This is a genomic window from Alphaproteobacteria bacterium (genome assembly GCA_025210155.1).
Lineage (GTDB): Bacteria > Pseudomonadota > Alphaproteobacteria > Rs-D84 > CASDRH01 > JAOASE01.
The window spans coordinates 1-164,752 of the sequence record JAOASE010000010.1; the positions used below are offsets into that span (position 1 = coordinate 1).

Annotated in this window: 166 protein-coding genes and 2 tRNA genes; 61 read left to right on the forward strand and 107 right to left on the reverse strand. The window is 31.4% G+C overall.

Annotated features, from left to right (window positions below; translation table 11 throughout):
• Positions 1–450: S-adenosylmethionine:tRNA ribosyltransferase-isomerase (locus N4A44_03505; GenBank protein ID MCT4552706.1), on the reverse strand; the 450-nt coding region annotated here is incomplete at its 3' end.
• Positions 451–596: 146 nt separating this feature from the next.
• On the opposite strand from N4A44_03505, the gene N4A44_03510 reads away from it, so the two are divergent.
• Both N4A44_03510 and N4A44_03515 read left to right on the forward strand, forming a co-directional pair.
• Positions 597–923 carry a hypothetical protein gene (locus N4A44_03510; protein MCT4552707.1) on the forward strand — a complete coding sequence of 109 codons (327 nt, stop codon included), beginning with the start codon at positions 597–599 and terminating at the stop codon, positions 921–923.
• Between the two features lie 164 nt (positions 924–1,087).
• Complete coding sequence (locus N4A44_03515; GenBank protein ID MCT4552708.1) at positions 1,088–1,516, forward strand: hypothetical protein; 429 nt, start codon at positions 1,088–1,090, stop codon at positions 1,514–1,516.
• 122 nt (positions 1,517–1,638) lie between these two features.
• Here the strand turns inward: N4A44_03515 and rpmE are convergent, their stop codons facing one another.
• Positions 1,639–1,851: a 50S ribosomal protein L31 gene (gene rpmE, locus N4A44_03520; GenBank protein ID MCT4552709.1), complete on the reverse strand. Its 213-nt coding sequence runs from the start codon at positions 1,849–1,851 to the stop codon at positions 1,639–1,641.
• 143 nt (positions 1,852–1,994) lie between these two features.
• On the opposite strand from rpmE, the gene N4A44_03525 reads away from it, so the two are divergent.
• Positions 1,995–2,573, forward strand: coding sequence for a hypothetical protein (locus N4A44_03525; GenBank protein MCT4552710.1), 579 nt, complete (start codon positions 1,995–1,997; stop codon positions 2,571–2,573).
• 41 nt (positions 2,574–2,614) lie between these two features.
• On the opposite strand, the gene N4A44_03530 is transcribed toward N4A44_03525, so the two are convergent.
• The 7 genes from N4A44_03530 to gltX all read right to left on the reverse strand — a co-directional run bounded on the left by N4A44_03530 (position 2,615) and on the right by gltX (position 7,303).
• Positions 2,615–2,920 carry a hypothetical protein gene (locus N4A44_03530; GenBank protein ID MCT4552711.1) on the reverse strand — a complete coding sequence of 102 codons (306 nt, stop codon included), beginning with the start codon at positions 2,918–2,920 and terminating at the stop codon, positions 2,615–2,617.
• 3 nt (positions 2,921–2,923) lie between these two features.
• The gene (locus tag N4A44_03535) at positions 2,924–3,058 is read right to left on the reverse strand and encodes a hypothetical protein (protein MCT4552712.1); all 135 of its coding nucleotides are present in this window, start codon (positions 3,056–3,058) and stop codon (positions 2,924–2,926) included.
• 118 nt (positions 3,059–3,176) lie between these two features.
• Entirely contained in the window at positions 3,177–3,599 is a 423-nt protein-coding gene (locus N4A44_03540; protein ID MCT4552713.1) for a hypothetical protein, read from the reverse strand.
• A gap of 114 nt (positions 3,600–3,713) precedes the next feature.
• The gene (pth, locus tag N4A44_03545; GenBank protein MCT4552714.1) at positions 3,714–4,244 is read right to left on the reverse strand and encodes an aminoacyl-tRNA hydrolase; all 531 of its coding nucleotides are present in this window, start codon (positions 4,242–4,244) and stop codon (positions 3,714–3,716) included.
• Positions 4,245–4,376: 132 nt separating this feature from the next.
• Positions 4,377–4,778: a hypothetical protein gene (locus tag N4A44_03550; GenBank protein MCT4552715.1), complete on the reverse strand. Its 402-nt coding sequence runs from the start codon at positions 4,776–4,778 to the stop codon at positions 4,377–4,379.
• Positions 4,779–4,903: 125 nt separating this feature from the next.
• Complete coding sequence (locus N4A44_03555; GenBank protein MCT4552716.1) at positions 4,904–5,371, reverse strand: hypothetical protein; 468 nt, start codon at positions 5,369–5,371, stop codon at positions 4,904–4,906.
• Positions 5,372–5,785: 414 nt separating this feature from the next.
• Positions 5,786–7,303 (reverse strand): glutamate--tRNA ligase, encoded by a 1,518-nt coding sequence (gene gltX / locus N4A44_03560; GenBank protein ID MCT4552717.1) that lies wholly within the window; start codon positions 7,301–7,303, stop codon positions 5,786–5,788.
• Between the two features lie 144 nt (positions 7,304–7,447).
• Between gltX and N4A44_03565 the strand changes: the two genes are divergently transcribed.
• Both N4A44_03565 and N4A44_03570 read left to right on the forward strand, forming a co-directional pair.
• Positions 7,448–8,722 (forward strand): TolC family protein, encoded by a 1,275-nt coding sequence (locus N4A44_03565; protein ID MCT4552718.1) that lies wholly within the window; start codon positions 7,448–7,450, stop codon positions 8,720–8,722.
• Positions 8,723–8,756: 34 nt separating this feature from the next.
• Entirely contained in the window at positions 8,757–9,887 is a 1,131-nt protein-coding gene (locus N4A44_03570; protein ID MCT4552719.1) for a hypothetical protein, read from the forward strand.
• Positions 9,888–9,945: 58 nt separating this feature from the next.
• Here the strand turns inward: N4A44_03570 and N4A44_03575 are convergent, their stop codons facing one another.
• From N4A44_03575 to N4A44_03590, 4 genes are all read right to left on the reverse strand, one after another.
• Positions 9,946–10,347, reverse strand: a complete 402-nt coding sequence (locus N4A44_03575; GenBank protein MCT4552720.1) for a hypothetical protein — start codon at positions 10,345–10,347, stop codon at positions 9,946–9,948.
• Positions 10,348–10,421: 74 nt separating this feature from the next.
• On the reverse strand, positions 10,422–12,434 hold the full coding sequence (tkt, locus tag N4A44_03580) for a transketolase (protein MCT4552721.1): 2,013 nt from the start codon (positions 12,432–12,434) through the stop codon (positions 10,422–10,424).
• A 136-nt stretch (positions 12,435–12,570) separates the two neighbouring features.
• Positions 12,571–12,978 (reverse strand): hypothetical protein, encoded by a 408-nt coding sequence (locus tag N4A44_03585; protein MCT4552722.1) that lies wholly within the window; start codon positions 12,976–12,978, stop codon positions 12,571–12,573.
• Positions 12,979–13,118: 140 nt separating this feature from the next.
• On the reverse strand, positions 13,119–13,667 hold the full coding sequence (locus N4A44_03590) for a hypothetical protein (GenBank protein MCT4552723.1): 549 nt from the start codon (positions 13,665–13,667) through the stop codon (positions 13,119–13,121).
• Positions 13,668–13,816: 149 nt separating this feature from the next.
• Between N4A44_03590 and rnhA the strand changes: the two genes are divergently transcribed.
• Positions 13,817–14,260 (forward strand): ribonuclease HI, encoded by a 444-nt coding sequence (gene rnhA, locus N4A44_03595; GenBank protein MCT4552724.1) that lies wholly within the window; start codon positions 13,817–13,819, stop codon positions 14,258–14,260.
• A 612-nt stretch (positions 14,261–14,872) separates the two neighbouring features.
• Here rnhA and N4A44_03600 read toward each other — a convergent pair.
• The 9 genes from N4A44_03600 to rplS all read right to left on the reverse strand — a co-directional run bounded on the left by N4A44_03600 (position 14,873) and on the right by rplS (position 20,941).
• Positions 14,873–15,427, reverse strand: a complete 555-nt coding sequence (locus N4A44_03600; GenBank protein ID MCT4552725.1) for a hypothetical protein — start codon at positions 15,425–15,427, stop codon at positions 14,873–14,875.
• 216 nt (positions 15,428–15,643) lie between these two features.
• Positions 15,644–16,315 (reverse strand): ribonuclease III, encoded by a 672-nt coding sequence (rnc, locus tag N4A44_03605; GenBank protein ID MCT4552726.1) that lies wholly within the window; start codon positions 16,313–16,315, stop codon positions 15,644–15,646.
• A gap of 41 nt (positions 16,316–16,356) precedes the next feature.
• The gene (lepB, locus tag N4A44_03610) at positions 16,357–17,373 is read right to left on the reverse strand and encodes a signal peptidase I (protein MCT4552727.1); all 1,017 of its coding nucleotides are present in this window, start codon (positions 17,371–17,373) and stop codon (positions 16,357–16,359) included.
• 21 nt (positions 17,374–17,394) lie between these two features.
• Positions 17,395–17,841, reverse strand: a complete 447-nt coding sequence (acpS, locus tag N4A44_03615) for a holo-ACP synthase (GenBank protein ID MCT4552728.1) — start codon at positions 17,839–17,841, stop codon at positions 17,395–17,397.
• Positions 17,842–17,852: 11 nt separating this feature from the next.
• Entirely contained in the window at positions 17,853–18,683 is an 831-nt protein-coding gene (locus tag N4A44_03620) for a DUF2062 domain-containing protein (protein ID MCT4552729.1), read from the reverse strand.
• A 15-nt stretch (positions 18,684–18,698) separates the two neighbouring features.
• Complete coding sequence (locus tag N4A44_03625) at positions 18,699–19,139, reverse strand: DUF2155 domain-containing protein (protein ID MCT4552730.1); 441 nt, start codon at positions 19,137–19,139, stop codon at positions 18,699–18,701.
• 30 nt (positions 19,140–19,169) lie between these two features.
• On the reverse strand, positions 19,170–19,640 hold the full coding sequence (locus N4A44_03630; protein MCT4552731.1) for an MlaD family protein: 471 nt from the start codon (positions 19,638–19,640) through the stop codon (positions 19,170–19,172).
• Between the two features lie 112 nt (positions 19,641–19,752).
• Complete coding sequence (locus N4A44_03635) at positions 19,753–20,283, reverse strand: hypothetical protein (protein ID MCT4552732.1); 531 nt, start codon at positions 20,281–20,283, stop codon at positions 19,753–19,755.
• A 130-nt stretch (positions 20,284–20,413) separates the two neighbouring features.
• Entirely contained in the window at positions 20,414–20,941 is a 528-nt protein-coding gene (gene rplS, locus N4A44_03640; protein ID MCT4552733.1) for a 50S ribosomal protein L19, read from the reverse strand.
• A gap of 323 nt (positions 20,942–21,264) precedes the next feature.
• Here rplS and N4A44_03645 point away from each other — a divergent pair, with 323 nt between their 5' ends.
• Positions 21,265–21,690, forward strand: a complete 426-nt coding sequence (locus tag N4A44_03645) for a GatB/YqeY domain-containing protein (protein ID MCT4552734.1) — start codon at positions 21,265–21,267, stop codon at positions 21,688–21,690.
• A gap of 62 nt (positions 21,691–21,752) precedes the next feature.
• Here the strand turns inward: N4A44_03645 and N4A44_03650 are convergent, their stop codons facing one another.
• The 5 genes from N4A44_03650 to rpoZ form a co-directional block, all read right to left on the reverse strand.
• A complete protein-coding gene (locus N4A44_03650; protein MCT4552735.1) occupies positions 21,753–22,301 on the reverse strand; it encodes a hypothetical protein in 549 nt (182 codons plus the stop codon).
• Positions 22,302–22,361: 60 nt separating this feature from the next.
• Positions 22,362–23,132, reverse strand: a complete 771-nt coding sequence (gene trmD / locus N4A44_03655) for a tRNA (guanosine(37)-N1)-methyltransferase TrmD (protein ID MCT4552736.1) — start codon at positions 23,130–23,132, stop codon at positions 22,362–22,364.
• Positions 23,133–23,140: 8 nt separating this feature from the next.
• Positions 23,141–23,671 (reverse strand): ribosome maturation factor RimM, encoded by a 531-nt coding sequence (rimM, locus tag N4A44_03660; protein ID MCT4552737.1) that lies wholly within the window; start codon positions 23,669–23,671, stop codon positions 23,141–23,143.
• Positions 23,672–24,468: 797 nt separating this feature from the next.
• Entirely contained in the window at positions 24,469–24,942 is a 474-nt protein-coding gene (rpsP, locus tag N4A44_03665) for a 30S ribosomal protein S16 (protein ID MCT4552738.1), read from the reverse strand.
• 281 nt (positions 24,943–25,223) lie between these two features.
• Positions 25,224–25,607 (reverse strand): DNA-directed RNA polymerase subunit omega, encoded by a 384-nt coding sequence (gene rpoZ / locus N4A44_03670; GenBank protein ID MCT4552739.1) that lies wholly within the window; start codon positions 25,605–25,607, stop codon positions 25,224–25,226.
• 161 nt (positions 25,608–25,768) lie between these two features.
• Here rpoZ and mtaB point away from each other — a divergent pair, with 161 nt between their 5' ends.
• Positions 25,769–27,112: a tRNA (N(6)-L-threonylcarbamoyladenosine(37)-C(2))-methylthiotransferase MtaB gene (gene mtaB, locus N4A44_03675; protein ID MCT4552740.1), complete on the forward strand. Its 1,344-nt coding sequence runs from the start codon at positions 25,769–25,771 to the stop codon at positions 27,110–27,112.
• 48 nt (positions 27,113–27,160) lie between these two features.
• On the opposite strand, the gene N4A44_03680 is transcribed toward mtaB, so the two are convergent.
• The 5 genes from N4A44_03680 to N4A44_03700 all read right to left on the reverse strand — a co-directional run bounded on the left by N4A44_03680 (position 27,161) and on the right by N4A44_03700 (position 31,385).
• Positions 27,161–27,658: a hypothetical protein gene (locus N4A44_03680; GenBank protein ID MCT4552741.1), complete on the reverse strand. Its 498-nt coding sequence runs from the start codon at positions 27,656–27,658 to the stop codon at positions 27,161–27,163.
• A gap of 67 nt (positions 27,659–27,725) precedes the next feature.
• The gene (locus N4A44_03685; GenBank protein MCT4552742.1) at positions 27,726–28,421 is read right to left on the reverse strand and encodes an MlaD family protein; all 696 of its coding nucleotides are present in this window, start codon (positions 28,419–28,421) and stop codon (positions 27,726–27,728) included.
• A 102-nt stretch (positions 28,422–28,523) separates the two neighbouring features.
• On the reverse strand, positions 28,524–28,760 hold the full coding sequence (locus tag N4A44_03690) for a hypothetical protein (protein MCT4552743.1): 237 nt from the start codon (positions 28,758–28,760) through the stop codon (positions 28,524–28,526).
• Between the two features lie 57 nt (positions 28,761–28,817).
• Positions 28,818–30,182, reverse strand: a complete 1,365-nt coding sequence (locus N4A44_03695; GenBank protein MCT4552744.1) for a glycine--tRNA ligase — start codon at positions 30,180–30,182, stop codon at positions 28,818–28,820.
• A 165-nt stretch (positions 30,183–30,347) separates the two neighbouring features.
• Positions 30,348–31,385 (reverse strand): CBS domain-containing protein, encoded by a 1,038-nt coding sequence (locus N4A44_03700; GenBank protein ID MCT4552745.1) that lies wholly within the window; start codon positions 31,383–31,385, stop codon positions 30,348–30,350.
• A gap of 342 nt (positions 31,386–31,727) precedes the next feature.
• On the opposite strand from N4A44_03700, the gene N4A44_03705 reads away from it, so the two are divergent.
• Positions 31,728–32,081 (forward strand): hypothetical protein, encoded by a 354-nt coding sequence (locus N4A44_03705; protein MCT4552746.1) that lies wholly within the window; start codon positions 31,728–31,730, stop codon positions 32,079–32,081.
• Positions 32,082–32,120: 39 nt separating this feature from the next.
• On the opposite strand, the gene N4A44_03710 is transcribed toward N4A44_03705, so the two are convergent.
• The 8 genes from N4A44_03710 to rpsF form a co-directional block, all read right to left on the reverse strand.
• Positions 32,121–32,759: a hypothetical protein gene (locus N4A44_03710; protein MCT4552747.1), complete on the reverse strand. Its 639-nt coding sequence runs from the start codon at positions 32,757–32,759 to the stop codon at positions 32,121–32,123.
• A gap of 106 nt (positions 32,760–32,865) precedes the next feature.
• A complete protein-coding gene (locus N4A44_03715; protein ID MCT4552748.1) occupies positions 32,866–33,357 on the reverse strand; it encodes a hypothetical protein in 492 nt (163 codons plus the stop codon).
• 86 nt (positions 33,358–33,443) lie between these two features.
• Positions 33,444–35,684, reverse strand: coding sequence for an NAD-dependent DNA ligase LigA (gene ligA / locus N4A44_03720; GenBank protein MCT4552749.1), 2,241 nt, complete (start codon positions 35,682–35,684; stop codon positions 33,444–33,446).
• Between the two features lie 110 nt (positions 35,685–35,794).
• A complete protein-coding gene (locus N4A44_03725; GenBank protein MCT4552750.1) occupies positions 35,795–36,049 on the reverse strand; it encodes a hypothetical protein in 255 nt (84 codons plus the stop codon).
• 146 nt (positions 36,050–36,195) lie between these two features.
• On the reverse strand, positions 36,196–36,537 hold the full coding sequence (locus tag N4A44_03730; protein MCT4552751.1) for a hypothetical protein: 342 nt from the start codon (positions 36,535–36,537) through the stop codon (positions 36,196–36,198).
• 628 nt (positions 36,538–37,165) lie between these two features.
• Positions 37,166–37,717 carry a 50S ribosomal protein L9 gene (gene rplI / locus N4A44_03735; GenBank protein MCT4552752.1) on the reverse strand — a complete coding sequence of 184 codons (552 nt, stop codon included), beginning with the start codon at positions 37,715–37,717 and terminating at the stop codon, positions 37,166–37,168.
• A gap of 13 nt (positions 37,718–37,730) precedes the next feature.
• Entirely contained in the window at positions 37,731–37,940 is a 210-nt protein-coding gene (rpsR, locus tag N4A44_03740) for a 30S ribosomal protein S18 (protein MCT4552753.1), read from the reverse strand.
• A 19-nt stretch (positions 37,941–37,959) separates the two neighbouring features.
• Positions 37,960–38,289, reverse strand: a complete 330-nt coding sequence (rpsF, locus tag N4A44_03745; protein ID MCT4552754.1) for a 30S ribosomal protein S6 — start codon at positions 38,287–38,289, stop codon at positions 37,960–37,962.
• Positions 38,290–38,910: 621 nt separating this feature from the next.
• On the opposite strand from rpsF, the gene N4A44_03750 reads away from it, so the two are divergent.
• On the forward strand, positions 38,911–39,441 hold the full coding sequence (locus N4A44_03750) for a hypothetical protein (GenBank protein ID MCT4552755.1): 531 nt from the start codon (positions 38,911–38,913) through the stop codon (positions 39,439–39,441).
• A gap of 53 nt (positions 39,442–39,494) precedes the next feature.
• On the opposite strand, the gene N4A44_03755 is transcribed toward N4A44_03750, so the two are convergent.
• Positions 39,495–39,920: a hypothetical protein gene (locus N4A44_03755; GenBank protein ID MCT4552756.1), complete on the reverse strand. Its 426-nt coding sequence runs from the start codon at positions 39,918–39,920 to the stop codon at positions 39,495–39,497.
• A gap of 173 nt (positions 39,921–40,093) precedes the next feature.
• On the opposite strand from N4A44_03755, the gene N4A44_03760 reads away from it, so the two are divergent.
• The gene (locus tag N4A44_03760) at positions 40,094–40,600 is read left to right on the forward strand and encodes a hypothetical protein (GenBank protein ID MCT4552757.1); all 507 of its coding nucleotides are present in this window, start codon (positions 40,094–40,096) and stop codon (positions 40,598–40,600) included.
• Positions 40,601–40,674: 74 nt separating this feature from the next.
• On the opposite strand, the gene N4A44_03765 is transcribed toward N4A44_03760, so the two are convergent.
• Both N4A44_03765 and N4A44_03770 read right to left on the reverse strand, forming a co-directional pair.
• Entirely contained in the window at positions 40,675–40,833 is a 159-nt protein-coding gene (locus N4A44_03765; protein MCT4552758.1) for a hypothetical protein, read from the reverse strand.
• Entirely contained in the window at positions 40,817–42,013 is a 1,197-nt protein-coding gene (locus tag N4A44_03770; protein ID MCT4552759.1) for a DEAD/DEAH box helicase, read from the reverse strand. Before N4A44_03770 ends, N4A44_03765 begins: the two co-directional genes overlap by 17 nt.
• Positions 42,014–42,396: 383 nt before the next feature.
• On the opposite strand from N4A44_03770, the gene N4A44_03775 reads away from it, so the two are divergent.
• Positions 42,397–42,834 carry a hypothetical protein gene (locus tag N4A44_03775; GenBank protein MCT4552760.1) on the forward strand — a complete coding sequence of 146 codons (438 nt, stop codon included), beginning with the start codon at positions 42,397–42,399 and terminating at the stop codon, positions 42,832–42,834.
• Between the two features lie 70 nt (positions 42,835–42,904).
• Here N4A44_03775 and N4A44_03780 read toward each other — a convergent pair whose 3' ends face one another.
• From N4A44_03780 to N4A44_03800, 5 genes are all read right to left on the reverse strand, one after another.
• Positions 42,905–43,477 carry a DUF805 domain-containing protein gene (locus N4A44_03780; protein ID MCT4552761.1) on the reverse strand — a complete coding sequence of 191 codons (573 nt, stop codon included), beginning with the start codon at positions 43,475–43,477 and terminating at the stop codon, positions 42,905–42,907.
• Positions 43,478–43,568: 91 nt separating this feature from the next.
• Positions 43,569–46,079, reverse strand: a complete 2,511-nt coding sequence (gene infB, locus N4A44_03785) for a translation initiation factor IF-2 (protein MCT4552762.1) — start codon at positions 46,077–46,079, stop codon at positions 43,569–43,571.
• Between the two features lie 95 nt (positions 46,080–46,174).
• Positions 46,175–47,794, reverse strand: coding sequence for a transcription termination factor NusA (gene nusA / locus N4A44_03790; protein ID MCT4552763.1), 1,620 nt, complete (start codon positions 47,792–47,794; stop codon positions 46,175–46,177).
• Between the two features lie 210 nt (positions 47,795–48,004).
• Positions 48,005–48,574, reverse strand: a complete 570-nt coding sequence (locus N4A44_03795; protein MCT4552764.1) for a hypothetical protein — start codon at positions 48,572–48,574, stop codon at positions 48,005–48,007.
• A 153-nt stretch (positions 48,575–48,727) separates the two neighbouring features.
• Complete coding sequence (locus N4A44_03800) at positions 48,728–49,258, reverse strand: hypothetical protein (GenBank protein ID MCT4552765.1); 531 nt, start codon at positions 49,256–49,258, stop codon at positions 48,728–48,730.
• 316 nt (positions 49,259–49,574) lie between these two features.
• Between N4A44_03800 and thyA the strand changes: the two genes are divergently transcribed.
• Positions 49,575–50,720 (forward strand): thymidylate synthase, encoded by a 1,146-nt coding sequence (gene thyA, locus N4A44_03805; GenBank protein ID MCT4552766.1) that lies wholly within the window; start codon positions 49,575–49,577, stop codon positions 50,718–50,720.
• Between the two features lie 279 nt (positions 50,721–50,999).
• Here the strand turns inward: thyA and N4A44_03810 are convergent, their stop codons facing one another.
• On the reverse strand, positions 51,000–51,569 hold the full coding sequence (locus tag N4A44_03810) for a shikimate kinase (GenBank protein ID MCT4552767.1): 570 nt from the start codon (positions 51,567–51,569) through the stop codon (positions 51,000–51,002).
• Between the two features lie 21 nt (positions 51,570–51,590).
• Entirely contained in the window at positions 51,591–51,887 is a 297-nt protein-coding gene (raiA, locus tag N4A44_03815; protein ID MCT4552768.1) for a ribosome-associated translation inhibitor RaiA, read from the reverse strand.
• 142 nt (positions 51,888–52,029) lie between these two features.
• On the opposite strand from raiA, the gene N4A44_03820 reads away from it, so the two are divergent.
• The gene (locus N4A44_03820) at positions 52,030–52,932 is read left to right on the forward strand and encodes a hypothetical protein (protein MCT4552769.1); all 903 of its coding nucleotides are present in this window, start codon (positions 52,030–52,032) and stop codon (positions 52,930–52,932) included.
• A 39-nt stretch (positions 52,933–52,971) separates the two neighbouring features.
• Here N4A44_03820 and N4A44_03825 read toward each other — a convergent pair whose 3' ends face one another.
• Positions 52,972–53,667: a hypothetical protein gene (locus N4A44_03825; GenBank protein ID MCT4552770.1), complete on the reverse strand. Its 696-nt coding sequence runs from the start codon at positions 53,665–53,667 to the stop codon at positions 52,972–52,974.
• A gap of 119 nt (positions 53,668–53,786) precedes the next feature.
• Positions 53,787–54,575 carry a CvpA family protein gene (locus N4A44_03830; protein ID MCT4552771.1) on the reverse strand — a complete coding sequence of 263 codons (789 nt, stop codon included), beginning with the start codon at positions 54,573–54,575 and terminating at the stop codon, positions 53,787–53,789.
• A 300-nt stretch (positions 54,576–54,875) separates the two neighbouring features.
• On the opposite strand from N4A44_03830, the gene N4A44_03835 reads away from it, so the two are divergent.
• The 4 genes from N4A44_03835 to N4A44_03850 all read left to right on the forward strand — a co-directional run bounded on the left by N4A44_03835 (position 54,876) and on the right by N4A44_03850 (position 58,325).
• Positions 54,876–55,337, forward strand: a complete 462-nt coding sequence (locus tag N4A44_03835; protein ID MCT4552772.1) for a hypothetical protein — start codon at positions 54,876–54,878, stop codon at positions 55,335–55,337.
• A 140-nt stretch (positions 55,338–55,477) separates the two neighbouring features.
• Entirely contained in the window at positions 55,478–56,746 is a 1,269-nt protein-coding gene (rho, locus tag N4A44_03840; protein ID MCT4552773.1) for a transcription termination factor Rho, read from the forward strand.
• Positions 56,747–56,768: 22 nt separating this feature from the next.
• On the forward strand, positions 56,769–57,608 hold the full coding sequence (locus N4A44_03845) for a hypothetical protein (protein ID MCT4552774.1): 840 nt from the start codon (positions 56,769–56,771) through the stop codon (positions 57,606–57,608).
• A 237-nt stretch (positions 57,609–57,845) separates the two neighbouring features.
• Entirely contained in the window at positions 57,846–58,325 is a 480-nt protein-coding gene (locus N4A44_03850; GenBank protein ID MCT4552775.1) for a hypothetical protein, read from the forward strand.
• A 210-nt stretch (positions 58,326–58,535) separates the two neighbouring features.
• On the opposite strand, the gene N4A44_03855 is transcribed toward N4A44_03850, so the two are convergent.
• The 3 genes from N4A44_03855 to N4A44_03865 all read right to left on the reverse strand — a co-directional run bounded on the left by N4A44_03855 (position 58,536) and on the right by N4A44_03865 (position 62,035).
• Positions 58,536–59,876 carry an ATP-binding protein gene (locus N4A44_03855; GenBank protein ID MCT4552776.1) on the reverse strand — a complete coding sequence of 447 codons (1,341 nt, stop codon included), beginning with the start codon at positions 59,874–59,876 and terminating at the stop codon, positions 58,536–58,538.
• A 191-nt stretch (positions 59,877–60,067) separates the two neighbouring features.
• A complete protein-coding gene (locus tag N4A44_03860) occupies positions 60,068–60,790 on the reverse strand; it encodes a response regulator transcription factor (protein MCT4552777.1) in 723 nt (240 codons plus the stop codon).
• A gap of 141 nt (positions 60,791–60,931) precedes the next feature.
• Positions 60,932–62,035, reverse strand: coding sequence for a hypothetical protein (locus N4A44_03865; protein MCT4552778.1), 1,104 nt, complete (start codon positions 62,033–62,035; stop codon positions 60,932–60,934).
• 593 nt (positions 62,036–62,628) lie between these two features.
• On the opposite strand from N4A44_03865, the gene N4A44_03870 reads away from it, so the two are divergent.
• Positions 62,629–63,258, forward strand: coding sequence for an alpha/beta hydrolase (locus N4A44_03870; GenBank protein ID MCT4552779.1), 630 nt, complete (start codon positions 62,629–62,631; stop codon positions 63,256–63,258).
• A gap of 169 nt (positions 63,259–63,427) precedes the next feature.
• On the opposite strand, the gene N4A44_03875 is transcribed toward N4A44_03870, so the two are convergent.
• Positions 63,428–63,817 carry a hypothetical protein gene (locus N4A44_03875; protein ID MCT4552780.1) on the reverse strand — a complete coding sequence of 130 codons (390 nt, stop codon included), beginning with the start codon at positions 63,815–63,817 and terminating at the stop codon, positions 63,428–63,430.
• 312 nt (positions 63,818–64,129) lie between these two features.
• The gene (gene tpiA, locus N4A44_03880) at positions 64,130–64,870 is read right to left on the reverse strand and encodes a triose-phosphate isomerase (protein MCT4552781.1); all 741 of its coding nucleotides are present in this window, start codon (positions 64,868–64,870) and stop codon (positions 64,130–64,132) included.
• Between the two features lie 112 nt (positions 64,871–64,982).
• Between tpiA and N4A44_03885 the strand changes: the two genes are divergently transcribed.
• Complete coding sequence (locus N4A44_03885) at positions 64,983–66,425, forward strand: SurA N-terminal domain-containing protein (protein MCT4552782.1); 1,443 nt, start codon at positions 64,983–64,985, stop codon at positions 66,423–66,425.
• 68 nt (positions 66,426–66,493) lie between these two features.
• On the opposite strand, the gene N4A44_03890 is transcribed toward N4A44_03885, so the two are convergent.
• The 3 genes from N4A44_03890 to N4A44_03900 form a co-directional block, all read right to left on the reverse strand.
• Positions 66,494–67,063, reverse strand: a complete 570-nt coding sequence (locus tag N4A44_03890) for a hypothetical protein (GenBank protein ID MCT4552783.1) — start codon at positions 67,061–67,063, stop codon at positions 66,494–66,496.
• Between the two features lie 141 nt (positions 67,064–67,204).
• The gene (locus N4A44_03895; protein MCT4552784.1) at positions 67,205–67,459 is read right to left on the reverse strand and encodes an acyl carrier protein; all 255 of its coding nucleotides are present in this window, start codon (positions 67,457–67,459) and stop codon (positions 67,205–67,207) included.
• 17 nt (positions 67,460–67,476) lie between these two features.
• Positions 67,477–67,719: an acyl carrier protein gene (locus N4A44_03900; GenBank protein ID MCT4552785.1), complete on the reverse strand. Its 243-nt coding sequence runs from the start codon at positions 67,717–67,719 to the stop codon at positions 67,477–67,479.
• Positions 67,720–67,880: 161 nt separating this feature from the next.
• On the opposite strand from N4A44_03900, the gene N4A44_03905 reads away from it, so the two are divergent.
• Positions 67,881–68,294 (forward strand): hypothetical protein, encoded by a 414-nt coding sequence (locus N4A44_03905; GenBank protein MCT4552786.1) that lies wholly within the window; start codon positions 67,881–67,883, stop codon positions 68,292–68,294.
• A 34-nt stretch (positions 68,295–68,328) separates the two neighbouring features.
• Here N4A44_03905 and ftsZ read toward each other — a convergent pair whose 3' ends face one another.
• A complete protein-coding gene (gene ftsZ / locus N4A44_03910) occupies positions 68,329–70,263 on the reverse strand; it encodes a cell division protein FtsZ (protein ID MCT4552787.1) in 1,935 nt (644 codons plus the stop codon).
• 156 nt (positions 70,264–70,419) lie between these two features.
• On the opposite strand from ftsZ, the gene N4A44_03915 reads away from it, so the two are divergent.
• Positions 70,420–70,495: transfer RNA gene (locus N4A44_03915), tRNA-Phe, on the forward strand.
• A gap of 141 nt (positions 70,496–70,636) precedes the next feature.
• Here N4A44_03915 and N4A44_03920 read toward each other — a convergent pair.
• The 4 genes from N4A44_03920 to ruvB all read right to left on the reverse strand — a co-directional run bounded on the left by N4A44_03920 (position 70,637) and on the right by ruvB (position 73,849).
• The gene (locus N4A44_03920; GenBank protein ID MCT4552788.1) at positions 70,637–71,122 is read right to left on the reverse strand and encodes an acyl-CoA thioesterase; all 486 of its coding nucleotides are present in this window, start codon (positions 71,120–71,122) and stop codon (positions 70,637–70,639) included.
• A 218-nt stretch (positions 71,123–71,340) separates the two neighbouring features.
• The gene (locus N4A44_03925; protein MCT4552789.1) at positions 71,341–71,823 is read right to left on the reverse strand and encodes a hypothetical protein; all 483 of its coding nucleotides are present in this window, start codon (positions 71,821–71,823) and stop codon (positions 71,341–71,343) included.
• 110 nt (positions 71,824–71,933) lie between these two features.
• Positions 71,934–72,830: a DMT family transporter gene (locus tag N4A44_03930; GenBank protein ID MCT4552790.1), complete on the reverse strand. Its 897-nt coding sequence runs from the start codon at positions 72,828–72,830 to the stop codon at positions 71,934–71,936.
• Between the two features lie 41 nt (positions 72,831–72,871).
• Complete coding sequence (ruvB, locus tag N4A44_03935) at positions 72,872–73,849, reverse strand: Holliday junction branch migration DNA helicase RuvB (GenBank protein MCT4552791.1); 978 nt, start codon at positions 73,847–73,849, stop codon at positions 72,872–72,874.
• A gap of 376 nt (positions 73,850–74,225) precedes the next feature.
• Here ruvB and N4A44_03940 point away from each other — a divergent pair, with 376 nt between their 5' ends.
• Entirely contained in the window at positions 74,226–74,771 is a 546-nt protein-coding gene (locus N4A44_03940) for a hypothetical protein (GenBank protein MCT4552792.1), read from the forward strand.
• Positions 74,772–75,040: 269 nt separating this feature from the next.
• On the opposite strand, the gene N4A44_03945 is transcribed toward N4A44_03940, so the two are convergent.
• Entirely contained in the window at positions 75,041–78,820 is a 3,780-nt protein-coding gene (locus tag N4A44_03945; protein ID MCT4552793.1) for a UvrD-helicase domain-containing protein, read from the reverse strand.
• Between the two features lie 122 nt (positions 78,821–78,942).
• On the opposite strand from N4A44_03945, the gene N4A44_03950 reads away from it, so the two are divergent.
• A complete protein-coding gene (locus N4A44_03950; GenBank protein MCT4552794.1) occupies positions 78,943–79,434 on the forward strand; it encodes a hypothetical protein in 492 nt (163 codons plus the stop codon).
• 98 nt (positions 79,435–79,532) lie between these two features.
• On the opposite strand, the gene N4A44_03955 is transcribed toward N4A44_03950, so the two are convergent.
• Together N4A44_03955 and N4A44_03960 are read right to left on the reverse strand one after the other, a co-directional pair.
• Positions 79,533–79,931 carry a hypothetical protein gene (locus tag N4A44_03955; GenBank protein MCT4552795.1) on the reverse strand — a complete coding sequence of 133 codons (399 nt, stop codon included), beginning with the start codon at positions 79,929–79,931 and terminating at the stop codon, positions 79,533–79,535.
• 171 nt (positions 79,932–80,102) lie between these two features.
• Positions 80,103–80,534: a hypothetical protein gene (locus N4A44_03960; protein ID MCT4552796.1), complete on the reverse strand. Its 432-nt coding sequence runs from the start codon at positions 80,532–80,534 to the stop codon at positions 80,103–80,105.
• 325 nt (positions 80,535–80,859) lie between these two features.
• Here N4A44_03960 and parE point away from each other — a divergent pair, with 325 nt between their 5' ends.
• From parE to N4A44_03985, 5 genes are all read left to right on the forward strand, one after another.
• Positions 80,860–82,821: a DNA topoisomerase IV subunit B gene (parE, locus tag N4A44_03965; GenBank protein MCT4552797.1), complete on the forward strand. Its 1,962-nt coding sequence runs from the start codon at positions 80,860–80,862 to the stop codon at positions 82,819–82,821.
• 116 nt (positions 82,822–82,937) lie between these two features.
• A complete protein-coding gene (locus tag N4A44_03970; GenBank protein ID MCT4552798.1) occupies positions 82,938–83,369 on the forward strand; it encodes a hypothetical protein in 432 nt (143 codons plus the stop codon).
• Positions 83,370–83,469: 100 nt separating this feature from the next.
• Positions 83,470–83,871 (forward strand): hypothetical protein, encoded by a 402-nt coding sequence (locus tag N4A44_03975; GenBank protein ID MCT4552799.1) that lies wholly within the window; start codon positions 83,470–83,472, stop codon positions 83,869–83,871.
• Positions 83,872–83,981: 110 nt separating this feature from the next.
• Positions 83,982–84,341 (forward strand): hypothetical protein, encoded by a 360-nt coding sequence (locus N4A44_03980; protein ID MCT4552800.1) that lies wholly within the window; start codon positions 83,982–83,984, stop codon positions 84,339–84,341.
• Between the two features lie 101 nt (positions 84,342–84,442).
• A complete protein-coding gene (locus tag N4A44_03985) occupies positions 84,443–84,907 on the forward strand; it encodes a hypothetical protein (protein ID MCT4552801.1) in 465 nt (154 codons plus the stop codon).
• Between the two features lie 383 nt (positions 84,908–85,290).
• On the opposite strand, the gene lptB is transcribed toward N4A44_03985, so the two are convergent.
• The 6 genes from lptB to N4A44_04015 all read right to left on the reverse strand — a co-directional run bounded on the left by lptB (position 85,291) and on the right by N4A44_04015 (position 92,019).
• The gene (gene lptB, locus N4A44_03990; protein ID MCT4552802.1) at positions 85,291–86,037 is read right to left on the reverse strand and encodes an LPS export ABC transporter ATP-binding protein; all 747 of its coding nucleotides are present in this window, start codon (positions 86,035–86,037) and stop codon (positions 85,291–85,293) included.
• Positions 86,038–86,100: 63 nt separating this feature from the next.
• A complete protein-coding gene (locus N4A44_03995) occupies positions 86,101–86,862 on the reverse strand; it encodes a hypothetical protein (GenBank protein ID MCT4552803.1) in 762 nt (253 codons plus the stop codon).
• 48 nt (positions 86,863–86,910) lie between these two features.
• Positions 86,911–87,735: a hypothetical protein gene (locus N4A44_04000; GenBank protein MCT4552804.1), complete on the reverse strand. Its 825-nt coding sequence runs from the start codon at positions 87,733–87,735 to the stop codon at positions 86,911–86,913.
• Positions 87,736–87,741: 6 nt separating this feature from the next.
• Positions 87,742–88,422, reverse strand: a complete 681-nt coding sequence (locus N4A44_04005; GenBank protein ID MCT4552805.1) for a hypothetical protein — start codon at positions 88,420–88,422, stop codon at positions 87,742–87,744.
• 97 nt (positions 88,423–88,519) lie between these two features.
• Entirely contained in the window at positions 88,520–89,341 is an 822-nt protein-coding gene (locus N4A44_04010) for an inositol monophosphatase (protein MCT4552806.1), read from the reverse strand.
• Between the two features lie 287 nt (positions 89,342–89,628).
• Positions 89,629–92,019, reverse strand: a complete 2,391-nt coding sequence (locus N4A44_04015; protein MCT4552807.1) for a hypothetical protein — start codon at positions 92,017–92,019, stop codon at positions 89,629–89,631.
• 112 nt (positions 92,020–92,131) lie between these two features.
• On the opposite strand from N4A44_04015, the gene cysS reads away from it, so the two are divergent.
• Complete coding sequence (gene cysS / locus N4A44_04020; GenBank protein ID MCT4552808.1) at positions 92,132–93,502, forward strand: cysteine--tRNA ligase; 1,371 nt, start codon at positions 92,132–92,134, stop codon at positions 93,500–93,502.
• A 1,202-nt stretch (positions 93,503–94,704) separates the two neighbouring features.
• Here cysS and N4A44_04025 read toward each other — a convergent pair.
• The 6 genes from N4A44_04025 to N4A44_04050 all read right to left on the reverse strand — a co-directional run bounded on the left by N4A44_04025 (position 94,705) and on the right by N4A44_04050 (position 102,213).
• Positions 94,705–95,010: a hypothetical protein gene (locus N4A44_04025; protein ID MCT4552809.1), complete on the reverse strand. Its 306-nt coding sequence runs from the start codon at positions 95,008–95,010 to the stop codon at positions 94,705–94,707.
• Positions 95,011–96,029: 1,019 nt separating this feature from the next.
• Entirely contained in the window at positions 96,030–96,191 is a 162-nt protein-coding gene (locus N4A44_04030; GenBank protein ID MCT4552810.1) for a hypothetical protein, read from the reverse strand.
• Between the two features lie 884 nt (positions 96,192–97,075).
• The gene (gene nifJ, locus N4A44_04035) at positions 97,076–100,657 is read right to left on the reverse strand and encodes a pyruvate:ferredoxin (flavodoxin) oxidoreductase (GenBank protein MCT4552811.1); all 3,582 of its coding nucleotides are present in this window, start codon (positions 100,655–100,657) and stop codon (positions 97,076–97,078) included.
• A gap of 166 nt (positions 100,658–100,823) precedes the next feature.
• Positions 100,824–101,228, reverse strand: a complete 405-nt coding sequence (locus tag N4A44_04040; protein ID MCT4552812.1) for a hypothetical protein — start codon at positions 101,226–101,228, stop codon at positions 100,824–100,826.
• A 92-nt stretch (positions 101,229–101,320) separates the two neighbouring features.
• Positions 101,321–101,623: a hypothetical protein gene (locus N4A44_04045; GenBank protein ID MCT4552813.1), complete on the reverse strand. Its 303-nt coding sequence runs from the start codon at positions 101,621–101,623 to the stop codon at positions 101,321–101,323.
• Positions 101,624–101,763: 140 nt separating this feature from the next.
• Positions 101,764–102,213 (reverse strand): hypothetical protein, encoded by a 450-nt coding sequence (locus N4A44_04050; GenBank protein MCT4552814.1) that lies wholly within the window; start codon positions 102,211–102,213, stop codon positions 101,764–101,766.
• Positions 102,214–102,756: 543 nt separating this feature from the next.
• On the opposite strand from N4A44_04050, the gene rpmF reads away from it, so the two are divergent.
• From rpmF to yihA, 15 genes are all read left to right on the forward strand, one after another.
• On the forward strand, positions 102,757–102,927 hold the full coding sequence (gene rpmF, locus N4A44_04055) for a 50S ribosomal protein L32 (protein ID MCT4552815.1): 171 nt from the start codon (positions 102,757–102,759) through the stop codon (positions 102,925–102,927).
• 24 nt (positions 102,928–102,951) lie between these two features.
• Entirely contained in the window at positions 102,952–104,019 is a 1,068-nt protein-coding gene (gene plsX / locus N4A44_04060) for a phosphate acyltransferase PlsX (GenBank protein MCT4552816.1), read from the forward strand.
• A 114-nt stretch (positions 104,020–104,133) separates the two neighbouring features.
• Positions 104,134–105,114 carry a ketoacyl-ACP synthase III gene (locus tag N4A44_04065; protein MCT4552817.1) on the forward strand — a complete coding sequence of 327 codons (981 nt, stop codon included), beginning with the start codon at positions 104,134–104,136 and terminating at the stop codon, positions 105,112–105,114.
• Positions 105,115–105,344: 230 nt separating this feature from the next.
• A complete protein-coding gene (locus N4A44_04070; GenBank protein ID MCT4552818.1) occupies positions 105,345–105,980 on the forward strand; it encodes an HAD family phosphatase in 636 nt (211 codons plus the stop codon).
• A gap of 19 nt (positions 105,981–105,999) precedes the next feature.
• Positions 106,000–106,281: an integration host factor subunit alpha gene (locus N4A44_04075; GenBank protein ID MCT4552819.1), complete on the forward strand. Its 282-nt coding sequence runs from the start codon at positions 106,000–106,002 to the stop codon at positions 106,279–106,281.
• A 269-nt stretch (positions 106,282–106,550) separates the two neighbouring features.
• A complete protein-coding gene (locus N4A44_04080) occupies positions 106,551–106,934 on the forward strand; it encodes a MerR family transcriptional regulator (GenBank protein ID MCT4552820.1) in 384 nt (127 codons plus the stop codon).
• Between the two features lie 109 nt (positions 106,935–107,043).
• The gene (locus N4A44_04085) at positions 107,044–108,255 is read left to right on the forward strand and encodes a hypothetical protein (GenBank protein ID MCT4552821.1); all 1,212 of its coding nucleotides are present in this window, start codon (positions 107,044–107,046) and stop codon (positions 108,253–108,255) included.
• A gap of 30 nt (positions 108,256–108,285) precedes the next feature.
• Positions 108,286–111,600, forward strand: a complete 3,315-nt coding sequence (locus N4A44_04090) for a hypothetical protein (protein MCT4552822.1) — start codon at positions 108,286–108,288, stop codon at positions 111,598–111,600.
• A gap of 93 nt (positions 111,601–111,693) precedes the next feature.
• Entirely contained in the window at positions 111,694–112,185 is a 492-nt protein-coding gene (locus N4A44_04095) for a hypothetical protein (protein MCT4552823.1), read from the forward strand.
• A 213-nt stretch (positions 112,186–112,398) separates the two neighbouring features.
• Positions 112,399–113,562, forward strand: a complete 1,164-nt coding sequence (locus N4A44_04100; GenBank protein MCT4552824.1) for a glycosyltransferase family 4 protein — start codon at positions 112,399–112,401, stop codon at positions 113,560–113,562.
• 117 nt (positions 113,563–113,679) lie between these two features.
• Positions 113,680–114,132 carry a ribonuclease P protein component gene (rnpA, locus tag N4A44_04105; GenBank protein ID MCT4552825.1) on the forward strand — a complete coding sequence of 151 codons (453 nt, stop codon included), beginning with the start codon at positions 113,680–113,682 and terminating at the stop codon, positions 114,130–114,132.
• A 167-nt stretch (positions 114,133–114,299) separates the two neighbouring features.
• The gene (gene yidD / locus N4A44_04110; GenBank protein MCT4552826.1) at positions 114,300–114,539 is read left to right on the forward strand and encodes a membrane protein insertion efficiency factor YidD; all 240 of its coding nucleotides are present in this window, start codon (positions 114,300–114,302) and stop codon (positions 114,537–114,539) included.
• Positions 114,539–116,197 (forward strand): membrane protein insertase YidC, encoded by a 1,659-nt coding sequence (yidC, locus tag N4A44_04115; protein ID MCT4552827.1) that lies wholly within the window; start codon positions 114,539–114,541, stop codon positions 116,195–116,197. Before yidD ends, yidC begins: the two co-directional genes overlap by 1 nt.
• A 323-nt stretch (positions 116,198–116,520) precedes the next feature.
• Positions 116,521–116,940, forward strand: a complete 420-nt coding sequence (locus tag N4A44_04120) for a hypothetical protein (GenBank protein MCT4552828.1) — start codon at positions 116,521–116,523, stop codon at positions 116,938–116,940.
• Between the two features lie 177 nt (positions 116,941–117,117).
• Positions 117,118–117,741, forward strand: coding sequence for a ribosome biogenesis GTP-binding protein YihA/YsxC (gene yihA, locus N4A44_04125; GenBank protein ID MCT4552829.1), 624 nt, complete (start codon positions 117,118–117,120; stop codon positions 117,739–117,741).
• A 76-nt stretch (positions 117,742–117,817) separates the two neighbouring features.
• On the opposite strand, the gene N4A44_04130 is transcribed toward yihA, so the two are convergent.
• A complete protein-coding gene (locus tag N4A44_04130; protein ID MCT4552830.1) occupies positions 117,818–118,207 on the reverse strand; it encodes a hypothetical protein in 390 nt (129 codons plus the stop codon).
• Positions 118,208–118,613: 406 nt separating this feature from the next.
• Entirely contained in the window at positions 118,614–119,090 is a 477-nt protein-coding gene (ruvC, locus tag N4A44_04135; protein ID MCT4552831.1) for a crossover junction endodeoxyribonuclease RuvC, read from the reverse strand.
• 138 nt (positions 119,091–119,228) lie between these two features.
• Between ruvC and N4A44_04140 the strand changes: the two genes are divergently transcribed.
• Positions 119,229–119,573: a hypothetical protein gene (locus N4A44_04140; GenBank protein MCT4552832.1), complete on the forward strand. Its 345-nt coding sequence runs from the start codon at positions 119,229–119,231 to the stop codon at positions 119,571–119,573.
• 392 nt (positions 119,574–119,965) lie between these two features.
• Here the strand turns inward: N4A44_04140 and N4A44_04145 are convergent, their stop codons facing one another.
• From N4A44_04145 to N4A44_04165, 5 genes are all read right to left on the reverse strand, one after another.
• Complete coding sequence (locus N4A44_04145; protein MCT4552833.1) at positions 119,966–120,634, reverse strand: OmpA family protein; 669 nt, start codon at positions 120,632–120,634, stop codon at positions 119,966–119,968.
• Between the two features lie 74 nt (positions 120,635–120,708).
• Entirely contained in the window at positions 120,709–121,911 is a 1,203-nt protein-coding gene (locus N4A44_04150) for an NAD(P)/FAD-dependent oxidoreductase (GenBank protein ID MCT4552834.1), read from the reverse strand.
• 109 nt (positions 121,912–122,020) lie between these two features.
• Complete coding sequence (locus tag N4A44_04155; GenBank protein ID MCT4552835.1) at positions 122,021–123,757, reverse strand: hypothetical protein; 1,737 nt, start codon at positions 123,755–123,757, stop codon at positions 122,021–122,023.
• 170 nt (positions 123,758–123,927) lie between these two features.
• Positions 123,928–124,809 carry a DsbA family protein gene (locus tag N4A44_04160; protein MCT4552836.1) on the reverse strand — a complete coding sequence of 294 codons (882 nt, stop codon included), beginning with the start codon at positions 124,807–124,809 and terminating at the stop codon, positions 123,928–123,930.
• A gap of 102 nt (positions 124,810–124,911) precedes the next feature.
• Positions 124,912–126,366 carry a U32 family peptidase C-terminal domain-containing protein gene (locus tag N4A44_04165; protein MCT4552837.1) on the reverse strand — a complete coding sequence of 485 codons (1,455 nt, stop codon included), beginning with the start codon at positions 126,364–126,366 and terminating at the stop codon, positions 124,912–124,914.
• Between the two features lie 165 nt (positions 126,367–126,531).
• Between N4A44_04165 and N4A44_04170 the strand changes: the two genes are divergently transcribed.
• On the forward strand, positions 126,532–127,533 hold the full coding sequence (locus N4A44_04170; GenBank protein ID MCT4552838.1) for a DUF2806 domain-containing protein: 1,002 nt from the start codon (positions 126,532–126,534) through the stop codon (positions 127,531–127,533).
• A 1,064-nt stretch (positions 127,534–128,597) separates the two neighbouring features.
• Here the strand turns inward: N4A44_04170 and holA are convergent.
• From holA to leuS, 6 genes are all read right to left on the reverse strand, one after another.
• Positions 128,598–129,629 (reverse strand): DNA polymerase III subunit delta, encoded by a 1,032-nt coding sequence (gene holA / locus N4A44_04175; protein MCT4552839.1) that lies wholly within the window; start codon positions 129,627–129,629, stop codon positions 128,598–128,600.
• A gap of 3 nt (positions 129,630–129,632) precedes the next feature.
• Complete coding sequence (locus N4A44_04180) at positions 129,633–130,103, reverse strand: hypothetical protein (GenBank protein MCT4552840.1); 471 nt, start codon at positions 130,101–130,103, stop codon at positions 129,633–129,635.
• A 182-nt stretch (positions 130,104–130,285) separates the two neighbouring features.
• On the reverse strand, positions 130,286–130,810 hold the full coding sequence (locus N4A44_04185) for a hypothetical protein (GenBank protein MCT4552841.1): 525 nt from the start codon (positions 130,808–130,810) through the stop codon (positions 130,286–130,288).
• A complete protein-coding gene (locus tag N4A44_04190) occupies positions 130,807–131,643 on the reverse strand; it encodes a hypothetical protein (protein ID MCT4552842.1) in 837 nt (278 codons plus the stop codon). Before N4A44_04190 ends, N4A44_04185 begins: the two co-directional genes overlap by 4 nt.
• Before the next feature lie 180 nt (positions 131,644–131,823).
• Positions 131,824–132,219: a hypothetical protein gene (locus N4A44_04195; protein MCT4552843.1), complete on the reverse strand. Its 396-nt coding sequence runs from the start codon at positions 132,217–132,219 to the stop codon at positions 131,824–131,826.
• 13 nt (positions 132,220–132,232) lie between these two features.
• Positions 132,233–134,665, reverse strand: coding sequence for a leucine--tRNA ligase (gene leuS, locus N4A44_04200; GenBank protein ID MCT4552844.1), 2,433 nt, complete (start codon positions 134,663–134,665; stop codon positions 132,233–132,235).
• A gap of 170 nt (positions 134,666–134,835) precedes the next feature.
• Here leuS and N4A44_04205 point away from each other — a divergent pair, with 170 nt between their 5' ends.
• From N4A44_04205 to N4A44_04215, 3 genes are all read left to right on the forward strand, one after another.
• Positions 134,836–135,957, forward strand: coding sequence for an efflux RND transporter periplasmic adaptor subunit (locus N4A44_04205; protein MCT4552845.1), 1,122 nt, complete (start codon positions 134,836–134,838; stop codon positions 135,955–135,957).
• 182 nt (positions 135,958–136,139) lie between these two features.
• Positions 136,140–136,775: an HAD family hydrolase gene (locus tag N4A44_04210; protein ID MCT4552846.1), complete on the forward strand. Its 636-nt coding sequence runs from the start codon at positions 136,140–136,142 to the stop codon at positions 136,773–136,775.
• Positions 136,776–136,805: 30 nt separating this feature from the next.
• On the forward strand, positions 136,806–139,943 hold the full coding sequence (locus N4A44_04215; GenBank protein MCT4552847.1) for an efflux RND transporter permease subunit: 3,138 nt from the start codon (positions 136,806–136,808) through the stop codon (positions 139,941–139,943).
• 73 nt (positions 139,944–140,016) lie between these two features.
• On the opposite strand, the gene N4A44_04220 is transcribed toward N4A44_04215, so the two are convergent.
• The 3 genes from N4A44_04220 to lexA form a co-directional block, all read right to left on the reverse strand.
• On the reverse strand, positions 140,017–141,447 hold the full coding sequence (locus N4A44_04220) for a hypothetical protein (GenBank protein ID MCT4552848.1): 1,431 nt from the start codon (positions 141,445–141,447) through the stop codon (positions 140,017–140,019).
• Positions 141,448–141,607: 160 nt separating this feature from the next.
• Positions 141,608–142,651, reverse strand: a complete 1,044-nt coding sequence (gene recA, locus N4A44_04225) for a recombinase RecA (GenBank protein MCT4552849.1) — start codon at positions 142,649–142,651, stop codon at positions 141,608–141,610.
• Positions 142,652–142,822: 171 nt separating this feature from the next.
• Entirely contained in the window at positions 142,823–143,476 is a 654-nt protein-coding gene (lexA, locus tag N4A44_04230) for a transcriptional repressor LexA (protein MCT4552850.1), read from the reverse strand.
• A gap of 268 nt (positions 143,477–143,744) precedes the next feature.
• Here lexA and N4A44_04235 point away from each other — a divergent pair.
• A tRNA-His gene (locus N4A44_04235) sits at positions 143,745–143,820 on the forward strand.
• Between the two features lie 330 nt (positions 143,821–144,150).
• Here N4A44_04235 and N4A44_04240 read toward each other — a convergent pair.
• The 4 genes from N4A44_04240 to N4A44_04255 form a co-directional block, all read right to left on the reverse strand.
• Entirely contained in the window at positions 144,151–146,484 is a 2,334-nt protein-coding gene (locus N4A44_04240) for a hypothetical protein (GenBank protein MCT4552851.1), read from the reverse strand.
• Between the two features lie 68 nt (positions 146,485–146,552).
• The gene (locus tag N4A44_04245) at positions 146,553–147,296 is read right to left on the reverse strand and encodes a hypothetical protein (protein ID MCT4552852.1); all 744 of its coding nucleotides are present in this window, start codon (positions 147,294–147,296) and stop codon (positions 146,553–146,555) included.
• A gap of 91 nt (positions 147,297–147,387) precedes the next feature.
• Positions 147,388–147,933, reverse strand: coding sequence for a hypothetical protein (locus tag N4A44_04250; GenBank protein ID MCT4552853.1), 546 nt, complete (start codon positions 147,931–147,933; stop codon positions 147,388–147,390).
• 352 nt (positions 147,934–148,285) lie between these two features.
• Positions 148,286–150,496 carry a RelA/SpoT family protein gene (locus tag N4A44_04255; protein MCT4552854.1) on the reverse strand — a complete coding sequence of 737 codons (2,211 nt, stop codon included), beginning with the start codon at positions 150,494–150,496 and terminating at the stop codon, positions 148,286–148,288.
• 171 nt (positions 150,497–150,667) lie between these two features.
• On the opposite strand from N4A44_04255, the gene N4A44_04260 reads away from it, so the two are divergent.
• A complete protein-coding gene (locus N4A44_04260; GenBank protein ID MCT4552855.1) occupies positions 150,668–151,252 on the forward strand; it encodes a hypothetical protein in 585 nt (194 codons plus the stop codon).
• Positions 151,253–151,357: 105 nt separating this feature from the next.
• Here the strand turns inward: N4A44_04260 and N4A44_04265 are convergent, their stop codons facing one another.
• The gene (locus tag N4A44_04265; GenBank protein MCT4552856.1) at positions 151,358–153,967 is read right to left on the reverse strand and encodes a DEAD/DEAH box helicase family protein; all 2,610 of its coding nucleotides are present in this window, start codon (positions 153,965–153,967) and stop codon (positions 151,358–151,360) included.
• Positions 153,968–154,484: 517 nt separating this feature from the next.
• On the opposite strand from N4A44_04265, the gene rpsB reads away from it, so the two are divergent.
• Together rpsB and tsf are read left to right on the forward strand one after the other, a co-directional pair.
• Positions 154,485–155,234: a 30S ribosomal protein S2 gene (gene rpsB, locus N4A44_04270; GenBank protein MCT4552857.1), complete on the forward strand. Its 750-nt coding sequence runs from the start codon at positions 154,485–154,487 to the stop codon at positions 155,232–155,234.
• Between the two features lie 297 nt (positions 155,235–155,531).
• The gene (gene tsf / locus N4A44_04275) at positions 155,532–156,401 is read left to right on the forward strand and encodes a translation elongation factor Ts (GenBank protein MCT4552858.1); all 870 of its coding nucleotides are present in this window, start codon (positions 155,532–155,534) and stop codon (positions 156,399–156,401) included.
• A gap of 57 nt (positions 156,402–156,458) precedes the next feature.
• On the opposite strand, the gene N4A44_04280 is transcribed toward tsf, so the two are convergent.
• Both N4A44_04280 and N4A44_04285 read right to left on the reverse strand, forming a co-directional pair.
• The gene (locus tag N4A44_04280; protein ID MCT4552859.1) at positions 156,459–156,911 is read right to left on the reverse strand and encodes a hypothetical protein; all 453 of its coding nucleotides are present in this window, start codon (positions 156,909–156,911) and stop codon (positions 156,459–156,461) included.
• Between the two features lie 75 nt (positions 156,912–156,986).
• Positions 156,987–158,339, reverse strand: coding sequence for a sodium:solute symporter family protein (locus N4A44_04285; GenBank protein MCT4552860.1), 1,353 nt, complete (start codon positions 158,337–158,339; stop codon positions 156,987–156,989).
• A gap of 131 nt (positions 158,340–158,470) precedes the next feature.
• On the opposite strand from N4A44_04285, the gene def reads away from it, so the two are divergent.
• Both def and fmt read left to right on the forward strand, forming a co-directional pair.
• Entirely contained in the window at positions 158,471–159,052 is a 582-nt protein-coding gene (gene def / locus N4A44_04290; GenBank protein ID MCT4552861.1) for a peptide deformylase, read from the forward strand.
• Positions 159,053–159,061: 9 nt separating this feature from the next.
• Entirely contained in the window at positions 159,062–160,000 is a 939-nt protein-coding gene (fmt, locus tag N4A44_04295; protein MCT4552862.1) for a methionyl-tRNA formyltransferase, read from the forward strand.
• 43 nt (positions 160,001–160,043) lie between these two features.
• Here the strand turns inward: fmt and N4A44_04300 are convergent, their stop codons facing one another.
• The gene (locus tag N4A44_04300; GenBank protein MCT4552863.1) at positions 160,044–160,406 is read right to left on the reverse strand and encodes a hypothetical protein; all 363 of its coding nucleotides are present in this window, start codon (positions 160,404–160,406) and stop codon (positions 160,044–160,046) included.
• Positions 160,407–160,565: 159 nt separating this feature from the next.
• Between N4A44_04300 and truA the strand changes: the two genes are divergently transcribed.
• The 5 genes from truA (at position 160,566) to N4A44_04325 (ending at position 163,703) form a co-directional block, all read left to right on the forward strand.
• Positions 160,566–161,327: a tRNA pseudouridine(38-40) synthase TruA gene (gene truA, locus N4A44_04305; GenBank protein ID MCT4552864.1), complete on the forward strand. Its 762-nt coding sequence runs from the start codon at positions 160,566–160,568 to the stop codon at positions 161,325–161,327.
• Positions 161,328–161,596: 269 nt separating this feature from the next.
• Positions 161,597–162,166, forward strand: coding sequence for a hypothetical protein (locus tag N4A44_04310; protein ID MCT4552865.1), 570 nt, complete (start codon positions 161,597–161,599; stop codon positions 162,164–162,166).
• A 12-nt stretch (positions 162,167–162,178) separates the two neighbouring features.
• Positions 162,179–162,547 carry an outer membrane protein assembly factor BamE gene (locus tag N4A44_04315; protein MCT4552866.1) on the forward strand — a complete coding sequence of 123 codons (369 nt, stop codon included), beginning with the start codon at positions 162,179–162,181 and terminating at the stop codon, positions 162,545–162,547.
• Between the two features lie 196 nt (positions 162,548–162,743).
• On the forward strand, positions 162,744–163,226 hold the full coding sequence (locus N4A44_04320) for a peptidylprolyl isomerase (GenBank protein MCT4552867.1): 483 nt from the start codon (positions 162,744–162,746) through the stop codon (positions 163,224–163,226).
• A 144-nt stretch (positions 163,227–163,370) separates the two neighbouring features.
• Positions 163,371–163,703 carry a hypothetical protein gene (locus N4A44_04325; GenBank protein MCT4552868.1) on the forward strand — a complete coding sequence of 111 codons (333 nt, stop codon included), beginning with the start codon at positions 163,371–163,373 and terminating at the stop codon, positions 163,701–163,703.
• 50 nt (positions 163,704–163,753) lie between these two features.
• On the opposite strand, the gene N4A44_04330 is transcribed toward N4A44_04325, so the two are convergent.
• The 3 genes from N4A44_04330 to N4A44_04340 all read right to left on the reverse strand — a co-directional run.
• The gene (locus N4A44_04330; GenBank protein ID MCT4552869.1) at positions 163,754–163,945 is read right to left on the reverse strand and encodes a hypothetical protein; all 192 of its coding nucleotides are present in this window, start codon (positions 163,943–163,945) and stop codon (positions 163,754–163,756) included.
• A gap of 147 nt (positions 163,946–164,092) precedes the next feature.
• Complete coding sequence (locus N4A44_04335; protein MCT4552870.1) at positions 164,093–164,320, reverse strand: hypothetical protein; 228 nt, start codon at positions 164,318–164,320, stop codon at positions 164,093–164,095.
• 295 nt (positions 164,321–164,615) lie between these two features.
• Positions 164,616–164,752: 30S ribosomal protein S7 (locus N4A44_04340; GenBank protein ID MCT4552871.1), on the reverse strand; the 137-nt coding region annotated here is incomplete at its 5' end.

Sequence of the window (164,752 nt, forward strand, 5' to 3'; positions counted from 1 at the left end):
CTTAGCAACAACTTCTGCATAAAAAGCCCAATCCTCAGTATCAAATACTATTCTATCCTTAACAGACAACTTTTTAGATCCCTTACAAAATCCCCACCAAGAACAATCATCTACTTGCTTATGGAAAGTAACTTCAAACTCCCTTCCTAGATCATCTGCATATATACCTAAATTAACACCACCAGTCTTTCCATTAAACTCATCTAACCACTTGTTAACTCTACCTTTAACACGAGAAGGAATAACTCTAGTATCATTAAACACTAATAAATCCCCTTTATTCAATAAAGAAGGTAAATCAGAAACTTTCTTATCTTCTAACTGAGGAACTAATAACAACTTAGAAGAGCTTCTATCCGCCATAGGAAACTTAGCTATATTCTCTTCCGGCAATTCAAAATCAAAATCCGAAAGCTTCATATCAGTATTTACATAACCTTTTTTAACCATAACAAATTCCTTTTTAGTTTTATTCTGAAAGAATTATAACCAATACTATCCAAAACTCAAGAAAAGACTTATACCCACTTTAATATTGACAATATAAAAATGTATTATATATTAATCACAAATTTAAATTTAAACCTAATTAAAATATGATTGTTATAGTAAAAGATTTAGAAGAGATTAAAAAACATCTATCAGATGAGTCTGTGAGAATTAGCGAAACCTTAACAGGAATCATTAAGGATTTCTGTAAAGATCCAACACTAAGCTCCATCCATTTTAAAATAACACAACATAGAGAAATCTATCTTGTAAAAAATGGAGAGTTTGCATCTGTACTAGAAATAAAAAACCTTTTTAATTCTCCATATGAAATAGATGCTAAAAAAGTATCTTCAACAGAAAGCCACTTTCTAAAAGGAAAGACACTAATGGAAAGAAAAGAATTCACACTCTTTAACAACCGCTTTTCATGACCAAATCATAAACAAAGCACTAACCTTCGGTGTAAAACACTGAAGGTTATTTTTTATAATAACAACTCTTATAAGAATTATTAATCTTTTATTAAATTCTTAAAGAAATCAGCTTGTAAATTTTCATTTCTATGCTATAATGAAAGAAAACAAACGAGGAAAAAATGGCAGATGAAAATCTAAACTTTTTAGGTCTAAAAACTGAAACAAAAGCTAAAGATTTAAAGGTTTCTTGGAAAAAACCTGTTGGATTTCACAACCCTAAAGAAATCACAAACTCTATGCAAGTCGCTTATCAAAAGAACGAAAACTTTATCCTCGACTCTACAAAAAGCAGACTAGGCTTAAAATGGCCTATGAAACAAGTAACTTACTTTGCATGCGGAGCAGTACAAGATACCCTACAACTTGCAAAAACAGGAGCTGACTTATTCTTCGGCGACACTACTATGCAAAAGAAATGGGGCGAACACATAGTAAATAAATATAAAAACTCTCTAAAATACGAAGATGAAAAGAAGTTTGACGAAAAACAAAAATCTATGAATGATAGTATTAAATTATGGTCTAAAGAATTAGAAAGAAGAGCTTAAAATAAAACTCCCAACCAGGAGTTTTTTTATATCCAAACCTACAAGCTTTAAATTTCATTTATACTACAAAAAAATATCCCCTAAATTAAGGGGATACTTCTAATCTCTTAAATAAAATCAAATTAGCTAAACATACCAGCGAATTTTTTATTAAAGCTTTCAGATCTACCTGATTTGTTATCAAGATTTCTTTTACCAGTCCAAGCAGGATGGTTATTAGGATCTGTATCTAGCTTCATTTCTTCTTTATTCAAAGTAGATTTCATGACAACTGTTTCGCCAGTAGTTAATACCACTTTAACGTCATTTAATTGCGGATGAATATCTTTTTTCATTTTCTAACTCCATATATTTGTTTTATTAAAAGCAAAAAGCTTAATAAACTTCTTGATTTTACTTTTCGTGAGTGTATAATAACGGGGTTGCAAAGTCAACAAAAAAACAAAATAAAAATCACGAATATATCAAAGGCGAGGTAATGAGCAAAAAACTTATAATTTTTGGCGGTCCTTTAGGCGTCGGCAAAAGTACTATAATGAAAGAAATCTTAAACGATAAAGAATTAAACTCAGTAGAAATTTTAAACACAACTACAAGAAAACCAAGAGACATTGAAACTGCAGGCGTAGATAGACACTTCACTACAGTAGAAAAATTCGAAGAAATGATCAAATCTGGTGAAATGATAGAATGGATTAAATTCGAAGGAAACGGTCAATACTACGGAGTTGAAAGCAACGAAATTCACAGCAAACTAGAAACTCATGACTTTGGTGTAATAGATGCTATGGCAGATGGCCTAAAAATATTCAAAGAAGTTCTTCCTAAAGAAGGTATCAAAATGAAATCAATCTTCATCAAACACCCTTCTAAAGAAGTTTTAGAACAAAGAATTAGAGATAGAGGCACAGAAAACGAAGAAGAAATTCAAAAAAGAGTTTCTATGACTGAAAGTTACCTTAAATATGAAGATATGCATGACTACACAGTAGTAAATGATAATTTAGAAACAGCAGTAGCTGAAGCAAAAGAAATTATCAAAAAAATTATAGCATAAAGCATAAAAAAAACCCCGGAATATCCGGGGTTTTGTTTTTCTCACGCTGCTACTAAAAATCTTTTCATTGAATCTATTAATGAAACCTTCACAAGAAAATCATCAATAATCAATTCTTCATCAAACATCTTTTTTATATCATGTTTTTCTTTTGGAGTTAAAAAGATAGAGTTTTCTTTCTTCATTAAGTAATTAAAATATTCTTCTAATTTCAATAAATCGAATTCAAAACTAGAAAAGAATTGCTTATTCCAATTGAAAGTTAAATATATTTCATCAATATACTTATACAACATATCCTTCAAAACAACTTCCAAAAATAACTTTAAATGTTTTCTATTTCTCATACTTTAATTTACAATAGGAGCTCTTTCAAAATCAGAAAGATCCGAAATTAATGAATAATCAATTGTTCTAACTTCAATCACTTCTATAGCAATCGGTAAATATTCAACATTATTCTCAAAATCTAATATGTCTAACATCTCTAAAAATAGGTTTAAATTATACAATACAAATGAATATATTCATGAGTACCTATTTTGTCAATAAAAAAGAGGAGCATATTTCAGCTCCTCAATAAACAATTATTTTCAACTTAATTTAAATTGCATAACAATTATCTTCCATTAGGTATTCTTCCATCTCTGGAAAGCTTTCCAAAACATCGACAAACTCATTCAATGTCTTTGGATCTGCAAGTTTAACGGCATCATCGTTAATAGGAAATTCTACCATTCTCTTCAGGTAAAATACAAAGCTATGAAATTCTTCTTTTGTAATTCCCAGTTCTTCGAACTTAAGATCACCAATTTCTTGATTTTTAAACTCTTTTTGAGACGTCAAATGAGTAAACACCTCATAAAACTTCCCTGTTATTAGGGCTTTGAATCTTCCTTTAGCATCAACAATTCTTTGATAGAACTCATTCCATTCTTCAAGGGTCTTATCATCAATCCCCATAAAGCTCTTATCCGCTTCAATTGTACTTGCCAATGATTCAGCATTTTCCTCACTAAGCCCCATTTGCTTTACAGCATAGAGAACAAAATACCTTTTGTTAAAATTAAATTCTTTTTTATTCATATTAGGTTCAAATTTTAAGGGATAAATATCCCTGTTAATAATTAGATTTACATCTTAAAAAATTTCTTTATAAACTTTCTCAAACAAAGCTCTCATTTCCGAGAATTCCTTATCAGAAAATTTACCTAACACATAATCAGCCACTTCCATTTTATTCATAGGTTCTGGTAAGTCTCTCGGATGCCCTACTCCAATTCTAACTCTATTGTATCCCTTACCAATCTTAGCATCTATATTTCTGATACCATTATGTCCAGCGTGACCACCACCGACTTTACACCTAAAGTTTCCATATTTCAAGTCTAATTCGTCTTGAATTACAATTATATCTTCTGGGTTAACTTTAAAAAACGAAGAAAAAGACAAAACAGCCTCTCCAGAAAGGTTCATATAAGTTGTAGGCTTTACTAGAATCACTTCTTCACCATTTTCCAACTTGCCCTTTGAAAAAACTCCATTATTTTTCTTTTTATATTCAGAGAACGACCACTTATCCAATAACCAATCTACAAACATAAATCCGACATTATGTCTAGTATAAGTATATTGCGAACCAACGTTTCCCAAACCAACAATCATTTTCATTTTTCTAATTCTCCATCATTCTAATCTTTAGAATACCACCTATTATACAACCAGCCTTCAAAAATCACAATAAAAAAAGAAGGGGATTTTTCAATCACACCTTCTTCTTAAATCTTAATCAACTCTTAGCTCCTATTGGTGAATGTCCCCTGTAACAGTTCCCATATCACCTACTCTTTTCTGCAAATCTTCAATAGTCTTCCGCATACGAGCAAACTCTTCAGCAACCAAATTTTGATAATTTCCAACCTCAACAGGAAAATAAAAAGCATTGATAGCCTCTAAAAAAATCATACTACCTTGATAATCTTGAAAAGAATAAGTTACTCTCTCAAGAACTTTATCAAAATCAAAAACAGTTTCGGCCAACTCCATCTTAAGAGTTTTAAAATCATCTTCAGACATCCCCATTTTATTTGGATATCTACTCAAAGAAACCTCATCATCTGCAACAGCATCTGGCAAATATTCAGCAATCTTTTTAATTAAAAATTTATCAAGGTCTTCCCTGATAAGAAAAACTTTCTTTTCCATAGAACAAGAATTTATAGATTATAATTAAATTCAAACTTTACAAACTTTAAGAAAACTATAAAAAATAAAACCTGCCTTGTCAAATGCTAAAAACATCAAACAAAAACAGATTTTATAATTTTCCCTTAAAAACTGGAATTATTATCTGGAAGTTTCTTTTCCAGATTCATCTTTTCATAATACTCAATTACATAACTAAGTATTTTAATCTCATTATTTTCCCTAGTTAAATCAAATATCAAGGCCCTAAAAACATTAGGACTTAAAACCTTACTATCCCCTGGATAGATTGACCCCTTGTCTATAGGTAAACTAAAAATATGATACTGAGACTTTGCCAATTTCTTAACAAATTCATCATCAAAAGGAATACCAAATTCCCTAATCTCCAAATAAAGCTTAAACACTTTTGAATAAAAATTTAAAAATTCCTCTTCATCTTTATAAAAAGGAGTAAATTTAAAATGAAGATTTTTATTCGGTAATTCTTCATAGTCAGAGGTATCGGTGACAATACCGTATTCAGCCTCGACTATTTTCTTTATTTTATCGGCCCATTCATTTTGAATAGGTCCAGTCCCTCTATCTTTCATAGAATAGAATTTATAGATTTATAATTAGATTTAAAATTTACAAACTTTAAGAAAACTATAAAAAATAAAACCTGCCTTGTCAAATGCTAAAAACATAAAACAAAACAGATTTCATAATATCATAAAAAGTACATTTCATTAAGCACGTACATTTGAAGATTTTCTTTTGTTAATAAAACGAGAATTTCTCCAAGTTACTAATTTATTTTTAAGCCTCTCTTGTCGAAGCTCTACAATTTTTCCATAAAATGAAAACGCACATAAAACCTTTTTTTCTTCAGATTTGATCATAATACAAAAATTAGTTAAATTAAGTTTAAATTCTCACTGAAAACAATTATACAAAAAAGCCCCTATCTTGTCAAGTACTTAACAAAATAAGAGCCTAATTATGATTTTTTTAATTATATTAAACTAAAAACAAGTTTTTAAACAAGTTTTTAACCTATTAATAATCCTATCCTTACCCAATAATTCCATAACTTCAAATGGAGGAGTAACACCAGAAAAACAAACTGCTATTCTAATAATCATCAAAAACTTACCAAGTTTAAATCCTTGTTCATTTGAAAAATCACAAAGCAATTGATTAAAATCAGTCTTATTCCAATCGGCACCTTCAAGATAAGAAATACATTTTTCTAAAGCATCTTTAGCAGACATTTCACCATCTTCACCAACCTTCAATGGTTTAACTAAATTCTTAACAGATTTCTCATCCAAACCTTTAAACATAGTTTCTTCATGCTCAGAATCCACCCACATAAACATAGATAAATCAACAAGTTCAACAACGGATTTGACTCTATTCTTTAATTCAGGCATAGCCTTAACAAAAGTTATAAATTCAGCTTCAGTCAATTCTCTATCAAGTTTTTTCTCTAAAATATCTCTTGATAATTCAGCGACTCTTTCATCATTAGCTTCTTTCAAATAATTAACATTCAAATGCGTAATATTAGCTTCATCAAATTTAGAAGATGATTTACCAATTGCATCAAAACCAAACCATTCTATTGCCTTCTCACGAGAAATAATTTCATCTTCACCATGAGACCAACCAAGTCTTAATAAATAATTAAAGAAAGCTTCCGAAAGAACACCCTTCTCTTTATAATCCCAAAGAGCTACATCAGCATCTCTCTTACTTAACTTGGCGCCTTTCATATTAGTAACCAATGGAAGATGAGCATAAACAGGAACATCCCAACCCATAGCTTTAATAATATGCGCTTGCTTAAATGCATTATTTAAATGATCTGCACCTCTAATAACATGAGTAACTCCAGCATCATAATCATCTACAACAACAGATAAGTGATAAATAGGAGTTCCATTTGCTCTTAATAATACCAAATCATCAACTCTAGCATTATCTACTGTAACCTCACCTTGCACCATATCATTCAAAGTCATAGTACCTTCATTTGGAACCATTAATCTAACAACAGGATCTTTATCATCTCCCTCTGCCTCAGCCTTAGCACGAGCTTCTTCAGGAGTTAAGCCTCTATACGGAGAATGAATTATTCCACCATTCTTACGAGCTTCATCTCTCATAACATCTAATTTTTCTTTAGAAAGATGACAATAATAAGCCTTCCCTTCAGCTATAAGCTTTTCAGCAACTTCTCTATGTCTATCTGCACGAGCAAATTGACTTTCACAAAGCTCATCCCAAACAGCACCATCTTCAACGTCTGTTTCTAAAGTAACATCATCTTTTCCACCCAATAACCATTTAAGATCTCTATATATAACTTTAACAGCATCTGGGTAATATCTTTCTCTATCTGTATCTTCAATTCTTAACTTAAATTTACCACCATTAGCCCTAGCATATAACCAAGCAAACAACGCAGTTCTAGCATTTCCAATGTGTAAATATCCTGTAGGTGATGGAGCAAATCTAGTAACAACTTTTTTATTCATAACAACTTCCTTATATTTTTCGAAAAATATACAATAAAAAAATCAAATAATCAATTAAATTTTTCCCTTGTATTAAAAATCAAAATACAGTAAAATGAAAAAGATAAAACCAAGAGATTTGCAAAGTTAGAAAGAGTAAAAAGAATGAAAAATAATACATTTAAAATAGTTAGTTTATTAACTTTAGCAATTTCAACTTCAGCCTATGCTGAAAATCTAGAAGAAGTATTGTCTCACACATACAAAAATAACCCACAAATTCAATCATCTATAAAAGACCTAGAAATAGCAGATGAAAAAATCTACGAAGCATTCAGTGCCTTCCTACCTGAAATCACAGCAAACGTATCTTTATTAGATTATGACTTTGAAGACGAAAATGCTTTTTCTCAATTCATGGCTCCAGATAGAACATACGGAGCAAGCTTATCACAACCTATCTTTACAGGTGGTCAAGAATTCTACGCATATAAAGCTATTAAAAGATTAAAAGACATCCAAGTTTCTACAACTCAACTTAAAAAAGATGAAATAATTATAGAAACAGCATCTGCTTACATGAACATAATCAAGACAGCAGGAACACATAAGCTAAACCTTAATTCTGAAAAATTAAGAAAAAACCAATTAGAAGCTACAAAAGCAATGTTTAAGGCTGGAAGCCAAACAAAAACAGAAGTATTCTCAGCTGAGTCTGCTCTTTTTGCAGCAGAAACTAATACAGTTCATTCTAAAGGCGATCTAGACATAGCAAAAGAAAAGTTCAAAGAATTAACAGGTAAATATCCTGAAGATGAATTAGAAATGCCATTCATTCCAGAACTTAACTTGCCTCAAACTAAAGAAGAGTTTATTGAAAAAGTATTGCTTAAAAACAATCAAATTAAAATTGCTAAAAATAATTACCAATACTACAAAGCAATTAAACATACAAATATTGGAAACATGCTTCCTCAAATTAAAGGTACAATTGACTATTCTAAATCAGAATGGGATAACAATGACGACTTAGATAGCGGAAGCACAAAATTTGCAATCACTGCAAGCATGGACATTTTCAAAGGTGGAAGAAACCTTTCTAAATATGAACAAGATGCTCTAAAAGCTGAAAGTGAACTTCATCTTTATCAAAATACTAAAAACGAAGTTACTACTCAAGCAAACGAACTTTGGACTAATTACCAAACTGTTGTAGCAAGTAAAAAGTCTTATAAAAAACAAGTATCTAGTGCAAAAAACGCTTTAGACGCAACTGTTATTGAATATAAACTTGGAAAGAAAAATATATTTGATTTCCAAAAAGCAGAAAACGATTTCATCGAAGCATCTATAAATTTACTAGACGCTCAAAAAGATCAAATCACACTATACTTACAAATTTTATCAGCAATGGGAGAGCTTGATAAAATTATAGACTAAAAAATTAGCTCAAGGGAAAAGCGAGGATTTAATTATGGGAAACACGGAAAACATCAAAAAAAATGAAAATGTTACTTCTAGTCCAAACGAAAAAGGAGCTTCTTCACAAGCCCCTTCCCTTGACGATATATTAGATAAAATTAAAAATAAAATAGAAGATAAAAAGGCCAACAAAGAAAAATACGTAGGATCTCCACAAGAACAAAAAAAATCAAAAGATTCAAACACTTATAAAAACAAGAATGAATCAAAACCTCAAGTAAAAACAAAGCAAGAAGCTCCTAAAAAAGAGGAAGAAAAGAAAAATATTCCATCTCAAACAGAGAGCAAAAAAGATGATACTAAAGGTCATGAAGAAAACATAGATAGAAGCTTCTCAAATCTTTCTGCTTTACTAAATAAAAAATCTGAAGAGCAAGAAAAAGAAAGACTTAGTAAAAAAACTGAAACTAAAAAAGAAGACAGAACTAAAAAAATAGAAGATCTATATAACAAAATCGTAGAACAAAAAAGCTCTACATCTTCTAAGAAACCTTCTAATAAAAAAATTATCAAACCATCTTCTGAAAAGAAAGAATTTAAAAAAGAAACTAAATCTTTTGAAGCTCCAAAGATAGAAGAACCTGATTTTGATAAAATAGCTGCTCAAAAAATAGCTGACAAATTAGAAAACAAAGATACTACTCCAAAAGTAGATGATGAAGCCAGCAAAGTTTTCAGCATTTCTAAGAAAAAGAAAGAACAAAAACCTGCTGAAGAAAATAAAGTAAAAGTAGAACTTAAAGAAAAAGCTAAAGAAATAAAGCCTGAAACTAAAAAGGAAATCCCAGTCCCTACTCCTGCTCCTATAAAAACAGAAGTTAAAAAAGAAGAAATTTCTCCAGTTTCAGAAATAATCAAAAGTAAAAAAGTAATTCTTCTTACAAATAATATGATCGTGAAAAACGAAAGTGAAAAGCAGATTAAATCAAAACCTAGCGTCCTTTCAAAAGAAGCCTTATCTAATGAAAAATTAGATTTATCAAACCTTTCAGAAAATAAACTAGATAAACTATCTGAAATCTTAGCTTTTGAAATTTCAAATTCTTGCTCTATCAAATACCTAAGACCAAAGATAGAAAAGAATATAAGATCAAGAATAAAAGAAATTCTAGATAAACTATAAAAAGAAAAGGAGTTATTAATTTAACTCCTTCTTTTTTATCATACGATTTTACACATTATCAAGACATAGAAAATGATATAGTAAAATTCCTAAAATCAGCACTATCAAAATTCATTGCAGGCTCAATCATTGAAAACTTAGACTGAAAATAATAAACATGCATATTATAAAATAATCTATATATTACAAGATCAGAATGCAATGATTTCTCATTTTTCAAATCAAAAACATCTGTTTTTTGACCAACAGAAAAAGAAACTTGATCTGAATTAATTTTACCCAAAGAAAGCTCCTTAGAAACAATTAGCCTTTTAAAATCACCATCGCCAAAATGATATTCTAAACAAAAATCATCCTCTTCAATACCTTTCATATTCAACAAAAAGCTATTAACAGGAAATTCTAAAATGAAGAGCTTTTCTTTCTTTAAGACATCCATTATTCTTTTTAATCTATACATAAATAATCAGGTTTAAATTATAAAATATTCAATATATCTAAAACATATTTTAAATAAATACAATTAAAATTTAATTAATTCATTAATTTAGACATAATCTTCGCAACTGAAAAACCAAACTTCTTGAAAAGATCTTCAGCAGGAGCCGACTTACCGAAACTATCCATTCCAATAACTTCATCAGCATACTTAAACCATTCAAACCCTCTTGAAGCCTCAACAGCAACTTTCTTAACTCCCGAAGGTAGTAAAGAAGATTTATAAGCATCAGATTGTTCATCAAATAAATTATAAGAAGGAACAGAAATAACCCAAACTTTTTTCTTATTCTTAAATTCCTCTTCATAAGCCTTAGCAACTTCCACACAAAGAGAAACCTCCGAACCAGAAGCCATAAGAAGCAATGCAGGCCTATCATCTTCCGAACCATAAATTCTATAAGCACCCTTCTTACAAAGATTACTCTTAGAAACCATAGATCTATCATTTCTCAATAAAGGTAAGTTTTGACGAGACAACATCATAGCAGAAACTCTATGCTGATTATTAAACGCCAACTCTAAACATTCTGCAGTCTCAACTTCATCACAAGGTCTTAAATCTACAACATTCGGAATAGCTCTCAACGCAGTCAAATGTTCTACTGGTTGATGCGTAGGACCATCCTCTCCAACACCAATAGAGTCATGAGTAAACACATAAGTAGTACCTAAATCCATCAACGCACCTAATCTAAGCGCAGGCTTAACAAAATCGAAGAAAGAAAAGAAAGTACCACCATAAGGCTTAAAACCATACAACGCCAAACCATTCATACAAGCACCCATAAAATGCTCTCTAATTCCATAATGAATATAACTTCCCTTACAATCCTTCTTAGGATAAACAGCTTCCATTCCTTTAGCAAAAGTTTTATTGGCCGGAGACAAATCAGCACTTCCACCAACTAAATTATGCATAACAGAATGAACTTCATTTAAAACATTATTAAATGCCTGTCTCGTAGCAACTGATTTATCAGCAACCTTCTTCTTATGATCATATATAGCATAAGACAATTTACCCATAGCAAATTTCTCATCCTTATTAACAAACCTCTTAAAATCTAAAGAAGACTTCTTAAACTTCTCATTCCATTCAGCAACTTCACAAGAAAACTTAGCCTGAACATCTTCCCATAAAGCCATAACATCTTCAGGAATTTCAAATGCATTTTCAGAAGCCCATCCTAAATTTTCTCTAAGCGTCTTACAACCTTCATCTCCCAAAGGAGCTCCATGAACTTTTTCCGAACCAACCAAATGAGAGTAAGCACCAATGTCAGTCTTACAAACAATCATTGTAGGCTTATCTTCACAAGCCTTCGCCTTCAAAATAGCCTTATCTATTTGCGAATAATTATGACCATCTATAGTCAACACCTGCCAACCATTAGCTTTAAATCTAGCTTCCATATCAACTGAAGTAGCCAAATCAGTAGAGCCATCAATAGTAATCTTATTATCATCCCAAAAAGCAATCAGCTTACCTAATTTGTGATGACCTGCAAAAGAAATAGCCTCTTCAGAAATACCTTCCATCAAACAACCATCACCCATCATAACATATGTATAATTACCAATTAAATCAGCACCAAATTTATTCCTAGCAATTTTCTCAGCTAATGCCAAACCAACTGCTGAAGCAATACCTTCTCCTAAAGGTCCTGTAGTCATTTCAACACCATCCAATTTTTCAACTTCTGGATGACCCGCAGTTTTACTACCCAACTGCCTAAACTTTTTCAAATCAGATAATGAAATATCTCTATAACCAACTAAACAAAGTAATGAATATAAACCAGCAGAAGCATGACCTGAAGATAAAACAAATCTATCTCTAGCAAACCACTTAGGACTATCCACATCAAACCTCAAATGATTAGCAAACAAAGTAGTTAAAACATCAGCCTGTCCTAATGGAGCTCCTGGATGACCAGAATTAGCCTTTTGCACCATATCAGCAGATAAAACTCTAAAAGCCGAGGCCATATCAAACAACTCTTCTTTATTAAATACCCTACTCTTACATTTAAACTTTTTAATCATTGAAAAACCTTCCCCTCAAACAAATAAATCTTTTTATTTAAATTCCTTTTTAAATACGAAAATATTGTATCACAAATTAAGATTAAAAGCAAAAAAAAGTGTCAGCAAAATACTGACACTCTCAAATTTGTTCAACCTAGGAAACTAATTTCATGAAGCCCTCCATAATATTAGTAAATAAATTCCTAGTTTTGTTTTTTATAAGCCCATTGTCATCAATATAATAATTAGATTTTAAAGCTCCAACTGACGGTTTAAACCCATTCAGCTCAATAGCATTTACATCCAACAATATCTTTCCACCGCTCTGCCCCAAAGGGAATGTAGCTTTTTTCCCTTCTTTATAAAGAACAGAAACACTTAATGAAGCATTACCCTGGAATAAATCTTCCTTTGGCAATTCTTCTGCAAAAGAAGCTTTTTTAGTAATTTCAAAGAGAAATTTTTTAATCTCTCCTTTTCCATCAACTTCAAAGAACTTCAATTCTTTTCCATCAATAACAATAGCTAATCTTTTAATATGTTTTTCAAAAGTATATTTCATAACAAAATATTTTAATTAGATTTAAATTCTTTTTCCAAGACAATATTATCGCAAGCGCCATATTTGTCAAATATAAAATAATTTTATTTAAAAAACAAAAAAACACTGATGAATTAATCATCAGTGTTCTTTTTCCCGATTTATTCAGAAAAACTCTCAAATACAGCATAAGAATCAAAAGAACCTTGGCCTGCAGGAAATAAACAAATTGCAAACCCTGACTTCTCTTTTATTCTTAATAAGAAATTAAATTCTATAGCAGTAACGGCCCCCCTAATTTTATCGTTTTTTTCTCCGATAAAATCATAAGTTTTTAAAATTTTATTTCCTGTACCCTTAAGTGTAACTTTTGGGTATTTAATAATCTCAAAACTTTCTTTCCTAAGGATCGGAACCCCAGATTTTTCTTCTCCATTAATTAATGATACTTTTGGCATCTCAGCGTTTTCAACTTCATTAGAAAGTTTGCCTAAAAGCTCATTATTTAAAGTTTCTCCTGGAGCAATAGTCACATTGTTACCGGCGGAGATTAAAACATCTTGAGCCTCATATTTTTCACTGCTTAAGGTAAAAAATACTTTCTCAACTTTTTTATCACCCTCTTTTTTTACTTGGCATAATGTAATTACACCATTACTTTGTACTACTCTCAAGTTAGTAAATTCAGGTCTTAAATTTAATCTTTTCATCTCTATATATTTAAATTATAACTCAATACTTTAAAATTATCATACTCTATATTTATCATGATATATTTATTTGTCAAGTATAAAAATAATTTTATTTAAAAAAAAATAACTTTATGCTAAAATAACAACAAATAGGATAGGAATATAACATGACAAAAGGTACTAAAATAAAGATTTATACTGACGGAGCTTGCTCAGGAAACCCAGGTATAGGCGGATGGGGAGCTATCCTTATATATGGCAACAAAGAAAAAGAAATCTCTGGAGGAAATCCAGAAACTACAAATAATCAAATGGAACTTACAGCTGTAATAGAAGCTCTTAAAATCCTAAAGAAGGATTGCCAAATAGAACTTTACACTGACAGTAAATATGTAATGGATGGTATTACTAAATGGATCCATAATTGGCAAAAAAATAATTGGAAAACAGCTGCTAAAAAACCTGTTAAAAACAAAGAGTTATGGCAAGATTTAGTAAAAGAAACTTCCAAACACGAAATAAACTGGAACTGGATAAAAGGTCACAACGGTGATAAATATAATGAAATAGCTGATACCCTTGCAGTCTCAGAAGTAGAAAAGTTAAAATAAGAAATGCTCCCGTTAAGGAGCATTTCAAATCAAAGCACAAATTTAGTCAGGTAAACGAGACTAAATACTTTCAATAATTTTCAAAATCTTTTGGTTTCTCTTAATATCATTTTCACAAGTAACATCAATAAAACCCTCTACTTCATCATACATCTCAATTTCTATCAAAGAAAATACACTATCATAATCAGCAATATTCTCTTTAGAAAAATATAAAGCGGAATCTAAATCCCTTATATTAAACTTAAAAGTATCAACCCCTTCTAGGATTTTTAACTTTTGCGTTTAATAAAATTTTAACTGCTCATAGCAATTATATAAATTCAAATTTTCCTTGTCTGCCGATATCTTAGACAATATATGTCCTTGATTAAAAGTAAGCTTATTAATTTCTTCAACAAAAGAATAGTTTGAAGACAACCAAAAGAAAATACTTAAAACTCCCACCGAAAATACTATCAGCGAAACAGAAATTTTTTTCCAATCCATAACGTGTAAATTTAGGTTTAAATTTATTTTTTTTACGAATTGATGATAAGTTTATAATCTCAAATTGTCAATAACAAAAAAAAGACCCCTTTTTAAGAGGTCCTTGTATGGTAGTATATATAGTTAAGTAAAGTGTAGCTTTTCAAGTATTTTCCTACTGTTATTTTTTATTAACAGCGCTGTTCTTCTATCTAATTTCTTATCTTCAAACAAATGTTTTTCTAAGATTTTAGAATTTTCAGCTGAAATTTTGATAATATCATCAGAAACTCCCATAGAAATCAAGTTGTCTCTTTTTATATTCTCATAGGCTATAAGATCTAAAACGTCCATATAACCAATATCACTATTTCCACTCCTATCAAACAAACACATTTGATATTGTGAATAACTCTGAACTCCATCAGTTTTTTCTCTGGCATCCTCCACGGATACCCACATAAAACCAAGTGAACCAACAATAACAATAGGCATTACGGTAGAAACGTAAGCAATCTTAATAATCTCTTTGTATTTAGTAAAGAAACCTGCAATTTCATTAACAGTTTCTTCAATTCTTTCTTTAATTTCGGTGAAAAAACTTACAATTTTATTAGAAGTTTCTTCTACTTTTTTTCTCATTGCAACAATCATTTCTATTAACGTAGCAATAAAACCAATCTTCAGTAACTTTTCCATAGCAGTTTAAATTTTTTTATAGTTGAGTGTTTAAATTTTATTTTTTTTAATTATGCTCCGGAGGACATCCGGTAAATATATATAAGGTTTACATTTTTTTCTTTCGAAAGAATCTCATAAAACAAATAAAATGTCAACAAAAAAATGAAGCAAAGTTGCAGAAAACATAAGTTACACCAACTTTACTTCATAAAAACTATAAAATATTATATAAAACTATTTTTTTAATTTTTCTAACAAACTCTTAGCGCTATCCATTTGAGATTGCTTCTTATTTTTCCCATAACCAATAGCTGAAACAATTTGTCCCTTCTTAATTTCAATAGAAGCTTCCATTTCAAACTTAGGATTATGATCCGTTCCTGACATACCAAGAACCTCATAAGAAGGTAATTTTTTAAATTCTGCCTGAGTAAATTCTTGCAACGCAGTCTTAAAATCAACAGGAACATCAACCTGCTCCTCTAATAATTCACTCCATAAATCTAAAACAAACAACTTAACAACTTCAAAAGATGAATCTAAATAAACAGCTCCGATCAAAGCCTCAACAGCATTAGCCAATGGCTTTCCAAAAACACCTTTAGCCCTCTTTAGTTCTTCAGAAACCTTTAATCTATTCTTTAAATTAATCTTCTCAGCAACCTTCAACAAAGATTTACTAGAAACCAACTCTGAATGTCTCTTAGCCAAAAGACCCTCATCCTCGTTAGAGTATTTTTTATAAAGAGCCTCCGCAATAACCAACCCCAAAATTCTATCTCCAATAAATTCTAATCTCTCATTAGAACCACCTTTTCTATCGAACGCTAATAAACTTTTATGTCTCATAGCCGTTTCAAACAAACTAGAATCTTTAAATGAATATCCTTGAAAATTTACAGACATACTACACTACTCCAAACCTTTTACACATATAAACCAAAACTTTAATCAACAATATCTAATTTTTTGAAAAATCTACCAAAAAATAAAGATTTATGCCATCTCCACGGCTGAAGAACACTAGCCGCACCAGAATAAGAATATAGAACCAATTCAGCTCTTCCAATCAAGTTTTCAGCAGGTACATAACCAACCTTTTCTAAAAACCTACTATCTTGAGAATTATCTCTATTATCACCCATAAAGAAATAATGACCATCAGGAACATTAAACACTTCCGTGTTATCCATAAAGTCAGAATCAGAATTCTCTACTATATAATGCTGATGACCATTAGGCATAGTCTCAAGATATTTCTTATATTTTGCAACACCACACAATCTAGAACAAGAATCTTGATCCCAATAAGTAATGTTGTAATCTTCATTAAGCTTTAATTCTTTACCATCTCTAATAAGAGTTTTATTATCAACAATCTCAAAAGTACCAAAATCATTCTTAAATGATAATAGCTTTTCACCTTTCTCACTCTTAGGCAAATTAACTATTAAAAATTCACCGACATACTTTCTATCAACTACTTCACCATTAATATAAAGTCTTCCACCAACAACTTGAATCTTATCTCCAGGAAAACCAACCAATCTCTTTATATAATCTATCTTTTCTCCATTATCCTTAGGATGTCTGAAAACAATCTTATCACCTCTAGCAGGCAAATCATTATCAAGCAATCTACCTTCAAACAAAGGTAAAGACAATGGGAATGAATATCTTGAATAACCATAAGAATACTTAGAAACCAAAATATGATCACCAACTACCAATCCTGGATACATAGAACCAGACGGTATAAAGAAAATCTCACAAAAAAATGATCTAATAAAAATAGCAAGAAACAATGCACAAAGCACCATCTTTGCCCAATCGAACAAAGTTTCCTTTTCTTCATCATCCTTTTCAGGTATTGATTTTTTCTTAGAAACCTTTTTCAAAAAATCTTTACTAGAAGCGTTCTTAAAAAAAGATTTCACATTCTCTAACTTATTTTTAAATTCCATAATTTTTCCTAACTACAATCCTTACTTTTTAAATACATCTATAATAGCAAAAGTCTGAACTAAATCTTTCTCATCCGAAATAGAAATTTCAATTTCAAACCCAAAGTCATCCAAAGAAAATCTCTTAAATTTAGTTATAGCAGATTGTTTTAAAACCTCTAAACTTTTACCATCAATTTTAACAAAAGGCTTACCAAAATCATCATTTAATAAAGTCATATCTTTAAAAGACACACCCTTTGCAATCCCAGTTCCAATAGCCTTACTAACTGCTTCCTTTATAGAAAATATCTTCGCTACCTTAGCCCAATTTTTATCAGTAAAATCATTATATTCTTTACCAACAAAATCATAATGACCAAGTTCTTCCTTAGACATAACTCTATTTAAAAAATCATTACCAAACTTAGCAAAAGAATCTTGAATTCTAGAAATATGTAAAATATCCGTACCTACACCTAAAATCATATCAATACTCCTTACTTAGTTTTACTAACTTTATTTTTCTTAACAGTTGGCTTTTTCTTCGCAACCTTTTTAGTCTTTGCAGCAGAAGTCTTAGCCTTTTTCTTATCAGCAGCTTTCTTCTTAACAGAGCTAGTAGTTTTCTTAACCCCATCAAAAGTATGCTCTAATTTCTTTTCAACCACATCAAATGTATGTTCTATCTTTTTCTCAACAGCAACTACATCTTCAACGACTTCATCCACAACCTTCTTAACTATAACTTTAGCACCTTTATAGATTTTTTCAAAACGTTTTTTTCTATAACTCTCAATCATATAATAAGAAAGATAATAACAAATTATATAAGAGGCTACAAAATAAGGTATACAACCAATCATCATTGGGTAAATAAATTCTTCATAAGCAAATTTAATAGCATGAGCATCTTGTTGCAAAACAACATCCTTCAAATGCAATAAGGCATTAATAATCTCTTGAGAAGAATAAGCATCCATATTCTCAGCAAGTAAATGTCTACCAGTCCAAAAAACTATAATCCAAATAAAAGGAAACGTTAAAGGATTTCCAATCAATGAACCAATAACACCAGCCATAAAAGAAGCTCTAAATATTAGAGAAAACAACAATATAAGTATTACATGAAAACCAATAAATGGAGTAAAAGAAACTGCAAAGCCAAAAGCAAATCCTCTTGCCAATCTTTGCAAATCATCAGGGTTTCTCAGTAGTTTCCAATAATTATAAAGAAAACCCCTAACCATCTTTCTCAAAGAAAGTTTTTCCTTAGCCCTTTTATATAAAGAACCTTTTTTCTTTCTATGTTTTACATTAGTTCCTAACATAATTCAAATCCAAAACTAAAAAGTTTCACAAGAAAGCAACCAAACATCATAAGTAGGATGCTCTACAGAAGACAAAGATGGAGATGATGAAAACATCCATCCTGTAAACAATTTATTAATAAACTCACCACTTCTTACAAAGCTGCTCTTAGAATCATCAAAAACTTTATCTTCACTTTCTGTAGCAGAAATTTCCAAGAAAACAGAATCTTCCTTAGCTTCATAATCTGGAGTGAAATAACAAGCTTTAACAGAAATATTTAAGTTATCTTCAGATATAGTTTGACCAACTGGAATCTCCAGAATTTGAGCTTTTCCAACTTGCTTATTAAGCACCCTAATTCTGGCATAATCACCTTTCAAATTAGTCGCACCAAAAGCAATATCAAAAAACATAAAGAAGAAAAAAGCTCCTATTAAAACCATAAAAAACAAATATTTCTTAACTTCTTCCATAACTTAAAGCTCCTCTCTCTACTCTCTTTATTATTTCTTAGAACCATTATTCATTGAAAAAATAAAATTACCAATAACATCTTCTAACGATGGAGTAATTTCACCTTCAACAACATCTGAATCACCAAGATAGAATTCTGACTTACCAATTTCTATAATAAGATTACTTGAACCTAACAAGCTTTCAGAAGCAATTTTAACTCTACTATCTACTGGCACCTTATATTTAGATGGCACAGAAAACTTAACATAAGCCATATAAGTTTCAGGATCTAATTCCTTAGAAAGAACACTTCCTACCTTAACACCATTTATTTTTACATCAGCACCAACTTGCAACCCTGAAGAGTTTTGAAAAGAAACCTTATAATAAGAATCATTCGTAGCGCTTGTAACTTTTACAACTGAACTAGCCCAATAAAGGAAAACCCCTGATAAAACAATAATTACAAAACCTAAAAATGTTTCTAACGGTGCAATTTTTTTAATATAATTTAGCATATAAAATACCTCCAAAATAATTTTAGAAAATTATAACAAAAGGTTCTAAATAAGTAAACAAAATTCTTAACAACAAAAAAAGGTAGCAATCCACCACCTTTTCTAAACATTTTCATTTCTCTGCAGAGATTTTATAACCTCTATTTTCTGATAATAATTCCAACGTCTTTTTGAATTCAATATCTTTAGAAATATCAAGGATATAAACCCTCTCCCCAGATACTGGATCCAAAAAATAAAATTGACCCTTTCTCATACCTCCATCAATCTTATACTTACCATCAGAAGTAATATCAGCTTTAAAATGCGTCCAATTCACATAGTCATATGCTCGAACTTTATCAAAAACTGATTTAATAATATTAACCTCCTCTAAACTAAACCTAAAAGAAATTAAAAAGCTCCTATTTAGAAGAGGTAAAACATTATACCTTTCCAAAAAATTGAAGAAGTTTAATCCAAACTCATTCTCAATGAGCGCCTTTGAAATCATATTTAACAATGCTTTAGTATCTTCTATCTCAAGTTCAGCCACCTCTAAATCAGCATCATGCTGCCTCTTAAGAAAAAGCCTATAATAAATAACTAAAACCAAACAAGCAAATAAAACCCCAGAAACAAAAATCACAATTTTTCCACTCATAACATTCAAAAATTAGGTTTAAACAATTACACCTTTTATAGGATAAAACAAAGACTTAAACATTGCCAATCAAAAAAAGCTACCAAAATATTTGATAGCTTTTAATAAAATATTTAATTCTAAAAAGAAATTAAGCTTCAGTTTTTTCTTCAGCTTTAGCTTCTTCTGCTTTCGCAGCTTCAGCAGCTTTCTTTTCTGCTTCTTTAGCAGCAGCTTCAGCTTTTGCAGCTTCTTCAGCAGCTAATCTTGCAGATTCTTCCATTTCTTTAGCCATTTCTTCTCTAGCTTTTTTAGCAGCTGTAAGATCTTCAGCAATTCTTGCTTTCTTACCAGTTAAGCTTCTTAAGTAATAAAGTTTAGCTCTTCTAACTTTACCAATTTTAACAACTTCAATTGCATCAACATTTGGAGAGTAAAGAGGGAAAGTTTTTTCAACACCTTCACCACCAAAAGAAATTTTTCTAACTGTGAATGCAGAGTTAATACCTTTATTTTTTCTAGCGATACAAACACCTTCAAACATTTGGATTCTGTGTGTTTTACCTTCAATAACTTTAGTGTGAACTTTTACAGTGTCACCAGCTTTAAAGTTAGGTATTTTTTTATCAGCAGTTAATTTATCAATGTTTTGTTTTTCGATATTTTGAATAATATTCATTTTTCAAATCCTTTTTTAATCAATCCAAACATTCGTGATAACAGTTAAACTCTAATAATTTCAATTGCTTAAGAGTTCCAACCCACCAGAGGTTTACACCAATTCATTAATTCACTGCCGACATTATAACCAATGAAAACAAAATTTCAAGCATTTTCTCAACAAAAACAAAAGAAAAAATAAAGTCTTAAATTGACAACTCAACCATAAATTATTAATATAAAAACTGAAAGATAAAAATAAACTTCATCAAGCAATCTCTACATACAGCGTATTGGATAGTTTGCTTTAAATGAAAACATAAATATTACAAAGGAAGTTCAATGAGTATTAAAGCCACTATAAAAAAACAAATGCTATTAAGTAAAGATAAAGACACAAAACAAGCATACAGAAACCTATACGCAATAATGGATCGTATAGAAATAGATACTAGAAAAGAACTTTCTGACGAAGAAATTATCAAAATTTTCGATAAACAAGTTAAAAAACAAAAAGAAACTTACGAAGTATACGTTAAAAACGACCGCCCTGACCTAGCAACAAAAGAAAAAATAGAAATAGAAATTATGGAAGAATATATTCCAGAAAAAATGTCTGAGGAAGATGTCCTAGCAGAAATAAATAAAGTTATTTCATCTACTGAAAATTGCGAAATGAAAGACATTATGAAACACTTCAAAATAAATAACATCAACGCAGACATGAAAATGGTTTCAATCCTTGCAAACAAAACTCTAAAAGGATAAAACAAAATAAAAAAGCCCCACTATTGGGGCTCTTCTATTAAAACCAAAGAAAGTTTCATCCGCTACGCTCTTTTCATAGCATTAGTAATTTTTGAAAATAGTTCTTGATCATAATTTCCTTCTCTAAGCGTTTCCACTTCATCATCTAGATATAAGTTTCCACCTGAAAAATTAAAAATCATCGTTTTAAAAGACTTTCTACTAGAAATCACCAAACTATTATCAACATCTTTACCAAATTCTTGCTTCAAAAGCTCATATTCCCCGTCAAGAATATTAACTGAAATCTTTAAATCATCTGGAAAATGATTTTGCTTTTTCAAAAAATTTAAAAAAGCTTTAAGACTCCCGATGGGAAATTCTGTCAAAATATTATTAGAGAAAAGGCTTATCTTCATGTAGTCTTTTTTCAACTCTTCATGATTTCGTTTTAACCCTGTCTCTTCTAATGAAATCTCTTCCTTTAATTCCTCAACATCATTCTTAATATTCTCTTTATCTCTAACTAAGACAAACTTATTTTTAAAGACAAAAAACAGAACTAAAAGAAGAAAAATCACAGTCATGATTCCTAAACCATAACTAAGATTAAATAATTCCGAAAAATCCATAATATTCAATAGGTTTATAAGTATTTAAATGTAGTTTTCAGGAATATATTATTAATCTAACTAGCTCTTGTCAATCTTTTTATACTTATTCCACAAGTCAGGTCTATTTTTCTTAGTAATCTTCTCTGCTTCCTCTAACTGCCAATCCGAAATCTTTTTATGATGACCCGATCTTAGAACCTCAGGAACTCCCATTCCCTTCCACTCTACCGGCCTAGTATAATGAGGATATTCCAATAAATTACCATCAGCAATTCCGAAACTTTCTTCCTGATGAGAAACTGGAGAATCTATAACTCCATCCAATAACCTGACAACAGAATCTAATAGAACCTGACAAGGCAACTCGCCACCAGAAAGAACATAATCTCCAATCGAAATTTCCTCTATATCATAATAATCTAAAAACCTTTGATCAACGCCTTCATAATGCCCGCAAACAAAAGTAGCCTCTTCCTGCTTAGAAATATCTTCAACTAACCTTTGATTAAGCACCTTACCTCTAGGAGAAAAGTAATAAACCTTTTGCTTCCCAGATTGAATCACTTCTTCACCTTTATTTTCAACACCATTGTTTTGACTCACAAAATCTTCACCGACAACAGAATCTAAAGCTCTCCCAAGCACATCACACTTAAGCAACATACCAGCTCCACCACCAAACGGCGTATCATCAACTCTATTATGTTTATCCTGAGCAAAATCTCTAATATTAACAACATTCAAAGACCAGTCACCCCTATCCAAAGCCTTACCTGCATTAGAATGTCCTAAATACCCAGGAAACACTTCTGGAAACAATGTCAAAACATTAGCTCTAAACTTTTTCATAATCCAAATTACCTCACAATAAATTGTCCATCAACAAGAACTCTGTTATTATCTAAATCAACTTCAACAATAGCATCATTAGAAAATGGAACTAACAAAGTCTTCTTCAAATTCTTCTCACCCTCTGGTAAAATCTCAAGTAAATCACCGGCTCCAAAATCCTGAACATCATGAATCATTCCAAATCTATCATTAGAATAATCATCAACAAAAACTTCACAATCTTTTAAATCTTCAATATAAAACTCATCTTCCGAACTTTCTTCATCATCAGATCTCATCTTGTCCGTAAAAACAAATAACTCCTTACCTCTTAACTCTTCAGCCATATTTCTATCATCAACACCATCAAGAGTGCAAACAGCAACATCCTTTTTCCATCCTCCAATCTTCTTAACCTTAACAACCTCATCAGACTTTAATAACAAATCACCATAAGAATTAAAATCTACATAATTATCACAATAAGACTTAATCTTAACCTGACCTTTTATACCATGCGCTGCCACAATCTTAGCAACTAAAACTTTTTCTTTCATAAAACAATCCTTACATACATATGTATTATATTTTCCAAAATTATATAAAAACCTAATAAAACAATCAAGAAATAAAAAAAACACCCAGATTCTTAGGAGAGAGAAAAAGAACCTGGGTGCCAAACTATTCTTGGTGTAATAACCATTAATTTTAAGGGCGTTCCCTCAAAATATTGCAACATTCGAAATTTAAATTTTAAAAATATAGCGCCAAAAGATCGTTGTGGGAATAGGCGCTATATTTTGACTCTTTGGGATGATCTAATATGATCACATTTCATCTAAAAACGTTTTCTCAGATGGGAGGGGTTGAGCACCCTCTCTTTTTTTTAAAATTAAAGCAAAAACAATATATAAAACAAATATTTTAATTGCAAGAAAAAAAACTCCCCTAATGATATAAATCATTAAGGGAAATATTGAGTCAATTTATAATGACGAACGTTTTCGCCCTCAAAAGTACTGAATAGAGATTTCTATTTCAAAAGGAGCGCCCGATTAACAGTTGGATCTAATCGGACGCACGTATTATAGGACTTCCTCTCTAAGACGTTTCTTAAAAAGGGAGGCTTTACAGCCCCTACATATATTTTCAAAAATAATTTTATCGTATACTACATAACAATAGTTCAAAAATCAATAAAAAAAAGCGCCCCGAACAAAGGAATGTGAGCGCTTTTTCAATTTAAATACTTATCAAATGCAATTAAAGAATAACTTAAGTATTCCCAAATGTCAAATATAAAAAAATACTCCCACAATTGTGAGAGCATTTTAAACTTATACCAAATATAAAACTATTCAGCCGCTTCTTCAGCAGGAGCTTCTGTAGTTTCTTCAGCTGGTTTTTCAGCTTCAGCTTTAGCAGCTTCTGCAGCAGCCTTAGCTTCTTCTTCAGCTTGTCTTTTTGCTTCTTCTTCAGCTTCTTTAGCAGCAGCAATTTTTTCAGCTTTTTCTTTAGCTCTTTCAACTGCTTTAGCTTTTGGTTTATCTTGTTTAGTTTGGTTAGTTGGAGCAACAAATTTTTCTACAACACCAGCTTCACCTAAGAATCTTTTAACTCTATCAGTTGGTTGAGCACCGTTTGCCATCCATTTTTTAACAGCTTCAATATCTAAAGATAATCTTTGAGCGCCTTTTGGTAACATTGGGTTATAAGTACCTAATTTTTCAACAAATCTACCATCTCTTGGAGCTCTTGCATCAGCAACTACTACATGGTAGAAAGGTCTGTTTTTAGAACCGTGTCTAGCTAATCTAATTTTTAACATATCAATTTTTTCCTTATATTATGTTTTTATTATCAAACTTAATCTTTGCAATTTATATACAAAAAACATTCACAATGAGCGAACCTCGCCGATTGTGATGGATCCTCGAACCCTTATTAAGTCTTCAAATCTATGATAATTTCCTTTAATATACATTAATGAATATCAAAGTCAAGCAATTTTTATAAACTCATATTAATATATATAAATCCAAAACACAAACTTAAAATAAAAAAACCTCCACAATTGTGAAGGTCTCTATAAATATGTATTAAAAGAAATTATTCTTCTATTTGAACACCAGCTGAACTAGCAACTGCTTCTGCGTCTTTTTCAACGTCTTGAGCATCTTCTTCTGTATCAACCATAAGCTCTTTTTTAATTTCTTCAAGAACATCAGCATCATCAGCAGATTCTTGAACTACATCTGAACTTCCAACATTTAATTCTTGATAATTAGAAACTAAAGCTTCTCTTAAATCATCTGCTGAAGTTTTATCATCTTCAATTTCTCTAATAGCTATAACAGGATTTTTATTATCATTTCTTTCAACTAACGCTTTGTTACCTGCGTAAATATCTTTAGCACGAAAAGCTGATAAAACAACTAATTCAAATCTATCTTTAACTTTTCCAACTGTATCTTCTACTGTAATTCTAGCCATCAAAAAGCTCCTTTTTAATCTTATAAAAACACCCCTGAAATGAGGTACAGAAATATTTTATTAAAAAAAAGATAAAATCAAGAACTTTCTTTAAAATAAAAATATATTTCACCCCAAACAAAATTCTTGAATTATTACCTAAAACTTCTATAATCTCTCCTATGACAAATACAAACAATGACATAATCACATTCGGCTGTAGACTAAACACATTCGAATCTGAAGTAATGAAAAAGCATGCTAAAACAGCAAATTTCAGCAATTATATACTAATAAACTCTTGCTCAGTAACAGGAGAAGCTGAACGCCAAGCACGTCAAGAAATCAGAAAACAAAGAAAACTTCACCCAGAATCTATCATAATATTAGCTGGTTGTTCTGCCCAAACATCCCCAGACTACTTCGGAGAAATGCCTGAATTAGATTTCGCATTCGGTAACAATGAAAAACTTCAACTATCTACTTGGAAACAAGCAAAAGAAGAACTTTCAAAACCTAGAGAAGAACAAAAAAGAGTTTTCGTAGGTGATATAAACGACGAAAAATACATAATGAATGACGAAGATATCTTCGGCAACAACCTAGAAGAAGTAATAGTATCTGACTTCTCAAAACACACAAAAGGCTTCGTACAAATCCAAAGAGGCTGCAGAAACAGATGCTCTTATTGCCTTATTGCACTTATCAGAGGAAAAAACCATTCCTACACAAAAGAAAACATCCTAAAACAATGTAAAGCACTTACTGAAAAAGGCTATAAGGAAATAGCTCTTACAGGCGTAGATATAGCCTCTTACGGGTCTGACTTCAAAGACAATAAATATAGCCAAATGTCAGCAAATCACTTAGCAGATTTAGTTGAATCAATACTTGAAGTTATACCTTCTAACACTCGAATTAGACTCTCATCTTTAGACCCTGCTCTAAATTACGACAAACTTATAGAGCTTGCTAAAAAAGATAATAGACTTGTTCCATTCTGGCACCTATCTTTACAAAATGGAGACAACGACATTCTTCAAAAAATGCGTAGAAGACACACTCGCGAACAAGTAATATCTCTTTGTAAAAAACTAAAAGAAGAACTTGGCGAAAAAGTTATGATTGGAGCCGACATAATAACTGGCTTCCCAACAGAAACAGATGAAAACTTTACAAACACATTAAACTTAGTTAAAGAATGTGGCATACAAAACCTTCATGTTTTCCCTTACTCTGAAAGAAAAGGAACTTTCGCACAAAAACAATGGAAAGACGAGATCCAAAAGAAAGTTAAGAAAGATAGAGCTAAACAACTTCGCGACTTAGGAGATGAAATTCTAAAAGAATTCATAGTATCTCAAACAGGAAAAGAAATTGAAGTTCTTATAGAAAGTGACGGAAATACTGGTTGGAGCGAAAACTATATCCACTGTAAAATAGCAAACAAAACATTCCCTGAAAACACTCTAGTTAAAGGAAAAATAATATCTTTCAAAAATGGATACGCTGAAATCCAAGCATAAAAAAAGAGGTTTTTGATAAACCTCTTTTTTCTAATTACCCACCGATAATTAAATCAACATTCCAGGATACCAAGAAGGAATAATAAAATTACCTCTAGCCATCCCAGCTTTTTCTTTTTCCTCTTGAGTATTTTTTTCAACAGGTTCCGATTTCGCATTAACAGAATTTAATGACCGCTTAAACTCCTCCATAAACTCCTTAACGAAAAGTCTCTTTGCCTCTTTATCATCATAAAAATGAACATCTCCATCAATCATATCAATAAACCTATCAACATAACCTTTTAACTCATCGACATTTTCTTTATACAAAAGAGTTCCTGGGGCTACCGAGAGATCTTTCAGGAAAAAATAAACTGTAAGAAACAGTATTAAATTTTCATTTCCAACAAACAAAAACTCACTCACCCAAGAAACATCAATTCCTCTTTCGTATGCATGCTTTAATACAAGCTTCTTCAAGTTTTCAAAGTCTAAATCTTCTACTTTATAAAGATCGTTAATAACCTTATCAAAAAATGAAATTTTTTCTATTTCTGCAACCATAAATTAAGTTTAAATTTAAGAGGTCTAAAACCTCCAATGAATATTAAGTTTAAATTTTACAAATCTCTTATTTAGAATCTTTCTCAAGTTTATCTACATCCTCAAGAATTTTCTTTAAATCTTCTCTAATCTTTTCAACTGAAGTTTCTTTTTTCTTCTCATCAATATCAACCCCAGCTTTTTTCATAAAACCTTTAACAGCATCAACAAGCAACCCTTGAGTATCAATAGAATCTTCTACAAATTCAAAAGAATCACCATCTTCTAAATACTCATCCATATCCCCTGCTTCTATAGCCAAATATTTTTCACCAAAAACACCATCAGTCAAAATTCTAACTGAAGAATCTGAAGGCACTTTATATCTATTATCAATTTGGAATACAAGGTCCACAAAGAAATCATCATTCATCTTAATTTCTTTAACAAAACCAACTTGCACACCTGAAACATAAACAGGAGCATTAAGCTCAACACCTGAAACATCAAAAAACTTAGCATTCAACTCAATATTTTCTTTAACTTGAGAAGATATACTCATGCTCTTTTCTTTTCTATAATCTCTAACAAAATCTACAGCTTTTTCTACCACAACAAAAGCAATAATTATATAAATAATAGGATAAACTATTAAATTCAAATTAAGTCTTTTACTTTTAAAAGATTTAAGATCTACAATAGCTTCCGAAGTAGTTTCTTCAACAACTTCTTCAACTTCAGTTTCTACTTTTTTAATATCTTTTTTATTAACTTTCTTAACCATAACTTTTTCCTACATTAAAATAGCTTTTACAGACAAATACTTTCAACTTAAAGTAAAGCAAAAGATGTCGTTTTAAAACATTATATTTTGCATTTTTCCAAATTACAAGCCTAAAAAGGATTTAACCTTAGCAAAACCCTTTGAAATTAAATCTAAAATCAAAATAAAAAAGTTAACTGTTACAAAAAACATTGCAAAAAAGAATAAAAGAAAAGATATAAAAACTATAAACATAGCAAATAAAATCTTAGCAACAATACCACCGCCAGAAAATTTTTCAAATCCAGCTTGCTTATAAGAATTTAATCCATCAAATGAACTTACTCTATAAAATTCCATAACAATCTCCTAAAAACAAAAATCCCAGAGTAAAGAACCCCGGGATTTAAAATAAAATTATTTATTATAGAAATCTTTTACGAAATCTACAATTTCATCAAACTTCACAACGGTCTGCTCCATTGTATCCCTATCCCTAACAGTAACTAAACCTTTTTCGATAGTATCAAAGTCAACCGTAATACACATAGGTGTACCAATTTCATCATGCTTTCTATAATTCTTACCGATATTACCAGTATTTTCAAACACAACTCTACCCAATTGTAATTTCTTCAAAGCAGAATGTAATTCTCTAGCCTTACCAACTAACTCTTCATTATTTCTAGCAAGAGGAATAACAGCAACCTTCACTGGAGCAATATGCTTAGCAAATTTTAATACCGTACGAGTTTTACCCTCACCTAAATCTTCCACTGTATAAGCTTCATTTAAAATAGCAACAAAACCTCTATCACCACCCATAGCAGTTTCAACCACAAAAGGTATATAGTTTTCTTTAGTTTGCGGATCTACATAATTTAACTTAGAATTAGAATCTTTATTAGGTAAAACTTTTGCTTTAATATCAAAATCTTCCTGAGCTTTAGTATGAGAACCTAAGTCAAAATCTTGTCTATTATGAATACCTTCTAACTCATCAAAACCATGAGGGAATTTATATTCAATATCGGCTGCAGCTTTAGCATAATGAGCTAAATCATCTGGACCATGATCTTCAAATTTAAGATTTTCAGAATTAATACCTTGCTTAACCCACCAATCTAATCTAATTTTCTTCCATTCATCATAAAATTTTTCATCTTCTTTTGGATTAACAAAATATTGCATTTCTAACTGCTCAAATTCTCTCATTCTAAATACAAAGTTTCTAGGAGTAATTTCATTTCTAAATGACTTACCCATCTGAGCAATACCAAAAGGTATCTTTTGAGAAGTAGAATCCATAACGTTCTTAAAGTTCACATAAGTAGTCTGTGCAGTTTCCGCTCTTAAATAACCATAAGAATCATCACTTTCTACAGGACCAATATTAACTTTCATCATTAAATGGAAAGCTCTTGGTTCCATTAAATCAGTAGAACCACAGTTATCGCACTTACTTCTATCTTTCATCTTATCTTCTCTCATACGAGAATGACAAGCCTTACACTCTACTAAAGGATCAGAGAAACCATCTTCATGACCAGAGTGTTTCCAAACCAATCTGTTATTAAGCAATGAAGACTCAAGACCTTCAATATCATCTCTATCATAAATTAATGAGTTCCACCATGCTTTACGTAAATTATTCTTTACTTCAATACCCATTGGACCATAGTCATAACAGCCTTTCAATCCACCATAAATTTCTCCAGATTGAAAAACAAAACCTCTTCTTTTACATAATGCAACTAATTCATCCATATTTTTAGCAGGCATAAACTCACTCCTTAACTTTAAATTAACATAATAAAACTGAGGCTTACGACCTCATTCATAGTAAAAAACATTATAACAACCTCCTCAAAAAATTGCAATAATAATATAAAACAAAAAGAAGCCGGCAAAACCGACTCCCTTTCAACTTCAATAAACATAAAAAACTTAAACAAGCAAAGTAGAATTCTCAAGAATTCCTCTATACTTTTTTTCCTCATCTATAGCTATTAAAAAATTAACCTTTTCTTTGTTCTCTACATCAAAGAATGGCTCAGCATCCTTAAGAGTACTACTCAAAGAAATGGTTTTAACAGAATCTTTAACAGCACCAACATCCTTCAAAGCCTTTTGAGAGATAGCTCCCCCTCCTGCTCTAAAGTAATCCGTTGAAGTAAAAACTCCTACGACAACATTGTCATCATTTACAACTGCTATCGTACTGATCTTTTTGAATAATGCCTCACAATTCTCAACCAAATCATTTTGATTAATAGCCGGTCTATCCGATGCCGCAAACATGAATTGAGAAACTTTTTTACTCAAATGATTTGTATAATAAAATTGTTTATAAATTTTATCAGTAAAATCATCATTAAAAGCGCTGACAAATACTTCCGGTTTTGCAGTAATACTTTTAAAACCTAACTCAATAACTCTATCAATATAGGTTTTATCTCTTATACTTGTAGCCATATATTCGACCTGAACATCACTACCATTGATATGATTAATAGTATTTTCAGCGACTTTATTAATAGCGCTACCAGCACTTTCATCATCATTTTTTCCAAACAAAGATGAAATTATTTCTGCTCCAGATTCCATAGCAAATTTACCTTGGCTAAAAGTTTGAACCATATGAGCATGGCACCTTATACCTTTTTCAGATAAAATTCTTATCGCTGCATTTCCAATCAAACCAGCCGGTATCTTAAAAACAACTTTCTTTTTATCCAAACCATCGGATAACTGCTCTTCAACATTTTCAACAATCTCCGCAGTAGTCTTACCTATCCCTTCAATATGAATTTCAGGAACTACTTTCAAAATCGCTTTAATAGCAGCAGCATTATCATCGAAACCTTGTTCAGCTAAAATATCAGGAGTTGTTGTCACTCCAACAGCTAAATTACCGCTCATTTCTTGAAACTTTTTAATGGACTCAATATTCGCTGTATCCAAATAAATCTTCAAATTTTTCATAACTAATTTTTTTTAAGTGTTTATATTATTATTTTTTAAAAGTAATTTTCTGGACTATTCCAGATTAGATATATTAATGTCCGTCGATACGGACGCATTAAAAATATTTTACCCTAAAAAAATACTAGATTCGTGTGCTCATGTCAAGGCATTAAAAGAAATATTATTTTACTAACAAAAGCATTGACATTTAAACGATTCCAATTTAATATGAGCCTTAGTTTAATCCTTTAAACTCATGGAGCACATTTTCCCCTTTTGTGCTCCTTCTTTTTTTATTGACTTCTTCAAATAATTCAATAACATAACTAGGAATATAATATTAATTTAAACCTATATAAAATGTACAACTTATTAAATAAACCTGAGTTTATAAAAGAGTTTAACCAAACCCTAGATAGAATATCCTGCGAAGAGAAAGACGAACCACTATTAAAGAATATGTTATTCATAATAACAATAAATTTGATGACAATTTCGTTAAAAAAATCCAAGCAGAACAATCTCAGCGAAGACTTTTTCGAAAATAATGAAAGAGTTAAAAAAGTAAAAGAAATCATTTCTAAAAAAGTTAATTCAAATTATAGAAATAACTATAGAGATTTCATAAAATGGGTTTCAAAAAAGAGAATAGAATTAAATTCTGAAATATACGAAAAAAGCAATAAAAAACTAATTAAGTATTTCTCAGGTTAAAGAAAGAGCAAGGTTCAAAACCTTGCTCTTTTTTATTTCTCAAACATCCTGCATAACAACAATGCGTTCAGCAAACTCATCTGAAAAAATTTCAGTAGGATATCCATCTTCATCAAGTATGAAAGCTGGGGAATAATCAGTTTCTCCGTTCAAAACCTCAATTAAATCAGAAGTAAAATAAAAGCGCTGGCCACCCTTCTTTGAAAGATCTTCCGGATGAACTGACAATTCTGTTATAGAAAAATCTTTAATCCTAAAAAGCTCCTTTATTGAAAAATTTGAAGCATACTCACAAATGCTAGCATAAACTCCATCAAATTTTTCATCATTACCTTCCTGAATAAGATGGTTATCAGATAAAAAACTCACTCTAGTGTTTTCAAAGTCTTTCAACTTCATAATAGCATGACCACCCATAAAAAACTTATAAACCAATGTTTTAAAGTGCGGAACCGTATCACAATCTAGTCCCAAAGGAACATCGATAACAAAAATTTCATCATTCCTAAAAGATTTCACACCTATAGTATCAACAAATTTTCTAATAGATAATCCAAATTCACCATCAGGATCTTCTTCATTTTCCCAAATAGTAGCAATATTATTATTCTTTCTTAGAAAATATAAATTTCCATCCATACCTATAAAAAGGCGACTTTTTAATTCAGTTACGTTCATATGATTAGTGTTTAGATTTAACAAATTAAGATAATTCAATTATTAAAGCAATATCAACCCCTTGTCAAACAAAAAAGGGCTCCATTTAGGCCCCTCTTTTATTAATTTACTTCTTACTTGAAATATAAATGCTTATAGTAATATTATCAATTCTAGTTTTTTTAGAATCATCAAACATATCTATATCAAATTTCTCATCGTAAGAAAAAAGCTCAATAAATTCACATTCATTCTTAGAATCTGTTCCTTCAAAAGCGCATTCATTATCTGAAATAAAGTATAAAGGTTTTTCAAAAGTTTTAATATGCTTTAAAGAATTTTCTGAAAGCTCAAAAATTTTAGTAAAATGAGATAATTTACCACAATCTACAATCGGATAAACTATTGAGAAGAATTTTTCTTTAACCAACTGAACCTCAATTAAATCAAAAAGTTCCTCTCTATCATTGCCAACAACAAAATGATTAAATAAATTATAAAGATTAGAGGTTTTTAAATGTATTAAATTAACCTTTAATGATCTTTCTAAATCTATATAACAAATATGTTGTTTAGATAAATCATAATATAAATTTTTTTTAAACTCTTCTACATTCATAAGTATTTTTTTAGATTACAACTTTAAATATATTTTCAGTCAGAAACTAAAACATTATTCAAAACATGTCAAACAAAAACAGATTCTTAAGAATATTTTTCAACCATTTCAAAAAACTCATCTTCAGTCAAAGTAATAACACCTAAATCCTGAGCCTTTTTCAATTTACTACCTGCACTAGCTCCATAAACCAAGAAATCAGTCTTAGCAGAAACACTTCCCTGAGGCTTAGCACCTAATAATTCACGAGCCTTTTCTTGAGCTTCTTTTCTACCCATCTTTTGCAAGGTACCAGTAAACACAACAGACTTATCAAACATAGGATTTTCAGCATTAACATCGGCACCCCTTTCTTGAATCATAACTTCAACTTCAGATAACAACTCATTGATTTGACTCAAACTATCCTCATTATGAAAATAAGCTATAATATCCTCAGCCATCAAGTCACCGATACCTTCAATAGAAACTAATTCATTAAAACTAGCCTCCTTCAAAGCATCTAAAGTTTCAAACTTTTCAGCAAGCAATCTAGATGTAGCCGCACCAACTTGAGGAATAGCTAAAGCATAAATAAATCTATCCAAAGAAATCTTTCTCGAAGCATCAATAGACGCGAACAATTTCTCAACTGACTTCAAACCAAAACCGTCAAGCTTAATCATATCGTCTCTATATTGCCCCAATCTAAACACATCAACACAACTCTTCAACCAAGCCTTTTTATAAAAACTCTCAAGCTGCTTAATAGACAAACCATCTATATTAAACGCCGCTTTAGAAACAAAATATTTAAGCTTAGCCAAAATCTGCGCAGGACAATTCAAATTAGTACATCTCAATGCAACTTCACCATCCTTCTTTCTAGCAAGCTTAGTACCACACACAGGACAAACCTCTGGTCTAACAAATTTCTCAGAACCTTCTTCCCTTTTATCTAATTTAACCTCAAGAACCTTAGGTATAACATCACCTGCTCTTTCTATAAGAACAACATCACCAACCCTAACATCCAATCTATCAATCTCATCAAAATTATGTAGCGTTGCACGACTAACAATTACACCACCCATATTAACAGGATCAAGTTCTGCCACAGGAGTAATCACACCAGTTCTACCAACTTGCAATGTAATTTCTTCAACCTTAGTCATAGCCTTCTCAGCAGGAAATTTATGTGCCATGGCCCATCTCGGCGCCCTAGCAACAAACCCTAATTTAAACTGAGATTCCAAATCTGCAACCTTATAAACCATACCATCTATATCAAAAGGTATCTTATAACGATTTTCCAAAATAAATTCATAAAATTCAAGAAGTTCTGAAACAGAAGATGAATCAAAAGTTAAACTTCTTCCCTCTATAATAACATCACTACAAACAGCAAAACCATTAGCTTTAGCAAACTCTAAAAACTCATCTTGAGAAGACCAATAATTCACAGCCTCCGAATCCCCTCCATCGAAAGAATTCTTTCCATTAACTTCACCATAAGTATACACAAACAACTTCAACGGTCTCTTAGCGGTAACTGAAACATCTAGTTGTCTCAAAGATCCAGCAGCAGCATTTCTCGGCGTAGAAAAAACTTTTTCACCCTTCTCTTCTTGCCTAGCATTTAACTCTTCAAAATCTTTAGTATCAATATAAACCTCACCCCTTAACTCAACCGAAGTCATACCTTCGGGAGCCTTAAACTTCTTAGGCAAAATATCATCAGAAATAGTTTTTAAATTAAGAGTTATATCCTCTCCAACTTGACCATCACCACGAGTAGACGCCCAATCATAAACCATCATACCAGATTTTTCATCCAACTTATATCTAGCAGAAAAACCTAAACCATCAATCTTAGGCTCTGCAATAACCTGAAAGTCTTTACCAAACTTCTTACCTATAAGATCCTTTTCAATCCTAGAAACAAAATCTCTCAAATCTTCTTCATTATAAATATTCCCAAGAGAAAGCATAGAAACAGGCAATGTAATTTTACTAAAACCTGCCTTAACAACCTTAGCACCAACCTTTTTACCTATCTTATCATATCCAAGAACCTTTTCAGCAGAAGAACTAGAATCTCCACCAAACAGATCAACCTGCCCAACATTAATAGAAGCATTATAATCTTTCAAAATCTTTTCTAAAGCTAAACCTTCATTCTTCAACTCATCATATTCAGCATCAGAAATCATAGAATCATCATTTTGATAATAAGCATTATCATACTTTTCTAACAAAATATAAAGCTCATCCAAACGAACTTTTATTTCCTTAATATTATTTTCATCTAGTGATTTCACATCAAATTTAGCTATATCCAACTTCATAAAATATATCCTTCTCTTATACCAAAATTATAGCAAAAACACCTATTTTTTACAATAAAAAAAGCAGTAGAAAAATTAATTTCCACTGCCTAAAAATTCCTAGATACAACTTACCACTCTCCAAAATAAAACACAGGAGCTACAATCATAAACGCTATGATAAACGCTATGATAAACGATACAGCAATTGTAATAAAAAATGTTTTTACATCTTTCTCAGATATATTTTTAACACTTCCAAAAAGGGAGGATAAAAAATCAAAAGAAAAAAACAATCCCTGCAAAATCCTTATTATTGGTAAAACTACTACCAAAAGAAACATTCTTAATAAAGTTATTTCCTTATTTAAAATTACTATTTTCATAATTATATATTTTTTTATTACTAATTTACATCTTATTCTCTATACCGAAATTCTACCCTGGAATAAAATATTTGTCAAGAAAAAAATAAATTAATAAAAAAAAAGGCTCCGCAAAAACGAAGCCCCTCTTATTTAAACCTAAAAAATTATGCTCTTAACAAATCGTTCAGTTTAATTCTATAAATCTTAATAAACTTACTGTTTACTCGCGGTTTAGGTAATTCCCTATTAGCAAAAATACAAGCATCTCTTCTATGCTTACGGAAATCCTTAAGCTTTTCCCAAGATGTCACAACCTGATAATCAACATCAGTTATAATCAAATCTCCATCCTTTTTAGCGAGATAAAAACCACCTGACGATCTATATCGCGACACATAATCATACTGCTCAAAAAGCAAATCATTATCAACTCGATAAACCAGCAAATAAAGCAAACTCATTACAACAAGTGAAATATCTAATACAAACATTACAAACTGCCCCATAGATAAAGCACTTAAAAACTCATGCGTAAAACTAAAATCCAATGTTTTTGTCGTATAAACCAGCCCTATAAAAGAACCAATCAAGATAATAACAGATAAAAAGTTTAACACTGTTGCCATTTTTTTTGTTAGGAATAAAGTTCTCATTTTTTATATTTTAATTAAGTTAGTATAAATCTTATTCTTTCCACAACTCTACACCTATACAAAATATTTGTCAAGAGAAAATTTAAAATAAAAAACAGCGGGAAAATTCCCACTGCCTAAAAATTTCAGCAACGAAGCTCTCATTTGCTATATTAATAGCTGCCGAAGGTAAACCCTCCCTTAATCTGCGACTTCTGCTTCTTTTTATGATTCAAATTTACTAGAAAACTTCAGAAATAAAAAAAGTTTTTCACTAAGCATATAGCTCAACTGTCCAAACAGGTCAACGCCCATTCTCTTTGCCTGTCTTTATTCATCTTCCCCAATAAATTTGATAAAATTTATCTTTCAAAAAAATTATAAATATACTCTAACATAAATCACAATCTTTTCAATAAAAAAAGGGGACACCGTTCGTCCCCCCATTACATGAATGACTCCATGTAATATTGTTATAGTTTAAATATAATAATCTCTTAAACTATTCAGCAGCTTCTTCAGCAGGAGCTTCTGTAGTTTCTTCAGCTGGTTTTTCAGCTTTTTTAACAGATTTTTTAGCAGCCATTTCTTCAGCAACTTTAGCTTCTTCTTCAGATTTAGCAACGTTAATTTTAACAGTTTCTAAAACTTCTGGGTGGAAAGCGATAGTTACAGAATAAATACCAACTTGCTTAATTGGCTCACCAATTTTAACTTGTTGTGAAGCAACTTCAAAACCAGCAGCAACTAATAATTTAGCAACATCTTTTGAAGTAACTGAACCATAAAGATGACCAGTATCACCAGCTTGTCTAACAGCAACAAAAGTTTTACCTGCAATCTTTTTAGCAGCTTCTGAAGCAGTTTTCTTAGCTTCTTCATTTCTTTTTTCAAGTTCAGCTTTTCTAGCTTCGAAAACTTCTTTGTTTTCTTTAGTAGCTCTTAAAGCTTTTCCTTCTGGTAACAAGAAGTTTCTTGCAAAACCAGATTTAACATCAACTAGATCACCAATTGTACCTAATTTTTCGATTTTTTCTAATAGTATAACTTGCATTGCAAACTCCTAATTAATAATTGTTTGAAACGAAAGGTAGCAAACCAATGATTCTAGCTCTTTTAATAGCTGTAGCTAACTTTCTTTGATTTTTAGAAGATGTACCTGTAAGTCTTCTTGGCATGATTTTACCTCTTTCTGAGATAAATCTTCTTAATAATTTAACATCTTTGTAATCGATTTCGATATTTGCGAATGGATCGCCTTTAGTTCTCATATACATATCAAAACTCCTTCTTCTCTTATGAATGATCTTTAACCATCATAGGAGATGGATCTTTACTAATTTCTTTAATAGCGATAGTCATATATCTAATAACGTCTTCGTTTAGACCAAATCTTCTGTCCATTTCACGAACAGTATCACCGTTACCTTCAAATTGAACCATAGCATAATAGCCTTTTTTGTTCTTTTTGATTTTATAAGCTAGTTGTTTAAGACCCCATTTTTCAGTCTTAGCAACTTTACCACCGTTTGAAGAAATAATACCTTCAACAGCTTTAACCAACTCATCGTATTGAGATGGAGTGAAGTCTTGTCTTGCAACAAAGACAGTTTCATAAAACGCCATAATATAAACTCCTTATTTTCCTTATGGGTTAAAATCTTCCCTTACCACCGCCTAAGCAATAATAAAGAAAAACTTTCAATCTACGAACTTTGAGGCTTAAGAAATAGCCACCTCGTAGATAAGGTTCAGCCCACATTATAAAGAAACAAACCCAAAAGTCAAGCTTTTAGACATAAAAAAACACCTCCGATTTCAGAAGGTGCACCCAATAAACTTTATGTATATGATCATCGAAACGATAGCTGCTTCCAAGCCAAGCTTCTACAACACATACAATCCATTAGGAATTTTAAGCTTTCTAAAGCTACTCTGAGCTTTTTATTCCGGTTGTGCCGGATAAAGCTGAAGGGTTCACTGATGCTCCCCTCCTATTTTCTATCTCCGTTCAGCCTTCTTTTACGAAGTGCTGTCTCATCTTAAACTAAGACTACCATTACCTAAGTAGTTAGGGGTAGAACAATCCAAGACCTGACCTTGAGCATTAAGGTGAAGATATTTCTTTATAAATACATTTCTTGTAAATAAAATTTACCCTCATAAAAAATAAAAGTCAATATTTAAATTGACAATACCAATTATTATAAATAGAATAACCACACAAACAATTTAAACCCTTGTAAAATGAGTAAAAAATCTAAAAAAGAAAGAAAAGCTGAAAACGAACTAAGAGTTAAAGCTGAAAACAGTTTGATAGCTTTAATTAAAGAAAATCATGAGTTTTATCTAAGTGAACTTATAACCAAAGAGTTCATTGAAAAATATAAATACCTTGATAAAAAAGGATTGATAAAATTCGGATCAATAGTTCTTAACTACATCCAACATAGCTTGAGAATATATAGTCCCGAATGGATTGAAATAAAAGACCAACTCACTCCCAGAAGAAAAAGTAATTACTACTATAATATGTTGGGACGTGAAATTTGCAAATTTGTTACATCCAAATCATTCCTAGCTTTATATGAAACAAATGAAGCTCTGAAAAATAACTGCGATATTATTATAAACGAACTAACAAATAAATGCAGTTACCCATACTATGAAAAAGATTTTCAAAACAAAATCATAGAAATGTTTCCTTCTACCTTTGAAAAAATAGAAAGGCAACAAAAGAAAAAATCTTTTATCCAAAAATTAATCCCCGCTCACTGAAGGGATTTTTTTTTATAAAAAAAGATGTCTTCCCTAAGCAAAAACATCTTTCTTTAATAAATAAGCTCAACAACAATAATCCTATCCTCGTTAATCACTATAGCTTCATACGGATAATTATGTATAATCTTTTTATTATCCCTAACCCTAGCAAAATAACATCTGGCATTACTGTCAAAACGAACAGAAAACTCCATTCCTACAAAACAACCATCGTAAAAATCTTCATCATAGAAATACTTATATAAGACACATATTAAGCCATTATACTCCTTAGTATTTGCCACTTCATCCATTAACTCATCACTCTCCAGATCATTATTATCTGAATACATTTTAAGCAAAGCATGAAACATAAATTTAAAAGAAATGACATTGGCTTCCTTTAAAATAGTAATCCAACTATTCTCTCTATTAGAAATCTTAAGCCCAAATCTTTCTATAAACTTTTCTTTTACAACAGACTGTCTTTCATTCATTTTAACTACTGTCAACAATCTCATATAGTTCAAATTTTATAGTTTTAAACCATCTTAATTAATAAAAACATTAAATCAATTAAAAAAATACTTGACAAAATAAAAACATAAACATAAAATAACTTAACAAATAAACAATAAACCGAAAATAAAACATTTAAACACTCGATACCATGACTAAAAATATTGAAAACAACCTTAAAGCTATTATCGACCTTTTCATTACCAACAGAAATTACTTAGAGGCAATGATAAGTAAAGATAGAGAAGCCTTCCAAGAGAAATTGAATATAACAACCCTTGGACTAAATTCCCTGTCATACGAAAGAAAACAAGGAAATATTTCTAAAAGTATTTCCCTTGAAGTAAAGGAAGACATTTACTATTCCTACAAAGGTACTAAAGTTGGTCCCAATGGCGAAACATTACCTTGCGACATGCTCGTAGGAGTAATTAAGGGAGAAAGCGAACCAAAATGGATTTATCCATTGGATGAAGAAATTCTCTTTGAATATTGTGAACTTGCAGCAAAAAGCACTGATCACGAAATGAAAAGAACTATCTTAAGTATTCGCCAATTTTTAGAAGAAGTAAAACTAGAAAACAACCGCGAACAAACCCAAGTAATGGTCAGAATCCTGTACGCAAATGTAACAGGTGCAGACATTTTCTGGGAATAACACCGGTTAAAAAAACATAAGAAAAGCTCCATTTAGGAGCTTTTTTTATTCTTTCTTCTTTTTCTTAGAACCAACTAAGCTAACTTTCTTTTTAGAACTTTCGCTTTGTCCCTTCTCTTTCTTTTTAATAACAGATTTAAAGCCAGAGTTTCCAGATCTTCTACCACCAGAACGTCTCTCATCTCTTCCGCCATAAACTTCAGCATTTCCTCTGCCTCAATGACCTTTGCCACCGCCACTTCTTCTATTTCTACTACGGCTCTTTCTATTCTTCTTAGACTCTTCAATAAACTCATCTTCTTTAGAAGGATCTAGGAATAAAGATAACTCTTTCCATTCTTTCTTCTCAGCAGGAGAAACCAAAGTCAACGCATAACCTTTAGCGCCATTTCTTCCAGTTCTACCAATTCTATGAGTATAATCTTCAGCCTGTTGAGGTAAATCATAATTAATCACATGCTCAATATGAGGAATGTCCAAACCACGAGCAGCAACGTCAGTAGCAACAAGAATTCTAAACTTATAGTCTCTATATTTCTTAACAACCTGCTCTCTATGTCTTTGTCTCAAGTCACCATGAATATAGTTAACAGAGTGAGAATCATTCTTAAGCTCATTAATTCTTTTAACAAGTCTCTCAACACCTCTCTTAGTTTTAGCAAATATAACTACTGAGCCAGATCTATTATCCAACTCATCAATTAATTTATCAAACTTCTCATCTTCTTTTAAGTGAATAAAATCTTGCTCAATATTTTCATTTTGTTCCTTAGTACCTTCAATTTCAACAACTACTGGAGCCATAAGATACTTATTAGCCATCTTCATAATATTCTTTGGCATAGTAGCAGAAAGCATAAGAGTTTGTCTTTCTTGAGGCATTCTATTAATAATAGTCTCAATTTGCACACCAAATCCCATATCTAACATTCTATCCATTTCATCAAGCACAAGATAATCTGTTTGATGTAACTTCAAAAACTTCTTCTCAAGGAAATCATTAATTCTACCAGGAGTACCAACAATAATTCTTGGTTTATTCTTCAACTGATTTTTTTGCCCAGCAATCTTATCACCACCGATAAGTAAAGCTGTATTTATCTTCATATTAGGAGTAAGTATATCTCTAACAACTTCAAGAACCTGTTTAGCCAATTCTCTAGTAGGCACTAAAATAATACCTGAGTGAATCTTATCATCTAACAATTTAGAAATCATAGGTGTTATAAACGCCAAACTCTTACCTGTTCCAGTTTGAGCTGAACCCAATATATCTTGACCATTCATAGCCAAAGGAATCACTTCTTCTTGTATTGGAGTAGGATTTATAAACTTATGTTCTTCAAAAGATTTCAAAAGCATCTCTGGCAATTTAAAATCTGTAAATTTTTTCTTATTATTAACTTCTGTCATTTTATTCAACCTTCTTAAGTACCCTATTCTATAATAAGGTATTTTAACATTACAAAGCACCCATCAAACCAGATGCTAAAATTATTATTATTTATTTTATAGAGTCGGAAGTTTTAAGTATATTATCATAATACACCCACACACCTTCCATTAGTAAAGAAAATCTGAATAAACACAGAGAGTTTCTGAACGGATCAACTATGCAACCTATAACAGGAAGACTTACAAGTTTCAATGAAAGAGTTTCGACGAACTCTGCCGTGAGTATAAGTATATAAAAAGAGAAAGCAAGCTTTTTATTAAAAATAGTTGACTAAATAAAATTTCAGTTATAAAGTTGATTGGAAATAATTTTAAACGATGTTAAATTTAAACCTAAAAAAATGTCAGAAATTTTAGTTGAACTATCTATTAATTTTTCAAAATTAATATCAATAGTCTTAAATGAAAATCTTTCTTTAAATCTTGAAAAAGATAAATTAGAGCTTAACAACTTCATAACTTATCAAAACATGATTTTTACTCATAATATTATATCTATGAGTGAAAAACTTCAAGTTACTAAACCAAAAGTATTGAAGAAAGGAACCCCATTAAGTCCAATAGACAACATTGAACTTCCCCAGGACTCTATAGTAGGGATAGACAATGAAAATAGGATAAAATGGATTTTACCAATGAACCAACTCCATTCTATGGAGATGCTTAAAGCAATCAATGACAAAGAAGTTAAAGAAGATATCAAAAAAGTTATAAAACTTATGAGTGAATATACCTCATACGTAGCTTCCAAAAATCTAAAGCAACTAGCCTTAGTATAAAGAGAAACTTTAACAAAAACAATAAAAGCCCCTGATTTATCAGAGGCTTTTTTGTTAATTCAGTATCAAATTAATATTCTAAACTTATTCTGTTATCATACATAGTCTTAGCCTTAACCTGCTCTATTGTTCTCATAGAAAATAATGAATAAGAAGCTATATATAAAACAAAAAACAAAAATAATAACTTATTTATATGCTTATATATTTTAGCATACTTTTTATCTTTAGCATTAACACTACCGTGTTTATTCTTTTTTGCTTCCCCTTTATAACATAGAAAGAAAAAAGACCCCAATGCAATAACTAATAATAAAATTCCCAAATAAGGAGATTTAACACCATTAACATAAAAATTATAATTAAATAGACTAAGTATAAAAGCTAAAATTAAATAAACTTTAGCAATATCATTCTTAAATCCCATATCATAAAGCCTTTTTGAATTAAGACAAAACATAGGATACGCAAATAATAAAAAAGTTACTAAACCTAAGCTCCCAACATTAGCACCAAATAAATCTATTAAAAGAACTGATAGCGACAAAGTCGCAAAAGATACTACCAAAGATAGTAAAATATATAACTTCCTGCTCAAACGGCCATCTAAAGTTAAATATAAATCAAATAACATTTTTTTCATAATAAATATCTCCTATTTTTAATTCCTAATTTTATTTAAAAATAAAGGCTTGGTTATTTTTTCAAACTCCCAAGCCCTAATTCTTCAAAGACTACAACTTAGCTGCGATCTCTTCTAATTCAAAACATTCAATCTTATCACCGATCTTAATATCATTGTAATCAGCAAAAGACATACCGAATTCCATTCCATTAGAAACTTCCTTCACATCATTCTTTTCTCTCTTCAACTGACCAATATCACCAGTGTACATAACAACATCATCTCTAATGATACGACATTTATTTGAACGTTTGATAACACCTTCTGTAGCTTTACAACCAGCAACAACTAAAGACTTACCAACTTTAAACGTTTGAATAACATTAGCGTATCCAACAAAGTTTTCTTTATATTCTGGTTCTAACTTACCTGATAAAATATCTTTCACATCATCAGCAATATCATAAATGATTGAGTAATATCTAATATCTACACCAACATTCTTCGCTTCAAGCTTAGCATCAGCACCTGCTCTAACGTTAAACGCTACGATTAATGCATTAGATGATTTCGCTAAGTTAACGTCGTTCTTAGTAATACCACCAACAGAACCAGCGATAACTCTACATTTAGCTTTTTCATTACCAATCTTTTCTAAAGTACCTTTTAATGCTTCGATAGTACCTTGAACATCGGCTTTAATAATAATTGGAAGTTCAACAACATCATCTTTACCAACATTAGCAAACATATTTTCTAACATTGACTTAGATCTTCTTGCTTCTTCTTCTTGCTTAGATTTATGAATTCTGAATTCAGCAACCTTTCTAGCTTTAGCTTCGTTATCAACTACAACAAAGTCATCACCAGGAGAAGGAGGAACGTCAAAACCAAGCACAGCAACAGGATACGATGGAGACGCAACCTTAACAGATTTACCTCTATCATCAATCATATCTCTAACTTTACCCCAAGATTTACCTGAAACGAATACATCACCTTTCTTCAAAGAACCTCTTTGAATAAGCACTGTAGCCGTAGAACCTAAACCTTTTTTAACTTCAGCTTCAATAACATTACCTTCAGCTTTTCTATCTGGATTAGCTTTTAACTCTAACATTTCAGCTTGTAAAAGAATAGCTTCTTCTAACTTATCTAAATTAAGTTTGTTCTTAGCAGAAACTTCAACGGCTTGAACGTCACCACCCATTTCTTCCACAACTAATTCATGTTGTAATAAATCCATTCTAACTTTTTGAGCGTTAGCATCTGGTAAATCAATCTTATTAATAGCAACGATAATTGGCACACCAGCAGCTTTCGAATGCTCAATCGCTTCAATAGTTTGAGGCATAATTGAATCATTTGCTGCAACCACTAGAATAACGATATCCGTTGCATTAGCACCTCTGGCTCTCATAGCTGAAAACGCCGCGTGACCTGGTGTATCGATAAATGTAATTCTTTCACCAGCTTCGTTTTTAACTTGATAAGCACCAATATGTTGAGTGATACCACCAGCTTCGCCAGCAACAACATCAGTTTTTCTTAATGCGTCTAATAATGAAGTTTTACCATGATCAACGTGACCCATAACAGTAACAACTGGAGGTCTTTTAACCATAACAGTTTCTTTATCTTCAACTTTATCTAAAATTGAATCTTCTAATTCTGTAGCACTAACTCTATTAACTGAGTGACCTAATTCAGTAGCAACTAACTCAGCCGTATCTTGATCAATGGCTTGATTAATTGTAGCCATAGTTCCCATTTTCATAAGTTCTTTAATAACTGAAGCTGACTTTTCAGATAATTTCTCAGCCAAATCTTTTACTGAAATAACTTCTGGTAAATCAATAGTTTTAAGGATTTTTTCCTTAGGTTTTTGTTCCATCAAAGTCTTTTTAGATCTTAACTTCTTCAATCCAACATTAGCTGGTCTAAACGCAGGAGCATCAGAATCTTCTTCTCCACCAATACTATATTGAGCCTTAGCTTTAGAAACAGAGAATTTATTTCTTCTCATATCAGTTTCATTTGATTTCTTAGAAGCTTTTTTCCTAGCTGAATAATCTACATTTTCAGTAGGAGCTTCTTTTTTGAATACTTTCTTTCTAGCACCTGCAGCAGAAGATTTTTCACCTCTAGCAGCTGAAGCTTCACCTTCAGTTTTAGTTTCTTCTTGAGCTGGCTTTCTACCAACAGAATGCTTAGCTCTATAATCAACAGCCATACCAACTTGACTTCTCTTAGCAGCAGCTTTCTTAATTTCTTCAGCTTTTTTAGCTTCTTCCTCAGCTTTCTTTGCAGCTAATTTTTCAGCTTTTGCTTTTTCAGCAGCATCAGCCAAAGCTTTTTCTTCAGCAACAGCCTTCTCTTGTTTAGCCTTAGCAGTGCTTAATACTTTTGCTTTTTCAGCTTCTGCTTTTTCTTCTTCTTTAGCAGCAGCTAAAAGAGCTTCTAACTTCTTTGCTTTTTCATCTGCAGAAGAAGCTGCTGTATCAGCCTTACTAAAAGTTCTCTTTTTCTTAACTTCAACTTTAACACCTGAACCAGTGCTAGCTTTAGGTTTTACATTGCCACCTAAAGATAATGTTAATTTTTTTCTTTCTTCTGCCATTTTTATTCCTTTTTCTTTTCTACTTTTCAATTTTCAATTATTATAAGCAATAATAATATCATGAAATTCCCGCAAATTACGGGAATAACAAAATACTACTTTTCAGCTTTTTCTTCACCTTCAAACCAGTGAGCTCTAGCTTTCAAAATAAATGCTTCAGCTTCTTCTGAATTTAATTTCTTATCAAGAGTTTCTTTTAATAAAACAATTAAATCATCAGACGCCAAATCAGCTAAATCATCAAGTTCTTTAATTTCTTTTTCTTCAGCTAATTTTAATACTTCAGATTTAGTTAATAATTCAAAATTAACTAACTTATCATCAATTTTCATTTCTTTAAGTTTAGCTTCAATTTCTTTATTTTGTTTTTCAACTGCAGTCTTAGCTCTGTTTTGAATTTCTTCAGCAATTTCTTGCTCAAAACCTTCAATAGCAACTAATTCTTCAACTGGAACAAATGCAAGTTCTTCTAATGTAGAGAAACCTTCAGAAATAAGAACTTGAGCCATCATATCATCAATATCAAGAGCTGAAATGAATAATTGAGATTTCTCTTTCATTTCTTTCATTCTCTTTTCTTGATCATCAGTTTCATTAACAACGTCTATTTTCCAACCAATCAATTGAGATGATAGTCTAACATTTTGACCTTTTCTACCAATAGCGATTGAAAGTTGATCTTCAGCAACAACAACATCAATATGGTTTGTATCTTCATCAACAACAACTTTAGAAACTTTAGTTGGTTTCATTGCATTAATAACATATTGAGCAATATCTTCAGAGAAAGGAATGATATCAATCTTTTCACCTTGCAACTCATTAACGATAGTTTGGATTCTAGATCCTCTCATACCAACACAAGCACCAACAGCATCAATTGAAGCATCGTGACCTAACACAGCAACTTTAGAGTGAGAACCTGCATCTCTAGCCACACCTTTAATTTCAATAACACCTTCAAAAATTTCTGGAATTTCTTGTTCGAACAATTTAGCCATGAAGTTAGGGTGAGATCTAGTCAAGAAAATTTGAGGACCAGATTTTTCTTCTCTAACGTCTAGAACTAAAGCTCTAACTCTATCACCAACATGTAACATTTCTCTTGGTATTAATTCATTTCTTCTAATAACAGCTTCTGCTTTACCATTAACTTCAACAAAAACGTTACCATATTCAACTCTTTTAACAACTCCATTAACAATTTCGCCAGCTTTATCTTTAAACTCAACAAATTGTTTTTCTCTTTCCGCACCTCTGATTTTACCAGAAATGATTTGTTTAGCAGATTGGAAAGAAGATCTTCCAAAGTAAACAGGAGGTAATTCAGTTTCAATAAATTGACCAACTTCAATATCTTTAAGTTCTTTTTTAGCTTCTTTCAAAATGATATGTTTTGAAGAAGTATAAATTTCTGGAAGTTCTTCACCAGCTTCTTCTTTAGCTAATAATTCTTCTTCATCATACTCTTTATCAATTAAATCAGCTAACTTATCATCAATAACTTCTAATCTTTTAACAACACTAATAGCACCGTCTTTTCTATCAATTTTTACAACGATATCGTGTTCGTAACCATATTTATTTCTAGCAATCTTAGTAACTGCCGCCTCTAAAGACTCAAATACAATTTCTTTATCTATATCTTTTTCATTAGATAAAGCATCTGCTGCAAAAATAATTTCAGGTCTTGGCATAGATATTGATTTTACCATTTTATTTTCCTCATAATTTTATTATTAGTTATTTTATTTATAAACTTTTTCGATCAGATATTAAAAAAAGTAGCTCTTCTCAGACTCTACTTTCACTTAATTCTTCGACTATTTACAAAATTAATAATACCTATTACATATCAAATGTCAAATACTTTTTAAATTAAAAAAAGGGTTATAAATTAATACAACCCATTAAGTTTTAAAAACTTACCAATAGCCCCTCTCTACAAAAGCATCATCACAATCATCGAACTTAATAAAATTAAGAACAAATTCACCATTTGCTCTCATAACAGCTCTTTCGCCTCTTGAATTCTTCAGAATATATCCTCCATCTCCTGAAATAAACTCCATACTATTAAAAGCACCGTAACGGTTTAGATTAATAATAGAAGTTAACTTCAAATAATTCTCAATAAAATCAGATCTATTATGTCTAATGACTAATATCTCTGAAACATATTCCTCAAAAAATTCTTCTTCATCAACTTTAGAAAAAAGGTTATATCCAACATCTTTCTTAAGTAAATTAAAATACTTTCCTTCATCAATAACTTCAAAAGAAGTATCAGATAATATTTCAGAGGGCTTAATTAAAGCCTCCTCAACAACATCCTTTATATGACGAATTTTACCCGGAAGAATAACAGGAAAATCACCTCCCCCTTCTTCATGCAAATAACAAAAGGGATTAACAGCTGCTACAGAATCATCTATTTCATCAGTCAATCCAGAACAGGGTCCTCTAGTAAGATTTTTCTCTCCATCATTTTTCATATTTTTTTATATTTTATAGGTGTGTTTAAATATTAATAGGCATAAATACCTAACTACATATAACCACAAAAGTCAAATACTTTTTTGAAAAAATCATAGAACTCTTTTAATACAATAAAAAAAGGCTGTAAAAATTCACAGCCTTTAATTATTTTAAGAAACTAATCTACTAAAATCAGTTGGAATCCAGTTAAGGACATAACTTGCATCTGACAGCATAACCGCCGACAAGTTCTTCTCTGGATCTTCAAGGAAATACCATCTCTTCGATATTAAATCTCTTCGAGGCTGTTCTGAAAGAATATTACATAAGTTTTTATACTTAGTGTAAGCCTCTGTGAAATTCTCAACATCAAATGAGTATTCAAAAACTCTAATCCACTCATTAAACATAAAACTCTCTTCCATAATGTTGTATACATTACAAAATCCGTTAGCTATGAGCATAATAAAGTTTTTATTATCCATTATTTCCATCCTGTCACAAACAAAATCAAAGAGATGTTCTCCCCTAGAATTAACAATAGCTCTAAATTTATACGCTTTTAATCCCTTTTTTTCATTTTCAGAATAAAAAGTATCAACGTAGAAATAAGCATCATCGCCTCGATCCGTTGCTAAACTAACAAGATGATTTGGAAACCTCTTATTCAAGAGATCAACCACTTCGTTAATATTTTTCATATATATAGGTTATAAGTTTACAATTTAATATGCTTAATTACAGCCTAGCACCTTAAATTTTATTTTGCAAGTCTTTTTCTTGACAAAACAATAACTTAGATAAGTTAATATTCTTAAGCAAATTAATTTTTAATTGATTCTCTAGAGTAATTTCCAGAATCACAAAAATAAAAATCCTCTATCAAAAAGTATTTCCAAAGGTTTAAAGCTTTTTCAAATTTTAGCATTGACAATCCCTAAATATGCTTTAAAGTTTTTTATAGTATTAATATTTTTAAACTTTTGGGAGAGCGTTTAAAATATAAATTCAGTTTAAATGGAAACAATTTTAGATTCAAAAGTAGCGAAATTTCGCGAAGAAGAAAAAGCCTTCCAAAAGTATTTGGATGAAAGCTTTAGTGAACAAAAGATACGTTACCAGGAAAGGTTCAACAACCTAGAAATAGGAGAAATATCAAACATCGATGATTTCGTTCGTTGGAGAAGTTCTTTAACCAAAGAACAAATCGAAAGTCTCAAGTTTGAAAACTTTTTCTCAGAAAGAAGAATTAATAATGATCCTGACTTAAAATATTTAAGATTGGTTCAAAAAATTCTTCTTGAAGGTCAAGTAAGAAACAACAGAACCGGCGTGGAAACGATATCACTCAAAGGATCACCAACAGAACGTTACAATATACGAAACGGAGAATTAGCAATTCTCAGAAGTAAAAAAGTACACGTTAAAAGTTGGGTTGGAGAGATCCTTTGGATTGCATCAGGAAAGGAAGATTCTACTTTTTTAGTTGAAAATGGTATCAGAATTTGGAAAGAGTGGTCCCGTCCAGGGGACAACTATGTTGGACATTGTTATCCTAAAATGTGGAGAGACATGCCATACGATGAGGAAAAAATTGACCAATTAAAAACGGTCATCGAAACCTTAAGAAACAATCCAAATTCAAGGCAAAATTTGTTAGTTGCTTTTAATCAAGGAGCTAACAAACAAATGGCCGCAGCATCCAAAGAAGCTGGTATGACTATTGGATTACCTGCCTGTCATTCACTTTTTCAGAATCATGTAGAGGCTGAAAATGATGATATGCTTAGATTTATCCTACAATTATACCAAAGGTCCTGCGACATATTCCTAGGAGTACCGTTTAACATTGCAGAATACTGTTTTACTGCAAACGTTATATCCTATGAAACAGGATTAGTACCTCACGAATTTGTACATAACATGGGTGATTATCACATATATAAGAACCATATCGTGCAAATCCTTGAGCAATTAACGAGAACAGATTTTCTTGAAATGCCTATTGCAAGGATTAACTTAAATTACAACAGAAATGAATTTAATTTAATCGATGCTAAGAACTACTCAAACGAGAAATTAAGTGAATGGCTGAACATTCTCATTAAGAGTATTAACTACACTGAATATGAACCACATATATCAGGAACAGTTGCCGTTTAAATTAATTTCCTCGGAAAACAATTTAAAAAATAATCCCCCTTCTCCCAAGGGGTTATTTTTTACCCAAATAAAAAATCCCTGAACAAATCAAGGATTTTATTTTTTATCAAACTTCAAACTATTAAAATTTTAATTTTATAAAATATCTTCTATACGCGATGTCTAAACATAAAGTTTTGGATAGTTTACCTTATATGCTAAATAAAAAGATTCCGACGCGTATAAGTAATACGCGAGGGTTCTTTTTATAACGAAGATGAGGTGAAATATACGAAACCCCTATCCTAAAAAAGAATCAAGTTCTGATAGAATTTTTTTAACAGTCTTCTGCTTAGAAAAACCATCCACATCTATATGAATATCAGCTTCCTTGTAAAGAGAATACCTCTCCTTTTCCAACTTACTAAGAACTTCTTCAATATTCTCATTAAGCAACAAAGGTCTAGTATCTCGTCTTGAAGTCCTGTCTACCAAAACATTCAAATCACCCTTAAGCCAAATGGTAATAAACTTTTCCTTAGCCAACTTTCTAATAGAATCGTAAAGGAAACCACCTTCCCCTGTAGAAACAACCTGTTTCTCAACATCTCCTAGAAAACCTTGTAAAAATTTCTCTTCCTTTTGTCTATAAACATCCTCTCCATAAAGAGAAAATATCTCAACTATAGATAAACCACCACTGCTTAACTCAATAAGAGAATCGGTATCATCAAATGCAAGACCCAATGCCCTCGCCAAGGACTTTCCAATAGAAGTCTTACCAACTCCCATAAGCCCAACTATCAATATAGGTTTATCCAGCTTCCTTCTAACAAAAGGAGCTTTTCTAAAAAAAACTTTCTCTCTCACTAAAACTCCCCTTATAAAATTTTAGTGCTTAGCAGACTTAGCATGATCTTTATTTAATTGACTGTCTAATTTTGTAAGAGCATCTGCAAACGCATCTTTCATTTGATCAGCAGAGGCACTAGAAAAAAATTCCTTTTTCTCCGCTGGATGAACAGTTATTTTAGCCTCAACTTTATCAGCATGATCTAGCTCCAAAGAAACAGTAGCGGAAATAACTTTACCAAAATATTTTTCACACAACAAACTAACTCTTGAAACAAAATCTTCTTTCATACTTTGAGATACAGAAACTTTAACGCCTTTAACAGATATATTCATAGCATTTCCTCCATTTTTCTTTTAATAACTTATAAAATAATTATAGTCAAAAAAACATTCTGCTTCAAGGTTTATTTCTTGAAAGATAACAAAAATTATGTTAAACTCTTGAAAAGAAAGAATTAAAAAAAGGTTAAGGAAAATGTCAAATAACAAAACCCTATTAACTGCTGCGTTAATACTACCTATCATGGCGACAAACAGCTTTGCTATTGGAGGCAAAAGCACTACTGTAAAATCAAGAAACGTAACAAATGTAGTCGTTGGACAAAACCTATCAAGCAGCGGCGGACTAAGCTGTCTAGACTCTTACTGCATATCGCCAGCAGCTCCTGAAAAAGGAAAATGCAGATGCTCTAGCGCAATTTCAAAATACAACGGAATAAATCAAAGAATTAAAGAAATTGAAAACGAAATTGCCGAAAGAAATAGAATAACAAGTCTTACAAATTCAAACGTTGAAGTAGACAAAATTCTAACTAAAACTGAAGACATATATACAAGCCTAAAACAAACTGAAGACGTAAACGGAATTAACGGTTCTCTAAACAGTTTAACTGAAGGAACAACTCTTCTTGATATGGCTGTAGAAAAATGTGAAATAAACGACCTAGATACAATAGAAGATTACAAATTCGAAGTAGAACTAGATTGTGAAAATTATTCTGCGCACCTAAGTGACAAATTAGAACTTGCAAACAGTTTACTTTCAACTGCAATCAAAAACCAAGAATTAGCAGAAGAAAATAAATTCAAACAAACTAACCAACTAAGTGATAGTCTTTGCAAATCAGAATATAAAAATTGTATTAAAACAGACTGCGGAAATGGCTTCCTAAAATGTCCTAACGCAACTCTAGTAAACAAAGCAATTGCCGCCTGTGAAGAAAAGCTTTACGGAAAATGTGAAAATTCTAAAAAAGCAATTTTAAAGGAAATCAAAAGAGAAATCCCTAAAGATAGATCTGAAGAACGTCGTAGACAAAAGAAAATAGAAGAACAAAATAAAAAGAACCGTGAAGGTGACGACAAAAAGAAAAAGTAAAAAAAATAAAGACTGGCCAAAACCAGTCTTTTTAAATATTTAAATTAATATTCTATTCTCAAGTCTTTTCCTTGTTAAGTCAAATTCTGCCAAAACAAGAGACTTAGACGCCGGTGATTTCCACCACTCATTCTCTGAAGCATCTCCATACTTTTCATCCTTAAATGGAGTCTTCATTAAATGATAAGCCACATCATAACCTACTAGATCCAAAAACCTTTTTAAAAATCTCTTTTCGAAAGGTTGAGGCATTAAAAGAGACCTATTTGCTCTAAAGACAGATCTATTATCATCAAAAAATCTATCTAGAGTTTCTATTTCTGAAGATACCCTAAAATATCTTTCATCTATTCCAAACTCTTCAATCAAAGCTCTCTTCAATAGCCAACCTTCCCCCCTCTTGTAATCTTCAAAAAAATTTCTGCCAGGGAAATCTCTAGAGTAAACATCCTCGACAATTTCTCTCTCTTGATTATTCTCCACAGTCAAATAATTTTCTTTTCGACCATTTCTAATAAAAATCACAGGTTTCTTTGGAAACTTATTAAAGTAATCAACCAAAAATGTTAAGCGATTTTTAACAGCAAAAGCAGAAGGAGAAAAAATTATACAATCAGACTCAAATATAGGTAAACAATCCTTTGGAAATAAATATTTAGTTATTTCTGAAATTTCCTTTTCAGAAAGTTCTCTATTCATCAATTCCTCAAGAATTAATCCATTCAAATAATCCATACACGTAAAATTTAGGTTCAAATTTATTTTAAATAAGATATAAATAAACACCCATCAATTGTCAAGATAAAATAAAGACCGGCATTTACCAGTCTTTTTAATTTATCAAAATTTAATAATTAATCTAAAAGATCACTCTCAATTCTATCCAACTTATCTATCTTCTTTAGATAATCTTCAAGATTTTTAACTTCTTCCTCAGTATAAGTAGTCTCTTTAGTAATATTATTAAACATATTATCAAAATCAGCAGAGTCATTCTCCACTGCAATACCAAGATCACCAAACTGTTGAACATCTTTTAAATTCTTAATAAGCGCACCTGAATTTTGCATATTCTTTCCAACCATCTTATTAAGATTGAAACCTTCATCTTCTCCTTCAAGAATATTTTTAATTCTATCGAAATCTTCACTCTCAGGAAATAGTTTAGAAACTAAGTTAACAGAATATTTAATAACAGGAGCTGACTTAGCTTCCTTTTTCATCCAAGATGGTTTCTTTGCTGGATCCGAAATAAACCAAAGAACTGAAATATAAAATATAGCCATTATAAATATTCCTCTAACAAGACCGAATACAACACCTAAACTTTTATCCACATTTTTTAAATCAGAATCCCCTATTTTTCTAGATAACTTATTTGCAAAAAATGAGATCAAAACAATACAAAGAAAAAACGATACTGAATAAGTAACGGTCGAAGACCAAATAGAACCTTCTCCACCAAATCCAGAAATAACTAACGGTTCTAACAGAGGGAATAAAAACTTAACCAAGAATGCAGCTATAAACCAAGATGATATAGCAAACATCTCTTTAGTAAAACCTCTTACGTAAGCAAAAATACCTGACAAAATCAGAACTACAACAAATAGAAAATCTAAAAAATTTAACCAATCAGGCATTCAACTAACCTTTTCCTTATACAATTTTACTTTAGAATATTATATCAAATATAAAAAAATAATAAAGCAAAAAAGAAACAACCTTTAAAAGTCATAAACAATTAAAACAAGATTTTAACAAGCATTTTCTAACTTAAATAAATAGATATTTATAACTATTTCAAAACCTTACCTATACCAAACCTTTATTTCTCAATATATTCCTAAAAAAGATAAAAAAATTTTAAATATTTCTTGCCAAGCATTTACATTTATATTATAATTATTTCACATCACTAAAATTTTTGTATTAAAGAGGATATGGCTAATATGGACACACTCAATAATGTTATTGATAGACCTAAGTTCAAGATTATTCAAGAGAAGAACTATGCCATTTTGAAAAATTTTTCAAACGAATTACTAATTATCACAAAACATTGCGAAATACCCCCCAAAGACGTAGAAATAGTCTATGACGGAGGTAAGCACGCTCTATTATATAGAGATAATCAAAACATAAAAATTTTAGATTTCATCAACGAACAGGTTAGACCTGAATTACTAAATGCTAAAGAAGTTACTGTAATCGAATATGATGATAAAGAAAAAATCAAATACGAATACAAAGTTCCTATAAACAAATTTAATAAAATAAACATAGAAGAAAACGAAGTCGTTACAATAAATGACTTTCCAAAAGAACATCAAAAATTAATTATGGACGAACTAAACGCTGAAAAACCAGACTTCGACAGAATTAATAAACTATTTTCAAAATAATATTGACAATTCCCATATTTTCCCTTATAATCAAAACATCTTAAAGAAATTCAATTAGGAAAATCAAAAATTTTTTAATCAACTCAATTGCTAACAAATAGCAATTTCAAACACAATATCAAAGTATAGAAAGAATCATCATGCATTTAAAAGAAATTAAAGCGAAAAGCGTTGTAGAACTAGTTAAAATGGCTGAAGAAGCTGGCATAGATAATATAAGTAAATTAGATACTTCTGGTTTAAGATTTGAAATCTTGAAAAACAAACTATTAAAGAAAGAAGAAGTAATCGTTGAAGGTGTCCTAGAAATTTTACAAGACGGTTTCGGTTTCCTAAGAGCTGCAGATCAAAACTACCTGTCTGGTCCAAATGACGTATACGTTTCTCCTGCACAAATCAAAAAATCAGGACTTAAAAAAGGTGACACAGTTGAAGGTAGTGTAAAAATACCAAAAGAAAAAGAAAAATTCTTCGCTCTTAATGAAGTTTTAACTGTTAACGGAGCAGATATCCAAAAAGCTAAAAGAAGAATTAAATTCGAAAACTTAACTCCTCTATTCCCAGATGAAAAACTAAATCTAGAATATATGGATGCCAATAGCAAAAATGGAAAACTTAACCTAACTACAAGAATTATCGACATAGTTTCACCTCAAGGTAAAGGACAAAGATCTCTAATCGTTGCCCCTCCAAAAACAGGTAAAACAGTAATGCTTAAAGAAATTGCTCACGCTATTACAGAAAATCACCCTGAAGCATACCTAATGGTTCTTCTAATAGACGAAAGACCAGAAGAAGTTACAGACATGAAAAGATCTGTAAAAGGTGAAGTAGTATCTTCTACTTTCGACGAACCAGCACAAAGACACGTAAACGTTGCTGAAATGGTTATCGAAAAAGCTAAAAGATTAGTAGAATACAAAAAAGACGTTGTTATCCTTCTAGACTCAATCACTAGACTTGGAAGAGCTTACAACACTGTAATTCCTTCATCAGGTAAAGTATTAACTGGTGGTGTAGACGCAAACGCATTACAAAGACCAAAAAGATTTTTCGGTGCAGCTAGAAACGTAGAAGAAGGTGGTTCTCTAACTATCATATCTACTGCCCTAGTAGAAACTGGTTCAAGAATGGACGAAGTAATCTTCGAAGAATTCAAAGGTACTGGTAACTCTGAAATCGTATTAGATAGAAAAATCTCAAACAAAAGAGTTTACCCTGCAATCGACGTTGTTAAATCAAGTACAAGAAAAGACGATTTACTTGTAACTGATGGCACTATGCAAAAATCTTGGATCTTAAGAAAAATCTTAAACAATATGGGATCTGAAGGCGCAATAGAATTCTTAATTGATAAAATCAAAAACACTAAGAATAATGACGACTTTTTCGAAAACATGAACCAATAATAAAATTATAGGTAATACATAAATGGATATTTTATTAATAGGAATACTAATTTTCATTAGCAAATTCTTTATTATGGTAACGTTAAAACCATGTGCTGATCATTTTAAAAGTAAAGAAAACACTTACTTTATTAGTACATGGATTTTACTAAGTGGAACTGTAGCTATAGTATCTTCTTGGGAAGGCGCCAAACCATTTTTATATTCACCCCTATTAATATTCTCAGTATTAAAAGGATTCATTGTTTGGAATTCAACTAAAATAAGTACTGAAATTCTAAAAGAGAACGTATCATCTATTTCATTCCAACATTTCATATCTCTTGGAGTAAGTGCTTTAATACTTAATGCATTTTTTGGAGAAACTCTATCAATAATAGCTCAGCTATCCATTCTATTTATGGGAATTTTAGGACTATTATTCTTCATAGTTGGACCTGGATCTAAACTATCAAAAGAAGGTCTTAAAAGATTAACAAAACTAATCTTCCTAGTTATGTCATTAATAATTATAGACCACATAGTTATAAAAAATACTCATTGGGCATTACACCTTTTTATATATGCTGTATCATTCTTTACAATTTCACTTATATCATCTCACTCATTAAAAAATTGGGAAAAGATATTTATACAAAAAGAAACACTAATAGCTGGTTCAGTAATAGCATTCGCAGAAATCCTATTCATGTTTTCTATGAGCTTAATGCCTATCAGCTTAGCGGTATTCTTCGCAAGATTAACTATACCTCTTATAATGGTTTATTCTTCTATAAAATATAAAGAAGACAAATGGTCTCATGAACTATTTTTTGGAGCTCTAGCAATAATATTTGCCTTACCAATAATCTTTGATATATAAAATAAACCTCCCACCGGGAGGCTTTTATTTTTTCTAGTTGACATTTAAGTTTTTATTCTTAACATTCTTATTGGAAAAGTTAAATTTGAACCTAAAATTATTAAAATGTACAATCAAAAAAAAGTAGAAATTTTCTTTTATTTTAAAAACAACATTCTTAAAGTCAGATTCCAAAACAATAGATACCCTCTTAATGAAGGTCCTATGGAAAAACTATTTCTTCACAGGTTATCCTGTATGGAAAAACCCCTCACTGTAGGAAGCTCTCTATGGGGATTAGAAGAAACTGACGAATTAAATGGGGATGATATTTTAAAAGAAATCCATCTATTAAAAAAAACAACACAGCTAAAAAAACACGATATATCAATATCAAAAGAAAATGATAAGTTTATGATAAATTTATTCGGACAATATTCTTTTGATATTAAAACACAAGAGAATAGAATACTCTTTAAAATCGTAGATGATTGGCGAGATAGCTTTAACATACTAATTTCTGGAAATGAAATGATTAGAGTTAAAAAGCCAATATTGACTAAGCTAATCAAAGCAATAGTCAATACATCTTCGTCTAAGATTATAGATATTAACAACTTCATAGATAAAAAACTTATAGAATTAGAAAACAATGAATTTTCAAATAAAAAATCTAGAAGTATAAAATATTTAGATAAAAGAAAAAAACGAAGAAATAGTCAACCACATATGCTGTAAATAAAAAAGCCCCAAACGGGGCTTTTTGTTTTTTACTTCAAAGCAATTTAGCAGAAATTTTCAAAGATTTTATAATAGCAGATTAAACAAGTATTTTGTGCGAGTGGAAGCAAAAGTGCTTGAGAATTTTGGTGTCGTGTATAGATAATACTCGACTGCCAAAAGTCAAAAGTACTTTTTACAATCAATCGTGCAAAAGACGCCGTTTAATTAGATAGGTAAAACAATCTTAACTCTCAACCCCTTCAACGAATGACCATCTTTAAGATAAATATCTCCACCATGAGCCAATACAATCTCCTTAGCAATAGCAAGTCCAAGACCTACTCCACCAGTCTTTGTATTTCTAGAAGTTTCAATTCTAGCAAATGGTTTGAACATCTCATCTCTCTTATCTTCAGGAATACCACAACCATCATCTTCAATATTAACTACAATATTATCTCTTTCTTTTCTCATCTTAACTAAAACAGTAGTATCAGCGTATCTAACAGCATTCATGATAACATTATTAAGACATCTCTTCATAGCTTCCGGTTTAAGATCAACCTTTTTATCAAGATGAGCAAACTTACAAACAAATTTCTTATCAAAAGAATTAAATCTATCAACTACATTACCAAGAAGATCTTCTACATCAACTTTCTTAGTAGTTTCACCACCCTCTCCTTTAGCATATTCAAGGTATTCATCAATCATTCTCTTCATATCTTCAATTTCTTCATTAAGGTTTTCTTTTAAATCTAAATCTTTAGTCTTTTGAACTTCTAAAAGCATTCTAGTCAAAGGAGTTCTCAAATCATGAGATATAGCAAATAACATTTTCATTCTATTATTAAACACTCTTGTAATTCTGCTTTGCATTTGTAAGAAAGCATTTCCTGTTCTTCTGATTTGACTAGCACCACTAGGAACAAAACCAACAACCTCTTTACCTTTACCAAAATCTTCAGTAGCTTGCGCAAGATCTTCAATAGACCTAACCTGCCCTCTTATAAACGGATAAGCTATAAGAACAGCAAATATACCACCAAAAATTATCCAAAGGAAAACAACTGCCGTAGAACTAGTAAATAACTTCTTCAAAGAAGACTCAACAACAAGCAATCCACCATTAAAATTAACTTCTGTTCTCAAATGCTTCATTTCTTCATTAGCAATAATATTATAATTACCATCACCAAATTCTTGTCTGAAAGCTTCTTCTGCATTAGGATAATTTCTAATCAAATATGGATAAAGATTTTCCTTCTTTACAAATTCAGTATTTGGAAAATAACTAACATCCATATCTTCTATCTCTTTAAAATAAGACTTAATCCACTCTTGGTTTCTATCTTCAAAATCTATAAAGTATTCTGCAGATTTAATAGAATTAACATAATAATTAACCAATCGTTTAGAAACTGTATCCCAGTGTCTATCATAGAATACATAACCAACAATAGTTTGTAACATAATCATAGGAATAATCAAAGAAAGCATCGTTCTTCCCATCAATCCTTTAGGTAAAAATCTCTTAAACATATGTCCTATAAAATTCATCTTCATATCATCACCTTTTCTTATTTTTAAAATCAAATTTTCTTAACTGTCATCTAACATTATATTTTAAACAAGTATTTTTGTTCGAGTGGAAGCGAAAATGTTTTTCAGATTTGGTATCGTGTATAAATAATACTCGATCGCCAAAGATTAAAAATATTTCTCGCAATCAATCGTACAAAAGACGCCGTTTAAAATTAAAAAGATATAAATTTATATCCCTTATTTCTAACCGTCAATATAAAGTTAGGCTTCTTAGGATTTATTTCTATCTTCTTTCTTAATCTAGTAATTTGAACATCAACTGCTCTCAAACTCTCTGATAAATTCAGTGCCTCAGCTAATTGTTCCCTAGTTAAAACTTCATCTCTATGATTTATCAAAAACGATAACAAAACCCCTTCAGAGTAAGAAAGAGATATAGCCTTATCAGCCTTAACTAACGAATTTCTTGAAAAATCAAACTCAAATTCTTCACCAAAAATATATTTATCACTATCATTATAAGACTTAGTCTCTACTCTCTTATAAACCCTAGTTAAAATATTTTTAATTCTCAAAAGAAGTTCATCTGGAGAAAACGGCTTAGCTAAATAATCATCCGCCCCAGCTTCTAAACCTTTAATTTTACTTTCCACTTCATCCAAAGCAGATAACATCAATATTGGGAAATTATAATTTTTAGATCTAAGCTCTTTAACAAGATCAAAGCCATCCATACCAGGCATCATAGCATCTAAAATCATTATATCTATAGATATTTTAGAAACAACTCTAAGGGCCTCATCCGCATCTTTAACACAAGAAACAAGATAATCGTCATTATCCTTAATAAAAGAAGTCAATAATCCTCTAAGCTTTTCATCATCATCAACCACTAAGACATGGTATCTTTTTCTAAATCTTCTATCATTTTCCATATTCAACCTCACTTAAAACAATTATAATACAATACCGAAAATCAATTCAAGTAAAAAAGCTATTATAATATATCTTATATATATAGTAATGCCGACCAAGAAAACAAGGTCGGCACTTCAAATAATTAGACTTTTTTCCTATTATTCTCTTCTAGCTCCAGGAGTTCCAGGTGTTAAATCTTCAGACGTAACTTCTCTAACTCTCTTAAAAGAACTTGAAGTTATAGTTCCACCTTTAATCTCTTTAGAGAAAGAAGACTCTTTATATAATTCTTTCTTTTCAGTAGAAATAGGAATCACTTTATATCTTCCAGGAACAACATATTCACCACCATCTTTAGTAGTATCTGATTTTTCTTTTTCTACAACAACTTTATTACCTTCTGGGAATTTCATTAAGAAATATCCTGTTTTACCAGCATTAGCACCACCTTCAAAGTTAAAAGTATAATATGCACCAATCAAGTTGTAATCTAAATCAATATAATCAATATTATAAATAATGTTACCAATAACGTTTCTAGAAGAATTAAGATCACAATAATAATTACCACCAACAACAACAATAGAATTAGAACCTCTAACTTCTATTCTGTTATTATAAGCAGTACATTTTGTCTTAATACCATTAGCCAACAAGTTTGGTTGTAAAGCAAATTCTAAACTTTTGAATTGTTTGTCATGATCCAAACCATAAATAGTCGCAGACATTAAATCGAAAACAACTGGAGTACCTGCACCAACATCCGCAGCTACTTTAATACCAGAAGTTAAACAAGCTCTGTTATTAGGATCTGCTTCACAAATCGCAATATTAGAATGTTTATTATAATAAAACATTTTAAACAAATTAGAATACAAAAATTCTGAAGTAGTCTTACTATTCACTCTTGTACAATTAAAATCTCTACAAACCACAGTTGGCTTTTTTGCGAATCTAAGATCTTCATTATAAATAGTCTTATTTTGCATTGCATGATTTAACTTTTGTTTAAGCACCTCATTTTCATATTCTTGTTGATGAAGTCTCATCTCCAAATCAGCATTCATTTCTTCCATACTATTAATTTCTCTTTCGTATTCACTTTCAACACCTAAGAAATCACTAACTTGAACATCTTCATCGGTAGATAAATTTTTCTCATCACCACCAAAGAAAAAGAATGAATTAGATGTATTTGGACATACAAAAAAAGAACCAAAAACAACAGCTAAAGCAAAATAACTATTTCGAAGCTTAACCATAAAACTCTCCTAAATTTATTTTTTCATACTATAATGATACTAAATTTTAGAACAAAAGACAATTAAAAACTTCATTTTATCAAACCCCTCTCCTGTCATCCCGGACTTAATCCGAGATCAACAAGAAATTTAAAGCAAAACCACATATTAATTCCCAATTTTTTCAAAGAATTAAAAATAAATTGCAACAGTAGATTAAAGTTCTTATTGCAATTCCAGAACAAATCAATAAAATAAACCTTAGAGAACAAAATTTCTCAAAAATTTTTACACACATTTTACAGAAATGAAAAACTTCATAAAGCAATCTTTCCACATAACGTTTTGGATAATTTGCTTTAAAGAAAAATGTTAAAAAAAACGAATTTTACTTCTGCACTTTTTCCAAGTATTTTGTGCGAATGAAAGTAAAAAGTATAATATAAAAATTTTAACTCTCGGAGTTTTGGTAATTTTGCTTCAGATAGAAGTAAAAATGATTTTTAGATAAAGTATCGCGTATAAATAATACTCGATCGCTTTAGATAAAAATTATTTCTTACGATTAGATAAGTAAAATCCCCAAAACCCTTAATTAAAAAGAGGAATAAAAAATGGATATTACTATTAACGGCGAAGAAGGTCTTCTTCAAGCTGGATATCATAAAAACGAAGAAAAAAATAAGAAAATAGCTGTAATACTTTCAGACCACCCAAAAAGAGGTAGTCACATGAACGACAAAGCCATCTACACGCTATATCACACTTACACACTACAAGGTTTCAACGTTATTAGATTTAACTACAGAGGCGTTGGTCTTTCTAAAGGTGAATTCTCAGGTAACGAAGGAGAAATCACAGATGCTGCAAACATCCTAGACTGGATGGAAAAAACAAATGACAAATACGAAGAAGTTCACGTAGTAGGAATCGGCTTCGGTTCATGGTTAGCATTACACCTTTTAATGAGAAGACCTGAAATTACAAATTTCGCCCTAATCTCTCCAATCGTAGAAGGATATGAATTCAACTTTGTAAACCCTTGTGCTGCTAATGGTATTATCGTAAAAACAGAATGCCAAAAAGAATCGCAAAAAGAAAAGATTAAAAAACTTTATAAAGATTTAGAAAAAATGAATTCTGGTGAAACAAAACTTATAAGAATGAATACATGTTGTTGCAAATTCGAAAGTAAATTAAAACCACTATTCGATAACATGCAAGAATTCATAACAAAGAAGTAAAAAAAATATTTCATTGTCATTGCGAGCAGAGCGTGGCAATCCAGAAAAAATAAAAGCACCACTACGGTGCTTTTTTTACAAAACTTCAGTAACTAAAACATCATAACAACTGAATCTTTACATTAAAAAAGAGTCGTAAGTACCTACCCCGACTCTATTTTTTAAAATTCTAATTTTCAACTAATTCAAATCCAAAATTCTCCCCCTCTTCTAGAGAAGGACCTGGAAAGCAGTATCTAGCGATTCTTCCTTTTTTTATTTCAACCTCTCTTCCAGAAGTCAATTTAATAAAAATATCATCCGCTAAAACCTCAACGCGATCTTCAGTCCAATTTATAGGCATAAAAGATACATACAAAGGCAAATCTTCAGAAGTTTCAATTAACCCCTGAAATTCTGTTCCTTTTTCAATAATAATTGAAGCTCCAGATTCAAATTTTATTAAAAAACTTTCTTTTACAAAATCTTCTTTAATATAATCCCCAGGATTCCATTTTTCTTCGCAAGAAGGTAAAAATAAGATTTGTAACAAAACAAAAAATACTAATAAACTTTTCATGGCTCTATACTTTTTTAGTTTTTTTAAATTTAATATTCAAATTTATTATTTTTTATAGAGGTGTCCTCTCCTCTAAAAATTTAATAATTAATAAATTAAAACAAAACATACCACAAACATCTTATTTGTCAAGTTTTTTGTCTAAAAAAGAAAAAATCCCAGAAAAATTTTATTTCCTGAGACTTTAAATCTTGAAGATTTGGTTACTTTTGACTTAGATGTTTCTGAAAATGATTTCGAAGTTTACAAATAGTAAATAAGATAATCATTTATCAGGAACAGATATTCAAAATTCCCAAATCCCCTTATCTTCTAAGAAGCACTAGCAATAGCTAGAAATGAATCCGCCTTAAGTGACGCACCACCTACTAGCACACCGCCAACAGAATCAATTGCTAAAATTTCTTCAGCAGTTTCTGGTTTAACAGATCCACCATAAAGAATAGCTACACCAGCATACCCCATATCTTCAGCAACCTTTGCAATAGAATCATGCATTTCTTTAACGTCCGCTGGAGTTGCAGATTTACCAGTACCAATAGCCCAAACTGGTTCATAAGCGATAACTACAGTATCACCATTACCTGCTTTAGGTAAAGATGCTTTAACTTGTGCAGCAACTACATCTAAAGCTTTACCAGCTTCTCTATCTTCTAAAACTTCACCAACACAAACAATAGGAGTTAAGCCTTGTTTTAAAGCAGTATCAGCTTTTTCAGCAACTAAGGCATCAGTTTCTTTTTCATATTGTCTTCTTTCACTGTGTCCAAGAATAACAAACTCAGCACCTAACTCTTCTAACATTTCAGCTGAAACATTACCAGTATAAGCTCCAGAATCTTTAGTATGACAATCTTGTCCACCTACTTTAATTGAAGAATCTTTAGTCAATTCGCAAGCAACAGCCGTCATAGTAAATGGAGGGCAAACAACCATTTGGAATTTAGTTTCATCTAAAGATTTAACACCTTTAACCAATGCGTCTAAAAGAGCTACATCTTCCTTCAAACCGTTCATTTTCCAATTACCGGCAATCAATTTTTTATTATTCATGAAAATCTCCTTATTTTTTCAAAATTTTACTTGTTTTAACAATCTTATCATATATTATATAATAATGAAAATGCAATAATTAAATTTATTTATTTTAGGAAAGGAATAATAAATGTTAGAATTCTTCAGAAAAGAGAAAAATCAATTTTTCGTAAAAGGTATCATGCTATTATTAGCAGGAAGTTTCGTGTTCTTAGGTTTCACAGGATATATGTCTGGATACACAAGTTCAGCCCCAATAATTGAAACAAAAAACCATAAAATAGGTTTAAGAGAATTCCATGGTCTAGTAGAAAACTCAGTACAAATGATGAAATACTACAGCAAAGACTTCAACACAAAAACATTTATTAACAACCCAGCTTTCTTCAACAACTTCCTAAGACAACTTAGCTACACTGCCCTAGTTGACTCTTATGGAAAAGATAGAAGCTTTATCATGTCAAACGATCAAGCATATGAAATCATTTCTAATACAAAAGAATTCCAAGACGCTGATGGAACATTCAACTACGACACATTTAAATATGCTATCCAAAATGCTGGCTACACAGAAAAAGGCTTCATTAACAAAATCAAAGAAGACAGCGTTCAAAAATTAACAAACCAAATCCTAACTATTCCTTCAATAGTTCCTGATTTTTACAAAAACAATTTCTTCAAAGTAGCTAACGAAACTAGAGAAATAAAATTAGTAGAAGTTTCTCCTAAAAATTTCTCAAGCACTACTGCTCCAACAGCAGAAGAACTTCAAAATCTTTACGAACAAAAGAAAATAGAATTCTTAAATCCAGAATCTAGAAGCGTTTCGTACATCAAAATTGATGAAACAGTTGAAAATCAAACAGAAACTGCTGAAAACATTTTAGACGACATCATTGGAGGTGAAGACCTTGATGAACTTTCTAAAAAATATAACGTAGGAAAATTCGACGTAAGCAACATCAAAAAAGATAGAGAAAACAAAGATAAAATCGTTCAAGAAAACTTAGAAACTATCTTCTCTTTAGAAAAAGGTGAGGAAAGTAACTTAGTTAATCACGGTAAATCTCTAATAGTTTTCGTATGTAATAACATCAAAGAAAGCACTCCAAAATCTTTCAATGAAGTTAAGTCTAAACTTATTACTGAATGGACTAACAAAAAGAAAAAAGAAGCTGCTTACAAGTCTCTAAACGACGTTATTAAATCTATCAAAAGTGATAAGTCTTTCGAAGAAGCAGCAGCATCTAACGGTTTAAAATTCAAAACTGTAAAAGTTTCTAAAAAAGATGAAAAACTTGAAAAGAAACTTAAAGACGCAATCTTATCTGCAGAAAAAGAAAATCAAGAATACATTATCATGGGCGAAGAAAAATATTACCTTTTCTCAATCAACAAAACAATCTTCCCTACTAAAGATATCAAAACTCTAAGCGAAGATGAAATCAAAGAAGTAGATCAAGCATTCCAAGAATCTCTTGCGAACGAACAAATTGAAAAACTTCAAAGAAAATATAGAATGAGAGTGTACAACAACGTACTAGAAAGCTACGTCAGCCAATACAGAGACTAAACAAATCTCTACTCAAAAAAATAAAGCCCCTCTTCCGAAGGGCTTTTTTTGAAGCTCAAAAATCGATGTCAATCATATACCCACATAAGGTGTTGGTGTTCAATTTCCCTAACGATCTTTTCAATAGTATTTTTTTCTTTAGCTATTGTTTCTGTCTCTCTTTTAGTGACCAATTCACTAAATTCCTTAACACATAACGTAACAAAACGCAATTTTGCCGCAGGATCAAGACCAAGATCAGAAATTAAATCATCTTGAAACTTAATCTCTCTACCTGATTTAACAAATTTCTCTTCCTTCAAAATATCAATAACTCTTTTACAGCGATAATAAGTCCGCAAATAATCTGAAATATGATAAATTTTAGAAAAATCCTTACACTCCTCTTCTGGAATTTTCAAGCAAAATTTTTCTTCACAAAGACTTATCAATTTCTTTTTATCAAAATCGGCTTCAAATTTAAATTGAGCCCAAAAAAAACGACTTGTTATTCCTGAAGCATTTTCAACCAAAGAATTCTCTTTTATAATTTTAATTATTTCTTTATAAAATTGATAATTACAATCAATCTCTGGTTTTTCAGCTATTTTTTGATCTTTATCACTAGAATTATTTCCAGTAAAAAATTTTATTTTCATAATTTAAAATGTTTGGTTTATAAAATTGGTTTAAAATAAATTTATCACCAATAGTTTATTTGTCAAGTAAATTCATAAATATAAACAAAAAATAAAGCCCCTCTTCCGAAGGGCTTTTTTTATAAACTAAATATTTGGGCTTTAAGCGACAACTCCATTTCTTATATCATAGATAATATTAACAAAGTCCTCTACTGTTTTAGCCTCTTCCGCAACTTCATCTGGAATAGTAATTTTAAATTTATCTTCACAGAGTTGAATAAAGTAAAGTATATCCAAACTATCTAAAGGAAGATCTTTCGTTAAATTAGCTTCCAAAACAACTTCGTCCTCATTGATTCCATATTTATCAACGATACCAGCCTTTAAAACATTAAAAATTTCTTCTTTTGTCATAATCAAAAATTTTAGGTTTAATTAATTATATTATAAACTATATTTACAAAATCCTGAACTATTTCAGCTTTTTCAGCAACATCATCTGAAATATGAATATCAAACCTTTTCTCACAAAATTGAATAAATTCAAGATGATCTAAACTATCTAAAGCCAAATCATCTACCCAGTTAGATTTTAATTCAACCTCATTTTCATGAATTCCTGCCTTATCTGCTATCTCAGATTTTAGAACATTAAAAATTTCTTCTTTTTTCATAAATAAAAATAATTAGATTTAAATTTCTTTTGGTAAAACACTACAACTATAAAGTTTATTAATCAAGATTTTTTTTTCACAACAAAAGAAAACATTCTTGTCTAACAACCTATTTTATGATATCATAAAAATAGCTTCTAACATTTAAACCTAATTACACAATGAACAACAAAATTCGCAATACAGTAAATATAAATTCTTTAAAAATATTAAATAACAAATTTTCTAAAGGATTTATTTCCAGGGAAATCTCTTCAAAAAAAGAATATTACCTAGAAACAAGTGACAAAAAATTCGAGAGAATAGAATTCAATGAATGTTTCATTAAACCAACATGTAGAAATTATTCCATCGTTTTAATTCATCTAGAAGATGATCTAATAACAACAGGATGTATAAAAAGTGAATTCGTATATATAAATATAAACGGATTTAAATTTAAACTTCTTGAAAGAATAAAACTAAATGTTCTTAGTGGAAACTTCATACTTTTTGAAATAGAAGATGTAGTTAGAGAAACTGCAGAACCTATCAATGAAAAAAATGTTGAACTCATCGAAAAAATAGCCTCCTAATGGGAGGCTATTTCCATAAAATCATTCCGATATATTATTTTCTGAATACAGCTGGTATATCCAAGCTTTCTTCCATTTCTTCAATAACATCCATCAAATTAAAAGGTTTTTTCTCTTCACCCTTCTCTTTCATAGAACTAGAAATGAAAACAACATTATCAGATTTTAATTGTTTATCATCTGAACTTGCTGTAGCACTTGCAGCTGGTGCTGGTTTTCTAACAACTGTTTCTTTTTTAACAGTTCTAACAACAGGTGCTTCTTCCACTACAACTTCTTCTTCAATATCAACTTCTTCAAAAGGAACTTCATCCACTTCTTCTTCAATTAATTCAGCTTCATCTTCCTTTTTACCTTTTTTAAAGATTGAAGTAAAAAATTTAGACTTACCAATTTTCTTATCTTCATCTTCAACATCTTCAGTTGTTTCTACAACAACTTCATCAACTCTATCTACTTCGCCATCTTCTTCAATTTCTACGAAAACATCTTCTTCAACAACTGATGGAGACTCTTGCAATTTAGTTTCAATCTCCTCTGTTATTTCTTCAGCAATATCTTCTGCAGTTTCTTGATTTTCAGCAATAGTATTAAACTCTTGCTCTAATTGAACATCTTCTTCATTTTGCCCAATCTCAACACCATCAATTTTATCTCTAAGTCTTGAAAATTCACCAATTGGTGATTTTGGAGCTTCTTGAGCTGCCTCCCTAACAACAACTCTTTCAGAAATTTCCTTAGGAACCACTAAGTCATCACTAGCTTTAACAGTTTCTTCTTCAAATAAAGTTTCTTTAACAGGAGCTTGCGCAGCTTGAACTCTCTTCTCTTCTGATAATTTTTGTAAAGCAATATCAGATTTAGCAGCGTCACTCAAAGAAATACCATCAACAAAAGCACCTTCATCAACTACCTTTTCTAACGTTTCAACTTCTGCACTAGAGAAAGTTCCTGAAAAATTAGCAACTCCATCAAAACCAGCCGCAACTAATGAAACCTTAATCTTTCCAGCTAAATCATCATCAAAAGATGTACCAAAAATAATATTTGAATCTCTTAAACCAACGTCTTCTCTAATTCTATTCATGGCAGTACTAATTTCTTCCAATGACAAATCATCTTCCGAACCAGAAATATTCACAAGAACACCCTTTGCACCTGAAATAGTATTTGACGAAAGCAATCTATTAACCAAAGCTTCTTCCGCTGCAACAATAGCTCTGTTTTCACCTTCAGCAATAGCAGTACCTATAACAGCCCTACCCTTACCCATCATAACAGATCTAATGTCAGCAAAATCAAGATTAATCAAACCTTGCTTAATCATTAAGTCAGTAATATTTTTAACACCTTCTACAAGAATGCCATCAGCAACTTGAAAAGCCTCTTTCATTAACGTATCAGAACCAACCACTTCAAAAAGATTTTGATTTGGTAGCACAACTAATGAATCTACAATTTCTTCTAATTCTTTAACGGCAGTTTCTGCAATTTGCCTTCTACCATCACCTTCAAAATCAAATGGTGTAGTAACAATAGCTACTGTCAAAATACCTTTATCTTTAGCTGCCTGAGCAATAACTGGAGTAGCACCTGTACCAGAACCGCCACCTAATCCTGTCGCAATAAATAGCATATTAACATCTTTTAATTCTTCAATAATTTCATCCAAAGATTCTTCTGCAGCAACCTTACCTATTTCTGGTCTAGAACCAGACCCCAAACCTTTTGTAGTCTGCTTACCTAACTGTATAATTTTATCTGCACGAGAATTAACTAACGACTGCAAATCAGAGTTAGCAGAAACAAATCTAACTCCTTCAATCCCTTTTTCTATCATGTTATTAACGGCATTACAGCCTCCTCCACCAACACCAAAAACAGTGATATTAGGCAAGACAGTTTTCATTCCGCTTGGAGCTTGATTAGCAACATTATCATGAAGATTTGTAATATTTGATTTATTCATATAAAACTCTCCTTAAGCACACTTATTACAAATATTATAACATAATTTATAGTATTTTCAAAGATAAAAAAAGGCTTTACGAAAAAAAATGATTTTTTTTGAAAAAAGTACTAGACTTTTATTTTTTTTTATATTAAAATACGAGCAATTCAAGATGGCCAGGTAGCTCAGTTGGTAGAGCAAAGGACTGAAAATCCTTGTGTCGGCGGTTCGATCCCGCCCTTGGCCACCACTTTTAATTTCCCAAAAAAGAAGGGAACTTTTTTTTCCCCTTTTTCCCTTCTTTATTCCCCTTTAAAAGTAGTTTTTTTTACAAAAAAAAATAGGCTGAACTCCCCTGTTCAACCTATTACCCTAGGGGATTCAAAGTCCCTTAAACAATATATTTAGAAAGAACGTCTCTCCAAACCTTAGGTGCTCTAGCAGCTCTTCCACTATCTTTCATCATAAATACTAAAGTAGGATTTACTTCCACCAAAATATCTCCCAAAGAACCATCTTCATTAATATGTCTTATTTCTTGATGGAATTCCACTTTCAAACCATTAAAAGATTTAACATTAGTTAAAATCATAATACTTTCATTCAACCTAGCTGGCTTCTTAAATTTCATATTAACATCTATCAAAGCCCAATCACCAACAGATCTAACTTCCTTAACTTCATCAGCAGGAACATCTGCATCAATTATATTCCAAAATTCATTCCTACCTCTTTCAGCAAACTTCAAATAATTAGCATGGAAAACAATTCCTGCACAATCCAAATCTTGGTAATAAACTCTAGCTGAAATACAGTGAGTTTTTCCATCCATAAAACCATTTAATTTTTCATATTGATTTATATAATTTTTAATCATTTTCTAAATCCTTTTTTAAATTCATCTGCTAAATAATAACAAATCCCTAAACAATGTAAAGTTAAAATAAATAGATTATGATTTACCACAAACAAAAGGTAGAATCATAACTTTAAAAACAAATTTAAAATCATTGATTAGACTCAAACTTTTTCAAAAACAAATTTTTAACAAAATAAAAAAAGGTAGTGCAAAAACACTACCCAAATATTTTAAAATTAACAATATGCTTTACTATATTCTATCCTTCTACAGGCATCTATAATCATAGACCTAGTTTCATGATCACAAATTGAATCCTTATTAAAGTTAAGAACTTCAAAAGGCACCCCTTTCATGGTAGAATATAAGTATCCTAATTTTTTATTCCATCCGGAAGTTCCCAATACAATTGGCAACTCTCTTTTAGAACATTCTTCTATAACTTTTACTGCATCAAATGAATGAGTAAAAATCAAAACAATAAGGTTTTCCGACTGACTAATTACATCATTATTAAAAGCCTCATCCATATCTAAAAATAGAGGACAATTATTAGATGCAAAAGAACAATCAAGAATACCTGGAACAAAACCCTTTACATTAACTTTAGACTCTTTATTAGAGTCGTAGACGTCAAAGATTTCTAATATTTGCCCATTAAAGTCATCATCTCCAACCAACAATACATTAAACCTTTGATAAGATCCTTCAGCTTCCATATTTATTAGATTTAAATTTTTCTTATATAAATTATATATATAAAAAAAGCACCCTGTCAAATGAATTGAGAATTTATTAATAAAAAAGAGGCTCTCCGCCCCTTTCAAAACTATTCTTTATTTTCTTTATATGCTAAATACATATTTCCAACTAAAATAAATATTCCTCCAACTACAATGTTATCAGTCAACGGAGTTTTCAAAATAGTTACATCTAAAAGCACTCCTCCAACAGGTTCTAACAAAAGTATCAAACCTCCATGTAAGGCAGAAACATTCTTATAAGCCTTATACATTAAATAATTTCCCAACCAACAGAACAAGAAAGAAAATAGTGCTAAATAAAGAAACATATCTAATCTATCAAAAGAAAATAAGTTCAATCCAAATTCGGGATATTTAGCATTTCCCATAAAATAAAAACCCATAAAACTAAATACAAAAACCGAAAATAAAAACATCCAAAAATAAGAAACGTTAGCATCTACATCATTTTTAGATAACTTCTCCACAATAAACCCTTCTAATGCCAGAGTTAAACCTGCAAACAAAGCCAAAAGAACTCCTAACAAAGAACCTGATAAGTCACTTAATCCAACAAGGCAAACAACTCCTATAAGAACTAAGATTAAAGAAACAATTTCAAACAATCTAGTACCTCTCTTCAGAACAAAATGAGATATAAAAGCTGTCCAAACCGGCTGAGTATAAAGAAGAAGTATAGTTAATGAAACAGAAACTCCTAAATATAAAGGCATAAATGTAGCAAAACATTGTGCTGCCGCCAAAACACAATATAAAAATATGTATTTTTTACCTAATTTAGAAACATTAAAAATTTTTTCTCTAAGGTATAATAAAAGTCCAACAGAAAGAAATATTGAAGGTATCAAAGATATTTCGACTACTGAAACCCCCATCTGCTCGAATAATTTTCCAGAAAAAACCATACCACCAAAAATAATAGCAGCAACAAACATTTGAAAATAGCTTAATCTTTTTTCCATAACATATTCCCCTTAATATAAAATTCCCAAATCCTATCGGTTTAATTCTCATTTAAATATGCAATATTTAAATGCTCATACCCTTTTTGAGTAATAACACGTCCACGTGGAGTCCTATTCAAAAATCCTTTCTTCAAAAGAAATGGTTCTATAACATCTTCTAAGGTATCAACAGCTTCAGACAATCCCGCAGCAACAGTCTCTATACCAACAGGACCACCACTAAAATTATCTATAATAAACTTCATATAAGCCCTATCTGAAATCTCTAAACCTTGCTTATCTATATCCAAACGATTTAACGCACTATCAGCAACCTCTGCTGTAATCAAACCGACACCATCAACAATAGAGAAATCTCTTACCCTCTTAAGTAATCTATTAGCAATTCTAGGCGTACCACGACTTCTACGAGCTATCTCAAGCGCACCACCATCATCAAGATTAACACCCAAAATACCAGCACCTCTCTTAACAATCTGAGCCAACTCACTATCCTCATAGAAATGTAACTTCAAAGGAATTCCAAATCTCTCACGCAAAGGCGTAGTTAATAAACCTGTTCTCGTAGTAGCACCAACCAAAGTAAAAGGAGCTAAATCTATCTTAACAGAACGAGCTGAAGGCCCTTCCCCAATAATGATATCCAACTGAAAGTCTTCCATAGCAGCATAAAGAACCTCTTCCACCGCTGGAGTCAATCTATGAATTTCATCAATAAACAAAACATCATTCTTTTCTAAATTACTCAAAATAGCAGCCAAATCCCCTGACTTAGTAATCATTGGCGCCGCAGTCCCTCTAAATCCAGTTCCCAACTCATTAGCAACAATCTTCGCTAACGTAGTCTTTCCAAGCCCTGGAGGACCATGAAAAAGTATATGATCTATAGACTTACCACGTGTCTTCGCCGATTCGATAAACACCTTCAAATTATCTTTTAATTGAACCTGCCCTGTAAAATCACCCAATTGTAAAGGTCTAGTAGACTCAATATCTCTATTCTTATCCACATCCATCAAATTAGGATTAACAACACTTTTTTCTTTTTCCTCGATCATATATCCAATCCTTAAATAAATTTCTCAACACTGAGAAAACCTAATAAATCTCTATATAAAATCAAAATAACACAATAAGAACAAAAACGCAACATCTTTTTTCCATTACAAACAAAAATTCCTATCACCGAACCAGGCCCAACCAAAAAAAAACAAAATTCAAGATTTTTTTATTTTTTTCTTGACAAATATTTTATTTTAATGATATATTGTCAACATAAGTTATTTGTACACTTTATGATCTCGAATAGAGAGCAATATATAAAGAGGAGTTTTCTAACCTCCTCCCCAAATAAAAATAGATTAAAATGTAAAACCTAAAAAAATATAAGAAATGAAAAATTTATTAGCAATGTTATTCGCGATTGTAGCAATCACAATGACAACAACTAAAGTAAATGCACAAGACGTAGCCGACGCAGACGAATGGAAAGTTTATTTTGGAGCAGGCATAACTGCCGCAACAAATAACACTGACCGAGAAGATTACTATAAAAGTACTCTTCTAAATGCAGAATTCACCTATGAAAAAATTCAAGGTGCATCATTCGGTATCAGAGGCATATTCGCCCCTCCAGGAGAAAAAGAACTGGAAATTGAAGGAATAAATGCCGCTGGCGTTTTAAAACTTGGATACAACTCCCTACTTTCAGACGGAGATGATCTCAAAATAAACCTTGGGATTGCCGGATACGGAGGTTACGGAGAAGTAATATCCAGGTCAATAGTTTCTCACGACGTACTATACGGAGGAGAAGTCAGTCTAAACCTTTACTTCAAAGGAATAAAGCTGACAGGCGGATACGAACTCCTAAGCGGAGAAAACGTAACATATTGGGGACCAAAAGTAGGTATCTCAATCCGATTTGGTGGAAACTAGTTACTATTAATCCTTAATTTTTCAGACCGCAGAGAACCCTCATCAATCCGAAAGGAATGGTGGGGGTTTTCATTTTCATATTTTGATTTAAATCAAAATAATTAAACAAGTATTTTAATCGAGTGGATAAAAAAATGATTTAAATTTTTTATAGTTTGCTTTAGATGGAAGTAAAAGTGCTTAGAAATTTGGGTGTCGTGTATATATAATACTCGACTGCCCAAAGTTTTAAGTGCTTCTTACAATCAGATGAAGTAAAATATACAAATTTATACGAAATAGAACGACAAATCCGACAAATACAACAAAGCAGAATAAACCTTACAATCAGGATAAACCTCAGCAACTAACTTCTTATAAGTCCTTAACTGAACCTTATACTTAGACGAAATATCTTCAAAAGACTTAGGCGGAACTTCATCAGTCTTAAAATCAACTATGAATACAGAATTCCCGCGCTTAACTAGCTTATCTAAACGAACTAAACCACCTTCGTAAGCCAACGTAAGCTCAGACGTAGCAAAATCATTATCAAACAATATTCTAAACCTATCATCTTCATAAAGATTCATAACATTATTCAAAAACTTCTCTCTAACATCATCAGAAAACAAATCAGAGTAAGACTTCAAGAACTCATCAAAAGTCTTCTTAACCTTCTCAGCATCCAACGGCTTCATTCTCTCAACATATTCCATCATCTTATGAACTACAATACCACGTTTCAATGGTAGCTCAGAACTATTCACAAAATCCTCATCCAATATAGATACCGCCTGCTTCTCAGAAACTTCCTCAGCAAAAATATCTTCTTGCTCTAATTCAATAGCTCCTTCAACAACTCTCAAATCAACAGCTTCTCTAACTATATCCACATCTTCAACAATAGCATCTTCTACGGTTTCTACTTCTACCTTACCACCGCAAACCTTTTCAGAAAATTCTTCAGCACCTAAAGCAACAATCCTCTTAATCTTACCACCATCATCTAATTCTTCAACAGAAACACTAGCATAAGAATCCATAGCAATATTCATCTTATCATACCAATCATTCTTCTCAAAACCAAATACAAGAAGCTTTTCCCTAGCTCTAGTCATTGCAACATATAACAATCTATTAAGCTCTTCGCCCTCTTTCTCTTTCTTCAATTCCTTAAGCTCAGAATAAAGCATCGAACCATTAGCTCCAACAAAAGAAAATGGATGTTTTAAAACAGGTATCTTATAAGACGAATGAGAAAACTCCTCTTCATTAGTATCTGCAAAGTAAATATCTACTTTACCACCGCCACCACCAGAACTATCAGCAAACACAGCTGGTATAATAACTACTGGAGCCTCTAAACCTTTAGATCCATGACAAGTCATAATCTTAACACCAGAAACAGAAGAAGATGAAAGATCTCTCTTAACATTATTATTAGACTTCTTAACCCAATCCAAGAAACCAACAATACCCAAATAATGATACGTAGAATTTTCAAACTCCAAACAAAGCTTAATAAACTCATCAGCGAAATCTTCAAACTCTCCACCAAGTCTCTTATAGAACTCTATATCTACCATCAACTCACCAAGAATAAATGAAAAGAAATCATAAGGAGACACTCCATCTTCAAACATTTCAAAACACTTATCCAAAATCAAATAAGCTCTATCAAACTTCTGACTATTACAATCCCTATCATCATATTCTTCATTATAAGTTTTCATTTCAGGAGTAAAAAGTCCATCCATATCACCAACATTCTTCCCTGAAAAATATCTTTCCTTCAAACACTCGTAAATAGATTTATTCTCTCTACCATAAGCCAACTTAAACACATCATCTTCATCAAAACCGAATATAGGCGACTTCAATACCGACGCAAGTAACAAATCATCTTCCTTAACCATAAGAAATTCTAATAACCCAAGCATATCATCAAATGCTATATAGTTATTAAGACTTAACTGATCAGCTCCAGCCACTTCTATATTTCTTTTAAACAATTCTCTAATAAGCAAGTTACTAAAATCATTTCTCTTTCTAACAAGCACCATAAAGTCTGAAGCAGAAACATACTTCTTCTTAGTCCCCAACCAAACCTTATCTTTAATCATCTTATCTATCTGATCTGCAACCTGTATAGCGACTTTCTTCAACGGAGAATCTTTCTCAGTAACTTCATATGGCATTTCCCATTCAGCCTCTAAAGCCTTCTTTCTATCTACCTTCTCAGCATCCTTAGACAATGGAGGGAATATAACAACTTCCCCAGCCTTATCTGAATTCACAGAAATATGAGCCACTCCCTTTTCATTAATACTTCCATCTTTCTCAAGTAAATCTTCAGCCTCTACAACTCCAACCTTACCCTCTGAATTCTCTAACACAGCATTAACAATCTCAAGCACGGGAGGAGATGTTCTAAACGAAACATTCTTAGATATTTCCTGCCACTTCCCAGCATCATATCTATTAACAACCCTATCTCTCAATTTCTTTCTAAACATATTAAAGTGATGTATATCCGCACCTTGGAAAGAATAAATAGATTGCTTCTTATCTCCCACTACAAACACAGACTTAGCATCAAACTCTCCCTTACCTTCTCCAAAAAACTCTTCAGTAAGAGAATTAATAATATCCCATAGGAATGGCGAAGTATCTTGAGACTCATCGACAAGCAAATGATCTATACCACCGTCCAACTTATAAAGCACCCAACCTGCAAAACTCGGATTAGAAAACAACTTGTTCACAAGGTCAAGCATATCATCAAAATCCATAGCCCCCTTAAGCGTCTTCTCCATTTGGAACACTCTAATAAACTCATATGCAAAACAACATACAGCATAAGTATATTCTAAATCATCAAAAGCAGAAAGATCATACATAAGCTTATGAACTCTCTCCCCCTCTTTCATTAAAAAGTCTATGAAATGAGGAAACTCAGTATCCATCTTCTTATTAATCAAATAAGCCTTACTCTTAACCTTACTAAAATCAGAAGTTAAAAACGCACTAGCATATTCTTCTAAATAAGCCTTTTGACTTCTTCTTCCCTCAACATCATTCTCAAAAGAATACATCTTCTTCATCTTCTGAACATTACCAAACGCCCTAGCCCCAGCATCCTTCTGACCATACTCATCAACCGTAGCAACAAATTCTTTCAAAACATTAATGAAAGGTCTCTCATCTAAAAACTTCTTCCAAACTTCATCCTTAGAACTAGCATCAACTCTACTCAAGAAAACTCTTTCCAATTGATACCTAACAGACTCTAAAACATCTTCAGGATTTTCACTCTCACAAAAATCAAAAAACTTCTTAAACTCTCTTCTACCACCGATAATAGCATTTCTCAACCCTTCAAAAGAAGCATAGGAAACATTATCAACTATAATCTTAAATACATCTTGAAGCTCTGCCAATATACCATCAGAAAAATACTCATCTTCTTCCGAAGACACTCCATAGTTCCCTCCATTCATAGCAATAAACACTTTCTTATATGCTACTTCAAGAAGCTCTTCAACATCTCTCTCATCTATAACCTTAAAATTAGAAGATATACCCGCTTCAACTGGGAACTTTTTCAAAACCGACTGACAGAATGAATGAATAGTCTGTATCTTCATCCCAGCAGACATCTGCAAAACTTTATAAAACAATGTACGAGCAACTTCAAACTTACTTCTAATAAACTCATCCGAATACTTCTTAGTATCAGAATAAATCATCTCCCTAAGTTCTTCAAACAACTCATCATCAGAAATTCTAGACCATTCCTCTAACTTACCGTTAACACGCTCCTTCATCTCCGAAGCACCCGCATTAGTATAAGTAATACACAAAATCTTTTCAGGCTCTACATCAGACAAAAGCAAATTAAGCACACGAGCAGTCAATAAATAAGTCTTTCCAGATCCTGCCGAAGCCGAAACCCAAACAGAATGGAATTTATCCAACACTTGCCAAGGCGTAGTCTTACCGACTATTCCCTTCTTAACCCAATCTTGGTTTTCATACTTATCTTGTACTATATATCTTTCATCCATAACCATAGAACAAATAATACACAAAGCTCCCTACAATTTCAACGACAAAACTAAAGAAATACTTCATTGACAAACAAAATTAAGAATTATATCATGCAGCCAAAACCTAAAATGTAAATAAAATGACAAAAAAGAGACAAAGGCGACAGCTTTTAGCTAAACTTGATATAGGAAATATTTATAAATCTAATACTCAACTTTTCTGGAAAAAAGGGCTATTAGAGGAAACTGAATTTTCAATTCTTAAAATATATGAACTCAAAAAAATTCATAAAATATACCTATTAAGAGAAGTAAGTACACAAAACTTATTTATATTCTCAAAAAATATAAAAAACAGTCATAACTTTATAAATTTAAACATTAGTGACGAAAAAATGATTATAGGATTTAACCTAGGTCACTTTAATAAAAACCATAAAAATAAAATTTTTTATATAGATCTAATCTTTGACGAAAGACAAAGCATTAACCCTATAGGAAATTTAAGTTATCTAAAATTTATATTCCGAGAAAACAGTCTACAATTTACCTTACAAGAAAAAGGTGAAATTAAAAGATGTTCCAAGGAAAAACTTGATATATATCAAGCCAAAGAAATTAGTATATCCTAAATAAAGTCTGTGGAGAAATCCGCAGGCTTTTTGCATAAAAAAAGGTCGACTATAAAAGTCGACCCGTACAAACAAAATTTTCATTATATATATTGCATTTAAGCAACCGAAGCATTAGCACCGATCATACAATAAAATACTTCAGCAAGCGTCTTAAAATCCTCAGACAAAGCACTTTCCAATTCAAGTTCTTTTAAAAGTTTACCCTTATCGAGAGACGGAGCTATCTCAGAAAGTTGCTTCTCAAACAATATTGTCTGATAACTTTCCGGCAATTCCATAAAAACATCAATGGAAGAGCCTCCATTATGTTTAAGCTTTTCTAAAGAATTATCGATTTTTAAAATGTCCTTAACAGAACATTCTTTCTCTTCAATAGCAATCGCATTATCTAAATAATGGGCTGCCTTATCAACACTTGTAACTTTAATTATTCCGAAGAAAGTCGTTACTAATTCATTAACTTTTTCTGCTTGCTCTTTTTGAAATTTCTTCATTTTAAAAATTTTAATCAGGTTTAAATCAATTACTTATAGTTTAAATTTGCTTATTTAGCCCTAGCAATATAACAAGTAATTTTTATTTTTCAAGAGGTAAAATGCATTTTTTCTAAAAAAAATAAAAAAGGAGGCAAATTTCTCTGCCTCCCTCAATAGTATGGATCTAATCTAAACAGCCTTTGCTGCTTTTTTCCTTTTAGCTTTCTTCGGTTTCTTTTGTGCATTAATAAATCTCACATAATCACCCAAAGTATTTAACTCAGCTTCCGGAGCATCTTGAGGAACCCCGAGTTCTTCCCTGAACTTTTCAATCAGCAAAGAAGAGTTTTTCATCTCCGATAACTTAGTCTCAAAGAAAGAATAAAAATACATCCCTGATAACTGCTTAAAAAATGCAAACATAGCATCTCCCCGATCTTTCACGTTTTGATAAATACTAGCAACATGATCATGAAGGTTTTCATTATCCTTCTTATTTTCCCTTTTTAGATTAACCTTAATTAATAAAGGTAAATTTTCAACAGCAACAACTTGTTCGTTATTATTTAAAAATGCCTTTAAGACATTCTGAACTGTTTCACTCTTTAAAATATCATACATATGTATTCTGTTATTAGGTTTAAAAACATTATCAATACAAAGATAACCAAACAAATAATTTTATCAAGAAAAAAAGAAATCTAATTAATATCCAATAGAAAAACATCTTGATTTCCAAAACAATTTGTTTATATTAAAAGTTAGAAAAAGGAAAAATCATACATAAAACATCTTAAAAACATCAACTATTTATAGTGAGTAAAAGTGTTTTGTTATAAATTGTTTAGATGCGAAGGAAAAAGGTTCCGACGCGTATAAACAAATACGTGAGGGTTCTTTTTTCAAAGCAGATGAATGATTTAGGACGAAACGGAGAATTATAAACATGAGCAATCTAACAGGGAATAAAGACTACTCAGCCAAAGACATAAAAGTTCTAGAAGGACTAGAGCCTGTTCGTTTAAGACCAGGTATGTATATTGGTGGAAGTGACGAAAAAGCTATGCACCATTTAATAGCTGAAATCCTTGATAACTCAGTAGACGAAGCTGTTGCCGGATATGCCACAGACATTAAAATTGATCTACTTCCTGGAAACAAAATCATAATAAGAGATAACGGTAGAGGTATCCCATGCGACCCTCACCCTAAATACCCTGGAAAATCTGCACTTGAAGTAATCTTAACGTCACTTCACTCAGGTGGTAAATTCGAAGGCGGAGCATATAAAACATCTGGTGGTCTACACGGTGTAGGTATCTCAGTAGTTAACGCCCTTTCATCTCAAATGGAAGTTAAAGTTTACAAAAACGGAACTATTTTCGAACAAAAATTCTCAAGAGGACTTTGTCTAGGTCCAGTAGAAGAAATCGGTGAAACAAGATCTAAAGGAACAGAAGTTATGTTTGTTCCAGACACTGAAATCTTCGGCGAAAAAACAAGATTTAGAACACAAAAAATATTCAAATATGTAAGATCAAAAGCATTCTTATTCAAAGGTCTAAAAATCACTTTAAACATAGACCCTACTTTGATTACAGACGACATGGGAATAGAACCAACAACTACATTCCACTTCCCAGAAGGTATCAAAGAATTCTTACAAGACTCAGTTAAAAATAAAACTATAGTAAGCAACATGATCTTCGCAGGTGAAGCTCCTCTAGCCAACGACAAAGGTAAAGTAGAGTGGGCATCTCTATGGATAGAACCAGAAACTTATGAAAAAAGCGGTTTCACACTTTCATACTGTAATACAGTTCCAACTGTAGAAGGTGGTACTCACGAAGCTGGTTACAGATCTGCTGTACTAAAATCATTAAAACAATTCGGTGAAATGATCAACAACAAAAAAGCTGCTCAAATCACTGCTGACGACATCTTCGGAGAAGCTGGAGTAATTATATCTATATTCTATAAAAACCCAGAATTCCAAGGTCAAACAAAAGAAAAATTCTCAAGTTCAGACGCGAACAAACTTACTGAAAACGCAGTAAGAGACTATTTCGACCACTTCCTAATCGAAAACAAAGATCAAGCAATCACGTTACTTGACTTCATAGTAGAAAGAAGTGAAGAAAGACTTAAATCTCGTAAAGCAAAAGAAACTACTAGAAAATCTGCAACTAAAAAAATCAGATTACCAGGTAAACTAACTGACTGCTCAAAGAAAAACTCAGAAGATACAGAACTATTCCTAGTAGAGGGAGACTCTGCGGGAGGTTCAGCAAAACAAGGTAGAGATAGAGAAACTCAAGCAATCTTACCTCTTAAAGGTAAAATCCTAAACGTTGCTTCAGCATCTACTGACAAAATATTTGCTAACAAAGAAATTCAAGACATGGTAGAAGCTCTAGGTTGCGGAATGGGTAAAGACTATGACGAAAGCAAACTTAGATACGAAAGATTAGTAATCATGACCGATGCCGACGTTGACGGTTCTCACATCGCAACATTACTAATGACTTTCTTCTATAAAGAAATGCCACAACTAATAGAAAACGGACACCTATTCCTAGCATGCCCTCCTCTATTCAAGGTACATAACAAATCAAAATCTTTCTACTGCTTCACAGAAGAAGAAAAAGATCAAGTTATAGAAAAAGAATTCAAAGGCGTAAAACCAATGGTAAACCGTTTCAAAGGATTAGGTGAAATGAACCCTTCTCAATTGAAAGAAACTACTATGGATAAGAAAACTAGAATTCTTCTAAGAGTAGGATTACCTGACTTCGTTGAAGAGATAGAAGAAACAAAAACTCTAGTTGAACACTTAATGGGTAAAGAAGCAAAACACCGTTTCAAATTCATTCAAGAAAACGCCAGCTTCGTAGAAGTAGATGTATAACAATTTCAAAGCTCCCTAACCGGAGCTTTTTTTTCATTGACAATCACAATAGATCATTGCTAGTATTTTTTCATATAAATAATTTACTGTTACTAACCATTTTTAAACAAATTATTATGAGTAATGACAAAGCAAATAAAAAGGCTGAAGCCGAAAGAATTACTAAAATAATCACTGAAAAAATTAAACTTTCAATTTCCGATGTAACCATATCAAAAAATATCGAAAGAAACTTAGCAGAACATAATAATTTTACTTTTAGTTCTGAAGATAAACGTGCTAGCAAAATTTTAATTGCAATATGCGGAGAAGAATTCGAAAAATTTTATTACCGAAATACAAATCAAGGTAATATACATACAGAATACTTTGAAGTAAGTGCAAAAGAAATTCTGGAAAAATTTCCTCTAGTAGAGTATATTCTTAATGAAATAGAGGAAGGAAAATACGAGTTATTCAAAATTTCCAAACTAGAGGAAAGAAAAAAAGAACTCAAGAAAAAGCAAGAAATCAACAATTTCGTAGATGCTTTAGTAGAAAAAATTTAAAAAGAGGTGTCTAACACTTCTTTTTTTTTCATTGACAACCACAATCAATCATTGCTAGTATTTTTTCATCAAAACGTTAAACCTAAAAATCCATTATATTATGAACCTCCGAAAAGCAAATTGCTGCAAAAAAGCAGAAATAATCTTAAAAAGGCTTGCAGAATTTAATTATTTCAATATAGAAATAATATGTTCAGAAAAAGAGTTCGGTAAAAAGAGCTCCACAAAAAACATAGCTATAGCTATCAATGTTGATGGAAAAGCACAAAGAATCAAAATAATTGAAAAGCCAGAACAAAAAATCAAAACAAAAGAGAAACCTAGCATTAATTATCAAAGCATCTTAGATCAAGCTCCTCTAGCTGTTTTCCTTCTAGAAATAGAAAAAGGTAAAAATCAGGTGGTGGTATATAAGGTATCAAACTTTGAAGAAAGAGAAGATCACTACAAGAAAGAAAAATGTAATGATAAAAACTTTAAAAAATTAGTAGCATGGGTATAAATTAAAGAAAGGAAAGTCTAAAATGATTTTCCTTTTTTTATTTCACATTTTTTATTCTTGACAAAGTATATTTTAACGAATAATATATTTACATACTAAAAATTAAAATCATGAAAAATAAAATTTCTGAAAAAATTTTGGAACTAATCCAAAAACAAAATGTAAAGAATTCCAATGTTACACTAGGAAAAACTATAAACAAAGGTTTTCAAGTTCAAATTAGAAAAGAAAGCAAGATATTTGCAGTAAAAACAAATCAAGAAATTATACCCATAATATGTCAGGACAATAGCCCTGAAACAAAAAACCTTGATTTAGAACTGATAAATCAGCAGGTTCCAAGGGCAAATTGCATAATAACAATTATCCCAGGAAGAAGCGCTGAAATACAAAAAATTGCAAACCTGAGCCCAAAAAATTTACCTGAAAATCAGGAGGAAGCCGTAAAAGAATTAGAAAAATGGCTATAACAAAACACAATCCCGACACCACCTATAATTGTCGGGATTTTTTTATTGACTCCCCTTCTTCAAATGGTAATATTTTCCCAAACTAAAAATTTAAATCAAATATGTACACAGAAAACAACATTACTGAAGAAGTAACAAAAAAACTCCTTCCAGATGAGTTAGAAAAAGTCCTAAATTTTCTCAATGAAAAAGGATATAGAGCTGAATTTATCACTCCATTCATTGAAGAATTATTTAGAGACGAAAATGTATGGACCTTAAGAATCCAAAATATCCATATATTAAAAAGAGAAAGCTTTAAAATTTCTGACCTAAAAGATTTAGACGGAATAAAACCAGAGTTATGCTCTGAAAAAAATTTCAGAGATGAAGGAACTGGAATATTCAACATTTTACCTTTAACTAAAAAAGATGAAGTATTAGAATTAGTCCCAAGTTTTAAAAAAGAATTCTATAAAACTAAAAATCTAATAGGACTGCACTTCCCTGCAGAAGTGAAATATTTTAGAACAGAAAATTTCTTCATTTTCGATCGTCAATTACCTAAAAAAATGATTGACAATTAGGAATAAAAATATATTATTCTCAATAGTAAATTTTTATTTATAAAGGTCTCAAAAAACAAAAAAATGGTATTCAACGGAATGCCTTTTTTTATACCCAAACACTTGAATCAACAATTCAAAAACGAATCACAAACAATTGAAAAGACTCCTTCTTTTTTAAAAGAAATAATTCTCCTAATAATACCATAAAAAAATCATTCAACAAAAATACTATTTTAATATTTTTGTTTTTTAACCCTATATTTAATCCCAATGTTTTTCATAGTTTGCATTAGATGGAAGTAAAAAAGCATTTTAGATAAGTTATTGTGTATATACAATACTCAATCGACTTAGATAAAATGCTTTTCTTACAATCAGATGATGTGAAATATGGGAAACTTTTAATTATCGAAAGAGTCTCCCAAATAAACCCTCTTAACATCCTCATTATTAATAATATCTTCCTTAGAACCTTCGATAAGAATCTTACCATCATAGACAACATAAGCCTTATCAGTAATATCTAAAGTCTCACGCACATTATGATCCGTAATAAGAACACCAATACCCTTATCCTTAAGATGATAAATTAAATCTTTAATATCATTTACCGCGATAGGATCTACACCTGCAAATGGCTCATCGAATAATACAAACTTAGGATCCGCAGCCAAAGCACGAGCAATCTCTACTCTACGTCTTTCACCACCAGACAATGCCATAGCTGGAGAATTTTCAATATGAGAAATATGAAATTCTTCAATAAGCTCTCTCAATTTCTTTTCTCTCTTTTCTTCATCAGCTTCAATAAGCTCAAGAACACCCATAATGTTTTCTCTAACAGTTAAATTTCTGAAGATAGACATTTCCTGAGGCAAATAACCTAACCCCATTCTAGCACGCTTATAAAAAGGATATTCTATAACATCTTCACTAGAAATACTCACGTTTCCAGCATCTGGTCTAACCAATCCTGTAATACAATAAAATGATGTAGTCTTACCAGCTCCATTAGGACCTAACAATCCAACAACTTCACCAGTAGATACTTCCATCGAAATCCCTTTAAGAATCGATCTAGCACCATAACTTTTCTTAATATTCTCAATAACTAACTTTTCCCTAGCCTGAGAATTTTTCTTAACCATCTTCTTTTTCCTTATATTTTCAACTAATATAAATCTTTTCTAACAAATAAACAAGTTTTTTACTTAGTTAAATATACCAATAACTTTCTTCTTCTCTTTACTCGGCAATATCTTAGCAACACCTGTTCTCATATCATAAGTAACCTTACCACCGGTAAGAGAAACATTTTCACCCTTAGCAAACGAAACATTTCCAGAAATATTTGCTATACCTGTAGATTGATTAAAGTCAGCCTTATCACCTACTATAAATTGGTCACCATCTTTAATTCTAACACCATCCTTAACAATAACTCTCTCCAAATCATTCTTCTTATCAAGAAATACATAAAGAACTTCACCTTCAATAATTCTACCAGAATTAACTACTTGAGCATCTTTCAATACAATCTTTCCATCATTTTGATAAAAAACAACATTACCTTTACTCTTCAAAATAGTATCACCTGAAGCCATAGTAACTTCACCTTCATCCATACTCAAAGTCAAAAGAGAATTCTTCAAATCGAAAGTAAGATAATCAGATCTAATTTCATAATTAAGAGAATTTATAACGACATTTCCCATAGCCGTAATATCATAAATCTCTCTCTTTCCACCAACTTCATTGTAATAAGCGGCTATCTTATCGGAAATAACATTCATATCATCTCTCTTCAAAATAGCATTCTCACTAGCAACAATAGTCTTCTTATTCATATTCCATTCAAGACCATTATCAGCAGATAATTCAACCTGCCCTGCCATTGCATCAAAAGAAGTACTAACTGCTAATAAAGATAAGCAAACACATCCTTTTAAAAATTTTCTAAACATAACACTCATATATTTTAAACTCCATATAGTAACATATACTACAATTATAAAATTAAACTAATTTTCAGGCAAGGCCTTTTCATCAAATATTAAATTAACTCTACCTTTAAACTTATAAACCTTATTAGGCTCTATATAAAACCCTTCTTCTGCTTTTAACTTACCCATATCAGTTTCCACAGTAACAAAGTCATTAGATGTTCCAATCATAGTATTCAAATCTAAAAATCCATTATTACCAGACATAAACCACTTATCATGGTTCTCAATAGAAAATGAACCTTTCAATTCTATTTCTTTACTATTCTTATCATAAACAGTATTTTCACCCTTGAAAATCATCCACTCATTAGTAAATGTAGATCTCACAACAGCTTCCATACCTTTAAAATACATTTTACTACCTTTAACTTCTTCCTCACCTTCAGCACTTCTCAAAGTAACAAATCTATCCTTAGCATCAAAACCAGTAATTTCCAATCCCTTAACATTAAATACAAACTCTTCATTAGGTGAAATCTCAGGTATATCAAGATCAATATAATCACTCATATCAGCTTCTTTTAAAATCATAATCAATAAAAGGAAAAAAACTAACCCTGCGATAGAAGCAGCCTTAGCAACAATCACAAATCTAGAATAAGAAGACTTCTTAAAAAACTCTAACCTAGCAAATCTAGTGAAAAGCTTAAATCTATAAACCCACCAATCTCTATACTTAATCTCATTGAAAATCTCTTTCATACGATTAGCATAAACCTCTTTCTTCTTTAAAAGATATCTCTTGGTAAAACGATTGTTTTCAATAAAACGTTCTCTGATGAACTTGCTATCATTCAGGCGCTTTTGTAAAAACTCTTTAAATTTCTTCTTAAAAGTCATATTCCACTACCTTTTTAAAATAACAAATTCTATTTTTTCTTCAGCATCATCAATATCATCTGATACAGAATAAACAATTGGTCTTAAACGGAAATCAAAATCAATATCATTCTTAGTAAGGAAACTTTTTACAACAACTCCTCTATCCCAAGCTTCTGCTTTATTTATAATCTTATCGTCCAAATCTTCATCTTCATAATAAAAAGCATTAATCTCTACTCTTAAATCTTCAAACTCTTCAAGTAATGTTTTAATTTCAAACATCTTAGCTTTGTTATCTAAAGAAACATTTTCAATATCAAAGCCATCTTCAAATAAAAACTCAAACTTCAATCCATAAAGCTCACTACCAGCTTGCCCATAATCAACCAACAAAGATTTTTCATAATCGGCTTCTTTTTTCAGTTCAGCTTTATAACTCTTCATAAATTTATTAAATCTATAACGTTCTCTATCAGCACTAGCCTTTAACTTTTTATGTCTACTCTCAACGACATCAAAAGATGTATCTCTTAACTTTCTATCAGAAACATTCTCTTTTCTTTGATTTAACAAAGTCTCCAAATCCTTCTTATAGTTCTTTTGAGCATCACCAACAGAAGTAGAATTATCCTCTGTAATCATCTCCAAAGTAAGCTTTTCTGGGGCTTTAGCAACTGAAACACCATAAGTCGAAACAAATAGCATAGAAAAACCCACAAAGGGAATAAAAATTCCCTTCATGTTTTTTAATAAATATGTATTCTTACTACTTATCATAAGGTATATTATACCTCTTCAAAACCTACTTATCAAACAAAAAGTTTGAAAGCTTTTCAGACATCTTTTCATTAGAAGCAACTAAGAAATCAGCATAGAATAAAGCATCTTTTTCTTTGTTACCTTCAGAATCATAAGCTTGTAAACTTCCACCAGCTTCTTTAAATATCAATAAAGGAGCAGCCAAACCGAATAAAGACTCATTATAACCAACGAAAGCATCATTCTTGTTATCCGCAGTATAAGCTAAATCCATAGCAGGACAACCGAAATATCTACCCTTCATAGCCAGATGATTTATAACTCTTGAAAGTTGTGGTGTTTTAATAGCATTTTCAGCTTTTTCAGTACTTGTAGAGAAACAAACTAACGCATCATCTAAGTTAGTATGTTGACCTACTCTAATTCTTCTAGAAGATCTAGCTTCTCTAAAGAATGCACCAGCACCTTTTTCAGCATAGTACATCATATCAGAAACTGGGTTATAAACTACACCAGCAATAATTTTATTTTGTTCTTGTAATGCAACAGAAATACAGAAATGAGGAATTCCTCTTGAGAAATTATCAACGCCATTCAAAGCATCAATAATGAATGTATGAGATATATCAGAACCTCTTTCTTTTTCGCTTGATGTCATATAACCATATTTAGGTTTAAACAATTTCAGCTCTTTAACAAGCATTTCTTCAATTCTATTCTTAGTATGAAGAGCAAACTTATTAACACCATTATGAGAATTTTGCAGTTGTTGTATTTCGCCAAAATCTCTGAAAAGAACCTTTGCTACTTTTTGTACTGCGTTAACCATATCGTTCAAATTATGCGAACCAGCTCGAAAGTCCATTCTATAACTCCTTATTTACTTTTTTAATTCCCCCGAATTATATATTATTAAATTTTAATTTACAAGTAATCTTTTCCTTAAAAATATATCACACATTTCTAATAATTTAAACAAATATCTTTATCCAATAATTTCTCTCAAAAAACTTTAGATAAAAAACAGTTAAACAAGTATTTTGTGCGAATGGAAGCGAAAATAGTTTTTAGATTTGGTATCGTGTAGAAACCAATACTCGATCACCAAATATCAAAACTGTTTCTCGCAATCAGTCGTGCAAAAGACGCCGTTTAAATAAGCCCTTTGAAGAATAGATAGATTCTACCATATTCCGATGTATTCAACATAGAAATAAGTACATCTCTACCTTCAGCCTTATTAGCATCTATAATCATCTTTTCGAAGTGAGCTAAGAAATCCTTAACATACCCTTCAAATTCTTTATTCCTTTGAATTAAATCCTTAACAGCAACAATCTGCCTCTTATCCAACTTCTTAGAAAGATACTTTGCAAAAATATTCTTTTGCCCACCATAATAAGAATTCCAAATTCCCTCTTGAATATTCGGATCATAAAGTCTCGACAAGTCAACTGCCACAGAGTTTAACTTCTCAACAACTGTAGAAATATTAGTAAATGCATTTCTATTCTCAACAAAAGCTTCGTTAATATCAGATTTAACTTTTTCTACGCTATCTTTCTTCTTAGATTTCTTACCACCATCAACAGAAGAACCTATACCTGACAATTGCAATCCACCACCTACTCTATTAATCTTACTCAAAGACACCTCAATAGAATCGTTCACTACATTAAATGAAGAAATAACATCCTCAACACCCTTCAAGTTATGAGAAATATTTTGAGACACAATAGCAACCTTCTCATTTATAGCACCTGAATTATCTTCAAACTTATCTAAGATTTCTCCAATCATGCCTCTAACAGAAGTCATCTTATCTTCTATATCAGACAACCCTGAAACAAAATTCTCTTGGGTTTCTGTAAGCTTATTCGCCTGCTCTTCCATAGAGAATTCTGACAATCTAGCATGAGATGAAACTTGATTAGCCACATTCGCCAAATCATTAGCTTGTTGTTCAATACTTTCTCTAATATTCTTAACCTGCTTAGAAGCCTCTTCAGTTCTTGCAACTAACTCATCAACATTACCTGTCATAACTGAATTAACCTCATCAGAATTCTTTCTAACCTTATTAGCCATCTCATAAAGCTCACTCATAGTATTATTCAAATTAGAGTTTGCTTCTTTAACTTGAGATGAAATATTAGAAATAAAATTCACAAAATTTTCACTCTTCGCATCAATAGTAGAAGTAAGCTTATCAAGCACACCTGTTACTTTATCACCCTCTCCACCAATTCTATCAGAAACCTTCTCGATATTTGTAAGATACTTATCAACCTGCTCTACACCAGCACCAACCTTAGCACTTAATTCTTGCGTCTTTTCATCAAAGATATAAGATTGTTTTTCTAAACTCTTATCCAATGCATCACCTTGAGTTTCAAAATAAGCCATAACATTATTAATAGTAGTATCATGCTTTTGGAACACATCATCTAAAACACCAACAGACTTTTTAATATCACCTGTAATCTTTTCAACTTTCTTCACAGATCCAGAGGTCTTAGTCAACATAATGTCCGTAGATGTTTCTATTTCTTCAGCAACTCTTCTACTATCATCCAAAGCCTTATTAACAGCTTGGTTTAAATTAGAAACTTGAGAAGAAATAACGTTATCAACCTTCCCTGCATTATCAGAAATCTTATCGAAACTATCTTTAATTTCTTTAAGATCCACAGACAATCTAGCAATGTTATCTTCCGAAGTACTATTAATCTTAGCATCCAACTTTGCAACCAACTCAGATTGTTTCTTCAACTGATTTAAAAACTTCTCATTACTTTCTACAACACCTTCATAAGTAGCTTTAACCTCTCTTGAAAATCTATCAACTTCTTTAAGCTCGCCTTGTAAAGATTCAACTTGAACTTTAATACCAGCTTCAATCATATCAATAAATTCCATACCCTTTTTATCAGAGTGGAAAACTGAAGATAAGAATGAGTAAACATTTTTCTTCTCAGAAGCCGCACTTAAATTTCTTTCTAAATAAAATGAAAGTATCCAAACAAAAAGCATAGGAACTAACACTGCCGAAAGGAAACTACCCAATTCCATAGGCGTCATTTGCATCAGAGGTCTATACCCTAACGAAGTAGAATTTCTCAACCACACTCCTGCAAACACAATCCAAACAAGAGATATAAATGCTGTAAAATAATAAATTCTTACACTTGTTTTAGAAACCTCTTTATTAAAAATAAAGTTAGTATTTTTATTAAACTTTTTATCTTTTTTAACCTCTTTAATTTCCACTACCTTAACTTCTTTCTTTTCTTCTTTTTTCTCAACTTTCTTTTCTTCTTTTTTCTCAACTTTCTTTTCAGATTGCTTTTCTAACTTTCTATCAAATTTAACTTGAGATTTTTGATCAACAATAGAAGCTGCCTCTGCAACTTTTTCCTCAGAGAAAACACTTGGTATAACAACCTTATTTTTCTTGTTAACAAACTCTTTTGAATTCTTTTTGAAATTTCTTTTCTTAGAAGTATTTTTTGGTTTTTTAACGACCTTCGCCATCTCTCTCATTCTCCCATAAAATAAAAAAATAATCTCAACGCAAAATTTATTGAAATATCCTTTAAAACATCCTATACTAAACCATTATATACTAAAGGGAAAAAAAAATAAAGGAAGTTTTATGAAAATTTACATCAGAGATACAGCTCAAAAGAAAAAAGTAGAATTCAAACCACTAGATGAAAATAATGTAAGACTTTACGTATGTGGACCAACAATTTATGATAACATCCACTTAGGAAACACAAGACCTCAAATTATATTTGACACCCTTTTCAGAACATTAAAACATTTTTACCCTACAACTTACGTAAAAAACGTAACAGACGTGGACGACAAAATCATAAAAAGAGCCAACGAAGAAGGAATATCTACAAACGAATTAGTAGATAAATTTTACAACATCTACAAAAGAGATTTAGAAAAAATCAATGTCCTTCCAGCCTCAGTAGAACCAAGAGCAACAGACCACATTCAAGAAATGATAGCCATCATAGAACAACTTATTAAAAATGGTCACGCTTACGCCACTGAAGATGGCAACGTTCTATTCTCAGTAGAAACATATCAAGACTATGGTAAACTATCTCACAGAAAAGTAGAAGACCTTCTAGCAGGCGAAAGAATTGCTATAGAAGAATATAAAAAATCTCCTGCAGATTTCATCCTTTGGAAACCTGCCAAAGAAGGAGAGCCTTATTGGGAAAGCCCTTGGGGTAACGGACGTCCAGGCTGGCACATAGAATGTTCTGCAATGTCATCTAAATACTTAGGAAAAACTTTTGATATCCACGCTGGCGGAAACGACCTTCTATTCCCACACCACGAAAACGAAGTAGCTCAATCAGTTTGCTGCAATGGAAAAGGATCTTTTGCACAATACTGGATGCATAACGGAATGCTAAACGTTAATGGAGAAAAAATGTCTAAATCTCTAGGCAATTTCTTCACACTTAACGAAATTCTAGAAAAATATCACGGAGAAGTAGTAAGATTTTACTTCCTATCAACACACTATCACCAACCAATGAACTGGACTGATGATGGCTTAGAAATAGCTAAGAAAACTTTAGATAAAATCTACAACGCCCTACTTTCAACAAAAGATATTCACATAGATAAATTAGCAAAACCAAGAGAGGACTTCCTTGAAGCTCTTTGTGACGATTTAAATACACCTAAAGCCATTTCAATACTTCACGAAATGACTACAGAATTAAACAAAAACCCTAATGAAAAAATCAAAAGCGAACTATTAGCTTCTGCAGATTTATTAGGAATTCTTAAAGCTGATCCTGAAAAATGGTTTACAGGTTTAGAAAGTGATAACTCTATAAGCGAAGACGAAATCAACAAACTTGTTCAAGAAAGAACTGATGCTAAGAAAAATAAAGACTATCAATTAGCCGACGATATAAGAAACAAGTTAGATAAAGACTTCGGAATAATCCTTGAAGACAAACCTGAAGGAACAATTTGGAAGAAAAAGTAAAGTCAAAAAACATTATATCATCCCGGTTTGCATAGCAATACCGGGATCTCTCATTTAATATAAATACCTAAAAAACAACTCCCGTCATACAATCCTAAAGCCATAAAAAAATAACCCTCATTAATTTGAGGGTTTTTAATTTAGTTCAAAAGAAATTTTCAAACAGGCTTCTTAGCTTTCTTCTCCCTTCTCCAGGCAGAAGCAAACCAAAATCCAACCAATCCAATCACGAACACCATGTAGCCTATAAAAATTCCAATTTCATCCATTTCACATTTATTTTTCTTCGTTTAAATTTTAAGCTCGAGGATAATAACAGATTCTAAATATCATATCAAGAATAAAATAAGAATATTTTCATATAAATAAAATAAAAAAAAATTTAAGCTTATAAAAAACATAAGAGCCCTACACGTAGGGCTCTTATATGACAAAATTAATGTAACAATTTTGTTCTCGACAAATTTAACAACTTACCTCTTCCAAAATAGGGAATTCCGAAGTATATCGGAATTCCGAATTTTACCATTTAGGCTTTCTTAGGCTTTAAAGCTTCCTGCTTCTTCTGTTTTCTGTATTCATAAAAAATTACTAAACTAACAAAAGTTAACGGTGCTCCTAAAGCAATTACTAAATCGATAAAATTTCCCATCTTGAAAAAATTAAATGTCGTCATAGGCTTGTCGAAGGCCTACTCAAACGGTTTAAAAATAGTTGTCATCTACAATGATAGCGATTCGCACAAGTAAAATCAATAATTTTTTAAAAAGAAAAACAATTCAAGGTTACAAACCTTTGTTTAAACTAGATTTTTAATAAAGAAAATAAAAACAAAAAAAGCCCTCTTTAGGACTTTTTTTTTAGACAACTGTGTTTTAAACACTAATTTTTTCTGGGACTTTGCTAAAACAGTAAGTTTCGACAATTATCTGTTATAACAAAGCGGTAATTTTATTAATTCCATGCATATAAGTTTCGACAATTATTAAGCACAGAATCTATATTTAAATGTGGGACCACTTCGACATAGTGGTTATATCTTGTTCACCAATAGGCTATATATATAAATGTATCGTATGAGATAAATATAATTATATTTTTTTAAAAAGTCAATATTTTTTTTAAAAAAAAGATAAAAAATAGGATTGATTTCGCATTCAAACGAAAACAATCCCGGATTAAACATTCCATAACTTCAAATTTTAATTATTATCCTGTATCCACGCAGCCTCTATGTTGTTAAACAATATAGAATCGGCACCAACAACCTCACCCTTTTCAGAATTATAAAATTCCTTTTCCAAACATTCAAAAATCTTTGGATGTAAAATAGTAAATTTTCTTTCATGGAAACTTCCAAAAAACACTAAAATTGGTTTTTTGGATAAAAGATCTTGTAATTTTTCCTTTTCCTTTCCTTCAGAAAAAAAAGTTTGAAAGGTTTTTCCTTTAAGAAAAACAACTTCCAAAAGTTCAGTATCATTCCCCATAATGTAGATTTTATTCATAAATAATGCTACATACATTATACATATATCCATCAAAATAATCAATTAAAAACAAAAAAAATCCGAGCATAAAGCCCGGATATATTCAAATGTATTATTCTTCCCACCAATTTTCCCAAAGCTTCTTTTTAAACACTTTATACTTAAGATATTCATCCCAAGAGAAAAAAGCCAAAGAAACAAAAAAGAAAATCACCAATATTATTTGCTGAGTTTCACTAAATTGATTAAAAAAATCCATGACAACAATATTTTAGGTTTGTATAAATCTTATCCAATATAACTATTATATAATCCAAACAACAAAAATGTCAAATAAAAACAAAGACTAAGATATTAGACCCCCTAAAAAACATAAAAGCCTCCACAAAGGAAGGCTCTTATTCTTTTTCAAAATGGATCTACCACTATGGGCAGATTATGTCGTAACAAATGGTATAAATCTTATTCATAAAACAATTATAGCTCACAAATTAACATTTATCAAGATGTTTTAATTAAAAAAAATCTAGGCCTTACGACCTAGACTTTAAAACCTCAAATGGAGGGGACTCTGAGAAAAACTCAGAATCCCAAATTTCCAGCTACCAATCAATGTGCTCAAGCTTGCGTTTTAATTCTCTTATAAACTCACGCTTTTTATTAGTCTGGACTTTCCTCACATACCAAAAAATAAGCTTTGCTAAAAGACAAGCAAGAAGAGCAACAATACTCATGGCAATCAAAAATTTCGCTTCCATTTTGAAAAATTTTAATTACATAGTTCAAATATTAAACTACAACCTGATTATAAAATGCCACCTCCCTAAATGTCAAGACAATAAAAGAAAAAGAGCCTCCATAATTGGAAAGCTCTTAATCCTGAGAAATTCATCTCCACTGCTAAAGATGTGAAAGCAGCGAAGACTTATATATAATTAACCAGATGCTTCAAAAATATTTAATAAATATATTCTACCCTCTTTCAAGCACAAAAGTCAATACAATAAAAAAATCCGAGTACAAACCTCGGATATATTTTATTTTTTAATCTTATGAGAAATCATCCCCACAAGATCCTTCCATGTAGTAGCAGAAATCTCTTCCCAAGAAATATCAAAAACAATACTTGAAAATTTTATTGTTATAATCACACCTATAAAGGTCATGAATAAAAAAGCTCCATCACTTAAATGTTCCATAACTTTATATTTTATGCCAGAAAGCACCTGACCAATTATTAATTCAAATTATTTATACAAATATTATATAGTTAGCAAACTAAAATTGTCAAGTAAAAACAATGAGTAACAAAAAAAAATGGGACCCAGGTCACCCTGGAATCCCAATACATCAAAACAAAGGTTCCCCATCCTTAGTCGCCTCCATAACCCTATCTAAAGTCTTTATACAAGACTTAATAGCTTTTCGGCGTTTTTTTAAACGAGCAAACTCCTTCTTCTCATTTTTGTAAATTTTGATCTCCCACATTATATAAAAAAAGAATAATACAAGAGAGCAAGCAATTAAAAAAATTATTGATGCAGACATATTGAAAGTATTATGCCATCTCGAGGTGTTTCTGAGGTACCTCAAAACAGCGATTAAAAAAATCTTCTAATATCTGCTAAAAAGGCCCTTCACTAGGATAAGGCCTTTTTAATTTTCAGAAACTTAGCGATGTACAGTTCAATATGCAAGACCGCACACGCTTATATTTTGATTTATAAAATTCAAATATAATCTTTATATCCATATAATATAACCTCTTTTAAATAAAGTCAATATTTTTTCTCAAATAACCTCCTAATATCTAAAATAAAAACCCCCAGGAATTCCCGAGGGTTTATCTTTCCAATAAACAAGTATACTTACTTATTTCATCTCTGAGGAATTTCAAACCAGAGATTTGATTACTTTTGAAAAACTCCCGGAAATTACCGAGAGTTTATCTTTTCAATAAACAAGCATTTTGTTTAAGTGGAAGCGAAAATGTTTTTCAGATTTGGTATCGTGTATAAATAATACTCGATCGCCAAAGATTAAAAATGTTTCTCGCAATCAATCGGACAAAAAACGCTATTTATTATTTATCTTCTGTTTCTGAATCATAAGACAGATCTTTAAGCAAATCAAGTCTACCTTTCTTCACTTTAATGTCGTCTGCAGCTTCTGACATCAACTCAGCGAATTTATCTGGAGAAGTCGCACTCAAAGCTCTATAACGATTTTCTTTAATCGCATATCCCTTAAGTTCTTCCTCAGATCCTTTCATAGGAGTATCAATCATAAGAGGATTTTTACCTTGTTCAATCAACGCAGGATTATATCTATACATATCCCAGTGACCAGATTTAACAGCTTGCTTTTGTTGAGCTAACTGATTAGATAAATCAAATCCATGAGACACACAAGGAGAGTAAGCAATAATGATAGATGGACCATCAAACGCTTCCGCTTCTCTAATTGCTTTGATCATTTGAGCTTCATTAGCACCCATAGCAATCTTAGCTACATAACAGTTACCTGAAGACATAGCAATCATACCAAGGTCTTTCTTTTGCGTCTCTTTACCAGTTGTAGCAAACTTAGCAATCGCACCCTTAGGAGTTGATTTACTCATTTGACCACCAGTATTTGAATAAGATTCAGTATCTAATACCAAGATGTTAACATTTCTGTTCATATTGATAACGTGATCTAAACCACCGTAACCGATATCATATGCCCATCCGTCACCACCGAACATCCACATAGACTTAGGAGTCAAGTAGTCAGCAATCAACATAAGTTGGTTAACTTCTTCTGTTCTAGGTAAAGTATCTAGTTTTTCTTTAAGTTGTTCAACTTGATCTCTTCTAGCTTCAATCGCAGCATCATCACCAGTAGCACAATCTTCTAAAAGACCTTCCACTAATTCAGTACCTAATTGATCTTTAAGACCAACAACTAATTGTCTAGCATCTTGCATATATTTATCCATAGCAAGTTTCATACCATAACCATACTCAGCATTATCTTCAAATAAAGAGTTAGACCAAGCTGGACCGAAACCATCTTCATTCTTAGCATATGGAGTAGTTGGTAAGTTACCACCATAAATAGATGAACAACCAGTCGCATTAGCAATAACCATTCTATCACCAAATAATTGAGTAACTAGTTTGATATATGGAGTTTCTCCACAACCAGCACAAGCACCAGAGAATTCGAATAATGGTTGCATTAACTGAGTATGTTTACCTAATGCAGGATTTAATTTCTTTCTATCAACATATGGAATGCTTTCGAAGTGGTTCCAAGCTTTATCTTCTTGTTCCAATACATCTTGAATTGGAGTCATGTTAATAGCTTTCATGCCTTCTTTCATTTTGTTGATAGCTGGACAGTTATCTACACAAAGAGTACAACCAGTACAATCTTTAGGAGATACTTGAACAGTAAATTTCATATTTTCGCCCAATTCTTTAGTCTTATAATCTGCAGACTTAAAGCCTTCTGGAGCATCTTCTAAACCAGCAGCTTCATAAGCTTTAGTTCTAATAGCAGCGTGAGGACAAACAATCGCACATTTACCACATTGGATACAGATTTCAGGATCCCAAACAGGAACTTGATCTGCAATCAATCTTTTCTCATATTGAGTAGTCGCACTTTCAAAAGTACCATCTACAGAGAAAGCAGAAACTGGTAATGTATCACCTTTATCTCTCATAATTTGAGCAACAACATTTTTAGTACCTAAAGAAGCAGTATTCTTAGTATCTTCGATAATGTCAGCCATAGTATCACCATTAACACCAGCAGAAGTATCAACTTCATATAAGTGTTCAACTGCAGCATCAACGGCTTTCCAGTTAAGTTCTACAACATCTTTACCCTTCTTCATATAAGATTTTTCAATAAACTTCTTAATAGCAGCTATCGCTTTTTCACTTTCAATAACTTGAGCTAAGTGGAAGAAACAAACTTGCATAATTGTGTTAGTTCTTCTACCAAGACCAATATCTCTAGCAACAACACCTGCATTAATAGCAAATACTTTAATTTTCTTTTCTAAAATAACTTCTTGAACTTCAGAAGGTAGATTTCTCCAAAGAGCTTCTTTCTTATAAGGAGAGTTAATCAATAACGTAGCACCATCTTTAGCTTTTTCTAGAATATCCCATTTAGTAATAATTGGGAAGTGGTGACAAGCAACAAAGTCAGCTTTTTCCACTAAGTATTCAGATCTAATTGGACTATCAGAGAATCTCAAGTGAGAAGTAGTAAATGATCCAGACTTTTTAGAATCGTATACGAAGTAAGCTTGACCATATTTATCTGCTTCTTCAGCGATAATTTTAATTGAATTTTTGTTCGCACCAACAGTACCGTCAGATCCTAAACCATAGAATACAGCAGCTTTAACGTCATCGTTTCCACCAATTCTGAATGAAGCATCTAAAGGTAATGACATGTTAGTAACGTCATCATTAATACCTACAGTGAATTCTCTCTTAGGTTCTTTAGCATCTAATTCATCAAATACAGCTTTAACACATGCTGGATTAAATTCTTTAGAAGATAAACCATATCTACCACCGATAACATTAACATCTTTGATATCTTTTTCCATAAGAGCACCAAGTACGTCTAAGTAAAGAGGTTCACCAATAGAGCCTAACTCTTTAGTTCTATCTAGAACAGCAATTTTCTTAGCTGTCTTAGGTAACTTAGCTGCAAAAGTTTCAACTGGGAATGGTCTGTAAAGTCTTACATTGATCACACCAATTTTTTCACCTTGAGTAGTCATATAATCGATATATTCTTTAATAGTATCAACAGCAGAACCCATACAAACGATAACTTTTTCAGCATCTTCTGAACCATAGTATTCAACTGTTTCATATTTTCTACCAGTATGTTTAGCAAGTTCATCCATAGCTTTTTGAACTTCTTCTTCTACGTTAGTGTAGAAAGGGTTTCTAGCTTCTGATGCTTGGAAGAAAACATCTGGGTTTTGAGCAGTACCTCTAATCGCTGGATTTTCAGGAGTTAGAGCTCTATTTTTCTTATCTGCAATTGCTTGCATATCAACCATTGATTTTAATACATCATCTTCAATCTTTTCAATTCTTGAAATTTCGTGAGAAGTTCTGAAACCATCAAAGAAATGTAAGAATGGAACTCTTGTTTTCAATGTAGCAACGTGTGAAACTAACGCTAAGTCATGAGCTTCTTGAACTGAGTTAGAAGACAACATAGCGAAACCAGTTTGTCTACAAGCCATAACGTCTGAGTGATCACCGAAAATTGATAAAGCGTGAGTCGCAATAGTTCTAGCTGCAACGTGCATAACGAAAGGTGTTAATTCACCAGCAATTTTATACATGTTTGGAATCATTAAAAGAAGACCTTGAGAAGCTGTATAAGTAGTAGCTAAAGATCCCATTTGTAACGCACCATGCACAGCACCAATAGCACCTGCTTCTGATTGCATCATATTTACTTCTGGCACATTACCAAAGATATTCTTATTACCTTTAGCTGCCCATGCTTCCGCATATTCTCCCATAGGCGATGATGGTGTAATCGGATAAATTACAGCCATTTCACTCATTCTATATGATATGTCTGATGCCGCCTCGTTACCATCACACAATATAAAATTCTTTTGACTTGTCATATTATATTCCTTTTTTTATTAAATTAAAATTAAGTCGATAGGAAACATTTTATAAATGCTCACCAAAAAATCAACTAAAAAAGTATTTCAACAGAACATAGCACGAACGGAAATCAACCCCAAATAGAAATAAAAAAATCAGTCTACAACTTAACGTAAACTGATTTCAATAGGCATAAGCACCCTCTCGCTTGGCTCCAAATCTAAATTCAAATTTTTTCTTAAAACCATTATCTCTTTTGCAGACTATTATTAAATCTGTAAGATATTTTCTAGCACCCTTCTTATATTTAAGTTCTATAGCGAACTCACCACCGTCATCCGGAGACATCATAACTTCATTAGCTCCATTAAGAATCATATATTTCAATATATAAGATACCTTAGGCGCATTAAAATTTAACTCCTTCTTTAAAAAGACAAATAAACTAGGAAAATATGGTTTCAAACTTTTTTGAATTTCTACACTTCTCTTATCTGAAAACTCTTGCAAAGAAATATCTTTCACAGATAGATCAAACAAGAACAAGTGTTTTAATTCGATATTAACTTCTTCTACTATATGTTTCATATTTCAAAAATAACTTTTAAAACATTAAAAAACATAATTTTAAAAACTTCAAGAAAAAAAGGGTCTTGCTTTCACAAGAACCCTTAAATATTTTAAATATTCTGCCACCAATATGCACCAGCAGCAATCTTAGTATGAACCCCATGAGGAGCAATAGACCTACCTTTATTCTTATGATCAGTAAGCTTAGAAGTTTTCCTTCTATAGTGTTTCTTCCCAACACCCTCCATCTTAGATGCAAAATCAACATAAGCCAAAAAATCATCATCTACAACTATAGCTTGCCCTACAGCTCTTTGTGGATAAGAACTAAAATCAGGAATTATAGGGTCAGGAACCCAATTTTGAAGAATTTCCCCTTGTATAAAAGGAGAATAACCCGTCTGTTTAAACATAAAATTCATTTTAAATTAGATTTAAATTTATTTCTTATTCAACTTTTATAATATAATTTACAACCCAAAGCAAGATTTTTTTCATAAAAAATAAAAAAGTAGTTGCCAATCCTTAGATTCACAACTACTTCATAAAACGGCTATGCAGCCACCTTCCTCGCTCTCCATATCTTAGCTCTGTTGATTTTTTCCATACGAACAGTAAAGCGGCCTTTACTCCTCAAAACTATTACCTCATCACTTTTATCAAAGAACTTCTTAACATCTAAATAATAAGATAAATAATCAACCCTATCCTTATAAATAACCATCAACGAACGGCTATTCGGAGTTGAAATATCAAGAGCATAAGCACCAACTTCATTCTTCAGCAATTTAAACGAAATCTTCTTAGTTTGTAAAAATTTAGGTTCTTCAAGTAAAATCTCCCTAATCCTCCGATCCAAAATGGATAACAAAGTCGTCGGCAAATAAATACCATTCCCAAAAAACAAAAAAGTTGCGAGCTTAGGATTAAGCCCAGAGATGCTAAAACATTTGAGGAATCTAGCAATGCTTCGTTCCTCTTTAAATTTTTCAATCTTTCCCATGGTGTGTGGTTTATAAATATATTACGAAAAAAAGAATATCATCATAAGTCACTATGTCAACAGGATTTTTTTCTTACATCTCGAAAGCCAAACCTACATTCACTTTCGAAATAAAAATAATCTAAAAACATAACCTAAACACTTATACAAACAACAAATTTTTACAATATTTAAAAACATAAAATTAGATAAAAAATAAACCCCTATTTAAAACTTGACTTTTGCAAAGTTATAATTAAAATCACGGGATAGCAAAAAATTCACTTGATTATCTTATACAAACGATGTATATTTCTAATCAAATTGAAATTGAAAAACTTCATCAAGCAATACATAAATAAAGCATTTTATATAAATTGCTCTACAGATGAAAAAAACAGTTAACCACACGAATTCTCGCAGAAAACAATTTTCAAGTATTTTGTGCGAGTAGAAGTAAAAGTGATTTTTATATAAAGTATCGTGTATAAGTAATACTCGATCGCTTTAGATAAAAATTATTTCTTACGATTAATCGTGCAAAAGACGAAGGAAAGTGAAACAATGGCAGTACCTAAAAACAAGACGTCCCAGTCAAAAAAAGGGATGAGAAGATCGCACGATGCAATTAGTTCATCTGCATCAGTAGAATGTCCAAAATGCGGTGAAAGAAAACTTCCTCACCACGTTTGTCCATCTTGCGGAAGCTACGATAAAAAAGATATCGTTAAATAAATAGAGATATAAAGAGATATTTATATGAGTAAGAAGTTTAAGATAGCAATTGACGCATTCGGAGGCGATCACGCACCGAAGTCAGTTGTAAAAGGTTTAAACCTATATTGTAAGACTTATGAACCAAAAGATATCTCTTTTATTCTTTTTGGTGACAGAAAAATTCTTGATCCTATGATCAGAAGATACAGACACGCTAAAGAATACTGTACTGTTTACCATACTACGGACGTTGTTCCAGGAGATGTAAAACCATCTCAAATCATCAAAAAGTCCATGAACACATCTTTATGGCAAGCAATCAAATTTGTTAGAAACGGAAAAGCTGATGCAATACTATCGGCTGGTAACACTGGTTGCGTTATGGCATTCGCCAAATTACAGCTTAGAACTATGGAAGAATTAAAGAGACCTGCAATTACTGGTATGATACCAACTACTACTCCAGGTAAAAACATAGTTATGTTAGATTTAGGAGCAAACACTGAATGCTCTGCTCGTTCACTAGAAGAATTTACAATCATAGGTTCTCTATACTACAAAGTTATGAATGCTACAAGAACTGCACCTACAACAGGAATCCTAAACATAGGATCTGAAGACACTAAAGGTCTTGCAACTCTTCAAGAAGCAAATGAAGTTCTTCGTAATAGCAAAACAAAATTATTCAAACATAAAGGTTTCGTAGAACCTGATAAAATATTATTAAATACTGTAGACGTAGTAGTTACTGACGGCTTCACAGGAAACATAGCTTTAAAATCTATTGAAGGTACTGCTAAACTTATTTCTCACTTTATCAAAGAGATGTTTACAGAAAGCTTCTTCAATAAAATTATGTATCTTATGCTAAGAAGAAGCATGCACAGAATGAAGAAAAAGATAGATCCAAACAACTACAACGGAGCAGTTATGGCTGGTCTAAATGGAATCGTTGTTAAAGCTCATGGTGGATCTAATTACAGAGCCTTCGATAATGCTATACAATATACAGTTAAGCTTACAAAAAGTAACTTCAACGAAAAACTTAAAAAAGCTTTAAAAGAAGAATTAGGTAGCGCAGAAGATCAAGAAGAATCTGCTGCTAAATAATAAAAAATCAAAGAAATATCAATCAGTTCAAAAGAGAGAAACATTTTTTTACTTAACTTTTTAAATTTTTATATTATATAAAAGTAAGTAAAATAAATAATAAGGATATATCAAATGAACTTCTACTCGAAGATAATAGGAACAGGATCTTACCTACCACCAAAAGTACTAACTAACAAAGATTTAGAAGAAATAGTTAATACTTCTGACGAATGGATTACAACTCGTACAGGTATCAAAGAAAGACACATTGTTGAAGATCAAGCAACTTCAGACCTAGCTACTGAAGCATCTAAAAACGCACTAGAAATGGCGGGAATTTCTCCAGAAGAACTAGATGGTATCATACTTGCAACAACAACTCCAGACAACACATTCCCTGCTACAGCAGCAAAAATACAATCTAACCTAGGTGCTACAAAAGATACTTTTGCATTCGACATGCAAGCAGTATGCTCAGGATTTATTTTCGCTCTTATGACAGCAGACTCAATGATTAAAAGTGGAAGAGCAAAAAACATCTTAGTTATCGGTGCAGACAGCCTTTCTAAAATAATAGACTGGAAAGATAGAAACACTTGCGTTCTATTCGGAGACGGTGCTGGAGCAGTAATTCTTCAAGCTCAAGAAACAGAAACTAGAGAAGAAGCTGATAAAAACGGTGTTCTTTCAACAGAAATCAGAACTGACGGTTCACTATACAACGTTCTTAAAACATCTGGTGGAATTCATGACCAAACACAAAAGAACTTTATGTTAATGGACGGTCCTGCAGTATTTAAAACTGCCGTAACTAGAATGCCAAAGATTTCTATCCAAGCTATCGAAAAAGCAGGTCTTGAAAAAGAAGATATTGACTTCTTCATTCCTCACCAAGCTAACATAAGAATCATAGACGCAGCTCTTAAAAGATTAGGCCTACCTAAAGAAAAGACTATTGTAACTGTAGATAAACATGCAAATACCTCTGCAGCCTCAGTTCCTCTAGCCTTAGACAAAGCTGTTAGAGAAAGAAAGATTAACGATGGCGACAACGTTTTAATGTCCGCTATGGGTGGTGGCTTCACTTGGGGTTCACTAGTAATCAAATTCTAAAAATTATTCCCTCCAATCCGGAGGGATTTTTTTATTGCAAAACCCAAACAAACATGCAAACATAAAATACAATTTTAAAAAAGAATTTCTTCGTTCAATTTTAACCAAAATATTTTGTACGAAAAAATTAAACCTTCATCGAGCAATCTTTACATACAGCGTTTTAGATAGTTTTGCTTTAGATGGAAGTAAAGTATACGAAACCTAAGTATTACAAAGGAATTTTAATAATGATTAAAGCTATAATATGGGACTTCGACGGCGTAATAGTAGACTCTGTACAAAATCTATATAACATATTAAACGACATATATGACGGCCACAAAAAAGATAAAGAAAATATCAAAGGATCTCGTCACAATGGAATAGAAGGATTATATAACAACTTTATTGAAACTGAACCTAAAACTCCAGAAATAACTATCCAAGAATTTAAGATTATGATTGAAACTCACCCCGCTTTCAACCTACCTAAGTCTGCATTAATAAATAGCAATATAGACTTCATCAAGAAATCAAAAGAAGATGGTATCAAACAGGCCATAGCAAGTAACTCACCTAAAGATAGACTTAAAAGTCTCTTAAAATATCTAGAAATAGAAAACCTATTCGACTTCACAATAACACCATGCGATGTTTCATTTCCAAAACCTAACCCTGAAATGATAATAGAAACTACAAAATGGCTAGGTATAGAGCCAAATGAAGCGCTTTTCATAGACGATAGTGAAACTGCTCTGCAAGCAGGTATAGAAGCCGGAACAAAAACTGCATTATTTACAAATAAAGATAAAGAAACTGTTGAAAATAAAAAAATAAATCTTATAATAGATGACATCAACGAATTAGATCTGAAAAAGTTTTAAGAAAAGGGAAAGGTTTCTTATGAGCAATATTACAAAACAAGATATTATCAAAAAATTAAGTAAAAAAACTGGCATAACTTATAAAGAAACTAGCGAAATAACAACTGGCATTATCGACGCCATTTCAAACGGATTATTACAAAACAAAATGGTTAAGCTTTCAAACTTTGGAACTTTCATTTTAAAAGAAAAAGCTGCAAGAGTTGGTAGAAATCCTAAAACAGGCGTAGAAGCAATAATTTCTGCTAGAAAAACAGTTTTATTCCACGCATCTCAAACATTCAAAAGTGAGATAAACTAAGACTTAAATTCACAATTTTCTACAAAGAATTATTTAGTTTATCACCCTAATTTTTCTTCAAGAAATTGTGAAATAAAATTATTAAAACTTACTTAAGATAAAATAAAAAAATTTCATCGCGAAATATATCGTCTTGGAGTTTTAATATAAATCGTTTAGATGTTAAGAAAAAAGGTTCCGATGCGTATAAATAAATACGTGAAGGTTCTTTTTTCAAAGCAGATAAATGATTTAGGGTAAAACCTCTATATTAAAAAAGGAGTACCAACATGGATAGTAAAATCTTCTACACTATAACAGAAGTTTCTAAAATACTTAAGCTAGAATCTTATGTTCTAAGATTTTGGGAACGTGAATTTTCCATGATTACTCCAACTAAACAAGCCAGAGGTAAAAGACTTTACAGAAAAGAAGATATCGCGATAATCAAATACATCAAAGAACTTCTTTACGATCACGGCTATACTATCAAGGGTGCTAATAAACATTTAACAAAAAGTAGAGTTAAGCAAATTATAAACGCGAGTAAAGAGCAAGGCCTAAACCTATCTTTCTTTGATCAAATTCAAGAAGAAAATACAAGCACTTCCAACAAAGCGCATCTAGAAAAAATCAATGAACAACTAGAAGAAATTGAAAAACTTCTAAAATAAACTTCTAAATTTAGAAAAATATCAAAAAAAACTTTTTTTATAAGCATTTTTATGTTAAAATAGCATATATTTATATTTTAGAACTGGGAGAGTTCAAAGGTAGGAATCTATGTTAAAATTATCTGGTAGCGATATAAAGGTACTTCTGCACTCAGAAGATATTACATCTGAAGAAAAAAATATAATCAAAAAATCAAAATCTTTTTTGGGTTTATTTGGTGGTGAATTCGACGATACCAAATATTCTGAACTAGCTCAAAAAATAAAAGATATCACAAATCCTGACATAAATAAAATCATGAATGAGGTTAAAGAAAACAATAAAGTTAACCCTCCTAAAATGTACCAAGATGCTGAAAAATCTAAAGGTGACGAAAGCCTTAATAAAGAAATAAATACATTTTCAATCAAAGCTGGAATTAACGAAACTGAAGAAAAGAAAGACGAAGTTTCAACTGCTACTGAAGTAACGCCAGAAACAACTTATGAAAACACTCCTGAAGAAAAAGTAAAAGAAGAGCCTAAGGTTGAAGAAAAACATAAAATGGTATTCGTAGCTCCTTCAGGTACCACAACAGAGATCAAAACTGAGGCCGAAAAAGCGGAAGAAGAAAGAATTGCAAAACTAGATAAAGAAACTATCAAAGCTCCAAACATTGAACAAGTAGCTCCTCCGAAATCAAACATAGATTTAGATAAGGTCGAAACGGAAACTCCTAAAGAAATAAAAAAGCCAGAAATTGATCAAGTAGTTCCTCCTAAAAGCGCCCTACTTCAAGCTGTAGAAAAAGAACAAACTACTGAAATAAAGTTAGATGAAACTACCGAAGAGAAAGGCGATGCTCCAACTCCTACTAAAGGAGAGACTAAAATAGAAAAAAATCCAAATAAAATAGAATTCGTAGTTAAAAACATACAAGTTCAAGAAAAAGAAAAAACGGAAGAAACTCTAGAAACTCCTTCTACAGAAAAGCCTATAGAAGAAAAAGTTTCATTTGAAGAGCCTCTTATACCAAACTCTTTCTCTTTTGGAAAAAAAGAAGTTAAAGAAGAAACTCCTGAGGAAATCGTTAAAGAAATAGAAGAAACTTTTGACCTAGAAGAAGAAAATGAAAAATTATTTAAACGTATTGATGCAGCTAGAGAGAAAGTCTCAAACATAAATGCTCCTCAAAAAATACATACCATAAACCTTCTGGAAGATACTCTTTCTGTAATAAAAGTTAATCTTTCTTTAGAAATAACTGAAGAAGAAAGAAACTTAACTATAAAAACTTTGAAAGAAGTTGAAGAAGAAATAGATATGATTAATCACATCTAATAATCCAATTCTCATAAAAGGAATATTAATATGTCATTAGAACTAAGAAATGAAAAAATAAATGATATTAAAAGTCTAGAAAATTTAAGCTATGACGATCTTTTAGTTAAAAAGGCTTCTAGAGCAATTGGCTTAATTAAAGATGCTAGAAACAAAGCAAAAAATACTCCTGCTTATGATGAACTTCATAAACTTCATAATTCTATTAAAGACACAATAGACAATATCAATGATGTAAATCTTGAAAATAAAAAAGATACTAATATTGAAAAATTAGAATCACTTATCTCTAGTGAAAAAGTTAACGACCTTTTTAATAAAGAAAGAAAAGATAGAGAAGAAACTTTAAACGTTATCTTCAACAGAATCGAAAAAAACATTGAAAAACTATCTCAATTAGATGAAAACCATCCTGAAATAGAAAACCTAATCGACATCCAAGATACTCTTACTAGATCGACAAAAGGCGACACAATCGATACTGTTTTCACTTCTGACTTAAACAACATTAAGGCCCACTTAAAAGCTCAAAGAAAAGCAGTTGATTTAAAAATAAAAGGCTTTAATAAATTAGAAGAAAAAGCTCCTATCAAAAAAGAATATTCTACTCCAGAAGTTAAATCTTCATCTCTTGATGAACAGCTGGCTATATTCCAAGGAATAAATACTAATGACAACAACGAATTAGTTTTAGTGCAAGCTCAAATGGCTGTTGAAGCATTAGATATGGCTACAAACAAATTAGAAGAACAAGGTAAGGCAGTTCCTCACGAACTTATCTCTTCTGTCAAAAATGTAATTCTTCAACAAATAAATATTATTAACACAGAGAAAGATCCTAAAAAAATTGCAGAAGCTCAAAAAGCTTTACAAGAAACTCTAGATGAAAACTATTTAACAAAATCTAGTAACGAACTACAACTTAAAAAGACTTCTACTGACATAAGCCCTGCTCTAGGAATTATGCTAAAAGAATCTGGTGTTAATATTTCAGAAACACCTACTCATAAAAGAATAGAAGAAAAATTCAACGAGTTCGAAGAAATAGTAAGTCTATTAATTGAAAGAAGCGATGCCTTTGCTCTTGAGAATGAAAAAGACGAAAGAATTTTCAAACTACAAGATATTAGACTTGTAATAGAAAATATGTTCAACAAAGGAATGCTTTATTCTATCGAAAAAATAGATACTAAATCCCTTAAAAACATTCTTAAAAATTTATCAATAGCAAGTCCTGAAATAGTAGCTGAAGGCGATATAAATATCATAGGTAATGGGAATGGAAAAATCTCTGATCAATTTGATGCCGAAGATGTTCCATTCGAAGAAATAATTGAAGATAATGGAAATAAACCGCTTCCAATTTCTGGGAGAAAAGATGGTGAGTTATCTCCAACTCCTTCAGAAAACCCTGAAGATGAACAAGATGGTCCTTTAGCTGGACCTGCAATACCTCTTCCAGAAGGTAAAAAAATAAGTCCTGAAGAAATTGAAGACCCTGAAAAATTGGGCCCTGCTCTAGACGAAGAATTTGCTCCTAAATCATCTACCGAAACAAAGGATGAGGAAGAACTAAGTACTGAAGAAATGCTTAAAAGAATCTTCGCAAACAGAGATGAAATTCTAGGATACCTTAATCACTACGAACAAAGAATTAATAGTGAAAAAGTATTCGGTAAAATAATAGAAATCATGAGAGCTAAAACAGAAACTATTTCTGAATTAGAAAACAATGATTACGAAAATACTGAAGAATTCAAAACAAGCATTAAAGAACTTCTAGAAAAAACATCTGAAGCATTTGACCTAATAGATGAATATAAAAAAGGTAACGTCAAAGAAGCTGATGAATTTAACCACTTCAAAGATATTTCAAGGGTTATAAATCAAATCCCTGCCCTTATTGAAAAACTAAGAGAATTCATGACTGAAAAAGAAATTGAAGATCTTAAATATCAATTAGGTGAAATAATAACAGATAAAGAATTAAATAAAAATTTAATGTTCAGAATATTAACTGCTGATCCATATGCTGCAGACAAATTCAAAAACGGAGCATTAAAAATCACTGATAAAAAAGGTGAAGTAGAAGATAGCTACAACGAATTCGAAGGTAACAAAATAAGTGATCTTTCTGTTCTAGAAGAAAAAGATGGAAACATCATAGAAAGAATAGAAAAAGACAACAGCGTTTCTCATCCTAAAATCGTAGCTTCTACAAACAGCTCTAAAGGAACTAAGAAAGAAACTACTATAAAAGCAGTAACAGAACTTCTTAACCACCTATATGAAAACGATCCTGAAACACCTATTAAATTATTAGTTAATAGTAAATTCAAAGAATCTCAAGAAGCTGCAATTGAAGCTATTGACCAATGGGTTGCTGATCATGAAAATGAAGGAATTGATCATTCTCATATCTTAAACTATGCTGACCTAGTTGCTGCCGTTGAAGGTAAACCATCTAAAGAAGGAAAGAAAGTAGAAGAAAAACAAGAAGAAAAAACTGTTGAGAAAACACCTGAAGTATCTCCTACTCCTTCTAATAAAGAAGAACCTAAAGTTGAAACTCCTAAAGAAAATTTCACTGCTACAGAATTAAGAGACTTTGCAAGAAATCTAGAAGATAGTGACGAGAATCTAAACAAAAGCAGAATTAGAGAAATAAAATTAATTGCTGAAAAACAAGTTAGATTTGAAAAAGGAGAAACTATTAGAAAGAAAGGAATTTCTCAAGAAGAAATAAATTCTTTATACAAAGAACTTCTAGGATTATCTAATCCTGTTGAAAATACAGAGGAAGGTAAAGGAACTGAACCAACTATTTCAACTCCAAATGAAGAAGAAAATAATAGCGTTTCTCTTGAAGAACTTCAATCTCTTATAACAGATATAAGCACTGATAAAGAACTTAATAAAAAAGTTAAATCAGAACTTAAAAAAATTAATAGAAAGATTAAAAAACTAAGAAGAAATAAAGACGTTTCTCAAGAAGATATAGATAACATTTTCAACAACCTTAAAGCTATTGAAAAAGCAATTGAGCTAATGGATGATAATGAAAAAGAAGATAGAAGTAAGTTCTTAGACGCTTTAAATATAATCTTCCAAAAGCAACCTAAATACTACGAAACTTATAACATTGAGCATAATGGTGAAGGAAACGTTGTCACTAAAAGTACTTACAACGAAGAAGGAGCTATAAATATCCAAAGCTCTGATGCTGAAGAAGGAAAAGAAAAATTAGAAGGAAAATTAAGCGAAATTACTAAAGTTCAAGAAGAAGAAAATAAAAAAGCAAAAGAAGCTCAATTAATAAATAGACAATACAATATAAGAGCATAAAAATACTGAAATATATTTTTTCTTGACAAAAGTTTTCATATTAGCTAGTGTTTAATTATTATTACTGATGTTAAACCTTAAAAAAATAATAACATGTGGAAATTTTCATGGACTCGAAAAAAAGAAGAAGCCGAGAAAAAAGCTAAAGAAGCTGAACAAAAAGCTACTAACCTCCAAAATGAGGTTGATGAGTTAAAGAAAAAAATGAATGAAAATGGTTTTTCCCCTGATGGACATTCAAAAGTCGAATTTTCTCAAAGTGATATCGGCGTTAATGACCACGGAGGTGAAGGCGACATTGAAATCGAAAACTCTTTAATCAATGGAGAAGACAGTGTTAACTTTGTTAGTTCCAAAGCAACCGAAAGAGCTGTCAAAGGAATTAAACAAACTGGTAACCTCCATGTAAACGTTTCAATCTCCAAAGGACAAAATAAGTCTGTCATAATTGGAAACGGAGTAGTTAACAAAAGTCATGCATTCAACGTTTCAGATCAAACAAAACCGGAGGTCTTGAAAGAATTAGCGAATATCATCACTCTTAAACAGAGTAGAGAAGAAAAAGAAAATGAAGAAGCCGACTAATATCGAATTCCGACTTTTCCAAACCTAACCCCCGCAAGGGGGTTCTTCTTTTCCCAAACAATTCAACCGATTCAAATTAACTCCCCTCACCTAACAAACGAATCGCCCTATAAAAATAAGAATAGAAACAAACACTTAACATACGCATCTAAAAAAACCTTTACAACACCCAGAAATTCCCCTATAATAAAGAAAATTCAAGGGGAAAAGTAGATGACTATTAAAGACTCAAATGAAAGTTTACCAAGTACAAATATTCTTATCGTTCTAAAAGATTTAAATGACATTCAAGAAGTAACATATGTTAAAGATCTTGCAACATTTCTAAAATCTCAAGACATTAATCCTGTAATCATTTCAAACAAAGGACCTCTTATTTCAGAGTTCGCTAGACATGGATTAAAACACATCTACGCACCTATCAACAAAACAGGTTTCTTTAACGAAAGAATCAAAGCCAGACTTATTGAAAAAATTTGTGAAAACGAAAACATTCATCTAATACATAATTTCTCAAGATCTGCTGTTAAAGCAACTTTCAAAGTTCACACAAAACTATCACTTCCTTTAATACATAGTATGAACAAAGTATATAAAGGAAATAAAAGATTTAACGCCGGCTTGCTAAAAAGTGACTTCACTATAACGGCTTCAGAATACATCAAAGAAAAAGCTATACATAAGTATAAAAACTACATCCAAGACAAAAAGAATCTTGTAGTAATCAACAACTGGGTAGACACTCTTAAATATTCTAAAGCCAGCATCAGTGCTGCAAGAATAGAAAATGTTATTCAAAAAATAAATCTACCTGAAGATAAAAAGATAATAATAATCCCTGAAGACATAGAAAAAGAAAGCGGATTAAAAACTATCCTTAGCGCAATCAAAGAATCTGAAAATAAAGATAAATTCCTAGCTCTAATAGTTGGTAAAGTTAAAAATGAAAAATACCTTACTGCTCTAGAAAGAATAATTAGAGAAGAAGGACTTGAAGAAAGCATAAGAATCTCATTCAATTCAGAAGATTTCCTAGAACTTCTTGCTATGAGTAACCTAGCTATCTTCCCATCAAAAATTAAGAAATATACTAACGATAGAATCACTAAAGCACAAAGTATGGGAGTTCCTGTAATTGCCAACGACAGAGGTGTTAATAACGAACTTATCGTAGACGGACTTACTGGTTTCATAATCGATGATAAACATGTAGAAGACATAACTCTAGCAATAGATAATATTATAACTATGGAAGAAATGAACTCTCGTAGATTATCTATGGAAAGTTTAAAATTCGCAAAAGTAAACTTCGAATATAAAACTAAATGTGCTGAAATATTAGAACTATATCAAAAAGCAATAAAGTTTTATAAATAATTATAAACAATTTAAAATACAATAGTGGGAATAAATTTCTCACTATTTTTTTATAAACATTTGACAGTCCGCTAAATGAAACTATATAATAGAGGTATAAAGTAAAGGGTAAAAAAAATGAAAAAAATGCGTTTTCAAAAATACACAAGCCACATAATCCCTCTAAAAAGTAGAGTTAAAGATTTCTTAAGAATCTCTCCTGTTAAATCTACAAAAGAATTAAAAAAATACAAATTAGAAGGACAAGAATTCAAAAGCTCTTCTTGGACTAGCGAAGGATTTTCAATAAGCGCTGCCAAAACAAGATTTGACGACAAACATTTCCACGTAGGCTTCATAGCAACAAAGAAAAGTATCTCAAAATCAGCCGTAAAAAGAAACAAAGCTAAAAGAATTTTAAGAAGCCTAGTAAACGAAAATATAGATAGAAAAAATCCTGATCTAAAAAACTTTGATTTCACTTTCGTAGCAAAATCAAAAATATTAGAACTAGATAGATCTAAACTTGAAAAAGATTTCAAATGGGCAATGGATAAAGTAATCAAAAAATATAATGAAGAACATAAGTAGGATTAAAATGAATTCTTCCACACAATACTTATTATATTTTTAAGCAAGTATTTTGTGCGAAGATTAGTAAATTAGATTTTAATTTTTAGGAGTTTATAAAGAATAAATGACTAAAAATTAATAATTGATAATTTGCTTAAAATTCGTGCAAAAGACAAAGGTTAAAAATGAATAAGATAGCAATATTTCTCCTAAAATTATACCAAAGATTTATATCTCCATTAATTGGGGGTAAATATAGGTGCAAATTCATACCTACTTGCTCAGAATATAGCAAAGAAGCATATCAAAATTACAATTTTTTAAAAGCCTCTTTACTTACAGCAAAAAGGTTGCTAAAATGCCATCCATGGAATAAACATTCGGGTTACGACCCTTTAATAAAAAAAGAAGAAAAGAGAAAGTAATGACTAACAAAAATCAATTAAATAAAGAAACACTTAAAAAAAGCCTGATGAGAGGCTTCTTATACGCAACATTATTCACAATCATATTCCAATCTTGCGCTAAAAAAGAAGACATTAAACCTGTTGTTTCTAGCGAAATATCAACTACATCTGAAATCAAAAAAGAAAGAATTCCTTCTTCATTCAAAAACGAAAAAATCGAAGCTGAAATCAATCTAGTTGGCGGAAAATTAGACTCCCTACTTCTTAACGAATATAAAGAAACTTTAGAAAAAGAAGATAAACAAAAACTTTTCTCTCCTAAATACACAAACAAAGAAGAAAACAAAGAATACTCTTACTTAGATTTTGGTATCTCTGGTCAAAACATAAACTTACCAACATCTAACTCAACTTGGAAAGTTATCAAAGAAACTGAAAACTCTAAAACAATCTCATGGGCAAACAAAGAAGGTATCAAAATAGAAAAAACTTTTTCTCTTGCAGACGATTACCTTATCGAAGTTTCTCAAACAATTTCAAACAATACAGGAAAAGATATTTCTGTATTCCCTTACGCAATAATATCTAAAAAGATAGATACTGAAAATAAAAACCTAAGAGCCTTCTCTGGTTTAATAGATTTCTCAAGCAGAAGTCTTGAAAAAGAAAGATTTGAAAACATCAAAGATGAACCATTCTCTAGAGTTATCCAAGAAGATAAAACTTGGAGTGGTTTCTCAGACAACTACTTCGCAACAGCTTTCCTAATGGGATCAAACGAAGCTGCTAAAAAACAAGAAGTTAAAGCATTCTTAAGCAGAGAAAACGAAGAAGAAAAATCTGAAACATACCAATTAGACTACACATATGAAACTCTAACTGTTAAAGCAGGTGAAAGCTTCACTGTAACTGACAAAGTATTCACTGGTCCAAAAGAAAGGTCTATCCTTAAAGACTATTCAGAAAAATATGGAGCTCAAAACCTAGATCTTCTTATAGACTACGGATTCTTCGCATTCTTCTCAAAAATATTCTTCTCAGTAATAGAATTCCTATTTAATAACACAGGATCTATCGGCTGGGCAGTTATACTATTCGCAATATTCATAAAAGTATTGCTACACCCTATTTCTAAAAAATCTATGGACTCTATGGCCAAAATGAAAAAACTTGGACCTGAAATGAAGAAAATCCAAACATACCACAAAAACGATAAAATGAGAATGCAAATGGAAATGGCCGCTCTATACAAAAAACACCAAATAAATCCATTATCAGGATGTCTACCACTATTAGTTCAATTACCTATCTTCTTAGCCCTTTATAAAGTGCTTATGAACTACATAACATTAAGACACCATGAATTCCTTTGGATCCATGACTTATCAAGCTTCGACCAAACTAGCATATTCAACTTATTTGGATTACTACCATTCACACCATGGACTTGGTTGCCTAACCTAGGTATATTGCCAATCCTAATGGGTGTAACAATGTTCTTCCAAATGAAGATGCAAGGTCAAACAGCTACTATGACACCAGAACAAGCTAAAGTAATGAACATAATGCCATTCATCATGATATTATTATTCGCATCACTTCCAGCAGGTTTAATATTATACTATGTAGTATATAACGTGTTAACAATAGCCGACCAAGCTGTTGAAATTAAGTAGATTTCAAAAACAAAGTGAATTGAAATCGTTTACGTATTACCGAAAGCAAGGATTTTAATCCGCCAGCGTCGGAACTTAAGTAGATTTAGAAGACTTTTTAAAGTCGCAATAAATCGTTTACGTATTACCGAAAGCAAGGATTTTTAATCCGCCAGCGTCGGAGATAAAAAATAAGAATACACTTCCCCAATTAATTTTGACCCAAATTTCTCTTCAGAAAGTTGTAAAATAAAATTAATTTTAAGGGAATGTATACTTTAATACATGATCGAAAAATTATTATTTTAAATTTTGCAAATTTATGTGATAAAGGAGATGTTAAAATGGGAAGTAAAATATTCAAAAACGAAATCCTTGTTAGAGATAAAAGAATAAAATTCTTAGAAGATCTAGGCGGTAGATTAGAAACTAAAAAACTCTCTAAAGAAGAAATACAAGATCTTCTTAACGACAAAATTCTTGAAGAAGCTAAAGAATTATACGATGCTATTAAAAGTAAAGATAAAGAAGAAATCTTAAAAGAATATAGTGACGTGTTAGAAGTTTTAGATAATATGAAATTTTACCTAAGCTTAACTGATGAAGAAATAAACAAAGTTAAAGACTATAGAAAAAAAGAATTTGGCGGATACAAAGAAGGTTCATATATAGAAACTATAGAAATAGACGAAGACAACCCTCTTATAGACTATTATCTAGCAAGACCTGAAAAATATCCAAAAATAGATAAACAAAAAGATTAAACAAAAAATAATCCACACAAAAAATTTTTTAAACGGGCAACTTTTTCAAAGATTTTGTGCGGATAGAAGTAAAAATGATTTTTAAATTTGGTATCGTGTATAAGTAATACTCGATCGCCAAAGAAAAAAATTATTTATTACGATTAGCCCGTGCAAAAGATTAAAAAAGGAAGTAAAATGAGTAAAGATCCAGCATATAAAACATTCTTCAAAGAAAAACCTAAATTCATAGGCTCTTTCCCTGCACCAGATAAAATCAACTTCAGAGGTGGCGCTGAAGTAGCTTTCATAGGTCGTTCAAACGTTGGTAAATCATCATTAATCAATGCACTTACAAAATGCCCTGGACTAGCAAAAACATCTTCTACACCAGGAAGAACTAGAATGATAAACATGTTCCTTATGCATGAGAATTTTACACTAGTAGATCTTCCAGGATACGGATATGCAAAGGCATCAAAGAAAGATATTGAAACATGGAATCGCAACACTAGAAATTATCTTCTAGGTAGAATCGAACTTCAAAGAGTGTTCCTTTTAATAGACGCAAGACATGGTATCAAAGCAACAGATATTGAAAGTATGAAAGTATTCGACGAAGCTGGAGTGAACTATCAAATCATACTAACAAAAGCAGATAAAATTTCTAAAAAAGAACTTGAAAAAGTTATAGTTGATACTGAGCAAAAAGCATTAAAACACCCTGCTCTTCATCCAACAATTTTATGGAGTTCTTCTGAAAAAGGAGATAACCTAGATGAAGTTAGAAAAGTAATTCACGAGATTTTCAAAGCTCAATAAAACAACTTCACATCAGTGAATCAAAACATTAAAAAGGAGTCGCAACCCATTGTTACGACTCTTTTTATTTTAAAAATTATTCTTTTTTAATTGAATCAATTATTCTTCTGGAAAAGAACCCAAGCTTGTGCCATGGATACCTTCCATGAAACTCTTCATCAAGAAGAGTGAAGTCTCCTTCATCAAAATAAATCTCAATTTCAGCAATCCCATCCAAATGATAAACGCCCATAAATTTATCATCCTTAGAATGCTTCCAACCATTCAACAAAATTCTATCCTCTGGAAGAATTTCTTCTCCATTAGAATTAAAACTTTTAAATGTTTTTAAAGGAACCATCAAAGCAAAATCTGTCTTAAAAAATTCGGGATTATTTGAATTTTGTAATTTAATAATTATTCCATCTTCAAGGGTTTCCATAAACAATCTGTCAGAAACTTCCTTTTGAAATTTAATCTTTAACATCTCGGTTTAAATTTAAAATTAGTTCCCACATCCTATTAAAGAACTATTTCAAAGTCAAACAAATAAACAAAATCAAATCTCTCAAAAAATAATTAAACAAGAATTTTGTGAAACTGGAAGTAAAAACAAAATATTTAAGAATTTAAATTCTAGGAGTTTTGTTATAAATTATTTAGATAGGAAGAAAAAAGGTTGCGACGCGTATAAATAATACGTGAAAGTTCTTTTTTCAAAATATTTTTAATAAAAATTATTTAATTATATTTTCAAAGTTTTTCATAGTTTATATTAGATAGAAGTAAAAATGATTTTTAGATAAAGTATCGTGTATAGGTAATACTCGATCGCTTTAAATAAAAATTATTTATTACGATTAGATAATGTGAAATATGGGAAACCTATAAATTTAAAAGCGTCTATAGTTCGTAGTATGAGCTATAGCAATCGCCAAAGCATCGGCAGAATGCTCAGAATCTATCTTATCAGCAGTAGGTAACAATATCTTTATCATAGTCAATATCTGATTTTTATCAGCATGCCCTACACCAACAACTGACTTCTTAACAAGATTAGGAGTATACTCCATCACAGGCAAACCATTCATAGCAGGAACCAACAAAGCAACTCCCCTTGCCTGCCCAAGCTTCAAAGACGTCTTTGGATTTTGATTTACAAAAGTATCCTCCACAGAAACAAATTCAGGCTCATACTTCTTTATAACCTGATCCAACTCTTCATAAATCTTTTTCAAACGAGAAGATAACTCATCCTTTGATGACGTTTTAATAGTCCCATTAGCAATATAGCGCAACGAAGAACCATTATGCTCAATAACACCCCAACCTGTATTCAACAATCCTGTATCAATACCTAAAACTATCATCAAAACTCCTCTCTTTATAACTTTCCCCCATTATACAACAACAAGAACAAACATGCAACATTTTTTTTATTTCCTATTGACAATAGTAAATACATAATTAATATACATTATATTAATAATATTATTAAACCTAATAAAATGAAACAATTTAAAGTAACTCTCAACCACTTAACTAAAGAACTTAATATCAAAAACTGGACTATATGTATAGGTGAAGGCGATCTACCAGCTGAACTACAAGTAAGGTTTAGTGATAGAAAAGAAATTTTCAGAATGGAAGTTTTTACCAACAAAAAAATGTATAGAAGTTATACCACTCCTGTACCTGAAAAAAAATTCCATCTTGAAACAACGTTCTTAAAACAAAAACCTCAAAAATATATGTTAAAAAGATTTCAAAAATTTTTTAACTTTATTAAAATAAACTACCATCATGCTTGGAAATTCAAAGAAGCTGAATGGGCGGTTGAAAAGCTTTATTAAACTAAATTTTAAAAAACTCCTCGAAAATTTCAGAGGAGCTTTTTTTATATCTAATAAGTAAATCATCTAAAAACTCAACTCTTAGAGTTTTAATATAAACAATTTCCTTATATTAAAAAATCCCCGCCTAAACGAAGATTTTATTTTTTTCCAATAAACACGTATTTTAAATACTTTCATCAAGTAATCTCTCAACAAAACGTTTTGATAATTTTGCTTTAGATAGAAGCGAAAATGATTTGGAAGTTTACAAAATAAGTAAGATTGAAAAAAATTTACTTCGTAACAATCTGTTTACGTTTTACCGCAAGCAAGGATTTTTAATCCGTAGTGGCGGAATTAGTAAATGACATAATCATTTATCGCGATAGATGAAGTAAAATCTTCAAAACCTATTTACCCATTGGGACAAGCTTAATCTCTACCCTTCTATTAGCCTCTCTACCTGCAGCAGTAGAATTGCTCATGATTGGCATAGTTTCACCATAACCTTGAGCCGAAATTCTATTACCAGCTACACCTCTAGCAGATAAATAAGCACTTACACTGTGAGCTCTCTTTTGAGATAAAGTCATGTTATACATATCACCACCAGTGCTATCTGTATGACCTAAAACAGCAACATAAGTCTTATCAAACTTAGCAATAACCTTAGCAACAGAATCTAAAGTCTTATAAAAACCTGCGTTAATATCAGCAGAATCTGTAGCAAAAGTAATATTACTTGGCATAACTAAATTAATATTGTCGCCTACTTTCTTAACTTGCACACCAGTAGAAACTAACTCTTTACGAAGTTCAGCCTCTTGAGCATCCATATAAGCACCATAACCACCACCAAGAGCAGCACCAATCAATGCACCTCTAGCAGCACCTTTACTTCTATCTGAAGTAGTCAAAGCACCAATCGCAGCACCAGATAAAGCACCAATACCTGCACCACTAACCCAGCTAGCAGTTTGATCTTCACCTGTATAAGCATTTTGAGTAGTACAAGCTGTTGTCAAAGACAAAGCACCTACAAGAGACAAAACTGTAATTCTTGAAACAAATTTATTCATATGATTTCCTCCTTATTTTACATATGATTATATGCTACAAGATAATCTTTTCAAAATCAAAATAAATTTCAATTTTATTCTGAAACTATATCCTTAGCACAAACAAATGCTGACGACCACGCCCATTGAAGATTGTATCCTCCAAGACATCCCGTAACATCTAAAACCTCCCCTACAAAGTATAGCCCCTTAACCAAAGAACTCTCCATAGTCCTAGAAGCAACTTCATCAACACAAACTCCACCGCGAGAAACCTCCGCAGTATCAAATCCCATAGTATCCAACGGCTTATACTGCCACCTATTTAAAAACTCTCCTAATAATCTAAAGTCTTTATCAGCACAATTAGCCAAGTCACTATTTCCAATCTTAAAAATTTCCATCAATCTAAATACAAACTTCTTAGGCAATAACTCTATAAGAACCTTATCCAATTTCAACTTAGGCTTTTCAGATTTCAACTCTTTCAAATAATCAAACAACTCAATAGTTGGTAAAAAATTCACCAATATAGAATCTCCCTTCTTCCAAAACAAAGATGATTGCATAGGAGCCGGACCACTTATACCTCTATGAGTAAACAATAAAGAATCTTCAAATCTCTTTCCATTAACCTTAACAGAAACCTCAACCGGAGTTCCAGCTAAACATTCAAACATTCTTAAATCCTCAACAGACGATTTAAACCCAACTAAAGCTGGTTCTAACTTTACAACACTATGTCCAAAATTCTCTGCCAACTTAGCTCCAAAGTCAGTACCACCAATCTTAGAAAAAGACTTGTTACCTAAAGCAACAACAACTTTATCCGCAACAAACTTTCCATTTAAAGTTTCTATAACAAATTCATCTCCAACTTTATCTACAGATAGAATCTCCACTGAATATTTAAATGAAACTTTCTCACCACATCTATCCATAAGAAAGTCAATAATAGCAGAAGACTTCCCATCCGCAAACAACTGCCCTTTATGCTTTTCCGTATATGAAATACCCTTCTCTAAAAGCATTCCAACAAAATCATAAGGACCAAACTGCTTCAACGCAGAAATACAAAACTTCCCATTCTGAGAATTATAAAAATCTCTAGTAGCACCAACATTAGTAAAATTACATCTTCCACCACCAGAAGCCTTAACTTTTCTTAAAGGCTGATTTCCATTATCCAAAACCAAAACTGACTTATCAGATTTAGAAACAATTTCTCCAGCACAAAAAATACCAGACGCACCTGCTCCCAAAACTACAACATCATATTTATTTTTACTAATAACCATAACTACCTCAAATTAAATCAAAATAAATATATCACATAGATTAAAAAAATCTATTTAAAAATCCCCACAAAATTGCAGGGAATTTTTATTACATAATTAAACAAGTATCTTAATCTTTCTTATACTCATTTAAATCATGAAAATTAACCATAGGCATACACTCAACAGCAAATCTTCTACCTAAATCAGGATTAAAGCCAGAACTAACATTTGAAGATGGAGTGTAGCTTACAGCTCCTGCTTCAAAACATTCTGATATAGAAGGAGTTGATGAATTAACAACCTTTGGATTCAATAAGAAACCTTTACTAACATTAGTAAATACTCCATTTGAAGTAAAACAAATTTCATTTTGTTTTAAATTTTTACATTGAGCATAACAAGTGCCATTATCTTCAATATAATCTCCTGAACAAGTTACATCAGTAACGCAAACACCACCCTCTATATGAGTACCCGAAGCACAACAATTAGCTTCTGTAGTAGAAACCCACTGCTCAGAAGTACCAGAAGGACATAATGATTTAGTTTGTTTCATTTCACAAGTATCATTAGATGAATTTATTCTATAATCTGTTGTATTAGTCCAAGGTCCTTCTGTACAAACAGCAGTACAAGATTGACCTGTTAACACAGCACCACTTTCAACACCTGATGGATTTTCATAACCAGCATTACAGTTACAACCATTTTTCATAGCATTTCTTGAAGAATTAGCAGGACATGCCTTACAATCAGTAGAAGCCGATGAAGTTGCACTAGTAGTATATTCATTTCCTCCACAAGCATTACAACTAGTTTCTAGAAATGTATTATTAGCCCTATAAGAACCATAACCACAAGCCGTACAAGAACCACCTACACCAGTTCCTTTATATCCAGGAAGACAACCACAAGCAGAACCATTATCATAAAGACCTGTTGAATAATCACAAGATCCATCACAATGATCTTCTTCTGTAAAACCACCCTTATCAGTTTCTAAAGAAGGATTACAATCAGCCACACAAGATGAACTACCATCATCCCAATGATAATTTGCTGCACAACATTTATCTTTATCACCTGAATAACCTGAGCAATTAGCACAATCCGCTGATAAATCACTTCCTCCACAATTATTATCATCATGTTGCATACAACTAGTACCACTCATACTATAACTATATGAAGGTGAACAATTTGACTTACAAGCCCCTGTAGTTGCGTCTGGAGATTTTCCAGCTTCACAAGCACAATCATGCATATCTTCATTCCAATTTCCACCAGAAAGAATACAAGCTTCGTACTTAGATGCTCCACTAAAATCTTGAGTAGTAGACACTGTACTACCATTCGAAACATTACAAGTAAGAACACAAGGTGTAAAAGGAACTGCTGCATGCCCAATATCATTTAAAGTAGCTGTAGAATTTGGATTACAAGTTATAACTCCAGTATAATCATTACTACCACCTGGATTTCCTATCTCACCACAATTTTCTCCTTCAAAATAAAGATCTACCAAAGCCGAATAATAAAGAGGATTTGGATTTGTATCATCTAAAGAACTTCCACTAAAACCTGTCCCATCAAGAGATTGTTTCTCCGGTATAGTAGTTCCCTTAAAAACTTGAAGAGGACTATTTTGCCATTTACAAACACAATCAGACTGAGCACTAGGATGTTTAGCAATAGTAATAGTTCTCTCAACGTTTGTACCAGCAGTAAAAACGATATCTCCCGTCATATAAGGATTATTATAACTAGGATTTGAATCCGCATTATTAGCGGCATTAACAACATCGATAGTCGAACCTATAATAACAATAAAACCTAAAGCTAATTTACTAAATTTTTTAAACATAAGGAATCTCCCCTTAAATAATTTCCCTCAAAACATATAAAAAAGTATAACCAATTTTTTAAACAATGTAAAGAGTTAAAAAATCGACCCACCCCCAGAAGTCATTGATTTGACTCAAAAAAAGGACCTGCAATTGCAAGTCCCTCTAATTTAATAATTTAAATAGCTACTTATTTAACCATTTCAATCATTCTATCAGCTGGCATATAACCACCGTAGAATTTACCATTAATGATAAATGCAGGTGTACCTCTGATACCTAAGTCTCTAGCAGCTTTTTCAGATTTCATTAATTCTTCAGCAACTGTTTGAGATTCCATATCGCTTTTGAATTTTTTAACATCTAGACCAGCTTTTTTAGCAACTCCAGCGATAACATCAACAACAACTTTATCTAGTTCTTCTTGAGATTTAACGTTTTGAGCTTTAGCTTGAACTTTAGCCATTACACCACCTTCGATCAAAGCATAGTACATATCAGCACCTTTATCTTGACCTTGAAGAGAAGCAGCAACATTAGCTTTAGCCATTACAGATGAAATTGGTGACATAATAGGGAAGTTTTTAAGAACAACTTTAACTTCTTTATCAGCAGCAATTAGTTTTTTAACATCAGCAGCAGCTTTTTTACAGTATCCACAGTTAAAATCGAAGAATTCGAAAACAACTTTAGAACCATTAGGGTTACCTAAGATTGGAGCAGTTTTCCAGTTAGCTTCTTCTTTAACGAAATCTTTAACGTTACCGTGTCTAGCTTCTTCTTCTTTTTGTTGAGCCAATTCTTGACCTTTTTGAAGAGCTTCGATAACTTTTGTTGGGTTAGCTTCAATTGCTTTCATAACAGCATCAGTGTTTCCACCTTTACCACATGAACACATCATAGCTAGACCAGCAACTAATGCTAAAAATGGATAACCATATTTCTCTAACATTTTTTTGTGTTTTGAAAGTTTGTGAGTTTTAGTAGATCTATGTTCAGGTTGTCTAATTAAGTATACGAATAAACCCAAAAGACCTAGAGCACATATCTTCATTAAAATACATACAGCCATTTTTTCCTCCTTATTATTATTGTTAAAAAACCATATTAAAATAAATAATAGTATTTTGAAATTTAATTGCAAGGCAAAAAAAAGGGAGATATTGCTATCCCCTTATTTTATCTTAGCTTTCAGTTCATCTTCGCCAGATGAGTGCTTCTCTAAAAACTCTATATCAGAATCAGTTAAAGGCAGCTTCTTTCTAGCCAACGAAAGTTCAGGTAGAATCGATTTAACGTCTTTAATACCCAACTTCTCAAATTCAGCAAAAGGAATCATTATAGCTTTCTCATGTCCAGCTGAAACTTTTTCCTCTAATTCCAAACCATTTTTAAAGTCAATCAACTTATCAAGCTTCATAACAATTGGCTCATATTGAACTGGAGACAAGAACTCAATCTCATCGCCTTTAAACACTGTATTTCTAAGCTCAAACACCAATGAGTCTTCAGTAAACTCTCTCACAAAACCAGCAACTCTATAAGCTCCAGTAGAACGAGTAGTCTCATAGTTATGAGCAACATTAGTCAACTTCCCATCGAAGAAACCTAAAGTATAACCTCTATTTTGTAGAGTATGAAGCTCGGGCATATACTTTTGCGCATCCCAATTCTCAGGATCAGCATAATAATCATCTATAGCCTTTCTATAAACCCTAGCAACAGAACCCGCATAATACTCAGATTTATTTCTACCTTCAATCTTCAAAGAATCTATACCAATATTCAATAAAGTATCAAGACGAGGCATCAAACACATATCACGAGAATTCATGATGTAAGAACCTTTTTCATCCTCTTCCATAGCATAAAACTCACCAGGTCTTTCTTCCTCTTCTAAATACACTTTATACTTCCATCTGCATGAGTGAGCACACTTACCTTGGTTAGCCCCTCTCTCAGCCATATAATTAGACAACAGACATCTTCCAGAGTAAGCCATACACATAGCACCATGTACGAAGTATTCTAACTTAATATCTGGAGACATTTCTCTAATCTTAGTAATTTCTTCACCATTAACTTCTCTACCAAGCACACAAAGTGATGCACCTTGCTCTTTCCAGAAATCAACCGTAGTCCATGAACAAACATTCGCTTGTGTAGATATATGTAATTCCACACCAGGACATTCTTTCTTAACATAATTAAACACACCTGGATCGGCAATAATAACACCATCAGGTTGTACTTCATTTATAACTTTAGTAAAATGAGGTAATCTATCAATATCCGCATTATGAGAATAAAGATTTAGAGTAAGATATATCTTCTTACCGTGCTCTCTAACAAATCTAGCACCCTCTTTTAAATCTTCTAATGTAAACTTAGATTTAGATCTAAGTGAAAAGGCTGGTGTCCCAGCATAAACAGCATCCGCACCATAAAGTATAGCAGTCTTTAATCTTCTTAAATCTCCTGCTGGCATAAGTAATTCAGCTCTATGATTTTCGGGTTTTTTATAAGTAGACCTTTTGCAACAAGTCTCAGATTGTGACGAACAACTTCCGTCATTTTCATTTTTAGAACCACATCCACATGAATGTGCATTTTCAACATTTTTTACCATTTTAATACTCCTATCAAGTCCAAGTTGAAGGTTAATTTACCCCCGAGTATAACCAATAGAAGAAAAATGTAAAGAAGAAAGAAAATATACCAACTTCCAATTGCAATTTCCCCTTGACTCAAAAATATATTCTTTTATAGTAAAATTAAAAGAAGGAAATTAAAAATGATAAAAAATATAAAATTACCTGAAAGTAGTGGTGAAGGTCTTGGAAAAGGATTTCAAGCGATAGGAACTGGAATTGGAAATATATTAAATATACCACCATATATAGCTAAAAAGATAATAGACGGAAGTTGTTGTATTGCATCTCCCCTAATGGAAAAACAAACTCAAAAAGCAAATATAATCAAAAATTTAACTTTATTAGAAACAATACAATTAAGAGAAAATGAAAACTTAAATAAATTTGCACTTAAAACAATAAAAAAACTATCTGAAAAACCTAAAAATGAATTACCTGAGAAAATAACAGATACAGATAATACTATTAGAATAATGAACCTAGCAAAAGAAACCTCTGATGAAGATTTTTTAGATTTCTGGGCAAAATTATGTTCCGAGGAATTCTGCAAACCAAATAGTCTAAGTAAAAAAACATTAAATTTAATCTCAAATCTAGATAAAAAAACAGCTCAAACTTTTGAAAAAATTCTTAAATATTGTGATATAGAAAGTGGAATACTTTTTACAGGACATATACAAAGTGGAGTTTTTATGAATGATGAAAGTATGGCATCAATAAACGATCTAGATACTCTAAAAGAATATGGACTCATAATGGAAAATAAATTAATAGCATATTCAGAAAATGAAAAATTATTTAAATTAGATTTTAAAAATTTTAAAGCTATTTTTCATTCAAAAACAGTTTTTCCATACTCATTATATTTAACAAGTTCTGGTCTTGAAATACAAAAAATACTCAAAATATACCCTAATAAATATGATATTAAAAAAATTTATGAAAATATATTAAAAGCAAAAAGTAAAAACTTTATTTTTAATGACAAAAAGTACCGCAATATAAATATTATTAATAATGATTATGTTAAAATTATAACAAACAATGGAGAAATAATATTACCTGAAAATTCAAAATCAGAAAATATTAATGATTATATAAAAAGGACTATAAAATATATTGAAGAGAATTTAAATAAATAATTTTTTTCAAGTATTTTGTGCGGAGGGAAGCAAAAATGTTTTTCAGATTTGGTATCGTGTATAGGTAATACATGATCGCCAAAGATTAAAAGCATTTCTTGCACACATTCCGTGCAAAAGACGCCTTAAAAAAGAAAAAACCGGGTAATTAGTCCGGTTTTTTTCTTAATATAAAACATATAGTTATTGATGATTCATTCCTTAATAGCGTCCTTATCTTCCAAAAGTAAAAACATCAACAAATTATATAAGATAATCTTCGAAATACACGTCTTCTGTAGTAATTAGCTACGACTTATATTTCACATCAAAAATCATTACACCAGTTTAATATACAAATAGACCCCGTTGCTCTTAAAAAAACTGTAATTGCAATTTTAATAAAAGAACAAAATCCATAAATAAACTAAACATCCCCAACGTATCTAAACTATACTAGCTCAATTTTTCCGAAATCTCACCTTATACCATAAGCCGAAGTCCCATTAAAACCAAGCTAACATAATAAAAATAAACCTTCGATCCATTATGTTTTAAGCTTTCTTCCAACAATACGATATCAATAATAAACTAATAATAAGAATACATTTCTTTTTTTTAGTTGATTAGTAAATTACTCTAATCTTAATATATAGGAAATCTCTCCAAAGCAGGTAATTAGCCTACCTCTTCAACTCTCTCCCTCATAAAGTATGTGCATTGTCTAGCACACAAAGATTGTGTTCACATATTAATGATAGTATTTCTCTGACTATCACGAGTTCATTATAACATAATCTTAAAATTTTGCCAAGCAAAAAAGATTTAGCAAAAACAACTTCTTAATGAATTTAAGAGAAAATAAGGACTTTAATTCAAATAAACATTTGAAATGTATAGACTTCCAACCACTAAAAAACTTTTATAAAAAAGAAATTCTTTTAGTACAATAACTAAATTTTCAAGTATTTTAATTTAGTAGATTGTAAAGCAAGAAGAAATTTTGAGGGCGTGTACATATTAGTACATAACCGAATAAATTTACTTCTTAGATTTGCAATATAATATTTAAAAGACGCCGAAAATTATCTTTTAAATACTGTGCAGAACTCTAATATAAAATGTGAGAATAATAAATCTACAGGCTGAGCGGGAGATCCACCCTCTTTAAACTTCATATCCAACGCTTGGAACTTATCTAAAGCCTTCAAGGCCTTCCTAGTATTCCAACCACCGATATACTTCTTATAAAAAGGAACTACCTTCCAAAACATGATACCATTCTTCTTCAAAGCAGAATCCACATCCGTACCTCCTTCAATAGCAGCACAAATAGAATAAATCTTTTTAAAGTGAAATTGTAACGATCTCAAAATCATAACAGTATTCTCACCCTCTTCTAACAACCTTTGAAAAGCAACTGAAGCCTCCATAGCATCAAACTTAGTCATCGCCATAGTAATATTCTCTATACCCAACGCAGAAGAATCTCCAACACACTTACGTGCATCGTCCAAAGTCACTTCCTTCTTATCACCAACGTAAAGAACTAACTTCTGCAACTCAGACATAGTAGACAATTTATCCTGCCCTAAATTCTCCTTAAGATAATCCAAAACGTCTTTACTAACCTTAACGCCTTCAGCTTGGAAAAACTGCTTCATACCTACTGCAGTAGTACCATCATCTAAATAACAACCTATAGACAACAAATCTTTCTTCTTAGCATTCTCAAAAAACTTTCTCAAAGAAGATGAAGTTTCTAATTCAGCGGCAGACACAACTATAAACGCATCATTCGCATTAAACGCCGTAATAGCATCTTTCAATGCATCGGTTAATCTATTACCTGCCCACTTAATACGTATAAGCTTTCTGCCACCAAGCAATGTCATACCTTGAACATTATCAAACAATAATGACTTATCTCTTTGTATCTCTTCCGGAGTCAAATCAAACACAGTAAAAGAATCTGTTAAATCATCAACAACAGATTTAGACGCCTTCTCAAACAATTCCGAAACAAGCCCTCTATCCTCTCCATAGAATAAAACGGCCTTCACACCTTTAAAGGAATCATCTAAATATTGAACTACATCTCTAACATACTTTTTCATTTACTACTTCTCTTCTTTCTTTATCTTATTCACATCGTCCACACACAACCAAGCACATGCATTTCCGAAACCAGTCTTATCTATATCAAAAGGCTCTACCCTCTTAGCATTCTTAAACGCTACCAAGATACAATAATTTTTGAATGCAGCATAAGCATCAAACCCATCTACATCTTGTATACAAATTTTATCACCATATTTTTCTAATATCAAATTAGAATCAAACTCTTTAACATCTTCATCAAAATTAAACAATCCTACATCTAAATTCCTAGAAAAATAAATTACATTTTCAACTTCTGCAACTGCTGTAACAAAATCACCTGCATCTTTGAAATAAATCACTTCTCCAGATTTTATCTTTCCCCAAGGAGAAATCTTATTAACATACCATCTAGACTCTATAGATTTTTCACCTGACAAAATCTTATCTATAAGCTTCCATTTTTTATTCATTATAGCGATATGTTGCATAATAACATTCCTTTAGTTTCTCAAAATCTAACCTCTTTTTAAATTCCAACCAAAAGTTTTGGTAATTTTGCTTTAGATGGAAACAAAAATGATTTTTAGATAAAGTATCGTGTATAATTAATACTCGATCGCTTTAGATAAAAATTATTTCTTGCGATCAGATAAAGTGAAATCCCCAAAATCTATTTTTTTAGATATAGTATAATCCTCTTGTAAAGTTCGTCAGCCACACTATTCATCAACTGCTTTTTAACATAATCTTTAGACACTTCCGATGCATAAACATTATCAAGAATATTGAAGTTAGAATAATCTACAACAGTACCTTCAGAAAGAACATTTCCATCCATATCTTTTAACTTAAATCTAACAACAACTTTCAAAGAACCAATAGAAGCAGAACCATCTTTTTTAATACCTCTTCTTATTGTCCTAGGATCTTCCATTTTCATTTCTAATGAATACTTTTTAGTTTCATTTTCACCCTGTGGCGCCAACAACAATTTAAGGTTATTTCTCAACATAATCCCATACTTACTTTCTTTAGTTTTAACAGGCTTAACAACTATAGAAGAAGTCTCTTTCACCAAACTCATTTCTTCCTTAGAACCTACCTTAACATCATTCTTATACAAAGACGAATAACCACAGCCTTGCACCAAGAAAAGAATCATAAAACAAACACTTAACCAACCTTTTTGAATCATAACTTCACCCTCTTTTTATTTATTTTCTCTATATATTTATCATCTATCTTCAACAAATATTTATCCTTTTCAGGATGTTTATCCCAAAATTCTTTCTTACTTTCTTTTTCAGAATTCCAAGAGCTTTCAACCTTTTTCAATTCAGACAAATCAACCTTAGATAAATACAAATTTAAATTTCTTCTCTTATAATAATCTAAAGGACTTACAACTTCAATCACTTCTTTTATTCTAACAGATTTTTCAGATACATATTCAGAATCATTAACTTTATCCATACCACAAGAATCGACCTTGTAAATATACATTTTATCTCCTGTTAATTCAAAAGAAGAAATAATAAAAATATCACTATCAAAAAACGATGACTTAGAATGAATTGACTTTCTAAAAGCAAATTTCTCAGCCAAATCTCTAATCGGAGTAGCACAAACTCTATTCTTAAATCCTTCTCTTTTCCAATTATTAGTATTATTAGGTTTTAAAAAGTCACCAACTTTTAACTTAAATCTACTTCCATGATACAAATCAACAATATTCTCTCTTTTAATTCCATACATACCAAATAAACATTTAAATCTAAATTTATTTTTCAATGTAAATCTAATTCCACCTAATTCGAAAATCATTTGTTTTTTATGCTTTCTAAACCAAATAGATGGGAAAGTTATACCGACTACAAACCAAGCAAACCAAATACGAAAATAAACTTGCTTAAAGTTCATAGAGATAAAACCTTTAACCCTCTCTTCATTATGATTTTCATCATTAATTTGAGAGTTAATAAAAGTTTCATTCCCTATACCTATTTCAGTATAAACTTCTTTACCCATTTTATTTTCCTACTAGGTAAAATTAATATTTTTTCGGTTTCTTATACCTAAGCGCAAATAAACAAGTATTTTGGTTCAAGGAAGTCAAAGTAGATTTTAATTTTTGGGAGTTTACAAATTAGTAAATGACCAAAAATTTATAATTGATACTTTGGCTTAAATTGAGCCAAAAGACGAAGTTTATTTTTTCCAACCATACTCCAAATATTTAACCCCACTCATCAATGATTGTAGAGCTAACAATTGAAATTCTATCATATCCTTAGGAAGCTTATCGAAATTATACCAATCAACATTTGATATGTTACCATCCCACTTATCACAAACAAAAAATAGATCAAAACTTTCTCCATTTTTTCCTGATCTATGCATAGTCAATGGCTCATATAAATTATCAACTGAAACATTAATTTTCAAACTATCTTCAACTTTTCTAACCACAGCTTCTCTAGCAGTCTCACCACCTTCAATATTAGATAAAAGAAAACCTTTATCTCCTTTAGGAAATCCAACCTTATCATCTTTAACTAATATCACATAAGCTGACGAAGCCGTTTTAAATCTTTCTTTAGACATACAGTCCTCCTTTTTACTTAATAACAAAGTTCACCATCTTACCAGGAACAACTATCACTTTCACAATATCTTTTCCTTCGATAAACTTTTGAACATTATCCGAAGCTAATGCTAACTTTTCCATTTCATCTTTACTAGCGTCAGCAGCAATAGAAATCACATCTCTCTTCTTACCATTAACCGACACAGCAATAGAAACCGTACTTTCAACTAACTTACTTTCATCATACGATGGCCACGCTTCAAACACAAGGAAATTATCACCACCTAACTTCTCCCAAATCTCTTCAGAAATATGAGGAGCAACTGGGTTAAGCACCTTTACAAAACCCTTCATAAAATCAGCAGAAATATCACCCTCGCTTGGCAACGCATTCAAACACTCCATAAGAGATGAAACAACTGTATTAAATCTTTGAGTATCTATTCTTTCACCAACTTCCTTAATAGATCTATGCAACGCTTTTTCTTCAACTTCATTCATAGGTCTATCTTCAGTTCTATCAGCATATCTCCAAACCTTTTGTAAAAATCTGTGAACACCAATCATAGAAGAAGTGTTCCAAGGAACATCATCCGCGAACGGAGCAATAAACGCTTCATAAGCTCTTAAAGTATCTGCACCATATTCACCAACAATATCATCTGGATTTACTACATTACCTTTAGACTTAGACATCTTTTGACCATCTTCACCACCGATAAGCCCTTGAGAAATTCTACTAGAAAAAGGTTCATCATATGAAACTATACCAGCATCATATAGAGCCTTATGCCAGAACCTAGCATATAACAAATGTCTTGTAGTATGTTCTTGACCACCACAATATAAATCAACTTGTCCCCAATAATTAACCTTATCCTGAGCTGCAAACTCTTCAGAATTATTAGCATCCATATATCTCAAGTAATACCAAGACGAACCAGCCCAGTTAGGCATAGTATCTGTCTCTCTAGTAGCAGCTCCACCACAAACAGGACATTTACAGTTAACCCATTCTTCAGCTCTAGCTAAAGGAGCATCACCTTCATCAGTAGGTAAATAGTTATCAATATGAGGTAACTCTAATGGCAATTCACTTTCTGGTAAAGCAACCCAACCTGCATTTTCTCTGCCTTCAGCTTCATGAACTTTCTTACAAGTCTCACAATAAACCATAGGAACTGGTTCTCCCCAATATCTTTGACGAGAGAACAACCAATCTTTCATTTTATAGTTAACAGCTTTTTCACCACAAGAATTCTCTTCACAGAATTTAATAGCGGAATTAATAGAATCTTGTTTTCCAAGTCCATCCATAAAACCAGAATTAATATGCTTACCATCTCCTGCATAAGCTTCTACTTCTATATCTCCACCTTCGATAACTTGAACAATTTCACATCCAAACTTCTTAGCAAATTCATAATCTCTTTGATCATGAGCAGGAACTGCCATAACAGCACCAGTACCATAACCCATCATAACATAATCCGAAACAAAAATAGGAACTTCTTTTCCATTAAATGGATTGATAGCAAAAACTCCCTCAAGCTTCACACCTGATTTCTCTTTACCTTCCATTCTTTCCATCTCAGTCTTCTTATTAGAAGCTACTTTATACGCTTCAACATCTGAATAATTAGAAATCTCTCCTGAGAATTTTTCCAACATAGGATGCTCAGGTGCAACAACCATAAAACTCACACCAAAAATAGTATCAGGTCTTGTTGTAAACACAGTTAACTTATCATCACCAGCACTCAATTTAAAATCAACATTAGCACCAACAGATTTACCAATCCAATTGATTTGTTGCTTTTTAATATTGTCTGTATAATCCACATGATCTAAACCATCGATTAACTTTTGAGAGTAATCTTTCATTCTCAAAGTCCATTGAGACTTAGTCTTTTGAATAACATCACCACCGCAACGTTCACATTTACCCTTCTCCAATTCTTCATTAGTCAAAGCAAGTTTACAAGCAGGACACCAATTCATAGTATCTTCCGCTTTATAAGCCAAACCTTGTTTAAAGAATTGCAAGAACATCCATTGCGTCCATTTATAATATCCTGTACGAGAAGTAGCAATTTCCCTACTCCAATCAAATGACAAACCTAAATTCTCTAATTGCTTCTTATAAGTAGAACAATTCTCTTCTGTAATCTCTCTTGGGTGACCACCTGTCTTAATAGCATACTGCTCTGCTTGCATACCAAAAGAATCAAATCCCATAGGAAATAAAACATTCTTCCCTTCCATTCTTTTTTTACGAGCAACAACATCCATAGCAGTATAAGGTCTAACATGACCTACGTGCAAACCAGAACCTGAAGGAAAAGGAAATTCGAGTAAGCAATAAAACTTTTCTTTATCAGCAATTTCTTTAACTTCAAAAGATTTTGCTTCAGACCATTTTTTCTGCCATTTTTTCTCGATATCATTAAAATTATATTCCATTTCACATTTTCCCTTCAATAAAACTAAAATTATTATTTTGAATATCAAAAATTTTAATAAAAACTATTGCATTTTACAAGCTTTTTATGTAAAATATAACTACAAAAATTTAAAACATTGATTCGTGAAATTCAAATAATCGTTTTAAAACAAGAGGAAAGACATAAAATATGAAAAGAATCGCTAACAAAATTAAACACCATTCAAAGAAACATATTCAAAAAGCAAAAGAACTAAAACCCGAAAAAGTAGTTATTTTAATCTTAATTATGACAGTAATCTGGTTTTTAGGTGCATTCACAATAACTCAAATAAAATTATTATCAGCTAAAAGTGATGATAACTCTGAAAAACTTCCAAGTGTAGAAGTAGAAACTGCTGCAAGAGAAGAGATCTTATCTGAGATAACTATCTACGGGCAAGCAGAAGCTGGTAAAAAAGTTCCTCTTAAAGCTAGAACAGACGGTTATGTTACAGAAAAAACAATCGACCAAGGTAATATAGTTAAAAAAGGTAATACTCTTATCAAACTTTCAAACGACGATAGAACTATCAGATTAAAAAGTGCTGAATCTACTTTGGAACAAGCAAAGGTAGTTTACGAAAGTACTAAAGAACTTTTCAAAAGTGGTCTATCTTCTAAAAACGAACTTAAACAAGCCGAAGCAAATCTTAACGCAGCGAAATCTGGTTATAAGTCTACGACTTTAGATATCTCCTACTCAAACATTAAAGCTCCTTTCGATGGTTTTTTTGACAGCTTAGATGTTGAGATTGGAGATTTTGTTAAAAACGGAGACGTACTAGGAACTATAGTTAAATTAGACAACGTAAAAGTAAGCATCTCATTACCTGAAAAATACATCAACCAAGTTAAAAAAGGTAGCGAAGCCAGAATCGAATTACTATCTGGTTACGAAACTAAAGGTAAAGTAACTTATATTTCTTCAGTAGCCGATGCTCAAACAAGAACTTTCAAAGTTGAAATATTAATCAAAAATAAAGATGGTCAAATCAACGACGGAATGACAGCAAAAGTATTCTTCCCTCTAAGCAGAGAAAAAGCTACTAAAATTTCTAAACTTTCAGCAATTACTTTCAACGACAAAGGTATCGTTGGTCTTAAAACAGTAAACGCAGAAGGTATCGTAGAATTCAACGCTATCAAACTTCTAAAACAAAATAAAGAAGCTATCTGGGTTTCAGGGCTTAAAAAAGATAGTAAAGTTATTATCAGCGGACAAGAATACGTTAAAGAAGGCGCAAAAGTAAACGCTGTAGAAAATAAATAACTTTAAGAAATAAGTATAATAGAAACGCAAATCTCCTATTATACTCTGTCGTTCCTATGTTAGCTCTCACAACTCAGCATTCGTAGGAACGACAACTTAGACAAAACTTCATCAAGTAATCTTTTCACATAAAGTTTTATATAGTTTACTTTAGATAGAAGCAAAAATCAAAGGAAAATAAATTGAAATTAATAATCTGGGACCTAGACGGAGTAATAATAGATTCAGTTGAAGTCGTTAAAAAATTTATGACAGACATATTTAACCAATACGGCAAAGACCCTTCTGGATTAAAAGATTTAAAACATGGTAACATAAACGATTTCTATAACGAGTTTCTTAAAACTCCATCGGAGAACCAAAAAGAAATATCTATAGAAAAATTTACAGAACTAGTTCGCACACACCCTATGAATAAAATCTGTGACGAAATGGTGAAAAAAGAAACTTTAGATTTCATTAAGGAAACTTATAAAGAAGGTTACATTCATGCCATAGCAACAAACACTAGACATGAAAGAGTTCACAAAGGAGTTAAAAACTTAGAAATAGAACACCTATTTAAATATATAATAAGTAGCTGTGACGTAGAAGAACCAAAACCTGCTCCAGACATGATATTAAAAATATTAGAAGAGCTTGATATAAAACCTGAAGAAGCCATATTCGTAGACGACAGTGATGAAGCTATAAAAGCTGGAATAGAAGCAGGAACTAAAACTCTTCTTCTAACAAATAAAATAGAAGACATAGACGGAAGTATTAAAGAAAAAATAACTTTAATAACTAACGACATAAAAGACCTAAAAAAAATTTAAATTTAAAAATATTGCAAAGGAAATTAAAGAATGCTTAAAACAATCTTCAAAAAATATAAAACTGCAATAGCAATATTCATCCTGCTAATAGTATCAGGAGCTATGAAATACATAAACATTCAAAAAGAAGCATTCCCTGATGTTTCTGTTGCGAATATATTTACAACAGTTTCTCTAAGAGGTCTATCTCCTTCTGATGGTATCAGGCTTATAGCAAAACCAATTGAAGAAGAACTAAAATCAGTAAAAGGTATCGATGAAATAAAATCCGACTGTTATCAAAACTTCTGCCAAGTTCAAGCAGAATTCGTTGCAGGTTGGGACTCATCTAAAGCATTAAGCGACGTAAAAGACGCAGTAGATATGGCGAAACCTGACTTCCCTTCAGATGCAGAAGAACCTGTAATTAAGGAATTTTCTACATCTGAGTTCGCCATAATTAACGTTAATATAGCTGGAGACATTCCAGAAAGAACACTTCTATCAGTTGGAAAAAAACTTCAAACTCAACTTGAAGCAATCAACGGAGTTTCTGAAGTAGAAATGGGTGGTGATAGAGACGACCAAGTAGACATAATCATTGATCCTGCTAAAATGCTTTCTCATAACATATCTGTAGCAGAACTAAGCAACCTATTCAATAGATCAAATACTATTATCCCAGCTGGTAATATCAATTCTGAAATAGGTTCATTCCCTGTACAAATTCCAGGTCTTATAGAAAATATTAAAGACATCTTAGATATGCCTATCAAAACTAGTGGCGACTCTGTAATTAAAGTTCAAGACATCGCTGATGTTTACAAAACATATGAAGACGCTGAAGAATATGTTTCTCTAAACGGTAAAAGCGTTATAACTCTAGAAGTTAAAAAACTATCAACAGGAAACATTCTAGACGTTATCGACGAAGCTAAAGTTATAACAGCTAAATTCAAACAAAGTCTTCCAGAAACTGTTAGCATATTCTATACTGCTGACTCTTCTAAAAACGTAAGAGATGATTTAAGAGACTTAGAAAATTCAGTAATCCTAGCAATACTTCTAGTTCTTTGTGTAGTTATCCTAATGCTTGGTATTAGATCAGGCTTCCTAGTTGGTATATCTATCCCAGGTTCATTCCTAATGGGTATCCTTCTAATAGGATTTACTGGCTTCACAATGAACATGATGGTTCTATTTGGACTTATCCTATCAGTAGGTATGCTTGTGGATGGAGCAATCGTTGTAACAGAATACGCCGACAGAAAACTTGCTCAAGGAGCTACTAGAAAAGAAGCTTACTATGAAGCATCTAGCAGAATGGCTCTACCAATCATATCATCAACAGCGACAACAATAGCAGCATTCTCACCATTACTATTCTGGCCTGGTATCGTTGGTAAATTCATGAGATATATGCCTATCGCTCTTGTATGCGTTCTTATATCTTCACTTTTCGTAGCATTAATATTCATACCTGTAATTGGTGCTTACACAGGAAAAGAACCTAAGAAAAAAAATAAGAATGAAGTTTCAGAAATTGAAAAAGAAATCCAACACATCGAAAACGGAGAATATAGCAAACTTAAAGGCTATAATAAAACTTACTACAACATCATAACTTGGGCATTAGAAAGACCTAAAAAAATAATATGGAGTTGTGTAGCTATCATGTTCTTCTCATTCTTTGCCTTTGGAAAAAGTCAATTAGGAACTATATTCTTCCCTGACACAGAGCCGAACTTCGTATATCTAAATATACACGCCTTAGGAAACCTTTCTGCAGAAGAAGAAAGAGACATTATCAGATCAGTAGAAAAAGAAATTAAAGGACAAGAAGGTATAAAAACTATCTACACTCGTTCTGGTGCAAGAACACAAAACTCATCAGAAGATGTTGTTGGTTATCTTCAACTAGAACTAAAAGATTGGAAAGAAAGAATCACTGCTGATGAAATCATACACAACATCAGAAGAGACCTTAAAGAATTCCCTGGTATAGAAATAGAAATTCTTAAAGAAGAACACGGACCTAGCCAAGGTAAACCTCTTCAAATAGAAATTTCTTCTGAAACAGATAATTTCGAAGATCTAAAAACTGCCGTTAAGCACGTTAAAAAAGGTGTTGAAAGCATAGAAGGTTTCATCGATACTGAAGATACTGCTCCACTTCCTGGTATCCAATGGGAATTTGAAATCGACAGAGCTCAAGCACTAAAATATAACTTAGACATAAGCTCTATCGGACAAACTATCCAACTTATAACACAAGGTGCTAGACTAACATCTTACAGACCATCTGACACAGATGATGAAGTTTGGATCGTATTAAGATACCCTGAAGCGTTCAGAAAAATAACTGAATTAGATAACATTCAAATTCCAACAGAAAGTGGTAACCTACCTATTTCAAACTTTGTAAAAATCAAAGCTAAAGAAAAAGTAGGTAATATCAGAAGGATTAATAAAAATACTGTTATGGAAGTAAGATCTGAAGTTAAACCAGATTACCAACTTTCAAAACTACTTCCTGAAGTAAAAGAATGGATTAAAAACAATCCTGTTCCTGTAGAAGGAATAAACATAAAATTCAGAGGTGAATTCGAAGATACAAACGAAGCAATGAGTTTCCTTGCAATAGCATTCCTAAATGCAGTATTCATTATGGGTATCATTCTTCTAACTCAATTTAACAATTTCTACTATGTTGGATTGATATTATCTGCGATCGTTCTTTCTATCACAGGTGTTATGCTTGGATTAGTAATGACATTAAGTCCATTTACTATCATCATGACAGGAATTGCCATAGTATCTCTGGCTGGTATAGTTGTTAACAACAACATCGTTCTTATTGATACATTCGCAGAAATAAGAGAGCACATATCAGATAAAAGAGAAGCTGTTATAAGAACAGGTGTACTAAGACTTAGACCAGTTATATTAACAACAATAACTACAATCCTAGGACTAGTACCAATGGCTCTAAGACTTAACATTGATTTCTTCAGTGGAGCAATAATAATGGGTGGACCATCAATGGATATGTGGAGTAAATTCTCTAGATCAGTTATCTTTGGTTTATCATTCGCAACAATACTTACATTAGTATTCACACCATGTATGCTTTACCTAGGTGAATTAAAAGCCGAAAGAAAAGCTAAGAAAAAATCAAATAAGAAATAAAAATAATCCTCGGAATTTTCCGAGGATCTTTCTTTCCAAATAAAAAAGCTCCCTAATTAGGAGCTTTAATTTTTTATGCAATTGTCTTTTGACCTTTCTCTCTATATATTCTCTTACGCTGCTTTTTCTTTTCTTCCATTCTGATAACTTCTTCTTCCTCTTCCATGTCTTGAACATTAGCTGGGACAGCATAATCATCATAATTACCAGTAAGCTCTGCCAACTCTGGACCAGATGCATTATCGGCTGTAGAAGTATTCCATCCAGAAGGTAAATAACGCTCTGCATCTATCTCTTCTCTCTTAACTCTTGATGCCTCTTCTTCTGCAATTTTCTTTCTAGCATGCTTATCAGCTCGTTTACCTATCTTCTTTAAAATCTTATCTTCTCTTTCCTTTTTAAGATCAGGATCAACCATTTCATCCATTGCTTCTTCCGAGAAAACACTATATTGTTTAGGAGCCTGTTTAATCTTTTTATCTAAAGATTTTTTAGCTTCCTCCAAGTCACCCATCAACATATCTTCTTCAGTTATTTCAGGAATTAAATTTTCAGGGTTTTCTAACTCATCTTTTTTAATACTCAAAAAGTTTTCATATGTTCCATAAAAATCTCTATTAGCAATAAACTCTTTTTTAAACTCAACTATTTCATCAAATAATTTAACATTTCTATCTTTTAAATCATCCAAATGATGTTTTAACTTTTTACCTGCTAACCTAACAAAACCTTTTTCTTCATCTTTATAAGCAATACTCTTTTTCTTTCCATATAAAGATCTCAATAAAAGTTCTTCATCATCATATAAAACCGAAGAACTCAAATTCTCAACAGTTTTCATAACATTATTATCTGTTAAATGAGGCTTAGAATACAAAGAACCAACATAATCTGGATTTATTTCTTCATCATAATCGTTGTAAGTTTCTACTCCATAATTCATATTATTTGAATGAAGCAAATTATTATAAGCATTAATAAAAACTTGATGATCAAAATTATTACTATCTAAAGGTACTCTTGCTCTATATCCTTGCAATCTATGGTTTTTAATAGAAAAACCATTTTTGTTACCTCTGCCCTCTACATCATTTTCCGAATTATAGAACTTAGTTTTAAAAGCAACTTCCTCAGATAATTCTTTCATATTCTCAAAATAATTAACTGTCTTACCATTTTTATCATTAAAATAAAATCTAGCATCAACAACTAAAGTCTCTTTCTTTTTAAAAACTTTTCCATAATACTCATGAGTATCTCTAAGAAAAGCACCATTATAAGATATTATAAAACCCTTTTCATTAAGCACAACATTATTTAAATCTGCAAATATTATATGATCAGCATCTTCAGTTTCATAAACTATTTCTTCTCTAAAAGAGGTCTCTGAATTTATAAAATTATCGCTAGAATACACATTAAGATTATCACTAATCCTAACACCATTTTCTTTCCAAACTTTCATCAAGAAAAATAAGTCACTTGCATTCTTTGATAATGCCATATCTAGTACCTCCAAACTACAATTTGATCTATATATATTATAGGCGTAAGAGGGGATTCTGTCAATGAGAAAATAAAAATCAACACATCAAAAAACTCTAAAACAAAGCGTCTACAAAAGGTAGACGCTCCATTCAGTAGTAAGATTTAATTCTTAAAAGTTACTTTGTAACAATAATTTCTTCCACTTCTTTTTCAACTGGTTCTAAATCAAGATCCACGACTTCATCTTTTGATGATCTAATTTTAGCTTCGATTTCATCCATAACCTTAGGATTATCTAATAAGAATTGCTTAGCATTTTCTCTACCTTGACCAATCTTATCACCATTATAAGAGAACCATGATCCAGCTTTTTCAACAAATCCTAACTTAACACCAAAGTCAATAATTTCACCTACTTTAGAAATACCTTGATTATACATAATATCGAACTCAACAACCTTAAACGGAGGTGACACTTTATTCTTCACAATCTTCACCCTAGTTTGGTTACCAATAACATCTTCCTTATCTTTAATAGCACCAACTCTTCTAATATCCATTCTAACAGAAGAATAGAATTTTAGAGCGTTTCCACCAGTAGTAGTTTCTGGGTTACCAAACATAACACCAATCTTCATTCTGATTTGGTTAATAAAGATAACTAAACAGTTTGATCTAGAAACGATAGATGTTAATTTTCTTAAAGCTTGAGACATAAGTCTTGCTTGTAAACCAACATGAGAATCTCCCATTTCACCTTCAATTTCAGCCTTTGGTACAAGCGCTGCAACAGAGTCAACCACAACCACATCAATAGCACCTGATTTAACAAGAGTTTCTGTAATTTCTAAAGCTTGTTCTCCTGTATCTGGTTGAGATAAAATCAACTCATCAGTATTAATACCAATTTTTCTTGCATAAGCAGGATCCAAAGCGTGCTCAGCATCAACAAATGCACAAGTACCACCTGTTTTTTGAGCTTCAGCAATTGCATGTAAAGTCAATGTTGTTTTACCTGATGACTCTGGTCCATAAATTTCAATAATTCTTCCTTTTGGTAAACCACCAATTCCCAAAGCTAAGTCAAGACCTATAGAACCTGTAGAAATTGCTTCCACATCCATAGCTGTATTCTTACCTAAAGTCATAATAGAACCTTTACCAAACGACTTTTCAATTTGAGCTAACGCAGCATCCAATGCTTTCTTTTTATCAGACATTAATATTCTCCTTTTTTAAACTTCCTTTTATCTTCCTTCTGAAGACACGATATCCTATTTTTTCGCAAAAATAAACACCTCATTAAAATTCTACTCTAGTATAAATAAAACAGATTTTTTATCCACACAAAATAAATTTCAATGATTTATTTAAGCAAATATATTTAAAATTTAGTGATAAGACCTTAACAGCATAGCAAGAACACCTTGCACCTTAACTCTATTAGGTTCTAAAACTCTCTCATCATATTCTGGATTAGCAGGTATCAATCTAACTTTTCCATCTTTATTCTTCATATATTTTAAAGTAACTTCTTCATTATCAATTAAAGCAACTACAATTTCACCTTCTCTAGCATTTGAAGTATCTTTAATAATAACTCTGTCTCCATCATGAATACCAGCTTCAATCATAGAGTCACCTTCAACTTTAAGAGCATAAAAATTACCAGCCCCAACCATTGAAGAAGAAACTTGAACCATATCTTCACCATTACCTTTAATAGCTTCAATTGGCGTACCAGCAGCAATCTTTCCATACACTGGAACATTAATCATATCATTAGCAATTTCCACTGGTTCTAAAGAATCTTTCCCTTCATTAAAAAATGGTGGATATTTCAAAATCTCAACAGCTCTTGCTCTATTAGGAATAGTTCTAATAAAACCTCTATCTTGCAAGCCTTTCATTAACAAGAATATGCCTGATTTAGATTTCAAACCAATAGCTTCTCTCATTTCATCAAATGAAGGCGCTAAGCCATCATGCTCAGAAATATAAGAGTCTAAATATTTAAATAAATCCATTTGTCTTTTAGTTAACATCGCCACCTCCCTATTCAGAACGAATCGTTTTAACCTTATAAAAATATTCTACCTATGTTCTTAGAACAAGTCAAGAACAAATTTACTAAAAGTTGAAAAAAACGTAAATATTAAAATATCCGTCAATTAAAAGATGTGCTAGAAAAAACATACATATAAAAAGTTGTAAAAGAGGTTGATTATAAAATTATTTTATATTAAAATTAGTATTGACATTTCGGATACTTTATATTATTTTATACAAGATTTCGAAAGAAAGTCTAACATGGTGGGTGTCGCTCAGTTGGTAGAGCACCAGTTTGTGGTACTGGTTGTCGCGGGTTCAATCCCCGTCACTCACCCCATTTAAAATTAGGAATTGTCCCTTCAGGGGCAATTTTTCATTTTAAATAGGTAGATTTACTGAATTTAACCACGAATGAAATGAGCCAGTTCAAAAAAAGTTAGTTTTCACGAAGATTTATCAAAGTGAAAACTTTTACGTTTTACTGAAAGTAAATGTTTGTTTTACAAACATGCTGCGTCAGAACCCCCGTCACTTAAACAACTTACCTATCACTTCAAAAAATAGTTTCATTCAAAATTCCCAAATCCCCCATATTTCAAAAAACAAATAAAGAAAAGGAGCTTCTCTACGAAACTCCCCTTCTCCTCTCTCCGATTTCAATGAACTATTATTCTTGACCTTTGAATATAGCACCCCAAGCATCATCGCCTGTACCAGCTACACCATCTTTACCACCAATAACAGTCTTAGTCTTTTCCATCATAAATGATTTAGGAGTAACAACCTCTTGTCCATCCTTACCATCTTTATAGAAAGTAAGATCTTGCATATTAACAGTTATCCCTCTTCTTTTATCTAAAGAATCACAATTTCCATCCTTACAATATTTAACTTCACTGTAAATATTTAATTTATTATCTTCAATTAAACTTTCACCATCAATCCCATATCTAGTATCATTGGTATAAAGATATGAAATATAGTTACCCCAATTATCTGGATAAAACAGTTCACCACATCCATCTGATACATCTTCTACACCATCAACATTTTTAATTAAATCAACTGTGAAATTTTCTGTTTTATTAGAGCCACCTTTACTACCTCCACCAACAACAGACCAAGATCCAAAATTTCCAAGACCTCCTGCATTTTTCTTAGATTTAGAAACACTCTTATCCTTACATTCTAAAGCTATACCAGGGAAAACCATATATTCACTTTTAAAGTTCTCTGAATTAGTTTCACTCGTAGATTTTCTTCCACCTGCAAAGCCACCTAAAATACCGCCACTTTTTCTTTTATTTTTAGTATATGATGATGAAGCTTTCAACATAGCTTTCACAAAACAGAATTGATTTTCAAAGAACCCGCCACTTTCTTCACATGATTGCTCTAACATATCTGTATAAACTTGACCAATATTACCAGCAATAATATCTATAGCCATTTTTTGATACTCTTGATCGTTAAGAGTTCTTAACCATTCTTGTAAATAAGGAGAAACTCTATCTTTATTCACAGTTCTAGCAATATTCTCCACACAGATTTTATATTCAGGATAACACATCATACCACCTGAAAGTAATTTCTCAGCCTTAGGACCATTAAAGTCTACACAACCAGAATAAGCTCCACCGTAAACATCATCTGTTCCACAAGATAAACTCATACAATCATTAAAAGTTTCAGTACAAGATTTAAAGAACGAATTTTGCATTTGAGCAATTTCATTATTCAACTCAGCTTCTTCCGTCAAATTAGCCAATTCTTTTTTCTTTAACTCAGCTTCAATTTCTTTAGATCTAGCTACCAACTTAGCTTGAACAGAAGATTTCATTTCTAATCTATGAGATTGCAAAGCAATTTCATATTGATCACAAGACTTCTTAGGAGTCATATAATTTTCATCAACTAACTCACCAGTAAAATCATAGAACTTTTTGCCAGCATTTTTATCTATCCAACAATATTCAGTATCAGCATCCCAAGTATGACCTTTATCCTTACATTGTTTTTCTTTATCTTCTTCCCATTTACCAAACTTATAGTAATTTTGAACATTACTTAACATTTCAGAATCTTGACACTCATCTTCACTCAAAATATCAATCTTTTCAGCCAAATAAGATAAACCCAAACCAGAACCAGTCATAACAGAAGATAACAATCTTTTCTTTTTCAACTCATCAACTGATTTACCAGACATACAAATTTCATGAGCAGTAGCATATTCACCAGCAGCATCCAACGCAAAAGATGGAGGAGCTACAGTAACAGCAAAACCATAATCTGTATCTTTACCATTTTTATCTTTAGCAGACTTCTTAGCACCTTCAACATTCACACCTAAATCTTGAAGAATACCACTACTAAAATTAGCAAGGTTTAAGTTACCATTTTCAATTTGATCATCCAACGCGCCATAATAAGCTGAAGAAGTAGACGCCGCATAATGCTTAGAAGCTGCATCTTTATCATAAGTACACTTAGCGTCACTTTGAGCATCTGAAGTTTCATCACAATAGTAATTATAATTTCTAAATAAAGTTGCCATTCTAGATAAGTTAGATCCAGCACCTGTACTAATAGAAGCCTTACCAAATGAATTAGCACTTAAAGCTTCAGTAGTATTAATAACTGTTCCGTTAATATCTATTTGAGAATCATCATACACACATCTTAATTCATTATCATTACTCAAAAACTTCCTAGTAGTTTTATCCTTTTTTAAGAACTCATTTCTTTCAACGATATAAGGAATTAAAGCATCCATACAATCTACATAAGAACTCTTACAATCTTTCTCTTCCGAAGTTGTAGCTGTTATAGTTCCAACTGATGTTGTAGTAGCTCGTCTAATAACTGTACGAGAACCAGAACGCGTAGAATAACCTCCTGAACCTCTGGCAAAAGAATCGCTTTCCGCAACAATCATCACTGACAACATAGATAAAACACTAACAAATGCAGTAGATTTATTGATCAATTTCATTTTCATAATAATTCTCCAACTTAAAATTATAGAGAAAGTATACCACAAAAACGAAGTTTAATCAAATTTTTAAATTAAAAAACTATAGGATTTTTCTTTAGATATTCAACAGACCTATCTACATAGTCCTTAAACGATTTCCTACCAATCCAAAAGCCCTTAAAGACATCCTCATGTTCTACCAAACAAGTATAAGGAGTATTCTTAAACCAATTAATATTTATGTCTCTTTCTTTTACATCTGGAAACATATCATATAAAACACTATCTCTCATAATAAATGATGCTGTAATTTCAGCAAAACCCCAAACATCCCAAGCACTAGCGACATCTTCTTCAGAATAATAATCACGAACAAACTTAAATGTATGAGAAAGTAAAATTTCAAAAGCTGTCATATATTGCTCTTCCCACAACAACATAACATTCCTTCTTATAGTAGCATATTCATTCCAAGCAGAAGTAGTCAAATGCATAGAAACATGACACTTATATTCACATAATTCTTTATCTGTAATTTCAAAAACTCTTTTAGCAAATTTAGTAGAAATACCCTTCCATAATTTTTCATTATGGTTTTGAGCAGCTCTGTAAAAATCTATTTCTTCAGCTATATCATATTCTCTATCCATAAAATCAAATAACTGTTTCTTTGCGCCTTCTTTCTTATCTACCATATCTTTAACAATATGAAGAGGTAATTTATAATAAACAGATCTATCTATCCAACCATCTGGAGAAGAATTTTGAAAAAAATTAAATACAGAATGCTTATCCTCTTCCCTATCTCTAAAAAAAGTAATATTAAATTTTGACATTAAAACCTCCTTACAAATTTAAATAAATTTACACTTAAAACAAATAAATTACAAACAAAAAAAGCAGTGGTTTTCACCACCGCCATATTCTTTAAATAAGAGTTCTATTTTCAATAAGAGCTTTTAAATCTCTATGAGACTTGCCAACGTGCCTCCTATTTATCCCAATAAATTTTATATCAAGATTATTTTCATCTAAAAGCTTCTTAAGTTCTTGAATATAAACTCCGGACAAATTAATCATACCTTTATTAGTATATTGATAATTCACAGAACAAGATGGAGACATTTCTATTCCCATAATAGCCAAAATATTATAACCATTTTCAAGAATACCCTTAATCATATCTAAAACATCTTCAGCCAATTTAGAACATAATTTTCTGAACTCAGGAGTGTTATACTCCTTATAGCCCATAGGTTCTCTCGACAATCCTTTTTTCCAGCCATTAAATTGAGACTCAGGACAAGGCATCTGAATTATATTAATATCTGAATTAGAAAGCTCATCCACTAAAGGTTTTATAGTCGCTTTCCAATCAAACCTAACAATACCTTTAGCTTGAAATGCCTGGCAAAGAATACAAAAAGGAACAAGAACTATGTCCTTACTTCTTTTATCTTCAGTCTTTTCCATATTAAAACTCCCCAATTATTAAAAAACTCATACAACACAATTAAACAAATATTTTATATAAAGCTTCCTTCTCTGAAAAGTTTCAACACAAAGATTTGGTTACTTTTGATTTGGATGTTTCTTAAAATGATTTCGCAGTGTATATATAATACATAAGATAATCATTTATAAGGAACAAATATTCAAAATTCCCAAATCCCTAATATTACAAAAACTTAACCACCGTAATTAAACAAGTATTTTGTGCGAGTGGAAGCAAAAATGCTTGAGAATTTTGGTGTCGTGTATAAGTAATACTCGACTGCCAAAAATCGAAAGTGTTTGTTGCAATCAATCGTGCAAAAGACGCCGTTTAATTTGAGAAGCGGTCTGCAATCTTTATAGACTTCAACCCTCTCATAGCATGTAAAATCCTATTAAGATGATCTCTATTCTTAACCTCAATATCTACATACATTTCAACGAATGAATCCGACTTATAAAGTATCTTAACGTTACCCATATTACTTTCCATCTTAGAAAGCAACGAAGACACATCCATAAAGATTTTTTGATAATCCGCAACCACAAAAATCCTAGCCTGATACGACTTCATAGGTATAGTATCCTCAGCCCAATTCAACGAAATCAATGAATTGTCATTTTCCTTAGCCAACACCTTACAATTAGCCCTATGAATTGCAATATCTTTCCCGGTATTTACAACTCCTACAATTGGCTCATCAGGAATAGGATAGCAACATTTAGAAAATGTAATAGGAATATCCATCAAGTTCTTCGACGTAGCTTTTTCCAAAGACGATAAGCTAGAAGAATTAAGCACGTTAATATTCTCTTCTAAATCCTTATCCTTAGAAAATTGTTTCATCTTTTTCTTAGTATCTTTAGTCTCAGGATAAATATATTGAAGAACAGTATCTACCTTCAAATTCCCAGCACCAATCTTCAAATAAACATCTTCATGCGACGGATGCCCTAAAATAGTAGCATAAGAATCCACCTGCTTATCAGTCAACTTCAACTTATTATCACTAGCAACCCTAAACAACTTCGCTTTACCACTAGCAATAATCTCACCCTTCCTAGACTCAGTCAAATACTTCTTAATATAAGTCTTCGCCTTAGAAGTCTTCACAAACCTCAACCACTCATCAACAGGCTTCTGCTTAGAAGAAGTAATAATCTCAATACTATCACCAGTCTTCACAATATACTTAATATTCTTAGTAACCCTGTTAACCTTCGCAGCCAAACAAGTGTTCCCTACCACCGAATGAATAGCATATGCAAAGTCCAAAACCGTAGCCCCTTCAGGCAGCGTAATCACATCCCCATTCGGAGTAAACGCAAACACAGAATCCGAGAACAACGTCAGCTTAGCACTCTTCAACGCCTCTTCTCTATCCCAAGATTTCTTAACCGAATGAACAACATCCTTCACCCAAGCTAACTCTTTCCTATCCTTCTCACCAGTAGCACCTTCTTTATACAACCAATGCGCAGCGATACCATAATTAGCTACATCATCCATCTCCTTAGTCCTAATCTGTATCTCAATCATCTGGTTCTTAGCACCAAACACAACGGTATGCAACGACTGATAATCATTCGCCTTAGGAAAAGAAATATAATCCTTAAATCTACCCGGCACAGACTTATACTCCGAGTGCAACACCCCTAACATCTTATAGCAATCTTCCACTGAATTCACAATAAACCTGAAGGCAACGATATCATAAATCTTATCGAACGACACACCCTTCTTATTCATCTTCTGCCAAATAGAATAAGGAGACTTCTCCCTACCAACAATCTTACAATCCACATTATGCTTATTAGCCAACCCTTGCAGCTCATCAATAATATCTTTTATATAGCCCTGTCCACCTTCTCTAATATCTTCAAGATGTTTACAAATTTCATTAAAAGAATCCTCATAAAGCCACTTCACACATAGATTACCATACTCTATCTTCAGCTCTTCCATACCAATTCTTTCTGCAAGAGGGAAATACACTTCCAACGCCTGAAAAGCTTTTCTCTTTCTCTTCTCAGCAGGCAAATGCGCAAGAGTCCTCAACGAATGCAACCTATCAAACAACTTAATAATCAGCACCCTAATATCCACCGCCATAGCAAACAACAACTTCACATAATTTCTAAGCTGCTTCTGCTCTTTCGACTTAAAATCAATATTAGTAATATTCGTCACACCCTTCACAATAAACGCAACATCATCACCAAACTTCTTCTTAATATCCACATTACTAGTATCAGTATCTTCCACTACGTCATGCAACAACGCCGCCATAATAGTAGTAATATCCATATGATAATCAGCAGCCAAATTAGCAATATACACTGGGTGGATAAAGTAAGGCTCACCACTTCTTCTATACTGCCCTTCATGCTTGTCATGAGCATACCAGAAAGCATCGGACAACAACTTCTCATCATCCTTATCAAACATCAAATTATAGGCTTTAATTTTTCCTAATAATGTATTTAAATCTTTCTTAAAATCGAACTCTTGATTTACTTCTTGCTCTACTACTTTTTGCATCAACAATGACCCTTTCGAAACTATTTCAAATATCTTAATAATAAACTATACCCAATCTCTGCAAAATTACAAGAAAGAAAAACCCTCACCCAAACACTTTTTTCTTGACAAATATTTTATATATAATAATGTTTTGTTAAATAAAGTGAATAATTTAAACCTATAATACATATGAACAAAGCAAAACAAAAAAAGTTAGTCACCGCATATTTCAACAATGATGTAGACTATTTATCAGGGATTGAAGAATTAAAACAATTAGATTTGTTATCCTTCAGATTTAAAAGAAAGTTATTCTTTGAAAATCAGAAAATAACCAACGCTATTTTTCATCTTATAAAAGACAAAGAAGTTCTAAACGATTTTCTTCCAGAAATTTACAGATGGAGCCCAGATAAAATTAATAAGATTTTTATCACTAAAAACTCAGTAAACCCAGAAGGTTTAAAAAAGTTTTTACTTAAAAGTCCTTATGTTAGTATAAGAAGGTTATGTCTAGAAAACATAAACGATTTGCAAACCCTGGCTGAAATCAAAAGTGAATATCAAAACGCTGCTAAAATAAAAGGTAACGCAAAAAATAACATTTTAGAGCTAGTAGACGAAAAGATTTCCACGTTACAAAAGGATAAAAACATTGAATTACCTAAAGATGTAACATCAAAGGAAAACCTAAGTCTAGAAGACCTTTCACAGATAATAAACTCATTATCGAAGGAAGATAAGAAGAATTTATTAATGCTGTGTATAGACTAACAAAACACAAGAAGCTTAGCCCCAAAAGGTTTAAGCTTCTTTTTTATTCCTAAACAATTTCATTTATATAAAAAAGAGGATTTTCACCCCCTCTTTTATTTAGCCTTACTGAACTTCATCATTTTCAGATTTACCTTTTTGCCTAAGCTTATTATCCTGATCACCCTTCAACTTATCAAACTCCTCGTCAATAGAATCTTTCTGTGCACTTTCAATAGCTCCAATCTGCTCAGACTTTAAAACATTAATATATCCATAGTCATAAAGAACCTCAGCCACACCTTCTTTTTTACGAGACCCCAACCAATTACTTACTGTCGAATTACTCAAAACACATCCAGTATCTAGTTTAGCTATTTCTTTTGAAAAACTATTTCTTCTTAACTTTTGTAATTTTTTCTTTTCTTCTATATTTTCAGGTTTTTCCAATTCTTCTAATATTTTTTTTAATATAGTAAAAGCAAAATTTACATCCGTCACATTTTCATAACCGTAGTTATTTAAAAGTTCGAACAAACCTGCTTTTTCCCTTCTCAACCAATCAACAACTGTTGAATTACTCAAAAAACATCTAGTATCTAACTTAGCTATTTCTTTTGAAAAATTCTTTTTAGATAAAGATTGTAACTTTTTCTTTTCTTCTATATTTTCAGGTTTTTCTAACCCTTCCAATATTTTCTTGAAAGTAGTAAATGCAAAATCAATATCGATAACATTTTCATATCCATATTGATTTAATAACTCTGCAACTCCTTCTTTGTTATTTTCTAACCAAAAACCAACTCTACTTCCTTTCAAAACACATCCAGTATCTAACTTAGCTATTTTTTTTGAAAAACTCATTCTACTTAACTTTTGAAATTCTTTCTTTTCTTCTATATTTTCAGGTTTTTCTAACCCTTCCAATATTTTCTTGAAAGTAGTAAATGCAAAATCAATATCGATGACATTTTCATATCCATATTGATTTAATAACTCTGCAACTCCTTCTTTTTTGTTTATTAACCAATTATCCACTGTAGAATTACTCAAAACACATCCAGCATCCAGCTTAGCTATTTTTTTTGAAAAACTCTTTCTTCTTAACTTTTGCAATTCTTTCTTTTCTTCTATATTTTCAGGTTTTTCCAATTCTTCCAATATTTCCTTAAATCTTTCAAATGAAGTTTCAAAATTACTTTTATTAAACCCAACACTTTTTTCTATCTCTGTAAAAAACAGCCCTGTATCTTCTAAATCCACAGCTTCCACAAAAGATAAATCAAATCCCTTATAAGAAATTCTTTCTTCTGCATCTCCAGTAAGGTCAGAAGAATCAACTCCATCCTCACTCTCAGCCATAGATTTTCTCTTAGCTTTAACTTCTTCAGCAATTCTTTCATCTGAACTTGCTAAAGCTTTTAATACTGTAATAATATTTTTAAAATTACCTTCATCAATTTTACTTTCTAAAGAACTATCATCGCTATGAAGCATAGGTAAAATAATATAACCCAACTCTTTTTCCAAGGCCTTTCTCATTGCTCTACCAACAGCTTGAACAATAGCAATTATTGAAGTCTTATTATCACTAAAAAACACAGCATCAGTAGCTGGAACATCAATACCTTCAGTCAAGCAATTACAATTAGTAATAATAGATTTTTCACCTTTTGCAGCATATTTATCCATCTCATCATTTCTTTGATCTGCCTTCATCTTTCCATTTACATGAGAAGTATTTAAATCTTCAATATCTATATGCTCTTTAAATAAATTTATCTTTTCAAAAAAGCTTTTTGCATTAGCGACATCAGAATGGAAAGAAATAGTCTTTTTAATTCCATATTCTTTCATAGCTTTATGTAAAGCATAAACATAATAAAATTCTTTAACTAACAAATCATTGTGAATACCGTGTTCTTGGAAATACTCTTCAAGAAAAACCTTCTCATCCCTAGTAATACCAACTGCAATAATCTTATAATCTGAAATTATATCGTTCTCTATAGCATATCTATAAGTCATATGATAAAACTCTTTACCATAAACCTCTTCATTATCCATACTATAAATCATTTCATTACCATCATCAGCAAAAGTTTGCTTTTCTACCTTAGGAGTAGCAGTCAAAAACACTCTCTTATCAACTGGAATATATTCATCTCTCAAAGGATAATTATAATAATTTAAATCATTTGTTCTCGTAGCTGTCTTATGCGCCTCATCAATCATAGATAAATCAAATTTAAAACCTTCCGGTAAACTCTCCACAGCATTAACTATCTGCTCACTTGAATTATAAGTAGAATAAATCAATTTAGGTTTTCCATCATTTTCCTTATTCAAAAACTCAACAATATCATCTGAATTAGTAGTAACCTTTGAAGCATCATCAACTTCACTAATTTCTATTTCAACTTCGTCTTCTTCATTCAAATTAGAATCATCAACAGATTTATCAGAACAAACACATAAATAATCAAAATCCACATCTGAATATTTCTTAAAATTATCTTTAGTTTGTTTTAACAAATTCAAACTAGGTACAAACACAACAGTAGTATCTGGCAATCTATCTTCCCAAATAGCAATAGAAGTAACTGTTTTACCAGTACCACACGGTTTAATCAACTGACCTCTATCATTATTTTCAAAATATTCTCTAGATGCTGCAACAGCTTCTACTTGATCATCTCTTAACTCAAAATTTTTATCATTGATAATTTTTTTCATAACATATTACCTAGTTTTATTATTTTGTGATAAATTTTATCTCAACACCTTTTATTTATCAAGTTATTTGTCAATAATGTTTAAATATCTATCCTCAAAAAACATTTTTGCTCAAAATCGACACTTTTTTAGTCTAAATCGGGACTTTTTTACTCAAATTAGAGACTTTTTTGCTCTAAAAACGCACTAAATTTTCCGAAATCCCCCAATTTTTACGAAACCATTCCTAAAATAACAAACTAAATCCACCCAAATTAACACCATTTTCACCCCTATTTTTCTGAATAATTTCCTAGAAAAAATAAGTCTTGACTTGTTAAAAATCTCATTATATAATCCCTGTAATTAAACAAAAAACCGTGTTAATCACTATGGTTAAATCGAGATATTAGTTTCATTCGAAACGTTTACATATTTCTTTCTTTCCTTTCAGTGTATGTTCAATCTAAGCCATTGAATATACTAAAGATTAACATTAGAACAACTGATAAAAAACATAAAGAAAGGAGTCATTAAAATGGCATTACCTAAATTTACAATTAAAGACTTAATGGAAGCTGGCGTACACTTCGGACACACTAAAAGAAGATGGAACCCTGCAATGAAAAACTTCATCTATGGAACAAGAGATGGCGTTCACATTATAGACTTACAAAAAACTGCTCCAATGTTATTGAAAGCAATGTACTTAACAAAAGAAATCGCATCTAAAGGTGGTAAAGTTCTTTTCGTTGGTACTAAAAAACAAGCACAACCAATCGTTCAAAAATACGCAGAATTGTGCGGCGGACACTACGTTAACCACAGATGGTTAGGTGGTATGTTCACTAACTGGAAAACAGTTTCAAAATCATTAAACAAGCTAAACAAAATCGAAAAAGATATTGCTAACGCTGACAAACTTGGTCTAACTAAAAAAGAAGTTCTTATGTTAGAAAGACAAAGAGTTAAACTAGAAAACGTTTTCTGTGGTATTAAAGAAATCAACGGTACTCCAGATCTAATGATCGTTATCGACACTCAAAAAGAACAATTAGCTATCGACGAAGCAAGAGTTCTAGGCGTTCCTGTAATTGGTATCTGTGATACTAACTCACAAATCGACGAAATCGATTTCCCTGTACCAGGTAACGACGACGCTATCAGAGCTTTAGAACTTTACTGTTCTCTACTTTCTAAATCTGCTTTAGAAGGTGTTAAAGAACAAGTTAAAGCTTCAGGAAAAGACTTAGGCGCTGAAGAAGCTCCAAAAACAGAAGCTAAATAAAAGTTCAAATCCTTTTAAAAAAGGGTTGTAAATAAAACTATTACGGTTTTTAAAAAAAAAGTTTTTTACAAGTATTCTGTGCGAGTGGAAAAAAAGTAGAATTGAAAGGAAGTATAAGCGACCGCAACAATTCGTTTACGTTTTACCACAAGCAAGGATTTTAATCCGCAGTGGTGGAATTAAAAGTGCTTGAGAATTTTGGTATCGTTTATAGTTAATACTCGATCGCCAAAAATCAAAAGTGCTTCTTACAATCAATCGTGCAGAAAACACTGTAAACAAAAATGGAGAAAAAAAATGTCAATGCAAGCAATAAAAGAATTAAGAGAAACTTCTGGCGCAGGAATGCTAGATTGTAAAAAAGCTTTAACAGAAACTAACGGTGACTTAGAAGCTGCAAAAGACTGGTTAAGAAAAAAAGGTCTTGCTAAAGCTGCTAAAAAAGCTGATAGAGTTGCTGCTGAAGGTCTAGTTGCAATGAAAATCGAAGGCAACAAAGGTACTGTAGTTGAAGTTAACTCTGAAACTGACTTCGTTGCTAAAAACGAACAATTCCAAAAATTCGTATCTGAAGTAGCTAACTGTGCTTTCGACAAAGACGGTGACATTGAAGCTATCAAAGCTGAAAAAGAAACTGCAATTGCTGAAAACACTGCTTCAATCGGTGAAAAATTAGAAATCAGAAGAGCTGCTAAATTAGAAGCTGACGTTGTTACTGGTTACATCCACACTGCTACAGCAGAAGGCATGGGTAAAATCGCAGTTCTAGTTGGTGTTAACGGTGCCGCTGCTGATAAAGCAGACGAAATCAAAAAGATCGCTATGCACGTTGCTGCAGCTAACCCAATCTCAGCTACAATCGCAGAAGTTCCTGCTGAAAACGTAGAAAGAGAAAGAGCTATCTTCAAAGAACAAGCTATCGCTTCAGGCAAACCAGCTGAAATCGCTGAAAAAATGGTTGAAGGTAGAATTAGAAAATTCTACGAAGAAGTAGTTCTAGAAGAACAAACTTTCGTTATGGACACTAACAAAAAGATTAAAGATGTAATCAAAGAATTAGGTCCAGAAGCTAAATTAGTTGGTTTCGTTAAATTCACTCTAGGTGAAGGTATCGAAAAGAAAGTAGACAACTTCCAAGAAGAAGTTATGCAACAAGCTGGTCTATAATCAAACCAAACTTAAAAAATTAATCCCCGCCAATCGGCAGGGATTTTTTTATTTCTTTTAAATCTGTAGCTTAGAAACGTAAAGCTCCAAATTAGAAATATCCGCATTTAATTCTTCATTAGAAAACACGGAAATTTTCTCACTTAATTCTGAAATTAAAAATAAAGCGCCCTCTATATTTACCTCATCTTTTTCAACAAAATCCAATAAGGAAAAATAATTATGACCTAAAACAATCCAAGGGAAATCCCTATATTTAAAATGCTCTAACACGGCTCTTTCAACTTCAATAAAACCATCATCAGTCAAAAGGACATTATCTTTCAATTTATTTTCAGAAAATTTCAACAAAGCTCCAATATTTTTTATATTATTAAAAGCTAAAGTATTTATATTTCTAACTGAAATATCTAAATTACCCTTAATAGGAGTAATAAGAATATTTCTGAAAGCCTTCCTCTCTTTTAGAGAAAATCTTTTCATCTTTTTTATAATATCATTCTTATTCATATATTAAGTTGTTAATTACAAATTTTACCACTAATAAAATCCTATTATACCCAAAATCAAAAATCAAACAAAAAACTACTTCTTAACTTTATTTATAACTACGGCAAGAAATGTTCCTAAAATTATAGATACAAAAGGTATCATAATCATATAATTACCAAACCCCTTTAACGCAATCATTAAAAGTAGTAAAAGTAAATTAATAACTATAGGACAAATCGCATACCACTTATTAGCCTTAGAAAATAGCAAACCTATAATAACAATTATAGAATTTAAAAAAGTCAAAGCTGCATAAAAGTAAACAGTATGCAAAATACTCTTTATATATAAAGCAATCAAAACCATAAGACCTAAAAACAAAGGAATTAGAAGCTTAGTCCTTTTAACAAGAAGTGAATGATTAACAACCCCTCCCTTATTATCTAAAAAGATCTTATTAAAATTCATAACCGATGCAAAAACATAAGTATCAATTGAAGATAAAACTATAGATAAAACCGATATAGCAACCAACCAATGTAAACCAACAGGTATCAAATCAACCATACCTCTCAAAAAAGTAGTATCATTTATTTCCAACTCAGGGAACAACATCTTTATTCTAAAAGCAGTAAAAACTAAACAAAAGTTAAACAATATATAAAATAGAACTGAAATTTTAATTCCTCTATCAACTTCTTCAACATTCTTACTAGCAAATATCCTTTGAAAAGTTCCTTCATCTCCAAAAAAATAAAATAAAGCTACTATAAAAAATAAAAATGCTACGAAAGGATCTATATGAGTAAATTCAAGGTTACTATAAGTTTCCATTCCCCCACCAGAACCAAAAGAAAATATAGCAAGTAAAGAAAATAAGACTATAATCAAAATTCCCTGAATGAAATCTGTTTTAACAACAGATGAAAAGCCAGAAATCAATAAATAAAAACAAATAACGATTGCCATTAAAAATATAGAAATTTCGTAAGAATAGCCTATCAAAAACTCCAACATCTTTGCTCCACCAATCAATGCTACACAAGCTATCAAAAATAATGAAATTATCTGAATAACAGAAACCAAATACTTAGTCTCCACTCCAAACCTACTAGAAAGCATATCATAAAAAGTAAACCATCTTTCCTTCTTAGAAAGCTCATGTATCCTCTTAGTAAAAAACTTTATTAAAAATAGCCCCAAGGGTAATGCAAAAACAAAAGGGATCATCAACCATCCATAATTCATAATCAATGCTGAATTAGCCATTATAGTCCCACCACCTATAGCAGAAGCTAAAATAGACATAGCAACTGGAAGTCCCGAAAGTTTTCTATCAGCAATCAAGAAATCCTCATTACCTCCTCTACCTTTCCTTTTGTGCCAAAAAGCAATAAATAAAAGTAAACCCAAATATAAAACTATTGATAGTAGAATGTAATTCATAATGCCCCCTTTTATAACACCATACTTTAAAGTTAATACATAGAAATTAAAAATCAAACAAAAAACTATTTTACAAATTAAATTTTAAGTTTTATAATATCCCAAAATAACAAAGACAAACAGGTACAGATATGTTCGATAAAAGTAAATTAAAAACAGATATAGCATTAGTAATCGCCCCATCTCCAATTCTAATGGGAAAAGCAAAAGAAGTTACTGAGTTCACACCTAAGTTAAAAGACTACTTAGATGATATGTCATACATGCTAAAATCTGTAGACGGTTTAGGTCTTGCTGGTCCTCAAGCAAATCTTGATATGAGAATGTTCATAGTAGACAGAGGTCTTATTGAAACTATTGATGACAATGAACCTAAAAGCGAAATGATTTATATAGTAAATCCTGTTATCAAAAAATTATCTGACAAAAAATGTTCAATGAACGAAGGTTGTCTTTCATTACCTGACATCTATTACGATGTAGAAAGAGCTGAAGAAGTTGAGATCGAATACCAAAATGAAAAAGGTGAAAAACAAACTCTTAAAGCCAATGGACTTTTAGGACGATGTATACTTCACGAAATAGATCACCTAGAAGGAGTTCTATTCATTGATCACCTTTCAAATCTTAAAAGAAAACTTTCATTAACTAAAATGGAAAAGATCAAAAAAAGACTTCTTAAAAACCAAGAAAACCAAGGCAGAATTAAATAGGTAAAACATATGAAAACTAGAAACCTAAATGTAATCTTCATGGGCACACCTGAATTTGCAAAAACATCTCTTGAAAAAATATATTCTGAAGGTTTCAATGTAAAAGGTATCTGGACTAAAGAACCTAAAGCTGCCAACCGTGGTAAAAAAATAGTCAAATCTCCATGCCATATTTTTGGAGAAGAAAACAACATCCCTGTATTCACACCTAAATCCCTTAGAAAAGAAGAGTCTTTCCAAGAATACAAATCATTCATAGAAGAAAACAATATCGACATTGCTGTTGTAGCAGCATACGGAATAATACTTCCTAAAAACGTTTTAGACGCCCCTAAACTAGGTTGCGTAAACATCCATGGTTCACTTCTTCCAAGATGGAGAGGCGCTGCCCCAATACACAGAGCTATAGAAGCCGGGGATAAAACAACTGGCATAACTATCATGCAAATGGATGAAGGTCTAGACACTGGAGACATGCTTATCAAAGAAGAATTAGAAATATCTCCAACTGAAACAACAGGAACACTTCATGATAAAATGGCAATCCTTGGTGGAAAAGCAATCATTAATTTCTTAAATAAAGTTGAAAATGGAGAAACTCTAACTCCTGAAAAACAAGATGATAACAAATCTTGCTACGCCGAAAAAATCCTAAAATCTGAAGCTCAAATAGACTGGAATGAACCTGCTGAAATAATAGAAAGAAAAATTAGAGCACTAAATCCATTTCCCAAAGCAGCTATGCAATTAGATGATATGAAATTAAAAGTCCTAGAAGCTACTATTTCGAATAAAACTTCAGAAAAAACTCCAGGAACAATTTCAACAACAAACGAAGAAATCAAAATAGTATGTGGTGATAAAAAAATCCTTCAAATCACAAAATTACAAAAAGAAGGTAAAAAGCCTACTGACACACAATCATTCCTAAGAGGATATAAAAAATAAAAGATTGCCCCAAAAAGGCAATCTTCTACAATAAATATTATTCTTAAACTTTAATCATCTCTCTCACGAATTTCAATTTCTCTATTTGACCATATAAGCCAGAGAAATAAAAAACAACCAACAAACCATTTACCACATAGAGATTTTTCAAAATCTCAATATCACTCGCACTCCCTGTAGAAGAATAACCGATAATCACAAAAGAAAACATAACCTTACCTAAGTTTATACAATAAGTAAGTAGTGAATGTTCTCCCTTTAACATAGCTGCATTACCCAAAAGAGCAAACAACAACATATTAAAAGATGGTAAAACACGCAATGTAAAGGAATCAAACCCTCTAACAAATGCAACAACAGTTAATAACAAAATTAACACGTTCAAAACTGGTTCATTTCTTTTCATAGTTTTTCGTTTATAACGTTAGTGCAATCCACTGTATCAGGAATATTTTCATTGTCAACAAAAAAAATAAATTCAACATTTTCAATGGCATAAAACAAAACCATTGTTTTTTCTCTACAAAAAATATAGAATACTTTAAAAATAGCAAAGGAAGTTTATATGAAATATAGATTAAACATTGAGTATTGCGGAACTAAATACTCAGGTTGGCAAAAACAACCTGACATCCAAAAAGTAAAAACTATTCAAGGAGAGCTAGAAAAAGCTATCTCTCAATTCTGCAATAAAGAAAAAGATATAGAAGTTTATGCTTGCGGTAGAACCGATGCAGGAGTTCATGCTATCTCAATGCCTGCCCACATAGAACTTAAAAACACAGACATAACACCTGAAAAATTCATCCTTGCAGCAAACGCTCTACTTAAGAAAGAAGATATATCTATAACATCTGTAGAAAAAGTCCAAGATGACTTCCACGCAAGATTTAACTGCAAAAGAAGATACTACCAATATAAAATCCTTAACCGCCCTGCTCCTTCAGCTTTAAATAAAGATAAAGCATGGTGGATACCTCAAGAACTAGATATCAAAGCAATGCAAAAAGCAGCTAAAATCCTAATAGGAAAACACGACTTCTCATCTTTCCGAGCTGCCAACTGCCAAGCTGCTAGCCCTGTAAAAACTCTAGAATACATAAAAGTATCTAAATCAAAATATGAAAAAGACGTAATAACAATAGACCTTTACGCCCCATCATTCATATACCACCAAGTTCGTAATATATCGGGAACTTTAGCTGATGTAGGAAAAGGTAAAACCTCAATCAAAGAGTTTAAAAAAATATTCAAAGCATGCGATAGAACCAAAGCTGGTATCACTGCTCCAGCTGAAGGATTATATTTCGTAAAAGCTGATTACTAATCCCACTCTCAAAAAAATTTAGAAATCTCTTACCTTCTCTAGAAAATTATGTTATACTCAAAAAAGAGAGAGGGATATTTCCCATACATAAATACTTTTACACTACTTTAAAATTTCATTACGTAATCTCTCCACCCAAAGTTTTGGATAGTTTGCGTTAGATACGAAATGAAAAGGTTCCGCAGTGTACATCAAGTACATAAGGGTTCTTTTCATAAAGTAGATAATGTAAAATATACGAAACCTTAATCTTATAAAGGACACTCACCATGGAGTTTAAATTAGTATACAAAGGTGAAATGAAAACTCACCCAAAACACAGAAAACACTATATTCATGACATTAGATTATTGTTCCACGAACAACTTAAAAACCTAGTTAAAATTCCTCCATTTTCAGAACTAAAAAAATTCATTAACCCAGATGATGCTAAATTCTTCGAAATGCACGGACGACGCCCTAAAAACATAGTTAAAAAAATGAATGGAGTAGAATTCGTTCCTATCATTTCACCAGAAATGGATCTATTAGCTGAAATAGATATAGAAATACTTCATCCAGAACTTCTAGGAACTGCAAGAGCAGATATTGATAACAGATTAAAAACATTATTAGACACTCTTAAACGTCCTCAAAACCCAATGGAAATTCCAAGAGAACAACCTAAGGGAGCTAGAATTTATACTCTATTAGACGATGATAAAATGATTACTAAATTAAACGTAAACACATCTCATCTATTAATAGAAGAAGTTGCTCCAGATGAAATCTTTATGATGATTAATGTTAAAGTAGTAGCCTCTAAAGGTACTTTCGACAACATCCATCTAGTAGTATAAGGAAAACATATTATGAAAAAAATTACACTAAGCATAATAGCTTTATTAACAGTAACAGCTTGCCAACCTCAAAACTCTGAGAACAAGCAAGGCTTCTTATCAAGCATATTCACTCCTGACAATATTGTAAAAGGAATTAACCTTAGTACTAAAATTAAAAAAGATATGACTAAGGAAGAAGTTCTAAGCCTTATGGGTATTCCTACTTCTACAGAACAATTCAAAGGTAGTGAATACATGATGTACAATTCTGACTTACTTCCTGAACTAGACCAAGACTACTTCGTTGAACTAGGATCTGACCAAATGGTAAAAAGCTTCGGATTAGTAGACAATCCATACTCTGGATTACCTCTTGAAATTTACAAAGCTTATAAATAAAAATCAAAGGAGTTCAATAGAACTTCTTTTTTTAAAACAAACATTGATTTTAATATAACAACCGACTAAAATATAAATAATCTACTTTAGAAACATGGAGGAAATTATGAAAAAAATTCTAGTAACTCTTTCTGTACTAGCTATGCTAACAGGATGTAAAAAAGATAAAATTAACGAACAAGAAAAAGGAAACAATATGAAACCAGAAATCTTAATGACAGTTGAATCTAACTCTGGAGAAGAGCTAGGTAAAATGAAAATTGAACTATACAAAGATATAGCTCCAAACCACGTTGAAAGAATCCTAACTCTTTCAGAACAAGGTTTTTACAATGGATTAACTTTCCATAGAGTTATAGAAAACTTCATGGTTCAAGCTGGTTGTCCTCTAGGAAACGGAACAGGCGGTTCAGAACTACCTAACCTTGTTGCAGAATTTAATGAAATGAAACATACAAGAGGCGTTCTATCTATGGCAAGAGCAATGGATCCAAACAGTGCTAACAGCCAATTCTTCATCATGCTAGACGATGCTCCTCACCTAGACGGTGAATACACTGCATTCGGTAAAGTAATCGAAGGTGAAGAAACTCTAGATAAAATTATGAGAGGTAACCCATACGACAACGGAATGGTTACAGAACCTTCAAAAATAAAAAGCATTGAAATAGTTAAATAACAATTTCAACTTTAGAAAAATAATTTTCTACTATCCCGGGTTGCGAAAGCAATACCGGGATATATTATAATATAAAACATAGCTTGACATGAACGAACCTTAAAATATATAATAACGACCGATAAAATTTTAAACCTGAAAAAAATGTTAGTACACTTTAAGTTTCATGATCTGCCTAAAACTGGTCAATTTGTAGAAGACAAGAATTGTAAAATTCTTCAAATTCAAAAAGAGATTAAAGTTATAGCGCCACAAGAAAAAATATTTTTAAAAAATGAAAGAGATAGAAAAAAAAGGATATCTCTATATGGTTGGTTCAAGAGGGAAATTAATAATTTCGTAATCTATGAACGAGAATCATCTGTTGCGGCTGAAAACAGAAATGTATTTTTAGCTGCTAAAATTGAAGTTGAATATGCCCCTGACGAATGTAAAGAATGGTATGCATGGGAGGGGGTATTTATCGGCGTAAAATAAAAAGACAAAAGAGGTGGAATTTTACTTCACCTCTTTTTTCCATCCAAATCTTAGCTCAAACCCTTCTCTAACACACTATCTTCAACAACACCATCACTCGTCACACTAAGACCCTTTTCTTCTGCAGTCGAAGCCTCTTTTTTTTCCCAACTAAAAACTATTGGAGTATAAGGCTCTTCGTCACCCATAGGCAACTTCTCGGGGTATCCCTTTCCGTAAATTCCCATATTTTCCCAATTCATTTAAAAGTTATACCTATCTAAATAGTAAAATAAATCTTTCATCAAAACAAATCAAAAACCCAAATTAAATCTTTAAATATTTTTTGATAATAAAAAAAGAAGCTCTATTTCTAGAACTTCCTTAATTAATTTTTTAAACTAGATATACTAGTTTTTTCTCGAATCCTTAACATCCTGCACCAATGTTTTAAGGATATCTTCATGCTCAATTTCTTTCCAAAGAGCATCGACATCCACAGGTTTATAACCTTCTTCAGGAACTCTACATTCCCTAGAAATTTTGCCAAGATCCATTCCTGGAACAGGAACCATCTTACTTTGCCTACCTCCAGTATTAGTACCTACTAAAGCAGCTTGATTAGAATCTGAATTCATTATATGTATATGTTAGAATTTTCACGTTTAAAACTTAAGTTACTTATGTAAGGTAGTAATAAAAATTTCCTAAGTCAAGAAAAAATATAAATCCTAACCACCCCCCTTTTCCACAAAGAGATTCAATAAAAAAACCTCCGAAAAAATCGAAGGTCTTTATTATCTCATTAAACAAGTATTTTAAGAATTTAGATTGTAAAGCAGAAATTAAAATTAAGGGAGCGTATAAATAATACGTGACCGCAAATTTTAGATTTCTCTATTTGCAATATAAAACTTAAAAGACGATGTTTAATTACCACTTGAAGTGAGAGAAAGCTTTATTAGCTTCTGCCATCTTATGCGTATCTTGTCTTTTCTTGATTGAGTTACCAGAATCATTCATGATATCCATTAACTCTTTGAAAAGTCTTTCCGCCATAGTATTTTCAC

Bases quoted from the DNA above. Each gene is read 5' to 3' on its own strand.
- N4A44_03510 (MCT4552707.1), top strand. From the start codon at position 597: ATGATTGTTATAGTAAAAGATTTAGAAGAGATTAAAAAACATCTATCA.
- N4A44_03515 (MCT4552708.1), top strand. From the start codon at position 1,088: ATGGCAGATGAAAATCTAAACTTTTTAGGTCTAAAAACTGAAACAAAA.
- rpmE (MCT4552709.1), bottom strand. From the start codon at position 1,851: ATGAAAAAAGATATTCATCCGCAATTAAATGACGTTAAAGTGGTATTA.
- N4A44_03525 (MCT4552710.1), top strand. From the start codon at position 1,995: ATGAGCAAAAAACTTATAATTTTTGGCGGTCCTTTAGGCGTCGGCAAA.
- N4A44_03530 (MCT4552711.1), bottom strand. From the start codon at position 2,920: ATGAGAAATAGAAAACATTTAAAGTTATTTTTGGAAGTTGTTTTGAAG.
- N4A44_03535 (MCT4552712.1), bottom strand. From the start codon at position 3,058: ATGTTAGACATATTAGATTTTGAGAATAATGTTGAATATTTACCGATT.
- N4A44_03540 (MCT4552713.1), bottom strand. From the start codon at position 3,599: ATGGGGCTTAGTGAGGAAAATGCTGAATCATTGGCAAGTACAATTGAA.
- pth (MCT4552714.1), bottom strand. From the start codon at position 4,244: ATGAAAATGATTGTTGGTTTGGGAAACGTTGGTTCGCAATATACTTAT.
- N4A44_03550 (MCT4552715.1), bottom strand. From the start codon at position 4,778: ATGGAAAAGAAAGTTTTTCTTATCAGGGAAGACCTTGATAAATTTTTA.
- N4A44_03555 (MCT4552716.1), bottom strand. From the start codon at position 5,371: ATGAAAGATAGAGGGACTGGACCTATTCAAAATGAATGGGCCGATAAA.
- gltX (MCT4552717.1), bottom strand. From the start codon at position 7,303: ATGAATAAAAAAGTTGTTACTAGATTTGCTCCATCACCTACAGGATAT.
- N4A44_03565 (MCT4552718.1), top strand. From the start codon at position 7,448: ATGAAAAATAATACATTTAAAATAGTTAGTTTATTAACTTTAGCAATT.
- N4A44_03570 (MCT4552719.1), top strand. From the start codon at position 8,757: ATGGGAAACACGGAAAACATCAAAAAAAATGAAAATGTTACTTCTAGT.
- N4A44_03575 (MCT4552720.1), bottom strand. From the start codon at position 10,347: ATGTATAGATTAAAAAGAATAATGGATGTCTTAAAGAAAGAAAAGCTC.
- tkt (MCT4552721.1), bottom strand. From the start codon at position 12,434: ATGATTAAAAAGTTTAAATGTAAGAGTAGGGTATTTAATAAAGAAGAG.
- N4A44_03585 (MCT4552722.1), bottom strand. From the start codon at position 12,978: ATGAAATATACTTTTGAAAAACATATTAAAAGATTAGCTATTGTTATT.
- N4A44_03590 (MCT4552723.1), bottom strand. From the start codon at position 13,667: ATGAAAAGATTAAATTTAAGACCTGAATTTACTAACTTGAGAGTAGTA.
- rnhA (MCT4552724.1), top strand. From the start codon at position 13,817: ATGACAAAAGGTACTAAAATAAAGATTTATACTGACGGAGCTTGCTCA.
- N4A44_03600 (MCT4552725.1), bottom strand. From the start codon at position 15,427: ATGGAAAAGTTACTGAAGATTGGTTTTATTGCTACGTTAATAGAAATG.
- rnc (MCT4552726.1), bottom strand. From the start codon at position 16,315: ATGTCTGTAAATTTTCAAGGATATTCATTTAAAGATTCTAGTTTGTTT.
- lepB (MCT4552727.1), bottom strand. From the start codon at position 17,373: ATGGAATTTAAAAATAAGTTAGAGAATGTGAAATCTTTTTTTAAGAAC.
- acpS (MCT4552728.1), bottom strand. From the start codon at position 17,841: ATGATTTTAGGTGTAGGTACGGATATTTTACATATTTCTAGAATTCAA.
- N4A44_03620 (MCT4552729.1), bottom strand. From the start codon at position 18,683: ATGTTAGGAACTAATGTAAAACATAGAAAGAAAAAAGGTTCTTTATAT.
- N4A44_03625 (MCT4552730.1), bottom strand. From the start codon at position 19,139: ATGGAAGAAGTTAAGAAATATTTGTTTTTTATGGTTTTAATAGGAGCT.
- N4A44_03630 (MCT4552731.1), bottom strand. From the start codon at position 19,640: ATGCTAAATTATATTAAAAAAATTGCACCGTTAGAAACATTTTTAGGT.
- N4A44_03635 (MCT4552732.1), bottom strand. From the start codon at position 20,283: ATGAGTGGAAAAATTGTGATTTTTGTTTCTGGGGTTTTATTTGCTTGT.
- rplS (MCT4552733.1), bottom strand. From the start codon at position 20,941: ATGAATATTATTCAAAATATCGAAAAACAAAACATTGATAAATTAACT.
- N4A44_03645 (MCT4552734.1), top strand. From the start codon at position 21,265: ATGAGTATTAAAGCCACTATAAAAAAACAAATGCTATTAAGTAAAGAT.
- N4A44_03650 (MCT4552735.1), bottom strand. From the start codon at position 22,301: ATGGATTTTTCGGAATTATTTAATCTTAGTTATGGTTTAGGAATCATG.
- trmD (MCT4552736.1), bottom strand. From the start codon at position 23,132: ATGAAAAAGTTTAGAGCTAATGTTTTGACATTGTTTCCAGAAGTGTTT.
- rimM (MCT4552737.1), bottom strand. From the start codon at position 23,671: ATGAAAGAAAAAGTTTTAGTTGCTAAGATTGTGGCAGCGCATGGTATA.
- rpsP (MCT4552738.1), bottom strand. From the start codon at position 24,942: ATGTTAAAAATTAGATTAGCTAGACACGGTTCTAAAAACAGACCTTTC.
- rpoZ (MCT4552739.1), bottom strand. From the start codon at position 25,607: ATGGCTAGAATTACAGTAGAAGATACAGTTGGAAAAGTTAAAGATAGA.
- mtaB (MCT4552740.1), top strand. From the start codon at position 25,769: ATGACAAATACAAACAATGACATAATCACATTCGGCTGTAGACTAAAC.
- N4A44_03680 (MCT4552741.1), bottom strand. From the start codon at position 27,658: ATGGTTGCAGAAATAGAAAAAATTTCATTTTTTGATAAGGTTATTAAC.
- N4A44_03685 (MCT4552742.1), bottom strand. From the start codon at position 28,421: ATGGTTAAGAAAGTTAATAAAAAAGATATTAAAAAAGTAGAAACTGAA.
- N4A44_03690 (MCT4552743.1), bottom strand. From the start codon at position 28,760: ATGGAATTTTATAGAGTAAGTTCATTTGATGGATTAAATTCTTATAAG.
- N4A44_03695 (MCT4552744.1), bottom strand. From the start codon at position 30,182: ATGCCTGCTAAAAATATGGATGAATTAGTTGCATTATGTAAAAGAAGA.
- N4A44_03700 (MCT4552745.1), bottom strand. From the start codon at position 31,385: ATGAAAAATTTGAAGATTTATTTGGATACAGCGAATATTGAGTCCATT.
- N4A44_03705 (MCT4552746.1), top strand. From the start codon at position 31,728: ATGTACAACTTATTAAATAAACCTGAGTTTATAAAAGAGTTTAACCAA.
- N4A44_03710 (MCT4552747.1), bottom strand. From the start codon at position 32,759: ATGAACGTAACTGAATTAAAAAGTCGCCTTTTTATAGGTATGGATGGA.
- N4A44_03715 (MCT4552748.1), bottom strand. From the start codon at position 33,357: ATGAATGTAGAAGAGTTTAAAAAAAATTTATATTATGATTTATCTAAA.
- ligA (MCT4552749.1), bottom strand. From the start codon at position 35,684: ATGAAGTTGGATATAGCTAAATTTGATGTGAAATCACTAGATGAAAAT.
- N4A44_03725 (MCT4552750.1), bottom strand. From the start codon at position 36,049: ATGAAAATAGTAATTTTAAATAAGGAAATAACTTTATTAAGAATGTTT.
- N4A44_03730 (MCT4552751.1), bottom strand. From the start codon at position 36,537: ATGGGGCAGTTTGTAATGTTTGTATTAGATATTTCACTTGTTGTAATG.
- rplI (MCT4552752.1), bottom strand. From the start codon at position 37,717: ATGCAAGTTATACTATTAGAAAAAATCGAAAAATTAGGTACAATTGGT.
- rpsR (MCT4552753.1), bottom strand. From the start codon at position 37,940: ATGTATATGAGAACTAAAGGCGATCCATTCGCAAATATCGAAATCGAT.
- rpsF (MCT4552754.1), bottom strand. From the start codon at position 38,289: ATGGCGTTTTATGAAACTGTCTTTGTTGCAAGACAAGACTTCACTCCA.
- N4A44_03750 (MCT4552755.1), top strand. From the start codon at position 38,911: ATGAGTAAAAAATCTAAAAAAGAAAGAAAAGCTGAAAACGAACTAAGA.
- N4A44_03755 (MCT4552756.1), bottom strand. From the start codon at position 39,920: ATGAATGAAAGACAGTCTGTTGTAAAAGAAAAGTTTATAGAAAGATTT.
- N4A44_03760 (MCT4552757.1), top strand. From the start codon at position 40,094: ATGACTAAAAATATTGAAAACAACCTTAAAGCTATTATCGACCTTTTC.
- N4A44_03770 (MCT4552759.1), bottom strand. From the start codon at position 42,013: ATGACAGAAGTTAATAATAAGAAAAAATTTACAGATTTTAAATTGCCA.
- N4A44_03775 (MCT4552760.1), top strand. From the start codon at position 42,397: ATGTCAGAAATTTTAGTTGAACTATCTATTAATTTTTCAAAATTAATA.
- N4A44_03780 (MCT4552761.1), bottom strand. From the start codon at position 43,477: ATGAAAAAAATGTTATTTGATTTATATTTAACTTTAGATGGCCGTTTG.
- infB (MCT4552762.1), bottom strand. From the start codon at position 46,079: ATGGCAGAAGAAAGAAAAAAATTAACATTATCTTTAGGTGGCAATGTA.
- nusA (MCT4552763.1), bottom strand. From the start codon at position 47,794: ATGGTAAAATCAATATCTATGCCAAGACCTGAAATTATTTTTGCAGCA.
- N4A44_03795 (MCT4552764.1), bottom strand. From the start codon at position 48,574: ATGAAAAATGATGGAGAGAAAAATCTTACTAGAGGACCCTGTTCTGGA.
- N4A44_03800 (MCT4552765.1), bottom strand. From the start codon at position 49,258: ATGAAAAATATTAACGAAGTGGTTGATCTCTTGAATAAGAGGTTTCCA.
- thyA (MCT4552766.1), top strand. From the start codon at position 49,575: ATGGAAACAATTTTAGATTCAAAAGTAGCGAAATTTCGCGAAGAAGAA.
- raiA (MCT4552768.1), bottom strand. From the start codon at position 51,887: ATGAATATATCTGTTAAAGGCGTTAAAGTTTCTGTATCTCAAAGTATG.
- N4A44_03820 (MCT4552769.1), top strand. From the start codon at position 52,030: ATGTCAAATAACAAAACCCTATTAACTGCTGCGTTAATACTACCTATC.
- N4A44_03825 (MCT4552770.1), bottom strand. From the start codon at position 53,667: ATGGATTATTTGAATGGATTAATTCTTGAGGAATTGATGAATAGAGAA.
- N4A44_03830 (MCT4552771.1), bottom strand. From the start codon at position 54,575: ATGCCTGATTGGTTAAATTTTTTAGATTTTCTATTTGTTGTAGTTCTG.
- N4A44_03835 (MCT4552772.1), top strand. From the start codon at position 54,876: ATGGCTAATATGGACACACTCAATAATGTTATTGATAGACCTAAGTTC.
- rho (MCT4552773.1), top strand. From the start codon at position 55,478: ATGCATTTAAAAGAAATTAAAGCGAAAAGCGTTGTAGAACTAGTTAAA.
- N4A44_03845 (MCT4552774.1), top strand. From the start codon at position 56,769: ATGGATATTTTATTAATAGGAATACTAATTTTCATTAGCAAATTCTTT.
- N4A44_03850 (MCT4552775.1), top strand. From the start codon at position 57,846: ATGGAAAAACCCCTCACTGTAGGAAGCTCTCTATGGGGATTAGAAGAA.
- N4A44_03855 (MCT4552776.1), bottom strand. From the start codon at position 59,876: ATGAAGATGAATTTTATAGGACATATGTTTAAGAGATTTTTACCTAAA.
- N4A44_03860 (MCT4552777.1), bottom strand. From the start codon at position 60,790: ATGGAAAATGATAGAAGATTTAGAAAAAGATACCATGTCTTAGTGGTT.
- N4A44_03865 (MCT4552778.1), bottom strand. From the start codon at position 62,035: ATGGTTAAGCTTCGAAATAGTTATTTTGCTTTAGCTGTTGTTTTTGGT.
- N4A44_03870 (MCT4552779.1), top strand. From the start codon at position 62,629: ATGGATATTACTATTAACGGCGAAGAAGGTCTTCTTCAAGCTGGATAT.
- N4A44_03875 (MCT4552780.1), bottom strand. From the start codon at position 63,817: ATGAAAAGTTTATTAGTATTTTTTGTTTTGTTACAAATCTTATTTTTA.
- tpiA (MCT4552781.1), bottom strand. From the start codon at position 64,870: ATGAATAATAAAAAATTGATTGCCGGTAATTGGAAAATGAACGGTTTG.
- N4A44_03885 (MCT4552782.1), top strand. From the start codon at position 64,983: ATGTTAGAATTCTTCAGAAAAGAGAAAAATCAATTTTTCGTAAAAGGT.
- N4A44_03890 (MCT4552783.1), bottom strand. From the start codon at position 67,063: ATGAAAATAAAATTTTTTACTGGAAATAATTCTAGTGATAAAGATCAA.
- N4A44_03895 (MCT4552784.1), bottom strand. From the start codon at position 67,459: ATGACAAAAGAAGAAATTTTTAATGTTTTAAAGGCTGGTATCGTTGAT.
- N4A44_03900 (MCT4552785.1), bottom strand. From the start codon at position 67,719: ATGAAAAAAGAAGAAATTTTTAATGTTCTAAAATCTGAGATAGCAGAT.
- N4A44_03905 (MCT4552786.1), top strand. From the start codon at position 67,881: ATGAACAACAAAATTCGCAATACAGTAAATATAAATTCTTTAAAAATA.
- ftsZ (MCT4552787.1), bottom strand. From the start codon at position 70,263: ATGAATAAATCAAATATTACAAATCTTCATGATAATGTTGCTAATCAA.
- N4A44_03920 (MCT4552788.1), bottom strand. From the start codon at position 71,122: ATGATTAAAAATTATATAAATCAATATGAAAAATTAAATGGTTTTATG.
- N4A44_03925 (MCT4552789.1), bottom strand. From the start codon at position 71,823: ATGGAAGCTGAAGGATCTTATCAAAGGTTTAATGTATTGTTGGTTGGA.
- N4A44_03930 (MCT4552790.1), bottom strand. From the start codon at position 72,830: ATGGAAAAAAGATTAAGCTATTTTCAAATGTTTGTTGCTGCTATTATT.
- ruvB (MCT4552791.1), bottom strand. From the start codon at position 73,849: ATGGATGTGGATAAGAATAGAGATATTGAGTCTACTAGACCTTTACAA.
- N4A44_03940 (MCT4552792.1), top strand. From the start codon at position 74,226: ATGAAAAATTTATTAGCAATGTTATTCGCGATTGTAGCAATCACAATG.
- N4A44_03945 (MCT4552793.1), bottom strand. From the start codon at position 78,820: ATGGATGAAAGATATATAGTACAAGATAAGTATGAAAACCAAGATTGG.
- N4A44_03950 (MCT4552794.1), top strand. From the start codon at position 78,943: ATGACAAAAAAGAGACAAAGGCGACAGCTTTTAGCTAAACTTGATATA.
- N4A44_03955 (MCT4552795.1), bottom strand. From the start codon at position 79,931: ATGAAGAAATTTCAAAAAGAGCAAGCAGAAAAAGTTAATGAATTAGTA.
- N4A44_03960 (MCT4552796.1), bottom strand. From the start codon at position 80,534: ATGTATGATATTTTAAAGAGTGAAACAGTTCAGAATGTCTTAAAGGCA.
- parE (MCT4552797.1), top strand. From the start codon at position 80,860: ATGAGCAATCTAACAGGGAATAAAGACTACTCAGCCAAAGACATAAAA.
- N4A44_03970 (MCT4552798.1), top strand. From the start codon at position 82,938: ATGAGTAATGACAAAGCAAATAAAAAGGCTGAAGCCGAAAGAATTACT.
- N4A44_03975 (MCT4552799.1), top strand. From the start codon at position 83,470: ATGAACCTCCGAAAAGCAAATTGCTGCAAAAAAGCAGAAATAATCTTA.
- N4A44_03980 (MCT4552800.1), top strand. From the start codon at position 83,982: ATGAAAAATAAAATTTCTGAAAAAATTTTGGAACTAATCCAAAAACAA.
- N4A44_03985 (MCT4552801.1), top strand. From the start codon at position 84,443: ATGTACACAGAAAACAACATTACTGAAGAAGTAACAAAAAAACTCCTT.
- lptB (MCT4552802.1), bottom strand. From the start codon at position 86,037: ATGGTTAAGAAAAATTCTCAGGCTAGGGAAAAGTTAGTTATTGAGAAT.
- N4A44_03995 (MCT4552803.1), bottom strand. From the start codon at position 86,862: ATGAGTGTTATGTTTAGAAAATTTTTAAAAGGATGTGTTTGCTTATCT.
- N4A44_04000 (MCT4552804.1), bottom strand. From the start codon at position 87,735: ATGACTTTTAAGAAGAAATTTAAAGAGTTTTTACAAAAGCGCCTGAAT.
- N4A44_04005 (MCT4552805.1), bottom strand. From the start codon at position 88,422: ATGCTATTTGTTTCGACTTATGGTGTTTCAGTTGCTAAAGCCCCAGAA.
- N4A44_04010 (MCT4552806.1), bottom strand. From the start codon at position 89,341: ATGGACTTTCGAGCTGGTTCGCATAATTTGAACGATATGGTTAACGCA.
- N4A44_04015 (MCT4552807.1), bottom strand. From the start codon at position 92,019: ATGAGAGAGATGGCGAAGGTCGTTAAAAAACCAAAAAATACTTCTAAG.
- cysS (MCT4552808.1), top strand. From the start codon at position 92,132: ATGAAAATTTACATCAGAGATACAGCTCAAAAGAAAAAAGTAGAATTC.
- N4A44_04025 (MCT4552809.1), bottom strand. From the start codon at position 95,010: ATGAATAAAATCTACATTATGGGGAATGATACTGAACTTTTGGAAGTT.
- N4A44_04030 (MCT4552810.1), bottom strand. From the start codon at position 96,191: ATGGAACATTTAAGTGATGGAGCTTTTTTATTCATGACCTTTATAGGT.
- nifJ (MCT4552811.1), bottom strand. From the start codon at position 100,657: ATGACAAGTCAAAAGAATTTTATATTGTGTGATGGTAACGAGGCGGCA.
- N4A44_04040 (MCT4552812.1), bottom strand. From the start codon at position 101,228: ATGAAACATATAGTAGAAGAAGTTAATATCGAATTAAAACACTTGTTC.
- N4A44_04045 (MCT4552813.1), bottom strand. From the start codon at position 101,623: ATGTTTAAACAGACGGGTTATTCTCCTTTTATACAAGGGGAAATTCTT.
- N4A44_04050 (MCT4552814.1), bottom strand. From the start codon at position 102,213: ATGGGAAAGATTGAAAAATTTAAAGAGGAACGAAGCATTGCTAGATTC.
- rpmF (MCT4552815.1), top strand. From the start codon at position 102,757: ATGGCAGTACCTAAAAACAAGACGTCCCAGTCAAAAAAAGGGATGAGA.
- plsX (MCT4552816.1), top strand. From the start codon at position 102,952: ATGAGTAAGAAGTTTAAGATAGCAATTGACGCATTCGGAGGCGATCAC.
- N4A44_04065 (MCT4552817.1), top strand. From the start codon at position 104,134: ATGAACTTCTACTCGAAGATAATAGGAACAGGATCTTACCTACCACCA.
- N4A44_04070 (MCT4552818.1), top strand. From the start codon at position 105,345: ATGATTAAAGCTATAATATGGGACTTCGACGGCGTAATAGTAGACTCT.
- N4A44_04075 (MCT4552819.1), top strand. From the start codon at position 106,000: ATGAGCAATATTACAAAACAAGATATTATCAAAAAATTAAGTAAAAAA.
- N4A44_04080 (MCT4552820.1), top strand. From the start codon at position 106,551: ATGGATAGTAAAATCTTCTACACTATAACAGAAGTTTCTAAAATACTT.
- N4A44_04085 (MCT4552821.1), top strand. From the start codon at position 107,044: ATGTTAAAATTATCTGGTAGCGATATAAAGGTACTTCTGCACTCAGAA.
- N4A44_04090 (MCT4552822.1), top strand. From the start codon at position 108,286: ATGTCATTAGAACTAAGAAATGAAAAAATAAATGATATTAAAAGTCTA.
- N4A44_04095 (MCT4552823.1), top strand. From the start codon at position 111,694: ATGTGGAAATTTTCATGGACTCGAAAAAAAGAAGAAGCCGAGAAAAAA.
- N4A44_04100 (MCT4552824.1), top strand. From the start codon at position 112,399: ATGACTATTAAAGACTCAAATGAAAGTTTACCAAGTACAAATATTCTT.
- rnpA (MCT4552825.1), top strand. From the start codon at position 113,680: ATGAAAAAAATGCGTTTTCAAAAATACACAAGCCACATAATCCCTCTA.
- yidD (MCT4552826.1), top strand. From the start codon at position 114,300: ATGAATAAGATAGCAATATTTCTCCTAAAATTATACCAAAGATTTATA.
- yidC (MCT4552827.1), top strand. From the start codon at position 114,539: ATGACTAACAAAAATCAATTAAATAAAGAAACACTTAAAAAAAGCCTG.
- N4A44_04120 (MCT4552828.1), top strand. From the start codon at position 116,521: ATGGGAAGTAAAATATTCAAAAACGAAATCCTTGTTAGAGATAAAAGA.
- yihA (MCT4552829.1), top strand. From the start codon at position 117,118: ATGAGTAAAGATCCAGCATATAAAACATTCTTCAAAGAAAAACCTAAA.
- N4A44_04130 (MCT4552830.1), bottom strand. From the start codon at position 118,207: ATGTTAAAGATTAAATTTCAAAAGGAAGTTTCTGACAGATTGTTTATG.
- ruvC (MCT4552831.1), bottom strand. From the start codon at position 119,090: ATGATAGTTTTAGGTATTGATACAGGATTGTTGAATACAGGTTGGGGT.
- N4A44_04140 (MCT4552832.1), top strand. From the start codon at position 119,229: ATGAAACAATTTAAAGTAACTCTCAACCACTTAACTAAAGAACTTAAT.
- N4A44_04145 (MCT4552833.1), bottom strand. From the start codon at position 120,634: ATGAATAAATTTGTTTCAAGAATTACAGTTTTGTCTCTTGTAGGTGCT.
- N4A44_04150 (MCT4552834.1), bottom strand. From the start codon at position 121,911: ATGGTTATTAGTAAAAATAAATATGATGTTGTAGTTTTGGGAGCAGGT.
- N4A44_04155 (MCT4552835.1), bottom strand. From the start codon at position 123,757: ATGTTTAAAAAATTTAGTAAATTAGCTTTAGGTTTTATTGTTATTATA.
- N4A44_04160 (MCT4552836.1), bottom strand. From the start codon at position 124,809: ATGGCTGTATGTATTTTAATGAAGATATGTGCTCTAGGTCTTTTGGGT.
- N4A44_04165 (MCT4552837.1), bottom strand. From the start codon at position 126,366: ATGGTAAAAAATGTTGAAAATGCACATTCATGTGGATGTGGTTCTAAA.
- N4A44_04170 (MCT4552838.1), top strand. From the start codon at position 126,532: ATGATAAAAAATATAAAATTACCTGAAAGTAGTGGTGAAGGTCTTGGA.
- holA (MCT4552839.1), bottom strand. From the start codon at position 129,629: ATGAAAAAGTATGTTAGAGATGTAGTTCAATATTTAGATGATTCCTTT.
- N4A44_04180 (MCT4552840.1), bottom strand. From the start codon at position 130,103: ATGCAACATATCGCTATAATGAATAAAAAATGGAAGCTTATAGATAAG.
- N4A44_04185 (MCT4552841.1), bottom strand. From the start codon at position 130,810: ATGATTCAAAAAGGTTGGTTAAGTGTTTGTTTTATGATTCTTTTCTTG.
- N4A44_04190 (MCT4552842.1), bottom strand. From the start codon at position 131,643: ATGGGTAAAGAAGTTTATACTGAAATAGGTATAGGGAATGAAACTTTT.
- N4A44_04195 (MCT4552843.1), bottom strand. From the start codon at position 132,219: ATGTCTAAAGAAAGATTTAAAACGGCTTCGTCAGCTTATGTGATATTA.
- leuS (MCT4552844.1), bottom strand. From the start codon at position 134,665: ATGGAATATAATTTTAATGATATCGAGAAAAAATGGCAGAAAAAATGG.
- N4A44_04205 (MCT4552845.1), top strand. From the start codon at position 134,836: ATGAAAAGAATCGCTAACAAAATTAAACACCATTCAAAGAAACATATT.
- N4A44_04215 (MCT4552847.1), top strand. From the start codon at position 136,806: ATGCTTAAAACAATCTTCAAAAAATATAAAACTGCAATAGCAATATTC.
- N4A44_04220 (MCT4552848.1), bottom strand. From the start codon at position 141,447: ATGGCATTATCAAAGAATGCAAGTGACTTATTTTTCTTGATGAAAGTT.
- recA (MCT4552849.1), bottom strand. From the start codon at position 142,651: ATGTCTGATAAAAAGAAAGCATTGGATGCTGCGTTAGCTCAAATTGAA.
- lexA (MCT4552850.1), bottom strand. From the start codon at position 143,476: ATGTTAACTAAAAGACAAATGGATTTATTTAAATATTTAGACTCTTAT.
- N4A44_04240 (MCT4552851.1), bottom strand. From the start codon at position 146,484: ATGAAAATGAAATTGATCAATAAATCTACTGCATTTGTTAGTGTTTTA.
- N4A44_04245 (MCT4552852.1), bottom strand. From the start codon at position 147,296: ATGTCAAAATTTAATATTACTTTTTTTAGAGATAGGGAAGAGGATAAG.
- N4A44_04250 (MCT4552853.1), bottom strand. From the start codon at position 147,933: ATGGAAAAGACTGAAGATAAAAGAAGTAAGGACATAGTTCTTGTTCCT.
- N4A44_04255 (MCT4552854.1), bottom strand. From the start codon at position 150,496: ATGCAAAAAGTAGTAGAGCAAGAAGTAAATCAAGAGTTCGATTTTAAG.
- N4A44_04260 (MCT4552855.1), top strand. From the start codon at position 150,668: ATGAACAAAGCAAAACAAAAAAAGTTAGTCACCGCATATTTCAACAAT.
- N4A44_04265 (MCT4552856.1), bottom strand. From the start codon at position 153,967: ATGAAAAAAATTATCAATGATAAAAATTTTGAGTTAAGAGATGATCAA.
- rpsB (MCT4552857.1), top strand. From the start codon at position 154,485: ATGGCATTACCTAAATTTACAATTAAAGACTTAATGGAAGCTGGCGTA.
- tsf (MCT4552858.1), top strand. From the start codon at position 155,532: ATGTCAATGCAAGCAATAAAAGAATTAAGAGAAACTTCTGGCGCAGGA.
- N4A44_04280 (MCT4552859.1), bottom strand. From the start codon at position 156,911: ATGAATAAGAATGATATTATAAAAAAGATGAAAAGATTTTCTCTAAAA.
- N4A44_04285 (MCT4552860.1), bottom strand. From the start codon at position 158,339: ATGAATTACATTCTACTATCAATAGTTTTATATTTGGGTTTACTTTTA.
- def (MCT4552861.1), top strand. From the start codon at position 158,471: ATGTTCGATAAAAGTAAATTAAAAACAGATATAGCATTAGTAATCGCC.
- fmt (MCT4552862.1), top strand. From the start codon at position 159,062: ATGAAAACTAGAAACCTAAATGTAATCTTCATGGGCACACCTGAATTT.
- N4A44_04300 (MCT4552863.1), bottom strand. From the start codon at position 160,406: ATGAAAAGAAATGAACCAGTTTTGAACGTGTTAATTTTGTTATTAACT.
- truA (MCT4552864.1), top strand. From the start codon at position 160,566: ATGAAATATAGATTAAACATTGAGTATTGCGGAACTAAATACTCAGGT.
- N4A44_04310 (MCT4552865.1), top strand. From the start codon at position 161,597: ATGGAGTTTAAATTAGTATACAAAGGTGAAATGAAAACTCACCCAAAA.
- N4A44_04315 (MCT4552866.1), top strand. From the start codon at position 162,179: ATGAAAAAAATTACACTAAGCATAATAGCTTTATTAACAGTAACAGCT.
- N4A44_04320 (MCT4552867.1), top strand. From the start codon at position 162,744: ATGAAACCAGAAATCTTAATGACAGTTGAATCTAACTCTGGAGAAGAG.
- N4A44_04325 (MCT4552868.1), top strand. From the start codon at position 163,371: ATGTTAGTACACTTTAAGTTTCATGATCTGCCTAAAACTGGTCAATTT.
- N4A44_04330 (MCT4552869.1), bottom strand. From the start codon at position 163,945: ATGAATTGGGAAAATATGGGAATTTACGGAAAGGGATACCCCGAGAAG.
- N4A44_04335 (MCT4552870.1), bottom strand. From the start codon at position 164,320: ATGAATTCAGATTCTAATCAAGCTGCTTTAGTAGGTACTAATACTGGA.